Source organism: Pseudomonas sp. QD4 (assembly GCF_049199125.1).
Lineage (GTDB): Bacteria > Pseudomonadota > Gammaproteobacteria > Pseudomonadales > Pseudomonadaceae > Aquipseudomonas.
The window spans coordinates 496,987-723,246 of sequence record NZ_JBLZOM010000001.1; the positions used below are offsets into that span (position 1 = coordinate 496,987).

Sequence of the window (226,260 nt, forward strand, 5' to 3'; positions counted from 1 at the left end):
TGATCAAAAACTAAAGATTTTGCATCATAGAACATCCTGTTCTGCGTCCATAGACTTCTGGTTGAGATAATTTCCAGAGGTGTTTAGTGATGAGTAATGGGGTGTGTGACGTTGTAGCTGATGCGCGCTTTGGCAACGAGGCTGATTTAGAGCCAACGACGCCGGCCTGGATGGCGGTATTTTCGCTGGCGATGGGCGTGTTTGGATTGTTGACGGCGGAGTACCTTCCGGCCAGCTTGCTGACGCCGATGGCCGTTGAACTAGGGGTGTCGGAAGCCCTGGCGGGGCAGGCGGTGACAGTGACGGCGGTAGTGGCGCTGTTCTCCGGGTTACTGGTGCCAGGCTTGACGCGAGGGATCGACAGGCGAGTGGTATTGCTGTGCTTTTCCACGCTGATGATTGCCTCCAACTTGCTGGTGGCTTTCTCTTCCAGCCTGATAGTGCTGCTGATCATGCGGATTTTGCTAGGTATCGCACTGGGCGGCTTCTGGAGCATGGCGGCGGCAGTGGCGATGCGCCTAGTGCCGGCTGCGCTACTGCCACGGGCCCTGTCGATTATTTTCAGCGGTATTGCAGTGGGCACTGTGGTGGCGGTGCCGCTCGGCAGCTATTTGGGCGGGCTGTATGGCTGGCGCAGTGCTTTTGTGGCGGCCGCCGCCGTCGGGGTAGTGACGCTGGTTTTCCAGCTTTTCACGCTGCCGCCGCTGGCGCCGCGCAGGACGGCGCGGTTGAGAACGGTGCTTGAAGTGCTACTGCGTCCGGGCATTGCCGTTGGCATGCTGGGTTGCGTGCTTGTGCACACAGGGCACTTCGCGTTGTTCACCTACATCCGGCCGTTTCTGGAAAGCACAACCGGCGTGGGGGCCGAAGGATTGGCGTTGATGCTTCTGGGGTTCGGCGCGGCTAATTTCGTCGGCACGCTGTTGGCCGGCTGGCTACTTGAACGTAGCCCGCGCGGGACAATGGTGCTGATGCCTGCGCTGGTCGGCGTTGCAGCATTAGCCTTGGTGTTGCTGCCTGCTTCTGTGCCGTGTCAGGCATTGTTGTTGGCGCTCTGGGGCATGGCTTTCGGCGGTGTACCAGTGGCGTGGTCAAACTGGGTAGCCCGGGCGGTGCCAGATCAGGCGGAAAGCGCGGGAGGAATGGTAGTGGCCTCGGTGCAGTCGGCGATCGCTGCAGGTGCCGCTGCCGGGGGCGTTATGTTCAGTTTCAGTGGCATCGCCGGCGTATTTGTCGCTGCCGGCATCCTGATGCTGCTCGCAGCGCTGTTGATCGGGATGCGGGTCAAGGTCGAAGCGCCGGAGCACGGCGCCGGAGGCAATTCGGTTCTGCATCTTTAAGATGACTTGTCAGGTGGTGGATAGCTTCAATATCCGTGTAGATAGCGTAATCTAGAGCCGTCGCGGCCGTCAGCAAGAGAATGCTATCCACCAGTTGGTGTAAATTTATAATTGATTTTCAGAAACACAATTAACAATCGCGTCCATTAAGGCTCGCAAGTTCGCGTCTATCTACGCGTGTGTTAGGCCACAGGAAAGAGTATGTCCGACATCTTCATTATCCAATCGACGGAAGTGTTCTCTCGCCTTAGCGCATCTCATCCCAGTGTCGAAGTTTGGCAGGATAGCGAGTTCTCAGATGATGGTTACGCTTACTACTGGCTGGTGGCGAACAGCGACGGCGAGACCCGTATGCTTGCCTATGTCCGCTGCAAAGATGGAGGCTGCGAGCAGCGCACCTATGATCTTGAGGGCGATGATCTTTGGATCCCCGCGGGCACTGCTGCGGCCTAACCCTTCATTCAAGCCGACGCCGCTTAGTAGCGCGGCCTAATTCAGGTGTTAGTGACTGCTTCTGGCCGATAGATGTCAATCGCGAATGGCCGTTACCTATCTATTGCTGCAGGTGGCGACGTTGAAGGCAGCATAGCGTGAGCAAAGCGTGATTTGCGCCGACGAACTGTAGAGGGGTTTGGGAGTGTGTTCGGTCGGCAGGATGCCGGGAGGGCGTTCCGGTCTTTGCGCGTAAATCACGCATTTGGAACTCTGGTTTTGCAACTCCCGCGGCCTCCCTTGCCATGTCAAATCTCCTGCGCAACATCGCCCTAGTCATCGGTGTGCCATCCTCTGATACGATCAGCCGCGTTGATCGGACCTTGTGCGCCGACTTCCGATTTATGATTCGATCAATCAAAACCTTAAGCTCCCCGATCACCTCGATTCGTCGCTTGGCTTTTTTTTCCTGCAGAACCCAGATTTGGCCTTCCCGAACATCACGCTCTTCCATAAGTCGACTGTCTGTCACTCGCTGGTCGGTCAAATAGGCCGAATCCATGGCGTCACGCAGACCGGCGTCCGCCTTGTCATGCACACGCTTGAATAGTTTGTCCTCGACCTAGGTATCCCGGCCCTTCTCCTTATTGCCCTTGATTCCTTAGCAAGGATTGGCCAGCGATGTGTAGCCCTTATCCTAGGCGTAGTTCCAGATAGCGCTCAACAGAGCTTTTTCCCGATTTGCGCGGAAGGGTGGCCGCTGTAGCGGCTGACTTTGAAGGGAGAGGGCGGTATCGTCCGTCCCGAACACGCAGAAGCTGCGATGTGGTCTTGCGATGTCCGTCACTCAATATTAAGGATTGATCTTGTGCCGAACGCTGTGATTGTTAAGAGGAAGGTATTGTTCGGCGACTGTGATCCGGAGGGGATAGTCTATACACCTAGGTTTTCGTACTTCGTTGTTGAGGCTGTTCATGATGCACTTACAGTGTGGCTTTCCGGTCCCGGATTAAGAACGCTGCTGGGTTTTAATCTACTGCCTCCAGCAAGGGCTTTCTCGCTAGAGTTTCTTCGTCCGGTCACTTGGGATGAAGAACTCTCGATGAAAGTAAGTGTTTCCAGTGTTGGGATTCACTCGTTCACATTTCTAGTCGAGGGTCATGTAGCGCCAGATGTCATGGCATTTACTTCTAATCTTACACACGTTTGCATCTCGCCGGTTACCAGGGAAGTTATTGAAGTTCCCGAGCAACTGAGGGCGCTACTCCTGTCTTGAGTTGTAGTTGCTTGGATAGGGCAAAGCGGATCGAGGTTTGGCACGCCGGTAATGATCAGCTTCGTCACTGTCGAGCGCTCGACCTTCAGCGCTTCAGCGATTTTGCTTTCCATGGGCAATACCTGTCCTTGCCGCTATAGCGGCTGACTTTGAAGGGGGGGCAATTGTTTTTTGACTTAGAGCCAGCTTGCCCCCCGCATCGACGATGCTTGGTAAGCGGGCGACGCGGACAGCTGTATCAATCGGTTGAAAGGGCAGAGCGTTATGGAAAGCAACGTCTTGGAGTTCTTTAGGCGCTATCGGTACTTGTTGCTGTCGTTGATGGTGGCTGCTTCGTTCGTGAACGTTTTTGTGCGTTTTTCTGGGGATTGGCGTAATTTCTTTGGGGCGTTATTCGTGCATGGATGGTTCATCCAGGCAGTATTTGCTTACTTCCGAGGAGGCTGGGTTGGCATTGGACCGGGCGGATTACCCAAGGATGGGAACCCCATGGGCAGGGCAGCGTTAGCCGCAACGGCGTTCGCGTTTTACCTTTTGATGTTCACCTACAGTGGATACAGTTGCGATGAATCGGTCCATGAAAGAAAAGCTTCTGACTGGACGATGCCTACTCGAGAAGAGTTCAGGCGAGCGCCAGAGCAATAGCCAACTCGTGTGAGCAAAGGTTACTCACCTTGAAGTCTCCCTCGTTCTTAAATTTCTCCACACCCAATGCTGCGTCCTTAGCCGCTGCCTTCTCGCGCTTGCGGCGCTGTTTGAGCGCCGCCGCCGTCGGCTCTTGCTGTTCCTCGGCCATGGCCAACCTCTACAATTCCGGTGTGTGCGCCCATTCGTTAGCGCCCTGATTGCCTAGCGTTTGCTCTTGGGTACTGGGGGGGCGGCGTGAAAAAACCTGATGCCTCTGGGCCAGACCGTCTGGTAGTAGTGGTACCGTCTACGCAGCCATCCTGGAGCCCGCTAGATGCCTCGTCAAAGTCCAACTCATCTCATCGCAACGCCTCTAGCCGCGCCAAGTACTGCAAACCCTGGCGCTCACCCACCTATTTGGCATCGAGGCCCGGACTTACCGATCATTAGCAGCACTGGTTGGGCCATTTGGGGTTTCTGCTTTATGTTGCTTTGGTCGTTGCCGGGCTTAGGGCTGACGATATTGCTCCTTCTCGGGTTCGAAGCGATGCAAGGTGAATCGCGCAGCGATGGGTCGAGTTTCACGTTGTCGTTGCTCATCCAACTCCTGCTTGGTTCTGTTGTGCTAATGGGTCTGGTCTTCGCGTGGATGTTCTCTGCGCCTAAAGTGCTGGCCTTCACGTTCGATGAAAACCGGCAACTGCTGACCCTCACTATCACCCGTCGCGGCCGTAAGCCCACCGAAGTGCAGGTGCCATTCAGCGACATTAGTTGCATCACCCCTTATGTGTTCGCCAGTTATGACCGCGATGGCCATTTTAGCGTCGTGTGTCAGGGACCGAAGGACAAGCAGTTCGTCTATCGATTGGCTGAGGGTACTTCTCTGGAAGAAATGGAGTTTCATGCTGCGTGGTTGCGAGGAATAATTGGCTCACGGATGCACGAAGTGGTGAATCAGGACAAATGAACGGCTACATCGCTTGATACAGGCTATGCGGCGCACGAATTGGTGCCCAAGTTGATCTTTGGCTTGCATGATGTCACCACTGAACTCCGCTTTATCCGTATCAAAGTCATAGAGGGGAGAGGTATCGTTGCCACCTCAGATAGGGAGGTGCGCTGTGGTCGTACACGGAGTTGAATACACGTTTTTTACCGCCTCACACGTGACAAAGGGGCATGACGGCTTGGGGCTTGAGTGCTGGCGTGGCAACGATATGGTCTTTGAGATATTCAGGAATGACGAAACGCTGCGTTTTGAGGTAAGCCTGTTCGAGCAGGATGTCCCTCTGGAGTTGCTCGAGTTCGCTATCTCGACTGCTCGCGAAAGCTTGGGTGAGTTTGTGCCGTAGAACCTCTCCTTGCCGATATAGCAACTGACTTTGAAGGGGGAGGGTTACAGCGGGTTGACGTGAGTAATCGAAGTGCGGAGCGCGGTAAGAAAAGCCCCCGTGATTCGTTTCCAGACTGTCCGGTAGTAGTGGTAACGTCTACGCCGCAATCTCTCGAGACAGCCAGATGAATCATCAAAGACCAGCTAACGACTTAGCAACACCACCTGGCGAGCCAAACACTGCCCACCCGTCTATTTGGTATTCCGGCCCTGAAATACCCATTATCGGAAGCAATGGTATGGGCGTTTTTGGTTTCTCTCTTGCGCTGATTCTGCTTTTACCCGCCTACGGGCTGGCGACGCTCCTTTTCACTGGGCCGGACGTCATACAGGGTGTGCAGCCTAAGTATGGTGAGAGCCTCACTGCGTCATCCTTCATCCTGTTAATGCTGGCCATTGTGGTGTTCATTGGTGCGTTCTTTGCGTGGATTGTCTCTGAGCCTCAAGTGCAGGCTTTCACGTTCGACGAAAACCAGCAGTTACTGACCCTCACGATTACTCGTCGTGGCCGAAAAGCCACTGAAGTGCGCGTGCCATTTAGCCAGATCATTTCCATCCGTCCTTACGTACTCGCAACGTTTGATCACGATGGTCATTTTCTCGTCGTTTATCGCGGGGCGAAGGGCAAGCTGTTCGAATATCGATTGGCTGATGGTACTTCTCTGGAACAAATTGAGTTTCATAGTGCGTGGTTGCGAGGAATGATAGGAGAGCGGATGTGCGAGTTGATAAATCTCGACAAATGAAAGTAGCCATTAAATTCAGCTACTAAATGTTGTGATTCAACTCAACTGCGCAGCTAATTATTGGATTTCAGTACGAACTCTAAGTCCCGTCTGACCCACTGGTCGATTGGTCGGCCCAGCATGTATTCAGTCGTCATGCAGAATTTCATTGCCAGCCTTGTCCAGGCGATGGGTGCTACGAGTGCGCTTCACTCAAATGAGCAGGCCCATGACAAAGCACGGTATTTATGATGGGCACGAAGGCTTTCTGCTCTGGAACTACATGGCGTGAGGGCCGGGAGACCTGGCGGATCAACGTCGAAGTGAAGCGGGGCGGCTAAGTGGTGGTGCCGGTTGTCGCGGGTGATCGCCCCTCTCCTGACGGTGGCCTGGCACAGGTTGCCGGGCGAGAGATGGGTGCCAGGCTGGTAGCCGCCGGAGGCTAAAGCTGCTGCAGTATTCGACGTCCGATCCAGCGCACCACCGTGACGGCTTTGGAGTTACCGACCACCTTCAGTGCAGGTGCTTTATCGCCACCGCCGCCGGATGCTCGTAAGCAGTTCTGCACTTCACCACCCAGCTCAGCTGTCCCGATACCGGACTAAGAGCAGTCCTCCGTTACCGGATGCAGCGAGCAGTGTGGATTATGCGGAACTAAAGTCGGCAATACCGTCTACCTTTCAAGGGGGCATTCCCTTTCAGAGAAGACGGTCATGTTTAATTCTCGCTCGCTTGTAGCCGCTGTTACCTGCCTTGCTTTGGCCGTAGGCTCAGTGACGGCCCTGGCCGATCCTGGCAACGGGAAAGGCCAAGGAAATGGGAAAGGCAACTCCCAAGGCGGCCAAGGCCAAGGCCATGGCCACCAGGGCAACAAGGGGAAAGGTTCCAGCGCAGATGATTGGGATCGCGGGCCCAGCATTGACCGGGGCGGTGTACTGGGCGTGATCGGTGGCTACCGTGACTATTGGCGCCCAGGTCCTTCACTGCCGCCTGGAATACAAAAGAACCTAGCTAGAGGAAAATCTCTTCCTCCAGGCATTGCAAAGAAGCTGGATGGTCGCTTGTTGGGCAGGTTGCCCCACTACGACGGCTATGAATGGCAACAAGCGGGCACTGACCTGATACTCGTCGCAATTGCTTCCGGCATCATTTACGAAGTTCTCAACGGAGCCTTTGATTGAGCTGCTTTGGGATCAACGATCTCGTCGCCCGGGCCGCGCCTCAAGTCGCTTAAGCTTTGAGTATGAAATTCCCGCGTCACGTTTTCGCTAATACCTATTTCGTGGTGCGGATAGCTCAAAAACTCGAGCAACTCGTCGTCGCCCATTAAATCCAACTTCATGATGGCGATCTGCACCGCTTGCAGTGAATCGGAGCGCTGGATATCAGCCAGCAGTTGCAGGGCCTTGGCGCGCACGGCGGGGCTCAGGGCCAGGTGCCCCAATGGGGGGCTGGAGTCGCGATCGCTCATTGATGTATCGCCTCTTACGGGCTGTTAAAAAATGGAAATAGGCTTAGTTGCGCAGAGCGTTTTGGCTCCGTACGTGCTGTGCTGTGAAGTAGAGTTAGCGCCTCACTCATTTGGATAGAGACAGATGCGAATGGAAGCGTTAGCTACTTTTTCCACTAAGAATTTCAAGCCGACAGGCCTGAGCCCTGAATCGCCCTGGGTTTCTTAGGGCGTGGGCGACCGCTTTTGGAGCAGTCATTCAGCGTCTACTAAGCCAGAGGGAACTCAGTTCGATTGGCATTGCCGGTCACGCGTAGCCTGGTTAAATCTTGAATTGCCTTAACAGACCTTCAAGGCGATGGCCTATGGCGTATAGCTCATCGACAGTTTTCACGCCGTTTTGGGTCTGGTCCGCGACGCTTTCAATCGCGCGAGCAATTTGATGGACGCTACGGTTGATTTCTTCGGCCACTGACGTCTGCTCCTGAGCGGCACTGGCAATGTGCGCGTTCATCGTATTGATGGTAACGATCAGTTCGACTGCTTTGCCCAACGATTGGCCAGCCTGCTCAGCGTGCAGGCTTGCGCCATTGCCCGCTTCGCCGGAGTGGCTCATCGCGGTGACGACCTTGGTCGTGGCCTGGTTCAGCCGCTCGATCATGGCCTGAATTTCCTGGGTGCTTAGTTGCGTCCGGCTTGCCAATGCGCGTACTTCATCGGCTACCACTGCAAACCCGCGCCCCGCGTCCCCGGCCCGTGCCGCTTCGATAGCAGCATTGAGTGCCAGCAGGTTGGTCTGCTCGGCGATTGAGCGGATGACATCCAGCACCGTGACAATACCTTCTACATCGCCTTGCAGACTTTTTAACGACACTCCGCCCGTGGACAGGTCAGCGGTCAGCGCGTCCAGGCGGGTGATGCTTTCATTGACGACCTGCCTGGCATGCTGGGCCTGCTGGTCGGTTTCGGCTGCTGCATTTGAAGCGCTCTGGGCACTGACGGCCACCTCCTGCGCCGCGGAGGACATCTGATTGATTGCTGCGGCGACCTGATCGGTTTCCTGGCGCTGTTGCTCCATGACGTGATCGATGCACTGGCTCTGTTCCGCTACTTGGGTGACCGACTCATTCAGCTCCCGGGCCATGCTAATGATCTGGCTGACCAGCCCGTGAATCTTGTCGGCAAATGCATTGAACGACACCGCCACCTGTCCGAACTCATCGCGACTGCTGGGTAAGCGTCGCGTCAGGTCGCCTTCGCCCGCTGCGATTTCATCGAGGTGTTCGCGAATTCGCGACAGGGGACGCAGGCTTTTTTTCACCAATAACAACGCGAGCGCGCCGATGATTCCCAGCGCAATCAGGGCTATGACGGTTATCCCATAGACGAGGCTGCGCACACGCTGGTGGATTTCCCCTCGCACCTGGGCCACCTGGTTTTCGATGGTGTCGAGGTTAATGGCCGTCACCACCACCATGTCCCAGGCCGGCAGGTAAAGACTGTAGGCCAGTTTTGGAACGACTTTATCCGTGTTGATCAGGGCTCCGGAATAGTTGACGAAGTGGCTGCCGTTCTTCGCTGCGGCAACCATTTCCCGATTCAGGTAAATCCCGTTTTTGTCTTTGCGGTCACTCATATTGGTGCCGACGCCTTCGCTGCTGTCGCCACGAAACAAGCGCACGACCTGACTGTCGTAACCGATAAAATAGCCATCGTCGCCGAACTTCATTTTGGACAGTCGCGCTATCGCCAGCTCACGTGTTGCCTTGTCCCCTGCCTCAGCCTGCGCATACAGTTCCGCCACAGAAGTTTGCGCAAGCGTGGCGTAGTCTTTCAAGCGTTCCCGGCTTTCATCGAGCAGACGCTCGCGGGTCAACGTGACTTCGTGCTCGGCGCTCGACAGCAGGGTGGCGCTTGTTGTCAGTGCCAGCACCGAGGACAACAGCACCACGGGGGCCAGCACCAGGATCAGTACTTTGTTCTTGAACAGCATGTAGGGGATTCCTCACCTTAACCTGTAGGAAAGCGGCCGCAAGGGCCGCAATCGTCGACTTACCAGAGGGCGATGTCATAGGTGAGGTAGAGGCGATTGCTGTCACGCCCTCGGGAGAACTCAGAGCGGTAGACATAGTTGCGCATGCGCACACCCAGCCCCTTGAGCGTGCCGGTTTGCACAACGTAGGCCAGCTCAGCATCACGCTCCCATTCCTTAACCGTGGTCGTGGACTTGCCGTCATTGCCGCTCAGGTAGCGCGTAGAGAAGGTCAGGCCGGGCACGCCGACGGTGGCGAAGTTGTAGCCGTAACTGAGCATCCAGGTCTTTTCGTCTTCCTCGATGAACTTGCCAATACCGGCGTTGCTGAACGAGTACACGGTTGCGCCACTGATGTAGGGCAAACCGGCGTCGCCACGCAGGCTCTGGTAGCCCCCACCGACGGTGTGGCCAGCGATCGCGTAGGACAATTGGCCGCTGAGCATGTTGTTATCGATTTTACCTGCGTAGGCAGAGCCGCTATCCACGCTGGCGAAGTAGCGCAGGTCACCGGTCAGCACGCCACCGGCCAGTGGCAGGTCGCGCTGGATGCCGGCGAAGTTCTGCCGGTAAAAATTCTCCAGTTCCCCGTAGAAATAACTCAGGCGGGTGTTTTTCCCCCATTTGTACTCGGCCCCAACATAGTTGAAGTCCCCCGATTCCCCCCCGCTGTAGCCGTCAGGCACGATCGGCACGCTGTCTGTGGAGTCGCGTAATTTGAAACGGTCCAGGTGCCCGCCGGTGACGGTCAGGTTTTCAATGTCGTTGCTGCTGATCTGAGTGCCCTGATAGGTCTGGGGCAACAAGCGTGCGTCGTTGTAAATCAGTACCGGCGTTTTGGGCAGCAGGGTGCCGTACTTAATGGTGGTTTTGGCGAACCTCGCTTTTGCGGTGGCGCCAGCGCTGGCAAATTCGCCGGCTGCGCGGCCGTCGTCATGAACCGGCATTAGCCCGGTGCCGCTGCGACCGCGTCCTGAGTCAAGCTTTACGCCATACAGCCCCAGGGCATCGACGCCGAAGCCGAGAGTGCCGGCGGTGAATCCGGACTGATAGTCCAGCAAGAATCCTTGGGCCCATTCAGTGCGCTCGCTTTTCGCCGTTCTGGCCGCTCGTGCACTCAAGCCGTGCTCGTCGCGAAAATTCTCGTTGAAATACACATTGCGCAGTTGCAGTTTGAGTGCGCTGTCATCAATAAAGCCTTCGGCGCTGGCGCTGGCGCCGGCGAATGGCACTAGACCTAACACGCAAAACAGGGCCCGACGGGCATACACAGGGTTCATGGCAAATGTCTCATTGTTGTTATTTGGAGTGCAGGGCAGCACGCGCCCCGAGGGGAGGCGCGTTGAAAGGCAGCAGGGAGGTGAATCAGGTGAACAGGCTGATGGCCCCGGTCAGTAAGGCCAGCGCGGTGACGACCAGGGAGGTCAGCACCGCCCATTTGACGGTGGCTTTCTGGAAGTCGCCGATGTCGCGGTCGACCATACCGACCAACAACAGGGTCGAGGCAACCAACGGGCTCATCAGGTGCACGGGCTGCCCCAGAATCGAGGCCCGCGCGATTTCTACCGGATCGATGCCGTAAGCCGCGGCGGCATTGGCCAGGATCGGCACCACACCAAAGTAGTAGGCGTCATTGGAGAGCACGAAGGTCAGCGGCATGCTGGTGATCGCAACCACCAGTGGAAACAAGTGGCCCCAAGACGGCGGGATCCAGTCGACCAGGGTCTGGGCCAGGGCATCGACCATCTTGGTGCCGGAAAAAATCCCAGCAAAAATCCCAGCGGCAAACACCAGTAGCACGACGGTCATGGCATTGCCTGAGTGCGCCAAGATGCGTTCTTTCTGAATATCCAATTGCGGGTAGTTGATCATCAGCGCGAGCACAAAGCCGATCAGGAACAGGATCGCGGAATGCATCAGCCCCATCACCAGGGCCGCCATCACCGCGATAACCAGAACCAGGTTGACGTAGGCCAGTTTCGGACGCTTGTGGGGGGTGTCCTCAAGAATCGCGTTGATGTAGCAATTGCCGCCACCGCTTTGCAGTTGCACGTTGCCGATACGCTTGCGCTCGGCTCGCCCCAGTATGAAGGCCGTGAAGACCACCCACATGGCGCCGCCGATCATGGTTGGCAGCAACGGCACGAAGTATTCGCCGGCATCCAGGCCCAGCGCGGCGATGGCCCGCGTGGCGGGGCCGCCCCAAGGTGTCATGCCGCTCATGATGCTCAGCGACAGCATGGAAATGGTCGCCAGGATCATCGGATTCATGCCGATACGCTTATACAGCGGCAGCATCGCCGCGCAGGTAATCATGTAGGTTGTGGTGCCGTCGCCGTCGAGTGCGACCAGCAAAGACAGGAGAGCGGTGCCCACCGCGATCTTCATCGGGTCACCATTGACCCGCTTGAGGATCTTGCGGATCAGCGGATCGAACAAGCCTGCGTCGATCATCAGGCCGAAGAACAGGATCGCAAACAGCAGCAATGCGGCAGACGGCGCGACCATCTTCAGGCCGTCGAGCATCATTTTGCCGGTGGTGCCGCCGAAACCGCCGATCACGGCGAATACGATAGGTACAACGGTGAGCGCGACGATTGGCGACAAACGCTTCGTCATGATGAGGACGGTGAATACGACCACCATGGCCAGGCCAAGGAAAGCGAGCATAGGACGATTCTCTTGTTGTTATCGTAAGAATGGCTAACGCCGAGGCGCACGAGTCCTGACCCGCCTGGCTGCACAATGGCGCCTGGCGGGGAGGGGAGCAGTTAAGTGAGGGGAAGCTGTTTGCGGCTTTCGCTAGATGCGTTTGGCGACCTTCAGGTCTTGCCAGGCTTCTCCGGTTGCAGGATCGGGTTTTGCGTCGAGCACCCGGGACAGCGTTTCGCGGTGGCAGGCATTTTCAGACATCGAAATCACCACCGTCGCAACAGCGTTACTGGCCAGGCTGGTCAGGGCGCGCGCTTCAGACATGAAGCGGTCAACGCCGATCAGTAACGCCAGGCCGGCCAACGGGATGTCGTGAATGACCGTCAGTGTCGAGGCCAGTGCCACGAACCCGCTGCCAGTAACGCCGGCGGCGCCTTTGGAGGACAGCAGCATGATCGCCAGCATGGTGATGATTTGCGTCAGGCTCAGGTCAATATTGCAGGCCTGGGCAATGAAGATCGCCGCCAACGACAGGTAGATGGCGGTGCCGTCCAGGTTGAACGAGTAGCCGGTGGGCAGTACCAGGCCCACGACCCCTTTTTTGCAGCCCAGTGCTTCGAGCTTCTCCAGCATTCGCGGCATGACAGGTTCCGTGGACGAGGTCCCGAGCACCACCAGAAACTCTTCGCGAAAGTAACGAAGCAGTTTCCACAGGCTAAAGCCGTTGGCGCGGCAGATGCTGCCCAATACTACGAACACGAAGAAGCCGCAGGCGATGTACAAGGTCATGATCAGCTTCGCCAGCGAGCCGAGCGATGTGATGCCGTACTGGCCGACGGTGAATGCCAAGGCCCCAAAAGCGCCGAACGGTGCAAAACGCATCAGGTAGGCGAAGATCTTGAAGACCATGTGCGAGGCCGATTCAAGTACGTCGAGAACCGGCTTGCCACGCTCGCCCAGTGATGACAAGGCAAAGCCGGACAGCACGGCAATGAACAGCACCGGCAGCACTTCTCCTTTACTGAAGGCACCGATAAAGGTCTCGGGAATGATGTGCATGAAAAACTCCACAAACCCAAGCTTTGCGGCCGACTCCGTGTACTGGGCCAGGCCTTTGGTGCTCAGTTGGCTGGGATCGATGTTCATGCCAGCGCCCGGCTGGAACACATACACCGCCACCAGGCCAATGATCAGGCTGATCACCGTCAGTACGAAGAACAGCAACATGGTTTTGCTGAGCAGTCGGCCGAGTGAGCGTTTGTCACTCATCCCGGCGATGCCGGTGACGATGGTGCAGAACACCACGGGGGCAATCATCATCTTGATGAGCTTGATAAAGGCATCACCCAATGGTTTGAGCGCGATGGCCTGCTGGGCCCAGAAGTGTCCGACCACGATGCCCAGTACCACGGCGCAGAGAATCTGGAAGTAGAGCGATTTAACAACTTTCATGGCATCACCCATTTTTAGAATTGTGCGGATGCAAAAATGCCAACGACCACCGGGGTTATCCGGCGAGGCGCTGAGAGTCCGCGGCGTAGACGAAGCCGGAGAAAAGCCTGCGGGCAGTGCGTACGACAGAAGCCTGGATTGTCTCACCGTTGACGCCGGTGTATGACAATACGACATCAATTGCGCCGCTTGGGTGCTCGATACGCACCGCTTCCAGGCGCGGTGTACTGATCCCGCCGAGCATCTGTGCGACGACGCTGCCTTCTATCACGCACGCGGTCGCCAAACCAATCGAGCCGGTAATGGCAAGGGCGCGGTGGCAGCTATGTGGCATGAAATAGCGAACCTGGATCGTGCCGCCGGCTTTTGGGGGTGAGACCAGCACTGGCTTTGGAATCACTTTGTCGCCGACATCGCCCAGGCCCATGGCCCGGCCCGCCTGAAGCCGCAATGACTCAAGGCGCTGCAGGAAATCTTTATCGGCGTCCAGTTCTGCGGGACTTTCATCGCCACGCTTGCCCAGTTGACTGGCCTCGATCAGCACCATGGGCATTGCCATATCGATGCAAGTCACCGAAATGCCATCGATCACGTCTTGCGTATTGCCGGTAGGGAAGAGCTTGCCGGTCTTGCTGCCGGCCGCATCGAGGAACGTCAGTTGTACGGGCGCTGCGGTACCCGGCACGCCGTCGATGGCGGTGTCGCCCTCGTAACTGACCTTGGCATTCGGTGTGTACACGTCGGAATTGACAAAGGTCCCTGTGTTTACGTTGCGAATGCGGACACGGGTGCGGCCCGGGGTGCCTTTGACCAGGCCCTGCTCGATAGCGAAAGGGCCGACAGCGCACAGCATGTTGCCGCAGTTGGGCGCGCTGTCGACCCTGCGTTGCGAAACCATTACTTGGACGAACAGGTAGTCAACATCCGCGTCCGGGTGCAGCGAAGGGCTGACAATCGCAACCTTGCTGGTTTGCGGACTGCCACCACCGATCCCGTCGATCTCCAGCTCATGGCCGGAGCCCATCAAGTTGAGCAGCAGTTCGTCACGGGCCTCAATGGCTGCCGGCAAATCCCAGTCGAGAAAAACCGGGCCTTTGGAGGTGCCACCGCGCATCAGCACACAGGGAATTCTTTGCATGAGACCGACTCTTGTTAATCAATCGAGGTAATTGATGCTCCGGAGGCAAGAGTCTCAAGCTTTGAAAAATGTTTCCAATGCAAAGATTGACGTGATTATTGCGTTTTACGAATGATAAATTTGCGTTAAATTGCTGCCCGACTTCTTCTGCAGATGAGACAAGACATGGACTATGAGCTCAACGATATTCGATCTTTCGTGAAAATCGCCGAACTAGGCAGCTTCCACGAAGCCGCCGATGCCTTGCACTTGTCTCAGCCTGCGCTCAGCCGCCGCATCAAAAAACTCGAGGAAGGGTTGGGTACTGCGTTGCTCGATCGCACCACGCGCAAGGTTAGCCTGACGAGTGTCGGACGCGACTTTCTGCCTAAGGCGCGTCGATTGCTGGATGACTTCGATGAGTCGATTCTCAATATCCGCGAACTTGCCGAGCGGCAGATTGGCCGAGTGACCCTGGCGTGTATCCCTACGGCCGCGTTCTATTTCTTGCCTTCGGTGATTCGTCTGTACAACGAGCGCTACCCCCAGATTCGCATCCGCTTACTGGATTTGAGTGCCAACGAGGGGCTTGAAGCGGTATTGCGAGGAGAAGCTGATTTCGGGATCAATATGATGAGTGGGCAGCATCCGGACATCGAGTTCGTGCCCTTGGTCATCGAGCCGTTTGTGTTGGCCTGCCGACGTGATCATGAGTTGGCTGGACGCACTTCGGTCACTTGGTCTGAGTTGAGCGACTACCGTCTTATCGGGGTTGGGCGCCTGAGCGGCAACCGCATGCTGCTGGATCACGCCTTGTCCGGCTTGAGCTGGCGCCCGCAGTGGTTCTACGAGGTTCAACACCTCTCGACCTCCCTGGGGTTGGTGGAAGCCGGGTTGGGCGTCTCAGCAATGCCAAGCCTGGCCATGCCGGCACAGGATCATCCCACCTTGGTCAGCGTCCCCTTGATCGAGCCGGTGGTGAACCGTTCTTTGGGCCTCGTCTACCGCCGCGGGGCATCGCTTTCGCCGGCGGCGGAGAAGTTCGTCTCGATCCTGCTTGAGCAATGGCCACAATGAGCCAGGCAGAGCATCTACTTCCATAAACCAGCGACAAGTGACTGAGTGAACATCACATTCGGGAGCTGTTTCCGGCGATTCTTGATCCCGATTTGTCTGATCTGGATCTTAGGCGCTGTACGAAGACGGGCTGATCGACACGCGGCGACTTCACCTACGGGCGCAAATTTACACAACAGCACTTATGTAACCCGACAATACGCCGATACCTTGCAGCGGCACGCAAGTACGCAAGCAGCACTTACTCCATCGAAGGCAGGAAACCGAACAATGTGGGAGCACATCTGGCGCAGTATCAATTCCCCGGGCTACTTTCCCAACGTACTGGACTGGATGATCAATATTCTCCTCAACCCATTCATGGTGATTATGTGCCTGATGGTCGGAGCGCTGGCCGGTAGGTGGTGGAGAGCCGCCCCCTATGGCAGCCTCATTTGTTATGTAGTGTTCCTGAGCCGCTCGCCATTCTATGGGTGGGGGAGCATTTTCCCGGAAGCCGGGCTGCCTGCGCTGTTGATTGATGGCGCACTGCTTGCCCTCCTTGGCTTCTATTTGAAAGGCGTACTCAGAACCCGCTCAGAAGCAAAGCCCGAAGGCCATTGGTTGCGCTGGCTTTATCAAAGCCTGAAGGTCGTCATGCTTATAGTCGTGGTGATGTTCTGGGTTCTCGTCGTGCTGTTTATCGTGATCTTCACCGTCTCGGTCGCTACCCAACCGTCAGTGGCGCACTGACCGCGCTTCACCCCGATCGACATTGCCGTGGCGATCTGAGTGGCGGTGAGCCTATTTTCAGCATGCTTGCAGACCTCACGGGCCAGGCGCATCCGTTCGGCCTGGCGGCTCAATTTTGCGACGATCGCATCGGGCGAGTTGGCCATCGGTATACCGCTTATTGCTGGACACCATAGTGGGCGCGCACTGCACCTGGTCATGGCATTCAGTAAACCAGGCGAGTTACCAGGGTGAGGACGTGCCTAGTGCTCCTGAGATAGAGCCCCATCCAAGTCATTGAATTTAAGCGCTGTGTGCTTTTTGCTTACGCCTGGCGGCGGCAATCTCCTCTTTAGCGGCACGAACAATCCGCCTTGAACACTCATTGAAATGCTCAATACTTCGCAGCGCCATCTGGCACTTTGTACACACCCAACGAGGGATGCGAGTATGACGATCAAGGAAGAACTGAACCAACCCCAAAGTCATTCGATTGAACTTGACGACCTGAACAGCGAGCAAGGAAATGCCCGCGCCATTTTGACATCCAACTTTGCCGGCAGCTTCGATCAGTTCCCGACTAAGCGGGGTGGTTATGCGATCGACAGTTACCTGCTGGATTACAGCGCGCCCAAACAAGGCTGCTGGGTAGATGGCATCACCGTCTACGGCGACATCTTTATCGGCAAGCAGAATTGGGGCACCTACACTCGTCCGGTCTTTGCCTACCTGCAGTACATGGACACCATTTCCATTCCGCAGCAGGTGACACAGACTCGCAGCTACCAGTTGACTAAGGGGCACACCAAAACGTTCACGACCAGTGTCACCGCCAAATACAGCGTTGGAGGTAGCATCGGTATCGTCAACGTCGGTTCGGATATCTCCGTTGGATTTAGCAGCAGTGAGTCCTGGTCTACTACTCAGACGTTCAGCGAAAGCACTCAATTGACGGGGCCTGGCACCTTCATTGTCTATCAGGTTGTTCTTGTTTATGCGCACAACGCCACTTCGGCGGGCAGGCAGAATGGTAATGCCTTTGCCTATAACAAGACCCAGACGGTGGGCTCGCGCCTGGACCTGTACTACCTGTCGGCCATCACTCAGAACAGTACGGTCATTGTCGAGTCCAGCAAGGCCATCGCGCCGCTGGATTGGGATACTGTCCAGCGCAATGTACTGATGGAGAACTACAACCCGAGCAGCAATAGCGGGCACTTCAGTTTCGACTGGAGCGCCTACAACGATCCTCATCGACGTTACTGATCTATTCTGACGCGTTGTTCGATGGCCCCTTGTGATGAGGGGCTATCGTGCGCCAGGCCTTCTAAGAGCTTACTGCCGGTCACTATCCCATCAGCAGATGTTCGGCGTGCGCCTCAAGCTCTTTCGACTCGGCTAGGCCGTCCTTGCTTATCGGTGGAGGCACACAGTTGTCGTGTGCGAACTGTGCACTGCATAGTCTCGAGAGGCTTGTCTCCAGTGCGGCAGATGCTGATCCTTCAAGACTCGGATGCACGCTTACACTCCACTGGATGCCGATTGGCATGGAGCGGAGCGCATGCGGATTCGGTCGGGGAAGAGGGCGCTTCTATTGCCGGGAGTCGTGCTGCAATCTGCTAGGATTCAGACCGCATTGAATGGCTATCTAGGGAAAAATATGTCGGTCTACTCAGTTACCATCCCCTGTTTTGCGCAGATGCTGCGAGCGTTGTCTTCTCTTTTGTCTAAGGGCGAAGCCACTGCTTTAGAGCGTGGTTACGACCCGCACATTCTGCTTGAATCTCGACTCGCACCGGATATGCACAATCTTGCCCAGCAAGTTCAGTACGTCTGTACGCAGGCGCAGGAGGCGGTCCAGCGACTGACGCAGCAGCCAGTAAAATCGCTCACTCCTCCCGAAACCCTGGCAGCAGCGAAGGTGTTGATCGAGCGTACGTTGGCAGTTCTTGATTCGGCGGACCGCACTCAAATAGAGGAAGGGGCTGAGCGCGAAATCGCTATTGAGTAACCCAATGGCATGGCCTTCGATATGACCGGTAATGAATACGCTGTGAACTGGGCTACTCCACAGTTCTACTTTCACTTGATCACGGCATACAACATCTTGCGTCATAACGGCGTACCTCTCGGAAAAGCCGATTATGTACAGCACATGTTCGCCTACCTGCGACCCTAGTGTCTCTGCTTGACGTCCGCTAACGGCGCAGCCTTCAAGCTTGCTGCGCCACGTGCGGTCGTGGGCGGGCAGGTCTTCAGCCGAACGCCGCGACCCCGCTGGTACATCGCCAAGGCTCGCGATGAAAGTGCAAGGGATCGGTTGGCAGTCCCTTGTCGGATTGCGGTTTCGGTCACGCTGGCTGAGCGCGGCGCCGATAAAAAAGCCCGCGATAGAGGCGGGCTTTAGGTACTGATTTTTAGAGGCAGTCGGACTTGTCTATCTGAAAGACCGCTATCGGTGAAATGCCGGTTGCCCCTCTGCCCAGTTCGAGGAATTACAACTGTCCCTACAACTCGCCCCAGCTTGGATATTCCACGAACCCGAAGAGTCTCGCCCATCGGGATTTTGGCGGCCCCTTCATGCGATGGTAGAGTCTCGCCAAATCACGATGAGGGATCAGCATGAGAGTTTTGATTGGAGCACTGGCAGTCGCTTTTTTGGCCGGGTGCGCATCACCGCCACCGTTGAACTTTTCCGTTCAGGGGCTTGAGCCTTCCACCCAGAAAATTGATGCGGACCTTAAGTCTATATCCGTCTCATTTGCCGGACCGTCCGAAACTCGCGGAGAAATACCTTCAAGTGGAGAAGGGGTTCCTGGACTGTGGGAGAGCTCCCTGAGGGAAGGTGTCAACCGAATCGCGGTCTTCGATGATGACTCGGCCCGAAAGGTGAATGTTTTTGTGAAGATCACAGAGCTGGACATTCCGGGCGGTGGTGTTTCTATGACCACCAAAGCGAGGGCCATCTATCAAATCGTAAACAGGAAGACAGGAAAGGTCATTTATGAAAGGGAGGTCTCTAATATCGGCACCGTGTCTGGCACCTATGCATTTTATGGTGTCACGAGACTCAAAGAGTCCATAAATAGGGCGGTCCAGGAAAACATTCGTATTTTTCTTGAGGCAATTAGCACTGTTAAGTTGGACGCTTGATCTCGACAACGATGGGTGACTGTCTGTAAGACTGGCGTCATCCTCTATGTGAAAACTCACGTAGAGCCGCATGGAAGACTGCACTGGATTTGCTTGCGTAAAAAGCCCGCTTCGAGCGGGTTTTTTATTGCCCTAAGAAAAACATCAGCTTGTGAGGCAACCGAAATAAAAGAGAGACGTCAATCATCTCGCCTCCCTGGGCATTGCGGTTGAGTCGAGGCAGGCAGGTTAGGCCGCAGAGGACCTAGGAAGACGAATCGCGCAGCCGATGGGGAAGTGAGAGCTGTCAACGACTAGGGCAAGACCGGCAAGGGCCTGGACAATACAGCTAGGAAGATCAGTCAGTCCTCAATGTCCAAGCAAGTCGAGCCTACGGGACGCACATAGGAGTCCTCGCTAACTGGCATGATTCGAGGAAGTGGGCTATTGCTTGATGGTGTGGCATAGAGCCAGATCGAGGGAGTGGTCATGATTAAAAAGCCAAGTAACAAACTCATCGCAGCGTTTTCGGGCCTGACCGAGGGCGAAGTGGGAACCTACTTATGCGATGTAATTCAGGAGCCGAACGGTGATTGGCTGGCCTACTTCGGAAATGAAATAGAGCGCGCTTCAGTTGCATGCCAGAAGCTAACCACAGCGAAGACCTTAACGATTCCCAAAGAGTTTGCTAATAATTGGTATGACCGAGGTAATGGCTAGACTTTTAATACTCTGGGGGAAAGCGAGTCAGGTGTGCCGGTGTTTGAAGTACCACAGTGCTTTGCGACCTTAGCAGTTGCCTTGCAACTATTTAATTCTTGTATAAAGCTTGGTGGTGGTCGCGACCCAAATCGTCTGCATCCAGTTGCGGAATCACCTTCCACTCCTTGAGCGGCGAAGTCTTCGACATTTCGCCGCATTGCTGGTCTTTGGATTGCTTTCCAGCACCACGCCGATGTATTGGTCGCGCTCGGTCACGAACACTTCAGGCACCCCATATGCAGAGATGGGATGCTCATTTTCACTCCGCGCCTGTAGTACTGCCGAACGTATACAGTCTCCGGTCATACGCCCTGCGCCGTTGCTCACTGCGGCGATTAGAGTGGTTTGCCCGGGGCTAATACCAGTCTTGCGGCGCTCTTCAAACTTTCGCGACTACTTTTCAGATACGACTATTGTTAGTCGCCACGTAGTGGCGAAGCGAATCAACTTTTCCGTATGTGCATCGGCAAAAAGTGCTGACAGTTGAAATGATGGCTAATTGCAACTACGATCGCGCCCCTTTAAAGGGAGTCATTCGATGTTTCCAAGATATTTCCGCTGGATTTCGGTGCTGGGCATCCTTGCCGCAGTTGTAGTCTTCATAATCGCCAGCCTGCAGATAGTTACTGGCTCGGCGCCAGCAACAGACCTGATACGGCCCAGCATTGCCGCTATCGCATTTGGCTGGGCTTTCACTCAGTCAACCAAGGTCTGATCTAAATCACTGACTTCATCGGCGGGGTCACGCTTGAGCTCGTATAGCGTTTATTGTGCAAGTCCTGCGCTAATACCAATTTCGTTTATGAGTAGCTCAAAGTGCTACAGTCCCGCCAAATCAAGATGAGGGAGCGGTATGGAAATTATGAAGCGTGGGCTGATTCAATGGCTGACAGCAGTGGGTGTTGGCGCAGTTCTAACGGTTAGTAATCTCCAGGCTCAGACGACGCCGCAGGCCACGCAGGAAATAAACGGCTTGCTGAGCTTTGTTGAGCGCAGCGATTGTTTGTTCGTACGCAATGGGACCGAGTATCCAGCACCGCAAGCACGGCAGCACCTCGAGAAAAAGCTGAGTTATCTCGAAAACAAAAATATGGTGAGCAGTGCCGAGGACTTCATCAATCTCGCCGCCAGCAAAAGCAGCATCAGTGGAAAAGCTTATGAGGTGCGATGCCCTTCAGGGACGCAACCTGCAAGTACTTGGCTACAGACCGAACTGCAGCGATTACGCCAACCTCGGTAGTTCGTGTCCAAATAGCCCAGCCTCCTTAGCAAGGGCGGCCGTATTTGCTGTCGTTCCATATAGCGAGTTTCAGAATTTTCTGATTTTCGCCGGCGTTACGCCTCGTTATGGTTCCTGCGCTCTCCCGGCCCATAACTTGCCTACTGCCTATGGTTCAACGTTGCAGGGCCGGGCGAGCTTCTCAAATGAGCTGAGCAGGAATACTGACTGCGATGCTTTCCGGTGTTGACGATAAGTGCAGCTGGCGGGTTCAGGTAACCTCTTAGCCTTACTTGTCATCTCGCTCAATTGCTGGTCGTCACCTCCAATTAGCCCCTCTATAAATGTGATCTGCCTCGCGCTTGCCGTCGAGAACGGCAGGGCACAGCCTTTAAATGCCTACGCGAAGTGACGCACAATAATGCCCGTCTCTAAGGCAGACGCTCGATCGCGTCGTCACAACTAAGGATGGTGACCATGAATTACAAACATCTGCTGCCTGTAATCCTGTTGGCCGGTTGTGTTTCGCAACCCAACCACAATGGGGTCAATTGGGGGGAGGGAGCTTGCCCTAAACCGGCGCCGGAAAGCATCTCAGCCACCCATCATTTGGTGATTGAGGACGGTAAAACGCTGAAGTGCCAAATCCGACCTTATGTCTGGAACATGGCTTGCCAAGGGATTGTCGATGGCGAGAGTGATGGCGTTGTTTGCCAGGATGGCGCAGGGAACCAAATGATTTTCCTGTTTGATAACAATGGAATGCTGACTACTCATCGCAGCCTGAAGGCAGGCCGGGGCATTTAGATAGGGAATGCTGGCGTTCGTGCCTCAGCAAGACAAGCCTCTATGTCCAAGCAAACTCAACCCTGTGTGACGGGCATAGAGGATCCTCGCCGGCTGGCGTGAGTTGTTGAGGTGGGTGATATGCTTCGCTGCTTTTCAAACAAGGAGCGTAATGATGGCCAGTGAAAAACCTGAGGTCTTTCAGGAGTGGTTCACCGCCAAGCGTCGGCGTCGAGTTGGCGGCGTTTTACTTGTCGCGTGGATCGTCGGACTGGTTGTGCATCCAAGTACTAACTGGATCTACTTAATGATTCCCGGAATCATATTTTTCTTCAGTGCCTGGCCGGCTGAAGTTCACGATAAGCGTTGAGACGTTCTAGGACCGCGCAGCAAGAGCGATCTGCGGCGGTATTCAGAACCTCGACTGCCATTTTTTGATAGGAGTGTTTTCGCAATGGAACTGAAGTCATCGAACAAAAATATCCGAATCGTAGGCTGTGCCGGGGTCGTCGCAGGCGCGGCCATGGTCGCAACCAGCCAGGAGAGTTTCGTACATACTTTCGGGATGGGCATTCTTGCTGGAGGCTTGGTTTTTCTCGTGCTTCCGTTTTTCAGGACGACTTGGCGAAAGTAATCAAAACGCCAGTCAACCCAAAGCAAATAGCTTAATTACGGACCCTAAACACACAAGTGTCTGCATCTTGCCGCGAGTGTTGGCAGTAACCGCTGCCGGCGCTGGCTCGTCTGTTGATAATCTGACTTAAGGTCGATTCACCCAGCGCTTAGGCATTAACCGTACAAACCGGAAAGAAGGCATGAAAAGGATAGGAATGATCATGTTGGCTGTCGCAGCGCTTGCAGGCTGTGGCTCTCAACCGATCGATTACGCCGCTAAGGCGCAGCCAGGCATGACCCGGGAGCGTGCTGTATCGGTGGTTGAACAGGTGTTCTATGAGGACTTCAGCAAGAAGCGCCCTCAATATGTTGAGGTCACAGACGAATTCATCCTGCTTTCTGATGGGACTATTTCCAAAAGCTCGGGCTTTGCCACGGCCGCTCCTATTGGTAACGGCGCAATTGCCGCGGGCAACAGCACCACGGTCACCAAAGCGATGGGCCAGCGTATCTATTTCCGCTCGCTGGGCACTACCACCATTCACAAAACTCGCGGCCGCGAAGGGCGCTACACCGTAGTGATTCGCAGCGTTGACGGCAGCGGTCTGCGTAATGTGCACATGCGAACCCAGGCGACCGCCGAACAGTTTATTGATGCGGTGCAGTTTTTGAAGACCATCAGCCGGTAGCGAGCAACCATTGGCACCAAGACCCGCTTCGGCGGGTTTTTTTGATCCCGAAGTTCACGAGGCCTGCGCTATGAGGCATGAAAGAAAGGAGAGATAACCCAATGCAGGGAACGCCACAAAAACTAGATACAAAGCGCAAGATCAAAGTGAGCCTCTACAGAGGTTACTGGAGAAAACACAATCTAAGAGCCCGTAGCGAGGACCAACATGAGCTTATCGGCGAGGGTGGAGCGCTCGGCTCTGGGTAATCGCTTTCTGTATTGATGACGATTTGGGTCGATGATGGCAAAATGACGCCTCTTTTTTGGCGAGTCATTTCTCGCCCCAACCACTGACTCATGCGTACAGCGCGCTTCGCGACGGGCGTCAGAAACAGATAGCAAGGACACTATGAATCCCCTGTTCAAACTAGCGGCGGCTGTTGTTGCCGGTTCACTCCTCGCCGGCTGCGGCGGCGATAACTTCACAGGCGCTTACCGATTCAAGGCCCCCAACAGCGAGAGGACGATGGTCCTCAATGTCCACGGCGATGAAGCAGAGATTTTCGGGCAGGACGGGGCAGAGGGCCGTATCAAACCCTTGGTCAAAATGAAGGTCTCGGTCAAAGGTGAGAAGCTTCTTCTCGATGATGTGAACGGTACTGAGCGCCTGGCCCTGAAGCGTAACGTCGACGAGCGAAGCCTCGACTGCCTCAACTGCAAGGTGCTGGGCATCAAGGACGAGACGCTTTGGAAGTTTGATCCCAAAGGGCCTTATGACGTAGAGCAAATGCTCAAGGATCAGGCGCGCAAGGATGAGGAGGCACTGAATGCGAAAATGCAAAAGATGCAGGAGCAAATCCTGGAAGACGCCAAGCGGGGGCAGGCCGCCGCGAAGCTTGGCCCGTATGAAGGCGAGTGGGTCTACCAGCGCGTCAGCAAACAAGACCCGCTCAGCATTATGACCATTTGGCGCAAAAGTCAGATCAAACAGTGGTCGTTCAACTTTGAGAGCATGGATCGTCTGTCGCAGATGAATCCTGGATTTGAGGTCACCGACACTGGGCTGAAGATTGGAACTGAGCCAAAGGCTCATCTTTATACCCTCAGCGCTGACAAGAAATCACTGAGCTGCGTGGACTGCCCGCAACCACAGCGCTGGGCCAAGGCCGATCCCAATAAAGACCTTAGTGATCGACATTACGCTCGCCAGATGGCCGGCAGACGCTAACCAATAAGGACGCGCAGCGAGGCTTGGCGAGGCCGGCGGGCTTTCTGAGTTGCGCTGCGTTGTGGCTATCCCGGTAAGGCCTTTCGCAGGAAAGGCGGGCACCGGCGCCAGAGCACGTTCATTGTCTTTTGGCGGCACTTGGCTGCGGCGAGCACACCTGTTTGGATCGTCAGTCGGTATTCAAAATGGCATACATTTCAAAGTTGCCAGGGCGTCCGCGAACCATGCGAAACGATCTCAGTTTTCCTTCGTATTGGAATCCACACTTCACAAGAACCTTGGCTGAACCACGGTTGGTTTCAAGAACTGTGCCTTGCACCCGTATAAAGCCGTACTCCGTAAATGCCCATTGCGTTACAGACGAACAGACAGCGCTCGCAATACCTTTTCCCCAATACGCAGGCGCTAGATCATAAGCAATTTCCGCACTTCGGTTTGCTTCAGAAATGCTGTGGAAGCCGATGGTCCCGATCAGATTACCACTGGCTTGATTGATGATTGCCAGCCGTCTTATCGAGGAGGGTTGTGTCGAGTCTATCTCGTCAAACATGGGAAAAAGATCTTCCTCGGAACGCAAATTCCAACTGGTGTGTTGGGTAACCTCGCTGTTTGAAAGGTAGGCGTACCAGGCTTTTACATCCGTTCGCTCCAGTTGTCGGAGAGAGATATTCAGGAAGTCCACTGTGGGCGCTGTTGGAATCCTCATGCTGGGTAACTGATCCTTAGTTTGAGTGGAAACGTATTCTACGTGGTTTTTTAGCCACGACCTGAGTTCGGGAGTTGCAACGGGGCTGCATCTGCGTAGCGTTGTGGCGTACTGTGTCTTCCCTCTCCAACGTTGCGGTATTACTTATGTCTGATGAAGTTCGGCTGGTGGTGATCATTAATACCCAGTCAGGTCGAGGTTCCGAGCAACTGGCGGCTTTTGAACTGCTTGCGCCCTTGGTCCGAGCTGAGCCGGGGTGCATTCAATACGACATGCACCCCGTGGCCGGCAACAGCGACAGTTTTGTGTTGATCGAGAAGTGGGCATCAAAAGAAGCGCTGGCGGCTCACAATCTTGCGCCACATATGTTGGAGGCAGCCAAGCGTAACCCAACGTTTCGCGCGGGGCCGGCTACGGTGTTGCTGTTGCAGCCGGCAGTCTCTGTTTCATAAAACCATAGGTTGTCTTGGCCGCTTCTGGCTCATGCGCTGGGTGTTCTGCATGGGGCTGACAGGTATGGGGAATTCCCAGGATCAGCGCTTCGGCGAAAAGATCACCTTGACCGGAGCATCGTGTGTGTAAGTCACGGCAGCCGGCCCATAGCCGGGATTGAAGTCCGGATGCCAGGCTCTGAGTTCGGTATCTGAAACCCATTCGAGTTGCAGCTGGCTCTCAGGCACGCTGGCGTCGAACTGCGCCAGCGCGTTCACCGCTGATTGGCAGTCTGCCGATAGGCCGGATTCAAGAATGGAGACCTGTATCTTCTCGCTCCAGGTGATTGCACCGCTTTGGGGGCATTGGCGGACCTCGACATGGTATTGCCGACTTGGCGAAGGCAGGTCGGAAACGAGTTTGTTGGGGCCGCAGGCCGCCAATAAAACTGATAGGAAAAGCAGGCCTAGGGTATTTTTCTTCATCGCAGCATTCCAATTGCCAAGGGTTTTCTGGGTGGCCTGTCCGTAAGAGCTCCAGCCATCAGCTATTCCTGGCGTTGCTCCTGCTGGCACTGCTCGGAACCAGAGCCTGAAATGGACAGGCCGATGCTGACGGGGTCGACATCGCGCCTACCCACCGTCAGTACGGCCTCAGACGCGCCTTCCAGGCTCGCTCCCCGGGATGCCAGCCACTGGGATACTAAAACCTGCTGGCGCTCGTCATCGACGGTTTGGTCGATGGCGACCGAAGGCGGGCCATATCGCTGGGCGAGTAACCGGCTCAGTTCTTCGAAGCGGGCGCGGATAGCCGAGTCCTGCGTATCTCCCGGGATCTCGACCGCCGTGTAGATTTCGCAGAGGCCGGCCTCTTTACCGAACTTGAGGGACAACTCCTCAAACCCGGCAATGGGCCTTGGTGGGCGTTCGACCAGCAGAACGTTGCGTCGAGTGTCGCTGCCCAAGACCTGGGTGACGGCCCGGGCCTGCTCGATGGTCATTCCCATCTGCAGGCCGAAAGGCCCGGTGTAGATTGCCGCCGCTTCCTGTTTGCAGCCGGTCGTGGCCAGGGTGAGCAGCGACAGCAGAAGCGGGGCCAACGTGTATTTATTCATGGGAATTCCTCTTTCCAATGGCAGGTTAGCCGTTGCTTGACCGGGTCAACCAGGCATTTGCTTTGGACGTTGTACACGGCAATGCCAACCTGTGCTCGACACACTCCTTTGTTCCCTCGCTCAGGCAGGGCTTGAAATGAGGGGCGGGTTGCGAGTATTGCTTGGCGCCAATCAAAGGCAGGGAGCAGGCAGTGATCACAATTCGAGAAGCGACTACCGAAGATATTCAAGCACTGAGTGATATTGGCATAGAGACTTACCGAGAACATTTTTCGGACATCTGGACTGCCACAGGTATGCAAGACTTCCTGAACCAGGACTTCTCAATCGACGCACTTCAGAAGTCACTGCAGTTGCCCGCCGCCCATAGCTGGCTCTTGGCATCCGACGCAGAGGGCCGTGTTGTAGGCTTTGCAAAGATCAACTGGTCTAAACCGATGCCTGTATCAGCAGAGGTGGGCGCGGAATTGCAGAAAATCTACTTCCTGAAATCACAGGCAGGCAATGGCTACGGGAAGCAACTTCTGCAGGTCATTTGCCAGATGGCAAAAGAGCGTGATGAAGGCTTTATAGCGTTGGATGTTCTGAGGACCAATGCCAATGCGCAGCGCTTCTATGAACGCTTCGGGTTCGAGGCAGTGGGCGAAATACCCTTCAGTACCGACAAGGCTGAAATCGGAATGGTGGTGATGCGCCGCGACCTTTCCCGGTAGCGAACTTCACGCTCTAGGGGCGCCGCATTCCGAATAGTCTGTCCGGGTATCCAGCATGGATGAAAGCCCAGTAGCTGAAAAAGTGGGAGCCGTAGTAGCGTTATGCCTCCACTCAAATCGAAGGGATATGCCATGAGAAATCACATCAAGGAACCACTGGACCGCGTCAAAGCTCGATCTACATTTGCCTTGCAGCAGGCCAGCAAGCACAGCGACGAGATGCTCATCATCGTCAAGGCGCTGCATGACGCGATAGCAGGTCTGAGCGAGTCCATCGTGGTGCTCGAAAGCCACCTTGGGGATGTTGAAAAACAGCTTCGCTGATGGAGCGTTTCGCCCTTAGCCTAGACATGTCCTGACTGGGACTGCAGCCATTCCGGTATGAGTTGAAGGCCTGCAAGGTCAACAGGAACGGCGTTCACCGTCGAGCATTTCCTGGCCTTGGTTGGGCAGTCGTCATGAAAGCCGCCACGGGAGTACGCCGCTGGCGGTTTTTTATGGGATTCAAGTCGAGGAATGAACAGAGCAGCAGAATGAAACGCCATTCAAGGGACTACGGGCAGGGCTCAACCATGGGTGATGAGCTGCTGCTGATAGCCACCATTATCGACCGGTGCAGGGTACCGGCTTTCATCGATCAATGAGCGCAACTGCTGTGAGTGACTGGATTGCCTGAAGGCCACCTGACATTCGGCTGCGTCGAAAAAGCGTCGCAGATAAGGCAGGGCCAAATGGAGCACGGCTGGCTCGATTTTCAATGAGGCGCTCACGATGTCCAACTGATCGGTCAGGTCACGATATAGATCAATAACCAGGAAACTTTGCTTATCAGCGCACGGGTAAACATGCACGTCGCCGGCGCCAGCAGGCGTGTCGTCGAAGTAGGTATCGTAAAGTTCGGTAATGTTCAGCGCGATTCCCACGGCATTCAATGCGGCCGACAGATCGGCGTTGGGGATGTGCTTGTCTTCGATCCATGTGACCAGGTCGGGCATTGAGACGCAGATGTCGAACTCATTGGCACAGATGATAGGTGTCATGGAAGGCAGATCCTGGCAGTGAAAGCCGGTAATCGTAACACCTTGAGAGAAGAGCTCTTTTGCCAATCGCGTCGATGCGGTTATTTGCTGGGGGCTTGTGCAGCGTGCTCTGGGTAACGTCAGTCTCAGAAGGCAATAGGCTATTAGCACATCTGCCCTAATTGACCCTTATAGGCGCTCATTACTAAAGTCCTAAATGGCCCGGATATCGCCTCATAAGGTTCGGGCTATATGAGCGTGAAAGCGCCGGATTCGGAAAATCAGTGCGTACAACCATGGAACCGTTGAACTGCCTGCAAGCAACGGTCATCCAGGGTTGTCTGTGCCAGTAATTCTCCCCAGAAAAATAAATAAGCCTTGTTGATAGCAACAAGGCCCAAGGAATGGAACAGCACCATGCCATCGTTCTTCAATTTCAATAAGTACTTTGCCCTGCTGGCAACATTGTTGGCAGTTTCCACTTCGGTCAGAGCCGAAGGAAACCTCGTCGGAGACTGGTGGATTATCTACGGTACCGGCGTGGCCTCTCAAAACGTCATGTATGTGGCCGACCTAACTTCCGTGGTGCCGTCCAACAAGACCAAGGGTGCGAAAGTCGCGGCGGTCACCATTGTTTATGAAGACATGAACAAGCCGGTGATTGATGTGTACAACATGGAAGTCAAATGCGCCGAGCGCAAAATGCGCTTCCTCGATGGTCAATCGGTCAAACGCTTTGACTACAGCCTGCGGCATCTGACGGTGTCCACTCAATGGCAGGATGTAAAGGAACCTTGGGTACAACGCACCTTTGCCTTTGTCTGTGCACCGGGTAATCGCAATAAAAATGACATGCTTGCAATGGGCAAGATGGAATACATGCAAATGATTCAGACCGCCCAAGCAATGTTCGAAAAGATGGGGCCGAGCCAGAAAAGGAATCAGATGATAGATGACCTGGACACCCTGTTGGGCAATGAAAAATAAGTGGGAATTGGCGCATTGATCAGTAGCAGGAATGGCCAGTGTTCTTCCTTACATTCACCGGTCTTGGCGGGTCAAGAACCCGTCTTCAACAATTTTGTCTTGCCTATGATAAAGGAAGTAGTGATGTGCAAATGGATTAAGGCATTCTCACTGATATTCATCTTGCCTAGTGTTTTGCTTATCAACGGGTGCCACTTGATTGCCCAGTCTCGCTGGGAAGGACGAGACGTCCAGGAAGCCCTGGATTTATTTGGCAAACCCGATTCAATGCAGAAACAGAACGGCGCTGGCGGCGAAACGCTGGTTCTTCTGACTTGGTATAAATCTTCCAGCTGGACAACCACTGAAGCGGCCGGAACTTCAATGAATCACACGGGCAATGGGATGGTTTACACCGAGTATTACCAAACCGTTGGGCACAGCTCTGATTGCAAACTTGAGGCGACCGTCAATAAAGCCAAAAAAATCGTACTGTTCAGAATTGAGGACGGACGAATCCTGCATGGCAAATGTATAAATGTTCCTTTTGTACCTGGGTACATTCCGCCTGGGTTATAGACCAGGTATGCAGAACATGCTCGCCTGAATTAGCCGTGGTGGCGGGCCGGCGCAAGCCGGCCAAGCCGTATTGCGTCAGCAGCCCTGCGGAGTTTCTCCACGAGCAAGGCGGGCATTGATGTCATCGATGACTGTCGGCAGTTCGACGATGGTGTCGATCAGGTAGTGCGGGCGGGCGCCTTCGAACATGTGGGCGATACGGCCACGTTCTGTAGCCAGTTGCTCGTGAGGCAGCGCCTTGTACTGGTCGTAGGTCAAGCCCAGCGCGTTGCCGGAACAGGTCAGGGCGACGGTCCACATGCCGGCACTGCGGCCTTCGAGAATGCCGGGCCAGGTGTCGTCGACCTTGACGCAGGCGGCAACGTCACTGACTCCCAAGGCAATCACATTGGCCAAGGCCTGAGCTGGGTGCGGGCGTCCATTGGGCACTTCATCGGTCGCTACTACATGGTCGGCGACATAGCCGTTTTGTCGCGCCAACTCCACCACTTTGGCCATGACGACTGCCGGGTAACCGGAACACGAACCTATTTTCAGGCCCCTTTCGCGCAGCGCGCCGATGGCGTCCAGGGCTCCCGGAATCAGCGCCGAGTGCAAGGCGATCTTTTCGATCTGAAGCGGCATGAAGCGTTCATACAGCGCGGTGACGTCGGCATCGGTCGGCAGGCGACCGAAGACCGCACGATAGCGTTCGGCGATCTGCGGTTGGTTGCACAAGGTGCGGATGTGGTCCCACTTGCCCATGCCCATGGGGCCGCGGGCTTCTTCGAGCGAGACGGCAACGCCGAATTCACCGAAGGCTTCCACGAAGATTTGAGTGGGGGCGAAGGAGCCGAAATCAACGACGGTACCTGCCCAGTCCAGGACCACGGCTTGCAGTTGGGTAGGGTGTTGGTAGTGCATGGTGAGTCTCCATTTTTGCGGTAGGGTCCGGCCGTCCCTCTCATCTGCGAGAAGTAGGCCTTTGAATGGTGCAGCGCGTTAGTGGGTCAGGTTGTCGGCGTTGGACTTGAGTCGAACAGCTCGGCGATCATCGGCCGATTTCGGCGAATACCGAGGCAGCACAGGTGATAGTCGATGGAGAACGGGTGGTTAACAAAGGTGATCGGTTTGGTTCCCGGAGTTTCTGCGTACTCCACGGCGGACACGAAACCGATGCCGATGCCCTTGGCGATGGCGTGGACAATGGCTTCGCGACTGTTGAGCTGCATGACGCAGTTCAGGTCTACGTCCAGCCGCTTGCAGCTTTCCTCGACTAATTGACGGGTGCGTGAGCTTTTTTCGCGGAGTACCCACTTCTCGCCGCTGATTTGCTCGACCCGAACCTCGTCCTGGCTTGCCCAGGGGTGGTCGTCGCGAACCACCGCAATAATCGGATAGCGTCGGTAAAGCTGGGTATCAAAGCGCTGGTCGAATTCGGAGAGTGCAAGAATCGCCACATCGATATCGAAGTTGAACAAGCGGTCCAGTGTCTCTTTTTCAGGAGAAAACGACGTTTCCAGTTCAATGTCCGGGTGTTGCTGCATCAGCTCATACGTCAGGTTCATCGCAATCGGTGGGGAGACCGCACCCAGGCGCAACATGCCGGTTTTGCGTTGCTTGAAGCTTTGCAGAAGTTGCACGGCTTCATCTTCCTGGCCAAACAGGCCCTGGGTGATTCCATAGAGCTTGTGTCCCGCCGAACTCATCTCGATAAAGCGTCCACGACGATGGAAGAGCTCCACCGAGAATGTTTTCTCCAGCGCGTTTACCTGTTCACTGACCGTTGGCTGGCCGACGCTCAGGTATTGGGCGGCGAGTGTGAAGCTGCCGGTCTTCGCCACTGCATGAAAGGAGCGTAACCACTTGTGGTACTGGTACATGAAAAGATCCTGTTCGTGAGTGGTCAGCCGTGAGTCGTGTCTTTATGTTGAATAGTCAGCGTCGGATGAAAAGCGCGACCGCTGCACTGCACACACATGCCGACGTAACCACGATGAAGATCAACGATGTATTGCCGGTACTGTCGAGCATACTGCCGATCAACGGCTCTGCCAGGCCGGCAAACAGATAGGACGAGAAGTTCATGACTCCGGTTGCCGTGCCGGCCCGTTTTGCTCCGACCAGGTCGGGGCACAGGGCCCAGAAACTCGATGCGGGGCCGTAGACAAAGAAGCCGCAGAGAAACAATGCCACAAGCCCTATTGCGCTATGGGGGGGCAGGCTCCACATCCACAGGCTGGTTGCGGCGCCAAGGAACATGTAAAGCATGATTGCCAGGTAGCGCTTGGAGCCAAACAGCTTGTCCGAAACCCAGCCGTTACTGAGGGCACCAATCGCCATGCCCACCGGCAGGGCAACGGTAATCCACTTCGGATCGATCATGCTGTCGCCGCTTTTCCAGTTGGCCCCCAGAAAATGCACCGGCACCCAGACGATCAGGCCGTAGCGCGCAGCGTTCTGAAACCCCAGGGAGATGGCGGCGACGATCAAGCGGAAATTCTTGAGCACGGCTTTATAGCGTTGCGCGGAGGATTCGGCTTCGCCGTCTGCCACCTCGTGGTTTTTATCCTCGGCATTGGCGACGCCGGTATCGGCCAGCGCCTCGAAGCCCAGGTCCTGGGGGCGCTCACGAGCCACCAGGTAGAAAATGATGCCGCCGGCCAACATCAATAAAACCGGCAGCCGAAAGATCCAGCGCCATTCCAGTTGCAGCACCTCAAGCACAATGATTGAAGTCACGTAGGACAGGACTGAGGCGCACCCGGCGGCAAATACATAGAAGCCATACACCTTGCCGCGCTCGCCGGCACTCCACCAATTGGAGATCAACCGACTCCCCGGTGCCCAGCCCAGGGCCTGGAAGTAGCCGTTGATTCCCCAGGGCAAAATAAGGCCGACGAAGCCCGAGGCAAAGCTGGTCACCCAGTTAGCTCCACAGGACAGGACGGCGCCGAGGGTCATGATGCGGCGGCCGCCGAATTTGTCGGCGAGGTTACCGTTAATGGCTTGGCCGATAGCGTAGGCCCAGAGCATGGCCGCAGACGCCCAGCCCAGTGTTTCCTTGCTCAAGCCGAACTCGGCCTGGATCCCCGGAATGGCGAAGCCGAATGTTTGCCGTCCGGTGTAGAAAAACAAATAGCAGAACATGGCCGCCAGCAGCATGCGCCATTGGGCGACTCGGAACGGTGAAGTGCGGACGGCGAGACCAGGCATGGTGTAGGCACGATTCATGATCTTTTCCTTATTATTGTTCGTTCCCGCCGAGTGAGTTCGGAGGGTGCACTCTTTTCAGGGGCTGCAGGAAATCGTCGCGGCTCGTCATGCCGCTGACAGTGCTTGGGGGGGGGGTTGGGCTCTAGGCGGCTTGTGTGCCGATGAAGTTTTTGCCTCTGGCGCCCTGCATGGCGAAATTGACCATGTCTTCGGCCTCCGATGCCGTGACCCCATAGTCGGAAAACTCGGTTTTTACATCCAGGCTGTGCAGGAATTCACGTAACTGACCCTGAGCCTTTTGCAGGTCGTTACCGAATATGCGCTGCAGAGTCCGGTCGCGTGCGGCGTCGTGGCCCCAGGCCAGGCCCAGCACCAGCGGCAGGGTGAAGGAGCAGGCTATTCCGTGTGCCAGGCCGTAGCGCAAAGTCATTTCGTAGGAGATCGAATGGGCCAGGGCGGTTTTAGTATTGGAGAACGCCAATCCGGCCTTTAGCGCGGCCAATGCCATGCGCGAGCGCAGTTCATGGTTGGATAAGTCACGGCGCAGTTGCGGCAGGCATTCCAGAATGTCCTCGATGGCGGAGACGGCCAAGGTGTCCGAAACCGGGTTGGCATTGATGTTCCAGATCGACTCAAGGGCATGGGACAGCGCATCCAGCCCCGTTGAAACCGTGACCCCCGCCGGAACCGTGAGCATCAGTTGCGGGTCGATAATGGCCACTTTGGGCCAGGTGCATTCCAGGTGCAGGGAGTATTTCTTGTGGCTGGCCGAATCCCAGATCGTGGCCCAGGGAGTGACTTCGCTGCCGGTGCCCGCCGTGGTCGGAGCCGCGATCAGTACCTTGCTACGCACCGGGACGAACGTCTTTCCCGTGGACAGCAGCGCGAGCAATTCATCAAAGCGCCCCGACTCGGTGCCCACGATCAACGCTTTGGCCGTATCGATCGCGCTGCCACCCCCGACGGCGATGACCGTCTGGCAGTCGCCGGCCTGTTGCCAGAAACGATCGTAAGTGTCGCGCAGGTGGGCCACGTCCGGGTTGGGTTGGACATCGTCGATGACGTACACCAGGCGCTCGCCCAGCAAGTCATGAATCCGATCAAGCAACCCCAGGCCGCGAGCTTCAGGAAAGGTAACGAGAGCGACTTTCTGGTTTTCGGTGATAGCGACCAGTTCAATAAGGCTGTTCCAGCCAAAACGGGTGTCTACAGGGTTGTGGAATCGGGTGGTCATGGTGGGTCCCTGGTTTTTGTTGTTGGAAGTGGCCCCATACTCGGGGCCCTTCAACAACAGCTCAAATCGATAATTCGCAGGCTTTAATCGGCTGGCCCGATACCTGAGCCAGCAAGGCGCTTGTGTATGCGCTGGCTTCAGCGATGAGCTCCTCGCTGAATCGCATTGCGCAGTCTTCCGGAGACGGCATCGGCCGCGATCACCATCAGGGTGATGACGATGATGCAGGTGGCGGTTTCCTGATACTTGAAGAGCTTGAGACTGCTCACCAGCTCAAACCCGAGTCCGCCGGCACCGACCATGCCGAGCACGGTGGCCGAGCGCAGGTTGACTTCGAAGCGGTACAGGATCACGGCAATCCAGGCGGTGATGACTTGTGGCAACACGCCAAAAACGATGACCTGCAACGGTCGGGCACCGGTCGCCTGCAATGCCTCTATCGGGCCCTGATCAATCTCCTCGATGCTTTCGGCAAAGAACTTGCCCAGCATGCCCAGGCCGTGCAGCGCCAATGCCAGTACGCCAGGGAAGGGGCCCAGGCCAACGGCCGAGACGAATATCAACGCCAGGATCAGTTCGTTGATGCTGCGGGTCACGTTAAGGAACTGCCGGGTCGCAAGGAACACCAGGCGATTTCGGCTCAGGTTGCGTGCGGCGAGAAATGCCAGCGGAATGGCCAGTAACACGCCGAGCAGTGTGCCCCAGATCGCGATTTGCAGCGTTTCAACGGCGGGCGCCAGCAATCTTGGAAGGATGCTCAGGTCTGGTGGAACCGTGCGCGCCAGGAAATCGCCGATTTGCGGCAGACCGGCAGCCAGTTCACCCACGCTCAACTGCGCGCCCGCGGCGCTCCAGTGAAGTGTCAACACCACGGCCAGTACAACCGCGCACGTCGATAGCCAACCGCGGGTTCCGCGAGGCAGGTCCACGGTCCACAGATAGTTTTGCTGTTTCATGTTCAAACCCTCAGCTCTGTGGCTCGGATCAGCGGCTTGGCCGCTGTCGCCTCTGCATCCTCTGCCGACACTGCCTGGCCAGGGTAGATGCGCTGCAGATCAGCTTCGGTCATCTGGGCCGCGTTGCCGTCATACACCAGCTTGCCGTGGGCCAGGCCGACAATCCGATCCCCAAACTCGCGGGCGTAATCAACCTGGTGCAGGTTGCACACCACTGTGATCCCCAATTCATGGGTGGCATCGCGCAGGTATTGCAGCACCAGGCGCGCCGTGTTCGGGTCGAGACTGGCCACCGGCTCGTCCGCCAGGATCACCTTCGGTCGTTGCGCCAGGGCCCGGGCAATGCCTACCCGCTGCATCTGCCCTCCGGACAGTGCATCGGTGCGCTCCCGGGCTTTATGCACCAGCTCCACGCGCTCCAGGCATTGCATGGCCAACGCCACATCTTCGCGACTGAACAGCTGCAAGATCGAGGTCAAGGTAGACACTGCGCCCAGGCGGCCGGTGAGCACATTTTTCAATACGCTGAGGCGTGGCACGACGTTGTGGTGCTGGAAGATCATTGCCGCCTGACGTCGCAGGGCGCTGGTATCGCGACAGGTCAGTGCATCCATGCCCGCCACGGTAAGCGTCCCGGAATCAGCCTGGACCAGTCGATTGATACAGCGCAGCAACGTCGACTTGCCCGCGCCGGATTGGCCCAGCACCACCACAAACTCACCGGCGGCGACGTCCAGGTCGACACCGCGCAAGACCGTGTTGGAGCCGTAATGCTTGGTCAGTTGGCGGATGCTGATCATTTCAGTCTCCGCAAATCGAGGTCGAGGACCTTGGCGGTTTCGCGTACCACGTCGTAAGCCGCATCAGTGGTGGGCTGGAAGCCATCCAGTTGGCCTTGGTCACCCCAAGGCACGTCCTTGATCGAAGCCAGGGCCGCAGCGACTTTCTCTTTAAGCGCCGGGTCGAGATTTTTGCGCCAGACCATTGGCGACTCCGGAATCGGCCGCGAACTCCAAACCACCTGGAGGTCATCGTCTTTGACCAGGCCTCTGGCCACCGCGTTGGCAAGAATGCGGTCCGCCACTGCAGCAGCGTCGACCTTGCGGTTCGCGACCGCGAGGATGCTGGCGTCATGGGAGCCGGAGAAGATTACCCGTGAAAACAGTTTTTCCGGATCGAAGCCGGCCTGCTCCAGCCCGGCCTTGGGGAATAGGTGACCGGATGCAGAGCTTGGGTCGACAAAGGCGAAGGTATGGCCCTTGAGGTCGGACAATTCACCAATCCCACTGTCCTTGTGCGCCAGGATCAGGCTGCGGTAGGCGCTCTGGCCGGTTTTTTTGGTGACCGCCACCGCGAAGGCCTCGACATCGGCCACCGACGTAGCCAGCACATAGGAGAACGGACCGAGATAGGCCACGTCCAGTTTGCCGGCCCGCAATGCTTCGATGATGCCGTTGTAGTCGGTCGCGACAAAGGGCTCGACGGGCATGCCCAGCTTTTTCTCCAGGCTGCTGAGTACCTGCTTGCTGGACTCGATCATTGCCTGGGAGTCCTCTGATGGGATCAGGCCAATTCTCAGCTTGTCGTTCGCCGAGGCTTGGCAGGCAGCGCTTATCGAGAGGCAGGCAATAGCGGCGATACGCAAGAATCTGGAGAAATTGTTCATGGCATTCCAGGAGGTTGGTTGATGTGGCCTCAGGCTAGAAATGTCACGTGACAGTCATACGATCAATTCAATATGGATTTCAGCACTCAACTATTGATGGGATCTATGGATGTCCACCGCAAAGATGCGCGCCTTTCTCGCCGTGGCCCGCCACGCAAGTTTCAGCGCTGGCGCACGGGCGCTGGGGCTCAGCCAGCCGACGTTGACCACCCAGGTGCAGAGCCTGGAGCGCCAGTACAATCTGGAACTGTTCAATCGCCGGGGACGGCGCATCGAGTTGTCGGATGTCGGCCGGCAGTTGCTGCCGATCGCTCAAGCAATGGCGGCGCTGGACCTGGATGCGCACAACCTGCTGCGTGACTCCGGTCAGCTGGACAGTGGCCAGTTGAAGCTTGGCGCGGTCGGCCCCTTTCACGTGATCGAAATGGTGGATAACTACCTTCAGCGCCATCCGCGCATCGACGTGTCGATCCGGGTCGGCAACTCGGCCCAAGTGCTGGCTGATCTTGAAAACTATGTGACGGATATTGCGGTGCTTGCCGGTCGAAACGATGATCCAGGGCTCTGCTCGGTGTATTACGCGCGCCACCCGATCATTCTGTTTGCCCACCATGAGCATCCTTTTGCCGGGCGTGGTTCAGTGCGCCTGGAGGAGCTGGAAGGTCAACGGCTGCTGCAACGCGAGCCTGGGTCGACCACGCGCCTGGTCCTGGAACAGGCGTTGCTCGCGGCAGCAATCGTTCCGCGCATCGCCATGGAAATCGGCAGTCGCGAAGCCTTGCGCGAGGCCGTGGTGCGGGGGCTGGGGCTGGGTGTTGTCTCCGAGGCCGAGTTCATTGCCGATCCTCGTATTCGCACGATCCGCATTGCGGGCGATCCGCTCTACACCGAAACCTATCTCTATTGCCTGGCGGAGCGACGTTCCAGTCGGCTGATCAGCTCGTTTTTCGATGTGGTTCTGGCTTAGCCGGTAACTGCCCGGGACCTGAGGATGTTACTGCCCCACGGCATGAGCTCAGATGCGCTCCAGCATGGAGAATTGACTGCTGAGCCAACTGTAGAGCTGAGTCACCGCTGGCGAAATCTGTTTACGGTGCGGGCACACCAGGCTTAACGGCGAAGCGTCGCCGGGGTACTCAGGCAGTAGCACCACCAGGCGTCCAGCCGCTACATCGCTGCTGACATCAAGCCAGGATTTGTTGGCGATACCTTCTCCGCCCAGGGCCCAGCGTCGGACCACATCGGCGTCGTCACTGAACAGGGGGCCGCTCACCTGGATCGACTGGTTACCCAGGCGCCACTTGTCGTAGACCCGGCCGTTTTGCAGGTAGAGCAAGCACGGATGGCGGCTCAGGTCATCCGGGGTGCTCGGGTATCCATGGCGCTCGACATAGTCTGTGGAAGCGACCAGCACCCTGCGATTCCAGGGCGCCAGGGGCAGGGCAACATAGTTGGCATCTTCATTCGATCCGTACCGTATCGCCACATCGACCGGTTCGCGAAACAGATCCGCCACCTGGTCGGAGAGGACAAAACGCAAGCTGAGTTCCGGATGCTGGCGGCGGAATGCCGAGAGCCATGGCAGCAGAATATTGCGCCCCAGATCGGACGGTGCCGCCACTTGCAGTACTCCACGAAGACGGGCATTTGCTCCGTGCAGGCTTTCCTCTCCTTGCTTCAAGGTCTCAAGCACAGAGAGGGCGGTGGGCAGGTACTGCTCACCCTCGGCAGTCAATCTGAGGCTGCGGGTGGTGCGGGCGAACAAACGCACATCCAGCTCGCGCTCCAGGCGCTTGATCGCCGCTGCAACCTGGCCAGGTAACAGATCTGCTTCCAGTGCTGCGGCGGTGAAGCTGCCCAGTGCGGCGCTGCGCACGAACAGGCCAAGGTCATCAATACGGATCATTTTCACTCCTGCAGTGAAAGTGTTGGCGCATTCTGCAGGTTTTTCTTTGCCCATGGGAAGCCGAAGATGATCGCAATTGAGCGCATCAGCCCTTCATACAGCGAGTGTCCATGAAAGCGATTTCCTTTACCCAACACGCCTTGTCCATCGAAGATCCTCAGGCACTGCAGGATATTGACGTTCCTGTGCCGACTCCTGGTCCCAGAGATCTGCTGGTGGAAGTGCAGGCGGTTTCAGTCAACCCGGTCGACACCAAAGTGCGTGCTGGGACTTTCACCAGAGAACCGAAAATCCTGGGCTGGGATGCCGCAGGTATCGTCCGTGAAGTGGGCGCTGAAGTGACACTGTTTCATCCCGGCGATGAAGTGTTCTACGCGGGCTCCATTGTCCGCGCCGGCAGCTATAGCCAATTGCACCTGGTGGATGAGCGAATTGTCGGGCATAAGCCGCGATCGTTAGGTGCAGCCTCCGCTGCAGCGTTGCCGCTGACGTCGATAACTGCCTGGGAACTGCTGTTTGACCGCCTGGGGGTCGCCGAGGAGTCAGGGCAGGGCGAGTGTCTGCTGATCATCGGTGCGGCCGGTGGCGTTGGTTCGATGCTGGTGCAACTGGCCCGCCAGTTGACCCGGCTGACCGTTATCGGTACCGCTTCGCGGGCGGAGACCGCAGATTGGGTTCGGCACATGGGGGCCCACCATGTGATCGACCACAGCCAGCCACTGCTTCCCCAGTTGGAAGCACTGGGAGTGGCAGAGGTCAGCTATGTGGCCAGCCTGACCCATACCGAGCTGCACCTTTTGCAGTTGATCGAGGTGCTGCGTCCGCAGGGGCGCCTGGCTGTGATCGACGACCCGCAGAGCCTGGATGTAATGCCCCTCAAGCGAAAGTCCCTGTCGTTGCACTGGGAACTCATGTTTACCCGCTCGCTGTTCGAAACCCCGGACATGATCAAGCAGCACCACTTGCTCAATCGCGTTTCCAACCTGATCGATCAGGGCGTTTTACGAACCACCCTGGGGGAGCACTTCGGCCTCATCAATGCCGCCAACATGCGCCGCGCCCATGGGCTGGTCGAGAGCGGCAAAGCCAAAGGCAAGATCGTTCTCGAAGGTTTCTGATCATCGTCCCCACACCTGCAGGTGGGCCGCTGACAGGCCCATCGGGAGCACACCATGCGCATTAAAAACCTACCCGCAGTACTCGCGATAGTCTCGGCAGCGGTGTTCGCCGTGCCGATGACCCATGCAATAACCGCCGTCGGATTGGCTGAAGATGCACCCGCCGACAAAGCCTTCGGCAAGCTTGAGCAGGTCCATGCTTTTTACGATGCCATGCCCACGGGGGTGACCGTCAGTGAGACCGGACGGATTTTCGTCAACTTCCCACGCTGGGGCGACACGGTGCCGTTTACGGTGGGTGAAATTCGCGATGGAAAGGTGGTGGCCTACCCCAATGCGCAGATCAACCAGGAGAACCCTCGGGATCCGGGCGATGGTTTGATCAGCGTGCAAAGTGTCGTGGCCGATGGTCAGGGCCGTGTCTGGTTGCTCGACACCGCGGCTCCCGGGTTCTCGGATCCGAAGCCGCGCGGGGCGAAACTGGTGGCGGTGGATCTTGCCAGCAACCGTATCGTCAAGCGGCTGGTGTTTCCGGATAACGTCATGTTGCCCAGCACCTATGTCAATGACATGCGCTTTGACTTTCGCACGGGAACGCAAGGCACGGTCTATATCACCGACTCCTCCCTGCGTGGCCCCGGCGCGATCATTGTCATGGATATCGCCAGCGGACGTGCCATCCGGCGCTTGAGCGGCGGCCCGGCCACCTCGGTTGCCCCAGGATTTGTGCCGGTCGTCGAAGGCTTGCCAGTCATGGTCGATGGACCGAATGGTGAGCGCAAGCCGCTGGCGGTAGCCTCGGACGGTATCGCCTTGTCAGCAGACGGGAACACCCTCTACTTCACGCCACTGTCCAGTCGGCATCTGTTTGCTGTCTCCACGGCGTTGCTGCGCGATGCCAACGTCAGCGAACAGCAGCTTGCCGCCGCGGTGCAGGACCTGGGGGAAAAAGGCGCCTCCGATGGTTTGGAAGCCGACGCCGACGGCGCCATTTACGCGGGGGACTACGAGCACAACGCCATCCGCAAGCGCCTGCCTGACGGGCGTTGGCAAACACTGGTGCACGATCCCCGGTTGCTCTGGCCCGACACCCTGGCAATTGGTCCGGATGGTTATCTGTACTTCACCGCGAACCAATTGCACCGCCAGGCAGTGTTCCGTTCCGGCCAGGATCAGCGGGAAAAGCCCTACAGCCTGATGCGGCTCAAAATCGACGCCGCGCCAGCGCCAACCCGCTGATCGCACCCCATGCCACCGTTTACATAATGCGAACCCTGGAGAGTTTGATGATGAATGCGTCCCATCAGGCAGTGGTCTCGATTGCAGTGCTCAAGGCCAAGACCGGCCAACGGCAGGCGTTGAAAGAGGCGTTGTTGGCACTGATAGAACCGACCCGGGCGGAACCTGGAAACCTTGATTACGTGCTGTTCGAGCTGCGCGATGAGCACGGAACGTTCTATATGCGCGAAGCCTTCAAGGATCAAGCCGCGCTCGATGCTCATTTCGCCATGCCGTACTTTCAACGCTTTGCCGCCACGGCCGGCGCGCTTTTGGATGAGCCGTTGCAACTGATATTTCTTGAGCAAGTTTCGGCCTAGCCCAGTTGCCAATTTCAGTCGTCCACTCAACCTCTCAGGCACGCTAGCGTGCCGGGTGGTTGCTCCTGTCTGTCGGGGTGCCCTGCAATGAAAGACTTCACGCAACATCCAACCCATGGATCACCTGTCGACGACGATGTGGACGTCAGTGAAACCAACGAGTGGCTTGAAGCCCTGAAGGGCGTCGCCAGGGTAGGGGGCCGGCCGCGCGTCCGGTACTTGCTGCAGCGGTTGGCCGAGCAGGCCAATCGCCTGGGTGTCCCGGGCGCCGCGAATGCGTATTCGCTCTACCAGAACAGCATTGCGCTCGAACAGCAGCCGGTTTACCCCGGCAACCTGGTGATGGAGGAACGAATCACCTCGATCATCCGCTGGAATGCGCTGGCCATGGTCGCCCGGGCGAACAAGGCCTATGGCGAGCTAGGCGGTCACATCGCCAGTTACGCATCGGCCGCCGAGATATTCGAGGTAGGGTTCAATCACTTTTTTCGGGCTGACAGTGAAGAGGGGCGGGGCGATCTGGTTTACTTCCAGGCCCACTCTGCCCCCGGCGTCTATGCGCGGGCCTTTCTCGAAGGGCGCTTGCAGGAAGCGCAACTCGAGCGCTACCGGCAAGAAGTGCAGGGCGCAGGGCTGTGCTCCTATCCGCATCCGTGGCTGATGCCCGATTTCTGGCAATTTCCTACCGGTTCCATGGGGATAGGTCCGATCAATGCCATTTACCAGGCGCGGTTTCTGCGTTACCTGCAGCACCGTGGGTTGGCTTCGACAGCGGGGCGTCATGTCTGGGGAGTCTTTGGTGATGGTGAGATGGATGAGCCGGAGTCCATGGCCGCGTTGTCATTGGCCGCGCGGGAAAACCTGGACAATGTCACGTTTGTGATCAATTGCAATTTGCAACGCCTGGACGGCCCCGTGCGAGGCAATGGGCAGATCGTCCAGGAGCTGGAATCGTTGTTCAGCGGTGCCGGATGGAATGTGATCAAGGTGCTTTGGGGGTCGGATTGGGACCCACTGTTTGCCCGTGACGAGGGGCAGGCGCTGTTACGTCATTTCGCCGGAATGGTGGACGGCCAGTACCAGAATCTGGGGGCCAATGACGGCGCCTATAACCAAAGTCACTTCTTCGATCAGGACCCGCAATTGCAGGCACTGGTGGCCGACATGAGCCCGGATCAGATCGACGCGTTGCGCCGGGGCGGACATGATTTTCGCAAGTTGCATGCTGCATTCGACGCCGCCAGGCGACACCAGGGGCGACCGACGGTGGTGCTGGCCAAAACCAAGAAAGGCTATGGCATGGGTCGGATCGGCGAGTCGCGCAATACTGCCCATCAACAGAAAAAACTGGATGTCGAGGCGCTCAAGGCGTTTCGCGATCGTTTTGCCTTGCCGCTCGATGACCAGGCCGTGGAGGAAATGCGTTTTTACCGGCCAGCCGAAGACAGCCCCGAGTTGCGTTACCTGCATCGGCAGCGCCAAGCCTTGGGCGGTTATCTGCCCAAGCGTAGCAGCCAGGTTGCCTCGGTCGAAGTCCCGCCGCTCGACAGCTATGGGCGCTTTGCCCTGACCGCCGATGAGCGGGAGATATCCACGACAATGGCGGTTGTGCGCCTGTTCACCCAACTGATCAAGGACAAGCAGTTGGGGCCGCGCATCGTGCCCATTGTGGCGGATGAGGCGCGGACTTTTGGCATGGCCAACCTGTTCCGGCAGATCGGCATCTACTCGGCAGTGGGGCAGTTGTATGAGCCGGAAGACGCCGGTGCATTGCTCTACTACAAGGAAGCCGTCGATGGGCAGTTGCTGGAAGAGGGCATCACCGAGGCGGGCGCCATCTCTTCCTGGATCGCCGCTGCTACTTCGTACAGCGTCAATGGTGAGCCGATGCTGCCGTTCTATATCTACTACTCGATGTTCGGTTTTCAGCGCATTGGCGACCTGATATGGGCCGCCGCTGACCAGCGAGCCAGGGGATTCCTGATCGGTGCGACTGCGGGGCGTACCACCCTGGCGGGCGAAGGGTTGCAGCATCAGGATGGCTCCAGCCAACTGATGGCGGCCACGGTCCCCAACTGTCGCGCCTACGATCCGGCATTCGCCAGCGAGGCGGCTGTGATTATCGATCACGGCAGCCGGCGCATGCTGGAACAGCAGCAGGATGAGTTCTATTACCTGACAGTGACCAACGAAAACTACGTCCAGGCTTCACTGCAGCCCAGCGAACATGAAGACGTCATTCGCGGCATGCGCCTCTACGCTCTTTACGGCGACCAGGTGCCTTCGGTACGCCTGCTCGGTTCGGGGGCCATTCTGCGCGAGGTGATCGCTGCGGCACGGATGCTGGACGAAGAGTGGCAGTTCAGTGCGGAAGTCTGGAGCGTGACGAGTTTTTCCGAACTGGCCCGTGAAGCCCGCGAAACGCAGCGTCAACAGATATTCGGTGGTGACGTGCAACAACCCAGTCACTTGCAGCGCTGCCTGCCGGGCAGCACCCCGATCGTGGCGGCCAGCGATTACGTACGGGCCTATGTGCAGTTGCTGGCCCCCTATTTACAGGCGCCCTACATCACCCTCGGGACCGACGGTTTCGGGCGTAGTGACACACGTGCGGCATTGCGCAGTTTTTTTGAAGTGGATCGGTACCACATCGTACTGGCGGCGCTGGCCTTGGTTGATGCCGACGCCCATGCCCGTGCACGTGCGAAATATGGCATCGATGCGAAGGCTCAAGCCCCCTGGAATTGCTGAGGCGCGAGCATCCATCTGCTGCGCAAAGGCCCGGTTGTCGGTCCTAACGGCACCGGAAGTTGCAACGTGGCAGCCGATGAGGTTCAGGCCATAGGTTTGCCCATGGCTCATCTGTTAGTGTGTGCACGCTTTTTTCGATCCGCTCATAACCTGATGTCCGTCGGCTCTCACAAGGAATCTCGCGCATGGCTGCGTCCAATAAATGGCTGATGTCTTCGCTGGCTTATTACCTCGATTTTTTCACCGCGCCGTTGTTTGTCCTGCTGGCGCTGTACCTCGGGCCCTTTCATGTTGGCCAGGCGCTGGCCGGCCTGCTGGCCTGGTCGCTGGTCGAGTATTGGGTGCACCGCTCCCTGTTTCACTCGCTGTACCGCCGTGAACACTGGACGCACCATGTCGACGTCCTGGCTTACATCGGGGTGTCCAGCTGGAAAACCAGTTCGGTGTACGCGCTGCTCTTGCTGCTTGCGTGGTGGACGGACCTGACGTCAGTGTTTGCCGGGGTGGTGGTGGGTTACTTCTGCTACATCTCGTTGCATTACGTGATGCACCGTCCGGAGCATTGGGCCTACCGCTTTATTTCCGGGTTGGTGGCCAACCACGACCTGCATCATCGCAAGGGCATCGAGAAAAACTTCGGCGTGTCCTCGCCGCTCTGGGACCACGTGTTCCGCACCTATATACAGCTCGATGCGCTGCCATCCGACGGGGAGCGCACGCAGCCTTGAACGTCGTCCCCGTTGTGCCGGCCTATCAGGAATGATGGGCCGTCAGCAGTTGAACACTGGCGCGTAGCGTTCTTCGCGCTTCTTGAAGTGGATGGGCGCCATGGGGACTTTCTCGCCGTTGATGAAAAGGTCGGGGAAGGTGAGGGTGAAGTCGTCCATGTCGCCTTTGCCCAGGGGCGTTCCTTTCCACCCGCTGTGAAATTGTTCTCGCGGATCAAAGCCGGTTTTCAGCTGTTCGATACTGACTTGATAGCGCTGCCCGGTCGCCAGCGTCACCGTGACTTGCGGCGATGCAGCGCTGATCCACAGTGCTGGCGGGGTCTGTCTGTAGGCCGCTCTGCGTTGCTCCGGGGTGTTGAGGTTGCGCAGGTAGGGAGGCGTGTACAGGCGACCAAACAGGCGCAGTTCAGTGTCCGTCGAACGTTGGTTGCCTGGCCAGCTTGAGGTTCCTGGCGGCGCCACATAAACCAATAGGTGCACCCAATTGAGCTCTTCCGATAACGGGGCAAAGCTCATCGCTGCCTTGGGTCCGGGGCAGGTGCGTGACAGCAGCGCGTTTTCGCCCAGGGGCGATTCCGGATGTAAATAAGGCCCCGTGCTGCATCCGGCAAGCAGTGCAAGCAGCGGATACAGGATGTACTTCTTCATAAGGGCAACTCCATTTGCTGTAGGGCGACGTTGCTTTGGAACGTGCGGGATTATTGCACGTGTCGGCGACAGCGTTATCTCTATAAGTACGGCTCCAGGTGGGCTGGCCCCAAGCATTTTCGAGGGTTGAGGAACGCCTGCCAGGCCGCAATCAGTGATAGGTTTGAGCACTTTGGTCAGTGGCGCCGGGCTGAAGACCGATGAATCCCATTTCAGGAAAAGGGTGAGGCCGTTGAAATTAAAATTCAGCCACGTGGATGTTCTGGTCAAGGATCTTGAGGAAGCCTGCCGGTATTACGCTCGAGTCTTTAGCGCAAGGATTTCAAAGACGCTCGACTGGCAGCGTGGCGACCTGCACGTGCGTTTTGCGATTGTGATGTTTGGAACGGAGCGCCTTATGCTCGTGCAGCCGTTTACCGGCAATCTCAAGGTGCTGATGGACGCTAACGGCGAAGGCATGATCTACCGCCATTGTTATTCCACGCCGGACATTGAGGCAGCCTACGACGAGTTGGTCGAGGAGGGTGTCCAGCCGGAAGATGAAAACGGTAATCCGCTGTCTCGCGATAATCTGCAATCACCCAGTGGCACACGCATCATCTGGTTGCCGAAACGCTTTGGGCATTTTTCCATTGAGCTGCTTGAAGAAAAGGAACTGGAGGCTTTTATCAAGGACGCGTTTGCCGAGGAGGCATGAGGCCCAACCGCCTCCTCATGCCCGTCCAGGGGGCTCCAGGTGCCGTGTTATGCCATCGTGATCAGCATTATGGTCAGGTTCACCACGATGCCCAGGATCACCCAGCCCGCAGCGATCAGGACCTCGTAGGGCTTGCGTGACGGTGCGACACTGGCGAGCAGTGCTCCAACCAGCAGGCCAGGGAAGCTGAACAGGTAGAACAACCATGCCATGGACTCGGTGGCCCAGCTGTCGAAAAGGTACAAGTACAGCGCCATCGTCAGCGCGACGCCACCGAGCACAGCCCGTGACGCCTTGAACAGCATGGCCATGGCCAGCACTGCCGCCTGCGGTAACCAATAGCCTGCGAAATTGCTCCAGAAGTATGGACCTTGTGCGCTGATCCAGAGTGCAACGGCCAGGCCCAGCGCAACGCCGATGATGGCGATCGAGGGGCGAGAGGGTACTGGATTGGTGTTTTCTGCTGATCTCATTCCTTTGACCCAAGTGGCTATGTAGACCCTTAGCTGTGCAAAACACGGGCGACTGCCTGAGGCTACAGCGTGCTGCCAGCCTCGAGGGTTTATTGCCCGGCCCAGGTGGCTTGCCAGGCCATGTATTCCTCGACGGTGGCGGGCGAGTTCAGGCGGCTGAGAGTGGCCAGTTCGACGGCGGGATCCGGGTCGTCATCCGACACGGCGAACACCAGCAGAAAGTCCTCGCCGAACCCGGAGAAAACCCCTTGGTTGCGCAAGTTCTCCAGGGCCTGGACGCAGGTCTGGTACAGCTGGTCGCGGAAGGCACCAAAGCCGGGGTCGTCCTCGATATCCAGGGCGCGTTCCCGCAGTCGGGTGCAGATCTGGCCGATTTCCTGGTCGGCGCCCTGGCCTTCGAAACGCCACTCTGCCGGTGAGAATTTGTAGTAGGCCTGGTCATCGGGGTTTTCGGCCTGATGACGCTGCTGGTGACTCCGGGTATTGCTGGCTATACAGGCGGTCATGGCCCCGCAATCGCTGTAGAGGGCGAAGCTGCACAGTGTTTCTTCAGGGTGGGCTTTGGCGATCTGGAGCAGCGCCTGCCTCGAGGCGGACTCAAGGTCAGCCTGCAATTGGGCAAAATCAAACTCACTCATGGGCGCGGATCTCCTTATGGGCGGCCAATAAAAACGCCGCCCATGGTAATTCAAAGGTTGGTCAATGCTCGAACGAATGGCGCAATGTTTTGCTCATGGGGACGCAGTCCAAGGAGATACCGAGTGGCGACTCATAGGTCGCGATCTGCTCTCCCGCGTAGCCACAGTGTCGATAAAACGGCGCGGCGTTAAGCGTCGACTCCAGGCTTACCTGGTGCAGGTGCCGCTCCCGGGCAAGTTGCTCCAGGTGCGCGAGCATCTGCCGGCCTACACCCAGGCCCATGAACGTTGGCCTGATAAAAATGGCATCCACTTTGCCGCTCTGCAGATCGATCATCCCGGTGCCGACGATCTGCTGCTCAATGCTTGCCAACTGGTAGTGGCGCTCGACCATGGCGGCATAGGCGGGGGACGGGCTGTCGCTGGTCCAGATCCGGATCTGCTCGGGGCTATACACCCTTGAGCAGCCGGCTCTTATGGCCTCAACCCGGATGTCCCAGCAGGCCTGGGCATCCGCTTCCCTGGCGGGTCTGAATGTGAGCATGGCGTTTCTCCTTGACAGCCAGCAGGACCCGGAAACCAAAAGGCCCCGTCCATCGCTGGCGGGGCCTTTTGGTCATACGTCAACACCGCTGCGTATGCCCTCACGACCCGCCGAAGGCGGTCATGTACGGGCGCATCATGGCGGTGTGGCGAATGTTGTTCATCGGCGGATCCTGGCGATGTGCTGCCGAGAAGTCAATGTCGGCGCGAGGCGGTGCCCCTCATCGCGCTGTGCGTAATCAGCAGACTTGGCCGCCGCTTTCTGCAATATCGGCCTGGGTGTTCCAGGCACTCAACGCGGCGATTCGCAGGCCTTCGACCAGTGTTTCCAGAGCCAGTGAAGGTTGCCCGGGTGCACTGCGCGCAACCTGTTCGGGCAGGTAGGGCACGTGGATAAACCCGCTGCGGACCCCTGAACCGACCAGGGCGTGCTGCAGGCTGTAGAACACCCTGTTGCAGACGAAGGTGCCGGCGGTCTGCGACACCGCCGCAGGAATCCCGGCCTCGCGCAGCGCCTTGACCATGGCCTTGATCGGCAGCGTGCTGAAGTACGCCGCCGGGCCACCAGCCTCTACCGGGGTGTCTATCGGCTGATAGGCCAGGTTATCCGGGATACGCGCATCGTTGAGGTTGATCGCCACGCGCTCGATGGACAGTTCGCTGCGACCCGAGGCCAGCCCGGTGGCGATGACCATCTGCGGGCTGTGCTCGGCGAGCAGTTCATTCAAGCGCGTACCCGAGGTGACAAATGCACAGGGCAACTGGCGGGCGATGATTCGTACGCCATCACACAGGTCGGTGCCGTCCAGGCGGCGCACGGCCTCCCAGGATGGGTTGATGGTGTCTTGGTCGAAGGGTTCGAAACCCGTCAGCAGCACAGTACGCATCATTGCCTCACATCAGCAGGTAAAGAAGAACGATATTGACCAGCAGCATCATCAGCGCGGTCGGCAGTTGGGCCTTGATAACGGCGTTCTTGTCGGGCAGTTCGAGCAGGGCAGCCGGCACGATATTGAAGTTGGCCGCCATCGGCGTCATCAGCGTGCCGCAGTAGCCGGAGAACATGCCGATCGCCGCCATCACTGCGGGGTTGGCGCCGTACACGCCCACCAGTACCGGCACGCCGACACCGCCGGTCATGACCGGAAACGCAGCAAAACCGTTGCCCATGATCACCGTGAACAGCGCCATGCCCAGCACGTAGACCATCACCGCAACCAGGCGGAAGTCCAGGTTGATATAGGTGGTGGCCACGTGAGCCACGGCATTGCCGACACCCGCGTCATTGAACAGCAGCCCGAGCATCGCCAGCATCTGCGGCAGGACCATGGTCCAGCCCAGCGCTTCGGTGAGACGCCGCGATTCGCGCAAGGCTTGCAACGGCGTGTCCCGGGTCAGCCAGCAGGCCAGCGCCAGGGCGATCAGGCAGCCCAGGCCCAGGGAGACAAAGGTGGTGTTTTTCGGGTCAAGCAGCGGTACGCCGCCAATCTCGTAGTGCTTGAGCAGTACCGAGCCGATTACCGTGGTCAGCGGGATCGCCAGCGCGGGAATGAACAGCTTGTGCCCCAGGCGTCCGGCACTGGCTCGCGCCGCCTTGACATGCAACTCGGCGTGAGCGCCGCGGCCCACGCCACCCAGGCCGGCGATCAGCGCCATCAGCACCACGCCGGCGCCTACCACGACCGTGGGCAGGCGCTCGCCAATCAGGAAGACCATGGCGAACAACAGCCAGAACAGGCCGCTGGACCAACGCTTGGGATGGCTGCGGTCAACCAGGATCATGCCCGCGGTAATCAGCAGCAGCACCCCGGCCAACCAGTACAGGTACTCGATGGAGATGATCATGCTGCGGTCTCCACTGGGGAGGCATGGCGGTCGGTGGCCGACAGTTTGCGGCTCAGCATGCGGTCGAATCGGTGCAGGCGTATCGCGTGAATGATGAAGGCGCAAATCGCGGTGGGAATGCCCCAGAAGGCGATATGCAGCGGCTCGACATCAATCCCCGAACCCAGCAGGAAGGTGTGCATCAGTGCGATCGCGCCGAAGGCAACAAAGATGTCCTCGCCAAAAAACAGCCCCACGTTATCGGTGGCAGCGCACATGGCCAGGACCTTGTGACGCAGCACTTGCGGCAGCGGGCCATAGCGTTTTTCCGCGGCGCCTTCCGCCATGGGGGCCAGTAACGGGCGCACCATTTGCGGGTGACCGCCAAGGCTGGTCAGGCCCATGGCGGCCGTGCTTTCACGAACAAACAGGTAAATGATCAGCAGGCGCCCGACGGTGGCCCGTTCGAAGCGTGCAATCCAGTTCTGCGCGTGCAGGCGCAAGCCATGGCGTTCAAGCAGGCCGATGACGGCCAGGGGCAATAACAGGATCAGTTGCAGGGCACGGGTTTCCATGAAGCCGTCGCCCATGGCGGCGAGGATTTTCTCCAGGGAAAAGTCAGCGGCAACGCCCGTGGCAATCGCGGCGGCGGTCACCACCAGCAGCGGATTGAAGCGCAGGACAAAGCCGACCACGATGACGAGCACGCCTATCAGCGGCCATAAGTTCACAACAGTTTGCATGGAGTGGAGGTCCTTAGCAGCGTGCCGCGGCGCCAGAAAAGCCGGAAGTGAAGAAGACCAGCAGTCTGGTTCGCTTCCTGAGTTTGGCGGGCAGCCCGACTCGGTTTTTTATTATTTGACCTGGAAGGTCGAGCGTCAGTGGCCCGCATCATTGCGGCTCGGGGGGGAGGCGTCCAACAAATAAACTTGTTGCTGCACAACAAGAAAGTTTATGAGCGTGTGACGCCCGCAGAGGCGAGCTAAGGCGCGGAGTGGCACGCAAGAAGAGGGCTAAACAAGCGCAGTTTCAGGTTTATTTGAAGCTCAGGGTCAGCGCTGAAACAACGCTAACAGCCTGTTGGCACTGTCAGCGTTGAACGCGCACCGAGTATTCGGCGTCGGAGGCTGTCACTCGACGCGGCATACCCAGCGATGGTTGTGACGATAGGGTGCGCGGATAAAGTTCACATCGCAAACCAACACCAGGCCCTGGTGTTGAAGCGCTTCGGCGAGTTGGACAAGTGTCTCTGCTTCGATGGTCATGGCTATTACCTCGTCAGATTGACTGTGCTTACTCTTCTTGACCTGGCCCCGTCTCACGAAATTCAAATTTTTTGCCCGCAAAGCGCCTGACACGTCTTTTTGCGACACCTCCCCGGGTGGGCATTTTGGACGCAGGAAGGAAAGATTCGGCAAATATCGGGCTGTTGGTGCGCGCACTTTTTTGGGGCGTTTTATACGGAGGGCCCCTGCATTTGCTGCGTTGGACAGAAGGCTGTTATTGCCATTGGTTTTATCGAACTTCAGCCACCGTTTCAGCCCCTTAAAAGTGCGCCAAAACAGGGCGATAATTAATCCCTGTAAACCGTACACCTTTAAAAACATGTGGTTATTTAAGGACTTAGGTGATTTTAATTCCGACGAAAGGCGTCAAATATCTTGTTACATCTGCTGCCGATAAGATAAGATTGCGTCGCGTTCACCTACCACGGTTTATGCATTTTTAATCCCAAGTTTCCATCAGCTACTTGGGATTTTTTTTGCCTGAAATTTAGTCGCAGCCACTGTTTCACCTTCACAATTGCGCACATTATTGGTTGTCTGAGTGAACAGGTTTTATCGGCCCGCACTGCAAACTTCCCCTTCCGGCGCATGCCCTTCGACATGAACTTAACCCTGCCTCGAACGTCCGATAGGGACGATCAATTTTCCAGGGTTCAGCCCATGCTTTCTCAACGTTTCAGGTTCGCTGCTTTGCTGGTGTTTCTGGCCTCGCCATTGTTGAGCCACGCAGCAACGGACGACCTCGATCAGGCCGACGACTCTCAAGAGCAGGGCGCTCAAAGTACGGTTGCTCGCTACCAGTGCGAAGGCGGAATGCGCATCGAGGCGGCTTATCTGAATCTGCCCAATGGCGACTCGTTCGCCACGCTTCAGTACAAAGGGCATCTGATTCCCATGCACATCAGCCAGTCCGGCTCCGGTGCGTTGTATGTGGCCGACGACGAACAGAACAGTTATCGCTGGCACACCAAGGGCGACCGCGGCATGTTGTCGTTTATGGCTGCCGACCACACTGCCGAGGAAGAATCCATCTTGAAGGACTGCAAGGAGCTGCCTGGTCTGGAATGAGGCGGGTCGAGGCTTACGTCAGTCCGGACCTCGGTCTTTTGAACAGGCAAAAAAAAGCCCGCGGGAGAGCGGGCGAACGTAGTTTCTTGAATGAGCAGGCGGACTATAACCAGCGATGGCACCGGGCACAGTGAAAGAAAATTCATCTTTGCCTGATCCACGGCAAGGATGTGAGTCATTTCCTGGTCAAGGTGGCCTGCGGGGCCGGGGTATCCGCCGACAGATGTTCTACCCTGAACAAGGCTGGATCTGACCCTTTGCAGGAGAGCTGGGCATGACTAACGAGCATAAAAACCACCCTCAACAGCCGCAGGACCAGGACCTGGATCGGGACCTTGTCGAGCACGATGAGCCGCCGCCACAGACCTGGAAGCACCCGGACGACGGCAAGAGTCTTTCGGAGCGCGATGAAGAGCGGCCCCTGAAGCCTTGAGACGTGCCCCGCCTAAGAGCGGGGCTTTTTTATTGCCCACTTTGCAGCGATGCCTCCGGGTGTCGATAGCTTTTTACGTGCGCTGCCGTATTCACGCTGGCGCGCAGGTTGGACCAGGGAGAACAGCATGATCTTGACCACCACCCACAGCATTGAAGGCCGGACGATTGCCGCCTACCTGGATATCGTCAGCGCCGAGTCGGTCCAGGGCATCAACGTCGTGCGCGATTTATCTGCCGGCCTGCGCGACTTCTTCGGCGGTCGTTCACAGACCCTGGAGCGTGCCCTGAAAGAGGCACGGGCCCAGGCCACCGAGGAAATCCGCCAGCGCGCCGAGGTGCTTCAGGCGGACGCGGTGGTTGGCCTTGATTACGAAATCAGCATGTCGTCAGGTCGTGGTCGGATGGTGGTGGTGTTTGTCACCGGCACCGCGGTCAAACTCAGATAGACGCCGCAGGTTCAGGGGTGAATCGGGGTACACAATTCCACCAGGGTCCCGTCCGGGCAGCGCAGGTAAGACACCGTCTGCCCCCAGGGCTTGGCGCTGGGAGCCGAGAGTTCGCTGGCGCCCTGGGCCAGGGCCTTGGCATGAGCCGCAGGAACATCGTCGGTGACCAGGCCCAGTTCGATACCCAGGGGCTGCGGCGAGGAGTGTGCGGCGACGTGACCGCTGGTGAAATTCATGGCCGCCAGTTCATGGGCGGCGAAGGCCAGGGTGGTGGCGCCGCTCTCCAGCTCGCCATAGGTGCCGGACTCATGCAGGAACCGGCGGCTGAAGCCGAAAGCCTGTTCAAAGAATGTCAACGAGGCAGCAACGTCGGGGACGTAGACGATGGTGTAACCGAATTTCATGGTTTAACGATCCTTGTTGGTGATGGGCGGCGGAACATTATCATGTGGCCCGCCGTCGCACGGTATTTTGCTGTAAGGCCGTATGACTGAAACCTGGGCTGCAACCTTACGGCCGGGCAACGGATTCATGGCGTGACCTGGGTAAAGACCCAGCCCTGGATGGTCCATTGCAGTTGATGGCTGGGCGCCAGGGCCGCCAGAAAATCCTCATCGTGGGACGCCACCACCATCGCCCCGGGAAAGCCCCGCAGCGCCGCTTCGAAGGCCTGTATCGATTCCAGATCCAGGTGGTTGGTGGGCTCGTCCAGCAGTAGGAGCCTGGCGGGAGTTGCGCTCCACAAGGCGACCGCCAGCGCCGCTTTCAAGCGTTCGCCGCCACTCAATTGGCCGCAAGGCTGGGTCACCCGCCGGGCATCGAGTTGCAGCTGTGCCAGGCGACTGCGCAGTTCGCCTTCGTTCAATGGCGTATCGAGCACACCTAGGTGCTGGATAATCGACCGCTCGGGGTCGAGCAGGGCCAGTTGCTGGTCGAGATAGGCCCCCTGGACCCCGACCCGGCACTCACCACTCAAGGGCTGAAGGTTGCCGGCGAGCATATTCAGCAGGGTCGATTTGCCGCAGCCATTGGGCCCGCGAAGGGCAATCCGCAACGGCCCGCTGGCGCTGCAGGTCACGTAGCTCGAAGGTGCATTGGCGGGCAGCCAGGGCAGTTGTGCGGCAGTCAGGCAGAACAGTTGCTGGCCGCCAGGCACTGCGGTTCCGGGCAGTGTGACTACAGTCGGCGTGTCTGGCAGCACCCGGGCGTAGGCCTGGCTGACCTGCTGGTCGAGCTCGGTTTTTTGCGCCTGATGAGCATGGCGCACATGGCCCATGATGTCCTGCGCCGCACCTTTCATCTTGGCCCGCTCGAAGCGGGAAACATTAGCGGTATCGGCATTTTTGCGGGCGCCGGCGGCGTGGCGCAGGATGGTGTCGTGTTCGCGCTGCAGGCGTTTGCGCTGCCGGCTGCGTTCGGTTCGTGCCTGTTCGAGGGCGGCCTGGGCTGCGTCACTCTCGGCCAGCCGCTGTTGCTGGAACACGGCATAGTTGCCGCCATAGAGCCGGGCACCCTGGGGCGTCAGCTCGACGATGCGCTGCATGTGGGCCAGCAGGTGGCGGTCGTGGCTGATCACGATCAGGCCGCCACGCCACTGTTGCAGTTGTGCCAGCAGCCAGCGCCGGCCCTGGGCATCGAGGTGGTTGGTCGGCTCGTCCAGCACCAGCAGATCGGCCCCGCTCAGCAGGGCGCCGATCATGGCGACGCGGGCCAACTGGCCACCGCTGAGGTGGGCCGCCGCCGTGCCTGGCCCGATATCAACGAGGTCGGCAGCGTCCAGCTGGCGCCGCAGGCGTTCGGCCAGATCCCAGCGTTCATCCAGTTGCTCCAGGTCCTCAAGCGAGGCGTTGCCAGCGCCCAATCGCTCGAGGGCGTCCAGAGCCTCAGCCAGACCTGCGACCTGGGCGACGCTGTGGCAGGGCGCGATGTCCTGTTGCTGGGCGAGGTATTTCACCCGGGCGCTGCGATGGATGCTGCCGCTGGCAGGGGCGAGTTCGCCGGCGATCAAGCGTGCAAGCACGGATTTGCCCACGCCGTTGCGCCCGACCAGGCCGGTAGGCAGGTGGTCGAAACTGAGGTCGAGGGCTTCGAACAGGGTTTGGCCATTGGCCAATTGAAAACTCAGCTGGTGCAAAGAGACCAGCGCAGGCAGCCGTGTGACGTGAGTCATCAGCACCTCCATAAAATGTCGAAAAAAGCCAACAAGCGCCGGAGGGCTTGTTGCGAATACATTTTGGAAGGCTTAGTTGTTCACGTCGGCAATCGTCCTGGAGCGGGGGAAGGCGCACAGCCTAACGCGCAGCCCGGGCCTTTGACAACCCGGGTTTGCTTCAACTGGCGGCGACTTGATCCACCAGGCTTTCCAGAAACATCGCCAGGCCCACCTCTTCTGCCTTGAGCCCCTTGCGAGTCCTGGGCTTTGGCAGCTTGGCCAGTTCGCCGAGCAGGAAGCTGTCGAGCACGGCGGGGTGGATGTAGCACTTGCGGCACACGGCCGGGGTGTTGCCCAGTTGGCGGGAGACGTCCTTGACCATCTCGACGATGTGTTTTTTGGCCTCGGTTTCCGACTCCCATTGCAGTTCGCGCAGTACCGCCAACGCCAGGGTGCTGCCGGCCCAGGTGCGGTAATCCTTGGCGGTGAAATCGGCGCCGGTCAGGGTTTGCAGGTAAGCGTTGACGTCCGAGGAGCTGACACTGTGGCGCTCACCGTTTTCGTCCAGGTACTGGAACAGGTTTTGCCCCGGCAGCTCCAGGCAGCGCTTGATGATGCGGGCCAGGCGCTGATCCTTGATGGTGATCTGATGCTCGATGCCGCTCTTGCCGCGAAACTGGAACAGGATCGCGCTGCCTTTGACTTCAACGTGCCGGCTACGCAGGGTGGTCAGGCCGTAGGAACGGTTGTCGCGGGCATATTGGCTGTTGCCGACACGAATCAGCGTGGCGTCGAGCAAGGTGATGACGGTGGCCATGACCTTGTCCCGGCTGAACCCGGGCGCCGCCAGCAGCGCCTCCAGTTGCCGGCGCAGTTTTGGCAGGGCGCCACCGAACTCCAGCATGCGCGAGTATTTGTCGGCATCGCGCACTTCGCGCCAGCGCGCGTGGTAGCGGTACTGCTTGCGGCCCCGGGCATCACGGCCGGTGGCTTGCAGGTGGCCGCGCGGATCGGCACAGATCCACACATCGCTGTAGGCCGGCGGCACAGCCAGGGCGTTGATGCGCTTGATCTCGTCCGGGTCCTTGATACGTTGGCCATCGGCGTCGAAGTAGCAGAATTTGCTGCGCAGTTTTTTGCGCCGGATACCGGGCTGGCTGTCATCGACGTAATGCAGGTCGGGTGGCAGGTCGACGGGCAGTGTAGTGTCGGGCATGGCAGTAATCCTTGGCAAAACGAGCGGGCCTGTATCGGATTGACCACGGCGCCTGGCAGTCGTGCCAAGGATTTTCGAGTGCCTCAGGCGAGGACCGCGACCGCCTTGATTTGTGCCCACAGCTGCTGGCCGGGGTGCAGTGCCAGGAGGTCGCGAGAGAAGCGGGTGATCCGTGCCAGCAGCGGTGTGCCGGCGGCATCGAGGCGCACCAGTACGTGAGCGCTGTTGTCGGCGGCAGTTTCCTGGCTGACCGTGACCGGCAGGCGATTGAGGATGCTGCTGTGTTCGCCGGCTTGCAGGCTGAGACTGACGTCCCGTGCCTGCACCTTGAAGCGCAGGCTCTTGCCGATGGCCAGGGGCGCATGGGCCACGCGTATCGTCAGTTGGCTGCCGGGCAGTTGCAGGGTCACCAGTTGGTAGTTGGCGTCGTAGTGGCTGACCCGGCCCTCGATCACCACGCCGGCGTCGTCGCCCAGGGCCAGGGGCAAATCGAGCCGGGCCAGGGTGTCGCCGATGGGGCCGCTGGCCATTGCCTTGCCCTCGCTGAGCAGCACGATATGGTCGGCCAGCCGCGCGACTTCATCCTGGGAGTGGCTGACGTATAGCACCGGAATATCCAACTCGTCATGCAGGCGTTCGAGGTAGGGCAGAATCTCGCTTTTGCGCTTGGCATCCAGCGCCGCGAGGGGCTCGTCCATCAATAACAGCCTGGGGCTGGTCAGCAGAGCGCGGGCGATGCCGATGCGCTGGCGTTCGCCGCCCGACAGGTTATGTGGATGGCGTTCGAGCAGGTGGCCGATGCCCAGCAGGTCGGTGGCGTGAGCCATGTCGACTTTGCGTTGGGCGCGGGGGATGCGCCGCAGCCCGAATTCGAGGTTGGCTTGCACCGACAGGTGGGGAAACAGGCTGGCTTCCTGGAACACATAACCCAGGGAGCGCTTATGGGGTGGGACGAAGATCTTCCTGCGGCTGTCCTGCCACACCTCGTCGTTGATCTGTACCAGGCCTTGCCCGGCTTTTTCCAACCCGGCGATGCAGCGCAGGCACGTGGTCTTGCCCGAGCCGGAGTGGCCGTACAGGGCCGTGACACCGCGCCCCGGAAGCTGCAGGTCGAGGTCCAGGGCAAAGTCTTGATAATCCAGGGTGAGGCTGACGCGAATCTCGGAACTCATGGGGTTCAACTCCAGCCGGCTTTGGTCTTGCGGCTGGAGTAGAGCGCCAGCAACACCAGGAACGAGAACACCAGCATGGCCCCTGCCAGCCAATGGGCCTGGGCGTATTCCATGGCTTCGACGTGATCGTAGATCTGCACCGAGACCACCCGGGTCTTGTCCGGGATATTGCCGCCGATCATCAACACCACGCCGAACTCACCGACGGTATGGGCGAAACCCAGGATCGACGCGGTGATGAACCCGGGGCGAGCCAGGGGCAGGACCACGCTGAAGAAGGTGTCCCACGGGTTGGCGCGCAACGTCGCCGCCACTTCCAGTGGGCGGGTGCCGATAGCCGAGAATGCATTTTGCAGCGGCTGGACCACAAACGGCATGGAGTAGATCACCGAACCTATCACCAGGCCGCTGAAACTAAAGGTCAGGGTGCCCAGCCCAAGGGACTGGGTGAGCTGGCCGAGATAGCCGTGGGGGCCAAGGGCCAGGAGCAGGTAAAAGCCGATCACCGTCGGTGGCAGCACCAGGGGCAGGGCCACCACCGCGCCGATCGGCCCGCGCCACCAGGAGCGGGTGCGCGACAGCCAGAGGGCGATCGGAGTGCCGATGACCAGCAGGATCAGGGTCGTCAACGATGCCAGCTTCAGGGTCAGCCAGATCGCGGAAAAGTCGGCACTCGCCAGCGGCATTTAGAGCTGGTAACCGTAGGATTTGATGACGGCGGCGGCTTTCGGGCCTTTGAGGTAGTCAACCAGTGCCTTGGCGGCCGGGTTGTCCTTGCCTTTGTTGAGGATCACCGCGTCCTGTTTGATCGGGTCGTGCATCTCGGCCGGAACGATCCACGCCGAACCGCTGCTGACTTTGCCGTCCTTGTAGATCTGCGACAAGGCGACAAACCCCAGCTCGGCATTGCCGGTGGACACGAACTGATAGGCCTGGGTGATGTTCTGGCCTTCAACGATCTTGCTCTTGATCTGGTCGGTCAGGCCGAGCTTGGCCAGGACCTGCGTCGCAGCCAGGCCATAAGGTGCGGCTTTCGGGTTGGCAATGGACAGGTGCTGATACTGGTTGTCCTTGAGCACTTTGCCTTGGCTGTCGACATAACCTTCCTTGGCCGACCACAGGGCCAGGGTGCCGATGGCGTAGGTGAAGCGCGAGCCTTTGACGGTGTCGCCTTCGGTTTCCAGTTTTTGCGGCGTGGTGTCGTCAGCCGACAGGAACACTTCGAACGGCGCGCCGTTTTTGATTTGGGTATAGAACTGCCCGGTGGCACCGTAGGCCGCGACCAGTTTGTGTCCGGTGTCCTTTTCGAAGTCAGCGGCAATGGCCTGGATCGGCGCGGTGAAGTTGGCGGCAACGGCGACTTGCACTTCATCGGCCTGGGCCGAACCAAAGGCAAACACGGCGAGGAGGGTGGCGAGGCAAGTCGGGGCAAATCCTGAGGCACGAATGGTCATGAAACGGCTCCGTTGAGGGCAAGTGCGCTGGGCAGTTTGTTGTTGGAAGTGGACTGCACCGAAGCAAGGGGGGTAATCGCTGTATAGCGGAATATATAGCGAATCGCCGACGAACGGAACTCTGCTGCTGGATGGGGTGAACGGCGCGCCACCACGGGTGCAATCGTGGTGGCGAACCCTCAGCGCCGGGCCAGCTTGGCCAGGGCTTGCTCAGCCAGGCGCCGGGTCAGTTCATGGGTTGATAACTCGAGCCCCAGGCGCAGTGCCTGGCCTGACCAGAGGTTGGCGAAGTCGGCGTCGTCCTTGGCGCGCAATGGCATCAAGGCGCCACTGGCCAGGGGGAAGGCCGGGGCCAGAGGGTTGATCGGACCGATTTCACGCATGATCCGGTTGACGATGCCCCGTGCCGGGCGGCCGGTGAACAGGTTGGTCAGTGCGGTCTGGCTCTCTTTGGCACTGCGCAAGGCCTGGTGATGGGCCGCGCTGATCTTGGCCTCCGGGGTAAACAGGTAGGCCGTGCCCAATTGCACCGCCGAGGCGCCCAAGGCAAACGCGGCCACAATGCCCCTGGCATCGCCGATGCCACCGGCCGCGATCACCGGCAGCGTCACCGCGTCGACGATCTGCGGCACCAGGGCCATGGTCCCGACCTGGCTGTTGAGATCCTCGCCGAGGAAAATCGCCCGGTGGCCGCCGGCTTCGTAGCCCATGGCGATGATCGCGTCGCAGCCATGCTGTTCGAGCCAGACGGCCTCATCGACAGTACTGGCCGACGACAGGATTTTCGCCCCGGTGGCCTTGACCTTCTCCAGCAGTGAGGGCTCCGGCAAACCGAAGTGGAAGCTGACGATTTCCGGGCGCAGTTCTTCCACCAGTTCGCAACTCACGTGGTCGAAGGGCGCGCGGCTGCTGACCGGGGTTGGCGCGTCGAAGTCGGCACCCAGTTCGCGGTAATAGGGTTGCAGCAGGTTTTTCCACTGGGCATCGCGCTCGGGATCGGGTGCAGGCGTCTGGTGGCAGAAGAAGTTCAGGTTCAGAGGGGCCTGGGTGGCCTGGCGAATGTTTTGCACTTCCTGGCGAATCTGTTCCGGGCTGAGCATGGCGCAGGGCAGGGAGCCCAGCGCGCCGGCCTGGGCCGCCGCGATAACCATGGCGGAGCCGGTGGCTCCGGCCATCGGAGCTTGAATGATCGGCAGTTCGATCCCCAGCAAGTCAATAATTCGGGTGTCAGGCCATTGGCTCATGTGCAACTCCTCTGCGCAGTAAAAGTAATGACGACAGCGCCAGGGTTTGTAGCAGGAGTCACCTGGAAAAGGCCAGCCGACTTTATCGCCTGAGAGGTCAAAAGGCTGCCCGGGTCCCGATAGAGCCCAACTGCAGCGGTTACTCCGGCAGCCAGGGGGCTGCCAGCTTCAACGCGCCATGCCCGCCGCGGCGTACGCAGGCCAGCACCGGCATCCAGTCCAGTTCGGTGGGGCGTACCTGGTTGGTGCTGACCAGCCGCACCTCACCGGACGAGCCGCCCGCCGGCCCGGCGTCCGGGATGTACACCGAGAGCCATGTGCCCTGGGTTTCCAGGACCAGGCAAAACAGCCAGCCCTCGTCTTCGCAGATCAGGCCGACTCGAGCGCCTTCGACGTTTTCCAGGCCGGCCAGGTGCGCCGTGGCGTCTTTGAGCAAGCCGTAGCCGGGGATCTTGCCGAGGACGTTTTCTTCCAGGGCATTGAGCAACTTCGAAGCCGGGCCGGTTTTGGCCAGCAGCCCGGCGATAAAGCAGATCAGCACCAGCATCAGCAGTGCTACCAGGGTGAACAGGGTCACACCGGCGATGCTGTACTGGGCGAACATCGGCAACAGTTGATGGATCGGGCCGCGCAGCAGGTGGACGGCTTTTTCCAGCAGGATCACCACCAGCACCAGCGGCAGGATAAACAGCAGGCCTCCGGCAATTGTGGTCTTGATGAAGTTGAACATTGCTATCCCTCGCAGGTGACTGGGTGGTTGCCGAGGTCAAAGCATAGTCGTGTCGGGTGCCTGGCGAACGGTCTTTGCTGCGGCCGAGCGGGAGGTCGGTGCCTTGTGATTCAAGGTCGAAGTTCATTACCCTGCCACGGGCAATGAGAGCCACGGGGCCATTCGGGAGACAGTCATGTTCAACGGCATTTTGATCGAGAAAGACGAGCAGGGTTATCGCGCCAATCTGCAGCGGATCAGCGACGAGCAGTTGCCGCCGGGAGACGTGACGGTGCGCGTGGCCTACAGCACGCTGAATTTCAAGGATGGCCTGGCCATTACCGGCAGCAGCCCGGTGGTGCGCAGCTTCCCCATGGTTCCGGGGATCGACCTGGCCGGCACGGTCGAAGCCAGCGCTCATCCCGACTACCAGGTGGGTGACGAGGTGCTGCTCAACGGTTGGGGGGTCGGTGAGGGGCATTGGGGCGGCCTGGCTCAGAGGGCCCGGCTTGACGGAAACTGGCTGATTCCGTTGCCCAAGGTCTTCAGCGCGGCCCAGTCCATGGCCATCGGCACCGCAGGTTACACGGCGATGCTCGCGATCCTGGCGCTGGAGCGTCATGGCGTCACGCCGGAGCAGGGCGAAGTGCTGGTCACCGGGGCCAATGGCGGGGTTGGCAGTTTTTCCATCGCACTGCTGGCACGTCTGGGGTATCGGGTGGTGGCCTCAACCGGGCGGACCGCAGAACACGCCTACCTGCAGCAATTGGGGGCCAGTGACATCATCGATCGTGCCAGCCTCTCCCAACCCGGCAAACCCCTGGCCAAGGAGCGTTGGGCCGCGGTTATCGACTCGGTGGGCAGCCACACCCTGGCCAATGCCTGTGCTGCAACTCGGGCCAATGGCACGGTCGCTGCCTGTGGCCTGGCCCAGGGCATGGACTTCCCGGCATCGGTTGCGCCGTTTATCCTGCGCGGCGTGACCCTGGCGGGGATCAACAGCGTGACTCAGCCCAAAGCCTTGCGGATGCTGGCCTGGGACCGTCTGGGTCAGGACCTTGACCCGGCGCTGTTGCCGCTGATCAGCCAGGAAATCGGCTTGAGCGAAGCCATCGAGGCCGCTCCGCGCTTGTTGGCGGGCCAGTTGCGCGGCCGGGTGGTGGTGGACGTCAACCGCTGACCTGCTGGCCAATAATCAATTTCAATCAATACCTGAACAAGGAATAAGGCCCATGGATGTAAAAATGCGCGAGGTGTTGCCGTTCAGTGTTGCCGGTTTGCAGGTGCGAACCCTCAACGCCACTGAACAACAGCCGGAGACGGCGCAGATCGGCCCGATGTGGGCGCGTTTTTTTATCGAAGGGCTGTTCGAAAAGATCGAGCCTCGCGAGCCTGATTCCTTTGTCTATGGCGTGTACTCCGGTTATGAGTCCGATGCCACGGGAGCCTTTGATGTCACCGCCGGGGTTGAAGTGACCGGTGCGGCAGAGGGCTATCAGTCGGTGCAGGTCGAGGGTGGCCAATACCTGGTGTTCAGCGCCAAGGGGCCGCTGCCCGACAGCGTGATCCAGACCTGGGGCCTGATCTGGGCCTACTTCGAAGACCGTCCACAGTTGCGCCGCAAGTTCGCTACGGATTTCGAGGTCTACACCGGCCCGGACTCGGTTGCGGTCTATATCGGCGTTCATTCGACGGATGCAGCTGCCAGTCACTGATAACAGGTCACGCCCCTGGCAATGCGTGAAAGCGCGGTTGCCAGGCGGTTGCGCGGTAGGCTGTCGCAGCTAGCCGATTCTTCAGCCCGCGTGGCGAAACGTCAGGTTGATCCGCTGCTCGCCCAATTGCTCGTGGCTGCCAGCCTTGAGCGGCAGCACACCATGAAAGCGCAGCCGGTCGACGCCACCCCACACCACCACATCACCGTGCAGCAACGGGACCCGCAGTTGTCGGTCGCTACGCTGCTCGCCGCCAAACAGGAACATCGCCGGCAAACCCAGGGAGACCGAGACGATGGGCGCGCTGTAATCGCGCTCGTTCTTGTCCTGGTGCAAAGACATCCTGGCCCCGGCGACATAACGGTTGATCAGGCAGGAATCGGGGCTGAAGCCATCGAAACCCGCCGCCTGGGCCGCGGCCCGGGCCAGTTGCTCGAATACTCCGGGCATTGCCGGCCAGGGTTGGCCGGTCTGCGGGTCGAGGCGGGCGTAGCGATAACCACTGTGGTCGGTGGTCCAGCCCAGATTGCCGCAACTGCTCAAGGCCACCGACATGGTGAAGCCGCCAGGGGTAACCATGCTGCGAAACGGCGCAACGACAAGCACCGACCTGAGGGCCGGCAGCAGGCGCTCGACCCAAGGCAAGGCGAAACCCCTCAGCACCCAGGACTGCTGGCCGATCTGTTCGGTGCGTGCGGGTTGTGCCAGATCAGTCTCGGTAAACAGGCCGAGACTAGGGGAGGGGTCGCTGCTGTGACTACTCAAGGGACACTCCGAGGAGATGCCGTCTCGGCGCCGTTTGAATGGGGCGTCGGACAGGGCGCGGGCGTTACAGGGCTTTACTCACGCTGACATCGCTGATCACGTCTTCGGACTGGCCATGCAACGCCAGCAAGGCCGCCTGTGCCTCTTCCTGGGTGCCAGTCTCGAGTTGGGCGAATTCGAAGCGACGCTCGCCGTTGAGCTTGTATTTGATGACGTACTTGGTCGTTTGAGCCACGGGCGTACCTGTCTTGGGTTGGCGAGGTGAGAGCGGAATCAGCGCAGTTTAGAGCTGGAGCGGCGGACGATCTTGATCGAATGCTTCAGGCTCGGTTTGCGGGTAACGCTGATGGCGCGGGTGGTCACGGTGTCGATGGTGATGTTCCAGAAACCGGTACTCGGCGCGGTGATCTTGGCCGGGAACTTGTCGAAGGCCCCACCGTGGTAGCTGTGGCGACCGCCATTCTTGAAGCTGCGGAAGTTGGCGTCGCTCATCAGGCGAATGTTGCAGGTCTGGGAGCATTCGATGACGACAATATCGTCCTCGTTGAGGTGCTCGCGCTGGTGGATAAATTTCATGGGCGCCTCCAGAAGGGCTTTTTCTACAAAATCAAAACGATAGCTGAAAGATGGCGCAGTTTATCAGGCCGCACGGGGTAGTAGCGGGCCGCTCCCGCCGGGTTTGACAATTTAAAACAGTTATTTACCGATTTATGAGCGATAAAACCTCCCGCGCCGGAGAAAAACACCATTTACACTGTCGGACGGTTTTTATTGGAGGATTTGTATGAAGTGGGGTGTGTTGATTCTGGCTCTGGCGATCAGCGGTTGTGCGACCGTCTCGGATATTAACCAGGCGCCGCCCACCCTGAACGTGATTTCGGGGAAAAAGCCGCCGGAGTACGCCAAGTGCGTCACCGAGAAGTTGGCCGGCAGCCGGGGAGCCTTGCAGGTCGAGCCGCACAAGGACGGCATGCGCATCATTGTTCCGCAGAAAGTGTCTTCAGGCCCGACTGCGGTGTTTGATATTGAGGAGCGCTCGGGAGGCAGCAGCATCAAGCTGCACGAGAGCATGTCCAACGTTCCAATGCGCCCGGGCGATATCCGCAAGGCCGCCGAGGAATGCATTTCCGGCTGACCGCCGCTCGATTTTTTTCAACAGCCTGCCGCGCTTCGGGTCTCGAAGCGCCGCGGGCTTTTTTGTGGATGAATATTCAGGCGTGCGGTGGGTCGACTCCGATTTTGCAGTTGTAGCAGTGATAGCTATTTGCCAACTGTTTTTAGGCTTATATTAAGTAGGCCTAAGCATATAACTAAAATAATGGAGTTCGACATGATCCCACTGGATCGAATACTGCTGAGTAGTCTGATGCTGTTGTCCGTTCAATCTGCCCACGCCGTGGAGGGGCAGAAAGTCTTCACCCAGGGTGGCGCGCAGCCTGCCGCAATGGCCTGTGTCTCGTGCCACGGAGCCGATGGCATGGGCCTGGCGGCAGCCGGCTTTCCCCGTCTGGCAGGGCTACCGGCCGGCTATCTGAGCAAGCAACTGGAAGATTTTCGCAGTGGTTCGCGCACCAGTCCGGTGATGCAGCCACTGGCCAAGGCCCTGGCCGAGGACGAAATTCGCGCGGTCACTCAAACCCTCGCCGCCATGCCTGCCCCGGCGACCCCCGCCATTTCCCGCAGTGCAACGCCCAATGGCCTGGGCGAACGCCTGGCCCTGCGTGGGGCCTGGGATCGACAGGTACCGGAGTGTGTGACGTGCCACGGCCCGGGTGGCGTGGGGGTGGGGCAGACCTTTCCGCCTTTGGCCGGGCAATCCGCAGCCTACCTGACCGCCCAACTGAACGCCTGGCGCGACGGCACACGGCGCAATGACCCGGACGACCTGATGGGGCACATCGCCAAGTCCTTGAGCGCAGAGGAAGTGACGGCAGTGGCTGATTATTTTTCCAAAGTGAACAGCCAGGAGAGCCGGCCATGAATATTCGTTTTTCGTTCCCGTTGGCCTTCGGTTTGCTGGCAACTTCTGTACAGGCGGCATCCATTGCCATGGAGGATCAGAGCCAGTTGCAGACGCCGGTCGCTGCCAGCCACGGGCAGTACTTCCAGCCCCCGGCTGAAAGCGAACTGCCGAACAACGCCTACGGCAAGATGGTCCGTGACGGCTATGCGCTGTTTGTCGACACCAAGCGTATGGCGCCCAATTTTGTCGGCAACGGTCTCAATTGCAGCAACTGTCACCTTGGCCAGGGCCGGGTCGCCAACTCGGCGCCGCTTTGGGGGGCTTACCCGATGTACCCGGCGTATCGGCAAAAGAACGACAAGGTCAACACCTTTGCCGAACGCTTGCAGGGCTGCTTCCAGTTCAGCATGAACGGTGGGACGCCGCCCGCAGCGGACAGCAAGGAAATCACCGCGTTGTCGGTGTACGCCTACTGGCTGGCGAGCAAGGCGCCGCTCGGCGTTGAACTACCGGGGCGTGGCTACCCGGAAGTGCCCAAGTCGGCCCAGGGCTACGACATTGCGCGTGGCGAGCAGGTGTTCAAGGCTCAATGTGCGGTTTGCCACGGCGATAACGGCCAGGGGCAGAAGGTCGGGCAGGATTATGTAATGCCACCGTTGTGGGGCAAGGACTCCTACAACTGGGGCGCGGGGATGCACCGGATCAACACGGCGGCGTCTTTTATCAAGCACAACATGCCTCTGGGCAAGCCCGGAACCCTGAGCGATCAGCAGGCCTGGGATGTGGCGGCGTTCGTCAACAAGCATGAGCGGCCGCAGGATCCGCGGCTGGTGGAAGGCTCGATCGAGAAAACCCGGGTCAAGTTTCACGCCAATGATGGGGTGAATTTGTACGGTCAGACGCTGGATGGCGTTTTGATTGGCCAAGGCATCCGATAAACTGTCGACCATCGTCACTGATGCCGTCAAAGCCTATGCTTTGGCGGCATTGTCTTTTTGGGAGCAGGCATGAAGCGTGAGCAAGTAAGGGAGCGGCATGCAGAGGGTAATATCTCTGCGACCCATGTGATTCAAAATCCGGCGAATTCGGGAGAGTGGATCGTTTTTTTCAAGAAGAGCGCCGGGCGCAGCTATTTCCTGGTGGATGACAACGATGAGGTCGAGTCATTCTCGCGGCTGGACGAGCTGGTCGAGACGATCCGTGGCCTGGGTATCAAGTTCGCCGAGATTCATATGTAGGCCGGCAGGTGCCGGTTATTTGCACACCACCACCACGCTGCGGCTCTTGAAGTTGCCGACATCGACGCCCAGAGTCTTTTCACTCTCTTTCAGAGAGGGCGTGCCTTCAGTGCCGACGATTCGGTAGCCCGTGCCCGCACAAGAGGCGTCAGCCTTCTCGTAGCAGCTGGCCCAGGAGCTGGCTTCGCCGGAGCAATCGATGCTCAGGCCTTGTTCGCCGTTTGCCAGGTAAGTGTTGGAGGCCGTCGCGCATCCACTCAGAGCCAATACAGCGGTCAGTGCCAAAAGTCTGTTCATGTAGGTTGTCGTCATTCAAGAGTAGGGGCGGCGCGGTTGCCGAGGCCAAGGCGCAATGCCATAGCCAACGGCCATTACGGTACAGACAATCAAAAAGCCCTGCTAGTTGCAGGGCTCGATGCGGTTATTGCGGGCTCAGGGCTTGGCGTTGCGCCGCCGGGCCGGGGGCGGAGGCTGATCCTGCAGGACTGAAGCCACTTCAATCGCCAATGCTTCGGAGACGAACGGCCCGGCGATGTTTTCGCCGTTGCTGCTGGTCACCCACCATTGGCCGTCTTGCGCTTTACTGATCAGGTAACCGTTTATGCTTTTTGCTGCCGACATCTAGAGGTCTCGTGAGCGGGATCAAGGGCGTAATCATAGCGGCAAACGCCCCTCAAGGGCGTGGCATTTAACGCTCGGGGCAACAGGGGATTGTTCTGAAACTTCCTCCGGCCAGGGCGGCGGCGATTTACCTGGGGAGCGATCTGCAGGATGCTGTGGAACTATCTGCTTGAATATTTCTCTATGATGGCAGCGGTTAGCCAGCGCGGGGCATTGTAAGGTGCTCGCCGCCTGATTAGACTGCGCCGAACTCGTAAGCACAGCCCTTTTAAGGACTCATATGATCAAGAAATGCTTGTTCCCAGCAGCCGGTTACGGCACTCGCTTCCTGCCAGCGACTAAGGCCATGCCTAAAGAGATGCTGCCAGTGGTGAACAAGCCACTGATCCAGTACGGCGTTGAAGAAGCGCTGGATGCCGGATTGAACCAAATCTCCATCGTGACCGGTCGCGGCAAGCGCGCCCTCGAAGACCACTTCGACATCAGTTACGAGCTGGAAAACCAAATCAAGGGCACCGACAAAGAGAAATACCTGGTCGGTATCCGCAAGTTGCTCGACGAGTGCTCGTTCTCCTACACCCGTCAGACCGAAATGAAAGGCCTGGGCCACGCCATCCTCACCGGCCGGCCACTAATTGGCGACGAACCTTTTGCCGTGGTCCTGGCGGATGACCTGTGTGTGAACCTCGACGGCGACGGCGTGCTGACCCAGATGGTCAAGCTGTACAAGCAGTTCCGCTGCTCGATCGTGGCCATCCAGGAAGTCGACCCGCAGGAAACTCACAAGTACGGCGTAATCGCCGGCGAAATGATCCGCGACGACATCTACCGCGTACACAGCATGGTCGAGAAGCCAAAGCCGGAAGATGCACCGTCGAACCTGGCAATCATCGGTCGTTACATTCTGACCCCGGACATCTTCGACCTGATCGAGCAAACCGAACCAGGCAAGGGCGGCGAAATCCAGATCACCGACGCCCTGATGAAGCAGGCGCAAAACGGCTGCGTGATGGCCTACAAGTTCAAAGGCAAGCGTTTTGACTGCGGTGGCGCCGAAGGCTACATCGACGCAACCAACTTCTGCTTCGAGAACTTCTACAAGACTGGCAAGGCTTACTGATAGCCCTGGCGGGACCCTGTACTGAAAAGCCACCTTCGGGTGGCTTTTTCGTTTTCTGCCCCGATGTTAAATGCACTGCGCTGACCATATCGATAACTGCGGTTATGCTGTCAGCCTGCCTGGGAGAGTGAAATGGCCTACGATTTTGATCTTTATGTAATTGGCGCCGGTTCCGGCGGTGTGCGCTCGGCGCGGTTTGCCGCAGGTTTTGGGGCGAAAGTCGCCGTGGCCGAGAGTCGCTATCTGGGTGGCACCTGCGTCAACGTCGGCTGTGTGCCGAAGAAGCTTCTGGTGTACGGCGCACACTTCGCCGAAGACTTCGAGCAGGCCCAAGGGTTTGGCTGGACCCTGGGTGATGCGAGCTTTGACTGGCCAACCCTGATCGCCAACAAGGACCGGGAAATCCATCGCCTCAACGGGATTTACCGCAATCTGCTGGTCAACAGCGGTGTCACCTTGCACGAGGGCCACGCCAAACTGATCGATCCCCATCAGGTGGAGGTCAATGGCCAGCGCTACACCGCCAAGCACATCCTGATCGCCACGGGCGGCTGGCCGCAGATCCCGGATATTCCGGGGCGCGAACACGCCATCAGTTCCAACGAGGCGTTCTTCCTCAAGGAGCTGCCAAAGCGTGTCCTGGTCGTCGGGGGGGGTTACATCGCCGTCGAGTTTGCCGGGATTTTCCACGGCCTTGGTGCGGACACCACGTTGCTGTATCGCGGCGAGCTGTTCCTGCGGGGCTTCGATGGTGCGGTGCGCAAGCATTTGCAGGAAGAATTGACCAAGCGCGGGATGAACCTGCAGTTCAATTCGGATATCAAGCGGATCGACAAACAGGCCGATGGCAGTCTGAGTGTCACTCTCAAGGATGGTCGAGAGCTGGTGGCCGACTGTGTGTTCTATGCCACGGGGCGGCGGCCGATGCTCGACAACCTGGGCCTGGAAAATACCAGGGTCAAGTTGGATGAGCGTGGCTTTGTCGAGGTTGATGAGCAGTATCAGAGCGCCGAGCCCTCGATCCTGGCCATTGGCGATGTCATCGGCCGCGTGCAACTGACGCCCGTAGCCTTGGCCGAAGGTATGGCTGTGGCGCGACGCCTGTTCAAGCCTGAGCAATATCGTCCGGTGGATTACCGGATGATCCCTACCGCCGTGTTCAGCCTGCCCAATATCGGTACGGTCGGCCTGACCGAAGAGCAGGCGCGGGAGGAGGGGCACGAGGTGCAGATTTTTGAAAGCCGTTTCCGGCCGATGAAACTGACCCTGACCGAATGCCAGGAGCGCACCCTGATGAAGCTGGTGGTGGATGCCAAGACCGATAAGGTCCTGGGCTGCCATATGGTCGGGCCCGACGCGGGTGAGATCGTTCAGGGGCTGGCCATTGCCTTGAAGGCTGGCGCAACCAAACGCGACTTCGACGAAACCATCGGCGTGCACCCGACTGCCGCCGAAGAGTTCGTCACCATGCGTACCCCGGTCGGCGCCTAAGCGTTCGGCGGTGGTTCCTGTGCATCTGGCTGCGCCTTGTGTGGCGTGGCCAGACGCAGGGCTTCAAGGCCGGCCTCGGCCTTGGTCGCGCGCAATTCCAACTCCTTGTTGCTGCGGGCCTGCTCTTCAGCTTGCTGCTTGAGTGCGTGGCTCTCCAGAAGGGCTACGCGCAGGCGTTCCTGAAGCAGCGTCCGGTCGCTGTCCATACGGCCTGATTGCTCCAGCAGTTGCTCAATCCGCGCATCACTCTTCTTCGCCTGCTCCTGAGTCTGCTTCAGCTCTTTTTGAGTGGCGCGGTTCTCACTGAACAGTCGCTCATTGTCTCGATGCAGTTGGGTGATCTCATCCTGGCGAACCAGTGCACTTTGCTGTGCCTGGCGCAGCTCCATCTGGACCTGTTGCAGCTGCCCTTCGTGACGTCGCTGCTCCTGTTCGCGCTGATCCTTCACCGCGCTGCGGTAGTGCTCCAGCGCGTCACGGGCATGCAGGTGCTTGTCTTCCAGGGAGCTGATTTGCTGGTCCTTGTCATTCAGGCGCAGTTCGAAATCACTCAAGGCCTGGTTCAGGCCAGCATTGCGGGTCTGTTCGCTCTGTAGCGTGGAGCGGGTGCTGAGCAGGGTGGCGCTCTCATTCGCCAATGCTACGCCTTGAACGTCCAGTTGCTGCTGCAGTTGAGCCCGTGTGTTTTCAGCTTCTGCGAGACGCTCTTCGAGGGCCAGCCTGTGCGCCGCAAATTGTGCCTGGGCCTGCTCGATGGGCTCCTGAGCTTGCTCTCGCAGACGCTCTGCGAGGCGCGTAACCAGCTGTGCCAGTTCGTCCTCAAGCTCCTGGGGCGGGGTGCCCGTGCGTACAACCCCGTCATCCAGCTCCTTCAAATAACGATGAATAGTGGTTTTTGAGCCGGTATTGCCCATTTCGATGCGTACTGCGTCAATGCTCGGGTGCTCGCCGCGCGCCAGGATCGCCAGGCGTGCCGTTTGCACCACCGCTTTATTTATGCCGCCGCGAGCCATGTGCTCTCCTACGATTTCGTGTTGTGGTACGTACCATGTAATTACATATAATATAGCGCATTATTTTAATAAAATCATTTACGTTTATGACATGGGATATAGTGGTATTACCCCGTGTCAGTAGCGATTTGCGCTTTTTTTCGCGAGTTTCCGTACGTTTAGAGCGAAGCATCCCCATGAGTGAGCTGGATCGTTACCTGCAAGCCGCGACGCGTGACAACACGCGGCGCAGCTATCGAGCCGCCATTGAACATTTTGAGGTGAGTTGGGGTGGTTTCCTGCCCGCCACCAGCGACAGTGTGGCGCGCTATCTGGCGGCCTATGCCGGTGAGTTATCGATCAACACGCTGAAGCTGCGGCTCTCGGCCCTGGCGCAGTGGCATAACAGCCAGGGTTTTGCCGATCCGACCAAGGCGCCTGTGGTGCGGCAGGTGTTCAAGGGGATTCGCGCTTTGCATCCAGTCCAGGAAAAACAGGCCGAGCCTTTGCAGTTGCAGCATCTGGAGCAGGTGGTCAACTGCCTCGCCCTGGAAGCTCGGCAGGCGATTGTCGATGAGGACACGCCGGCTCTGTTGCGTGCCCGACGGGATACGGCGCTGATTCTTCTTGGCTTCTGGCGCGGCTTTCGCAGCGACGAGTTGTGTCGCTTGCACGTCGAGCATGTGCAGGCCATTGCCGGCTCCGGCATCCGTGTGTACGTGCCGCGCAGCAAGAGTGATCGAGAGAGCCTCGGCAGGACCTACCAGACGCCATCGTTGCAGCGGCTATGTCCGGTGCAGGCCTATATCGAGTGGATCGCCAGCGCGGCGTTGGTGCGTGGTCCGGTTTTTCGCAGCATCGATCGCTGGGGCAATCTGAGCGAGCAGGGGCTGCATGCCAACAGCGTGATCCCTTTGTTGCGTCAGGCGCTGGAGCGGGCCGGGATTGCGGCCGAAGGCTACACCAGCCATTCACTGCGCCGCGGGTTTGCAACCTGGGCTCACCGCAGTGGCTGGGATCTGAAGTCCTTGATGAGTTATGTCGGCTGGAAAGACGTGAAGTCAGCCATGCGCTACGTCGAGGCCAGCCCGTTCCTGGGCATGGCCCGTCTCGAAGAAAAACCGGTCGAACAGTAGATTCGGGTTTCTTCTATTAATACAGTCCGCTGATAGTCAAAACCAATCGGTAGCATCAGGTTTGCCAATGAGCGCATCGGCGGCGGGTTGGCTAAGATTCTCCCCATCAAGTTTTCAACCACTGACGGAGAGTCAACGATGCCTATCATCAACAGCCAAGTTAAACCGTTCAAAGCAACCGCATTCAAAAACGGCGCATTCGTCGAAGTGTCGGACGCCGATCTGAAAGGCAAATGGTCTGTCGTATTCTTCTACCCAGCTGACTTCACCTTCGTCTGCCCAACCGAGCTGGAAGACCTGGCCGACAACTACGCCGAATTCCAGAAACTGGGCGTCGAAATCTACAGCGTCTCGACCGACACCCATTTTGCCCACGCTGCCTGGCACAACACTTCGCCAGCCATCGGCAAAATCCAGTACACCATGATCGGTGACCCAACCCTGACCATCTCCCGCAACTTCGACGTACTGATCGAAGAAGCAGGTCTGGCTGACCGTGGCACCTTCGTGATCAACCCTGAAGGCCAGATCAAAATCGTCGAAATCAACGATGGCGGTGTAGGCCGTGACGCATCCGAGCTGCTGCGCAAGATCAAGGCCGCTCAATACGTTGCCGCCCACCCAGGCGAAGTCTGCCCAGCCAAGTGGAAAGAAGGCGAGGCCACCCTCGCTCCATCCCTGGACCTGGTCGGCAAGATCTAAGTCCGTGAAGCACCTCAGGGCGGGTTTTACCGCACCTTAAGTAAGCTGCACCGCCCTCAAAACGCCCGGGCGACCTTCGCTCGGGCGTTTTTTTACCGAATTAAAAGGAAATCGCCCGTATGTTGGACGCCAATCTTAAATCTCAGTTGAAGTCATACCTGGAACGGGTCACCCAGCCGATCGAGATCGTAGCCTCCCTCGACGACGGTGCGAAATCCCAGGAAATGCTTGAACTGCTCAAAGAAGTTGCCAGTCTTTCGAGCCTGATCACCTTGCTCGATAACGGTACCGATGCGCGCAAGCCTTCGTTCTCGTTGAACCGCCCGGGAAGCGATATCAGCCTGCGTTTTGCCGGTATCCCCATGGGCCACGAATTTACTTCGCTGGTGCTGGCCTTGCTGCAAGTCGGCGGTCACCCTTCGAAAGCCAGTGCTGAAGTGCTGGAGCAGATTCGCTCGTTGAAGGGCGAATTCAATTTCGAAACCTACTTTTCGCTGTCCTGCCAGAACTGCCCCGACGTGGTCCAGGCACTGAACCTGATGGCGGTGCTGAACCCGAATATCCGCCACGTGGCCATCGACGGCGCGCTGTTCCAGGACGAGGTCGACGAGCGTCAGATCATGGCCGTCCCCAGCGTGTACCTGAACGGCGTGAACTTCGGCCAGGGCCGCATGGGGCTTGAGGAAATCCTCGGCAAGATCGACACCAGCGCAATCGAGAAACAGGCCGAAAAAATCAACGCCAAAGACGCCTTTGACGTGCTGGTGGTCGGCGGTGGCCCGGCGGGCGCCGCAGCAGCAATCTACGCGGCTCGTAAAGGCATCCGCACGGGTGTCGCCGCCGAACGTTTTGGCGGCCAGGTGCTGGACACCATGGCCATTGAAAACTTCATCTCGGTGCAGGAGACCGAAGGCCCGAAACTGGCTGGAGCCCTGGAAGCCCACGTTCGTCAGTACGATGTCGACATCATGAACCTGCAGCGCGCCAGCGCCCTGATCCCGGCAACCAAAGTGGGCGGGTTGCATGAGGTGCGCTTTGAAAGCGGTGCCAGCCTCAAGGCCAAGTCGCTGATCCTGGCCACCGGTGCCCGCTGGCGTGAAATGGGTGTGCCGGGCGAGCAGGAGTACAAGGCCAAGGGTGTGTGCTTCTGCCCGCACTGCGACGGCCCATTGTTCAAGGGCAAGCGCGTAGCAGTGATCGGCGGTGGCAACTCCGGGGTTGAAGCGGCCATCGACCTGGCGGGTATCGTCAGTCATGTGACCTTGCTGGAATTCGACGGCAAGTTGCGCGCCGATGCGGTGCTGCAGCGCAAGCTGCACAGCCTGCCGAACGTCAAGGTCATCACCAGCGCCCTGACCAGCGAAGTGAAGGGCGACGGCCAGAAAGTCACCGGTCTGGTCTACAAGGACCGTGATTCGGGTGAGTTCAACACCGTCGAGCTGGAAGGGATTTTTGTCCAGATCGGCTTGCTGCCCAACACGGACTGGCTCAAAGGCACTGTCGAGTTGTCGCCACGGGGCGAGATCATCGTCGACGCTCGCGGTGAAACGTCTCTGCCCGGGGTGTTCGCTGCCGGTGACGTCACCACGGTGCCGTACAAACAGATCGTGATTGCGGTAGGCGAGGGGGCCAAGGCATCTCTCAGTGCTTTCGACCACTTGATCCGGACCTCGGCTCCGGCGTAAAGCGGTGACGCAAAAAACAAAACCCCATGAGCCAGGCTCATGGGGTTTTTATTTGCCCGTTAAAACGAGTTGCTACAGCGGGGCCGGCTGGATGATTTCGACCCAGTAGCCGTCCGGGTCCTTGATAAAGGCCAGGCTTTTCATGCGGCCATCGGTCAGGCGTTTCTGGAAGTCGCAGCCCAGTGTTTCGAAACGCTCGCAGGCGGCAACGATGTCCGGTACCGAGATGCAAATGTGGCCAAAGCCGCGAGGGTCAGTGTTGCCATTGTGGTAGGCGAAATCCGGATCGTTTTCGGTGCCGTGGTTATGGGTCAGTTCGAGAATCCCCGGGATCGACTTCATCCATTGGGTACGCGCTGCGGCGTCAGCCGGGATCTGCGCCTTGTCCACCAGGGCCAGGAAGTACAGGCTGAATTCAGCCTCGGGGAAGTCGCGTTTTTCTACCAGCGAGAAGCCCAGGACACGGGTGTAGAAATCCAGGGATTGAGTGATGTCCTTGACCCGCAGCATGGTGTGGTTGAACACAAAGTTGGCGGTGGCGGAGTCAGGCTGGGCGGTAACGCCAGGGAAAGTATCAAGTTCGTGCAGGCTCATGGGCCCTCCGGAAAAAAGTGGGGCAAACGGCGCTCGGGCAAACGAGCGGTGCCTTGGCTTGCGATGATTCAGGCATCCTTGGGATGCGCAATGATACGCAACAGCCGTCCTTGGCGCCAAACCCAAAGCTCCTGATCTATTGCCCAATCCTGGCGTCACCTGCAAACTTTGAGACCCGTTTCTCAGGTATTGCTGACAATGCCCTTTTTCGTAAAAACCGCCGCCCTCACATGCAGCCTGCTGCTCTGCGCCCTGGCCCAGGCTGCGGAGCCGGTGATTGCCTGGCCCAGCGGGTGGCAAGTGGAGGCGTTGCCCGAACAGCCGGCCGAACCGAGTTCAAAAGTCTCTCGTCAGCGCGCAGTGAAAAATGATGCCGGCGGCACCCCGGTACTGGTTATGGAGTTGACGATGACGGAGGTTGAAAGTGGTCATGCAGTGAATCTTCAAGGTGTGCTGCTGGAGATGCGCAAGTCAGTGCAAAAGGACTTTGCACAAGGTGGCTATCAAAGTGTGTGCAATCGGATTCATGAAGCGCAATTGAGTCGCCTCTCTGCTCTTGAAACCACCTGCACCATTACTCAGAACGGTCGGCATGTGTTGTCGCAAACACTGGTGGCGGCGTTGGATGCCGATAAGGCCTATGTACTTTCTTACGCTGGCCAGGCGGCGGCTTATGCAGAGAGTCAGGATGAAATACTCGCTACCCGAAATAGCTTGAAACTTTAACCTTGCTCTTGGCAGGGTATTTCCATTGGCAGAGAATGCTCCGCATCCATGACAACGAATTAAGCACAAAGTTATGGGGTGGCTCTTGCTCAATGTGCGCGATCTGGAACGCAGGTGCCGATTCTCGCCAAACCTTATTGCAGATGCTTGAGGTTGTGAATATTTAGCCGGTTGTAACTAATGCAATTGGCTATAAACGAAACTGCTAAAAAGCAAAGGCCCCGCCAATGCGGGGCCCTGGTGACCGAAGCGTTGTTAACCGCGTAGCCAGGAATCTACAGTGGCAGCGCCATACTCTTCTTTCCAGGCTTTGAGCCCGCGATGATTGCCGCCCTTGGTTTCAATCAGCTCACCGGTGTGTGGATTCTGATAGACCTTGACCACGCGAGCGCGGCGTTGTTTCGGGGCAGAGGCTGCTGGCTGGGACTTGCCCGGGTTCGGATCGAGAATCGCGATGATGTCGCGCAGGCTCTTGCCGTAGGTTTTCATCAGGCCCTGAAGTTTTTCCTCGAACTCGATTTCCTTTTTGAGCCCGGCATCGTTCTTCAGGGATTCCAGCTGCGCGAGCTGTACTTGAAGTGCTTTTTCTGCTGCACGAAATTCAGCGAGTCTGGACAATATCTTTACTCCAATAAGGTATTTGGCTGATACCAAGCACATACAAAACGATGAGGCCAAGAGCCGTGGAACGACTCAATTTAATGACCTATCGGTGAATCTTGTACAGGCCAGAAAAATTGTAGTAGTTAACGGGGCAAGAGTAAATCATGTTGTTCTTGCAAGAATCAATTGCTAATGATGATTCAAATTGGTGCATGACAATGGCAATGCATTGTGTGTTTTTTTGCGCAAATGGCTATTTAGTGGCGCGCCAACTCAGTTAGGAATTCATCCCCCGGCATCGGTCGACCAAACAAGTAACCTTGCAGGAAATCGACGCCTTTTCCCGCCAGATAATCCCGTTGTTCTAGTGTTTCAACACCTTCGGCGACGATGCCCAAGTCCAGCTTCGCCGAGAGCTCGATGACACTGTCGAGTATATGACGCGAAAGGGCGTCAATACCGATCATGGCAACGAAGCTCTGATCAATCTTCAGATAGTCGACATTAAACTGACGCAAGTACGCCAGGCTGGAATGCCCGGTTCCGAAGTCGTCAATGGCGATCATTACCCCCAACTTGTGCAATTCTTCGAACAGTTTGTGGGTCATGGCGGTGGGTTCCACCAACTCGCGTTCGGTCAGTTCCAGCACCAGCACCACCTTGCCGGCGGGGAACTGGGCGAGAAAGTCGCGGCAGTCATCGAGCAGTTGCAGGTCATGGCAGTGGCTGGCGGTGATGTTGATGCCAATGTGAAAGTTATCGCTGAAGCTTGAGGCGTTGGGCGCCAGCAGCTGTGCGGTCTGCTGCATCAGGGAGCGGGTCATGGGTACGATCAGGCCGGAGTGCTCGGCAAACGGAATGAACAAATCCGGGCGCACCAAACCTTCCTTGGGATGCTTCCAGCGCATCAGAACTTCAAGGCCTGCCCACTGCTCGGTATCGCCACGCACCACCGGCTGGAAGTAGGGAATGAACTCCGCGGCGCCCAGGGCCCGCTGCAGCTCGTGACTGGGTGATGACGAGCGCTTTTGCCACCAGTGGCCGGCGAATCCCGAGAGAATTCCAAAGAACAGCAGCAGGCTGAACAGCGGCGGGTACTGGGCCTTCATATAGAGCCAGACATCGCCTTCGGGAAAGCCGGCGCTGACGCGGTAGGGGTAGCGCGCGGAGTCCAACTCCTGGTGGGCCACCGGCGCGGATGGCACAGGTAGCCCATGGACCTTGCCGTCCGCTGACAGCCAACTGTTGCCCACTTGCAGTTTCAGGTCGGCGTAACGGCTGATCAGGCGCAGGGCGTTCGTCAGGTGATACCCGTCGATGGTCGCCAGCGCGGAGCGCTCGCCTTGGCTCAGGCGGTAGATCAGCAGGGCAGTGTCGGGTGTGATCGGGTTGCCATTCATCAACCACAACCGACCGTCGACATAGTCTCGTGGGTCCAGGGCGGCTGAAAAACGCCCGAGCAATGAACTGCAGTAGTTGTCGTTCCGCCAGACCAGGTTTGTCGAGCGCACGAACGGACGGCGTGTGACCTGGTCGCGCAGCGCCAGTTGCCGGGTCTCATCGCAAGGCTCGCCAACCAGAGGCAGCAACACGCGGGCGGCGATATCGCTGTTGTCGAGCATCAGGTCGAACTGGCGGATCGCTTCCTCGGCGGTTTGCTGGCTGCTCTGGAGCAGCGCCCGCTCAGCCTGCAGGTACAGGATGATCATGCCCAGCAGCACCGGCAGCAAGCCGATGAGCAGCGTGCGCAGGGCACGGGTCGAGCGTTTCTGCGGACCTTTTACGGTCAATGGCATAGACCAAACCTATAACGGGACGGCGCCTGGACACTGGCGCCAGAAGAAGGGGGATCGCAGTGGGTACATATCGAACCCGAGTGAGGGGGAGGATAGACGGGATGCCTATTTTGCGCCCTGGGATCTTGGGTACAGGCGCTGGGCCTGCTCGATAAACGCCAGCGTCGCCGGCGATGACTGGCGCCGATCCAGCACAGCCATGCCGATCTGGCGTTTGGCTGGCTGGCTCAGGGGCCTGCGCACATAGCGCGGATCATGCATGGTCGGCAGTGCCAGCTCGGCCACCAGGCTCACGGCCTCGCCACGGGCCACGGTTTCCAGGGTGCTGAGCAACTGTGAGTTGCGATAGCGGATGTTGGGGCTGAGGCCGGCCTGATGAAACAGCCGGGTCACCAGCTCGGCTGACCCGGCCTCGGTGAGCACGAAGGGGTCGACGCACAGCTGGGCCAGGCTGACGGCGCTTTCATTTGCCAGTGGGTGTTGAGCCGGCAACAGGGCCACCCATTGATCCTGCAACAAGGCAAAGGTATCGAAGCGCTCCTGGGGCAGCACCACGAAACCCACGTCGATGCGCCGCTCCTCGAGCCATTGCACGACCTGTCGATCCGGGCCTTCGTCGATGTGCACTTCGATGCCGGGGTATCGGCTGCGGTACTCGGCGAGAATGGCCGGCAGCAGTTTCATCGAAGAGGTTGGCCCAAACGAGCCGATGCGCAGGGTGCCGCGCTTCATGCCTCGGGCATCGGCAGCTTCCTGGTGCATGGTTGCGGCCAGGCCCAGCATGGTCCGGGCACGCAGCAATAGTTGCTGGCCAATATCGCTCAGCTCGACCTGTGCCTGATGGCGGCGAATCAGCTCCACACCCAGCTCTTGCTCCAGCGCCTTGATGGCGTGGGACACCGCTGACTGGGTGATTCCCAGGCGGCTGGCGGCCGTCGTGAAACCACGCAATTCGGCGACCAGGGAAAAAATCTCCAATTGAGTCAGGGTCATGAGTGATTGCTCATTTTACGATGATCTTTGATTAGACAAAGAATAAGCCCATCCCAGGTAAGCCGGTGCTGAAATCTTATGAAAACGTTCGACCAAACACCCTCCGGTCCTTCTGACAGAGCGGTCTATTGCAAACTCATCGCGGTCACCATGATCTGGGGCGGAACCTTTGTCGCCGGACGCCTGCTATCAGGGGCCCTGGAGCCGCTGCTGGCCGCCAGCCTGCGGTTTCTGCTGGCGAGCCTTGCGCTGTTGCTGTTTATCGCTTGCAAGCGGATCCCGCTGTTGCGGCCGAACCTGCGCCAGTGCGTACAACTGCTGATCTTGGGGTTCTTCGGGATTTTCTTTTACAACCTGTGCTTCTTCTACGGCTTGCAGCGGATAAGCGCGTCGCGGGCGTCCTTGATCGTGGCCTTGAACCCGGCGGTGATTGCCTTGGCTTCGTGGCTGCTGTTTCGTGAGCAACTGAGTCGGCGCCAGGTTCTCGGTATCGTTGGCTGCGTACTGGGCGCCGCACTGGTGATCCTCATTCGAGACCCGCAGGCGTTGCAGGGCACGGCCGACGGTGGGCTCGGCGACCTGCTGATCTTTGGTTGCGTGCTGGGGTGGGGCGTCTATTCGCTGTTTTCCCGAGGGCTCAACCAGAGCCTTGGGCCGCTGCACACCGTGACGTATTCGATTGTTCTGGGGACCCTCATGCTGGGTGCCGCCACCGCCCTGCGCGGCGAGCTGAATCCGCAAGCGTTACTGGACTTGAGTGCGGTGCAGGGCCTGAGTCTGCTGTACCTGGGCCTGATGGGGTCGGCGCTGGCCTACATCTGGTACTACGATGGCCTGCGCCAGATCGGCGCCACGCGCTCTGGCGTTTTCATTGCGCTCAACCCGCTGACGGCGGTGATCCTGGGGGCACTGCTGTTGGGCGAGCAGTTGACGCTGAGCATGGGCCTGGGCGCAGCCTTGATCCTGCTGGGGATCTATCAGTGCAACAAACCCCTTGCGACTCTGGGCAAAAAGCGGATTTTATAGAGATTGCGGACAAATCTATTTACGCTGTGTAGAATCTGGTTACGCATACAAGAATAATGTCTTCTGGCAGCAGAAGCCTCGCCCGCAGCCTGTAAGCAAGTCAGGGTCGAAATGAAGATACTCGGGTTCCAACTGATCTACGGTGATTTCCTCGCCCGCAGCGTGCGTGGCATCTCTTGCGCGCCACCTTCAGCCCTCAGCATTGATAGCAACTAGCAGCCCGCGACCGCGGACGTTAATTCTAAAAATAATGATGAGGCGCCAACCATGGCAGATATCTTCGAAAACCCAATGGGCCTGATGGGCTTTGAATTCATCGAATTCGCATCGCCTACGCCAAACACCCTCGAACCGATCTTCGAGATCATGGGTTTCAGCAAAGTCGCGACCCATCGCTCTAAAGACGTGCATTTGTACCGTCAGGGCGCCATTAACCTGATCCTCAACAATGAGCCCCACAGCGTGGCCTCGTACTTCGCCGCCGAACACGGTCCGTCGGTATGCGGCATGGCCTTTCGCGTCAAGAATGCCCAGCAGGCGTACTCCCGTGCCCTGGAGCTGGGGGCTCAGCCGATCCATATCGCCACCGGCCCGATGGAGCTGAACCTGCCGGCGATCAAGGGCATTGGCGGCGCGCCGCTGTACCTGATCGACCGCTACGGCGAAGGCAGCTCGATCTATGACATCGACTTCGTGTACCTGGACGGCGTCGACCGTAACCCGGAAGGGGCGGGCCTGAAGATCATCGATCACCTGACCCACAACGTGTATCGCGGGCGCATGGCCTACTGGGCCGGTTTCTACGAGAAGCTGTTCAACTTCCGCGAGATTCGTTATTTCGACATCAAGGGCGAATACACCGGCCTGACCTCCAAGGCCATGACCGCGCCGGATGGCATGATCCGTATCCCGCTCAACGAAGAGTCGTCCAAGGGCGCGGGGCAGATCGAAGAGTTCCTCATGCAGTTCAACGGTGAGGGGATTCAGCACGTGGCGTTCCTGACCGACGATCTGGTGGATACCTGGGACCGCTTGAAGAAGATCGGCATGCGCTTCATGACCGCGCCACCGCAAACCTACTACGAGATGCTCGAAGGCCGTTTGCCGAATCACGGCGAGCCGGTGGACGAACTGCAATCGCGGGGCATTCTGCTGGATGGCTCGTCGGAAGCCGGTGACCGCCGCCTGCTGTTGCAGATTTTCTCGGAAACCCTGATGGGCCCGGTGTTCTTCGAATTCATCCAGCGTAAAGGCGACGATGGCTTCGGCGAAGGCAACTTCAAGGCGCTGTTCGAATCGATCGAACGTGATCAGGTTCGTCGTGGCGTACTCGCCACCGAGTAAGCCAGTGACCGCTTGAAAACAGGCCCGATCGAAGGTTCTTCGATCGGGCTTTATTTTGCCCGGGAATTGCTGATAGTGAATGTGTTAATGTTTATTTCCGCGACGCCTAGCGTTGATTCCCAGCCTGTTGACCGACCTTTAGATGACGACGCCAAGACCTTCCCTGACCTTAACGCTGCTCCAAGCCCGTGAAGCGGCCATGGCTTTTTTCCGGCCGTCCCTCAACCAGCATGACTTGACCGAACAGCAGTGGCGGGTGATCCGCATCCTGCGCCAGAACGGCGAACTGGAAAGTCATCAACTGGCCAAGATGGCGTGCATCCTGCCTCCAAGCATGACCGGGGTGCTCACGCGCCTGGAGCGTGACGAGTACGTCAGCCGCCGCAAATCACCCGAGGACCAGCGCCGGCTGTTCATCACCCTGACTGAAAAGGGCCAGGCCTGCTTCGAGTCCATGAGTGGCGACATGGAAATCAACTACCAGAAGATCCAGCAGCAATTCGGCGAGGAGAAGATGCAGGCGTTGCTGGCCTTGCTCAACGAGCTGAAACAAATCAAGCCTTGAGTTCGCGCGGTATCTGAGGCGTTGTCTGTAGCCGCTGCCGCAGGCTGCGCCGGCCCTGACACTCGTTTCAGGGCCAAGCGTACCAAGGGCGTCTCAAGCCCGACGCTGACGCACCAGATGTTTGAACCCTTCAAACATCAACACCAGCACCGCCATCCAGATCGGCACATAGGTCAGCCACTCGCCGGCCTTGATGCTTTCCCCCAGCAGCAGTGACACCCCTAGCAGCAATACCGGCTCGACATAGCTCAGCAGGCCGAACAGGCTGAACGCCAACAGCCGGCTGGCGATGATGTAGCACACCAGTGCCGAGGCGCTGATCACCCCCAGCAACGGAATCAATAGATACAGCCAGGGCCACAGGTCGAACACCGCAAAGCCTTGCTCGCCGCTCTGTACAAACCACAGGGCGACAGGCAGCAGCAGCGCCATGTCCAGCCACAGCCCGCCGAGGTTGTCTGCGGCCAGGCGCCTGCGCAGCACGAAGTAGGTTGGATAACCGATGGCCACCAGCAGCGTGGCCCAGGAGAAACTGCCCACCTGATACAGCTCGTTGAGCACCCCCAGGCAGGCGAAAAACGCAGCGATCTTCTGCAGGCGCGACAGGCGTTCGCCATACACCAGGCGCCCGGTCAGGACCATGGTCAATGGCAGCAGGAAATACCCCAGGGACACATCCAGGCTGTGGCCATTGAGCGGCGCCCACATAAACAGCCATAACTGCACGCCCAACAGCCCTGACGACAGCAACAGGCCCAGCAGCAACAGCGGCTTGCCCGCCACTCGCAGCAGCACTTCGCGCACCCGGCGCCACTCCCCGGAAACCACCATGAAGACCGTCATGCACGGCACCGTCAGCAGCATTCGCCAGCCGAAGATTTCCACCCCGGTCAGCGGCTCCAGCAAGGACGTGTAGAAATACATGACGGCAAACAGCACCGACGCCAGGACCGATAAAACAATACCTTTAGACACACTGTCCTCGTACGACCAGAGTCATTGAGCGAATGGAAAAAGCGGTGATGAACCGTGGGGGGAATATAGAGGGTTTGGCCCGAGAGGTTTACTCGGATTAAGCGTGGGTTACGGGAAAATATCTCGTTTGCCCGCTGCCTTCGACCAATGCCTGCGCAGAAAGAGCGAACAAGGTCGAAAAGACGGTGGCCGCTGTCAGGCAGCAGCCACCGTCGAGTATCAACTTGGGAAAGGCGTACGTCCGGAAACGAAGTGGCTGACATCGTTAAAACCAGGAGTGGAAGCGTGGCCCGGGGTCACCAGCGAATCGATAAAGGCTTCGTCTTCAGCGCTGATGCGCACGCTCAGGGCCTTGGTGTAGGCATCCCACTGTTGCTCGGTCCGTGGGCCGACAATCGCCGAACTGACGGCGGTATTGTTCAGCACCCAGGCGATAGCGAACTCGACCATGCCGACCCCGCGTTGCTGGGTGTACTGCTGAATCTGCTGGGCAATACGCAGGATTCGACCCGCCACTCGGTTTCGAGGATGCGCTTGTCCTGGCGCCCGGCGCGGCTGGCGCTGTCTGGCGTGACGTCCGGCGCATACTTGCCGCTGAGCACCCCTCGGGCCAGCGGGCTGTAGGGCACCACACCCAGGCCATAGGCCTGGGCGGCGGTGATCTGTTCGGTCTCGGCCTGGCGATTGACGATGTTGTACAGCGGCTGGCTGATCACCGGCCGCTCGATACCCAGCTCGTCGGCGAGGCGCACCACTTCGGCGATCCGCCAGCCACGGTAGTTGGACAGCCCCCAGTAGCGGATCTTGCCCTGGCGCAGCAGGTCACCGATGGCCGCCACTGTGACCTGCAACGGCGTGTTGTGGTCTTCGCGGTGCAGGTAATAGATGTCCAGGTAGTCGGTGCCGAGGCGGTTCAGGCTGGCTTCGATTCCGTTGAAAATATGCTTGCGGCTCAAGCCGCTGCGGTTAGGCACGCCGTCGGCCGGACCGAAGCCGACCTTGGTCGCCAGGACCCAGTCGTGGCGATGCCGGGCGATGGCTTCGCCGACGATCTCTTCGGAGCGACCCTGGGTGTAGACATCGGCGGTGTCGATGAAGTTGATGCCCTGGTCCCAGGCCTTGTCGATGATGCGCAGTGACTCTTCGGTACTGGTCTGTTCGCCGAACATCATGGTGCCCAGGGTCAGCGTGGAGACCTGTAGACCGGAGTGGCCGAGGAGGCGATAGCTCATGGACGAATTCCTTGTGCACGGGGTTGGAGCCAGGCGAAAGGCGCCTGGCCAGGCCGTCCATCAAATACCAGAACAATCGGCTTGGGCAAACTGAATCGGCGTTGGGAGGCTGCGGCGTGTTGGCGCGCAGAAGGGGCCAGACGGCGTTAGGGGCCGGGTGCGCGGGCATTATCCGGCCCTGGATTCGCTTGCGAGGGGGGGCGCCGGATTTGAAAAAAACCGGCGCCCCGCGTGCGCAATCAGCTGTTGCGCAGATTGCGGGTCATGCGCAGGGCCAGCAGGCTGCCGCCAATGATCACGCCTGCCAGCAGGTACAGCGCCAGGTTGGTAGAGCCGGTGGTGTCTTTGACCCAGCCCACCAGGTACGGGCTGAGGAAACCGGCCATCTGCCCCATGGAGTTGATCAGCGCCAGGCCACCGGCGGCAGCGCCGGCGCTGAGGAGTGCGGTCGGCACCGGCCAGAACATCGGCAGGCCGGTGAGGGCGCCCATGGTGGCGATGGTCAGGCCGAGGATGGCCAGCACCGGGCTGGCGGCAAAGTTGACAGCAATCAGCAGGCCGACGGCGCCCATCAGCATCGGTACCACCAGGTGCCAGCGGCGTTCTTTACGCAAGTCCGCAGAACGCCCCACCAGCAACATGAACACAGCGGCCAGCAGGTAAGGGATTGCGCTAAGCCAGCCGATGACCAGGTTGTCGCTGAACCCCAGGTTCTTGATGATCGACGGCAGCCAGAAGTTGATCGCATACACCCCGCTCTGGATGCAGAAGTAGATCAGGCCGAACGCCCAGATCGCCGGGTTTCTGAACACGGCGGCCAGTGAATCGGTGGCCGTCCTGGGTTTGCTGGCCGCGTCCTGGGCCTGGTCCGCTTCGAGCACCGCGCGCTCTTTAGGCGTCAGCCACTGGGCACTGGCGAAGTTGTCGCTGAGCAGGAAGAACGCCAGCGCGCCGAGGATCACGGTCGGTATGCCTTGCAGCAGGAACATCCACTGCCAGCCGGCAAGGCCGCCCTGACCGGCGGCGAAGTGGTTGAGGATCCACCCGGAAAACGGGCTGCCCAGCAGGCCCGAGACCGGGATCGCGGACATGAACAGGGCCATGATTCGGCCACGGCGAAAGCTTGGGAACCATTGCGAGAGGTACAGCACCACCCCCGGGAAGAAGCCGGCTTCGGCAGCGCCGGTGAACAGGCGCAGGGTGTAGAAGCCGGTCGGCGTGGTGACGAACAGCAGGCAGGTGGAGAGGGTGCCCCAGGTGATCATCATCAGCGCGATCCAGCGCCGGGGGCCAAACTTGTTCAGCGCCAGGTTGCTCGGCACGCCGCACAGCACATAGCCGATAAAGAAAATCCCGGCACCCAGGCCGTACACGGTTTCGCTGAATTTCAGGGCATCGAGCATCTGCAGCTTGGCGAATCCAACGTTGACCCGGTCGAGGTAGTTGAACAGGTAGCAGATGAAGATGAAGGGGATCAGGCGCAGGGTAATGCGCTTGTAGACGGCATTTTTGTCGTCATCGGTGGCCAGGGTAGCGGCGGCGCTCTGTGACATGGCGAGTCTCTCTTTATTATGATTTTTTGCGATGCAAGGGTAACGTTGATCGCCCTGAGAGTCTCGACCACAGCCCCGGCTGCTGTCTTTGTGCCCACGCACAGGGTTTGCAGGCTCACCCTGTGCTGCTGAACAACCCCACGGGCCTGTTGGTGGCCCGCCTTCAAGGAACACGCTGCTATGTTCGAACTGGACCATGACCTGGCACAGGATATTGTCGACCGGACGATGGCGATTCTGCCGTACAACGTCAATGTCATGGACAGCCAGGGCCTGATCCTCGGCAGTGGCGAGCCCGAGCGCATCAATACTCGCCATGAAGGCGCGCAACTGGTGCTGGCCAACGGTCGGGTGGTGGAAATCGACGCACAGACCGCCAAGCACCTCAAGGGCGTGCAGCCGGGCATCAACTTGCCCTTACTGCATGACCAGAGGTTGATCGGCGTGCTGGGCATCACCGGCGAACCGGAACTGCTGCGCACCTACGCCGCCCTGGTGCAGATGACCGCCGAAATGCTGGTAGGCCAGCGCCATCAGCAGGCCGAACAGCAATGGCGACGCCAGCGTTGCGATGATTTGCTGGCGCTGTTGCTCAGCGATGAGGGGGATTCGCCACGGCTGGCAGACGAAGCCCAGCAGATGGGCCTCAAACCCCAGCTGGCGCGCACCCCGTATCTGTTCGAGCTGGGCCTGGAGCACGGTGTCGGGCAAACCGCCGAAGCCTTGAGTGCCTGGCTGATATCACGTTATCCGGACAGCTGGTGCGTCAGCTCGGCCCAAACGTCGCTGCTCTGGTGCCGGCCCGCCACCTTGACGGTGGACAACCAGCGGCTGCTGGAAAAACTCGACGGCCTGGGGTGGAACATTTTGCGGGTTGCCGTGGGTGGCCAGGCGGATGGGTTGGCCGGCTTGCGGCGCTGCTACCGGCGGGTCAGCGATTTGCTGGCTTACGGCCGAGACCTGCTGCCGCATGCCCGGCTGCTGACCCTGAACCGCTTTCGACTGCCGGTCATGCTCTGGCGGCATCGAAACGACGACGCTCTGGATGAGTTGCTCAACCCATTGCGCAAGGTGCTTGCCAAGGACGGTAATGGCCAGTTACTGGCGACCTTGCGCAGTTGGTGCGAACACGACGGCCAGAGCCAGGCCTGCGCCGACGCCCTGGGTATCCACCGCAACAGCCTGCGCTATCGCATGGAGCGCATCGCCGAACTCAGCGGCGTCGACCCCCTGCGCCTGGACGGCATGCTCGCTTTGTACCTGGGCGTGCAATTGCTGCCACACACCGTCGCCCCCCAATCCCCGGAATCCCCGTAGCCGTTGCCGAACCCGCGAGGCTGTGCTGGCCAGCATCGGCGCCGTGGGGTGTGAGGTTTCAGGCCGGTGCTGGCCGCTGTTGTAACAATGAACAATAAAGCCCATGCACTCTTGTGCAGCGGACAGGCGTCAGCACTGTCGCCAAGTGGCAGCATGGGCCGCATAAGAACTGGAGATAGCCTATGAAAATCATCATCGCCCCCGACTCGTTCAAGGACAGCCTGAGTGCCGAAGGGGTCGCCGCGGCCATTGCCGAAGGCCTGACCCGGGTCTGGCCCGAGGCGCAGTTGGTGCTGTGCCCGATGGCCGATGGCGGTGAAGGCACGGTGGAGTCGGTTCTGGCCGCCTGCGAAGGCGAATTGAGGACCACTGCAGTGCAAGGACCGCTGGGTACTTCGGTTGAAGCGCATTGGGGTTGGCTGGCGGCAAGCCACACGGCCATTATCGAAATGGCCGAGGCCAGCGGTTTGCAGTTGGTTCCTGTAAGCCAGCGAGATGCGTGCACCAGCAGCACGTTCGGCACCGGCGAGTTGATCCTGGCCGCGCTGGACGCCGGTGCCCAGCGGATTATCCTGGCGATTGGCGGCAGCGCCACCAATGATGGCGGTGCCGGCGCCTTGCAGGCGCTGGGCTTGAAACTGCTCGACGACCAGGGCCAAACCCTGGCCCGCGGCGGCCTGGCGCTGGACGCATTGGCCCGGATCGATCTTGAAGGCCTGGACCCACGCTTGGCCCAGGTCCGTTTTGAGATAGCCGCAGACGTGAACAATCCTCTGTGTGGCGAGCACGGTGCGTCGGCGATCTTCGGCCCGCAAAAAGGCGCTTCGCCACAACAGGTGCAGCAACTGGACCGGGCCCTGGGGCATTTTGCCGATCACTGCGCGCACGTCTTGCCTCGGGACGTGCGGGACGAACCGGGCAGTGGCGCTGCTGGTGGCCTGGGGTTCGCGGCCAAGGCATTTCTCGGCGCGCAGTTTCGTCCCGGAGTGGAGGTGGTGGCCGAACTGGTAGGCCTGGAGCAGGCGGTGCGTGGCGCCGACCTGGTGATCACCGGCGAAGGCCGGTTCGATGCCCAGACCCTGCGCGGTAAAACGCCTTTCGGCGTAGCTCGGGTGGCCCGGCAGCATGGCGTGCCGGTGATTGTGCTCGCGGGCACTTTGGGCCAAGGGTATGAGCAAATGTACCAGCACGGTGTCGAGGCCGCGTTCGCCCTGGCTTCCGGGCCCATGACCCTGGAGCAGGCCTGCGCCGAGGCGCCACGGCTCTTGAGCGAGCGCGCCGAGGCGATTGCCCGGTTGTGGCGGCTGGCGGCGCAAAAGGTCAACTGAGCTGTCGATTGCGCTGAACCCGAGACAGCTTTCGCGGATTCCGCGTTGTTTGTCGAGTCAGCGCCCATCGCACCTGGCGGGGGGCGCCAGGTGCCTCAGTAAACCCCACCACCACTGGTCGGTGCGACATGGCCCTTGTACTGTCCGGCCAAGCTTTGCAGGCCTTTCATCAGGACAGTGGTGTCCACTCCGACCGCGACAAAGTGTGCCCCCAGCTCGATATAACGTCGCGCCAGTGTCGGGTCGGCACTGAGAATTCCCACCGCCTTGCCGGCCTGGCGAACCCGCCGGATTGCATCTTCTATCGCGGCAGCCACATCGGGATGCCCCGGGTTGCCGCGATGGCCCATGGCGGCCGAGAGGTCCGCCGGACCGATAAACAACCCGTCGACGCCAGCCACGGCGGCAATCGCATCCAGGTTGGCCAGGCCTTCGAGGTTTTCGATCTGCACCAGCAGGCACATCTGTTCATCGGCCTGATCCAGGTAGCCGGGGATGCTGTTCCAGCGCGACGCCCGGGCCAAAGCGCTGCCGACACCGCGCACACCTTGCGGCGGATAGCGCATGGCACGCACCAGTTGCTGCGCCTGGGCGGCAGTCTCGACCATCGGCACCAGCAGGGTCTGGGCCCCGATATCGAGTAACTGCTTGATCAGCGCAGTGTCGCCAATCGGCGGGCGAATGATGGCTTGCGACGGATAGGGCGCAATCGCCTGGAGCTGGGCGAGCAGGCTGCGCAAGTCGTTGGGGGCGTGCTCGGCGTCGAGCAGCAGCCAGTCGAAACCGGCATTGGCCGCCAGTTCGGCACAGTAGGCATTGGCCAGACCAAGCCACAGACCAATCTGTGGCTCGGCCTGGAGCAGGCGTTGTTTGAAGGTGTTGACTGGCAATTGCATGGCAGCGTCCTCAGACAAAACGGCAGGCGATGGAGCCGAGTTGATCGTAGTCGACATGGAAGGTATCGCCGGGGCGCGCTGCCACCGGCCGGGTGAACGAGCCGCCGAGGATGATCTGCCCGGCTTCAAGGCCAACGTCATAGGCCGCCAGTTTGTTGGCCAGCCAGGCCACGCCTTTGGCCGGGTGGTTGAGCACCGCCGCCGAGACCCCGGACTCTTCGATCACCCCGTTGCGGTACAGCACCGCGGGCACCTTGCGCAGGTCAATGTCGCCAGGCCGCACTGCGCGGCCGCCCATCACCACCCCGGCGTTGGCCGCATTGTCGGAAATGGTGTCGAACACCTTGCGCGTGACCTGGGTCTGCGGGTCAAGCTGCTGGATTCGCGCGTCGATGATCTCCAGCGCCGGAATCACCCATTCAGTGGCATCGAGAACATCGAACAGCGTGCAATTCGGGCCCTTGAGGGGTTTGCCGAGGATAAACGCCAGTTCCACTTCGACCCGCGGCACGATAAAGCGCTCGAAGGGGATGTCGCTGCCTTCATCGAACAGCATGTCGTCGAGCAGCGCGCCGAAGTCCGGCTCGGTGATGTTCGACGACACCTGCATGGCGCGCGAGGTCAGGCCGATCTTGTGCCCGACCAGCTTGCGACCGTCGCGGATCTTCTGCTCGACCCAGCAGCGCTGGATGGCGTAAGCGTCTTCGAGGGTGATGCCGGGGAATTGCAGCGACAGTTGGCCGATCTGTTCCCGGCTGCGCTCGGCCGCGTCGAGGCGGGCGGCGGCCTGTTGAATGTCCGAGGTGCTGAGCATGATTATTTCTCTCGTGGATTGACAATAAGGGCGGGCACCCGCAGCACCAGCCAGGCGCCGCAGGCGATCAGCAGGGCCAGGGCATACAGCGCCAGGCTGGCACTTTGGGTGGCGTCGCGGACAACTCCGATCAGGTACGGCGCGAGGAACGAGGCAATGCTGCCAAACGAGCTGATCATCGCGATGCCGGCCGCCTGGGTGCTGCTGGCCAGAAAGGCCGGGGGCAGTTGCCAGAACATCGGCAGGGCAGCGCTGGCGCCCATGCCGGCGATCATCAGGCCGCCCATGACCAGCCAGGCGTTGTCCGGCGCCAGGCCGGTGAGGATCAAGCCCAGGCTCGACATCAGCAGCGGCACGCTGAGGTGCCAGCGGCGTTCGCGCAGGCGATCCGAAGAGCGCCCGATGCCAATCATGAACAGGCAGCCGGCCAGGTAGGGCAGGGCACTGAGCATGCCGACGCTGCTGTCGCGGGCGATGCCGGCGTGGTGGATCAGGGTCGGCATCCAGAAGGCGATGGTATTCACCGCCAGCATCACCGCGAAGTAGATGCACACCAGCAGCCAGATGTATTTGTCCTTGAGGATCCCGCCGAAGCTGGTGATCGACTTGTGCTGTTCTTCCTGCTTGAGCGCAGCGTGCAATTGTTGCTTCTGTTGCGGGCTGAGCCAGCTGACCTGATCGATGCTTTCCGGCAGGGCCTTGAGTACCACCAAGCCGAGAAACACCACGGGCAGGCCTTCGATCAGGAACATCCATTGCCAGCCCCGCAGGCCGCCGAAATCATGGAAGCCTTCGAGAATCCAGCCCGACAACGGTCCGCCGATGACCCCGGCCATGGGCACGGCAATGGCGAACAGGGCCGTGACCTGCCCGCGCTTACCGGCCGGGAACCAGCGGTTGAGCAAGACCAGGATGCCCGGGAAGAAGCCGGCCTCGGCGACCCCCAGCAGAAAGCGCAGGACATAGAAGCCGAGCGCGCTGTCGATCAACAGCATGCCTGCCGACAGCAGGCCCCAGACCACCATCAGGGTGGCGATCCAGCGCCGGGGGCCGACCCGATCCAGGGCCAGGTTGCTCGGCACGCCAAACAACGCGTAGGCAATGAAAAACAGCCCGGCGCCAAAGCCGTAGACGCTGTCGCTGAACCCCAGGTCCTGGGTCATCTGCAGCTTGGCGAAGCCGATATTGATGCGGTCCAGGTGGGCGAAGATGTAACAGGTAAACAGCAGCGGCATCAGGCGCCAGGTGATCTGACGGTAGGTGTCGTTGACTGCTGTTGCGGTGTTCATGGCAAGTGTCGAGCCGGGCATTGGAGTGATCTCCTTATTGTTATTTTGCTTAAAGCCGGGACAAAGGCTCCCCATACCCACGGCGAGAAGGCTGCGGGCGTATACCTATTGCGCGACAGGTTCAGGCCCGCTGGATGAACATCCGGGGCACCGTCTGCGGTTTGGCTAGGGGGCGCTGTCAGGCCTGGTTCTTGAGAAACTCGTGCACGTTGTTGTGCTTGAAGTTGAGCTCGGCATCCAGCTCGGTCATCTCGAATGACAACGCCAGCAGGCGCTGGGCCTGGAGTTGTGCGAAGTGGCCCTTGATGATCTCGAACAGGTCCTCGGCCACCCGGCGTCGGGTGGCCAGGTCACGCCCGGCACCGACCTGTAAGCGCATATGGACAAAGGCGTAATCGTGCTTGCCATCGGCCATGCGCCAGGTGTCCAGGCGCACGCCACGGCTGCGGATACCGCCCAGTGGGAACACGCCACTGGCGCCCAGGTAGTGATGGACCTTCTCGAACAGGGCCGGCAAGTCGGCGGCCTGTTCGATGTTGTCGGTGTATTCAGCAACGAAATGCGGCATGGAACCTCCTTTGGAGGCAGCTGCAAACTTGAAGCTGCAAGCGGCAGGAGTTTTCCTGCGGCTTGCAGCCTGTGGTTTGGCGCTGCTTCAAACCTCGAAAATGGCGTTGATCTGGCCGGTGCCGGAGCTGCCGAATGGCGGGGTGATGATCTGCGCCGGTTTGTTGTATTCGGGCCCGCCCAGCAGGCCAAGCAACATCGCGGTGTCGTGCATCTTGCCTTCGCCATAGCAGTGTTCGGCGTAGTCCGGCAGCATCGCGCAGAACTCGCGAAAGCGCCCTTGCTGCCACAGCTCCACCACCCGCATATCCACCTGTTTGTCGAACTCCCGGGTCCAGCTATGGATATTGGCTTCAGCCACTCGGTCGTCTGAAAAGCGATGGGACAGCGAGCCCGAGGCCAGCACCAGCACCTTGCGATCGGTCTTTTCGATGGCGCGGCGCACAGCGGCGCCGAAGGTGAAGCTGTCCTGGAGGGTGTGCCAGGCGCACCAGGCGGCAATCGACACCACTTTGAAGTGCTGTTCCGGCGGCACGTCCATGTGCATGTAGCGCATCGGGACCAGGGTGCCGTATTCCAGCTCCAGGCTGGGAATGTTGTGGGCCAGGGTGCGTACATCGGCGGCCACGGCTTCGGCCGCGATCAACTCGCCCAGCTCGGTGCAACCCTGGTAGTCATACGTCATGTTCTTGATGAAGTGCGGCAGCTCGTTGCTGGTGTAGGTGCCTTGGAAATGCTCACCGCAATTGACGTGGTAACCGCTGTTGACCAGCCAGTGCACGTCGAACACCACCGCGGTATCGGCCCCCAGCTCCCGCGCGCGGCGGGCGATTTCCTTGTGCCCGGCAATCGCCGCTTCGCGGCAACCGTGGTGCTTGCCCGGCAGTTCGGACAGGTACATCGATGGAACGTGACAGACCTTGGCGGCTAGAACGACTTCGCCCATGGTGCTTCTCCTGAAACATCTTATTGTTCGACCTGTAGCCGGAGCCCCTGGCTGCGCTGGGGCATGCAGCGGCTACAGACTGTGCAAAACCTTACACGCCCCAGCGCGGGATGTGGTGGCTGCCCATGGAAAGGCAGACGTTCTTGATCTCGGCAAAGACTTCGAAGCTGTACTCACCGCCTTCACGGCCGGTGCCTGAGCCCTTGATGCCGCCGAATGGCTGGCGCAGGTCGCGTACGTTCTGGCTGTTGATGAACACCATGCCGGCCTCGATGCCACGGGCCAGGCGGTGGGCCTTGCCGATGTCCTGGGTCCAGATATAAGACGCCAGGCCGTATTCGGTATCGTTGGCCAGTTGCAGCGCCTCGGCTTCGTCCTTGAACGGGATCAGGCACACAACCGGGCCGAAGATTTCCTCCTGGGCGATGCGCATCTTGTTATTGACGTCGGCAAACACCGTCGGCTGGATAAACTGGCCGCGGCTCAGGTGCGCCGGCAGGTTGGCCGGACGTTCCAGGCCGCCGGCGAGGAGGGTGGCGCCTTCTTCGAGACCGATCTTGATGTAGCCGGTGACCTTGTCGTAGTGGGCCTGGGTGATCATCGAGCCGACCTGGGTCTTGGTGTCCTGCGGGTCGCCGACGATCAGGCGCTTGGCACGGGCGGCGAACTCCTTGATGAACTCGGGGTAGACGCTTTCCTGGATGAACACCCGGCTCCCGGCGGTGCAACGCTCGCCGTTGAGGGAAAAAATGGTGAACAGTGCAGCGTCCAGCGCACGCTCAAGATCGGCGTCTTCAAAAATCAGCACCGGCGACTTGCCGCCCAGCTCCATGGAGTACTTTTTCAGCCCGGCGGTCTGCATGATCTTCTTGCCGGTGGCGGTGCCGCCGGTGAAGGAAATGGCCCGCACGTCCGGGTGGCGAACCAGGGCGTCGCCAGCGGTGGCGCCATAGCCCTGGACGATGTTCAGCACCCCGGCCGGGATCCCGGCTTCATGGGCCAGGCGCCCCAGCTCATTGGCCGTCAGTGGCGACAACTCTGACATCTTCAGCACCGCAGTATTGCCCAGTGCCAGGCATGGCGCGGTCTTCCAGGTGGCGGTCATGAACGGTACGTTCCACGGCGACACCAGGGCGCATACGCCCACCGGCTGGTACAGGGTGTAGTTGAGCATCTGGTCATCGACCGGATAACTGTGACCATCCATGCGGGTGCAGACTTCGGCAAAGAAGTCGAAGTTGTGGGAGGCGCGGGGGATCAGCACGTTTTTGGTCTGGTGAATCGGCAAGCCGGTGTCGAGGGTTTCCAGCTCTGCCAGGTGCGGCACGTTTTGTTCGATCAGTTCGCCGAGCTTGCGCATCAGCCGCGCGCGCTCCTTGGCCGGGGTGTTGGCCCATTTCGGAAAGGCTTCCTTGGCGGCCGCGACCGCCTGGGCCACTTCCTCGGCGCCGCCACTGGCGACTTCGCCGATGGCTTCACCGGTAGCCGGGTTGTAGTTGGTGAACACGTCTTGGCTTTCGACCTCACGGCCGTTGATCCAGTGTTTGATCATTTATGCATGCTCCTTGGCCGCGCGAGCCGGGTGATTGAGGGCAAGGCTGGCGAAAAAATCGGTTTCACTGACGATGCGGTTGACCAGGCGCCCAACGCCTTCGACTTCCACCACCACTTCATCGCCGGGTACCACGTCGGACAGGCCTTCGGGGGTGCCGGTGGCGATCATGTCGCCGGGTTGCAGGGTCATGAAGCTGGAGAGGTACTCGATCAGGTAAGGGATGTCGAAAATCATGTCGGCGGTGCTGCCTTCCTGGCGCAGCTCGCCATTGACCCAGGTCCGCAGCTTGAGGTTGGACGGGTCAGGCACGTCGGCCACATCGACGATCCACGGGCCGACCGGGGTGGTAGCGTCGCGGTTTTTTACCCGCAGGTTGGGCCGGTAGTAGTTCTCGAGGTAGTCGCGGATCGCGTAGTCGTTGCACACCGTGTAGCCCGCGAGATAGTCCAGTGCGTCTGCACGCTTGACGTTGCGTGCGGTCTTGCCGATGACCGCCACCAACTCGCACTCGTAGTGCATGTAGGCGACGTTGTCCGGGCGCCAGGTCACCTGGTTGTGACCGGTGTAGGTCCCGGGTGACTTGATGAAGGCCAGGGGTTCGGTCGGCGGCTTGAATGCCAGTTCGGCGGCGTGGTCGGCGTAGTTCAGGCCCAGGGCAAACATGCTGCCGGTGGCCGGTGGCAGCCACTCCACCTGGTCCGCGGCGACCACCCGGCCATCGGCCAGGGTCAGAGAGTCGGTAGCAGTGACCACGGCGTGGTGGACCTGCCCCTGGAAACGGATGCGTGCGTGTTTCATGTCAGTTCCTTATTCGGCAACGATGGTGTTGGACAGCCGGCCCAGGCCGCTGATGTCCACCTCGACCCGGTCACCGGGCCGCACGTCGACGCGGCCTTCGGGGGTGCCGGTGATCAGCACATCGCCCGCATGCAAGGTCATGAACTCGCTGAGTTCGACGATCAACTGCGGGATGCTGCGCACGAAGTTCGCGGTGCTGTTTTCCTGCACCAGTTCGCCGTTGACGAACAGCTTGAGGCTCAAGGCGTGGGGGTCGCTGACCTGATCGGCAGGCACCAGCTCCGGGCCGAGCGGGCAAAAGCCGTCACGGCATTTAGCCTTGACGGCAGGGCGGTAGTAACTGTCTTCCGGCAGGCTGAACTCATTGACGATGGTGTAGCCGGCCACGTGTTGCATGGCGTTTTCCAGGCTGACGCGGCTGGCACTCTTGCCGATCACCACCCCCAGTGCCGGGCCCGGCTGCAGGCGTTCGACCCCCTTGGGGTACACCACGGGCTGGCCGTCGGCGTTGCGGGTATTGGGCGTCTTGATGAACAGCACCGGCTTGACCGGCGGCTTCTGGTAGGGCGGCTGGGTGAAGGATTGCAGGTGGTCTTGCAGCAGGCCCTGGTAGTTCAGCGCAACGCCGAACAGGGTGCCACCGGCGAGGTCGTTCAGTGCACGACTCATTGTTGTTTTCTCCATGAGCGTCGCGGAAAGAGCGTCAGCCGCGAGTCGTTTTCGTTAATGTGTTAACGTTATATTTAATATGTTAACGATCGTCAAGCGTCGGCCATCGTCCGGGTGTCCGGTGCTGGTGAACGGGCCATGAATCACGCAGGATGTGGACGCGTCGAAGGTCAGAAAATAAAAATGAGAAGCCGCTCATGAGCGATCGCCAACCGATTCCCAACATCAATATCGGGCAGGTCTACGACCAGCGTTATGCCGACTCCCAGGTGCACTACGACAAGCTGAGCAACCTCGCCGGTTTTTTCGGACGCAATATGCGGGTGCATCGCCATGACCGGTTTTTCCAGGTGCACTACGTGCAAAGTGGTGCGGTGCGGGTCTACCTCGACGACCAGCAGTACCTGGAGTCGGGGCCGATGTTCTTCATCACGCCGCCGACCGTTCCCCATTCCTTCGTGACCGAAGCCGACAGCGAAGGCCATGTACTGACGGTACGCCAGCAGTTGGTCTGGGAACTGATCGAGGCTGACCGCAGCCTGGCGCCGGCCCCGCAGATACCGCCGGCCTGTGTGGCCCTGGCACGCCTGGGCCCGGAGTTCGGCGCCGAGGCGCGACGCCTGTCCCTGCTGTTCGAGGAACTGCAACGCGAGGCCGCCGAGCAGGCCCCCGGGCGCGAGCAGGCCCTGCTGGCCCTGACCCGGCTGATCCTCATCAGCCTGCTCAGGTTGTCCGCCAATTCCCTCGAGGCGCGTCCGGCGCGCCACGAAGACTTGCAGATCTTCCACCGCTTCAATGAGCTGATCGAGGCGCACTACCTGCAACATTGGCCGTTGTCGCGCTACGCCCGGCAGATCGGGGTCACCGAGGCGCGCCTGAATGATGTGTGCCGGCGCATCGCCGACTTGCCGTCCAAGCGCCTGGTGTACGAGCGGCTGATGCAGGAGGCCAAGCGCCTGTTGCTGTTTACCGCTAGCACGGTGAATGAAATCTGCTACCAGCTGGGGTTCAAGGACCCGGCCTATTTCAGTCGTTTTTTCCAGCGCAATGCCAAGCTCGCCCCGGGCGAATATCGTCTGCGCCAGGACCGTGCCGAGCGTTCGGCCTAGCGCGTGCGGGGCTGTTGGTGCGGCGCCGGGCGTGGGAGAATCCGCGCCTTTTCTCGACAAGGAGCGTCGCCATGCTGCGCCTCACGCTGATGACCCTGATGCTGTTCGGCAGCGTCGCCCAAGCCCGGGCGGCAGCGGAGGAGGTGCCGCTGCTGCGCCAGACCCGCGAGTGGCTCACCGCGTGCGACAACCTGCGCAACTGCCATGCCCTCAGCGCGCCCAGCGGCCAGATGGGCTCGGAGTACAGTTCCCTGACCTTGCACGTCACACGCCGCAGTGGGCCGCAAGAGTCGCTGCGGCTGCGCCTCGATCATCGCGGGCCGGCGCTGGGCAGTTTCGAACTGTTGCTCGACGGCCAGCCCCTGAGCCTGGAGTTGCAGGCCGGGATGACGTTGGAGCTGGACGACCAGGGCACTAATGCCAACCTGCAAAGCTACGCCGTGATCATGGAGGACGATGGGCGCAAATGGTTGCAGCAACTGCGCAACACCCAGCGGTTGCAGATGGTCGGCGACCCGCAGGCCAGCGTGTCCCTGAGCGGCTTGTCGGCCACCTTGCTGCTGATGGACTCGGTGCAGGGCCGGCTGGAGGGCGTGACTGCTCTGATGCGTCCCGGACCGCGCCTGGCCAATGAGCTGCCACCACGCCAGTTGCCGCCAGCGCCGCGTACTTATGCTGCGCCGCCGCCGGCGTTGAGCGACCAGGAACGCACACGCATCACCGCCGCGGTGCTCAAGGACCAGGCCGGCGCCATGGCCGAGGCCGATAAACCTCGGGTCGAGGTCTATCCGCTCACCGCAGAGCGGGCGTTGACGGTGCTTTACAGCGCGTGCGCCGCCTATAACTGCGACTACCAGATCGGCAGTCGTTCCCGCAGCAACCCGGCCAAGGTCCAACCGCTGAAGCGCCAGCCACCACCGTTCGAGGTGGAGGACTCCGGCGCGGTGTCCTACGACCCCAGGACCGGGCTCCTGCGCTCGTTTTACAAGCTGCGCGGCGTCGGTGATTGTGGCGACCAGAGCCAGTGGGCGTTCGACGGCCAGGGTTTCCAACTGACGGATTTTCGCCGCATGCCGCTGTGCAGTGGTCTGCGCAGCGGGGACTGGCCAGCACTGTGGAACAGCCGCGACTAGCCTTCAGCCCGCTATAGATTGGCCTGGTGCTGTTCCCAGCCGGCTGCCTGGCGTTCGACCCACTGCTGCTGAAAGGCCAGGAACGCCGTAGTGGGCTGTTGCATCTGCACGAACTCCAGCATCGGATCGCTGACCACCGTGCGGATGCCCGCCAACTCCTCGATCACCGCCAGCCCACAGAACGGCACGTAGGCCTCGGAGTAGCCGCCCTCGTGGACCAGCACTAGCCGGCCCTGGCACAGACGTTCGGCGGCCTGGCGCAGCAGGCGGGTCATGGTGCGGAACGAATCACTGTGCAACAGCATGCGCGCCAGAGGGTCGACGGCGTTGGCGTCATAACCGCAGGCGACGATGATCAACTCCGGTTCGAAGCGCTCCAGTGCCGGGATGACCAGGCTCTGCATCGCCTGAAGATAGGCCTCATGCCCGCTGCCCGGTGGCAGGGGAATATTGAGGTTGGCGCCGAGCCCGGGCCCGCGGCCGCGATCTTCTTCACCGCTGTAGCCCGGCGGGAAGCACCCGTCCTGGTGCAGCGATATCGTCAGCACGTCGCCGCGCGCTTCGAAAATCGATTGGGTGCCATTGCCGTGGTGCACATCCCAGTCGATCACCGCGACCTTGCCCAACCCGCGCCGAGCCTTGGCGGCTTCGATGGCGATGGCGATATTGGCCAGAAAACAAAAACCCATGGCGCCGTCCGCCAGGCAGTGGTGGCCCGGAGGCCGGGACAGCGAGTAGGCGTTGTCGGACTCGCCCGCCAGCACCCGGTCCACCGCCGCCATGGCCAGCCCGGCGGACAGTTTGGCGATCTCGTAGCTGCCCGGGCCGATGGGCGCCTGGGGCCCGAGTTCGCCGCCCCCGGCGTCACTTAAGGCCTTGAAGCGCTGCAGGTAGCCCGGGGTGTGCACCCGCAGCAAATCTTCCTCGCTGGCGGCGCTGGCGCTCTGGACGTGCAGCTGACGGGTCAGCCCGGACACATCCAGCAGGCTTTTCAGCCGGCGTTTGGTTTCCGGTGATTCGGCGTGGCCGGCGGCGGCCGGTGGTTGCACCCAGCCGCCGACCGGCAAGGTCAAGGCGTGCAGCCCGGCGCTGTGCCAGAGGCTGAGTTCATCGAAGAAAAAAGCAGTTTTACGGGTCATTGACGCGGTGCTCCAGTGGGGTAAGGGAAGCATGGGTTATGCCTGGGGGATTGTTTTCACACGGCAAGCCAGCATCAGCCCCAGGGACAGCAAAGTGATGCAGGCCCCGCCCATCAGCAGGGGGGAGAAACTCGCGCTGTTTTCGATCAGGCGCCCGGCGATGGCCGGGCCTATGGCCAGGCCGCCACCGATCACCAGGTTCGAGGCGTTCATCAGTTTTCCCGAGCGATCCAGGTCAGCCAGGCACGCCAGGATCAGCGGCAGGATGAAGGTCCAGGTGAACTTGAACGCCAGCGCGGCCAGGGCAAAACGTGCCAGGGGCGGCTGGCCCAGAAGTAACAGCACCGAGCCGGCCATCAACCCGTACCCCAGCACCAGCAACAGCTGGCGTGGCAGACGATTGCCGATCAACGAGGCGCAGCCGGCCCCAACGATGCCCATCAGGGTGGCGATGGCGAGGATTTCACCGCTGTGTTCCGCCGTGATCCCGGCCTTGGCGCCGATCGAGCCGATAAAGGTCCAGATCCCGCTGAGGCTGATGTAGAAGCTGAGGATCCCGAGAATGCCCAGGGCGGCCTGCCATTTTGAGCGCTGCGGCCCTTGCTCCACGGCCTGGGCGGCGGCCGGCGCAGCCTGGGGGAAATAGCGCGCCAGGGGCAGGAACAGCGCCATCAGTGCGGCGAGGATCAGGTAGCACGCGGCCAGACCGTAGTGCTCGAACAGCCGGGGCAGGATGCTCAAGCCCAGCGCGCCGACCACCAGTTGCCCCATCACCCACAGGCCATAGACACGGCTGGGGTTGGCGCTGGAGGCCGCACTGGAAAGGCAGATGATCATCAGCGAACCGCCTGCCAGGGCGCTGCAAAAACGCAGGGCCAGCAGCGCGGCGTAATCCGTGACGAGCATCGACAGCAGGTTGGCGGCAATAAACAGTACGCCGGCCAGCAGTGCAGCGCGGCGCCAGTCGAAACGTTTGAGCCACCATAGAGCGGGCAGGGTAGCCAGGCTCATGGCGCCCAGCTCGGTGGAAAACAGGTCACCGATCTGCGTCGGGCTCAGGTGCCACTGGCTGGCCAACTGCGCCGCAATCGCCGGCGCGGTCATGAGGATGGTCGGGACGATGGCGGCGAACAGCACAATCGCCGCCAACCGGGCCAGGGGCGAGACGCTCAAGCCCTGGTCGCTGTTCAAGGTGTGGCTGTGAGTGGTCATGGACAGGCTCCGGAAGGGCGCTTCAGAACACATGAACCAGGCGCAGCAAGGCGTCGGTCCCGTGGTAACCGTTATCGGTGGCAACGTTCTGCGACAGGCTGAGCATCAGCTGGTTTTGCTTATCCAGCCAATGGCCGACCTCGAAGCCAACCTGGGTGTAGCGCTTGTGGGTGTCGTCGATGCGCTGGTCATTGATCCGAAGTTCACCGCCGTCGGCGTGGATCAGGCGCAGGGCGCCATAGGTGCTAGGGGTGAAGTCATAGGACGCGAAGGCTTGCAGCCGATAGAGCGGGTCCTGCTTGAGTGAGCTGCCAAAGTAGTCGTCATTCTTGGCGTACAGCTGGGCTTCGAGGTTGGCTTCCAGCACCCACTTTTCGCCGATGCCCTGGGTGTAGTTGTAAACAAAGGTCGCGCCCCAACGGTTGGCCCCCGGCGACACATCGGGGTCCCGGCTGTGGTACTCGCCTATGGGCAGGGTGATCAGGGTCAGCAGGCCGCTGTAGGTACGCGATGCCGGGTCGTTGATGAAAAACAGGGTGCCGCCGACCTGGGGATCGCCGAAGCCGCTCTCACCGGTGTGCTGGCTGGCACCGGGCAGGCGAGCGTTGATGTCGGCAAAGGGCACGATGAATTGCGGGGTGCACAAGGTGCCGCAGATGTCGCTGAAAAACACCTGGCGGTAGGCCATGGCGTTGACCCGCAGTTCGGCCTTGCCGGTGCTGTCAGCCGGGCCGTGGAAGTCGCCGGCGCGGGTGGCCGGCAAGTACAGCACGCCCAGGGTGGTGCCCGAGGGCGCACCAAAAAAATCCCGCGCGTTAAGGTCGGCGGCACCGGCTTGCAGGCTCAACAGCCCCGTGGTCAAGGCCACGGCGGTGGAGCAGAGGGTGAATCTGTGCATGGCGTTACGTCTCTGTTTTAGGTTGTTGTGCGGCGAGCAGCTCGCCATGACGTGGCAGTGGGGGATAAAAAACTGGCAAAAGGGTGCCCGAGGCCGCCAGGGCGGCAGCAAAAAATCAGTCGGGATCAGCGCTGGAGATCAGCTGGGAGGGGCGTGCAGTAACTGGGCGATGCGGGCCTTGTCCTTGACTCCGAGCTTGCTGTAGATGGCGCGGATATGGTGGCGCACGGTGTTGGGCGACATGCCCAGGTCCCGGGCCACTTCCTTGTAGGTCTTGCCGTCGCCGAAGCATTGCGCGACGTCGTTTTCTCGCGGGCTCAACTGCGGCAGCACGCTGCGGTTGCGCGCAGCCAACAGATACAGGTCGCCCACGGCCGAGGCTTCGACCTGTAAATGCTTGCCTTCGAAGCCGTCACCATTCAGCGCCACCGGTAACTGCGGACCACTCCATTGCGGCCATTCGCTGAGCAGCAGGTCGACAAACCCGCGCTCGGCGCAATGCAGGGTGCCGCGCTGATCGCAGACCGCCAGTGCCAGGTTGCGCGGGCGGGTAAGTTTTTCGCGCATGGCCACCAGGGTGCGGATCTGGTTGGCCGACACCGCGGCCACCAGGTGCAGCATGATGTTGTTCAGCAAGTGGCAGTCGTCCTCGCGAAAGCGCGGCGCACCGGGCTTGCGGTACAGCGCCAGGTGATCGCTGAGGTGGGTGTGGGGATCGATGTAGACCACGCACATCAGCTCGCCGATGTCATAGGTCGCGCCCAGCCAGTTCAGGCCAGGGCCATTGGCCGGATTGCGCATATCGATGATCACTGCCTGCCCGGGGGAGGCGTGCACGCGGCTCACGGTGACGTCGATATGGCGGATCGACTGCCAGTCCGGCAGGTAGCTGGGCGGCAGGTGATACAGGTAGGAACTGTGCTCCTCGGGCAAGCCGTCGATCAGCGCGGCGCGTCCCCACCAGGCGCTGTCAAAGGGCAGCACCTGGCTGATACGGGCCAGGGCATGCGGGTGCAGGGTTTCGATGTCCTGGTGCTGGGCCAGGCGTTGCAGTTCGAGTGTCAGCGCGCTGAAGGCTGCCAGCAGGCCGGCGTGACCATGATCATGACCGCTCATTGGGGTGTACCTCTGTGCGACTTTCTTATTATTTTCGTCACGAAGTAGTGAAGGACCGGAACGTCGCGAAGACGTGGGCAGGGCCTGAAATCGAGTATCGGCGGGTTGCGGCACCCTCGCCATCCTACAGATGCAGGAGGCTGGCCGAGAGCGCCGCGCTGCCCAACCTGCCGGCCAAGGCGCTGTATGCCCCGGGCCAGAGCGCTCCCGTGAAACCTGCGATTATGCTCGGCGCCAACGTAGCAGTCAAGGCCGTTGATTGATTGTGACTACCCGGTCACAACTGGAAATATTTTTTGCCGGGGGACGCATTAAACCTCAAGTCCGGCCGATATCCATTACAGGCTCGCAGACCAACTACAACAGTCGGGCCGACCTGTCACACCTCCAGCACGGCTGGCCGACAGGGCTATTGGCATGGATGCGCGCAACCCCTTATTTCCCGAGAGTCGTCCTATGTCCCTACGTAATATCAATATCGCGCCTCGCGCTTTCCTCGGTTTTGCGTTCATTGCGTTGCTGGTCGTGGTGTTAGGTGTATTTGCGATCAACCGCATGTCAATCATTCGCCAGGCGTCCATCGATATGGACACTATCCAACTGCCGAGTGTGAGGTACCTGGGGAACATGACCGAGAACGTCCTGCGCATGCGCATCCTGTCGTTCCGCATCCTGGTCAACCGCGAGGCGGCCGGCCTGGATGAAGCGCAAACCCGCATCGGCGTGCTGGTGGACAAGCTCAAGCAGGCCCAGGCCAGCTACGCAGCGTTGCCGGCGGGCAACGAGGAAGCGGCGCTGTACAAATCCTTTGCCGCCACCCTGGAAAACTACCTGCAAGCCCAGAACCAGATGCTGGAGCTGTCGCGGCAGAACAAGCTGGAGGAGATGCGCAGCCTGATCAACACCCGGATCAAGGACGGCACCGACCTGATGGGTGAACAACTGAACAAGCTGGTGGCGATCAACACCGCCGATGCCACGGCGGCATCAGCCGATGCCGGCAACCATTACGACAGCGCGATCACCTGGATCATCCTGGTCGCCCTGGCGGCGGCATTGATGACAGTGCTCCTGGCGCTGTTGCTGACCCGCAGCATCGTGCAGCCGCTGAACCGGGCCTTGAGCGCCGCGCAAACCATTGCCGGCGGCGACCTGACCAAAGTCATCGAGGTCGACGGCAAGGACGAGTCGTCGCGGCTGCTCAGCGCCCTGGCCGATATGCAGGGCAATCTGCGCCGTACCATCGAGCAGATCTCGGGCTCTGCCACCCAGCTGGCGTCAGCCTCGGAAGAACTCAGCGCAGTCACCGAGGAGGCCTCCCGTGGCCTGCAACAGCAGAACAACGAAATCGAACAGGCCGCCACTGCGGTGAATGAAATGACCGCCGCCGTGGAAGAGGTCGCGCGCAACGCGGTGTCGACTTCGGAGGCCTCGCACCAGTCAACCCAGGCCGCCCGTGAAGGCCGTGATCGCGTGGTCCAGACCGTCGACGCGATCCAGACCATGACCCACGACGTGCAAAACACCTCGGTGATGATCGAAGGCCTGGCCACCCAGGGTCGAGACATCGGCAAGGTGCTGGATGTGATTCGGGCCATTGCCGAGCAGACCAACCTGCTGGCCCTGAACGCCGCGATCGAAGCAGCCCGGGCCGGTGAGGCCGGACGTGGTTTCGCGGTGGTGGCCGATGAGGTACGGGCCTTGGCCCACCGCACTGCGCAGTCGACCCAGGAAATCGAAAAAATGGTCGCCGGAATCCAGAACGGCACCGGCGAGGCGGTGCAGTCGATGCAGCAAAGCAATCAACGGACCCAGAGCACCCTGGAAATGGCCCGCGCCGCCGGTGTGGCCCTGGAGCAGATCGCCGAGTCGATCAACCTGATCAACGAGCGCAACCTGGTCATTGCCAGCGCCTCGGAAGAGCAGGCTCAAGTGTCGCGGGAGGTCGATCGCAACCTGGTGAACATCCGCGACCTGGCTACCCAGTCGGCGGCAGGAGCCAACCAGACCAGCGCTGCAAGCCATGAGCTGTCGCGCCTGGCGGTGGATTTGAACAGCATGGTGGCGCGCTTCGTCATCTGACAGGGGTGAATCCGGCGCCCGTCACGGCGCCGGAAGCCGGTTTAACCGGCGGCTTGCGGCCACAGCTGTTGATTGACCAGATTGGCCGGGCGTTGTCCGGCCAATGCCGCCAACAGATTGTCGACGGCGCAGCGGGCCATGGCTTCGCGGGTTTCATGGGTGGCCGAACCGATGTGCGGGGTGGCCACCACATTGTCCAGTTGCAACAACGGTGAGTCGTGGTCCAGCGGCTCGCGCTCGAACACATCCAGCCCGGCCGCGCGGATCTTGCGCTGCTGCAACGCCTCGATCATCGCCCCTTCGTCCACCACCTTGCCCCGGGAAATATTGATAAAGATGCTTTCCGGGCGCATCAGCTCGAATTCCTTCGCGCCGATCAAGCCCTGTGTCTGGGCGGTCAGCGGCAGGGTCAGGCAAATGAAATCGGCCTGCTGCAACAGTTGCTCCAGGCTGCAATAGCGGGCGTTGAAGCGCGCCTCCACCGCCGGTTTCGGCGAGTTGCTGTGGTAGATCAGCGGCATGCCGAAGCCAAAGTGCCCGCGCTGGGCCAGGGCCTCGCCAATGCGCCCCATGCCGATGATGCCCAGGGTCTTGCCATGCACGTCGCTGCCAAAGTGCCGCGGGCCGATGTTGCTGTTCCACTGCCCGGCGCGGACCAGGGTGGCCAGTTCCACCACCCGCCGCGCGGTGGCCAGGATCAGCGCAAAACCGGTGTCGGCGGTGGTTTCGGTGAGCACATCCGGGGTGTTGCTGAGCAGGATCCTGCGCTGGCTCAGGTAGTCGATGTCGTAGTTGTCGACGCCCACCGAGACGCTGGCGACCGCCTCCAGCTGCGGTGCCAGGTCCAGCAGTTCGGCGTCCAGGCGCAGGCTTGCGCCGAGCAGGCCCTGGGCCCGGGGCAGGGCTTCGCGCAGACGGTCCATGCCGGCGGGGCTCAAGTCTTCGATCAGCGTGACCTCGGCCTGGGCTTGCAGACGCGCCATCAGCTCCGGGGACAGTTTTTTGTAGACAACAACCTGTTTTTTCATCGGGTTCACCACCGTGTTCGGTTCAGGAATGGGCCAGGCGTCGACGGGCAGGCAAGGCCGGCGCCGTGCGGTCACTGGCACCGGGCTTGAGGAAAATCGTCAGGACCACCGACAGCAGCAACGCGCCGCTCATCAGCAGGTAGGAAGCGCCGGGCGAGCCGGTGGCGCTGTTCAGGTAACCCACCAGGTAAGAGCCGCCGAACGAGCCGAGGGCGCCCATGCTGTTGATCAGCGCCATGGCGCCGCCGGCCACGTTGGCAGGAAGAATCTCCGGCACGATGGCGAAGAACGGCCCATAGGGCGCGTACATGCAGGCCCCGGCGATGACCAGCAAGGTGTAGGACCACCAGAAGTGTTCGGCGCCCAGCAGGTAGGAGCCGTAAAAGGCCACTGAGGCGATCAGCAGCGGCGGCCAGACAAAGCGTTTGCGCTTCTGGATCCGGTCCGAGCCCCAGGACACCCCGAGCATGGCAATCACCGCCGCCAGGTACGGCAGCGCCGACAGCCAGCCGGCCTCGACCATGTCCATCTGCGCGCCGTGCTTGAGAATCGACGGCAGCCACAGCACAAAGCCGTAGACGCCGATGCTCCAGCAGAAAAACTGCAACGCCAGGATGATGACCTTGGGTGAGCGGAAGGCTTCGGCGTAGTTCTTTACCGCTTTCATGCCCACCTGTTCGGCGTCCAGGGTGCTTTGCAGGTCCTGTTTTTCCTGCGAGGTGAGCCATTTGGCTTCGCTTGGGCGGTCATCCGCCAGGCGCCACCAGATAAACGCCCAGAGTACGGCCGGCAGACCTTCGATGATAAACATCCAGCGCCAGCTGAAATGCTCCACCAGGTAGCCCGAGACTACCGACATCCAGAGCATGGTCACCGGGTTGCCGAGAATCAGGAAGGTGTTGGCGCGGGAGCGCTCGGCACGGGTGAACCAATGGCACAGGTAGACCAGCATCGCCGGCATCACGGCGGCCTCGACCACGCCGAGCATGAAGCGGATGACGATCAGCATATAGGCGTTGGAGACGATACCGGTCAGGGTCGCCAGGGCGCCCCAGAGAATCAGGCTGACAAAAATCAGCTTCTTCACGCTGTGCTTTTGCGCGTAGATCGCCCCCGGCACCTGGAAGAAGAAGTAGCCGAGGAAGAACAGGGCGCCCAGCAGCGACGACAGTCCCGGGGTGATCATCAAGTCGGCGGCCATCCCTGAGGCGGCGGCAAACCCGTAGTTGGCGCGGTCCAGATACGCCAGGCTGTAGGTGATAAAGACGATGGGCATGATGTACCACCAGCGGCGGGTGGCGAGTTTTGCGGTGTGCATGATGGAACTCCTGAGCTTGTTGTTTTTGTCGCAGCAGGTAACGCGTCACGGGTCAATCGGGTGCGGCGGTCAGGCGCTGGATCGCAAGCGAACGGCAGCGGGCGGGGGCAGTTCTTCACGGCGCGGCAGGCCTTCCATATCGCCACGGCTCTGCACCGCGCGGCTGCCGATCCAGTTGGCGCGCTGTACGGCCTCGGCCATGCCGAGGTTTTCCAGCAGGCCGCTGATCAGGCCCACGGCAAAGCCGTCGCCGGCGCCCACGGTGTCGACCACCTCGGCCACCGGCACGGCCTCGACAAAGCCTTGATCCAGTTGGGTGCGGTAATAGGCGCCGGCGGCCCCGAGCTTGATCACCACGGCCTCGACCCCCTGGTCCAGGTAAAACGCGGCGATATCGGCCGGGTCTTGCAAGCCGGTCAAAAGGCGACCTTCACTCAGGCCCGGCAGCACCCAATGGGCTTGCACGGCCAGGCGGTTGATCTCGCTGATCATCTGTTTTTCGCTGTCCCACAGGCTGGGGCGCAGGTTGGGGTCGAACGACAGGCTGCGTCCGGCGGCGCGCATCTGGCTCATCAGCACCTGGGACAGCTCCCGGGCCGAGGCCGAGAGAGCCGGCGGGATGCCGGTGGCGTGCAGGTGCCGGGCCTTCAACAAGGCCGGCGCGATGTTGTTGACCGAGAGCCGGCTGGCTGCCGAGCCACGGCGGAAGTACTCGACCCGAGGGTCGGCGCCGTGTTCTTCGAGGGATTTGAGCTGAAACCCGGTGGGGTGCGCGGGGTCGGTCTCGACAAAGCGGCAGTCCAGGCCCTCGGCCTTCAGGGTGTCGACCACAAAACGGCCGAATGAATCGGCGCCGACCCGGCTCAGCCAGGCCACGTTGAACCCCAGGCGCGACAGGCCAATGGCAACATTACTGTCGGCGCCGGCAATGCGTTTATGGAAATGCCCGACCTGGGCCAGGTCGCCGCTGTGCTCGGCGACGAACATGGCCATGGTTTCACCGAACGACAGGATATCGATCTCAGACATGGGCGTTCTCCAGGCGTGACTGGCCCAGGCGGGCGAGGGTGCCGACATGGTCACGGGTCAGTTGCACCAGGTCCTCGCCTTGCAGCGGGTATTCCACCGCGCGGTTAATACCTTGGGTCATGTGCCGCAACAGTTGTTCCCACAGATGCAGGTCGGCTGCGCTCGGCGGGATGGCCACCAGCTTGCCGTCGGCGCGGCGCGCCACGGCTTTGCAATGCACATAGCCGACATGCCGCCCCAGCAGGCGCGCGGCGGTGGCGGCCGACTGGTCCTGCCACTGCCAGTTGCCGATGTCGAACGTCATTTGCACCGGCAGTTGCAGGCGCTCGACCTGATCGAAAAAACGCTGGAACGGTTCGATTCGCCCGCCGTGCAGGGTCTGGTCGTTTTCCACCAGCAGCCGCACCGGGTGCCGTGCCAGCAAGGCGCCGAGGCTCTGCAGGTCGTTGTTGTCGGTGAAGTAGCCCAGGGACACTTTCAAACTCGTGGCGCCAAAGGCATGGGCGCGCAGCAGGGCCTGTTCCAGTTGCGGATTGGCCTGGGACTGGCCGGCGACCCACAGTTCCAGTGGCGAGGAAAACAGGCTTTCGAGTTGCTGCGCCGCAGTGGCCTGGGCCAGTTCGGCCGGGACTTCGTCGGTGAGCAGCTCTTCACGCCATTCGATTCGCGAGGCCCCGGCGGCGGCCAGCACCTCGATGAAATGGCCTTGGCCCTGGGTGCGCACCAGGTCGGCACCATAGCTGGAGAGGCTGATGGAAACGGGTGATTTATGCATTGTTCTGACCTCTGAAACCGGTTTCATTTTTGTTCAAAAATTTTTGCTGAAGCGCATCCAACGTCTGTCGGCAGCGATTACCGCGAAATACTGTGTTTCACCGACCCCGGGTCGATCCCCGCACAATCAACTGCGCCGCAAAATCCAGCACCCGCAGCGGCTGGGTATCACCGCGCAGGCGCTTGAGCAGGCATTCGAAAGCGCTCGCGCCTATGGCCTCGGTGGGTTGGGCGAGGGCGGTGATGCCATTGCCCACCAGGGGATACCAATCCAGGTCATCGAGGGCGATCAGGCCGATCTGGTCGAACAGGGGGCAATCCAGTTCGCGCAGGGCCGTGGTGGCCGCCAGCGCAGCGACGCCGTTGGCGCAGAACAGGGCTTTGGGCCCCGGGCCCGGGGCGGCGAGGAAGTGCTTCAGGTGTTGAGTCAGGGCGCTGCCGGTTTCCAGCACCTGGCCGTGCAGGCCCGGGCGCTGGGCGATTTCGTTGTGGAAGCTGGCGACCCGCTCGATCCGCGAGCTGGTGCCGTCATGGGGTTCGCTGACCAGCACGATGTCGCGGTAACCGCGCTCCTGCAGGTGGCTGAGGGCCGCGTTGACGGCCGCGGGGTTATCCAGGCCCACCAGGTCGCTGTGCAATTGGTCGACCTTGCGGTCCACCAGGACCATGGGCATTTCCTGGTGCAGTTCGCGCAGTTGGTCCAGGTGGTGGCCGAGGGTGTTCACGATCAGGCCTTCGATGTTGTACGAACGCAGGTTGGCCAGATGCTGGCGTTCCTGTTCGTCATCGCGGTCGGTGTTGCACACCACCAGGCTGTAGCCGTGCTGGCGACAGGCGGTTTCCACGCCATGCATCACGGCAATCGAATAGGGGTTGCGGATATCGGCCACCAGCATGCCGATCAGGCGGGTGCGCCCGCGTTTCAGGCCGCGGGCCATCTGGTTCGGGCGGTAGCCCAGTTCCTCGATCGCCTGCTCGATGCGCAGGGCAATGGCATCGGAGAGCAGGGCGCGGTCGTCGCCGATAAAGCGCGAGACACTGGCCTTGGAGACTCCGGCGCGCTCGGCCACATCAAGCATGGTGACGCGGCTGCGCTGGGCGGCGGAAAAACTGTTCACGGGCAACGACCTTATTTTTTTGATTATTGGATTTCGCCAAGCTTGAACTTGCACTGAAACCGGTTTCAGGAAACAGCAAAGCGCAATCGGCGTCAAGTCCGATCCACCGCGGCATCTGACCAACGGCGGGCGCCGTGACTCAAGCCAACAGGCTCAGCCAGGCCGAAGCCAGCAACAGCAGGGCCATGCCCCGGTTGAAACGCTGCATGGCAATAGGCGAGCGCAGCACCTTGCTCGAACCGGCACCGAGCATGGCCCAGGCTCCCAGGCACGGCAGCGAGATCAGGAAAAACGCCAGGGACAGGTACAGCACATGGCTCTGGCGCTCGGCGCCTTCACCGGCGAATACGCTGACCACCGCCAGCGCCATCATCCAGGTCTTGGGGTTGACCAATTGCAGGCTGGCCCCCCCCAGCAGTCCCAGGCGGCGCGGGTTGCCGCTATCAGTTGTGGGGGCGAGGGCTGTGGCCGGTGCGCGGTAGATCTGCCAGGCCAGGTAGCTGAGCCAGAGGATGCCGATCCCTTGCATGGCGTGTTGCACCGCAGGCAGGCGAGTCAGGGACTGGCCGAAGCCGCTGCCCACCAGCAGCACGATAGTGGCCGCCGCGATGCCGGCACCGAGGATGATCGGCAACGCCGCCTTGAAGCCGTAGCGGGCGCTGTTGCTCAGCACCAGGATATTGGTCGGCCCGGGGGTGATGGAGGCGACGAAGGCAAACAGTAAAAACGGCAGCAGGGTGGGGAAAGACGACATGGCAGGCTAGCTCCGGGGAAGATCGAGACGCCATCTTCGCCAAGCAGCGCCTCAGGCGTCTGGAAGCTTTGTGCAGCGCTTGCGGTACAGCGCCGGGGTCAGGCCGTAGGCGCGGACGAACCAGCGCCCCATATGGCTCTGATCGGCAAACCCGAGGGCCATGGCCACCTCGGCGGTGGGTTCGCCACGGGCCAAGAGGCGCCGTGCCCGAGCCAGGCGCAACTGCACCAGGTAGGCGTGGGGCGGCAAGCCAAACGCCGCCTTGAACGCGCGGCTCAGGCGGAAACGGTCGACGCCGCAGGCCTGGCTCAGTTCATTGAGGCTGATGTCCAGCTGGCCGTGGGCATGCAGGTACTCCCGAGCACGGTGGGCCACCAGCGGCAGGCGCGGGTCATCGCGATAACGCTGGCGCCAGTGCAGGTGCCCGGTGAGTTGTTCGAGCAGTTGGTCGAGAGCGCTCTGGCGCACGATCCGCAGTTCCCCGCTGTGCAGACTGTGGAAGGCGTTGCAGGTGGCCTGGGCCAGGCGCGGGTCACTGGCCAGGGTGCTGGCGAAGCTCAGTTGACTGTCGGCCGGCGCCTCTTCGAACACTGCGCCGAGTTCGCGGGTCAGCCATTGCGGGTCGAGGTACAGCATGCGGTAGGTAAAGCCGCCGGCGCTGGGGGCCTCGCCGTCGTGCAACTCGCCGGGTTCAAGCAGGAATACCTTGCCCGGGGTGCTCTGGTGCCGCGCACGGCGGCAGTTGAACTGCTGCACCCCTTGCTCGGTCACGCCCACCAGGTAGCTGTCGTGCCAGTGTGGGTCGTAGGCATGGCCGGTGAAGTGCGCGCGCAGGGTTTCAATGCCGGTCTCGGCGTCCTGGGCCAGATCGATCCAGTTGTGCGCAGTCATGGGCGCTCCGCGAAAGGGTCAAGGTCGTCAGTTAGCGCCCGCCGCCCAGGGCGGGTCTAGAAGATTTGTGCGCGGTCAACTGAACAGCCCGGCGGCGATGTTGATCGAGAAGCCGAGGATCGCAGTGTTGAACAGAAAACCGATCAGCGACTGCGCCAGCACGATCTTGCGCAAGCCACGGGTGGCCACGCCGACGTCGGCGGTCTGCACCGCCACGCCGATGGTGAAAGAGAAGTACAGGAAGTCCCAGTAATTGGGGGTGGTCAGGTTTTCGGCGAAGCGCAGGGCCGGTTCCTTGCCATCCCAGGTGTAGTAGAGCCGCGCGTAGTGCACGCTGAAAATCATCCCGATCAACAGCCACGAGCCGACCACGGTCATGCCAGTAAAACCGTAGTGCAACAGGCGCCGGGTGCTTTCCAGGTCCTTGCTGCCGCTGAGCTCGAAGGTGATTGCCGCCAGGCTGGCCAGGGCGGCGATGCACACCATGAACAGCACCAGGCTGGCGTTTTCATCCTCGACTTCGGCGATGCGCTTCACATCGTCGGCCTTGGCCCGCACGGCGAGCCAGAACATCAGCACCAGGTAGCTCCAGACCCCGGCGTTCCAGCCGATGAGGATCTTGCTGATCACCGAGTCGGCCGGGGCCAGGATCCCGACCGCCAGCCCGATCAGGGCACCGGCGGTCAGGCGGGGGTGGGTGCGGACGATATGCGGCATGGCGACTCGCTGAGGGTGGCTGGGGGCTGGCGAACTCTAGCATGAACACCCCACGGCGCCCTCAAGGGCAAACCACGCTGGCCATCCGTAACACCACGTATCAGCCTGATAATCCTTGGCGTTCTCGAGGGCCAGCGCAGTCTGCGGCAGCGGCTACAGGCCAGATCCGGGGTTTGGATCACTCGGGGAGGCGAATAAGGCCGGGTTGCAGGCCGAACACTTCCACGCCTTCGGCGGTGGATTTGCCGGCGGTGACCGGCAAGCGCTGCACCGGTTGGTCCGGCCCCTGGCGGTATTCCACGCTCATGCCGTCGGGGCCGCGCTGGATCGCCGCGGGCGGCACGATAAACGCCTGGTCATTGCGGTAGGTGACGATCGTCAGGCGCGCACTCATGCCCAGGCGCACCCGTTGCAGCTGTTCGCGGGTCAGCTTGGGGATCGACAGGGTCACCGGAAACTGCGCGCTGCCTCCGGCGCTGTCGCCGGAGGTCGCCAGGCTGCTGACGATATCCACCGTGCCATTGAGGCGCTCACCGTCGAAACCGTCGCCGAGAATCTCCACGCTTTGCCCCGGGTGCAACTGGTTGATGTCCAGCTCCGAAACCTTGCTGACGATCTTCAACTGCTCGATGTTGGCCAGGCCGAACAACACTTGCCCCTGGTTGACCCGCGCACCGGCCTGAACCGGCCCCGAGGCCATGGCACTGGAATTTTGCCCGCCCGTCGAGCCCGGCGCCGGCACCACGATCCCGGCAAAGGGCGCCCGCACATTGCGCCCTTCAAGCAGGGTGCGCAGGGCCTGGTATTTCACGGTGGCGTTGGTCAGTTCCATTTCGGCGATCTGCAGGTACTCGCCTTTGCCCTGGGCCAGGGTCTGCTCCAGCTCGCCCTTGGCCGCCTGCAGGTCGAGGCGCTGGACCTGCAACTGCTGGTTCAGGTCGTCCAGTTCATTGCGCGCGACGATGCCACGACTGAACAGGTTCTGGCTGTCACTGAGCTTGCGTTCCGAGTTGCTCAGGGCCATTTCCGAGGTCCTGACCGCGCGCCGGGCGCGGGTCACTTGCTGGCTGCTGTCCCAGTCCTGCAGTTCCTGCACCGCGCGGCGCGCCTTGAGTTGGGTCGACAAGGCATCGCGCAACTGGATTTCCAGGAGTGCCGGGTCCATCTGCAACAAGGTCTGCCCAGCCTCGACCCGCTGCCCCTGTTCCACCAGGCTGGCCTGGACGTTGCCGTCAAAAGGCGCGGTGAGGGTGATGGTCTGCTGCGGCTCGATCTTGCCCACCAGGCCGATCTGATGGCTCAAGGGTTTTGGTTGCACGGCAATCCACTGCGCGCGGGCCGGCTGTTCGGCGACGGGTGCCTGATAGCGCAGCACGGCAAACCCGGCCACGCCCAGTACCAGCAACAGCGCGCCAACCTGCAACGTGCGCTTGTGACGGCGGATAACACCCGTCTTATCAATAGTCGTTGAGCGCAATGTCCCAGCTCTCCAAAGTCATGCCCAGGGTCAGATCCAGCTGGGTCTGGGCGTTCAGATAGGCAATCAGTGCATTCAGGCGGGCGTTTTCGGCGTTTCGCAGGTCGCCTTCGAAACTCAGCACCTGGAAGTTGCTGGAGCGTCCGGCGCTGAGTTTTTCCCGTTCGATGTCCAGTTTGCGCCGCGACAGATCCACTGCGCGCTGGGCGATCTCGTATTGCCGCCAGCGCGTGCCGAGGTCACGCACCACATCGTTGACGCTGCGCTCCAGGGCCTGGCGGGCATCGGCCAGCACCAGCTCCTGGTTTTCCACGTCGACCCGCGCATGGACCTCGGCCTGCCGGGTACTCAGATCGCCGATAGGAATCTGCACCTGGACCCCGGCATAGCTGTCCCAGCGGCGCCCGGAGCCGTTGCCGTTATCGTTGTCATAACGGTCGCTGATCTGGTTGGCCCCGGCGACCAGCGACACATCCCAGCGGCTCTGGTCCTTGGCGATCACCAGGTTGAGGTCGGCCTGCTGGCTGCCCAGCAGGGTGGACAAGTATTGCGGCTGCTGCACCTGGGCCAGGCGTAGGGCCTGGCCCTTGTCGATGCTGACTTTGCTGGCCTCCAGGGCCTCGCTGGCGCGAATCGGCGTGGACAGGTCCAGGGCCAGCAAGCGCAGCAGCGACAGGCGATTGATGTCCACCTGGTTCTGCGCCTCTTCCACCCCCAGTTCCTGGGTGGCAATGTCGGCCTCGGTTTGCACGATCTCGAATTCCGCCATGCGCCCGGCGCCAATCAACGCCTTGTTCACCTCCAGCAGGGCCGAGGCGCGCTTGAGAGCTTCCCGGGCAATGGCCAGTTGCTCCTGGGACCTGAGCAGTTCGCGGTAGGTGGTGATCACATCGGAAATGGTCTGGGCCACGCTGGACTTGAGGTTGAGGCGATTGGCCTGCTCCGAGATCCGCGCCAGGCGCAGCGGGGCGGTGGTCACGTCCCAGCCGGCACCGCGCAGCAGTGGCTGGATCACGGCCAGGTCCAGGCCATCGCTGCGATAGCGCCCGGCCCGGTCGGCGTTGTTCAGTTGCTGGGTCCAGGCCATGCTCAGGCGCGTGCCGTATTCACCCAGCAGGCTGGTGGTTGGCGCGACCGTGGCGTTGCGGCTGCGGTCGGCGGTGCCTTGGGCAGTGCGGTAGTTGCCATTGAGCAGCAGCTTGGGGTTGAAAGCGTCTTCAGCCACCCGCAGGTCGAACTTCTGTGCCACCCGCTGCAGGTAGGCGCTGCGAATCCCTCGGTTATTGCGCAACCCCAGGTACACCGCATCGCCCAGGGTCAGGTCGGTCATTTGCTGGCTCAGCAGCACACTGCGCGCCTGGGCGTTGCGCAATGAGGGCGCGGCGGCCTGGCTGGCCATGCTGGGCTCGGTGGCCGCGAGCAGGTGGGTGTTGAACAGGTAGAGGACGCAAACCATCCATGGGCGCCAGTCACTCATCGCGCAGGGCCTCCACCGGTTGCAGGCGAGACGCCGAGACGGCCGGATACAGACCGAAAAACAGCCCCACCAGCAAGGTACTGCCGACACCCAGGGGCAGGGCCGCCGCCGCCAGGGTGAATTGCCAGCCGGACAGCACCGCATAAATGGAAGCCGCCGCGACGCCCAGCACCGCCCCGCACAGCGCGCCGACGGCGGTCAGGGTCACGGCTTCCAGCAGGAATAGATTGCGGATATCCCGGCGGCGCGCGCCCAAGGCCATGCGAATGCCGATTTCCCGCCGGCGCTCGGACACGTTCATCAGCATCACATTCATCACGCCAACCCCGCCGCCAATCAGGGAAATTCCGCCCAGGGCCAACAGCAGGTAGCTGAAGGTGCGGCTCTGGCGGGTCATGCCGTCGATGATCTGTTGCGGCAGTTGCACGGCGATATCCCTGCCTCGCAGTTGCTGCTTCAAGGCCTGGGTCAGGTCTTCGGCGGCCTGGTTCATGTCCTGGCCCATGGCCGCCCGGGCGATCACATTGCTGATCTGCGGCGCGGGGTAGATGCGGCGCATGCCTTGCAGGGGGATGAAGATCGAATCATTGGCCTGGACCGGAACCATCAGCGACGCCGGTTGTTCCTGAAGGATGCCGATCACCAGGAACAGGTAGTCGTTGACCCTGAGCCGGTCGCCGAGGCGCAGCGGATCCCCGGGGGTACTCAAGGCCTGGGCGACCTTGTGCCCGACCACGGTGTAGGTCTCGCCCTGATCGAAGTCCGAAAGAAAGCGCCCCTCGCGCACATTGAAACGCATGGCCCCGGCCAGTTCTTCGGTACTGCCGACCAGTCCGGCGCCGGTGGAGCGGCCGTGGAAGATCAGCGGGCCGCTGGCCAGGGTCACGGGGGCGATAAACATCATGTTTGGCGCGTCCCGGTGCAGTTGCTCGACATCCAGCATCGGCGGCAGCGGTACACGGCTATCGGCAGCGCCGGGGAACTGCACAGACAGGGTATCGGTGCCCATGTCCTTGAAAATCGCCGCGGCTTCCTCGGCCGCGTTGTTGCCGATATTGATCAGCGCCACCACCGAGGAACTGCCGATGACGATGCCCAGCAGCGCCAGGATCGAGCGCTTCCCCAGGGTGCGCAGGCTGACAAAAGCCTCATGCAGCAATTGGCTGGCGCTTTGCTCGACCCTCAGGCTCATGCCGGGCACGCCCCCTGCACCACTCCGTTGTGCACGCGGATCTGCCGTTGCAGGCGGCGGGCGATGTGCGGGTCGTGGGTGACGATAATCAGCGTCACGTGACGCTCGCGGTTGAGCGACAACAACAACTCCATGATGTCCTGGGCGGTGTGGCTGTCGAGGTTGCCGGTGGGTTCGTCGGCGAGGATTACCGAGGGCTGGCCGACCAGTGCCCGGGCAATCGCCACCCGCTGCCGCTGGCCGCCGGAGAGGTCGGCGGGACGGTGTTCGGCGCGTTCTGCCAGGCCCACCTGGTCCAGTACGTGCATGGCCCGTTGCAGTGACTCGCGGCGCGCCACGCCGCGATAACTCAAGGGCAGGGCAACGTTGTCCAGGGCACTCAGGCGTGGCAGCAGGTTGAAGCTCTGGAACACAAAACCGATTTGTCGGTTGCGAATGGCCGCCAACTGGTCGGGGCTGGCGCGGAAAATGTCATGGCCGGCGAAGCGGTACTCGCCGCTGTCCGGCAGATCGAGCAGACCGAGGATATTGAGCAGGGTGCTTTTGCCGGAACCGGAGGCGCCGAGGATGGCGCAGCTTTCGCCGACCTCGATGGTCAGCGAGACGTCCTTGAGAATCTGCAGGTGCTGGTCTGCCAGCCGATAGCTCTTGCCGATGCCTTGCAGGGAGATGAAGCCTTCGTGAGCAATTGTGTCTGTCATTGCTTACCGCGCTGGCAGGCTGGGCGTCGCTGGGCGAATTCCCCAGGGCCGAGAAGGGCAGAGAGGGCATTGCACACAGGACCAGCACTGGTTTTATTTATTATTTTTAAAAATTTGTTTGAATAGTAGCTGTGATCCCAAGGCGACGCTAGCCGTCAAGCTCGGGGAATGGGGCAAATTTCTCCCGTGATTGCGTGACAATTTGAAACATTTTTTTCGCCCCGGTCGGTGCCAGACTGGCGAGTCGAAAAAAGCCCGGTTTAATCGGCGGCATCCGTCAAAGGCTTGCTTTAAAAGGGCCGCACGGGTATAAAAAATCAAATTTTTTTTTAAAACGCTGTTCGTACGGTCAGTTTTTTACCCCAGCAAAGGTCTACGCCATGGTCGCAAAGAAACTCAGTGCTCCAAATGTCACCAAGACCCGACTGCTGGAAGCGACGGAAGCATTGTTTATCAAGTTCGGCTATGACGCCGTGCTGCTGCGCCAGATCACCGAGCGGGCCAAGGTCAACCTGGCGGCGGTGAATTACCACTTCGGCGACAAGGACTCACTGATGACCGCGCTGCTGATGCAGCGCCTGGGGCCGCTGAATGACCAGCGCCTGGAACTGCTGGCCAAGTGCGAAGAACAGAGCGACGGTCCGCTGGACTGCGAAACTCTGCTCGGCGTGCTGTTCGCCCCGGCCATGGGCCTGGAGCGCAGTGATGAATCCGGCATTGAAGGGCGCTCGTTCATTCGTTTTCTCGGCCGGGTCTACAGCGACACATCGCCCTTTATCCAGGAATACCTCAAGGAACATTACCAGCCGGTATTCGAGCGCTTCTTCAAGGCGTTCGCCCTGGCATTGCCCGACTTGCCGCGCAATGAACTGGGGGTGCGCTTGCAGTTCGCCCTCAAGGCGATTTCCGGGGTCATGGCCGGTACCGAACTGCGCCTGCTGATGCAGGCCATGAGTCTCGGGCGTCCGGCCACCGATGCCGAGGTCATGGCCAAGCTGATCAGCCTGGTCTCCGCCGCCATCCGCGCGCCGATGCAGGACCCGGAGTCCGAGCAGGCTTTGGAAAAAGTCCTGAATACTCAAAGACTGATCCGTCAGCAAGGCAGCCACAGCGCCAGCTGAGCTGTGCGTTAACGCCAGGGGCCCATCATTCGATCGCCGAATGATGATTCAGAGCCAAGGATGGTTCTGCTAGCGTGCAGAAACCTTACGCCCCATGGACACCCATCGATGATTCCCTATCAAGCGCATCGACTCTCAGTCAACGGCATCGACCTGTGCGTGCAGGTCGCCGGCCCGCAGGACGGGCGCCCGGTCTGGCTGCTGCATGGCTTTCCCGAGTGTTGGTATTCCTGGCGCGAGCAGGTGGGGCCGCTGGTGGCGGCGGGTTACCGGGTATTTGTGCCGCAGATGCGTGGCTACGGTGCCAGCAGCGCACCGCAGGCGGTGGAGGCCTATGACCTGCTGACCCTGTGCGCCGACATTCAGGCGGCCATGGACGCCTTCGGCCATCGCCAGGTGTGCATGGTCGGCCACGATTGGGGCGCGGTGGTGGCCTGGTACCTGGCGCTGCTCGAACCGCAGCGGATACAGGCGCTGGTAACCCTCTCGGTGCCCTTCGCCGGCCGGGCCAAGCGCCCGGCGATCGAGGTCATGCGTGAAGTTTTCGCCGATCGCTTCAATTACATCCTGTATTTCCAGGAGCCTGGCGTAGCCGAGGCCGAACTGGATGCTGACATCGACGCCAGCCTGCGCCTGTTCATGGGCGATGCCGGGGCCTTGCTGCAGCCCCGTCCCGCGGATGCGCGGCTGTTCGATGGGGTGCAGATTCCCGAGGTATTGCCTCCCTGGTGCTCGGAGCAGGACTTCCAGGTCTATCGCCAGACCTTCGCCGAACACGGTTTTCGCGGGGCCTTGAACTGGTACCGCAATTTCGAGCGCAACTGGCAGCGCAGCGAGTTCCTCAGTGGGGCCAAGGTCCAGCAACCGACCCTGTTTCTGATCGGTGACCGCGACCCGGTCGGGGTCCTGGAAGCGCACACCCTCAAGCGTATGCCTGACAGCGTGCCGCACCTGGAGCAGCACCTGTTGGCTGATTGCGGGCACTGGATCCAGAGCGAGCAGGCGCCCGAGGTGAATCGCCTGCTCCTGGGCTTTTTGCAGCGCGCCTACGCCTGAAGCAATGGAGCCCGGCTTGGGCTTTCCTGGGGTGCCTCGTGCAGCTTCAGGGTGCGCTGGAACAGGCCGGCTACGCTGGCCTGGTGGCTGATGGCGATGACCAGGGTCTGGGGCAACGCTCGGCGCAGCAGTTGCAGCAACTGACAGGCGCTGGCGTCGTCCAATTGATTGGTGGCCTCATCCAGGTACAGCGTGTCCGGTGCGTTCAACAACGCCCGAGCCAGACCCAGGCGCTGTTGTTCACCCCCGGACAGCTCACGACTCCACTCGGCTTCCTCGCCCAGGCGCGACTCCAGTTGTGCCAGCCCAACCTGACGCAGCACCTCGACCAGATGCTGATCCTCAGGCCAATGGGTCGCCGGGTAAGCCAGCAACTGACGCAGGGGCAGGGTCGGCAGGTACGGCTGTTGCGGCAGCAGCAGGCTGCTGCCCTCGGGTAATTGCCAGGCACCCGTGTAGTAGGGCCACAGCCCTTGCAAGGTACGCAGCAGGGTGGACTTGCCCAGGCCGCTGCGACCGTGGATGCGTAACCACTCGCCCGGCCCGGCACTGATATTGAGCACCTCAAGCAAGGGCTGGCCATCGGCGCGGCGCACTCGCAGTTGTTGCAGTTGCAGTGTCGCGGCGCGTTCGATCTGCGGCACCTGGCGCCGAGTGGCGTCGATGGCCTGCTGGAACTGCCCGAGGCGCTCCACCGTGGCACTCCAGATGGCCAACCGCACATAGGCGTCGATAAACCAGCTGAGGGACCCCTGCACTGCACTGAAGGCACTGCGGATCTGCATCAGCCCGCCCAGGGTGATGGTCTTGGCCAGGAACGCCGGCAAGGCGGCGAACACAGGAATGATCAGGCTGACGCGGTTGTAGCTGACGGTGAAGAAACCCAGCTTGCGCCCGCGATCCATCAGCTTCCACCAGTTCTGTGCAATGCCTTCGAAGCGCTCGGCCAATTGCCGCTGCTCGGCCGCTTCGCCGTGATACAGGGCGATCTGTTCGGCATGGTCGCGCTTGCGCAGCAGGCTGGCGCGAAAATCCGCTTCGCGCCGCTGGCGCTCGTAGTTCAACGGCTGCAGTGGTCGGCCGATCAGGTGGGTCAGAGCGGTCCCGAGCAGGGTGTAGATCACGGCAATCCATAGCAGGTAGCCGTGCACGGTCATCGGGCAGCCGAGGATCTCGACATTCAGCACACCGGAAAGGTTCCAGAGGATGGTGGCGAACGCCGCGACCTGGGCCATGTTGATGATGAACGACACCAGCAGCTCGACACTGCGCTCCACCAGCATTTCCACGTCTTCCGCGATGCGCTGGTCGGGGTTGTCCGGCTCGCCGTTGAACCCCAGGCGGTAGTAGGCCTGGCCTTCGAACCAGGCGCTGATGGTGCTCTGGGTCATGGCCTGGCGCCAGCGCAGCACCAGGGCTTTGCGCAGCCAGTCCATGTACACCACGATCAGCACATAGGCCGTGATATACATCGCGTACTGCCCCATCAAGGCATACAGCGCCTCGGTCTTGAACTCGCCGAGGGTGTCGTAGAAGGTCTTGCTCCAAGCGTTGATCAAGACGTTGATCTTGACGATCAGCAGGCCCATGCCAATCACGCTGGCCAGCAGCAGCCATGACTGCCATTGCCGGCGGTCGCGCCAGTAGGGACTGGCCAGGGCGTAGAAGGTTCTGAGGGTTTTCATCGTGCGCCGTCCTCGATCGCCGGGGCTGGCAGCAACCGCAGTTGCACCAGGTTCTGCGGGTTGAACAGGCGTTTTGCCAGGGGCTTGAGGGCGGCGCTGTGGATGGCCCGGGGCAAGTCGTGTTGCTGACTCAGGTAGCGCGGGTCGCCCCATTGACGTTCGCTGAGCACCAGCCGATGCAGTTGGGTCTCAGGGTCGGTGCGGCGTAGCGCTTCCTGGGTCTGCAACTGCTTGCGCGCCTTGGCCACGCTGGCGACGTCGATGCTGTCGGGCAGGTTGGCCAGGGTGCGTCGGGCCAGGCCCCAGAGTTCTTCTACTCGGGCCGGGTCACTGCTGAAACTCAGTTGGCTCTCGATCCGCTGGTTCTGCGGGTTGAGTTCACTGTCGAAGTTCAGCCGATAGACCCCGGACGCCTCGCCGCGCAGTTGCTGTTTCAAGGCACTGCGCGCCAGTTCCCTGAGCACCGCGACCCGTGCGGCGTCCTCGGGGGTCCAGGTTTGTTCGCTGTAGCTGGCAGCCTGCAACAGCGCTCGCGGTTCAAGGCCGATATGGAGTTCGCGCTGGCGTTGCCCGGGAGCCTGCCGGACCCGCTGCGTGGACAACGCCGGGCCCCGGGGAATACTTGCCAACTGGTTTTCCACCAGGGGTTGCAGCCGTTGTGCGTCGACATCTGCCATCAGGTAATAGGTCACCGGCGCCCGGCGCAGGCGCTGCCAATCGGCCTCCAGCTGGGTCGTCTGCAATGTACGGAGTTGCTCCGGGGTGGGTGTTTGCCAGTGATCCTCGCCGTATTGCAGTTGGCGCAGGGTCTGGTCCTGCTGCTCTCGCACATTGTCTCGGGCGCGGGCCAGGCGGCCGAGCATGTCGGCCCGGGTCTTGTCGAAGTCCTGGCGGTCGATCTGCAACGGGCCCTGGCTCAGGCGATAAGCCTGCAATAAGCCTTCGAGGTTGGGCGCCGGCTCGGCAGGCGTGGCCGAGGGCAGGGTGCTGAGCTTGAGTTGCAGGCGCTGCGCTTGCTGGTCAAGGGATAGGCTTACCCGTTGCTCCTTGCGCCAGCGCTGCAACTGCGGCTCGCTCCAGCCCGGGGGCGCGCTCTGGCTCGCCAGTTGCGCGGCCATCTGGTTGCGCCAGCCGAGGCTGCCGAGGGCCATGAACCCGGCGCTGGATTCTGCCAGCAGTACCTGTTGCTCCTGCTTGCCGTTGCGTTTGAGCCATACCAGCCGATCGCCATTGCTCAACTGCCAGTGCTCGACCTGTTGCGCGGCGAACCCTTGGCGTTCGAGCACCCGGCCGGGCGCCAGGGCGACGGGCAGCGGTGGAGGCGTGGTGTCGACCAGGGGCGCGGCGCTGGCGGTGGACGGTGCGTCCAGGCTGCTGTTGGCGATTTCCAGGCGCAACGCCTGCACCTGATCCACCGTTGGCAGGGTCAGCGGCGTGAGCCCCGGCGCGCTGAGTTGCAGCACCTGGTCCGGGCTGTCGGACCAACGTTTGAAACGCTGGTTGAGCTCGGCCAGGGTGATGCCGTCGAGCGCGGCCAGGTGCAGGCGGGCGATTTCGGCCTTGGGCAGCAACGGACGGTTTTGCAGGGTCGCATCATTCAAGTCGTTGACCCACTGCTCGAAGGTCCGGGGGCTGGGTTGGTCGAGCATGCGCCGGGCGATGCCACGAATGGCCTGCTGTTCACGGCTCAGGTCCGACGGCTGAAAGCCATGGCGGCGCAAGCGTTCGATCTCGGTGAGCAACTGGCGCAGTGCCTGGGGATGAGCATCCCCTTCAACGCCGGCGGCCAGCCCCAGAACGCTCGAGTACTCGCCGATCTGGCTTTTCTGCACGGTCAGGCTGCGCACGCCGGGCACCTGGGGTTGCTGGCGCAACTGGGTAAGCAGCGCGGACAAGGTCAGGCGGTCGATCAGGCGTTCACGCAGGCCGGCCTGGGTGTTGGCGCGGCTGGTGGCTTCGTGCAGGCGAAACAACAGCGCCACCTGATTGCCGCCGCTCTGGCTGTCTTGCAACTGGACGATTTTCAACCGCGGGTCGAGTGGCAATTCGCGTTGATCACGAGTGGCCAGCGCCTGGCTCGGGGCCTGTCCCAGCCATTGCTGGATAAGCCCGGGCAGAGCCTGCGGGTCGATATCGCCGACAATCGACAGCACCATGTTGCCCGGCACGTACCAGCGTTGTTGATAAGCCTTGAGCTGCTCGACGGTGGCCGCACGAATCGCTGCTTCATTGCCAATGGTGCGATGGGCCGGGTAACGCGAACCGATCCGCTGCGAAGCGGTGCGCTGCTGGTTCATGCGCTGGGCCACGCCGAGGCCACCTCGCCACTCTTCGACCACGATCGGCCGCTCGCGCTCCAGGTCGGCAGCACTGTAGTTGGCGGCGAACATCAGGATCGCCAGCGCCTGCAGGGCCTGTTCGGTCTGTTTCGCGCCGGCCGCCGGGCTCAGCAGGTATTGGGTGCGGTCGTAATTGGTCACTGCGTTGTAATGGAGGCCCTGGACCCAGCCCCATTGCTCCATCTGCTGGCGCACGGTGCGAGACTCAGGCCCCTGGCTGTAGAAATTCAAGTGTTCCACCAGGTGCGCCACGCCCACCTGATCGTCGGTTTCATCCACTGAACCGGCCTTGACCGTTAACCGCACATCGATGCGGCCGACCTGGCTGGCCTCCCGCAGCAACCGGTATTCCAGGCCATTGGCCAGTTGGCCGCGCACCACCTGGGCGTCCCAGGGCAGGGCAGGGCTTGAGCCGGACAGGCTGGCACAGGCACTCAACAGCAACGGGCCCAGCAGGCTCGCAATTATTTTTCTCATCAGGTTTTCTCAAAAAGGCTTTGGCGTGGGCGAATCAGAAGCGGTAGCCGACCTCAAGCCAGTACTGGCGGCCGGTCTCGTAGGTGGTGCGGCCCCGGGAGGAGCTGACAATCGAGTTCACCTGGTCGGCGACGTTGGTCACGTCCACCGCGACGAACAGTGCCTGGTCCTTTGCGGTGGGCAGTTCCCAGTCCAGGCGCATGTCCCAGGTCGGGGCGGCATCGACCCGAGCGGTCTCGTAGACCGGCACCGGCTGATTGTTGACGGTCACTTCCCGGCCGGTGGTGATGATCTGGTTGTAGGCGCCGCGGTAGCGCAGGAAGTTGCTCCAGGTCAGGTGCAACTGCGGGATCTCGGTGATGGTGGTCATGCGTCCGGTCCAGGGGCGGTTGAAGTCGGCGGCCGGCAAGTCGCTGTACTTGATCAGGTTGCCATCGAACATCACGTCGTCATCGGCCAGTTCACTGGCGTTGAAGCCTTCCTCGTAGGTGCTGTAGGAATCCTGGGTACGGGACCAGTCGAAGGCCAGTTGCAGGCTGGTGCTGCTGCCGAGCAGCTTCAGCTCGCGCAGGGGGGTGATGCTCAGGGTGATGTTGTCGCTGACGCTGGACCCGGCGTTGACATAGGTGAAGTACTCAGTGGCGTAGTTGGCATCCGCATCCAGGCCCTGGGCCCGCGCGGTGGCACGGGCGATCTTGTCCTTGCCCATGCGCCGCACGTACTTCAGGCGAAAATCGGTGTCCAGCCAGCGTTGGTCGAGGCCCAAGGTCAGTTCATCGTCGTAGGGGATGTCCAGGCTGCTGAATTTGCTGGTGCTGCGCTGCGGGCGCGCAACCCAGTTGGCAGTCTGCGAGCTGCGGGTGTAGGTGGTGTTGAGCGCACCCCGACCATCGGCCAGGCGATATTTGTAGATGTTGCGCCCGTAGTAGCGGTTGGCACCGAAGATCAGCACCGTGCTGCGGTCGCCGAAGAAGTCGTAATCACCGGAGAAGCGCGGAGCGATGCTCTTTTTCTCCATGTAGTCGTCGCCTTCAAAGCGCAGGCCCGGACGCAGGGTCAGCTTGCCCCAGGTGGCCTTGTCCTGGAGGAACAGGGCGTACTTGTTTTCCGTCAGCTCGATCTTGCCCGCGGCATAGGTCAGACGCGTGATCGCATATTGGCGGGTAAAACCACCTGGCATCGGGCTCACCGAGCACAGCGGGTCGCTGCCGGCACAGCTGGTGCCGGCGTCGCGGCGAAAAGCCGTGGCCGCGGTGGCGTCATCCGGACGTTCCCAGGTTGCGACCTCATGGCTCAGATCAATACCGGCGCTCAGGTTGTGCTCCATTTCCCCGAGTTGCATGGGGAACCAGTCGACCTTCACCGCGTAGTCGAGGCCGCGCTGGCTCTGGTTGATCGAGCCGTAGGTCCCTTCGGCGCTGCGCGGGTTGCTGCCGGTGGGGTTGCCCCAGTTCTTGTCCTGGGAGTAGTACCAGTTGATGTAGTCGTTGGATTCCGCGTCCCGAGAGCTGTTGAGGTTGGTCAGCGCCAGCTTGTGGGTCCAGGTGGCGTCGTCGGCTTGCCAGGTCGCCTTGAATGCGCCCTGGTAGCCACCGCTCTTGTTGAGGAACCCGGCGTCCTGGCGGTTGGCCACGAAGTAGTAGTTTTCCTGCGGCGCATAGGTCAGCGAGCCGTCGAGGCTCAACTGATCGTTGACGTTCCAGTAGGTCTTGACCAGGTAGTTATCGATACGCCGGGTCTGGTCCCTGGTGTTGTCCTGGGTCGAACTGTTGTAGCCACCGTCATACGCGTTGAGCGGAATGGTCGCGCGCTTTTGCGAGAAGTTGAGCATGGCGCCGAAGTTCTCGGTCAGGTGGCCTTCGAGGGTGCCGCGTACCGTGGTCTTCTCGAACTTGGGCTGGTGCTGCTCGTCGGACGCGGTGTCGAAGGCGCTCTCGTCGCTTTCGCTGAGGTGATAGCGGGTCCATTGCGAACGGGTCATGGAGGTCGAGATTTTGCCGTGCAGTTCTTCGGTGGGTTTGCGGGTGATGGCATCGACCACACCGCCGTTGAAGCCGCCGAATTCCGCCGGCACGTTGCTGTCGTAGACCCGCAGTTCCTGCAGCAGGTCGGCGTCCAGGGCAATGCCGTGGGAGCGGCTGGGGGACGAGTCGAACTGGCGGATCGCGTTGTAATCGTGCTCGCCGGGGTCGAGGTCGTTATTGATCGAGACGCCGTCGATCATGAAGTTGTTCTGGTAGTACTTGGCGCCGTTGATGCTGATGTCCGCCGGGTCGATTTCCCCGGCAGTGTTGGAGTTTTGCTGGCTGTTGTTGAACTGCACGCTGGGGTGCATGCGCAACAGGGTGGTGATATCGCCGTTGGCGCCGGGGAAGGCCTGGATCGCCTTGCGATCGATCACCGTCTGCCCCTGGAAACTGTTCTCCGGCGGGTTGCCGAGCACGACCGTGCCTTGCAGTTCCAGCGGCGCATCGAAGGCCTGCTTGTCGCTGCGCTGGAACACCAGGCTGCCGTACTCGTAGCGCCAGCCAATGCCGCTGCCCTGGAGCAGGCGATCGAGGGCTTGTTCGCTGCTCATCTGGCCTTGCACCGGCTGCCCGTAGAGGTTGGTCAGCAGCGCGGGGTCGACGGTGACCTGGAGGCCGCTTTGCTGGCCGAAACTGATCAACGCGGCGGCCAGGCTCTGTACCGAAAGATCGAAGGTGTGACGGGTTTGCAGGATCGGCTCGCGCGCTTGCGTGGCGTCAGTGGCCTGGACAGGCTGGCTGCTGATCACCCAGCACAGACTGAGTGCGCCCAGTTGGCTGGCGTTGGTCAGATGGTTGCGCAGCGCCGTGGCCAAGCGCCGCGACGGCTGAATATTCGGTGTCATCCCGCGTCCCCGTACGGGCCTGAGCCCGCAAATCATTGAATGAGAATTGATCTCAATGTTTGTGCGAAGCAAAGGACGGGACAGCCCGAAGAATTTTCAGAAAAAAACCAAAATAATTTTCAGGTTGTGCAAATCAATGGAAAAAAGCACCGCAAGACCGGCACTGATGACCTCCCTGATTGGTAGCCGCTGCCCAGCCCGCCAGGCTGCGCTTGCCCTAACAGATACCGTGAAAATTCAGGCAGATCTGCGGCGCCCTTCAAGGCCACCGCAGCCTTGTGGGCTCGGCAGCGGCTACGGTTATTGCGCTTTGGATAACAGCAGCAGGTAAGGCGTCCAGCTCTCGAGTCGACCGCCATAGGGTTGGACCATGGCACGCAGCGCGGCCTGCGGGTTGGCGATGTCGTAGACCCCGGTGATGCGCCGATCCGCCAGTTGTGGATCACGCAGCACCACGGTTCCGGGCAAGTAGCGGCGCAACTGATCGACCATATCCCCAAGCCGGGCGTTGTCTGCCACCAACTGGCCGTTGCGCCAGGCCGTCATGCGTTGCGGCGGCAGGTTCTGTATCAGGGCCTGACCGCTCGCGCGGTCGAACTGCAATTGCTGGCCCAGGGTCAGGCTCGGGCTCAACAGCTGTTGCGACGCCCCCCGGCTGACCTTGACCGAGCCATGCAGCACCGCCACCGCGATGCTGCGTGAGGCCAGGTCGACGTTGAATGCGGTGCCGGTGACCGTGACCTCAAGCTCCTGGGCCTGGACATGAAAGGGTTTGCTCGGATCAGGCTTGACCTCGAAGAAGGCCTGCCCCGACAGCAGGCGCACATCGCGGCGCGTCTCGGAAAAGTCCACGGCGATGGCACTGCCGCTGTCGAGCACCACCTGACTGCCGTCGGGTAATTGCAGTTCGCGACGTTCGTTTTGCGCGGTCTGGTAATCCGCTTGCAGCGTCAGGTTCAGGCGCGGGCCCAGGCCCAGCACCAGGCAGGCTGCCAGCGCACTGCCGATGGCCCAACCCAGGACCCGGCGCCGCCGTGGCCGTGATGGCGGGCTGGCCGCAGGTGTCACCGGCGCCGCGACGGACGGGGGCACCACCGGCCATTTGGCTGCGGTGCTTGGGGCCAGTTGCCCGGTCAGGCGCCAGATGCGCTCGGCCTTGCGCAGGGCTTCGGGATTTTCCGGGTCGGCCGCCTGCCACGCGCTGAACGCCGCTTGCAGGCGGGCGTCATCCGGGGCCTGGCGCGTACGCAGCAGCCAATCCAGGGCGACGTCCATGCGGGCTTGGCGAGGATCGGCTTGCGGCATGTCCGGCACGGCTCCAGAGCTGAAAAAGGGCGCAAAGGGTCGCACAGGATATGGACCCTGAGCAAAAGACGTTTGGCCGCCGGTTTTTTTCAGAGGCGGTTGCATGGCGCTGGCGCGGGGCTCAGTCATGATCGCGCTCGAGCCTTGCAGCGCAGTAGCTGAGCGCCTGGTGCACCAACTGATGCGTCAGCCCCAGTGAGATGCCCATGGCCGTGGCCACCTGCTGCAGTGTGTAGCCGCCCAGGCGATGCATCTCAAAGGCGATCCGTGTGCGCTCCGGCAATTGGGCCAGGGCCTCCATCACCTGTTGCAGCTCATCGCAACTGGCGGTTTCCTGCTCGGGGGAGGCCGCACCGGACGGCAGCTCGGCCAGCACCGCATCACTGTCGGGCTGGCGTTTCTCGGTGGCCATGCTGCGGGTCAGGTCCAGTGCCAGGTTGCGCACGATGCGGTAGAGGTAGCCCACCGGGTTGTTGATGGACAGGTTCGGCTGGTCGCGGCCGTTGAAGCGCAGCCAGGCTTCCTGCACCACATCCTCGGCGCGGGAACGACAGCCGACGATAGGGGCGGCGTAGTCCACAAGGGCGGAACGATGGGACAGATACAGGTTGAGTTTGTCAGGTGACGCATCCACGAACGCATGTGCTCAATCGCGCGGGTAGGTGCGACATGTCCTGCCCCAGAGCCGCGAATGCTACCTGTTTTCGATAATCATTATCAATTGTGAGTTGTGCCGTTGCCGTGCCATCGGCTGCAAATCCCGTCGCCCAACCCACATCAACGAATGAAGCGCTTCCGTTGGCCGATTTCCCGCACCGCTTCAACCAGCGTTGCTACCGCAGGCGTGTTCTGCTCGGCGAAGGCATAGAAGCGGGCCTGGCTCATGGCTCCCAGGCCGTGCTCGGAGCCCAATTGCTGGAGCCCGTCCAGCCGTTGGCTGCGGGCAATGGGTGTCACCGCAAAACCCGCCAGGGCGGCGGCGATACAGCCGGCCATGCTGCTGCTTTCAAAGGCCACTCGCCAGGGCCGCAATGGCAGCCTCGCGGTACACGCAAGGTTCGGGAAACACCGCCAGCGGCAGGCTGGCGTCCGGTGGCAGTTTGAGCGTGCTGCTGGAGGCCCAGACCAGCGGCTCCTCTCAAAGTAATTCGCCTTCGTCATCACCCCGCGCGCATTGCTTGCCGAACACCAGGTCCAGTTGACCCAGGCGTTTGTGCTGCAGCAACTCGCTGGTGATGCCCACCTTGAGCTCGGTGCTGGCGCGGGGATGGGCGCGGTTGAACGACTGCAACACGTGTGGCAGCCAGGTGCTGGCGAAGTCCCTAGCGGTCGCTATGAACGCCAGGTACTGCCGGGGGTGGGGCATTTTCCACAGCGCGAAGCCGGGCCGGCCGTGGCCGAGGCGATTCTGCGCTTTATCAGCCACTGAGTCGCCAGGTCCGTGTCACCCCTTCAACCCAACACCTCGCGCAAGCGGTGCCAGAGCATGCCCAATGCCAGCAGCGGCGCGCGCAAGGCCGGGCCACCGGGGAAGGTCATATGCGGCACGGCACTGAAGATATCCACGCCCTGGCTGTGGCCGGCATGGATGGCCTCGGCCAGCAGCCTGGCGGTCCAGTGGGTGACGTTGAGGCCGTGGCCGGAATAGCCCTGGGCATAAAACACGTTCGGGTACTGCGCCAGGCGCCCGACCTGGGGGAAGCGATTGGCGGTGATACCGATCTTGCCGCCCCATTGATAATCGATGCGCACCCTGGCCAGTTGCGGAAACACCTTGAGCATCTTCGGCCGCATGTACGCCGCAATATCGGCCGGATCGCGCCCTGAATAATGACAGGCACCGCCGAACAGCAGGCGGCGGTCGGCGGACAGCCGGTAATAATCGAGGCCGACCTTCTGGTCGCACAGCGCCAGGTTCTGCGGGATCAACTGCTGCGCCAAGGCCTCGTCCAGTGGCTCGGTGGCGATGATGTAGCTGCCGGCCGGCAGCACCTTGCCGCTCAGGCGTGGTTCCAGGTCATCCAGATGGGCATTGCAGGCCAGCACCAGATTGGCGGCGCGCACCGTGCCCTGGGCGCAACGGATTTTCACGGATTCGCCGTGCAGCAGTTGCAGCGCCGGGCTGTTCTCGAAGATCCGCACCCCCAGGGATTCGGCCAGGCGAGCTTCGCCCAGCACCAGGTCGAGCGGGTGCAGATGCCCCGAGCCCATGTCCACCAGGCCACCGGCATACACCGACGAACCCACCACCTGGCCCATGTCCGCGGCACCGACGATGCGTGTCGCGTGGGCATAGCCCATGGCCGCCAGGCTGTCCTGCTCGGCCTGGAAGGCGGCGAACTGCGCCGGGGTGTTGGCCAATTCGCAAAACCCCCAGCGCAGGTCGCAGTCGATGCCGTGTTCGCCGACCCGTTGCCGCACCAGATCCACCGAGTCGATGCCGGCCCGATTCAGGTAGTTGACTCCCTCTTCGCCGACGTAGCGCGCAAAGCCGCTGACGTCATGGCCGATACCGCGAATCAGCTGGCCGCCATTGCGCCCGCTGGCGCCCCAACCGATCCGCTGGCCCTCGAGCAGGATCACCGACAACCCGCGCTGGGCCAGTTCGATGGCGGTGTTGACCCCGGTAAAGCCGCCGCCGATGACGCAGACGTCGGCCTCCAGGTCCTCATTCAGCACCGGGTAGCCGGCCAAGGCCCTGGCCGAGGCCGCGTAATAGGAGCGGGCGTGCTCGGCAGGCGCCGCCCTGGTGTTTGGCTGATTCATTTGTTGGACTTCACTTTGCTCCAGGACCGGGTCATCAGACGCATGATGGCCGGCGGCTGGGTACTGGAGATGTAGAGCTTGTCCAGCACCTCCTGGGGTGGGTAAACCTCGGGGTTATTCACCAGTTCGGGGTCCATGTACTGCTTCGACGCCGGGTTGGGGTTGGCATAACCGACCGAGGCACTGACCTTGGCGATCACCTGCGGGTCCAGCAGGTAGTTGATAAAGGCGTGGGCCTCCTTGACATTGCCGGCATCGGCGGGGATGGCCAGCAGGTCAAACCACAGGTTGCTGCCTTCCTTGGGGATCGAGTAAGCGACATTCACCCCGTTTTTCGCCTCTTTGGCCCGGTTCGCCGCCTGGAACACATCCCCCGAATAACCGAAGGCCAGGCAGATATTGCCGTTGGCCAGGTCGGACACGTACTTGGAGGAGTGGAAGTAGGTGATATACGGGCGGATCGCCAGCAGCTTGGCTTCAGCTTTCTTGTAGTCCTCGGGGTTTTCGCTGCGTGGGTCCAGGCCCAGGTAGTTGAGCACCGCCGGGAACACTTCATCGGGCGAGTCCATCATCGACACGCCGCACTGGCTGAGCTTTTTCAGGTTCTCGGGTTCGAAAAACACCGCCCACGAATCGATATGGTCGATCCCCAGCACCTGCTTGACCTTGTCGACGTTGTAGCCGATGCCGTTGGTGCCCCAGAGGTAGGGCACCGAGTGCTGGTTGCCGGGGTCGTTCTTCTCCAGCAGGGCCAGCAGTTTCGGGTCCAGGTTCGACCAGTTCGGCAGTTGTGCGCGATCCAGCTTGAGGAAAGCCCCGGCCTTGATCTGGCGCGCCAGGAAGTGGTTCGACGGCACCACCACGTCATACCCGGTGCGCCCGGCCAGCAACTTGCCCTCCAGGGTCTCGTTGGAGTCGAAGACGTCGTAGATCACCTTGATTGCGGTTTTTGCCTGGAAGTCGGCGAGGGTGGTCTCGCCGATGTAGTCGGTCCAGTTGTACACGCTGACGCTCGGCTGAGCCTGGGCGCCGGCGCTGCACAGCAACGCCAGGGCCACGGGAACCACGGATTTCAATAGACGCATGTCGACACCTCTTCGAGTTGTTGTTCGATCGTGATGCAAAGCCCGCTATCAGACGCTGAGCAGCAGGAATTCCCGTTCCCAGGAGCTGATCACACGCTTGAAGTTCTCATGTTCGGCGCGCTTGACCGCGACATAGCCCTGGACGAATTTACGCCCCAGGTACTGCTCGATGGTCGGGCAGCTCTCCATGTGCGCCAGGGCATCTTCAATGGTGATCGGCAGGCGCAGGTTACGCCGCTCATAGGCCCGGCCCTGGACCGGAGCGCTGGGCTCGATGCCCTCTACCATGCCCAGGTAGCCGCACAGCAGGCTGGCGGCAATCGCCAGGTAAGGGTTGGCGTCGGCTCCCGGCAAGCGGTTTTCGACACGCATGGCCTCCGGGGTGGACGTCGGTACCCGCAGGCCGACGGTGCGGTTTTCCTCGCCCCACTCGACGTTGACCGGGGCCGAGGTGTCCGGCAGGAAACGACGGAACGAATTGACGTTGGGTGCGAACATCGGCAGCACCTTCGGGATGTACTTCTGCAAGCCGCCGATATGGTGCAGGAACAACGGGCTCATCCGGCCCTGGTCGTCGGCGAAGATCGGCTTGCCGGTGGCGATGTCCACCACACTCTGGTGCAGGTGCATGGCGCTGCCCGGTTCGTCGGCCACCGGCTTGGCCATGAAGGTCGCGGTGACATTGTGCTTGAGCGCCGCCTCGCGCAGGGTGCGCTTGAACACGGTGATCTGGTCGGCCAGGTCCAGGGCATCGCCGTGGCGGAAGTTGATTTCCATCTGCGCCGGGCCATCTTCGTGGATCAACGTATCGAGGTCCAGGCCCTGGGCTTCGCACCAGTCATAGACGTCTTCGAACAGCGGGTCGAATTCGTTGGCAGCGTCGATGGAGAACGACTGCCGCCCGCTTTCGGCACGACCGGAACGGCCCAGGGGGGCCTTGAGCGGCAGGTCCGGGTCTTCGCAGCGCTGGGTCAGGTAAAACTCCATCTCTGGCGCAACGATCGGCTGCCAGCCCTTGTCGGTGTAGAGCTGCAGGACCTTTTTCAGCACATTGCGCGGTGACAGTTCGATCGGGTTGCCGAGCTTGTCGAAGGTATCGTGGATGACGATCGCCGTCGGCTCGATCGCCCACGGCACCACATAGGTCGCCGCGGCGTCGGGGCGGCAGACCATGTCGATGTCGGCCGGGTCGAGGAGGGCGTAGTAGATGTCGTCGTCGACAAAATCCCCGGTTACCGTTTGCAACAGCACACTTTCCGGAAGGCGCATCCCGCGCTCGTTCAGGAACTTGTTGGTCGGTGCGATCTTGCCGCGGGCAATACCGGTCAGGTCGCTGACCACGCACTCTACTTCGGTAATCTTGTGATCTTTCAGCCAAGTGGACAGCTGATCGAAAGGGGCATTCATAAAAACCTCGGGGGTGGGTTGATTCGGCGCCAGGGGCTCCGGCAAGGCTTCCCCTGCAGCGCGTTGACGACTATCTTGGTCGACGCTCAAGGTTCCATCTATCCACTTTAAGCAGAACCAAAACGCACCAAACGAGTGCGTAAGGTCCCCCCGATGACAACGTGCAACGCCTTGCAAGTCCAAGCATTCAACTCCGCCGACGTGGCTGAACAAATCCGTGCCACACCCGGTTGGGTCCAGCATTACCAGCAGATGTCACCCGGGCATTTCGCCGGCCAGGTGCGCTACCTCGACCTGCAGGGGGTGGAGATCTACGAGGAATGCATGAACACCCGGGTCGAGCAGAACTTCTGCGCGCCACCGGGGGCACTGGCGTTCTGTTTCGATCGCAGCGACAACGCGCTGTACGTGCTCAATGGCGAAAGCCGCAACATCTGGATCACCCCGGAGAACTACCAGGAAGTGGCGGTGGTGTTCGGTGCCGAGTTCGTCCAGCGCCATGGCCTGAGTGTCGAGCGCCTGGAAGGGTTGTTCATGGCGCCACTCAACTCGGGGCAGAACGCGCTGTTCAGTCGCTGGCTCAGCGGCACTTTGACCCGCCTGTCCCAGACCTTCGATCCGCCGAGCAGGGAAGCCCTGACCCAGCAACTGCTCGAAGACTGCCTGTACATCCTCGACAACGCCTGCGTGCGTCTGGAGCGCGGCGCCATGCAGCGGCGTGCCGAGGAGCGTTCGATCATGAAACGGGTCGCGGAATGGGCCGCCGATGTGCCCGAAGAGACCCTCAACCTGCTGGAACTGTCCGAGGTTGCCGGGGTTTCCCTGCGTCAGCTGCAACACACCTTCAAGACCTACACCGGCATGGCGCCAAGCCAGTGGCTGCGCTTGCGGCGGCTCAACAGCGCGCACCGCGAACTGCTTGGTCGCAGCGCTGCGGACACCACCGTGGCCGAGGTCGCGATGCACTGGTCGTTCTGGCACCTGGGCCGGTTTTCCAGCAGCTACCGGGCCTTGTTCAAGGAGCTACCGAGCGAGACCTTGAAGCGTCGGCCTGGGGCACGCTGAAAAAATCGCCAGGGCTTATGGATTTTGGCCCATTTAAACTTCGGTTTCGACGAGTTATAGGACTGGTCTGATTTAGATCCTTTGAACTTAGGTTATATGCTCCGGCTCCCCGACTAAGCGGGGCGTTGTATCCCCATCTGGATGCATTAACTGTTCAGTAATAAGGATGTTTTATGAATGCGCTTTTAAAATGTGTAGCCTTGGCAACCGTTATTGCGGGTGCAAGTGGTTGTGTCAGCTACAACATCAGCCAGCCGTCGGCTCCGATCGACAGCGTAGTAAAAACCGACCTCAAGGCGGACGTGACAGTCGGTGAAGCCATCTCCGGTCAATCCTCGGTCAATATCCTGTTTGGTTTCCTCAAGTTCGGTGGCGACAGCGAATTTGCCGACGGCGTGGCCTATGGCGGCGACGGCGGCGGGGCCCTGGGCGGCCTGGGTTTCGACCCTGTCAGCGCAGTCAAATCGGCTGCGGCCTACAAGGCGGTCAAGGCTTCCGGCGCTGACCTGATCGTCGCTCCGCGTTATGAAGTCAGCGAAGAAAACTACTTCGTGTTCAAGAAAGTCGCGGTCACCGTGAAGGGCAATAAAGGCAATATCCGCAGTATCCGCTAAGGGTATTTGCACACCTGCATACGGCTAAAAGTGAATTGATCTGTATACATGGAACGCTCGAGTTAAATCGAGGGTGAAAAGTTCAAGGCAAGCAGTTAAATGGAATTTCCTGCTTGCTCTCGGTATTAATTTTTTGAATGGAATATAAGTTCAGGAAGAATCTTGTCTCTTGAAGCAGTGGTCTGTTTAGTGTGAATTAATGAGATTCAAACAGTTATTCCAGCCCGCCGACGCCTCCTTCTCAACGCCCAAGGCCGCCCGCAAGCTATTGCGCCTTTTCGCCTTGGTGTTGCAGTTCGCTTTATTCAGTGCGCTTTACGCCTACCTCATTTCAAGTTTCGAGGACGAAGTGTCGTTGCGACGGGGTTACCTGAGCGGGTCGATCTCCGTTGCCCAGCGTTTTTTCACCGGCAATGAGGTGCTGCTGCGCAATCTGAGCCTCTCGGCAGTGCGCAATCGAGGAGTGCAAGAACCCATACCTACGGTTTCCGATGAGGAGTTGCATGTACGCCTGGGGCGCGGCGAGGTTTTCTGGAGCCTGTGGCTCACGGAGCGCAAGCTCGATTACCTGCGCCAGAACAAAATCAGCCTGCTATACGTCGAGTCCGGCTCGAAACCGCAGATCCTGCATCTGCCGGGCGCCCGCCAGGAAGAGCGGGTGGTGCCTCAGTCGGTGCTGCAAAAACTCGAACAACTGACATCCCAGGGCCTGCCGCCGGAAGGCGAGCTCTGGCTGCATGACACCTCCAGTCGGGCGCCGGAGTCCGGTTCTTCGCTGTACCTGTTCAGCTTGCTCGATGAGCGTGAACCCAGCTCGGGATGGCTCGGGTTGGAGATTGAAGATGGTGATGTGCTGGCAGCCTTGAGCAGTGATCGGGTGGGTGAGTTTCTGGTGCTCAATGCCCAGGGCAACGAGGTATTCGCCAGCGCCTCGTACCCCAGCCTGAGCCAGGCGGTGTCGCAGCTGCAGGGTGACAAATATTTCGGCTTTGTCGGCCAGGGCTGGTTGCCCGACAGCATGATCATGCGCAAGCACCTGGGTTACACCGATCTACAGGTGATCTATGCCATCGATTTTCGCTCTGTATTCCTGGCATTGCGTGGACCCTTGCTGCTGGTCGTAGTGTTGGGCATCGCCAGCGTGGCGGCCACCTGGCTGCTGGTGACGCGAATAGAAAAGCGCCTGATTGCCCCGGCGATCTATCGCGACAAGTCGCTGGTGGAAAGCGAAGCCTTCAGCCGCGCGGTGATCCAGACTGCTCCGGTGGCGCTCTGCGTGCTGCGCCGCATGGACGGTGCGGTGGTCCTGCAAAATCACCTGTCCGAGCAGTGGCTGGGGGCTGGAGATGTTCGCGAACAACGTCGTCAGGGGTGGATTGGTCAAGCCTTTGACAGCCCGGCGGGAGAGGGCACGGATGAGTTCGAAACCTGTGGCCGACACCTGATCCTGAGTTATTCCGCGACCCGCTACCGTGGCGAGGATGTGCTGTTTTGCGCCTTCAGCGACATCAGCGCCCATAAACAGGTGGAAGCGGCGCTGGAACATGCTCGGCAATTGGCCGACACGGCGAACGAGGCCAAGACCCAGTTCCTGGCCACCATGAGCCATGAAATCCGCACGCCACTGTATGGCGTGCTCGGCACCTTGGAGCTGCTGGCACGGACCACCCTCAATACCCAGCAGACCAACTACCTGCATGCGATCGAAGGCTCGTCATCGACCTTGCTGCAGTTGATCAGTGATGTGCTGGATGTGGCCAAGATCGAGGCCGGGCAACTGTTTCTGGAAGAGAGCGAGGTCTCTACGCTTGATCTGATTCAGGAGGTCATCGAAGGCTTTTCGGCAGCTGCCATCAATAAAGGGCTGCACCTGTATGCCCAGGTCGACCCCCAGCTACCCGAGCGCTTGAAGGGTGACTTGACGCGCATCCGGCAGATTCTGAACAACCTGCTGAGCAATGCCGTGAAGTTCACTGAAAGCGGGCGAATCGTGTTGCGGGTCAAAGTCGAAAGTCGCGATGACGAGCGCGTCTGCGTGCTCTGGCAGGTCTCCGATACCGGCGCGGGTATTTCCGCTGAGCACCAGCAACTGCTGTTCGCGCCGTTTTATCAAGTGGGGCACAACACCGGCATGGTCGCCGGTACAGGCCTGGGCCTGTCCATCTGCCAACGCCTGACCTCGCTGATGAATGGCAGCCTGCGTGTGGTCAGCGAGCCAGGGCTGGGCAGCAGTTTTATCTTGAAGCTGCCGCTGGAGCAGAATTTGAGTGGTGATGCTCCGACCGCCCCACGCCTGCTGCTCGAAACGGTTTACGTGGTTTCCCCGTCACGCGAGCTTGCCGAGAACATCTGCGGCTGGCTGCGTCGCTGGGGTGCCCGTGCGCAAATCGGCATTCATTCGGAGCAAGGGCTGGAAGCCTCCGCAGTCCTGGTGCAGGTGCAGGCTGGCGACCTTGCGCAACCCCGACCAGGCTTGAACATTCCGCTGGTCCAGGTGTGCGACAGAGTGAGTGTGAGCAGCGGTGATCGCAAGACCGCGTCGTGGCAGGTCAACCTCAGCAACCTGCTGGACCTGCGCCGCGCAGTCGGCCAGGCGCAAGGCAGTTACAGCCAGGTGGATGGCGCCCAGACCGGCGCCGTGGTGTTGCCGCAACTGGGGCTGCACCTGCTGGTGGCTGAAGACAATGCAATCAGTCGGCTGATCCTCAAGGACCAGCTGGAGGAACTGGGCTGTACGGCGCAGCTCGCCGCCGACGGCCACGAAGCGCTTGCACTGTGGCACGAAGGCGCATTCGACGCGGTGCTGACCGATATCAACATGCCCAACATGAATGGCTATGAATTGGTCGCCCAACTGCGCCGGCTGGGCTGTGACCTGCCCATTATCGGGGCCACGGCCAATGCACTCAGCGATGAGCGTGAACGCTGCCTGGCGGCCGGCATGGATGAGTGTCTGATCAAGCCGTTTGGCCTGCGTGCGCTGTCCAATAATTTGCAACACAACCGGAGTAAGAGCCGTGCTTTATAACGTCCTGATCGTGGAGGACCACCCTTTCCAGTACGAGTACCTGCTGAACCTGTTCAAGGAATTCGGCGATGTACGAGTTGAAGCCGCTTGCGATGGACAGAGCGCGCTGAAACGCCTGGATGAGGTTGATTTTGACCTGGTCTTGACCGACCTGGTGATGCCCGGCATGGACGGCGTGCAATTCATTCAGCAACTGGCGTCCAGGACGTTGAAGCCGGCATTGGCAATCATGAGTTCGGCTTCCCAACGCATGATTATCAGCGCCAGCCTGGTCGCACAAAGCCTGGGCCTCAAGGTGATAGGCCAGTTATCGAAACCGGTGCTGTCCGGCTCGGTTCATAAATTGATGAAGGAACTCGACACCTGGCTCGGGGCCAGCCGCACCCTGGATATCAGACTGCCGGTCTTCAGCCGGGAGATGCTGCAAGAGGCATTGGCTGCCGAAGTATTGCAGGCCTGGTTTCAACCGAAAAAATCCTTGGCCAATGGCCGCATCATCTCGGCCGAGGCATTGGCCCGCTGGCCTCATCCGCAGCATGGCTTGCTGATGCCGGCAGATTTTCTACCGGCAGTGGTGCGTTTTGGCCTGGAAGAGCCATTGCTGATGCTGTTCGTCAAACAGACGATTCTGGCCCAATCCCGTTGGCGCAAGCAGGGCTATGACATTCCGGTCTCGATCAATCTGCCTACTCATCTGCTAGACAGCGACAACCTGGCTGACCGCCTGTTTGACCTGGTGATCGAGCACGACGGCGTGCCGGGCATGATCGGTTTCGAGCTGATGGAGTGCTCCACCACCGACAACATCAGCAAGTTCTATGCGGGCGCCTGCCGCCTGAGGATGAAGGGCTTCGGCCTGGCCCAGGACGATTTCGGCCAAGGCTACAGCTCCTATTTCAATCTGGTCTCGACCCCCTTTACCGAACTGAAAATCGACCGGGCGCTGGTGCAGGGCTGTGTCGAGAACAAGAGCCTGGCCCTGGCGATTGCCAGCATCGTCGCTCTGGGCCAGCAACTGGGCCTGGAGGTCGTGGCTGAGGGCGTCGAAAGCCAGGATGAGCTGGTGCTGCTGCGCCAGCTCAAATGCGACGCCGTGCAGGGGTTCCTGATTTCCCAGGCCGTGTCATCCGATCAATTCAACACCTTGTTGAGTGAGGACGGACCTCCGGCGAGCCATTGATTACCACCCTGAACGCAGAGCGTGCGCTGCCTTGTTCGCGGGGAGTGCTCCAGATGACCTTTTGTACTGCAAAGGGTTGCCGAACAGGGTGTCAGTCGACCGCTCTTCCTTTCCATTCTGGAACCCACCATGACTTCCGATAACGTCTCACCAGGCACTGTTGCCTCAAACTCCGGAATGCGCCGGGCCTCCTTCACTCTAGGGGTCGTCCTGTCGCTCTCGGGAGTCTGCTACTGGGCAGTGGAGCGCTTGTTGGACGAGCAGGTGCACAGGGCCACCCGCCATTTCGAACTGCTGATGGCGCAAGTGGGTGAGAACCAGGCGTTTTTACAGCGCCTGGCGAGAAAAGTGACCGCCCCTCAGGAGTTGCTGGAGCAGAACCTGACGCCGCTACGCATTACCGAACTGTTTCAAACGCCGCAGCAGGTGATCTACGAAGGCCGGGAGGTTTCGTTCTCACTGCCTTTCAGCGTCATGGTGCCGGCGCACGCTAATCAGGCGATGCCCGATCAGGCGCCGTTCGTATTGGGTATGCACCTGGCCAACGACTACGGCGCGTTCTGGTCCGGCTCGCCTTATTCGCCGCCCCAGGTATTTGTCCTTACCCCGGGAGATGAATTCACCCTGGGCATTCCCGCGCTGGGTGAGAGGCGCGCCGATGGTTCGGTCCTCGACCCTGCCAGTTACCAGAAGGCCAGCGCTGAACTGCGCCTTTTGCTGCAGCAGGCCAGTGCTCCGAAGCTACGCGATGGTGTGCACTGGAGCGGTATGCAAGCGCCGGATAACTCAGCTCGGCAACTACAGGCTTATATCAGTATCGATATGCCGTACAAGCTGCTGCCGTTAGAGGCTCGGGGTCGTGAAGTGCTGGTAGTGGCGCAACCCGCGCTGACTCAAGTCAGTGGTTTTGCCCTTAGCCGGGAGGCGGCCTTTTTCGATGGTCTGAGCTTGACGCGACCCGACGGCAGGGTGCTGCTGGGCCCGCAAACGGATGTCCGACCACTGCCCGAAGGCTTGAGTTTTTCCAGCCGCGGCCTGCACATAAAACTGGCCATGACCCAGGGCGAGCATTGGACCGCGGTGTATGACATCAGCTACCAACGCTTTGTGCATGACGCCCGGTGGCAACTGTTGGGGCTGCTTGGCCTGATCGCTGGCAGCCTGGCCCTGGCCTGGCTGGTCAATCGTTGGTACCAGTTGAAGGTCCGCCGGCCCCTGCAGCGCGCTCATGCCCGAGAGATCGAGAGCACACTGTTCAATCGCGCGGTGATCGACACGGCACCGATCGGACTGAGTGTGATACGCAAGCGTGATAACCGTTTGCTGTTGGAAAACCACCTGGCGCTGGGCACCTCCCAGTGGCTGCTGCAGGTGCTGGATGAGCTTGGAGACGGTGACATTGGCGAGTCCTGCTTCAAGGTCGATGGGCGTTATTTGCACCTGCGCTTCAGTACGGCCCGCTATCAGGATCAGCAGGTACGGATATGTGCCTTCAGCGATATCAGCCATCACGAGCAAAGTGCCGTAGCCCTGACCCTGGCCAAGCGCCTGGCCGAGGAGGCCAGCCGGGCCAGGACGATCTTCCTGGCAACCATGAGCCACGAGATTCGCACCCCGTTGTATGGCGTGCTCGGCACCCTTGAATTGCTGGAGCGGACCGCCCTTGATCCGCGCCAGCAGGATTACCTGAAGACCATCCAGTGCTCGTCTTCAACCTTGCTGCAGTTGATCAGTGACGTCCTCGACGTGTCGAAGATCGAGTCGGCGCAGATGCCGTTGGAGCTGGGCCGGTTTTGCCCGTTGGACATGGTCGAGGAGGTACTGGAAGCCTGCGCGGCGGCGGCGAATGCCAAAGGGCTGCAGATGTACGCCTGCATCGATGTCCAGGTGCCGGAGTACCTGGAGGGCGATCATGCGCGGATTCGGCAGGTGCTTGGCAACCTGGTGACCAATGCCATCAAATTCACCGATTTCGGGCGGGTAGTGCTGCGTCTCAAGGTGCTGGGGCGCGAGGCAGGCAAGGTCAGCCTGCAATGGCAGATCACTGATACCGGGGTGGGCATTTCCCAGGCTCAGCAGGTGCTGCTGTTCGAGCCGTTCTATCAGGTACGCCAGGGCAGTACCGACGGCGGGGCGGGCCTGGGCCTGTCGATCTGCTGGCGTCTGAGTCAATTGATGAACGGGCAGATTCACATGGTCAGCGAGCCAGGGTTGGGCAGCAGTTTCAATTTTTTCGTCGAGTTGGCGGTGTTGCCAGGCAGCGAGATCGACCACGGGGTGCCACTGCTGCGAGCAAGACCGGTGTACGTCCGGGCGCCGATCAAGGAACTGGCGGACAACGTCTGCGAATGGCTGAAACACTGGGGCGCCAACGCGCTGATAGCGCCAAGCCTGGTGGCCGAGCCGTTGCCTGGGGCGGTATTGGTCGACCTGCTGGGCCCACCGGGTAATGACTGTTGTTGGGGTGGCCCCAGGGTGATCGCCAGCAGCCAGGCGCGAGATGCGGTCGAGCCGGAACAGGGGCTCTGGCCGGCCCGGATATATGCGATCAGGGACATCGCTCGGGCAGTGGCCGAGGCGCAAACCGGTGCTGGCGTAGCGCCTGCGACCAGAGGCCCTGTCGAGCGCGGCAAGTTGCCGTTACGGGTGCTGGTGGCCGAAGACAATCCGATCAATCAAGCCATCATCAAGGAGCAGCTCGAGGAGCTCGGCTGTCGCGTGGTGCTGGCTGCGGATGGACAGGAGGCCCTGCATCTCTGGTTGCCGGGTGCATTCGACGCGGTGTTGACCGACGTGAACATGCCGCTCATGAATGGTTATGAGCTGGCCATCGCGTTGCGTCAGTTGGACAAGCAGTTTCCCATCATTGGTGTAACGGCCAATGCCATGCGCGAGGAGGGCGAGCGCTGCCTGCAGGTCGGGATGAATGCCTGGATGGTCAAGCCCCTGACCCTGCAGGGGCTCTGGGACGGTTTGATGAGAGTCTGCAACGTGCAATACAACCTCGTCGCGGCGGCTTCGCTGGCACCTGGCTCAATGGCTGACACCGAACTGGTCGAGGCGCCCGATCAGATCCGGGTCTCAACGAAAATGCGTGCGCTGTTCATCAGCACCATGCGCGAGGACATGGTGCGCGCACGCGACGCCCTGGCCGCACAGGACGCCAGTCAATTACGCAGCAGCCTGCATTGCATTCGTGGCGCCCTGGCAGTGGTGCAGGCCCAGGCCCTGGCTGACGCCTGCGGAGCCGTGGAGCAGGCACTGGAAATCAAGACGCTTGATCAACCGCTGGCACGCAGGAGCGAACTGCTGTTCGCACGCATAGATCGTGCTGTTGCAGCCGTGTGAGAGCGCGGCAGGTGCAGGTCGTGATCTGACGAACTTAATCTTTGGACGAATGACTTCATGAAAAAAATCAAGATAGTTTTAGCTGATGACCATCCGGTGGTGTTGATGGGGGTCAGTGAGTACATCGAACGCGACAATCGCTATGAAGTCGTGGCCCAGGTGCAGAACTCAACGGAGTTGGTGGAAAAACTGCAGCAACTCAAGCCGGATGTGATCATTACCGATTACAACATGCCGGGGGATGAGGCCTATGGCGACGGTATCAAGTTGATTGAGTACCTGATCCGGCACTTTCCGGACATCCAGGTACTGATTCTGACCATGGTTTCCAACAACCTGATTCTGTCGCGGCTCTATGATGTCGGAGTTGCCGGGATCGTACCCAAGAGCAGCGACCTGAAGGAGATTCTGGTAGCGCTCAATACGTTGGCCAGAGGCCAGTCCTACCGCAGACCACTGTTTCATTCCCTACCCAGCGTGGTCGAGTGCACGGAGCCCGTCGAAGACCGGATTTCCAGCCTTTCGGTTCGCGAGTTCGAAGTACTGCGCCAGTTCGCCGCGGGCATGAGTGTCAATGAGATCGCCCATCTGCTCAATCGCAGCAAAAAGACCATCAGTGCCCAGAAGATCTCGGCGATGCGCAAGTTACAGGTCACTACGGATCATGAGTTGTTGAGCTTCTGTATCACGATGCGCTTGATTGTGTGACATGCCTTGCCTGAGTTCGTTTCAGAGCGCCTCCAGTTACGGGGAGGGGACTAAGGCTCTTCGGTCAACGGTTTCGGGCCTTGATCACTTCGGTATAAGACGCCTGTGATCATGCAGCATCGACAGTCAAGCTCATCAGCACGTATCACTTCCTGACGAAAACTCTCGTTCAATCCTGTCGGCTCATCAGGGAAGTTGTAATAGGAAGTTACGGGTCGAACGCTTTAGTACGTGTCCCAAGTCGAATGACGGACCCGTTGAGTATCATCCGCAGACCTATCCAATGCCCATGGCAATCATAAAGAAATGAGGTCCTTCATCTCATGTGGGCCTGTGGCGGGCACTTAAATTTTGCAACTCACCGCTCCTTGGTGTGGCAGGGAGTTACAGAGGGTGCATCTATCCGCCTGGTAGTTTTATACAGCGCTTTGTCAGGCCGCCAAAGAAACAATCAACGGTCTGCAAATTAATTTCGGAATAGGTGCGGCTATCCATGATAGTCGGCGAGTTATCCTTTTTTGATCGTAAAGGAGGTGTCTGTTAGCGCATGACTGTTGGCAAAGTGAAGGGCTGAACTATGCCCCCTCATGATGGCAACTAACGACAAGCGCTAAAGAATAGAAGCTTATGCGTCATGCCCGTATGACGAACCAATAGTGGTGCTCTATGTTGTATAGAGGCCGGATTGCACCTTCGTAATCTACTTGGGGTTTGGCCTTGGGCGGTATGCTTGAAGGGTAATGACGTAATTGGTATGAGAGCCGCTTAGTGCAAATAGGACTGGTCTCATTAATCTTTGTCGGTTTAATTGGTTAAATGACAACTGCTGCATCCATCAACTATTAAAACTCGGTGTCACTATGAAAAGATTTTTTGCTTTAAGCCTTCTGTCTTCGGTTTTGGCTGTGCCTATGACAGCGAATGCTCTTACTGAGGGTGGCGGTGGTAACATTAACTTTACCGGAACTATCAAGCAGGATAGTTGCAGTGTTCAAGGGCAAGGCACCAGTGATATTAACGTCCCGCTGGGCAACGTCCAGGCCTCGACCCTCGGCACTGCAGCTGCACCGGGAGCTATCTCCAGCACTGGCCAAGTCAATATTTCGGTGAAGTGCGATAAAACGCACACTAAAGTTGCACTGAGCTTTGACCCACTGCCTTCTCAGCTTCAGGGCACTAACGTCTTGCACATTGATAACGCAACCGGTGGCGCCAAAGGTGTAGGTATTGTCCTGGTTGACGCCGCAGGTGCCGCAATGGACCTGAAAACCGACAGCTATACGGGCACTAGCGTTAACGGTACGACCAACCTTCAGGTTCGGGCCACTTACGTCATGACGAGTGACGCTGCAGCGGTCAAGCCGGGTACAGCCAACGCCAGCATGCCGTTTGTTCTGAAATACGAATAAGTTGTTTCTCGCTGTGAGAGGCGCTTGCGCCTCTCACACTCTTAGAGTGTTTTTCATGTCGCCTAAGTTTTTCATAAAAGCCATGAGTCTGGCGCTGATTACATTCAGTTTCGGCGCTCATGCTGCAATATCCCTAAGTGGAACTCGGCTGGTTTTTGCTGAAGGAAAAAAAGAGGAAACCCTCGTCGTACGTAATGACGGCAAAGATATCGTTGTTCAATCCTGGATTGAAAGTGAAGGGGAGGCTGATCTGCCATTTGCAATCACTCCACCTCTGGTCCGCGTAGGTGCCAAGCAACAACAACTATTACGCGTACTGTTCTCCGGGTCCAGCTTGCCCAGCGACAGAGAGTCGGTGTTCTGGCTAAGTATTCAGGAAATACCCCAGTCGGCAGGAGAGGAAAACACCCTGCAACTTGCGGTGCGTCAGCGGATCAAGGTGTTTTATCGGCCAAAGGGTTTGTCCGGCACAGCCGGCGCAGCACCCGAACAACTGGAATGGCGACTGCTGAATACGTCTGATGGGCAACAACTGCAAATAAAGAATCCGACACCTTATTACACTACCTTGGTCGATCTGGTGCTTTTCGGCGTGAAGGAAAACAAAGTAACTGAGGCGCGCATGCTCTCCCCAGGTGAAACCGTCACTCTGCCTATGAATAAAGTAATAGGCAGCAAACATCGCTTGGATTTTGGCAGTATCAATGATTACGGCGGGCGTGATCTATTTACTGTCGATGTCACCGAAGGCCAGTCCGCAAAAGCCAAGGGGCTATAGCGGATAATTCATAGCAATACCAAATCATGCGTTGGCCCTTGCTCTCAATTGTAAATGCAGAGGCATGACTTGGCCTATGTAACCCAACTACTAAGTGAATCATGATGTCGAAAGGTTATTTGCTTACAGGTTTTGGTCAATCTAGCCTCGTTATTACTCTGGAGAGTCGGCAGTCGTTCTGCTGGGCGCTTTTACTGGTTGCACTTCCAATAGTCGCACATGCTGATTCAGAGCAACTCAATACTGAGCCTAGGGTAAAAATCCCACTGTTGGCATTTAATACCGGGTTCCTACAGGGTGGTTCGGCTCAACCTGCCGATGTATTGGCCTTGCTTCAAGGTGGTAGCAACGTTCTGCCTGGCAACTATCGGGTAGAAATTTACGTCAACGGCGACCTGAATGGCCGACGTGATATCGAATTCAAGCAAGAAGCAGCAGGGGCGGAGGTACAGCCGTGCCTGACACCGGTCATGTTCAAGGACTTCGGTATCGATCTGCTCAAGTTGCAGAACCCGGAGCTGCTCGCACCCGAGAATGCCAATCGCTGCTACCCGTTGGATACGTTGATCGAGCAGGCCGAAGTCAAGTTCGACTCTGCCCGTTTGCACCTGTTGATTAGCGTGCCCCAGGCGTTTATGCAGGCTGGCGTTCGTGGGTATGTCGACCCGGCGCTCTGGGATGAAGGCGTCACTGCTGCCTTTATCAACTATCAGTTCAACATGCGCCGTAATAGCAGCGGCGGGACCAGAAGCACCTCGAAGTACCTGGGATTGCAAAATGGCTTCAACCTTGGGTCTTGGCGCTTGCGCAACGAGTCCAACCTCACCATGAATGAAGGCCAGCCAACCAAATTCTCCAGTAACCGCAGCTTTGTCCAGCGTGATATCACTGCGCTCAAGGCCCAATTGGCCCTGGGCGAGATCTATACCAACGGCAATATTTTTGACAGCGTGCGTTTTCGCGGCGCCCAGTTGACCTCCGATGATGCAATGCTCGCCGACAGCGAACGAGGCTATGCACCGATTATTCGCGGCGTCGCCGAAACCAACGCCACAGTCGAGGTGCGCCAGAACGGTTATGTCATCTACAGCACCCCGGTATCCGCGGGCGCCTTTGAGTTGACTGATATCTACCCCAGTGGCTCCAACGGTGACCTGGAAGTGACGGTGGTCGAAGCCGATGGTCGTCGCCGGGTTACGCGCCAGGCGTTTTCCAGTCTGCCGGTCATGGTGCGCAAGGGGCGCATGACCTTCAGTGTTGCCGGCGGCCAGTATCAGAGTAATGACGACAGTCAGCAGAGCCCTTCATTCGTCAGCACGGCGCTGGCCTATGGTCTCAGCGACGATATGACGGGGACCTTCGGCCTGCAGGTAGCAGAGAACTTCCAGGCACTGAACTTCGGGATAGGGCGCAATACACCGATCGGCGCTCTATCGGTCGACATCACCCAAAGTGCCAGCAAAATCCCGCAGCAGACTGACAAGGGCCAAAGTATCCGGGTGTTGTATGCCAAGACATTTGCCCAGACCAGCACCGACTTCACCCTGGCGGCCTACCGCTACTCCACTGAGGGCTACCGCAGTTTCAGTGACCATGTGCAGGACCTCAATCGTGACCTCACCTCCACGAGAATGGGGCGCTCTCGAGCGCGCCTGGACCTGACCGTGCAACAGAGCCTGGGAGAAAAGCAGCAGTACGGCAGCATCTACTTGAGCGCCAGCGATCAAAGCTACTGGAATAGCAGCACCCGTTCGCAAAGTATCTCTGCCGGTTACGGCAATTACTGGAAAAGCCTGAACTATTCCGTGAGCCTGACCCATACCCGTAATATCGCCGAACGCGGTTCGGCCAGCAGCAATGACAGTCAGGTGGCGTTGTCCTTCAGCCTTCCGCTGGGAAGCACTGCCCACTCACCGCGGGCCACGCTGCGCATCCTGCGTGATCGCGAGGGCAACCAGAACACCCAGGCAGGCCTGAACGGCTATCTGGGCCCTGCTACCAACTACTCCTTCCAAGGCGGGCGGGACGGTCATGGTGGTAACAGCGGCAACGCGAGTATTTCCACCGACACCGCGGTGGGCCGGATGGACCTCGGTTACGGCCAGGGGCCCGATTACAAGAGCTTGAACGTCGGTGCCAGCGGTTCGGTGGTTGCTCACGCCGGTGGTATCAACCTTGGCCAGCAGGTTGGCGAGAGCTTTGTCCTGGCCGAAGTGCCCGACACCCCCGGTGTGGGCATCATCAGCAATGCGGGAGTGACAACCGGGCGCAATGGTTTCGCCATCGTGCCCAATGCCCAGCCCTATCGCTTGAACTGGGTCAGCCTGGACACAGGGAACCTGGGAGCAGATATCGAACTGGAACAGGCAACCCAACAAGTGGTGCCGCGCCGTGGCGCAGTGGTGCTTGCTCGCTATCAGGCGCAGATTGGGCGTCGAGTGCAATTTATTCTGCGTCAGGCCGATGGAAAAAAGATGGGCTTTGGGGCCACCGTCGAGGATCCGGAAGGGAAACAGAGCGCCATCTCGGACCCTTATGGCATGGCGCTGATGCTGCTCAAGCAGGACAAGGGCTTGATGAACGTCACTTGGGACGGCAGCACCTGCCAGGCGCCGTATGACTTGCCCGAGCGCAACAAGGAGCTGAACTACGAACAGGCCGAGCTGAAGTGCAAGGGTAACTGACAGGAGTCGTTGCCCAGTACCTTCAGGTTCTGTGGTGGAAACTCAGGCCTGCGTTCGATATCACGCTGACAGCAATCCTTGGACTTCGCGAGCTGCCAGGGGCCAGCGGTTTTTCCTGAACTCAGGGTGATACGGGGTAGGTAGGTTATCTCTGAGCGCGTTACCCGGTCCCTGGGACTGAGAATTCACCCTGAACAATTCAGATTTATCCTAAAGAGCTCATAGCGGATACGGCATTAAGCTATCACCTCAGTCATTCATCGAGGTGTTTCCCATGTCCCAAGAGCGAGACAAATTTGTTATCCGGCTTCCCGATGACATGCATCCACGGATCAAGAGCATTGCCCGGCTTAACAACCGCAGCATGAATAATGAAATTGTCGCCCGTATAGAACGCACCTTCACCTTGGACGAAACCATGGAGCTGGAGGCCAAGATCAAAGGACTGATGCTGCAACGTATTGAGTCGCTTGAAAGTGAGCTGGCGCAGATGCGTGAAACCGTTGAAGAAAAAAAGACCGATTGACCTGCCCGCGACCGCCGTTGAGCAGGTCAATTGCTTTGACTCGCAATGTGCGACAGCTCTCCGCAAAACAGACGCGCCCCGAACCCGCCATTACGGAGCGGGCTTGGGGAGATGGCAGACAACTCTCAGGCAGAAGCTCAGGCGCTCTGCAATGCGTTGGCGATGGCCTGGTTGAAAGCCGGCAAGTCGTCGGGAGTACGGGAGGTAATAAGTTTCCAACCATTGGCCGTGCATTCCTTGACTTCACTGTCGACCCAACCCGCGGCTTTGGCATTGAGCAAGTCGGTGCGCACGCTGGTGTAGGAAGTCAGGGTCTTGCCCGGGATGACTCCCGCATCGATCAGTAGCCAAGGGCCATGGCAAATCGCGGCCACCGTCTTCCCCGCGTCGACAAACTCATTGACCAGGCGCTGGGCCTCAGGGTCCTGGCGCAGGGTATCAGCGTTCACCGTCCCCCCTGGGATAACCAGGGCGTCGAAGTCGCGGGCATTCAGGCCTGACAGTTTTCCATCGGACTCCACCTGCCGGTCCTTCTCGGTATCGTGCAGGAAGGTCTGCGTGGAACCGCCTTCGATCGAGCCATGGGTCAACGTTGCCCCCAGGCTGCGCAGCGCTTCAAGTGGCTTGAGCAGTTCGTCGCGTTCGATGCCGGTATTGGCCGTGATGATCAAGATGTTTTTGCCATGCAGTTGCGTGGTCATGTATCCGGTCCTCCAGGGTAAGCAAGCCCCGCGCAGGTATCACGCGGCGTATCCTTATCTGAGGACCGGGGGCCAAACGAAGTTCAGCTTGATTGCGCTGCACCTGGTCTCGGAACCTTGCGCATCACCTTGATTGACCCCGGGAGGAGAGCAGGGCGGGTAGAGGGTTATAGCGCTTCCTCCTCTTCGCTGTCCTTGGCGGTTGCGGGACGCGGGTTTTGCGCAGACAAGTCGCCCGTTGGGTCCATACGCTCCTGCGCACCCATGCTGCTGTATTGCTTACGCAGTGTTCGAAGCTCCTTGCTTTCCAGTTGATCCAGGCACAAGGCGGCGTTTTGCGCGTCTTTGGTGGCACGCAATAATTCGTCGATTTTGATGTGCAGGATGTCGTTGTCGCGGTTCTGGGTGTTCTGGATCAGGAACACCATCAGGAAGGTGATGATGGTGGTCGAGGTGTTGATGATCAGCTGCCACGTGTCGTTGTAGTGGAAAAATGGGCCGGTCAGGGCCCAGACCACTATCAGCACGATGGCCACAAGAAACGTCTTGGAGCTACCGGCCCATTTGGAAAGCGTGTGGCAGAAGGTTACGAATTTCATGGCAGTGGGTCCTGGTTGTTGGTCTAACAATGGACAGCAATCAGGTCGTGAAATTCTTTGTTACATTTACCGGTGCGAGGTTTTTTTATAACGCTCATAACCCGCCAGTAGCGGTTGGGTGCTGAGACCGTGCAGCAGAATGCTCAATGCCACAATCGACAGCGTCAGGTCGGTACACAGCGCAGCCGTTACCGGAGGTACGCCGTGGTTGAGGGCATAGAACAGGTAGTAAAGACTGCCGATACCGCGGATCCCGAACCAACCGATCAGCCAGCGTTGGCGGCCGGAGAGCAAGCCGCCCCAGGGAATCAACAGCACGCTCAGGGGGCGGATCAACACAAATAATGCGGCCCCAATTGGCAGTGCACGCCAATCCCAGTGGGCGATCAGTACCACCCCCAGCAGCGTGACCATAAAGACTTCCATCGCCCGCTCGACCAAACCGCCGAAGGCCAGCATGTCGCCCATCATGATTCCAGCGGCCACTTGGGTGCCTTCCAGACTTTGAGTGTCGCCATGCAGGGCTTTGTGCGGTTCGACATCCTGATGCCCCACCAGGGGTTGCACCAGGTGTTCGGCCGGAACCTGAGGGTTGGCCGCCGAATTGACCTCGGCCTGGCGCAACCCGAGGCCGGCAGCGAATACCGATAAAAAACCATAGCCATGCAGGCTTTCGGCGGCCACATAGGCCAGCGCAATCAGGGCAAGGGTCAGGTAGTCGTTGGGCGAGACGGTGCAGTCATCATTCCGGGTATTCAGCAACAAGGTAATGCGCCCCAGGCCGCGCCCCATCCAGTAGCCGATCAGCAATCCCGCCGGAACCGCCCACAGCACATCCCGCCAAAGCCAGTCGTACAAGGCGCCATTGCCACCATCGGCTTTAACCAGCACCAGCCCGAGGATGACAAATGCAAAGGCCACGCCGTCGTTGAGCCCCGCTTCGCCGGAGAGGCCAAATCGCACCGGATCGTAGTCCTGGGCGTTATTGACCTGCACCATCGACGCCAGCACCGGGTCGGTGGGCGCCAGCACCGCGCCAATCAGTAGCGATGCACCCCACGACATTTGAAGCAGGTAATGCAGGACCAGGGTCACGCCGATAATGCTCAGCAACATCACCGGTCCGGCCAGGCCATAGGCCACGCGCCAGATTTTGTGGCCAAGAGGCAGGCGCAGCTTCAAGCCGCAGACGAACAGGGAAAACAGCACCGCCACTTCACTCAGGTGCTCCATCCATGGCGCTGCGTGTTTCAGGTCGAGTTGCAACAGCCCCAGACCCGCAGGGCCGATGGCAACCCCCAGTACCAGGCACACCGCTGAAGTCGTGACCGGCATCCAACGCAGATAGGAGGAGGTCAGCGCGAGCAACAGCAAGACTGCGCCCAGCACTGCCATCCAGACAATGAAACTCATAGGTATCTCTCGTTCCCGGCACTCGGTCGGTGATCGCGTGCAGACCTGCACAGCTATTCGAGGACGCAAGGCAAGTCAGGTTCAACCGGATTTGCTCTGGCGCCGACTGCACGCCAATTCGGCCCCGCGCTGTGCTCTAGCCGGGGCGTCGCAGAATCGGTTGACCGCACGCCGATGGCTCTGGGGCGCGATAAATTTAATGAACCCTCGCTGGCCACCCCGACCTAAGCCTTTATGAATCGGGAGGTAAATCATGCAAATACAACACTATGTCTGGATCGCCCTGGCAGTAATCCTGTTGCTGGTGGAACTGTGGGCGATCAGGAGTGTGCTGCGCAGTACCAAACCCTGGGACAGCAAGGGCGTGTGGGTGGTGGTCATTGTCTTTGTGCCCTTGCTCGGGCTGCTGGCATGGCTGGTGGCCGGACCAAAGGGCAGTGCTCGGACCCTGTCCGAACCTGAGCATCAACAACGCTGAGGATTGTGCCCAGCGACAGACAAGGTGAATTGCTTTGCCCAGAATACTGACGTCCCACATGGAAGAAACCGAGCTCACCGAGCACAACGCCAAAATGTTCGGTTCGCCCAAGGAACGCCTGGATTTCTATCGTCGGGAGATCCAGTACGAAACCAGCATCCTGGCCAACCGCACCGATGCCTATTTATCGGCGCAGTCATTTCTGGTGATTGCCTTTGCATCCTGCATGGCCAACCTCAATCCGGAATGGGGCAAATTGTTCACCCTGGCGGTGCCACCTTTCCTGGCATTGCTGGGGGTACTCAGCTCCCTCAATGCTTGGCCGGGGATCAAGGCCGCCTACGAGATCATCGACCATTGGCACTTCAAACAAAGCGAACTGCTGCGCAGCGAGCCGTTGATGGGGCTGGCGTATGACGAGTCGCCCTTGTTCTGCGAGAGCGAGTCCAGCCATAAGGGCTATCGCAAGTCCTTGCTGTTCTCGGTTCGCACGCCGTGGATCTTCGCCCCATTCTGGATGATGCTCGGCTCCTGGGCGGTGTACATCCAGCTCACTAACCCGGGTTCTTGAGTCGTTATTGCGCTTGCGCGTTGATTGACCCGTGCCTGGCACGTTCTCGGCGATAGCCCTCACAAGGTGCCGCGAATCCGTTCGTTCCGGCGGCGCAGGGCCTCCATGGCCAGCAGTAGCAGTAACGCGCCGAGTACCATCATGGTGGCTGCGGCGGCGATGGTGGGATTGAGGTTCTCCTTGATCCCCGCAAACATTTGCATCGGCAAAGTGCGTTGCGTAGGGCTGGCGAGAAACAGCGTCACGACGACTTCGTCGAATGAAGTGGCGAAGGCGAACAGCGCGCCGCTCAAGACGCCCGGTGCAATCAGTGGCAGGGTCACGCGCTTGAAGCCATACCAGGGTGTTGCGCCGAGGCTGGCGGCAGCCCGTGTGAAATTGCGGTCGTAACCTTGAAGTGTCGCGTTGACGGTGATCACCACGAAGGGCACGCCCAGCACCGCATGGGCGATGACCAGGCCTGGGTAGGTGTTGAGCAGGGCCGGCATCCAGTCGCTGGAGTTGAAAAACTCGCGATACCAACGCAACGACAGGCCACTCAACGGGTAACTCAGAAAAGAGCCCTCGTTGAATGACAGCGGGACGATGACCAGGATCGGAATGATCAGGAACATCAACAGAGCAAGGCTGTAGAGGCTCAAAAACGGGCGCAGCACACGGATCTCAAGCGGTTCGACATGCTTCATTGCAGCCTCCTTATGCAGCTCGGTTGGCAGGGCGCGAGATCCGCGCGTAAACCCAATACAGCAACAGCACGATGATCAGCAGTTGGCTGCCCAGCGCTGTGGCCATGCCCCAATTGATGGTGGTGTTGGTGTAATACGCCACGAAGTAACTCAGCATCTGGTCCCCCGGGCCACCCAGGAGTGCGGGGGTGATGTAGTAACCGATGGCCATGATGAACACCAGCAACGCTCCGGCCGTTACCCCGGTATAGGTCTGCGGCAGGTAGACCCTTCGAAACGCGGTAAAGGGGTGGGCACCCAGGGAAATCGCTGCGCGCTCATAGCGTGAGTCGATACCTTTCATGACCGCATACAGCGGCAGGATCAGAAACGGCAGCAAAATATGCGTCATGGAAACCAGCACGCCCGCGCGGTTGAATACCAGTTGCAGCGGTTTCTCGAGAATGCCCAGGTCAATCAGCGTGTTGTTGATCAAACCGCCCGATTGCAGCAGGACGATCCAGCTTGCCGTGCGCACGATCAGCGAGGTCCAGAACGGCAGCAGCACCAGTATCAACAGTAGATTGGCCCGTCGCGCGGGTTGTCGCGAGAGCCAGTAGGCCAGCGGATAACCCAGCAGCACACAGAGCACTGTGACCAGTCCGGCGATCGTCAGCGAGCGCTTGAGTACGTCCAGGTACAGTGCTTTGTCGGGGGCCACGGCCTGGATCTGGCCGGCGTCCAGTTTCAGGTCGAAGGCCGCCAACCAGTAGAAGCTGGTGTAGGGTTGGCCGAGCTGCCTGAGGGTTGACCAAGTCTTGATGTCGCCCAGTGCCGGCACGCCTTTTATCAGGCTGTCACGGACATTGGCGCCGTCGACCGGCATACGCCCGAGAACAGCCGTCGACAGGCTGCGCAAGCCGGCGCTTTCGTAACCCAGTCGGCGGTTGAGCGCAAACAGCTGCCCATTGCTGCGCGCACTGCGTAAATCCTCACCCAGGGCGCGGAACACGGATTCACCCGGCAATGCCTTGCCATCCCAACCCTTCAATAAAACCAGGGTCTTTGGCAGGGCGTTGGCGACTTCCGGGTTTTCCACGCTCTTGGTCAGCAGTGACCCTATCGGGGTTAAAAAGCCGACCACCAGCAATGCCAGCAAGGGCAGGATGAGCAGCATCGAGCGGCGTGTGTAAGCACGTTTGGCAGCCTGTAGTTGCCTCTGCAAGCGTTGCGTCTGAACCACTGACGGCGCCGATTGAAGGGCTAGCGCTTCGGACATGGGAGTTCTCCTATCGTCAACATTGCCCGGATGCGCTGGCGACGAGCGCCGGCACCATTCGGGCAGCTGTGGGGCAGTTGATCAGCGAGCGGCCCAGGCATTGAAACGCTGTTCCAGTTCCTCACCGTGATCGATCCAGAAGTTGGTGTTCACGGGCAGGGCGTTTTCCAGGTTGGCTGGCGCCGTCGGCAGTTGCTCGCGGGTCTTGGCGTCGATCAGCGCCAGGGTGTCCTTGTTGGTCGGGCCGTAGGGGATGTTCTGCGCGAACACCTTCTGGTGCTGTGCTTCGTTGGCAAAGGCAATGAACTGCTCCCCCAGCACCTTGTTCGGTGAGCCTTTGACGATGGCCCAGCTGTCGATGTCATACAGGCTGTGGTTCCAGACCATCTTGAAGTCGTGGCCTTCACCCTGGGCGGCGGACACACGGCCGTTGTAGGCAGACGTCATCACCACATCGCCCGAGACCAGCCACTGCAGGGGTTGAGCCCCGGCTTCCCACCATTGGATATCGGACTTGATCAGGTCGAGTTTCTTGAAGGCCCGGTCGACGCCTTCCGGTGTGCCCAGTACCTGATACAACTCGGCAGGTTTTACCCCGTCAGCCAGAAGGGCGATTTCCAGGGTGAATTTGGCGCTTTTTCGCAGGCCGCGCTTGCCGGGGTAGGTCTTGGTGTCCCAGAACGCTTCCCAGCCTTTGGGGGCTGTCTTGAGCTTGGCGCTGTTGTACGTCAGGTTGGTCGACCAGAGGAAAATCCCGGCACCGCATTCGCTGACGGCGCCGCTGACGAATTTACTGGCGTCGCCCAGTTTGCTCCAGTCCAGAGGTTCGAACAGGCCCTCGGCGCAGCCGCGGATCAAGTCCGGGCTTTCGACCTCCACCACATCCCAACTCACTTGTCCGGTTTCCACCATGGCCCGGATCTTGGCCATTTCACCGTTGTATTCCCCGGCTTGGACCGCCCCTTTGCCCGCAGCGCTGAAGGGTTGGTAGAACGCCTTGTCCTGGGCGTCCTTGTTCAGGCCGCCGAAGGACACAACGGTCAATGGTTGAGCATTTACCTGGCAACCGAAAGCAGCCAGAACAGTCAGTGCAGCAAAACGCTTGAGCATGGCAAATATCCTGATGTCATCAACAAAAAGGGAGGAGGGGGTCAAGCAGGCATTGCATCGAGCGCCGAGGCGTCGGCGCTATGCCAACAGACGGGAAGGCTGTGACCTTCACGCCAGTGGGATTGCATCTGGGCGATGGGCACCTTGACGTTGAAGTCGCTATTACCCGCGACGTTCAGGCGGATGCGCACGTGGTCCCCCAGATAGATACATTCCTCGATACACCCGGCGAGGCGGCTGTCATAACGGGCGTCGCCATCCAAGGTCACTCGTTCGGAGCGAATGGACAGCGAAGCACGGCTGCCCGTGGCCAGGCCCGGTGTCGTACGTGCGTAAAGCTGTTCACCCTGTTCAAGTTGCACCTGGCATCGGTCGGCGTTGAACGCAGCCAAAACGCCCGGCAGGACATTGGTATCGCCCATGAAAGTGGCCACGAAGGAGTTGGCCGGACGTTCGTAGAGCGCTTGCGGGGTGTCGACTTGCTGGATGACGCCGTCGTTGAAAATCGCAATGCGGTCGGACAGGGTCAGGGCTTCGGCCTGGTCATGGGTGACGAATACCACCGTCAACCCGAGCTCGCGGTGCAAGCGGCGAATTTCCAGCTGCATCTGTTCACGCAATTGTTTATCCAGCGCGCCCAGTGGCTCGTCCATCAACACCAGCTTGGGTTCGAAGATCAGCGCTCGGGCGAGGGCGATCCGCTGCTGTTGACCGCCTGACAGTTGCGCGGGGTAACGATTGGCGAGTTCTCCCAGGCGTACCATTTCCAGGGCTTTCTTGACCCGGGTCTCTATCTCGTGGCGCTTGATGCCGCGCACCTGCAGGGGAAACGCCATGTTTTCGGCCACGCTCATGTGCGGGAACAAGGCGTAGTTCTGGAACACCATCCCTATGCCGCGCCGATGAGCTGGGACACTTTCAATGGCCTGTCCTTCGAGAAAGATCTGGCCTTGAGTCGGCGTTTCGAAACCGGCCAGCATCATGAGGCTGGTGGTCTTTCCCGAGCCGGAAGGACCGAGGAGGGTGAGGAACTCGCCCTGAGCAACGTCCAGGTCTAATCGCTTAACCACGGTCTTGAGACCGTCGTAACTTTTCTCCACCCCTTTGAAGCGGACGAAGGCGCTTGTACTGTTACCTGTCATCTCAAACCCTCCCATTGTGTTTCATGGTTAAAACATGATGCATCATGTTTTTTAATAAAGCAGATTCTGTGCCACCCGATCCAGCCGGCCTGATTTCAAGGGTTTTATGGGGGACGGGGCCGGTCTGCGCACCATCGGGGTGCCTGAACATTGGAATTGCCGGTTTATTGCCCCGGCCCAGGAGCGCGGGTGCCGGGGCAGGCCAGGTCTGTCTCGGCGGTAGACGGCGTTCAGCGCAGCTCGATCAGGGTTTCATCCAGGCGTTCTAGCAGCAGGTCCGCGTGCTCGCGGGCAAACACCAGGGGCGGGCGAATCTTGAGGGTATTGGCCTTTGCCCCCGTCGAGCTGATCAACACCTGACGGCGGCGCATGCCATTGACCACGGCCGCGGCGGCAGTCGTCGCCGGTGCCTGGGTTGCACGGTCGGTCACCAGTTCGACGCCGATAAACAGCCCCTCGCCGCGGATATCGCCAATGACTTCATGGCGCTCGGCCAGTTGGCGCAGCCCGGCCTTGAGGTAATCGCCAACGTTCCGGGCGTTCGCTTGCAAGTCTTCTTCGCGCAACACCCGCAGGACTGCATGCGCAGCCTTGCAGGACACCGGGTTGCCGCCGTAGGTATTGAAGTAACGCTGCTGGCGGCCGAATTGATCGAAAAGCGCAGAGCGCCCAACCACCGCGGCAACCGGATGGCCGTTGCCCATGGGCTTGCCCAGGGTGACCAGATCCGGAATCACCCCATCGCGGGCAAACCCCCAGCGCTGACCGCCTGTACGACCAAAGCCGGGCTGGACTTCATCGGCGATATACAGCCCGCCGGCGCTACGCACGCATTGGGCCGCAGCCGCCAGTTCGCCGTTGGCCGGGCTGAACACCCCATCACTGGAGAAAATGCTGTCCACCAGCAGCGCTGCAGGCTTGATGCCTTGAGCCTGCATATCCTGCACAGCCGCTTGCACGCTGCCGACGAAATCGGCAGTCCGGCGATAGGAGTCCGGAGCATCAACCAGGCGCACATGGCTGGCGGTTGGCAGGCCGGTGGCCAGCGAGGGCGAGACTTCAGCCAGGGCACTGGTCACCCCATGGTAGGCCCAGCGAGTCACGATGATGCCCGTCCCACCGCTGTGACAACGCGCGATGCGCAGCGCCAGATCGTTAGCCTCGCTGCCGGTACAGGTCAGGGTCATGTTGTCGAGCTGCGGGGGGAACTCGCTGAGCAGGTCTTCGGCGTAATCCACAATCGACGGATGCAAATAGCGGGTGTGGGTATTGAGTTGGGCACTTTGCTCGGCGATCGCCGCGACCACGGCAGGGTGGCAGTGTCCGATAGAGGCCACATTGTTGTAGGCATCGAGGAAGGCGGTGTTGTCCTTGTCGTACAGCCACATACCTTCACCTCGCACCGGGGCAAAAGGTTCCTCGTAGAACAATCGATAACTGGCCCCCAGCGCGCGTTGACGACGGGCAAGCAGCTCAGCAGCGTTGGACGAACTCATGAAGCCTCCGGTGTGCAGGCGTTGATCAGGCTTTGGGTCAGCAGCCCTTCAGGCATTGCGCTCAGGCATTGCAGGTTGCGCCAGGTTGAGCGCAGGTTGCGCAGGACATAGACGCGATTTTCTGGATAAAGGCTGGCGCGCCACTGGGCGATGGTGATGGCCATGGCCATGCGCATGGCGATCAGTGCGCCCAGAACCTCCAGTTCCTCTCGCTGCAATGGGATCCGCGCATGGTAGGCGGCAGCAAAGGCCTTGATCTGCCAAAGCGGATCCGCGGCGTCGGCGTCGAACTGGTAGGACAGTGCTGTTCCCAGCTCGTTGATCAGCGGTGCGTGGAGCGCATCTCCGAAGTCAATGATGGCGGAGACCCGGGTGCCGGTTTCGCAGTCGAGCATGACGTTGTGCGGATTCAGGTCGTTATGGATCACCTGCGCCCGCAGCTTCGCCAGGCACGGCTTTGCATGGGTTTCGTAGCGATTGAGCAAGCGGGAAACCAACGGCAATTGATCGCTGGCCAGGTAGTCCAGATACGGCCTGACGCGTTCGGCGTGCCCGACATCCCAGAGCAGGTCGCGGTGGGCGGCGGGGTGATGGAAGTCCCTGAGGGCCAGGTTGACCTCGGCCAGGGACGTGCCGAGCTCATGCATCAGCGCGGCGCTGGGTTTGCCAAGATTCTGCGAGATCCCGTCCAGGTAACTGACAGTGCGCAGTGTCAGTTGCTGGTCATTGACCCGCACCGTCGGTTCAACCTCACCGTGGCGCGAGGATAGAACGCGTGGGACTGGCAGATGGGCACCGTGCTGCTCGATGTGCAGCAACGCCTGGGTCTGAAAGCTGATGACGTTGGGGTCTTCGGCGGGATTGATGAACTTCAGGACAAAGGCACCGCGCGGGGTATCAATGAGAAAGTTGGTATCGCGCTCACCGTTCAGCAGTTTCAGCCTGCCTTTGAGGCCGTACACCCGATTGGCGATATCCAGCGCCTCGGCAGCCTCTACCGCCGGTGCTTGTGTGGTCATCAGGTCGTTGCACAGGGCCTTGTCCATGACCGCTTCAGACATGCTGGCCACCATTGACGTGAATTTCCGCGCCGTTCACGTAGGAAGCGCCGCTGGTGCAGAGAAAATAAATCAGCGAAGCCACTTCCTCGGGCTTGCCCAAACGATTCATCGGCACCAGCCGCTGGACGATATCCGCGGTGCCCGGAGACAGGATCGCGGTATCGATTTCGCCAGGAGCAATGGCATTGACCCGCACTCCGTGTGGGCCGAAGTCGAAGGCCATTTCGCGGGTCAGCGCCGAGAGGGCGGCCTTGGACGTGGCGTAGGCCACGCCGGCGAACGGGTGCACCTTGGAACCGGCGATGGAGGTGACATTGATAATGCTGCCCTGTGCTGCCTTCAGCTCATCGAACAAACCGCGAGCCAGAAGCGCGGTGGAGAACAGGTTGACGTTGAACACCTTGAGCCATGTGGCGTAATCGGTTTCCAGCACGCCGAGTCGACCGCCTTCCGGGCCTTTTGGCGATACACCGGCGTTATCCACCAAGGCATCCAGGCGTCCGCCCAGCTTGTCCTTGATGATCGCCAAGCTGGCGCTGACGCTATCGATATCCTCCAGATCCAGATGGATATGGTTGAGCAAACCTTCCGCCCACGGGCATTCGGCAACCCAGTCCTGGCGGGAGGCGGTGAACACTTCCCAGCCGGCGGCGTTGAAGTGCTTGACCGTCGCATGGCCAATACCGCGACTGGCACCGGTCAAAAGAAGCTTTTTTTTCTCGCTCATGGACGCACCTGACTCAATTGATGTTTGATGCATCATCTTTTCAGGTGCAGTGGCTGTCAATAGCCGTTCGCGGGAAAACCGCCTCTAGGAGACCGCTTCCTGACTGACCGCTATGAATTCCAACATTTTTTGATTGCCGTCGAGGATGTCGGTCTGGATCGCGTGCTTGGCTGCTGCAGCGTCCTGATTGCGCAGGGCATTGAGTATCTCGACATGGTGCTCGATGGCCATGGTCAGGGAAAAATGCGCGTACGCCTGAGCGATCAATGGGCCGGCCCGCATCCACAGGCTATCCAGGTAACTGCGCAGCAGAGGCATGCGGGCTGCCTCAGCGATCAGGAAGTGAAACTCACTGTTAAGGCGCAGCGCCTCGGGAAGGTCATGGTTATTGATGGCCTCAAGGTTGCGCTGGATGTTGGCGTCGATGCGCGCCAGGTCACTGGAAGTTGCAAGCCGTGCGGCTGTTTCGGCGCCCAAGCCTTCGAGATTCAGCCGCAGCGTGCGGATTTCAAGATAAGCGCCACTGTCGAGCACCGGAACCCGGATGTCCTTGGGGGTTTTGAGTACCAGCGCTTTCTCTTTTGCCAGTTGCAAAATGGCGTCGCGAACGGGCGTGACACTCGTCCCCAGCTGACTGGCCAGCTCCCGTATGCGCAATCGATCGTCCGGTTTCAGCCCGCCCGTAATCAGTGCGTTGCGCAGCTGGGAATAGACGTTGCTGCCCAGGTAGGTGTGAGTGATGGCGTCGAGGGGGTAAGACATGGATCACCGAGTGAGATGGAGCTGTTGGCCAATGACTATACAACATGATGCATTAGGGGCTTGGCGAAAATTGGCGGCAGTAAGCGTTCAGCCGTAGGGTAGGGGGCGTGACCGGCTGGGCAGCGGCTAGCGAAATAAATCAAATGAGTGCATCGAGGATTAATGAGACTCTGGCAACCCCATGACCGATGCAACGGCTGGTATTTCGAAGTACCGAATCCAGACGACCCTGAGAGTATTGAAATTCTCCCCAAAAGCGCAGACGGAGCAGTCCATTGAATCAAGCGTTGTGTGAAGCATGAGTCGCTCGCTGTTTATTTCTCTGGATGGCCCCAAGGGAACCGGCAAAACCACACTGTTGGAGGCCGTTACGAAAGTACTGAGGGCAGACAACAAAAAGGTGATCCGGCTTTGCGAGAAAAAAAGCGACCCTTATAGAGGGGAAACGATGAGCCTCGTTAATAAGCTCGTCAGAAATCCCACCCGGGAATTGGAGCTGGAGGTTTGCGAGCGCCTGGCGGATAGCCGCACCTGGATTTCCCAGCACGTACTGACTAAACAGCCACCCGACAGCATCATCTTGATTGATCGCTGGTATCCGTCTGACGCTGCGTTTCGCCGGCTAGTCCCGTTTGCAGAAATTCTACAGTTGAACATTGATCGAAACGTCCGAGTGCCTGACCTGCATATCGGAGTTGTGACCGCGCCTGATATTTCATGGGCCAGAGCAGCAGCACGTCAGCGCGGGCTGAACAGCACAGTGATCCATAGACTGGAAGAACATGTCGCCTGCACCCAGGCATTCGAGCAAGCGATTGCAGATCACGGCTGGGTCTTATGCCGGAACGAAGGAACGATCGAAACCGCAACGATGCAGGTGATTTCCGAGATTTATAAAGTCCTATGATCCGGGGTGCGTGTTACGTGACCAAACGAATCGAGCGTTGATTGCTGGAGAGTAGGACGGGAGGAAAGTGGATGGGAGGGAAACTGAAAGAACCAATGGACAGTCATCATCCAGAATACATGATTTAACATAATATACATTATGCGAACCATCATGCCCGGAGCTGGAGGCTCTGCGTGGTCAGATTCAAACCTTTGCTTGAGCTGATAGCCTGCCGTTGTGGAGCGGACTTTTGGTTCACCTTCAGCACCTATGACACTCAAGGCAATCTCGCGACCAAGACGGTTCCAATTAGCGCCTGGCTTCAAAGACTCACCATAGGGGTTTAGCGTTGACGCCTATGAGCTGGACAAAATATTTTGGCAGGAAGGCTTTGGAGTAGACATCATTTAACTTCATCAATCTTCTCAAAATTTTAGCCAGCAGATAATACCGACTCTGAGCCGGTGCTTTTCTTCTACAGTGCTTTCTGGCCCGTGGAAAAACCGGCGCTTTGCATCTAACAATAGATCCCGCGACAACAAATCTGGGTTACGCACACTCTACGAAGACGGACTACGACAGGCGCTGACCGATATCACCAACGTTGAGGAAGTCCTACGTGTTACGCGCAGCGAGTGAGTATGCAGTCCTTAAACCGAGCACTCGACGCTACTAGCGGCGCCCTCTTGAGTCCTCTACGAGTATCGCCGTATGAAGCTCTTCGCTCGTGGAAGTGAAATTCCATCTGCCTCTCTATTACGACGTGCAATAACACAGAAACGGTCTACGCTACACCTACGAAACCAACTGGTTTCGCTCGAGGCATTAATATGCTCAGTTAACGGCTAAGCGCTGAGCCAAACAATACTGCTTTGGTTGCGAACTAAAGATGCTTAACTACAAACTGCTGCAGGCTTTATGCTTTACGATTATTTCATTTGGCGCACTAGCTGATGATATTGGTAAAGAGGGTCGAGAGATTCAGATGGCCGACCAGGCAGTTTTCTGGTCAATCGTTGCTGGGGCTAGCAAGCAAGCGCGTGCGGAGTGTTCAAGAAACATATTATCTTGCGGCGATGATCGAGGTGATTTAGGACTGGCCTTATTAGCGGAGAAACGTTCTCTGGTTTCTCGGGAGGCATTAGTATCACTAGTGAGTTATAAGTTAGATGCAGGCCTGTCAGAGGGTTTTAATTGCTATATTCTTGAAAAGGGACAGGCTGCAATCGGAGACTTGAAGAGAGTCGAGTCAAAAAAACTTCGGGAAAGTTGTGAGCGTAAACTTGCAAAGGCGATACTTGCTGCTCCAGGGCTTTTGCATAATGTTCATGGTGATGACGTATGTTCGACTGAGGAAGTGGTGCGTGAAAAAATAGAAACTCTTATACGCAGTTTAAAGTTAAATAAAAAGTGCGCGGGCGAAGACTTTTGAAAAGATTCTATTTTATTTTTTACAATGCATTCCATGACCACCACACCCGCCCTGAGGGTTTTGCATGAAGCCATTCATTGCTGCGCTTTTTAGTTTGGTGCTGCTCAGCGGCTGTGATGTCAGCCTCAACAAACCTACGCCCAAGGTCATTGCATCTGACGCTGGTACTGAGCAACAACAGCGCCAGGTGTATGAAGCTGCGGTGGAGTTTCTGCAGTTGCTCGACAACGGTAAAACTTCCGAGACCTGGTCGACAGTCAGCCCAGCGCTCAAGGCAACAACCCATGAGATGGTATGGACCGGCTCACTCAAGGCGCTGCGTCTGGGGCTTGGATCGTTCAAGGAGCGAACGCCTGCCGGGATAGGCTTTACCGATCAGATGCCTGACGCACCTGCTGGAAATTACGCGGTCATCGAGTTCAATTCGACGTTTGCAGCGAGCACCGTCACAGAGAAAGTGTTGTTCCGTGACGATGACAAGCACTGGTTGGTCGTGGGTTACTTCGTCAACAAGTCGGTGATTTTCGATAAAACTGGCCAACAAGATGGGCAAACAGCCCGCTAGACGCCCTGTTCTTCCGCTCTACAACCATAAAAATTATAACTAAACTAAATAACCATTTAGTTTAGTTATAAAAATACTTAAATATACGAGCCTTTCAATACGGCCCTCCCGCCTGCGAATTGTTCCGCCCTCTTCCTTCTCCCTCAGCTCCCAGCACCGCCGTGGGCCTCTTCGAAGAAGTAGTCCTTCCAGCTTTGCGCCTTGTTTTTCAGCACGCCGAGCTCCTGCAGTTTTTCGGCGTAGATAAAGGTGCGCTGCGGCACCACGGTGAAATCGATTTCCGGGTCGGCGACGATCTTCTCGACCAGCGCCAGGGGCAGCTTGGATTGCTCGACACGGATGTAAGTCTTGGCCGCCGCCGGTTTGTCGGCCTTGATGATCTGCTCGGCTTCGGCCAGGGCGGCATAAAAGGCCTTATAGGTTTTCGGGTTCTGGTCGTGGAATTTTTCCGTGGTGTACAGCACGTTGAATGTCCCTGGGCCCCCTAGTACGTCGTAGGAACTGAGCACTTTGTGCACGCCCGGTTTCTCCAGTTCCTGGTATTGAAACGGCGGACTGGAGAAGTGCGAATTGATTTCCGAACCGCCGGCAATCAAGGCCGCCGTGGCATCGGGATGGGCCAGGCTGACGGAGATGTTGTCGAACTTCTTGAAATTGTCGTTACCGAACTGCTTGGCGGTTTCGATCTGCAGCGTGCGCGACTGGAAGCCCACACCCGCCGCCGGCACCGCGATACGGTCCTTGTCGCTGAAGTCCTTGAGGCTTTTGACCTCGGGATTGTTGGTCAGCAGGTAGTTGGGCATCGAGCCCAACGAGGCGATTGCCTTGACGTTCTGTTTGCCCCGGGTGCGGTCCCAGAGGGTCAGCATCGGCGGTACGCCGGCCGATACCACGTCTAGCGCCCCGGCCAGTAAGGCTTCGTTCATTGCAGTGGCGCCGGAGATGCTGTTCCAGTCGACCTTGATCTCCAGGCCCTGCTCCTTGCCATGTTTCTCGATCAGTTGCTGGTCGCGCACCACATCCAGGATCAGGTAACCGATACCGAACTGCTGGGCGATGCTGATCTTGCCCTCGGCCTGGGCACCGGTGCTGAGCAAGGCCCCCAGGGTGGCGGCCAACAATGTCAGGGTGTTGCGTTTGTACGTGATGGCCATGATTAACCTCGTGGTGATTGAACAATGGGCGGGGTTGGCGCTGTCAGCGCTGCATGCCCCAACGCTTTACAGTCAGGCGCTCGACATTGGCGAACAGCAGGTTCTCCACCAGCAGCCCGATCAGAATCACCGCTGCCAACCCGGCGAACACCTTGTCGGTGTACAGCTCGTTCCGGTTCTGGAAGATGTACCAACCCAGCCCGCCCTTGCCCGACGATGCGCCAAACACCAGCTCGGCGGCGATCAGGGTGCGCCAGGCGAAGGCCCAGCCGATTTTCAGGCCGGAAAGAATCGACGGCAGCGCTGCCGGAATCAGGATGTACCAGACCAGGCGCAGGCCCTTGAGCCCGTAATTGCGCCCGGCCATGCGCTGGGTTTCCGACACCCCGCGAAAGCCGGCATAGGTATTGAGCGCCTGCGGCCACAGCACTGAGTGCACCAGGACAAAAATCAAGCTGTTCTGCCCCAGGCCAAACCACAGCAGTGACAGCGGCAGCAAGGCAATGGCCGGCAGCGGGTTGAACATCGCGGTCAGGGTGTCCAGCAGGTCGCGTCCCAGCTGGGTCGAAACCGCAAGGGTGGTCAGCGCAAACGCGAGCACGATGCCGATCACGTATCCCTGGAGCAGCACGGTCAGGGAGATCCAGACCTTGCCCGGCAACTCGCCGCTGAGCATGCCGTCGTAGAAGGCGGCGGCGGTCTGCAGGAAGCTGGGCAGCAACAGGTCGTTGTCCTGCACTCGAGCAGCCACTTCCCAGAGCACCGCCAGGACAATCAGGATCAGGCTCTTGCGCACCCAGCCCAGTTGCCAGATACGCAGTGGCCAGGGGATATCGCGGGTCAGGTCGTGCTGGGTAAATGGCTCCAGCGCGACTTCGTATTCTTCACGCACAGGACGGGTAAGGCTCATGCTGGGATTCTCTTGAGATCGGTAGCGCGTTACGCCGCGCAGGGCCAGGCTTCAGTACGCAATGCGCAGGTCCTGGAAGTTCAGCTCGGACACAGGTGCACTGCCCTCCTCCTCGTTGAACAACAACCGGTGAATACGCTGCGCGGTGTTCTGGAAACCCACGCCACCCAGGCTCTGCAGGTCATATTCGTGGCTGTTGATCTCGGCCCGTACCCGTCCGGGGTGCGGTGACAGCAGGAGAATCCGGTTCCCCACCACCAGCGCCTCTTCTATCGAGTGAGTGACGAACATCAAAGTGAATTGCACCTCGTCCCACAGTTGCAGCAGTTCCTCCTGCATCTTGCGTCGGGTCAGGGCATCGAGGGCGGCAAAGGGCTCATCCATCAACAGGATCTTGGGCTGCATGGCCAGGGCACGGGCGATGGCGACCCGGGCTTTCATGCCACCGGACAGGGTGTGCGGGTAAGCATCGGCGAATGCGCTGAGGCCGACTTTGGCCAGGTAGTAATGGGCCCGTTCCCTGGCCTCCTTGCGCTTCAGGGTGCGAGACGCCAATAACGGAAACATCACGTTTTGGATCACGGTCTTCCACGGTGGCAGTTGGTCGAACTCCTGGAACACCACAATCCGATCCGGCCCGGGTTGGGTCACTTCGGTGCCGGCCAGGCGAATCTGCCCTTCGCTGGGGGTGATAAACCCGGCCACGGCCTTGAGCAGCGTCGACTTGCCACATCCTGAGGGACCGAGCAGCACGAAACGGTCGCCCGGATCGATTTCAAAACTGACTTGGTGGGTGGCGCGCACCACGCGCTTGGCGGTGCGGTATTCGAGGCTGACATTTTGCACCTGCAGCAGCGGCTCGACTGCCGCTGGATCAAGGTGCCGGGTGACCGGGCTTTTGCTGGCCGTGTGGCCTTGCAGAACAGCGTTCATGGAAAAGCTCCCAGGTCAGAACGGCGCATCACCCTGGATGGTGGTGCGAAACAGTTTGCGGCGTAGATGTGCCGGGCATCCGGCAGCCAGGTGGATCAGCGAGCGGTTGTCCCAGAACACCAGGTCATGGGCCTGCCACTGATGCCGGTAGACATGCTCGGCCCGCACGCTGTGGGCATAGAGTTCGGTCAGCAACTGGCGGCTCTCATCGGCCGGCAACCCGACGATATGGGTGGTAAACCCCTCACTGACAAACAGCGCCTTGCGTCCGGTTTCCGGATGCACGCGCACGATCGGATGGCTGACTTCCACCACCTGGGCCAGTTGCTCGGCGGTCAGCGTGGGACGCCAACTCGCGGCGTTATGCCCCTCGCTGTAGCGCGCGGTGTAACTGTGCACCGCTGAGCGGCCCTCGACCGCCTCGCGCAGGTGTTGCGGCAAGGTGTCCCAGGCCAGGTGCATATCGGCGAACAGCGTATCGCCGCCTTCGCTGGGCAATTCCTGGGCATGCAGCATCGAGCCCAGGCTCGGCAGTTCCTTATAGGAAAGGTCCGAATGCCAGTACTTGCCGGCGTCCCCCAGGCCGATCGGCTGGCCGTCTTCAACGATGTTGGAAACGATCAGGATTTCCGGGTGGTTGTGCAGCAGGAACTGCTTGAGCACATGAATCTGCAACACCCCGAAACGGCGGCTGAAATCGATTTGCTGCTGCGGCGTGATGCGTTGATCGCGAAACACCACCACGTGATGGTCCAGGTGGGCCTGGTGCACGCGGGCAAAGTCGAGCTCGTTGAGCGGCAAGGACAGGTCCAGCCCCAGGATCTCGGCGCCGACTCGTCCGGAGAACGGGCGTACTTCAAACGATTGGGCGGCAATGGCAGAGGTTGAAACGAGGGAGGCTGCTGGCATGAGAACTCCGACTCCGTAAGCGGCGGCTGACTGAATAGGAGAACTTTAGAGGTATAAGAAACTTAATTTAAATACCTTTATTGCATATCAATAGAGCGCGAATGAGTAGTCAGAGGAGCGCTATCGCCAGGTATCGGGCCTCCTGGACCAGGGAGACGGACACTTTCTCTGCTCGAAGTCCGGTGCTAGAGTTCGCGCCATGGAACGAACCCCCACCGACCGCTCGCTGATTGCCTGGATGCTGTATGCCTGCGTCTTGTTCAATCTATTGGCCTGCGGCATTGCTCACGGACAGATGAGCGGTCTCACGCTCAACGGCCTCGGGGGGCAGTTCTGTTCGGTGTCCACCTCCGGTTCCGGCCTCAGCGACCTCGCCGCTGATCCGGCGACACAGGCCCAGAGCGACTGGGCCAGTACCTTCAACTGCCCGATGTGCAGTTCCATTACCCTCGGTATTGTATTTTTTGTCTGCCTGGCCTGGCTGATGCGCTCGCGTAAAGTCCAGCGCCGTCCCGTTGAAACCCGCAGTAAAGCCCCGCCCCGCTATTCCTGGCCCTCGGCCAACCCTCGCGCCTCCCCCTTGCACTGATCGATCAGGGTCATCGCGGCCTGACTTCGCCTGTGTCCGTGCGTCTTGCCGGGCACCCGGTGCCGTCACGCCGATAGCGCCACTTGCCGGCCCTCGGGCCCGCCTCGGTGCGCGCGCTGCTGACCCTTTCCAACCCTGATCACACCCTCGCCTGCGGCGCCGAGTGCGCCGCAGCTGGAAAGTATCAAGCATCAAACCACCGGCCGGTGCGGCTGCATGGGCATCGGCCCGGGTGCATGACAAGGAACGCAAGGCATGACAAACAAGGCAATTTGCTACGGTTTATCCCTGACGCTATGGGGCGCCAGCGTCGCGGCCAAGGCACAAGACCAGAGCCTGGAACTGCCGGCAACGCCGGTCATCGGTTCCTCGGTGATCGACCAGAACAGCGTCGATTCATTTGCCAGCCTGACCACCGTGGTCGGCCAGCAACAGATCCGCGACCTCAACGCCCTGGACCTGGCATCAGCCCTGCGGCGGACGCCCGGGGTCACGGTTTCACGCTTCAACCCGGTGGGTTCGTTTGGCGGTGCCGAAGGCGGCGCGGTGTATATCCGCGGCATGGGAGCGAGCCGGCCGGGCAGCGAGATCAAGACTTACATCGACGGCGTACCTTTCTACATGGGCGTGTGGGGCCACCCGCTGCTGGACCTGCTGCCGATCAATGCGATGCAGAGCATCAACGTCTACAAGGGCCCGCAGCCGCAGAAGTTCGGCAACACCTTTGCCGCCATCGACCTGACCCCACGCACCGCCGACGCTTTGGACAATCAGCACGGCGAACTGCAATTCAGCGGCGGCAGTTCTCGCACCGCCACCGAGCAGGCATCGCTGATCGGCCGCAGTGGCGACTGGGATTATCTGCTGGCCCAGGGCGCGGCCCATTCCGACGGGGATCGGGCGGATGGCGATGGCCGCATGAACAATGGCCTGGCGCGGATCGGCTACCGCTTGAACGACAACTGGAGCGCCGGCCTGTTGCTGCTGCACGCCAACAACCAGGCCTCGGACCCGGGACAGAAAGGCCGGTCCGAAACCAAGACCGGCCACTTCAATACCCGTGGCACCCTGGCGTCGGTGTCCCTCGACCATGGCTACGAGTGGGGCGACGGCAGCGTCAAGCTCTACCACAACCAGGGACGGGGCAGTGCGTTGGAGCAACAAGGCCTCGACGGCGACACCATCAGCGATTTCACCCTGCAAGGGCTGCGCTGGGAGGAAACCCTGCGCCCCTGGCGCAACGGCGAAGTGGCGCTGGGCCTGGACATTGATGAGAGCAAGGGCAGCGTGGCCTACAAGCGTGTTGCCCCCGCGCCCCGCGCCGACTTCGATGCGCCGACCCTGCGCGTGATCTCGCCGCACCTGGCCCTGAGCCAGGCTTTCGAGCTGAGTCATGACTGGACCCTGACGCCCTCGGCCGGGGTGCGCACCTACGACCACAACGTGTTCGAAAGCGCGACTGCGCCCCATGCCGGGTTGCTGCTGTCCAGCAGCCAGCTGGAGTTTCGCCTGAACCGGTCGCGGGGCATCAACTACCCGGGCCTGGGGGCGCCGGTGATGGCGAATCTGATTCCAGCCCTGGGCGACACCTGGCGCGAATTGAAGCCGGAGCAACTGGATCACCGGGAGTTCGGGGTCAAGTTCAACCCCTTCGATCGCACGACCCTGGACCTGGCGCTGTTCAAGGACAAGCTCCAGGACCGCTACCTGTTCGCCTTCCCGCCGGCGGTTTCACGGCCTTCATTCATCAACCTCGGGGACTACCAGATCAAAGGCGCCGAAGCCACCTGGCAACAGCGCTGGACCGACAGCTGGAGCAGCTTTGTCGGCTACACCTGGCTCCAGCCATCGCTGAAGACCCTCCCCTACGCCCCCCGGCAATCGCTGTCGCTGGGGACCACTTACGAAACCGGCCCCTGGCGCTTCAGCACCGATGCCCAGTACCAGCGCGGCATGTATGTACTGGCCGAAGAACGCACGGCCGGGGCGAACAACTTCTCCCAGGTTTCAAGCTTCACCGTGGTCAACCTGCGGGTCGGGCACGCAGTGCCGGCCCTGGGCAAGGTCGGCGAAGTGTTTGTCGCCGTGGAAAACCTGTTCGACCGTGACTACGCCTACCGCACCGGCTACCCGATGCCCGGCACGTCGGCGCAACTGGGACTGAAACTGGGCTTTTGACCTACCGCTATCCCCTTCGCTGCCGGTCTGTCGCCGGTGGCCTCGACTCGAGGAAACACCCCATGAAATTTGCCCCCTTGTTACTGCTGCTGGGCAGCCTCTCCACTGCGGTCCTGGCCGATAGCGCCGCCGACCAGCAAAGCATCGAACACCTGATGCGCCACACCTGGGAACGCCCCGACGCGGCGCTGGATGTCGGGCCGGTGACGGTCGAAGGCGAGCACGCCGTCGCCGGCTGGACCCAGGGCCAGCGCGGCGGCCGGGCACTGCTCAGCAAAAGCGCCAGCGGTTGGCGGGTGGTGCTCTGCGCCGGAGACTCGTTGCTCGACCCTGCCACCCTGCGCAGCGCCGGCTTGACGCCTGAGGCTGCAGGCCACATGAGCCAGGCAGTGATCCAGGCCGAAAGCGCCCTGCCCCCGGCCCGGGTCAAGCAACTGGCGCTGTTCAAAGGCGTGATGCAGGTCGAGCAGGATCCGGCTCATCAAGGCCATTGATTGAGCACCCGGTTCATGAACTGAGCCTGTGCTGATCTGCCGCCTGGCCGCCGGCTGGTCGACGCCGCGTCAGGCCCGCTCCGTTGGGAGGATCCCCCAGATCCTCCTTGCGCCCGCAGCGGGCTGTAAATTAGCATTGGGAATACTTCTCACTCTCAAAAATAGCCGTCCATGAGCGATTCCCTGCCCGCAGGCCTCCAGACCCACAGGCGCACTGTCGAGGCGCTTTACAGTGGTCATCACAACTGGCTGTACACGCGCCTGCACAGGAAGCTGGGCAATGCCATGGATGCGGCCGACCTGATGCACGACACCTTCACCCGGATCCTCGCCTCGCGGGTGGAGATCATCGAGGAACCACGCGCCTACCTGAGCTGTGTCGCGCGCGGGATCCTGGTCAACTGGTATCAACGCAAGGCACTGGAACGAGCCTACCTCAGCGCCCTGGCGCAGTTGCCGGAGCCCGAGGTGCCGTCACCCGAACAGCGTTTGCTGGTACTGGAAACCCTGCATGAAATCGACGCCCTGCTCGACGCCTTGCCGCGCCTGGTCAAGCGTGCGTTTCTGCTGTCGCAGATCGGCGGCTTGAAATACGACGACATCGCCAGTCAGCTCGGGGTGTCGCTGATCACCGTCAAACGCTATATGAAACAGGCCTTCTTGCAGTGCCTGAGCCTGGTGGACTGATGCCCATGGCCAGCAAGGCGTCGATCATCGACCCGCAAGTACTTGAAGAAGCCGCCGAATGGCTGATGCGTCTGCACGAAGGCGAGGTCTCGGCCCAGGACCACGCCGCCTGGGAACGTTGGCGCACCAGCAGCGCCGAATGCCAGCGAGCCTGGGAGCGTGCCGAACAGTTGCTGGGCAAGTTCGGCGGGCTGCCGCCGACGGTGGCGATGTCTTGCCTCGACCGCCCGCAAAACCCGGGCCGCAGGGCGGCGCTGGGCAAACTGGCGGCGCTGCTGGCCCTGGTGCCGGCGGGCTGGAGCGCCTGGCAGCTCGCCGAATGGCAACAATGGACCGCCGATTACCGCTCGCAGGTCGGCCAGCAACGGCACCTGACCCTGGTGGACGGCACCCGGCTGACCCTCAATACAGACTCGGCGGTGGATGTGCGCTTCGACGCCCAGCAACGCCTGGTGCTGTTGCGCCGTGGCGAGATTTTCGTCGACACCGCGGTCGACAACCGCTCCAACCCGCGGCCTTTCCTGGTGGCGACTGCGCAAGGTCGCATGCAGGCCCTGGGCACGCGCTTCAGCGTGCGTGAAGAACCTTCGCGAACCCTGCTGGCGGTGGTCGAAGGTGCAGTCCGCGTGGCCTTGGCCGGCGCCGGAGCAATGCCCCCTCTGATCGTCCAGGCCGGGCAGCGCAGCGCCTTCTCCGCCCTCGCCTTTGAAGGCCTGCAAGCCATCGACAGCGCTGCCCTGGCATGGACCCAGGGCATGCTGCTGGCCGACAAGATGCGCCTGGCGGACTTTCTCAGCGAACTGACGCGTTATCGCCGGGGCCTGGTGCGCTGCGACCCGGCCATTGCCGACCTGCCCATCTCCGGCTCCTACCCGCTGAGCGATACGGGTCGGACTTTGAACATGCTGGTGCAGACCTACCCGGTGGTGGCCAAGACCCATCTCAATGGCTACTGGGTGCTGTTGTCGCCGCGCTGAATCGCCTTCGAAAAAAATAATCGATCCGGGCTGATACTTTTTTCGATCTCGGCTGGCTAGAGGAGAAAGCACTCCTCAACTCGTCAATAAAGGATCCTCCCTCCATGTCCGTTGCCCGTCCTCCCCTGCTGGACCGCAGGTTGCACCTGGCCATTCGTAGCGCCCTGCTGGGCCTGGCCCTGGCATCGGCCAGCCCGAGCCTGTGGGCCGCCGCGCCGGTGCAACTGGACAGCGTCGCCAGCCGCCCCTACGAGATCGCCAGCGGCCCCCTGGGCTCGACCCTGTCGCGGGTTGCCGTCGAAGCCGGCCTGGCACTGTCGTTCGACCCGGCATTGACCGAGGGCCTGAACAGCCCCCGGGTCAGCGGCAATTATTCGGCCCGTGAGGTCCTGCAGCAGCTATTGGCCGGCAGCGGCCTGGACCTGGTGGCCCGCAGCGATGGCAACTACACCCTGGCGCCCCGCCCGCGTGACGGCGCCGACCTGACCCTGGAGCAAACCACCATCAACGCCAGCGCCAACCTGGCCGACGCCTTGCCCGAGGTGTACGCCGGCGGCCAGGTGGCACGCGGCGGACGCCTTGGCCTGCTGGGCAACAAAGACCTGATGGACGTGCCATTCAACGTGGCCAACTACACCTCGACCATGATCAAGGACCAACAGGCGGTGACCGTGGCCGACGTGCTTGAGCGCGACTCTTCGGTGCGGGCCACCGGCCAGACCGGCGGCGTGGTCGACTCGTTCTTCATTCGCGGGTTTCCGATCGGTGAAGGCAACCTCGGCGAACTGGCATTCGACGGGGTGTATGGCGTGGCACCCAATTACCGGGTGTTTACCGAGTACGCCGAACGGGTCGAGGTGATCAAGGGCCCCGGCGCCCTGCTCTACGGCATGTCGCCCAACAGCGGCGTCGGTGGCGTGATCAATATCGTGCCCAAGCGCTCGCTGGACCAGGACCTGACCCGCTTCACCGCCAGCTACGCCACCGACAGCCAGCTTGGCGGGCATATCGACCTCAGCCGGCGTTTCGGCGACGAGCGCCAGTTCGGGGTGCGCATCAACGGCAGCACCCAGCAGGGCGATACTTCGATCGACAAACAATCCCGGGAAGTCGATATCGGCGCGATCTCCCTGGATTACCAGGGCGAGCGCCTGCGCACCAGCCTCGATCTGATCAGCCAGCAGGAAGAATTTGACGCGCCCTCGCGGCCATTCCTGATTGCCCAGGGGGTAGACATCCCGTCCGCGGCCAACGGCAGCACCAATGTCACTCAGGACTGGGGCTGGGCCAAGACCCGGGACAAGGCCGCGCTGCTCAGCGGCGAATATGACTTGAATGACGCCCTGACCCTGTTCGCCCATGCCGGTGGCGGCAAGTCCGATGTGGCGCGGATGTCCGACCAGACGCCAACCATCACTAACGCTGCCGGCGACACCTCGTCGGTGCCGGGCTACTACAAGTTCGAGGTCGAGCGCTACACCGTGGATGCCGGCGCACGCGCACGGTTCGACACCGGGCCGGTGGCCCACAGCACGTCGCTGCAGGTCAGCCGCTACCGCGACGAGCTGTCACGGGGGATTATTTCGGCGCCGGCCGTGTTGTCCAACATCTACCACCCGGTCGATCGTCCGAAACCGGCGATCCCCACCCCGGATGCGCTGAAAGTGTCCGAAACCGAACTCTCGGGCGTGGCCCTGGCCGACACCTTGTCGGTGCTCGATGAGCGCGTGCAGGTGACCCTCGGCCTGCGCAAGCAGAACATCCGCTCCGACAACTACAGCCCAGCCGGCGTCGTAACCTCGGCTTACGATGAAAGCGCCACCACCCCGCTGTTCGGCGTAGTGATCAGGCCCTGGGAACATGTGTCGCTGTACTACAACTACATCGAAGGCCTGAGCAAGGGCGATGTGGCCCCGGCCACGGCGTCCAACTCCGGGGAAATCTTCGCCCCCTATATTTCGCGCCAGCAGGAAGTGGGGCTCAAGGTTGACTACGGCACCTTCACTTCGACCCTGAGCCTGTTCCAGATCAAGAAGCCCAGCGGCGAGCTGGCCGCCGGGGTGTACTCGGTACAAGGCGAACAACGCAACCGTGGAGTCGAGCTCAACATGTTCGGCGAAGTGGCCGAGGGCACGCGCCTGCTCGGTGGCGTGACCCTGCTGGATGCCGAGCTGACCAAGACCGGCACTCCCGCCAACCGTGGCAACAAGCCGGTGGGCGTGCCCGAGGTCCAGGCCAACCTGTGGGCCGAATGGGACCTGCCCTGGGTGGAAGGCCTGACCCTGACCAGTGGCGCGATCTACACCGGCAGCCAGTACGTCAATCAGTCCAACGCCCAGGAGCTCGACCCCTGGACCCGAATCGACGCCGGGGCCCGCTACAGCACCCAGATCGAAGGCCGCCCGACCACCTTGCGCGCCACGGTGCAGAACCTGTTCGACCGTGAATACTGGTCCGGCGTCGCCTCCTATGGCGCCTTCTCCCAGGGCGCGCCACGCACCCTGCTGCTGTCGGCCTCGGTCGATTTCTAAAGCTGCGGCGCTCTGGGACACAACGTGTGTCAGGGGTGTTTGCGCTGTTGGACGGTGCCAGTGCAGCCTATGGCAGCGGCTACAGCTGTAGCCGCTGCGAGCCCGCGAGGCTGCGCTGGTCCTCACAACCACCGTGCTGGCCCAGAACTGTTGCGACTACAGATCGAACCGGTCGATGGCCCGGCGCCGCTCGTTGTCGTCGCGCACATCGTAATTGGCCGTGGTCTGGATATTGGTGTGGTGCGCCAGCTTCTGGGCAATCGACAGGTCATGTTCTTCGATCACCCGGGTGATGAACGAGCGGCGAAAGTCATGGGGCATGATCCGCACCCCGACCTCGGCCCCACGTTGCCGGGCGATGTAGTAGATCGCGTGTTTGGTCAGGCGCTCGCGGCAGATATGGCTGCCCCGGCGGATGCGGTTGAACAGGAACAGATCATCCTCCTGCCCCGGTGGTAACTGCGAACGGCGGTAATCGAGCCAGGCCTGGAGCTTGGCGAACGCCCACTGCGGTGCATATTTGATCAACTGCTTGTTGCCCTTGGCGATCACCTGCAGGCTGCGTTCGTCGAAATCGACCTGGGCCAGATCCAGGTTCACCGACTCCGACTTGCGCATGCCCGAGCCATACAGCACCGCGATGATCGCCGCATCGCGCAGGCCCTGGGGCCGCGGATCCGCCGCGCAGGCCGCCATCAACTCCTGAATCAGCGTGCGCTTGAGGTTGCGCCCCTGGGACAGCCGCGTCCCGGCCATGGGCTTGACCGAGCGCATGCGAAGCAGATGTTCCTGGCTGATCAGGTTCAGGCGCCAGGCCTCGTTCATCACCCCGCGCAACGCATTGACGTACAACGACGAGGTGTTGGGCGCGTAACCGTCGCTGCGCAGCGCCGCCACCAACTCGATCACATCGGCGGGCTGCAACCGGTGCCAGGCAAGGTCTTCGATATTGCTCTGGTCGTGGCCCAGGCGGTCGGCGGCATCCTGCAGCACATAGCGCATGGTCAACTGGCTCGATGGCGCCAGTCGGGCGAGGTACAGGGTCAAGGGGTTGGCAGCGTGCAAGGGGTGCTCTTTTGTCCGGGTCATGGCGGTGGGGCGAACGTGAAGCACGTTCAACTTTCAGGCGGTTCACGTTGAGCGGATTCAATCCGGGTTGCAAGGTTTCAAGCGCGAATCCATCGCCGCAAGGGGGGTTCAGGTATTTGCCAAAAGGGCTTGGCGTGGGCCTTGGCATCCATTTGAAGTCGGCGCGGGGCAAAGTCTGAACACTAGCTGTCTAGGTCAAAGATAAACGCCGCGTTGGCTTTTTTTTCATATTCGTTTCACATTTTTCCGCTTAACCTGAATCCACTCTCAAGCCTGAAGCGTAATGCAAGTCATTCCTCCAATTGAAAAGATAACACCTTGATCTACATTTACTTTTGGCCGCTATGGTCTTTACTGCAACAGAGCATGAATTCCCACGTCGCGCTGACTTATGGATGAGACTGAATGACTGTACATGCCCCTCCTCGCCACACACCGGTTACGGCGCGCACCGCGTCCTCGACTTTGTTTGACTCCTGACACTTTTTCACCCCGAGGTCTGCATGAATCAGGTTTTCCTACCTTTCTCACGCCCGAGTATTGGCGATGAAGAGATCGCCGCTGTAGAGCAGGTTCTGCGCTCTGGCTGGATCACCACCGGCCCGCAAAACCAGGAGCTCGAACACCAATTTGCACAACGGGTCGGCTGCCAGCATGCCGTCGCCCTGTCCTCCGCCACCGGCGCCATGCATATCACCCTGCTGGCCCTGGGCATCGGCCCCGGCGACGAAGTCATCACTCCATCCCAGACCTGGGTCTCGACCGCCAACATGATCTGCTTGCTGGGGGCGACCCCGGTGTTTGTCGACATCGACCCCGACACCCTGATGACCGATGCCCAGCGCATCGAGGCCGCCATCACCCCGCGCACCAAGGCCATCATCCCGGTGCATTACGCCGGTGCCGCCTTTGACCTGGACCCGCTCTACGCCTTGGCGGACAAGCACGGGATCCCGGTGATCGAAGACGCCGCCCACGCCGCGGGCACTCAGTACCGTGGCCGGGCCATCGGCGCCCAGGGCACGGCGATTTTCTCCTTCCACGCGATCAAGAACATGACCTGCGCCGAAGGCGCGATGTTCACCACCGATAACCAGGCATTGGCTGATCGGGTGCGCATGCTCAAGTTCCACGGCCTCGGTGTGGATGCCTATGACCGCCTGACCCACGGTCGCAAGCCCCAGGCCCAGGTAATCGAGCCCGGCTTCAAGTACAACCTGGCCGATATCAATGCCGCGATCGCCCTGGTCCAGCTCAAGCGCCTGGAGCAGATCAACGCCCAGCGCGAGACCCTGGCCCAGGCGTACCTGGAACGCCTGGCCGGCCTCCCGGTGCAACCGCTGCACCTGCCCGCCTACCCGCAGCAGCACGCCTGGCACCTGTTTATCCTGCGCATCGATGCCGAGCGCTGCGGGATCGACCGCGATGCGTTCATGAAAGGCTTGCAGGAACAGAACATCGGCAGCGGCATCCACTTTATTGCCACCCACCTGCACACCTACTACCGCCAGCGCTTCCCCGACGTGCAACTGCCCAATACCGAATGGAACTCGGCACGCCTGTGTTCGATCCCATTGTTCCCCGACATGACCCTCGACGATGTCGATCGGGTCGTCGGTGCCATTGCCACCCTCCTGGACTGAAGCCTTTGAAACCTTATCCGATTCAGTTCGTGTCGATCGTGATCCCGGTCTACAACGAAGAAGAGAGCCTCCCCGAACTGCTGCGGCGCACTGAAGCAGCCTGTCGCCTGCTCAAGCACGACTTCGAAATCGTGCTGGTCGACGACGGCAGCCGCGACGAGTCGGCGAACATCCTGCAAGCCGCCGCCGAGCGCGAAGGCAGCCCGGTGGTAGCGGTGATCCTCAACCGAAACTACGGGCAGCATGCGGCGATCATGGCCGGTTTCGAACAGGCCCGTGGCGATGTGGTGATTACCCTCGACGCCGACCTGCAGAACCCACCGGAAGAAATCCCGCGCCTGGTGGCCCAGGCTGAGCTGGGCTACGACGTGGTCGGCACGGTGCGCAACAATCGCCAGGACTCGGCCTTCCGCCGCTGGCCGTCGAAGCTGATCAACCTCGCGGTGCAGCGCTCCACCGGGGTGGCCATGAGCGACTACGGCTGCATGCTGCGCGCCTACCGCCGCACCATCGTCGACGCCATGCTCGCCTGCCGCGAGCGCAGCACCTTTATTCCGATCCTGGCCAACAGCTTTGCCCGCCATACCACCGAGGTCCTGGTGGAGCATGCCGAGCGCGAGCACGGCGATTCGAAATACAGCCCGATGCGTCTGGTCAACCTGATGTTCGACCTGATCACCTGCATGACCACGACCCCCTTGCGCCTGCTGAGCATCATCGGCTTCAGCATGGCGGCGCTGGGCATGCTGTTCGCCTTTGCCCTGATCCTGTTGCGCCTGGTGTTTGGTGCCGAATGGGCGGGCGACGGCACTTTTGTGCTGTTCGCGGTGCTCTTCGTATTCACCGGTGGCCAGTTCATCGGCATGGGCCTGCTGGGTGAATACCTGGGGCGCATGTACAGCGACGTTCGTGCCCGGCCACGCTTCTTCATCGAAAAAGTCTTGCGCAGTCAACCTGCCGCCCCTGCTCCCGTTGTCACTGTCGACGGTCTTACTTCCACTCTCTCTGATCAGGTTTCGCCATGAGCAATAAAGCTGTCGTCTTCGCCTACCACGATATCGGCTGTGCCGGCATCGAAGCCCTGCTCGCCGCGGGTTACGAGATAGCCGCGGTATTCACCCATGCCGACGATCCGAAAGAAAACACCTTCTACGGCTCCGTGGCCCAGTTGTGCTCCCTCAAGGGCATCCCGGTGCATGCGCCGGAAGACGCCAACCACCCGCTGTGGATCGAGCGCATCGCCAAGCTCAACCCCGACTACCTGTTCTCCTTCTATTACCGCAACCTGCTGAGCGAAGCCCTGCTGGCCACCGCCGGCAAAGGTGCGTTCAACCTGCACGGCTCGCTGCTGCCACGCTATCGCGGCCGTGCTCCGGCGAACTGGGTGCTGGTCAATGGCGAAACCGAAACCGGCGTGACCCTGCACCGCATGGTCAAGCGCGCCGATGCCGGGGCGATCATTGCCCAGGAGCGCGTGGCCATCGACCGCACCGACACCGCCCTGACCCTGCACGCCAAACTGCGTAACGCCGCTTCCAGCCTGCTGCATGACACCCTGCCGCTGCTGGCCCAGGGCAAAATCAGCGAGACCGCCCAGGACGAGTCCAAGGCCACCACCTTCGGCCGCCGTACCCCGGCTGATGGCAAGCTGCTGTGGAAGAACAGCGCCGAGCAGCTGTTCAACCTGGTTCGCGCCGTGACCAAGCCGTACCCGGGCGCGTTCTGCGCCGTGGGCGAGCACAAGCTGATTGTCTGGAGCGCCGACGTGGTCAAGGGCAATGAAGGCCTGGCCCCGGGCCGGGTGATCAGTGTCGACCCGCTGCGCATCGCCTGCGGCCAGGACTCGTTGGTGATCAACGCCGGCCAGCGCAATGAAAACGGCCTGTACCTGAGCGGCCCGCAACTGGCCAACGAGCTGGGGCTGGTGGATGGCTCGGTGCTGCGCGGCGCGGAATCCGGTCGTGCACCACGCCGGACCCGGGTGCTGATCCTGGGGGTCAACGGTTTTATCGGCAACCACCTGTCCGAGCGCCTGCTGCGTGATGACAAGTACGAAGTCTACGGCCTGGACATCGGCTCCGACGCCATCGAGCGCCTGCGCAGCCACCCCAACTTCCACTTCGTCGAAGGCGACATCAGCATCCACTCGGAGTGGATCGAGTACCACATCAAGAAGTGCGACGTGGTCCTGCCCCTGGTGGCCATCGCCACCCCGATCGAATACACCCGCAACCCGCTGCGTGTGTTCGAGCTCGACTTCGAGGAAAACCTCAAGCTGGTGCGCTACTGCGTCAAGTACAACAAGCGCGTGATCTTCCCCTCGACCTCCGAAGTCTATGGCATGTGCCAGGACAAGAACTTCGACGAAGACACCTCGAACCTGATCGTCGGCCCGATCAACAAGCAGCGCTGGATCTACTCGGTGTCCAAGCAACTGCTGGACCGGGTGATCTGGGCCTACGGCGCCAAGGGCCTGAACTTCACCCTGTTCCGTCCGTTCAACTGGATGGGCCCGCGCCTGGACCGCCTGGATTCGGCGCGTATCGGCAGCTCCCGAGCCATTACCCAACTGATCCTGAACCTGGTGGAAGGCACGCCGATCCGCTTGTTCGACGGCGGCGAGCAGAAACGCTGCTTCACCGACATCGCCGACGGCATCGAAGCCCTGGCGCGGATCATCGACAACGACAATGACGCCTGCAACGGTCAGATCATCAACATCGGCAACCCGGACAACGAAGCCAGCATCCGCCAGCTCGGCGAAGAGCTGCTGCGTCAGTTCGAAGCCCACCCGCTGCGGGCCAACTTCCCGCCGTTCGCCGGCTTCCGCGATGTCGAGAGCAAGGCGTTCTACGGTGCCGGTTACCAGGACGTGGAGCACCGCAAGCCAAGCATCGCCAACGCCAAGCGCCTGCTGAACTGGGAGCCGACCGTGGAGATGAGCGAAACCATCGGCAATACGCTGGATTTCTTCCTGCGTGAAGCCATGCTCGAAATTGCGGACAAACGTTGATGCAGGCAGGTCTGCGCATCGATGTCGACACCTATCGTGGCACCCGTGAGGGGGTGCCGCGATTGCTCGAACTGCTGGATGAAGCCGGGGTCAAGGCGACCTTCTTCTTCAGCGTCGGTCCGGACAACATGGGGCGCCATTTATGGCGCCTGATTCGTCCGCAGTTCTTGTGGAAGATGCTCCGTTCCAATGCTGCGGGGCTCTACGGCTGGGACATCCTGCTGGCCGGCACCGCGTGGCCGGGCAAACCCATTGGCCGCGACCTGGGGCATCTGATGCGCCAGGCCCTGGCCGCCGGTCATGAAGTCGGCCTGCACGCCTGGGATCACCATGGCTGGCAGGCCAACGCCGGGCGCTGGAGCCAGGCGCAACTGATCGAGCAGGTCCGCCAGGGTCTCGACACTCTCAATGACATTCTTGGCCAGCGCGTCGACTGTTCGGCAAGCGCCGGCTGGCGTGCCGACGAGCGTGTGATCGAGGCCAAGCAGACCTTCGGCCTGCGCTACAACAGCGATTGCCGTGGCGATTCGATCTTCCAGCCGCGGCTGGCGGACGGCAGCCTTGGTGCGCCGCAGATCCCGGTGGACCTGCCGACCTTCGATGAAGTGGTCGGGCCGGTGGTGGCAGCGCAGGATTTCAACGCGTTTATTCTGGATCGGTTCAGCCCTGACAAGCTCAACGCCTACACCATTCATGCCGAGGTAGAAGGGATTCTGATGGCCAATGATTTCCGTCAGTTGCTGGCCAGTGCCCAGCAACGCGACATCCAGTTCCAACCCCTGGGGCAACTGCTCCCCGCGGATCTGTCCAGCCTGCCCCAGGGGCAGGTGGTGCGCGGCGCCCTCGAAGGCCGTGAAGGCTGGCTGGGAGTACAGGGCGCATGAGTAGACACTGGGCCCTGCCCTTACTGCTGATTGCCTTCGGCCTGTTCTACCTGGCGCCGCTGGCCACCCATGGCCTGTGGATCCCGGACGAGACCCGCTACGCGCAGATCAGCCAGGAAATGCTCCACAGTGGCAACTGGGCCAGCCCGCACTTCATGGGCATCCGTTACTTCGAGAAGCCGGTGGCCGGTTACTGGATGATCGCCATCGGCCAGGCGCTGTTCGGCGACAACCTGTTTGGCGTGCGCGTGGCCTCGGCCCTGAGCACCGGCCTCAGCGTGGTCCTGGCCTATCTGCTGGCCCGGCGCCTGTGGAACGATCCGCGCAAGAGCCTGGCCAGCGCCCTGCTCTACATGAGCTTTACCGTGGTTGCGGCGCAAGCCGGCTACGCCAACCTCGATCCGCAGTTCACCTTCTGGGTCAACCTGAGCCTGGTGGCGCTGTGGTTTACCTTCGATTGCCGCACCCCACGCGGCCAGGTGCTGGCCTGGGTCGTGCTGGGCCTGGCCTGCGGCATGGGCTTAATGACCAAGGGCTTTCTCGCCTGGCTGCTGCCGGTGCTGGTGGCCCTGCCCTACGCGGTCTGGCAGAAGCGCCTGCGCTCGCTGCTGATCTACGGCGGCATCGGCGTATTGGTCGCGATCCTGATCAGCCTGCCCTGGGCCCTGGCGGTGCACGCCCAGGAGCCGGACTACTGGCGCTTCTTCTTCTGGCACGAGCACATCCGGCGCTTTGCCGGGGACGATGCCCAGCACGCCTCGCCCTGGTGGTACTACTTGCCGTTGCTGGTGGGTTTCAGCGTGCCCTGGGTCCTGCTGCTGCCAGCCAGCCTGAAACAGGCCTGGCAACAGCGGCGCCTGAACAGCAGCGGTTTCCTGCTGCTGTGGCTGGTACTGCCCCTGGCCTTCTTCAGCCTGAGCAAAGGCAAGCTGCCGGCCTATATCCTGCCGTGCCTGCTGCCCCTGGCACTGTTGATGGGCAACACCCTGATGGACCGCCTGGCCGCCGGCAAGACCCGACTCCTGGCCTGCAACGGTGTGCTCAACCTGGTGGCCGGCGTCTTGGGACTGCTGGCCCTGGTGTACTTCCAGCTGAAAAAACCGGTGTATGTGGACGAGCCCCAGCACCTGGTATTGGTGTACGTGGTGCTGCTGGGCTGGATCCTCAGCAACCTGCTGCAGGCCATGCGCCCTTTGTCGCTGTGGGCGGCGCCGGCCCTGGGCAGCTTTCTGCTGGTGGCCCTGGCCCCCGCGGCCCTGCCGAACAAGGTGGTCTACAACAAGATTCCCGACCAGTTCATCATCGACCACGTCGCCGAACTGGGTCAGGCCAAGGCCCTGCTGAGCAACGACCTGGGCGCCGCATCGGCCCTGGCCTGGCGTCTGGGCCGCGCCGACGTGACGCTATACAACACCGAAGGCGAAGTGAAATACGGCCTGGGCTATGCAGACACCGCCGCGCGCAAGGTCGACCTGAATCAGGTCCAGCCATGGATCGCCGAAAACCGCCAGCAAGGCACCATCGGCGTGGTGATGCGGGTCAAGAGCAGTGACGAAGCCCATGAAGTCGAATTGCTGCCCAAGGACGCCAAGCGTTACGAGCAAGGCAATATCGTGATCTTCATCATTCCCCAGAGCCAGCCATGAGCCTGGTGCTTCTATTGCTGGCCTGCGGGCTGACCTGCCTGGGCCAGGTGGCGCAGAAGTTTGCCGTTGAAAGCTGGCGTGACCGCCCTTCCAGCGCCCTGCAAAAGCTGCGTTCAGGCTGGCTATGGATGGCCCTGTTCAGCCTCGGCCTGGGCCTGCTGGTGTGGCTGCTGGTACTGCAACGCATGGAAGTGGGCGTGGCCTACCCCATGCTCAGCCTGAACTTTGTATTGATTACCCTGATTGCCCACTTCGTGTTTCGCGAGCACATCGACCGCCGTCACTGGCTGGGCGTGGCGCTGGTGATTGCCGGGGTACTGCTGTTGAGTCGCCACGCATGAGCCGGTCCCGCGGTTTCGCCTTTGCCATGGGCAGTGTGAGCCTGGTCAGCGCCGCCCAGTTGGGCATGCGCTGGAGCATGACCCGCCTGCCCGAGCCGGCCCAATGGCTGGACGCACTGGGCAGCGGCGGCATTGATTATGTGGCCCTGGGCGTGGTGCTGGCAGGCATCTGTGCCTATGCCCTGTCGATGCTGTGCTGGCTGCTGGCCCTGCGCGACCTGCCCCTGGGCCGCGCCTATTCGCTGCTGAGCATCAGCTACGCCCTGGTGTACCTGCTGGCGGCCGGCCTGCCCTGGTTCCATGAACCCTTCACGCTTTCCAAAAGCCTGGGGGTGGCCTTGGTCATCCTCGGCGTGATTACCATCAACTCTCGATCTGCACCCGCGACAAGTCCCAGGAATACCCCATGAAAATCAGCGTATTTGGAAGTGGTTACGTCGGTCTCGTACAGGCCGCCGTGTTGGCTGAAGTCGGCCACGATGTCATCTGCATGGACATCGACGAGAACAAGGTCAAGCTGCTGCAACAGGGGCATGTGAGCATCTTCGAACCTGGCCTCGCCAGCCTTGTGCGCGACAGCCTGGAAGCCAAGCGCCTGCAGTTCACCAGCGATGAAAAACTCGCGGTGCTGCATGGTCAGGTGCTGTTTATCGCGGTGGGCACGCCCTCCAGCGACGACGGTTCGGCGGACCTGCGCTACGTATTGTCGGTCGGCGACGCAGTGGCTCGCCACCGTCAGCAGCCGGTGATCCTGGTGGAGAAATCCACAGTGCCGGTGGGCACCGGTGACACCCTCAAGGCCCACATCGAGCAGGCCCTGGGCGGGCGTGAACTGGAGTTCGATATCGTCTCCAACCCGGAATTCCTCAAGGAAGGCTCGGCCGTGACCGACTGCCGCCGTCCGGACCGGATCGTGGTCGGTTGCGAACGCGAAGAAGTGCGGGAAGTGATGCGTGACCTGTATGCGCCGTTCAACCGCAACCATGACCGCATCATGTTCATGGACCTGCGCAGCGCCGAGCTCACCAAGTACGCCGCCAACTGCATGCTGGCGACCAAGATCAGCTTCATCAACCAGATCGCCGAACTGGCCGAACACCTGGGGGCCGATATCGAATCGGTGCGCCTGGGGATCGGCGCTGACACCCGCATCGGCTACCACTTCATCTACCCGGGCTGCGGCTACGGCGGCTCGTGCTTTCCCAAGGATATGCGTGCGCTGATCCACAGCGCCCAGGCGGCCAATTGCTCCAGCGATCTGTTGCAAGCGGTGGAAGCAATCAACGAGCGGCAGAAACACAAGCTGTTCGAGCGCATCAATGCCTTCTACAAAGGCGACCTGCGCGGCAAGACCTTCGCCCTCTGGGGCCTGGCCTTCAAGCCCAACACCGATGACATGCGCGATGCGCCGAGCCGCGTCCTGCTCGACTCACTGTTTGCCGCCGGTGCCCAGGTCCGCGCCTTCGACCCGGAAGCCATGCAGGAAACCCAAAAGCTGTATCCCGACGAGTCGAAGCTGATGCTGATGGGCACCCCGGAATCGGTACTCAACGGCGCCGACGCCCTGGTGATCTGCACCGAATGGCAGCAGTTCAAGGCGCCGGATTTCGAACTGATCGAACAACGGCTCAAGGCCCCGGTGATTTTCGACGGGCGCAACCTGTACGACGCCGAACGCCTGGCGCGCAATGGCTTCACCTACTTCCCGATCGGTCGGGGCGAGTCGCGCAACCTGCCTATCCCCCATCAACAATGGTCTGCGCACACGGTCGATGCCTGAATGAATCCGCTCCCCAGTCCCCCTTCGAAAACTCTTCTCTGGCAATCGTTGGGGCTGGGGCTGCTGGCATTACTGCTGTTCTGCGCCGGCGTCTATCAGCAGCCGATCATCGGTTTCGACTCGCGCTTCGTGCTGTTCGCCAAGGAGATGCTGCGCCACGGGCCGGGGTTTTTCCCCACCACCTATGGCCAGCCCTACGCTGACTATTCCAGTGCCTCGACCCTGTTGATCTGGCTGTTTTCCCTGCCCTCGGGCCAGGTCAGCAGCCTGAGCGCCTGGTTGCCCACGGCCATCGCTTCGGCACTGATCGTCAGCCTGATCTACCGCCTGCTGGCGCCCTATTCCAGGACCTGGGCCTTGCTCAGCGTCGCCCTGCTGTTGCTCAGCAACACCTTTATCAGTGAAACCCGCGCCGTGTCCCAGGACCAGTTGCTGGCGGCGGTGGCCCTGGCGGTGTTTTACCTGGGGTATGCCCATGACCACTTCGCCGCGCCGCGCCGGCTGTGGCTGATTTTCCTGTTGCTGGGCCTGGGTTTCGCCATTCGCGGGCCGATCGGCCTGGTGATTCCCACCGGTATGCTCTGCAGTTATTACCTGCTCAACGGCCAATGGCGGCGCCTGTTCGGCTTCGGATTCAGCGCCCTGTTGCTGCTGGGCGCCTGCGTTGCCCTGCTGCTGTGGCTGGCCAGGCTCAGCGGAGGGCAAGCCTTTGTCGACGATGTGATCCGCATGCAGTTCATGGGGCGCATGGACGGCAGTGAGGGCGCGAGCGATGCCTTCTACTATTTCACCAGCTCCCTGGGCAACTACGCCCTCGCCTACCCCCTGGCGATCCTGGCGTGGATCGCGGTCCTGCTGGGCCGCTCCAGGGAATCGGGCCCGGCATTGAAGCTGCTGCGCCTGTGCACTGCTGCCGGACTGGTGGTGATGATCGGCCTGTCGATCCCCCAGGCGAAAAAGGCGCGTTACCTGCTGCCGATGCTGCCCATGGCGGCGATGGTTGCGGCCTATCCCTTCCAGGTTCAGCAGGGCCGCTGGTTCGCCTGGCTGCGCGGCCTGATCCAGGGCCTGTGGCTGGTATTGCCCGGGCTGTTGCTGATTGGCCTGCTGCTGTTACGGCGTAAGTTTCCCGAGCAACTGGAGCACCTGGCGCCGATGCTGATCCTGCTTGGGCTGTTGCAGGCCGTCGCCCTGGCCTGGCTGCTCAAGCCGCGCTGGCGAGCCGTCGGCCTGGCCTACACCGCCGTGCTGGCGGTGTGGGCCAGCTATATCGGAGTGTTCGAGCCGGTGCAGCGCCAGTTGTACGACACGCAAGCCTTCACCGAGGCGGCGCTGCAGCTGATCCAGCGCGACCCGGCGCCGCTGGTGCTGTACGGCATGGGCAAGGACGCCAAGGCGATCAAGTTCATGGTGCACCTCGAACAGGATATGCAACCGCTGTTCACCGATCAGCCGCAAGGCCTGGCGCAGGTGCCGGGCCCAGCCTGGGTGGTGATCGACCGTAACCTGCTGCCGAGCCTGCACGACTCGCCCCTGGGCCAACTGAAACCAGCCTTGAGTGGGCGCTTCGACAAAAATGACTACCTGTTGCTGCACGTTCCGGCAGGCTCGACGCCCCAGCCCTGAGGCTATCGGGGCTGGGTGATTGACCCGGGGCACACGAGCATTTGCGTTACGCCATGCACCGGATTCTGTAGGCTGCGCACAGAAGGTGCCTGTGATGGGCGCTCCAGGGCGGCTCAACGGATGCTGCCCGTATCCGGCACAAGGACTCTGCACGGTCGTGGCTACTTATTCCCTGGTTATCCGGCGCCTGATGATCTGTTCGCTGACCATCGTGATCAGCCGCGCCATCACCAGCCCGTTGCTCACGCTGTTTCTCAGCGAAAAGCTGCACCTCGACCAACATGACGTCGGCCTGCTGCTGGGCATCGCGGTGTTTGTCGCCACCCTGCTGGCGCTGTACGGCGGCTACATCATCGACCGCCTGGACAAGCGCCGGCTGCTGATCCTGACCATGCTCTCCAGTGCTGTCGGTTTCGTGCTGCTGACCTTTGCCCACAACCTCTACCTGACCACCGTGATTCTGGTGGTGACCGAGACCGCCTCGGCGCTGTTCCTGATCGGCTCCAAGGCGATCCTCAGCGAGAACCTGCCCATCAGCCAACGGGCCAAGGCCTTCTCCCTGCGCTACACCTTGACCAATATCGGCTACGCCACGGGGCCGATGCTGGGCGTGGTGATCGCCGGCGCCTGGCCCTTGGCACCGTTTCTGATTGCCGGTGGCATCGCCCTGTTCAGCACCCTGCTGATGCGCGGCATTCCTTCGGCGTCGGGCAGCGATACCCTGAGCAAACCGCAAAGTTTTATCCAGACCCTGGTCACCCTGAAAAACGACCGCACGCTGATCATGTTCACTGCCGGTTGCCTGCTCAGCACCATCGTCCATGGCCGCTTCACCCTGTACCTGTCGCAGTACCTGCTGGTCACCTCGGACGCCCAAAGCGCCCTCGACACCATGGCGGCCCTGCTGGCCTGCAACGCCTTGTGCGTGATCCTGTTGCAGTACCAGATCGGCCGCTTCCTCAAGCGTGAGCAACTGCGCTACTGGATTGCGGTCGGCACCGGCCTGTTCATCCTCGGGCTGATCGGCTTCAGCCTGGCCGACAGCCTGCTGGGCTGGTGCCTGGCGATGTTCGTCTTCACCTTGGGCGAAATGATCATTTACCCGGCGGAGTTTCTGTTTATCGACACCCTGGCCCCCGATGCTCTGCGCGGCAGCTACTACGGCGCGCAGAACCTGGCGGCCCTGGGCGGTGCATTGAGCCCGGTGATTTGCGGTTACCTGCTGGTGCACTCACCGGCGCCGACCATGTTTTATGCCTTGAGTGCGCTGACTGCACTGGGTGGGTTGCTGTGTTTCCTCAGTGCCCGGCGCGTGGCCTTGGCTGACCCAGCTTAAATGCAATATTAATGCAGTTAAGCAGCATCATTATGAATTTGTGTGCAGCAGCAAGGCGCGGCACACTGTGCCCGTTCCTCCCCCAAATGTTGGAACGTTAAAGGGCTTTCTGGTTATCCAGACAGCCCTTCTTTTTGCCCGTCGATTGGATTGCTCTGCTTATGTTTGCACGCTGGAAACCTGCCGCCATCAATACCCGTCCTGCGGAATGGAGCCGCGCCGCCATTGGCATGGCCCTGGGGACACTGATCAGCGTCTGGCTGTGCGGACAAGTGTTCGGCATGGAAGTCGCGGTGCACCTGATCGGCCCGCTGGGGGCCTCGGCCGTGTTGCTGTTTGCCGTGTCTTCCGGGGCGCTGGCCCAGCCCTGGTCGATTCTGGGCGGCTATCTGTGTGCCGCGGTGGTCGCGCTGTTGGCGGCCCATGTGCTGGGACGCAGCCTGGGCAGTGCCTGTCTCGCCGCCGGCATGGCGCTGGTGCTGATGTGCTGGCTGCGCTGCCTGCATCCACCCGCCGGCGCACTGGCCTTGACCCTGGTTCTGGCTGACCCGGCGACCATTGCCCTGGACTGGCGCGCCTTGGCGCCGACGATGCTCGGGGCGCTGTGCCTGCTGCTGTGCGCCCTGGTCTATAACAACCTGACGCGTATCCGCTACCCCAAGGCAGCCAGCGAGCCGACGCCGGCGATCCCTGCCCACCCGCCTGTGGTGGACAGCCAGGCAATCACCGCCGCCGACCTGCAACTGGCCATGGCGGAGATGCAGGAGTTTTTCGACGTCACCCCGCAAGACCTCGAACAACTGATTCACGCCAGCGAAGCCCACGCCCGCCGGCGCAGCATCGGCGAAGTGCTGGCCCCCAGACTCTGACCAGACGCCATCGTGGTATGCCGGGCAACCTGTAGCCTCTGCCGCAGGCTGCACTGGCCATCACCACCGCCGCAGCGGCCGTGTCGGTTACGGCCATCGTGTGATTACAAAGGCGACCACCGCTGGGACCAGTCGTTGTCGCCGGCGATGACCTCGCGCAGCACGTCGAAGGCCTGTTGCAACTCGACGGAGTCGCGCTCGCGGGCATACAGCAGGTAGGTCGGAAAGCTGAATTCCGGGGCTTTTTCCACCCGTTCCAGCACGCCGCTGTCGAGGTAGCTCTGCACCACCCGGGTCCGGAAGTAGCCGCTGCCACCGCCCTCAAGGATGAATTGCAACGCCAGCGGCCCGAGGTTGAAGCCCACCGCGGCCTTGGCCTGATCCGGCAGCGCCGCGTCGTGCTGACGCCGGAAATCATCGCCCCAGTCGATATACACATAAGGCTCGGGCTGGCCGGCCAGGCGCACCTGGATCAGTTTTTCCTCCAGCAACTGCTCGACCTGCAAGCCCGGCCAGTACACCGGCTGATACACCAGCGCAGCATCCAGCACGCCCATCTCCAGTTGCCGCTGCAGGCTCGCGCCGTCTCCCACCTGGCTGCGGATCGCGTGGCTGGGAATCGCCAGGCGCAGGCGTCGCACCCAGTTCAGCATCAGCGGGTTGCACAGGCTGATTTCGCCGCCGATGTGCAGCACATTGCGATACCCCTCCAGCAACGGCAGGTCGCGCCGGGCGGCTTCCCAGGTCTGCAGCAACCGGTTGGCGTAGACAATGAAGGCTTCGCCGTCGGGCGTCAGCCGGGCCCCGGCACGATTGCGCACGAACAGCTTGCAGTTGAGCTGGCTTTCGAGGTTCTGCACCCGGGCGCTGATGGCGGTCTGGGTCAGGTGCAGATGCTCGGCGGCGGCCACCAGGCTGCCGCTGCGGACGATTTGCAAAAAGGTGCGGGCCAGCTCGATATCCATGGTGCCTCGGACACAAAAGTCGAGCGCCATTGTAGCGGCGCTCGCCCGCCCGCGCTGCAGCGGTGTTGCTCAGGCTGCCGACAGCTGCTGCTGCGGCACCGCCAGGCTCACCGCGCGTACCGAACTGCCGGCGTTCAAGCCCAGGCTGGCGGCAGTGCTGGCGGCGACAATCAGGGTGCCGGCCGCCACCCGGGCCGGGGCTGCGGTAATCCGGCAGTCGGCGAACTGGCGATTGTGGATCAGGTAAGTTTCGGCCTGCTCGCCCGGCGTACCGATGCTCAGTTGCAGCACCTGGCTGTCACGCACCGCACGAATCTCGCCGGTGGCGCACTCGATCAGCGGCCCACCGTCGAAAATATCGATGTAGTCCTTGAAGCCGAAACCCTCGGACTTGAGCATCCCCAGGGCCGGCTCGGTGTTGGGGTGGACGCGGCCGATCACCGATCGCGCCTCCTGGGGCAACAGGCAGGTGGGCAGCGGGAACTTGGGCATCAACTCGGCAATAAACGTCTTGTTGCCCAGGCCGGTCAGGTAGTCGGCGTCGGCAAAATCCATCTTGAAAAAATGCCGGCCCAGGCCCTCCCAGAACGGTGAGACGCCCTCTTCATCCGAGAACCCGCGCATCTCGGCGATCACCTTGTCGCCGAAATGCTCGCGGAACTCCGCCAGGAACAGAAACCGCGCCTTGGACAACAGGCGCCCATTAAGGCCGCTGCGGTGGTTGGCGTGAAGAAACAGCGAGCACAGCTCCGAATGCCCGGTCATGTCGTTGCCCAGGAACAGGGTCGGCAGTTGCTGGTTGATCCCCAGGTCCTTGGACGCCGCCACAAACAATCCCAGGCGGTAGTTGTACCAGGGCTCGCGCAGGCCCACGGCCCCGGCCAGGGCACAGATCCCCAAGGCCTCGCCGTTTTCACCTTCGAGCACGAACAGGTAGTCGGCATCGGCGCGTTCGGCTTGCCCGGCAAAGGTCTTCTCAGCCCACTCCAGGCGCTGGCGCAAGCGCCCGGCATCTGCCGGCAAGGTGGTCAGGCCGGTTCCGGCGCTGTGGGCCAGGGTCAACAAGGCCGGCAGGTCGGCCAATGTAGCGGGACGCACGATCATCGCGATTGCTCCAGAGGGGTGGCACGTTTGGGTAGATAGACTTCGGCCAACATGCAGCGCGCGCTGCCGCCGCCAATGCGTTCGATGGTGTCGATGTTCACCGGCAGCGGTCGGGCATGGCGCTCTACCAGTCGCCGCTGTTCGCCATCCAGGGACTGCCAGGCGGTGCGCGACATCACCAGCAGCGGCTCGCCGGTGCGGGTGTGCACCTCCAGCATGTTGCCGGCGAAGGACTCCAGCTGATCCCAGCTCAAGGCCATGACCTGTTTCCCGCTGTCTTCGAGACGGCTGTGCAAGGCCCGGCGCTCGCCCAAATCGCGCACTGATTCCAGGCACGCCACGGCCAGGCGGGTGCCGACGCTCATCATCACATTGGTGTGGTAGATCGCCACGCCCTGGCGGTCGACGGCGCTGAAGGCGCACAACTCATAGCCCAGGTGCTGGATCAACTGATCCAGGGCCCGGGCATGGGTACGGGTGGAATAGCCGGCGTAGCAAATCCGCCGTTCGCGGTCCAGGACCATGCTGCCGGTGCCTTCGAGGAAGATTTCCTGCTGCTCCAGGCTCGACAGGTCGAGCAGTTGTTCGACCTGATAGGCATCGCGCAAGCGCTCGAGCACACCTTTATCGCGCTCCAGGCGCCGGTTATGGCCCTGCATCGGGTACAGCACCAAAGTGCCGTCGGGGTGGCTGCTCCAGCAGTTGTTGGGGAAGATCGAGTCCGGCGTGTGCGGCGCCTCGGCGTCGTCATGCACCATGACCTCCACCCCCTCGGCGCGCAACGCCGCGACATAGCCGTCGAACTCTTGCAGGGCCTGGCGCTGCACATCTTCGGCGACTGCCGCGGGGCGCTGGAAGCGGTTGTTGGCGGCGGTGTCCTGATTGAAGGAGAAACGCGTCGGGCGAATCATCAAAACGGTATTGGTGGTTTGCATGGGCACAGCATCAATGAGGGTTGAGAGGCGCTCATTGTCGGGCTCGGAGCCGGAAAAACCCGGCTGATAAGGCCGGGGGCTATGCCGGAAATGGCTGAAAGCGCGCCGGCGTGCAGCCGATTCGGCGGCGCCGAAAAACGCTGCCCGTAGCCGCTGCCGCCAGGCCGCGCTGGCCGTCGCAGGCGCCGTGGAATATCAGGTCAGAGTGCGATGTTGCAGAGGGCCCGCATCCGAATGAGGTCCGGGCCTGGGGGCAGCGACTAATAAGCGGGCGGTGCTGGGATCAGCTGGAGTTGCGGTGTTGTGAAGGGCCATACAGGCGCGACAGGCGCTGGAATGTTGCGTGACTGCGTGGGCGCAGCCGCTGCCTTGCGGCAGCGACCACGGGGTCACTCCATGGTGGTCTTGACCATCGCCAGTTCGGGGTGGCTGACCAGTTTGTCGATGTGCAGATCGGGGTCGTCGAACCAGACTTCAGTGAGCACCCGGTAATGCTCCATGTCGCGGCAGCGCATGCGCAGGCTGTAGTCGAAGGCGCCGCTGATCAACCGGCATTCGAGCACCTGGGGGCAGGCGCGGACTTTGGCTTCGAAGGCCTTCTGCGCGGCGCGCCCGCTCTGGTTGGACAACGCCACCAGTACCAGCAACGACAACCCCGGGGTCAGCTTTTTCTCGTCGAGAATCGCGCCGTAGCCGCGGATCACTCCGAGTTGTTCGAGCTTGCGCACCCGTTCCAGGCATGGCCTGGGAGTCAGGTGCACGCGTTCGGAGAGTTTCTGGTAGGTGATGCGCCCTTCGTGGCGCAGCACCTCGATGATCGCCTGATCGATCCGATCAAGCACGATCGACAGGTCGCGGATGTCCGCCATGGGTGTTTTCCCTCACTTCAAACGGCCGGATAAAAATTGCTGCAAACGTTCACTTTGTGGCTGGTCGAGGATCTGTGCATCGCCCTGTTCCTCGACCCGTCCTTGATGCAAAAACAACACCTGGCTCGACACCTGCCGGGCAAAGCCCATTTCGTGGGTGACCATCAACATGGTACGCCCCTCCTCGGCCAGGGCCTGGATCACCTTGAGCACCTCTCCCACCAGTTCCGGGTCGAGCGCCGAGGTCGGCTCGTCGAACAACAGGATCTCCGGTTCCACCGCCAGCGCCCGGGCAATCGCCACGCGCTGTTGCTGGCCACCGGAGAGAAACGCCGGATACTGCTCGGCGACCCGCTGCGGCAGGCCGACCTTGTCCAGGTAGGCCCGGGCGCTCTGTTCGGCGTCCTTGCGGCTGACGCCCAACACCCGGCACGGCGCGAGGGTGATGTTTTCCAGTACGGTCAGGTGGCTCCACAGGTTGAAGTGCTGGAACACCATGGCCAGCCGCGTGCGCAAGCGCTGCAACTGGGCCGGGCTGGCCACCCGCATGCCGCCGGGGGCCGCGCGGGTGGCGATACGCTCGCCATCCAGCTCGATGCTGCCCTCGTCGGCCCGCTCCAGAAAGTTGATGCAACGCAGCATGGTGCTTTTACCGGAGCCGCTGGCACCGATCATGCTCACCACGTCGCCTGCGCGCGCCTTCAACGAGACGCCCTTGAGCACCTCGTTGTCACCAAATCGCTTGTAGAGATTTTCAACGGTCAGTTTGTACATGGGCTACTCCTGAAGCGCCCGCCCGCCGGCTGGCACTTCACACAAAAATAAGGGCAGGTCGACACGCACCGTACAGGGTCAGTGCGCGGGCCCGAGAAAGTTCAGCCAGCGGCGCTCGGCCAGGCGAAAGGCCCCCACAAGGCCGAATGACAGGGCCAGGTAGAGCAAGCCGGCAATGCCGAATGCCTGGAAGGTCATAAAGGTCGCGGCATTGGCGTCACGGGCGATTTTCAGGATGTCGGGGATGGTCGCGGTGAACGCCACGGAGGTCGCGTGCAGCATCAGGATCACTTCGTTGCTGTAGAACGGCAGGGCCCGGCGCAGCGCCGAAGGCAGGATCAGCCGCAGGTACAGGCGCCAGCCGCTCAGGCCATAGGCATGGGCGGCCTCGATCTCACCGTAGGGAATGCTGCGGATCGCCCCGGCGAAAATCTCCACGGTGTAGGCGCAGGTGTTGAGGGTGAATGCGAGCAGGGTGCAGTTCATCGCATCGCGAAAAAACCCTTCGAGCAGCGGCTGGGCCCGCACGGCGGCGATGCCGTAGATGCCGCTGTAGCAGATCAGCAGCTGGATATACAACGGCGTCCCGCGAAACACATAAGTGAACAGCTGCACCGGCCAGCGCAGCAGCGCCCAGCGCGAAGTACGCATGATCGCCAGCGGCAGCGACAGGACAAAGCCCATGGCGATGCTCGCCACCAGCAGCCACAGGGTCATGGCCAGCCCGGTCAGGCCTTCGCCATCACTGAACAGAAAGGCTTTCCAGTATTCCTGAATCAGTTCGATCATCGCGACATCCCTCGTACACCCTGGTTGTAACGCCGCTCAAGCACCCGCAGCAGGTAGTTGGAAGCACTGGTGATCAGCAAGTACAGGGCGCCGGCCAGCAACAGGAAATCCAGCATATTGAAGGTGCTCTTGCCGGCTTCCTGAGCCACTTTGACCAGGTCCGACAGACCGATGATCGACACCAGGGCGGTGGCCTTGAGCAGCACCAGCCAGTTGTTGCCCAGGCTCGGCAAGGCAAAGCGCATCATTTGCGGGAAGACCACGTGCCGGAAGCGTTGCCAGCGATTGAGACCAAAAGCCGCGGCGGCTTCCTGCTGGCCCCGGGGTACGCTGAGAATCGCCCCGCGAAAGGTCTCGGTGAAGTACGCACCGTAGATAAAGCCCAGGGTGATGATGCCGGCCACGAACGGATCGATCTCCATGAACGGCCAGCCCATGAACTCGGTGAGGCTGCTGAGCCAGCCCTGCAGGCTGTAGAAGATCAGCAGCATCAGCACCAGGTCCGGCACGCCGCGAATCAGCGTGGTGTAGAGGGTCGCCGGCACGTTCAGCAGGCGCAGCGGAGAAAGCTTGGCCGCCGCGCCCAGCAGGCCCAGGAGCATGCTCACCAGCAGCGCCAGTGCCGACAGTTTCAGGGTAACCCAGGTGCCGTGCAGCAACAGCGGGCCATAGCCCTGCAGGGCCCCGAGATCGAGACCGAAAAGATTGAGGAAGGTATTCACGCCAGTCACCTTTGATGCGCCACAGCCCTACGCGGCGCCGCATCGCACGGCGCCGGGCAGGGTTCGCGGATCAGTTGTTGTAGAGGTCCAGATCACCGAAGTGCTTCTGCTGGATCTGGGCGTAGATGCCCTTCTCGTGCAGGGCCTTGATCGCAGCGTTGAGCATGCCCTTGAGTTCGTCCTGGTCCTTGCGCAGGCCAATGGCGATTTCCGACGGCACCAACGGGTCGCTGATGCCCTCGCTGTTCTGGAAGTCAGCGCCCTGGGGCGATGTCAGGAAGCTCATCTGCGCTTGCAGCTTGTCCTGAATCGAGGCGTCCAGACGGCCGTACACCAGATCGGCGTAAACCTGGTCCTGATTCTGATAGGCACGCAACTTGACCCCGGCCGGACCGAGCTTGGCCTTGGCGTAGGTTTCCTGGATGGTGCCCTGCATGTAGCCCAGGGTCTTGCCCTTGAGCGACTCGCCGGTCGGCAGCAGGCCCGAATCCTTGCGGGTGACGATGGCGGTCGGCCCGGCATACAGGCGGTCGGTGAAGTCGATCTGTTTGCGCCGTGCATCGGTGACCGTCATCGACGACTCGATGGCGTCGAATTTGCCAGCCTTGAGGGCCGGGATCAGGCCGTCGAAGTCATTGCTGACCCACACGCACTTGAGCTTGAGCTCGGCGCAGATGGCATTGCCCAGGTCGACGCCGAAGCCCTGCACGCCGCCATCGGCGGTGGTCGATTCAAACGGCGGATAGCTGGGGTTGACGCCGAATCGCAGTTCTTTCCATTCCTTGGCGCTGGCACCGGTCGCGCACAACGCCAACGCCAGTGCAGGCAAAGCCAGCCATTTATTGTTCATCTTCAGAGTCCCGGAGTATTTGGATTTATCGCGGCCGGCGCAGGCACCGAACCACACTTTTCGACAGGGGCAGAGAGTTATTGCGAGGTCCATCGCAGGGGTGTCTTATTGTTGTTTTCGACCGGCAGTCACCGGTCGTCGAACGTGTCGCCCGTCCTCAGTCACCACCTGGGTGCGCTGTAACGGACCGCCAGAATGCCAATAGCCGGGGTCGGCCAGGTGTCGTAAGGCCCCGCCCAGACAGCCGAACCATGCTGAACACAGCCGTCTGACAGCCGATTCTGTCGTCATGGCTTAGGATTGGGCTTGTAAATCAATAATGCGTCGCTTTTTGTACCCTGCGAAGCGCAAGCCCGGTCGCGGGTTGCGGGCTTACCCATAAGGTAAAAATGCACAGGCAACCTGCAGTTATCCCGGTTGTACTTGGCAAATTTGCACTGTTACGATCCGCCATCGCTCGCGCGCGAGCGTCCTATAAAGAACAATAAAAGCAGGGAGTTAGTGATGACTGCTCAGGTTTCATCCCAGGCGACACGGGACATCGACAGCACGTGCAATGAAGTGCTGGTCGAGGTCCGCAACCACATCGGCCACCTGACCCTCAACCGCCCCGCCGGTCTCAACGCCATCACCCTGCAGATGGTGCGCACCTTGCAGCAGCAACTCGATGCCTGGGCCCAGGACCCGCAAGTGCACGCGGTGGTCTTGCGCGGCGCAGGGGAAAAAGCCTTTTGTGCCGGCGGCGATATCCGCTCGCTGTACGACAGCTTCAAGAATGGCCAGACCCTGCACCAGGACTTCTTCGTCGAGGAATACGCCCTGGACCTGACGATCCACCACTACCGCAAGCCAGTGCTGGCGCTGATGGACGGCTTTGTCCTGGGCGGCGGCATGGGCCTGGTGCAAGGCTCCGATCTGCGGGTGGTCACCGAACGCAGCCGTCTGGCGATGCCGGAAGTGGCCATCGGTTACTTCCCCGACGTCGGTGGCAGTTACTTCCTGTCGCGCATTCCCGGGGAACTGGGCCTGTACCTGGGCGTGAGCGGCGTGCAGATTCGCGCCGCCGATGCCCTGTACTGCGGGCTTGCCGACTGGCACCTGGACAGCGACCGGCTGGGCCTGCTTGACCAGCGCCTCGACCACCTGCAATGGAGCGATATGCCGCTCAAGGACCTGCAAGGGGTGCTGGCCAAGCTCGGTGTGCAACAACTGCCGGATGCGCCGCTGGCCGCCCTGCGCCCGGCCATCGACCATTACTTCGCCCTGCCCGACGTGCCGAGCATCGTCGAGCAACTGCGCGAGGTCAGCCTCGGCGACAGCCGCGAATGGGCCCACGCCACCGCCGGCCTGCTGGAGAGCCGCTCGCCCCTGGCCATGGCCGTGACCTTGGAGATGCTGCGCCGCGGACGCCACCTGGGCCTGGAACATTGCTTCGCCCTGGAGCTGCACCTGGACCGTCAGTGGTTCGAGCGCGGCGACCTGATCGAAGGCGTGCGCGCCTTGCTGATCGACAAAGACAAGACGCCGCGCTGGAGCCCACCGACCCTGCAGGCGCTCGACGCCGGGCACGTGGCGAGTTTCTTCAGCGGCTTCGACACCAGCGGGAGCTGAGCCATGCACGACATTGAACTGACCGAAGAACAAGTGATGATCCGCGACATGGCCCGGGATTTTGCCCGCGGTGAAATCGCCCCCCACGCCCAGGCCTGGGAAAAAGCCGGCTGGATCGACGACGCCCTGGTGGCGAAGATGGGCGAACTGGGCCTGTTGGGCATGGTGGTGCCCGAGGAATGGGGTGGCACTTACGTCGACTACGTGGCCTATGCCCTGGCGGTCGAAGAAATCTCCGCTGGCGACGGCGCCACCGGTGCACTGATGAGCATCCACAATTCGGTGGGCTGCGGGCCGATCCTCAATTACGGCAGCGAAGCGCAAAAACAGACCTGGCTCGCGCAACTGGCCAGCGGCCAGAGCATTGGCTGCTTTTGCCTGACCGAACCCCAGGCCGGCTCCGAAGCGCACAACCTGCGCACCCGCGCCGAACTGCGCGACGGCCAGTGGGTGATCAACGGCGCCAAGCAGTTCGTCAGCAATGGCAAGCGCGCCAAGCTGGCCATCGTCTTTGCGGTGACCGACCCCGAACTGGGCAAGAAAGGCCTGTCGGCGTTCCTGGTGCCCACCGAAACTCCAGGGTTTATCGTCGATCGCACCGAACACAAAATGGGCATTCGCGCCTCCGACACCTGCGCGGTAACCCTCAACAACTGCACCATCCCCGAAGCCAACCTGCTGGGCGAACGGGGCAAGGGCCTGGCCATTGCCCTGTCCAACCTTGAAGGCGGCCGCATCGGCATTGCCGCCCAGGCCCTGGGCATCGCCCGCGCCGCCTTTGAAGCCGCCCTGGCCTACTCCCGCGACCGGGTGCAGTTCGACAAGCCGATCATCGAGCATCAGAGCATCGCCAATATGCTGGCCGACATGCAGACCCGCCTCAACGCGGCGCGCCTGCTGATCCTGCACGCCGCGCGTCTGCGCAGCGCCGGCAAACCGTGCCTGTCGGAAGCATCCCAGGCCAAACTGTTCGCCTCGGAAATCGCCGAGAAAGTCTGCTCCTCGGCGATGCAGATCCATGGCGGCTACGGGTACCTGGAGGACTATCCGGTGGAGCGCTACTACCGCGATGCACGGATTACCCAGATCTACGAAGGCTCGAGCGAGATTCAACGCATGCTGATTGCCCGGGAGTTGAAGCACTACCAGTTGTAATCAGTACTCCTTGAAGCAAAAAAATCGCAGCCATGGCTGCGATTTTTCATGGCGACTGGGCCTCCATCCAGCGCTCAAAGCGCCTTCAGTCAAGCGTCCACGGGCCAGGTGCCACGGCCTGACACGGTCAGCGTCACTGGCGCGACGGCGGTTACCTGTCTGCTTGACGGGTCGATATCACGCTGAGGTCTTGCGTGAGCGTGAAGTGGCAATGACAGCCCCCGTGATGATCAACACCGCGGGGATTATCAGGATCGGTTTGGCGTCGCTTTGTCCCACGGCAATCAGCAGCAGCGTGGAGAACAATGGCGCCAGGTAAGACAGGGCCCCCAGCATTGCCAGGTTGCCGTGCTTGGTGGCGTGATCCCAGGCAAAAAAAGCCAGGCCCACCGGGCCCAGCCCCAGGGCGATAATCGCCGCCCATTGGGCCGCTTCAGGCTTGACCGTGATTTCGAAAGCCAGGTGGCAGAGCAACCCGGCCACCGCTACCAAGCCGCAGATACCACCGATGATGTTGCTCGGGACATCGCTGAAACGTCGGTTGACGACCGAATAAATCGACCAGACCCAGGCGCAGGCAAAGGCAGCGGCATAGCCGATGACCGGCACCGCCACGCTTTCACTGTGGGCGCGCTGTTGCATGATGAAGGCTGTTCCCCCAAGACCGAGCAAGGCGCCCAGCAGTTGGCGCTTACTCAGGGACTCGCCACTTGAAAAGCTCGACAGCAGCACGATCAGAAGCGGCCACAGGTAGGCGATAAGGCTCGCTTCTGCAGCGGGCGCGACCTTCAGGGCAAAGAAATACAAGGCGTGATAGACGAAAATCCCGGCGAACCCGGTTGCCCACACATACCAGGGCTGGCGCCAACTGCTGAACCCGCCCGTGCCGCGCAGGCCGAGCGTACACAGGCTGGCCAGGAAGGCGACAGCGAAGCTCGATGCCAGCAACTGAAACGGCGGGATACCTGCGGTCAAGGTGGTCAGCAGCGCCAGGCACGCCCATAGAAACACCGCAATCACCCCAATCAACGTGGCGCCTGCGGCACCCTTGACGATGGTGATGGATGGATTGGAAGTGTTCATGCAAGCCCCGTCTGCGGATGATCCTCATCTGGGGACAATAGAAAGGTTGCAGGGCTTCGTATTGATAGAGGCTGCCGAAAATTTGTTCGGGGCTGCCGTTTTTTAGTGCTCGCGCGGTTGTTTACGCACCGAGGCGGGGGTCAGGTTGCGGGCTTTTTTCAGGGCGTGGGTCAGCGCACTCTGGTCGGCATAACCCGCACGATGGGCAATCTCAATGATCGATAACGAGGTCTGGCGCAGCAGGTCGATGGCCAGGTTCAGGCGCAGCGTCGCGATATGGGCAAACGGGGTTGTTTTCAGGTGCTGGCCGAACAGGACATAGAGGCGCCGTTCGCTGGTGCCTGCATTTCGGGCGATATCACGCACCGTCATGGGGGTGCTCAGATGCCGCTCAATATAGGCCTGCGCCCTGGCGAGGATGAATTGCCCGGGATGGTTCGGAGCAACATCGGGCTGCAACAAGGAGCACAGCAGCAATCGGCTCCATGGCTCGACCATCGCAGGCGAACTGATTAACCCTGCCCCGTTGCTGCTCGCGTAATCCAGCAGATGCCGGATATCGGGCCTGACTGCAAAAAAGCGTTTGTCGCTTAGTGGCTCAAGTAATGGCGCAGCGCTTTTCGGCCCTTGAGCCCCCTGGGTCAGCACGTCCAGTACCAGGAAGCTATTGCAGCGGTTGGCCAGGAAGGTATGGCGGGCGCCCGCGGCGATTACCACCCCCTGGCTCCCATCGACTTTGCCACCTCGTCCATCGACCTCAATGTCCATCGAACCTGACTGGGGCAGGACGATTTGATGAAAGTCGTGTTCGTGAAGCTCCACCTGACCGGAATAGGAGCGCACGGTCAAAGAGAACGATTGGGGGGCGGTAGCGCTCATCAATGACTCTCCTCGTATCGGTACCTGAAGGTCTTCAGCACTGCCCACCGCCTAGCCACAAACGCTCAAGTCCGGGGCTGGCCTGTCCCCGGCTTGAGCGGTGACGCGAGGTTACTGGTCCTTGAACTCAGGCGTGCGCTTGGCAATAAACGCCGCCATGCCTTCCTTCTGGTCCTGGGTGGCGAACGCCGCGTGGAATACCCGGCGCTCGAAGCGTACTCCTTCGGAGAGGCTGACTTCAAAGGCGCGGTTGACGCTTTCCTTGATCATCATGCTGATCGGCACTGACTTGCCGGCGATCAGGGTGGCGACTTTCAGGGCTTCATCCAGCAGTTCATCAGCAGGCACGATGCGCGCGACGATGCCGCAACGTTCGGCTTCCACGGCGTCGATAAAGCGTCCGGTCAGGCACATTTCCATGGCCTTGGCCTTGCCCACGGCGCGGGTCAGGCGCTGGGTGCCGCCCATGCCCGGCAGCACGCCGAGGTTGATTTCCGGCTGGCCGAACTTGGCGTTGTCGCCGGCCAGGATGAAGTCGCACATCAGCGCCAGTTCACAGCCACCGCCCAGGGCGAAACCGTTGACCGCGGCGATGATCGGCTTGCGCCGGTTGGCCACGCGGTCGCTGTCGCTGAACAGGTCGTCGAGGTAGATCTGCGGGTAGCTCAGCTCGGCCATTTCCTTGATGTCGGCGCCGGCGGCAAAGGCTTTTTTCGAGCCGGTGAGCACGATGCAGCCGATTTCCGGGTTGGCCTCCAGGCTGTCCAGGGCCTGGTTCAGTTCGCTGACGATCTGCGCGTTGAGCGCGTTCAGCGCCTGCGGACGGTTGAGAGTGATCAGGCCGACGCGGCCCTGGACGTCCAGCAGAATCGTTTCGTAACTCATGAAGCAGCTCCTTCTCAAAGATTGCGCGAAATGACCATGCGCTGAATATCACTGGTGCCTTCGTAGATCTGGCAAACCCGCACGTCGCGGTAGATGCGCTCCAGCGGAAAGTCGCTCAGGTAACCGTAACCGCCCAGGGTTTGCAATGCCGAGGAGCAGACTTTCTCGGCCATTTCAGACGCGAACAGCTTGGCCATCGAAGCCTCGACCAGGGCCGGCTTGCCGCTGTCGCGCAGGGCGGCGGCGTAATGCACCATCTGCCGCGCGACGGCGATCTGGGTGGCCATGTCCGCCAGGCGGAAAGCCACCGCCTGGTGCTCGATGATCGGGTTGCCGAAGCTGTCCCGTTCCCGGGCGTAATCCCGGGCCGCCTCGAAGGCGGCGCGGGCCATGCCCACCGATTGCGAGGCAATGCCCACGCGCCCGCCTTCGAGGTTGGCCAGGGCGATGCGATAACCCTCGCCCTCCTCGCCCAGGCGGTTGGCCACTGGCACCTGCACGTCTTCAAACAGAATCTGGCAGGTGTCGGAGGCATGCTGGCCGAGTTTGTCCTCGACCCGCGCCACCTTATAGCCCGGCGAGTTGGTGGGCACGATAAAGGCACTGATCCCGCGCTTGCCCGCCGTCGGATCGGTGACCGCGAACACAATCACCACCCCGGCGTTCTGCCCGGACGTGATGAACTGCTTGCAGCCGTTGAGCACGTAGTGATCGCCCTCCAGCCGGGCCCGGGTTTTCAGGCTGCTGGCATCGGAGCCGGCCTGGGGTTCGGTAAGGGCGAAGGCGCCGAGCATGGCCCCGCTGGCCAGGGGCTTGAGAAAACGCTCCTTCTGCTCATCGTTGCCAAACTTGAGGATCGGCACGCAACCCACCGAGTTGTGCACGCTCATGATGGTCGAGCAGGCACCGTCGCCGGCAGCGATTTCTTCCAGGGCCATGGCATAGGCCAGGTAGCCGGTGTCGCAACCGCCCCACTGCTCGGGCACCAGCATGCCGAAAAAGCCCAGCTCGGCCATCTCGCCGATGGCCTCCTTGGGGAAACGGTGTTCGCGATCCCACTCGGCGGCGAACGGTTTCAGCCGTTCCTGGGCAAATTGCCGGGCCGCTTCGCTGATCTGCAGTTGTTCGTCATTGGGCAACATGGCACTTCCTCAATACAGGCATTCAACGGCCATGGCCGTGGCCTCACCGCCGCCGATGCAGATGGCCGCCACCCCGTGCTTCAGGTTTTTCTGGCGCAGGGCCGACAGCAGGGTCACCAGGATCCGCGCACCCGAGGCACCGATCGGGTGGCCCAGGGCGCAGGCGCCGCCGTGCACGTTGACCTTGTCGTGGGGGATTTCCAGCTTGCTCATGGTGACCAGGCTGACCACGGCAAAGGCTTCGTTGATTTCAAACAGGTCGACCTGATCCAGGGACCAGCCGGTTTTCTGCATCAGTTTCTTGATCGCACCCACCGGGGCTACCGGGAACAGCCCCGGGGTGTCGGCAAATGCCGCGTGGCCGTGAATCACCGCCAACGGCTTGAGCCCGAGTTTCTGCGCCTGGGAGCGACGCATCAGCAGCAGGGCCGCCGCGCCGTCGGAGATAGAACTGGAGTTGGCGGCGGTAACCGTGCCCCCGTCGCGGAACGCCGGTTTCAGCGAGGCGATCTTGTCCAGCTTGGCCTTGGGCGGCTGTTCGTCGTTGCTGATCAGCACCTGCTCTTTGCCGACGGTGACGTTCAGCGGCACGATCTCGGCCTTGAAGCTGCCATCCTGGATCGCCTGTTGCGCGCGGGTGGTGGAGGCAATGGCGAAGGCGTCCTGGGCTTCACGGCTGAAGCCGTGCTCCTGGGCACAGTCCTCGGCAAAGGTGCCCATCAGCCGGCCCTTGTCGTAGGCGTCTTCCAGGCCATCGAGGAACATATGGTCGATGACCCGGCCGTGGCCCATGCGGTAGCCGCTGCGGGCGCGGTCCAGCAGGTACGGCGCGTTGGACATACTTTCCATGCCCCCGGCCACCACCACCTCGGCGCTGCCGGCCACGAGCATGTCGTGGGCCAGGATCGCGGCCTCCATGCCCGAACCGCACATTTTGTTCAGGGTGGTGCAGCGCGTGGCTTTATCCAGCCCCGCGCCCAGGGCAGCCTGGCGCGCCGGAGCCTGGCCGAGGCCGGCCGGCAGCACGCAGCCGAACAGCACTTCGTCGACCGCGTCACTGGCCACGCCGGCGCGTTCCACGGCAGCGCGGATGGCCGCGGCGCCCAGTTGCGGCGCTGTCAGGCCCTTGAGTTCACCTTGAAAGCCGCCCATGGGGGTGCGGACGGCGCTGACGATAACAATGGGATCCTGGGAGGTGTTCATGGGGCAATCTCCTGCTTATTTGGCGGCCATGCGCAAGGCACCGTCGAGACGGATCACCTCGCCGTTGAGCATGCTGTTTTCAATGATATGCCGGGCCAGCGCCGCGTATTCCGCGGGTTTGCCCAGGCGTGGCGGGAATGGCACGCCCGCCGCCAGGCCGGCGCGCACTTCATCGCTCATGCCGGCCATCATCGGGGTTTCAAAAATACCCGGGGCGATGGTCATCACCCGGATGCCAAAGCGTGCCAGCTCGCGGGCGGCAGGCAGGGTCAGGCTGGCGATCGCGCCCTTGGACGCCGCGTAGGCCGCCTGGCCGATCTGGCCGTCGAAGGCGGCGGCCGAGGCGGTGTTGATGATCACCCCGCGCTCGCCATCGGCATTGGCTTCGCTTTCTGCGATGGCGGCAGCGGCCAGGCGCAGCAGATTGAAGCTGCCGATCAGGTTGACGTTGATCACTTGGCTGAAGCTGGCCAGGGCGTGGGGCCCGTGTTTGCCGAGGATCTTCTCGCCGCGCACGATGCCGGCGCAGTTGATCAGGCCGTGCAGCGCGCCAAAGGCTTTGACGGTCGCCTGCACCGCCGCTTCGGCAGCAGCTTCCTGGCTGATGTCGGCCACCACGCTGTGGCAGCCAAGCTTCTGCGCCTGGGCCGCCACGGCCTCGGCATTGAGGTCCACCAGCATCACCTTGGCACCCGCGGCCACCAGCATCTCGGCGCTGGCGGCGCCAAGGCCGGAAGCACCGCCACTGACGAGAAAAACCTTGTTTTCGATCTGCATCATTATTTCCTTGGGTTCAAGCTTGAGCGTTGTGCGCCGCGGCCTCTTGAGCCTTGGCGATCTCCTGGTTGCGCAAGATAAAGCGCTGCAATTTGCCGCTTGGGGTTTTCGGCAACTCGCTGACAAATTCGATTTCACGGGGGTACGAGTGCGCGGCGAGGCGCTTGCGCACATGCTGGCGCAGTTCTTCGGCCAGCTCCGGCGCGGCACGGTACTGATTGCTGAGCACGACAAAGGCCTTGACCAGTTCGGTACGCTCCGGGTCCGGCTTGCCCACCACCGCGGCTTCGACCACCGCCGGGTGCTCGATCAGCGCGCTTTCGACGTCGAACGGGCCGACCCGATAACCGGAAGTGGTGATCACGTCATCACTGCGCCCGACAAAGCTGATGCTGCCGTCCGGGTTGAGCTCGACGGTGTCGCCGCTCAAGTAATAATTGCCGACAAAAGCCTTGGTCGGCGCGCCCTGGTAGCCGGCGAACCAGCACATCGGCGACTGCGTGCGGTCGACGGCGAGAATCCCCGGCTGGCCGACGCCCAGCTCCTGGTAATCGTCGTCCAGCACCACGATCCGGTGCCCCGGCGAAGCGAAGCCGGCAGCGCCGATATGCACCGGGTGGTCCAGGCCGTGGTGGTTGCACAACACCATGCCCAGCTCGGTCTGGCCGTAATGGTCGTGGATCACCACCCCCAGGTTGTCCGCAAACCAGCGGATCACTTCCGGGTTCAGCGGCTCGCCGGCGCTGCTGACAATGCGCAGCTGGCCCTTGATCGAACGGGCAAAGTCGTCGCCGCCAGCAATCAGCAGGCGGTAAGCCGTGGGTGAACCGGTGAGGTTGCTGATGCCGTACTTGTTGATCACCCGGCAAGTGCTTTCGAGGGTGAACGGGCCATCGTAGAAGGTGATCGGGTGGCCCAGGCCCAGGGGCCCGGTGACGCCGAAATAGATGCCATAGGCCCAGCCCGGGTCGGCGACGTTCCAAAAAGCGTCCTCGGGGCGCAGGTCCACCGCGTCACGGGTGTAGTTCTGGAACGCGACGATGGCCTTGAGCGGCACTTCCAGGGCTTTCGACGGACCGGTGGTGCCCGAGGTGAACATCAGCAGGAATGGGTCCTCGCCGGTCATCATGACGGGCTCATGCCGGGCCGGGTAATTGGCCAGTTCGGCCCAGAAACTGAAATCGCCGCGCACGATGCCCTGGCCCTTGGCCCCGCCAACGGTGGCGATGGTCGGGCAGCCCGCCACTTCCCCAAGCTTGGGCCGATTGACCGCATCGGTCACCACCAGGGCGGCGCCGGAGCTGCTCAGGCGATGCTCGATGGCCTTGGGGCCAAAGGCGGTAAACAGCGGTTGATAGACCGCGCCGATACGCCAGGTGGCGAGCACGGTAATCAGCAACTCGACGTTGCGTGGCAACAGGCCGGCGACCTTGTCGCCCTTGCCCACCCCCTGGGCCACGAGAAAGTTGGCGAAACGCGCGGCCTTGTCTTGCAGTTCGCTGAAGGTGTAGGTCGCGCTGCTGCCGTCGCGGCCTTCCCAGAACAGGGCGATGCGGCCCGGCAAGGCATGCCGGTCACAACATTCGATACAGGCATTGAGTGCCGACAGGTTGCCCGCCAGGGCAGCGTCGACGGTGTGCTGGTAGTTGAACTGTGTTGTGGCAGACAAGTAATCGCGCATCGCCAGAATCCCTCGCTGTTCTTATTAGGATGGGAACACCATAAAAGCGAGGAAATACTGGCGCTGCAGGCCTGCTGCGGCAATGGTCAAAGCCATCAAGTTGTGTGACTGGTTTGGCCAAGGCGCCGACCCTGGCGGCGCCCGGGGCACGGCTCAGGCCAGAGTCGGCGAATTCTCCAGCAGGGTCTGGGTGTAGGCCGCCTGGGGCCGGTCGAGCACCTCGTCCACCCGCCCCTGCTCCACCACCCGCCCGAGTTTGAGCACCAGCACCCGGTCGGCGATCGCCCGCACCACCCCCAGGTCGTGGGTGACAAACAGCAGGGTCAGGCCCTGGGCCTGCAATTGGCGCAACAGGGCCAGGATCGAGGCCTGCACCGAGACGTCCAGGGCCGAGGTGATTTCATCGCAGATCAGTAATTTCGGCTCGCAGATCAGGGCTCGGGCGATGGCCACCCGTTGCCGCTCGCCACCGGACAGGCTGTGGGGATACAGGTCGGCCACCGAAGCCGGCAACGACACACGCTTGAGCACCGCCTCGACCCGCTCCCGGGCCGCTGCGCCCTTGATGCCGAAGAAGTGCTGCAAGGGCGCGCTCAGGGTCTGGTACACGCTTTGCCGCGGGTTCAGCGCGCGGTATGGGTTCTGGAAGATGTATTGGATCTGGTGCCGCAACCCGGCAGCCCGCTGGCGCGCCGCCAGTTTCAGCGGCTGCCCCGCGTACCGCAGCTCGCCCTCGGCGTTTTCCCCAAGCCCGGCCACCGCCCGCGCCAGGCTGGTCTTGCCCGAACCGGACTCCCCCACCAGCGCCAGGCATTCCCCGGGCAGCAGGCGCAGCGAGACGTCGAACAGCACCTGGCGGTCGTAGGCCAGGTTCAGGCCGTTGATTTCCAGCAGCGCCGGGCGCGGCGCACTGTCTTCAATCGCTAGCAGCGGCAGCTGGGGTGTCAGTTGCAGGCCCTGCACATAGGGTTCGACACAGGCCACCTGCTGCTGCGCCACCAGCTCGCGCAGGGGCGGCTCGGCTTCGCTGCACTCGGCACGCCGCCGCGAGCAGCGGGGAGCGAAGGCGCAACCGGCAGGTCGCTGCCCAGGCGCCGGGGCGTGCCCGGGAATCGCCAGCAGCTCGCGGCGCTGGGCAACATCCGGGATCGCCGCCAGCAACCCCCGGGTGTAAGGGTGCGCGGGCCGGGTAAACAGCGCCTCGCGGCTGGCAATTTCCACCAGGCGGCCGGCGTACATCACCATCACCCGGTCCACCAGGTCCTTGATCACCGCCAGGTCGTGGGACACGTACACCGCCGCCACCCCCAGGCTTTTGCACAGCCGACGCAGGGTGGCGAGGATATGGGCCTGGGTGGTGACGTCCAGGGCCGTGGTCGGTTCGTCCAGCACAATCAGCCGTGGCCGCAGGACAAACGCCAGGGCCAGCATCACCCGCTGCTGCTGGCCGCCGGACAGTTGATGGGGAAAACGCCGCAGAAACTCCGGGTCATCCGGCAAGCCGACATCGCGCAGGGTCTCGACGATCCGCTGTTGCTGGGCCGCGCGGTCCAGGCGCACCTGATGCACGGCCAGGGTTTCGCGCAGCAGGCCGCCGATGCGCAGCGCCGGATTGAGCGCAGTGGCCGGGTCCTGGGCGACGTAGCCGATCAGGCTGCCCCGGGCCTGGCGCAGGGCCTCGCCCTGCAGTTCCAGCAGCGCCTGCCCCGCCACTTCAACCCGCCCGCTGACAATCCGTGCGCCGCGCCGGGCATGGGCCAGCAAGGCGGTCGCCAGGGTGGTCTTGCCCGACCCCGACTCCCCTACCAGCCCGACAATCTCCCCGGCGTCGAGGCTGAAGGACACCCCCGACAGCACATCCACCTGGTCCCGCAGTTCGACCCGTAATTGAGTGACTTGCAACACTCGGGTGCTGACAGGGCTGCGCGGCGTCTCGATCCCGGCGATGGCGTTCATGGTTGTTTGTCTCCGATCCGTGAGCTGCTGCGACCGATGCCTTCGGCGAGGATATTGGTGCCATAGGCGAAGATCCCGATCAGCACCGCCGGGGCCAGCACTGCCCAGGGCTGGACCAGCAGCCCGGCCTGGTTTTCATTGATCATCAAACCCCAGTCGGCGGTGGGCGGAGCCACGCCGTAGCCGAGGAAGCTCAAGCCCGAGAGCATGCCCACGCCCCAGGTCAGCATGTTGCCGAAATGCACCAGCAGCGGCGTGAGGATGTTGGGCAGAATCTCGCGCAGCAGAATCCGCCGCCGCGAATACCCCATCATCTGCGCCGCCTCGACAAACTCCTGGCCGGCCACCGCCACCGCACTGCCCCGGGCCAGGCGGATCACCCCGGGGGTGAAGGCGATGGCCACGGTGAGCACAATCAGCCAGGGCGCGCGGCCCAGCATCGAGACAATCAACAGCACCAGGATCAGGTCCGGAAACGCCAGGGACACATCCGCCAGCCAGGTGATCAACTGGTCCAGGCGTCGCCGTGAAAAGCCGGCCAGCAGGCCCAGGGCGCTGCCCACCAGCAAGGCGATGGCCGCCGCGGCCAGCGACATCCACAACACCGACAGGCCACCGCTGAGCAGCCGCGACAGCACGTCATGCCCCAGAAAGTCATAGCCCAGAGGCGCCGCGACCGACGGCGCGCCGTACACCTGGCCAAGCATGTCAGTCGGCGCATGGGGCGCCAGCCAGGGGCCGAACAAGGCCAGGGCCACCAGCAACAGGGTGATCAGCGCGCCCTTGCGGGTTTGCGGTTCGGCCAGCCAGCGCTGCCAGCGGGCCCTTGATACGTCAGTCATGCGTCACCTCTCAAGGCGCTTTGGAGGGCGAACGCCGCCACCAGGGCTGAATGCCCCGGCGGTTGCGGCGAATCATGGTCACCCGGCGCGCAGTGCGCAGTTTCGGGGTCAGCAATACGGTCAACAGGTCGGCCAGCAGGTTGATCAGCACCACACCGAGGGTGATCAGCAGCACGATGGCCTGGATCATCGGCAGGTCGCGCATCTGGATCGCCGAGTTGAGGGAGGTGCCGATCCCCGGGTAGCTGAAGATCACCTCGGCCAGCAACGCGCCGCCGATCAGCGTGCGCAGGGTCAGGGCCACACCCTGGATGGCCGGGATCAGGGCATTGGGCAAGGTATGGCGCCAGACGATGCGCCGCTCGGGAATGCCCCGCAGCCGTGCGGCAACCACGTAGTCCGACTCCAGGGCTTCGATCATCGAGGCGCGCACCATGCGCGTCAGGTACGGCAGCGCGGACAGGCCGAGGGCCAGCACCGGTAACACCAGGAACTGCAATTGGCGCAGCAGGGATTTGTCCGGGTCGAGGATCGACACCGCCGGCAGCAGGTCCATGTGCGGCATGGAAAACAGCAGCACCAGGCCGATGGCCAGGAGAAAGCCCGGGGTGGCCTTGAGAAAGATCAGCAGCGACAGGCTCCAGCGATCGACCCGGCTGTCCCGGCGCAAGGCCAGGGACACCCCCAACAGCAACGCCAGCGGCACCACCAGGGCGATGACCCCGGCGAGCAGGGCCAGGGTGTAGCCGAAACGCCCGAACAGGATGTCGGCCACCGGCGCATTGGAGTCCAGGGACACCCCCAGCTCGCCACTCAGGGCCGAGCCCAGCCAGCGCAGGTACTGCTCGAGGATGGGCCGGTCCAGGCCCAGTTGGCGTTGCAGGGTAAGGATGCTTTCCAGGGGCGCATCGGGGCCGAGGATCACCCGCGCCGGGTCCGAGGGCAGCGCCTGGGTGGCGATAAACACCACCAGGCTGATGACCCAGGCGGTAAGCAGGCCATAGCCCAGGCGCCCGATAAACCAGGCCAGCCAGGCCGGGGTGCGTGGGGTCTTGCAGGAAGCGTTGGCAACAGTCGGCTCAGGCATGGTTCAACCACAACTCGTCGAAACGCCAGGAGGCGAAGGTGGTCTGTTCCGGCTGCAAGCCGCCGACTCGGGTCGAGGCCGCATCCAGCACATCATTGAAGCCCCAGATCAGCAGGCCGCCGCGCTGGTGCTGGATACCTTGCGCCTCATGCACCAGCTGCTTGCGCAGCGCAAGGTCGGGCTGGGCCAGGGCATGCTGGTAGAGCGCGGTAAAGCGCGGGTCGTGGAAGTTGCTGCGGTTGTAGATAGCCTGGGGGGCATCGTTGTGCAGCGCCGAAGCGAGAAAGCCCCGGGCCGGCGTAGCGCCGGGCGACAACTGCCAGTTTTCCCGCTGCGGGCCGTTGAACACCGAGCCGTCGACCTGGGTCACCTTGATCTCGACCCCGGCCTTTTTCGCCTGCTGGGCGAACACCAGCGCGGCATTGACCCCTGGCCCCGGGGTGGTGGTCAGCTCGACCCGCAACCCGTCCTGCCCGGCCTGGCGCAGCAAGGAGCGCGCCTGGTCCAGGTCATGGGGGCGCTGGGCGATGGCATGGTTGTAGGTCGGGTCGTGGGGCGAATACAGGTCGTTGGCGATCCGCCCGAAGCCGTTGAGGCCGCGGTCCACCAGTTCCTGTCGGTCGGCCAGCAGGCGGAATGCCTGGCGTACCCGCTCATCCTGGAACGGCGCCTTGGCCAGGTTCAGGTTGAAGCCGGTGAATGAAGTACTGGGTGACACGTAGAGCTTGAGCCGGGTATCGGCCTTGAGCAGCGCGCTGTGCTCGGCCTGGACCCCGCTGGCCACGTCGATCTGCCCGGCGCGCAGGGCGGCGGCGCGGGACACCTGGTCCTTGAATTCGATGATCTCCAGTTCATCGGCATAGGGCTGGCCGGGTTTGTAGTAGTTCTCGAAGCGGCTGTAGAGCGAGCGCTGGCCCGGGATAAAACTCTTGAGCTTGTACGGCCCGGCGCCCACAGGGTTGGTCACCGGGTCATAGTCGGTGGGCACGATGCCGCCGAAGCTGATCAGGGTTTCATCCAGGGGGAAGAAGCTCTGGCCCTGCTTGAAGCGGATCTCGATCGTGCGCGCATCCAGCTTGCGCAGGGCCGTGCGGTCGATGGCCCCCACCAGCCCGGCAAAGGGTGAGGCAAGTTTCGGGTCGGTCAGGCGCAGAATCGAAAACAGCATGTCATCGGCGCCAATGCTCTTGCCGTGGTGGAACTCCAGCCCAGGCTTGATGCGAATGGTCCAGGCGCTGGCATCGGCATTGGGTTCGGCGAACTCGGCCAGGGCCAGGCGCGTGCTGACGTCGCGGTTCCATTCCCAGAACTTGCTGTACAGCGCCCAGCCGCGAATGATTCCGCCGCCCACCGGCTTGTGCGCGTCGAGGTTGCCGGACTGGTCGCCATCGATAATGCCGATGCGCAAGCGCCCACCCTGGACCGGCGTGCTGCTGAGCAGCGCCGCGCCATCGGCGGGTGCTGCGCCGCCGTCACAACCGCTGATCAGACTGCTGCCCAGCAACAGTCCGCCACCGACGGCCAGGCTGTTGCCGAGAAAGATCCGCCGCGAAAATGCCTCACTCATGGCCCTCTCCCCTATACCGCTTCGACGGCGCTGGGCTGGGCCTTGGCCACCGGGGTGACGCCCAGTCGCGGCACCTCGAAGCCATGGTCCAGGTCCAGCAGCGGGAACAGCAGGTCCGCCACCCGGTGCGCTTCATCGATCAACGGGAAGCCCGAAAGAATAAAGGCCGACGTGCCCTGGGCCTCGTATTCGCGAATACGTTCAGCCACCTGCTGCGCACTGCCCACCAGGTAAGTGCCGGCGGCCGGGCCGAGGATATTGAAGCCGAACAGGCTCGGGCCGAGCCAGACATTGGGGTAGATCTCCAGGTCCCGGGCCTTGGGCAGGTGCCCGGCGCGGATGGTCTCGACATTGCGCTGGGTCTGCGGGTCATCGCTGTGGAAGCTGTCCAGGGTTGCACCGGGCGGCAGTTGGCGCTCGATGGCGTTGCGCGCGGTTTGCAGCGAGGTGCGTTGCAGCAGTTTCTCGGCGTGGGCCCAGGCTTCTTCCTCGGTCTCGCGGACGATGATTTGCAGGCGGGTGCCGAAGGTCAGCTCACGGCCGATCTTGGCCGCTTCAGCGGCCACTTTGCGGAACTTGTCGCCGAGCTTGGGCGGGGTGTTGGCGAAGCTCAGGTAGACGTCGAGCAACTGCACCGAATGCGCCACCCCGGGGCCGGAGGTGCCGGCACCCCACAGCGGGATGCCCGGTTTCTGCCGCGGCGGATGCCAGCCGCCCAGGGGATGGCTGGCGGCGCCTGGCGAGCGCGCGGCGAGTTTGACGTAACGGCCGTCGTAGCCTGCGGTTTCACCGGCGTAGATGCTCTGGAAAGCGCGCCAGTATTCGAGGCTGAAGTCGTAGCGCTCGTCGTGGGGGTAATGCACGCCCAGGGTCGCCAGGCCCGCGTCATTGCCATTGACCACGTTGAACAGCAGGCGGCCGTTGGAAAACTGGTCAAAGGTCAGGGCCCACTTGGCCAACACCGCCGGCGACAGCTCGCCCGGGTGTTGCGCCACGAGAAAGCGCAGGCGCTGGGTGGCGTCGATCAGGGCCGCCGACACTGCCAGGCTTTCATTGGGGCTGGAGCCTAGCAACGAGCCGTAGTAGCCCAGCCGGTCACTGGCCACCGCCAGTTGTTTGAGGTGTTCGAAGTCGGTCTTCCAGCGGCCTTCGGGCTCCCATGGATAGGGGCCATCGGGGGTGGTGAGGTACCAGAGAATCTTTACCGCCATGGTCATGCTTCCTTGAAAGTGAGTGGACGACCGCGATCAGTTGCGGCGATCGATGGCCGGCACCAGGCCCAGTTCGGTGGCGCGCTCGAACAGGCCGCTCATTTTCCATTGCTGGGTCAGCACCCCGGGACCGTAAGGGCGCGAGCCGCCAAGGGCATCGGCCAGCAGTTGCAGTTGCGCGCCCTCCTCCAGCAACAGGATGAATTCGGCGGTGGCGCGCAGGCCCTGCTTGCCCCACACGGTGGAGCCGCCATTGGCTTCGAGAATCGCCAGGTTGAAGGGGTTCTCGGCGATCTTGTCGAGGATGAAGTCCACCTCCGGCTGACGACGATCGATGTACACCGGCAGTTCCCGGGCCAACTGGTAGCGCTGCACCGGCACGTAGTTGAATGGCAGGGTGCGGTGGGTCTGGGCCCAGGCACCGAGGTACGGCGAGTGCACGTGGGACACGGTGGTCACGTCCGGGTGGGTCTGGAACAGCTTGGTGTAGCGCCCGAGGCCGCCCTTGCCCTTGCCGAAAATCACCTTGCCGGCAAAGTCGGTGACCGTGGCCTGCAGCGGCTTGCGGTAGTTCCACGGCCCGCCGTAGTTGACCGAGACCAGCAACTCCTGGCCCGGCACCCGCTCGATAAAGCCGACGGTGCCGTTGGCGGTGATGGTGTTGGTTTCGCGGAACACGGTGAAGGCTTCTTCGGCGTCGATCAGCACCTGATCGATAAAGCTCTGCAGTTCTTGGCTGATGGGTTGTTCATGGATAAGTACGGTCATGGCAGTTCTCCGACAGGAATTGAGGTAAAGGCTGGGTTCAGGGTCAGGCGCGGCGTTTGGCCAGCAGTTCATGGGCCGCTTGCAGCGGGCGCGGGTCGACCCAGTCGGCGATGGCGAAATCGCGTTCGAGGAAACCGTGCAGGTACAGGAAGTCTTTTTGCACCCCGAGAAACTCCAGGCGCTGGGGCGACAGGTCCGGGGCCAGGGTGGTGTGGAAGGCGCCGCGATAGGCTTCGGCCACTCCGGCACTGCCGGCGCGGGTTTCTTCTTCGAGAATCGCGTTCAGCGCCTCACGGTTGTTGGCGGCCCAGTCGGCGGCATTCAAGGTCTGCGCGAGAAAGCGCACCACCAGCTCGAAATGGTTGTCCAGCAGGCTCTGGTGCACGGTGATCGGCCGTGGCGTGCCGTTGTTGATGCGGTAGCGCGGGTCGGCGATCAGGTCCAGGTCGATGCCCACCACCAGCCCCAGGCGCCGCGCGGCGTCGGCGGCCGACGCACCCTTGACGTACACCGCGTCGACTTCACCGCGCACCAGGTAGTCCAGGCCTGACCACAGGCGCTGCAAACCTTCCTGGGGGTTGGCGGCCTGCTCCTGGTTCTGCAATGCCACTTCCACCAGCTCGACGTCGTCGAAACTCAGGCCGGCCAGGCTCAAGGCACCTTTGTAACCGTGCAGGCTCATGGCCCGGGCGATGCTGCCCGGACGACTGTCGCCCCACGCCGGCAGGGCCAGGCGCTTGCCCTTCAAGTCCTGGGCGCTGCGGATCCCGGAGTCGGGGCGCACGAGGATGGTCTGCCACTCCTCGATCCAGGTCAGGCCGATCAGCCGGCTCGGTGAACCGGCGGCACGCGCGGCCAGGGCCGGGACATTGCCGCCCTCGCGAAACAGCCCGGGCAACTGGTGATCGTAGTGGTGATGGCCCAGCTGGCGGGCCTCCTGCAGGGTCGAGACCGGCAGGCCGTCGGCGGCGAATTCTTCGCTGAGCCAGCCCAGTTTGTAGGCGATCCCGGAGGCGGTCGGCACCGGGCAACGGGTGAACCAGATCTGTTCCAGGGCGGCCTGGGCAACGGGTTCGGCGAGTGTGGCGGCAAGCGTCATGGCGAGCTCCTGTGGCGGGTCAAGGCAGTCGTGGTGACTGCTGGCCAAGGTGGATGGCTTGCCTGGGCTATTGCAGCGCCCGTGCCAAGAGCGCAAAGCCCCGTTTTACAAGGCCTGGCGCCCTCCCCCTGACAATTCCCTGCGGCCGATTGCTGGCCTGCCAGCAGCTTTGCACGCCGACTGCTGCTGCCGGAGCAGCAGCCTGCCGGGCACTGCTGCTCCAGCAGCAATCGAGGCCTGACAGACGCCCTGCACCCAGGGTCAAGGCCCCGCCGGCTGTGGCTTGCAGGGGTTTTTCGGGGTTTGAAAAACGCCCTGGCGCAGAACTTGCTCAAGGCTGTTTCACCCAGCCGCCCTGGGTAGGCGCAGGCATCAAGCGCCTGCAGGGCGGCATCAGATCCCTTAACAGAGGTAATGCAATGAGCACCGTCGAACCCAACCCCGCCACGCAACCGTTGCAAGAACAGGCCCCCGTGCGCCTCCTGCACAGCGAGGCCGAGGCCATTGCCGTAGCCCGGGAGATAGCCAGGGAAATTGCCGAGATTGCCGCCGACAGCCAGGCCAACGGCCAGTTGCCACGGCGCCAGGCACAGTTGTTATCGGAAAGTGGCCTGACCGCCATCGGCGTGCCCAAGGCCTTTGGCGGTCTGGGCGCCTCGGTGCAGACCATTGTTGAAACCGTGCGCCTGATTTCCGTGGCCGACGGCGGTGTCGGCCAGTTGCTGCAGATCCATAACGTGATGCTGCGCGGGATCTTCAATGGCTACCCGGATGAGGTCCGAGACCGCCTGATCAGCGATGTGCTGGCCGGCAAGCGCTTCGGCAACGCCCTCGCGGAAATCGGCGGCAAGAACAAGTTTGCGCTCAAGACCCGGGTCGAGCGCCGGGCGGACGGCAAGCTGATCCTCAATGGCAGCAAGTTCTACTCCACCGGTTCGTACCTGGCCGAGTGGATCTCCCTCACCGCGGCCAGCGAAGACGGCGGCGCCGGGGTGCTGCTCAACCGCAATACGCCGGGCCTGACCCTGGTCGACGACTGGGACGCCTTCGGCCAGAAAAACTCGGTCAGCGGCACCGTGATTTTCGACAACATCGAGCTGGACGAGCGCTTCGTTTCCCAGCGCAAGGGGCCGATGAAACGCACGGGCCTGACCTTCCCGCAGATCCTGCACGCGGCCATCGACACCGGGATCGCCGCCGGCGCCCTGGGTGCAGCGGTGGAGTACCTGAAGCACCACGCCCGGCCCTGGGTCGAGAGCGGTGTGGATTTCGCCAATGAAGAGCCGCACATCATCAAGCAGATCGGTGAATACGCCGTGGCGCTGCGTGGCGCCGAATCCTTGCTGCGCGATGCGGCGCGGGTTTTCGACCAGCATGAGCTGGACCCGGAAAACAAAGAGCTGCAAGACGAACTGATTCTCTCGGTGGCCACCGCCCGCGCCCACTCCGACAGCGCCTCGCTGAAGATCTCCAGCGACATCTTCTCGCTGCTGGGGGCCAGTTCCTCACTGAGCAAATGGAACCTCGACCGCTTCTGGCGCAACGCCCGGGTCCACACCACCCACGACCCGATCCGCTGGCGCCTGCACCACGTGGGCAACTACTACCTCAACGGCGTCGACCCTGGCGAATACACCGCAATCCTCAATGCCAAGGAAAAACAGGGCGCCACCCGCAGCTGACCTGCCGACGCTGTGTGGCGCGGGATCCGGCCCGCGTCACGCCTGGCCACCGATTTAGCCCCTCCTCCTTGCAACGAGCCTTTCATGATCGAAAAACACCCTCTTTTGCGCAGCCTGGCGATCTACCGGGAAATGCCCTGGCGCTTTGCCCTGGTGGCCGCGCTGTACATCGCCGTCAACCTGGGGCTGGTCTGGCAGCAATGGCTGATCGGCCATGCCGTGAATGACGTCAGCGCCGGACGTGCGGTGCTGCGCCAGGCCGATGGCAGCCTGGACGCCAGCCTCGGCTGGTACTGGCTGTGGCTGATGCTGGCGGTGGCCCTGGGCCGCGGCGTGCTGCAATACGCCGCCAGCGTGTTGTCCCTGGTGCTCAGCCAGGAACTGCTGACCCGCCTGCGCGAGCGGATCCTGGCTCAGGTCCAGGGCCTGCACCTGGGTTATCACTGGCAGCACGGCATGGGCGAGATGATCACCCGCACCACCCGCGACGCCGACAAGGTGCGCGATGCCCTGATCAGCTTCTGGCGCCAGGTGGTGGAAACCCCGCTGGTGGTGCTGGCCACGGTAGGCCTGCTGAGTTGGTACAACCCGTTGCTGGGGCTGGTGCCGCTGTTGCTGACGGTGTTCGGCCTGGGCATTTTTGTCTTGCAGACCGAGCGCCTGGTCAGCCTGGACCGAGCGGTGGGCGCCGCTTACGACCGGGTCAACCAGGACCTCAGCGAAGGCATCGGCGGGGTGCGGGTGATCAAGTCGTTCGGCCTCGAGCACAGCCGCGTACAGCGCTTCGCCGGCCAGGTGGCGCTGTTTGCCGGGCATGCGCGCCAGGCCCTGGCCTACTCCAGTTCGCGCATTCCCCTGCCCCAGGCAGTGGTCGCCCTGGGCCATGTCTGGATCCTGGTGTACGGCGCGCACCTGGTGGCCGCCGGGCAACTGGGGATCGGCGAGCTGGTGACCTCGCTGCTGATCGCCACCACCCTGGTGTTTCGCATCGAAGGCATCGGCCGGGTGATGCAGACCTTCGCCGACGCCCGCGCAAGCGCCGAACGCATCTGGCAACTGCTGGACGAGCCACCGGCCATCCGCAGCGGCAGCGCCCGCCTGCCCGACAGCGCCCTGGGCCTGAAGCTGGAACAGGTCAGCGTCAGCGCCCCGGGTGGCGGGCTGAACATCCTCGACCAGTGCAGCCTGACCTTGCAGCCGGGAGAGATCGTGGCCCTGGTCGGCGCCACCGGCACTGGCAAGAGCTTGCTCGCCAGCCTGTTGCCGCGCCTCAGCGACATCAGCGCCGGGCGCCTGCTGCTGGGCTCCGACAGTGCCGGCTGGCACGACATCCGCCAGCTCGACCTGAGTGAGCTGCGCCGGCGGGTGCACGTGGTGCCCCAGGAAAGCTTTCTGTTTTCCGACACCCTGGCTGCCAACCTGCGCCTCTGCGCGCCCCAGGCCAGCGACGAGCAGTTGCGCCATGGCCTGCGCCTGGCTGCGGCCGAAGATGTGCTGGAACGCCTGCCCCAGGGCCTGGCCACGCCCCTGGGCGATCGCGGGGTGACCCTGTCCGGCGGACAGCGTCAGCGCCTGAGCCTGGCCCGGGCCCTGCTCGGCACCCCGGACATTCTCTGCCTTGACGACGCCACCAGTGCCCTGGATGCCATCAGCGAGCGCCAGGTGCTGAACAATATCCGTCAGTTGCGCCGCGACCAGGGGCGCGCCACCACCCTGCTGGTGATCTCCAGCAAGCTGTCGACCATTCTCCTGGCCGACCGGGTGCTGATGCTGCAACACGGAAAAATCGCCGCCAGCGGCACCCACGCCGAACTGCTGCACAGCAATCCGGACTACCGCGACCTGTTGGGGATCGACCATGGCTAATCCAATCGCCGGCAAGGCCCTGAGCGATATCGAAATCGAAGAACTGCTGGCCAGGAAAGCCCTGGACCGCAGCATGTTCAGCCGGCTGCTGCCATTGCTGGGGCCGATCCGGGGGCAGATCTTCAGTGTGATCGGCATCGAAGTGCTGCTGGTGCTCACGGTGTTTCTGCGGCCGTGGTTCGTGCGCGAACTGCTGGACCGTGGGCTGGTGCTGCACGAACAGCACTGGTTGCTGGATGAACGTCTGGTGCTGTGGCTCGGCCTGGGACTGGCGGCCAGTTGGCTCGGGCGCTTCCTGCTGGCCGGGCTGTCGCAGTTTGTGGCCGGCAGCGCGGCGATTCGCGTGCTCAACGACCTGCGGGTCAGGGTGTTTGCCCATGTGCAGTCACTGAGTGTCAGCTACTTCGACCGAACCAAGGCCGGGCGCATCATTTCCCGCGCCGACCGCGATGTCGACAGCCTCGAACCGCTGCTGATCCAGGGCCCGCCGGAGCTGCTGGGGGCCCTGCTGCGCTGCGGCCTGGCCTCGGTCATGCTGTGGCGCATCGAGCCCCGGTTCTTTCTCAGCCTGGCGGCCACCGTGCCCTTGCTGGTGCTGGCAACCTGGAGTTTCAAGCGCATTTCCCAGCGCAACTGGGCCAAGGTCGCGGAAAACCGCAGCCGCTTTACCGCGCACCTGGTGGAAAGCGTCAGCGGCGCGCGCATGTTGCAACAGTGCGCCCAGGAAACACCGAACCTGCGGCGCTACCGCGGTCTGCTGGACGACTTCAACCAGGCGCTGATTCGCGGCAGCCTGCGCTCCAGTTGGTTCGCGCCGTTTACCGCGCTGCTCAGCTCGGCGGGCATGGCTGTGCTGTTGCTGGTGGGCGGCTACGGCCTGGCGCAGGCGGACGTGACTGTGGGTCAGGTGGCGGAAAGCCTGTTCTACGTGTTCCTGTTTCTGGGGCCATTGCAGGAACTGTCGGACCTGTTCGAACGCTACGCCACCGGTTCGGCCTCGGCCCAGCGCATCTTCCTGCTGCTGGACACCAAGCCGCAGATCAACGACATCCCGGAGCCGCGCAGCCTGGGCCGGGCCCGGGGCGCGGTGCGTTTCGAGCGTGTGCGCTTCGCTTATGACCCCGCGGCCAAGACCCCGGTGATCAATGACCTGGACCTGGAGATTGCGGCCGGCGAAGTGCTGGCGATTGTCGGCCCCTCGGGCCATGGCAAGAGCACCCTGGTGCAGTTGCTGACGCGCTTTTACGAGGTCCAGTCGGGGGCGGTGAAGCTCGATGGCATCGACATTCGCGACCTGACCCAGCACGAGCTGCGGCGCAGCGTTGGGGTGGTGTTGCAGGACAACGTGCTGTTCAGCGGCAGCATCCTCGACAACCTGCGCCTGGCCGCGCCCCATGCCGACGATGCCGCGCTGATTGCCGCGGCCCGGGAACTGGGCGCCGACGAGGTGCTGGAGCGCCTGCCCCATCAGTACCAGACCGAAGTCGGGCCGCTGGGCAGCCACCTGAGCCATGGCCAGCGGCAACTAGTGTGCCTGGTGCGCGCCTACCTCGCGGACCCGGCGGTGCTGGTGCTGGACGAGGCCACCTCGGCGGTCGACATCCACACCGAACGCCGCATCCAGCGGGCCTTTCGCCGCCTGTGCCAGGGCCGCACCGCCATCATCATTGCCCATCGCCTGGCGACCATCCGCGACGCCGACCGCATCGCCGTGATCCGCCATGGGCGCCTGGTGGAACAAGGTCCCCACCACCAGTTGATCGACCAGGGCGGCGCCTATGCGGCGCTGTACCAGACCTACCTGCGCAGCGCCGAAACCGGGGCCAGCATCGACGAAATCAGCGCCACCACCGCTTAAAAGCCCTGTAGCCGCTGCCAGAAGCTGCGCTGTTCGGGCCTGTGTCGGGGATTCATCAGCTAGATGCAAGGCGCCTGTCCGGGCCAGCTCAGCCTCGCGGGCTCGGCAGCGGCTACAGCTGTAGTCGCTGCCGCGGGCTGCGCTGTTCGGGCCCGTGTCGGCGATTAATCAGGCTGTTGCACGCCCAGCAGCGATTGCTGACGGGGTGTTGCTACAGACGCACCCCGGCCGGCGAGCGCTGCGAGTACTGCGCTAAAACCTGCGGCCCTGCTGGCCGAAACCGCCAAGGGCAGCCCATGGCATGGCCGTTGCACTCACCCTGGCACGGCGACCTCGCACCCGCGCGGCGCAACGCGTTACTGAATCAGGAGCATCCATGAGCACTGAATTTTTCTGGCGCCTGCCGCTGGGCACCGACGGTCCACAGCTGAGCACCGACAAACACAACCGGGGCAGCGCGCAGCATCGCCCCGGCAACATTGCCCCGGGCCGCTTGCCCAATGGCGAGCCCGACGACTTCACCTACATCGACTACATCGCCCAGGTGGCCAAGGCCGCTGAACTGGCCGGCTTCGAAGGCGCCCTGCTGCCCACTGGCCCCGAGCCCTGGGTGGTGGCCGCAGCCCTGGCCCGTGAGACCCGGCGCATCAAGTTCCTGATCGCGTTCCAGGCCACCTGGACCCTGCCGGCCTACGCCGCGCAGCAAGCGGCGATCCTGCAAAACCTCAGCCGCGGGCGCCTGGAGTGGAACATCATCACCGGCGGCAACCCCGCGAGCCAGCGCGCCAATGGCGACTTCCTCGAACATGACCTGCGCTACAAGCGCACCGGCGAGTTCCTCGACATCATCCAGGGCCTGTGGGAGAACGAACGCTTCTCCTATGACGGCGATATTTTCCAGCTGGAAAACGGCGCCCTGCCTCCGGGCCTGCAACATGAACGCAAACCGGGGGTGTACTTCTCCGGGTTCTCCGACGCTGCGCTGGACGTGGCCGCCAGGCACGCCGATGTGTACCTGAACTGGGCCGAGCCGGTGGACAAGCTCAAGCCGCACATCGAGCGCGTGCGCGAGCTGGCGGACAAGCAGGGACGCAGCGTGCGCTTCGGCCTGCGAGTCGACCTGTTCGCCCGGGAAACCGAAGAACAGGCCTGGGCCGACCTGCGCCGCCAGTTCGACAAGCTCGAAGGCAAGAGCAGCGTGGTGGCCAAGGGGTTCACCAGCGGTTCCGACTCGGTGGGCGCCGCGCGCCAGACCGCCTACCACCAGAACATCGACCGTTTCGACGACCTGATCATCGGCCCCAACCTCTGGGCCGGTTTCGCCAAGGCCAAGCCGGGGCCGACCGTGGGCCTGGTGGGCAGCCACCAGAACATCGCCGAACGCCTGGTGGAGTACCGCGATGCCGGGTTCTCGACCTTTATCCTGGCCGCCAACCCGCACCTGGAAGAAGCCCTGCGCATCGGCCAGGAAGTCCTGCCCCTGGTGCACCAGCGCCCGGTCGCGCAACCCGCGCCCGCCCCCCACCTTAAAGCCAGCGCCTGAGCGCCACCGGAGAGCCCGCAATGACCCAACCCCTCGATACGCTCTGGTACACCCGCTGCCCGGTCCCCACCGGACTGGGCATCGCCGTGCAGAAAGGCTGGCTGCAAGACACCCTCGGCGCCCTCGGGACCCAGGTCCAGTCGCTGCGCGAGTCCAGCGACCAGGCGGTACGTGAATCACATTTCGATCACAGCCTGCGCCATTCGGTGCGCCATGGCGGCAACATCCCGGCGATCTGGGCCCGGGCCCAGGGTCGCGAGACCCGGGTGATCGGCCTGTCCTGGGCCGATGAAGTGCAATTGATCCTGACCCGCCATGACAGCGGCATCAAAACCGTCAAGGACCTCAAGGGGCGGCGTTTCGGCCTGCCGGACTGGGCCGGCGCGCAGATCGACTTCACTCGGGCCCAGGCCCTGCGCGGCCTGGAGAACGCGCTCAAGCTCGAAGGCTTGCAAGTCGGCGACCTGCAGTTGGTGAACTTCCGCTACGGCGGCACCTTCAGCGACGCCCCGGTGCGCACCGTCAGCGGCACCCCGGTCGGTGCCCAGCCGGGCAACGGGCGCAACCTGGAACTGGTGGGGCTGCTGCGCGGCGAGGTTGATGCGATCTTCCTCAAGGGCGCCAGCGCCGCCCAGCACGCCCATGATTTCGGCCTGCACACGGTGATCGATACCGGCTCCCACCCGGACCCGCTGATCCGCAGCAACAACGGCACGCCGCGTACCCTGGCGGTGGACCTGGCCCTGCTCGACGAGCATTTCGAGGTGGCCAGCGGGATTCTCGATTCGGTGCTGCGCGCCGAGCAGTGGGCCCACACCCACGGCGAAGAGACCCGGCGCTACCTGGCCCGGGAAACCAACAGCAGCGAGTACTGGGTCAATGCCGCCTACGGCGAAGACGCCCATTTGCGCCTGCGCACCGCCCTCGATGAACAGGCCATCGACGCGTTGCAGGACTTCACCCAGTTCCTGCATCGCTGGCGCTTTATCCCGCACAGCTTCGATGTTCGCGACTGGATCGACCGTCGGCCGCTGGAAGCGCTGCTGGCCACCCCTACCGCACTGGCGGGCTAACCCGCCGGGTTTCATGGATTCGAACTGAAGACCCTTATGAGCAAACCACTCGATACCCTCTGGTACACCCACAGCCCGGTCCCCACCGGGCTTGGCATCGCGGTGCAGTCCGGCCGCCTGGCGGAAGCGTTCCTGCCGTTCGGCACCAATATTCAGTCGTTGCGCGAATCCAGCGAACGGGAAGTTCGCGAAGCGCACTACGACCACCACTTGCAGAACTCGGTGCGCCACGGCGGCAACATCCCGGCGATCTGGGCCTACGCCAGCGGCGTGCAGACCCGGGTCCTGGGGCTGTCCTGGAGCGACGAGGTGCAGCTGATCCTGACCACCGCCGAAAGCGGGGTCAAAAGCATCCGCGACCTGAAGAACCGCCGCTTCGGCCTGCCGAAATGGGCCAACGTGCAGATCGACTTCACCCGCGCCCAGGCCCTGCGCGGCCTGGAGAACGCGCTCAAGCTCGAAGGCCTGAACGTGTCCGACGTCGAGCTGGTGGATTACCCCTACGGCGGCACCTACAGCGATGAACAGAAGCAGCATGTGTATGGCTCGGAAGTCAGCCTCGGGGTTAGCCGCTTCAGCCGTCGCAACAACGAGCTGATCGGCCTGCTGCGCGGCGATATTGACGCGATCTTCCTCAAGGGCGCCCATGCCGTGCACCTGGCCAACGAGTTCGGCTTGCACGTGGTGGTCGACACCGGCTCCCACCCGGACCCGCTGATCCGCAGCAACAACGGCACGCCACGGACCCTGACCGTGGACATCAACCTGTTGCAGGAACATTTCGACGCCAGCGTGAAAATCGTCGACACCGTGCTGCGCACCGAGCAATGGGCCTGGGCCAACCCCGAGGAAACCCGGCGTTTTCTCGCTCGCGAACTGAACACCAGCGAATACTGGGTGGCCGCAGCCTACGGCGAAGATGCACACCGGCGCCTGCGCACCACCCTGGATGCACGTTCGATCGAAGCGCTGCAAGACTTCACCGACTTCCTCCACCGCTGGGACTTCATCCCGCGCCGCTTCGACGTACGCGACTGGATCGACTTCAGCGTCCTGGAAAAAGTCATAGGCTCCACCTCCCGCGTCGCCGTCTGACCCCCTCCCCTCATGCCGGAGTGCGCGCAAGGCGCTCCGGTTGTTTCCCGGCAACCATTGACCTGTTGCTTATGTAACGCCCCCGCAAAGATGACTGGCCTGCCAGCTGTTCCGCTGCCGACTCGGCTGTTGCTGGAGCAGCATTCTCGACCTTTGTTGCTGCTGCTCCAGCAGCAGCCTCCACGCAACTTCTGCTGAATAATCGGCATGCTGTTTCGGCCTGACTGGATCGCCCTGATCCGGCTATTGAAAAACAACGTTTAAAGCCCCGGATAGAATATTTAAATCCTTAATTATCAATAGCTTATTAAAACTAACCGACCTGAAAAATCTCTTGGCACGATCTCTGCTCTAGCCCCTGTAGCACAACTTTTCCGGGGGAGATTCACATGCATAAACTTCATCCGCTTACCAAGAGCATCGGGCTTGCTTTATGGCTCGCAGGCGGCGCTGTCAGCGAGTTGGCGTTGGCAGCCGAGAGCACCGAGGCCGACGGCAAGAACAGCAGCGAACCTGCGCTGAAGACCGTGACCGTCACCGCCCAGCACCGGGAAGAAACCCTGCAAGAGGTTCCGGTGGCGGTCTCGGCGGTCCAGGGCACCAGCATCACCGCCGACGGCGTGCGCGCCATGGGCGACATCACCACCTTTATTCCCAACGCCTCGGCCAAGAACCCCGACGGTGACGGCCGTCCGCGCTGGTACATCCGTGGCCTGGGTACCGGCGATACCGGCGCCGCCACCGTATTCCCGGTGGGAATCTATGCCGACGACGTGTATTTGAACGCGCCGATTGCCGGTGGCGGCCCGTTGTTCGACCTGGAGCGTATCGAGATCCTGCGCGGGCCCCAGGGCACGCTGTATGGCAAGAACACCACCGCAGGCGCGGTAAACGTGATTTCCAAGAAGCCGACTTTCGACACTGACGGCTTCGGCACCATCGGCTTTGGCAGCAAGAACGAACGCATCCTCAGCGGCGCCCTGGGCGGTGCCCTGGTGGACGAAAAACTGGCGGCGCGGATCTCGCTGTACTCCGAGGAACGTGACGGTTTCCAGAAAAACCTCACCGACGATCACACCTATGGCGACGTCAACAAGAAAGCCGTGCGCCTGCAGTTCCTGGCCCAGCTCAACCCAGACCTCGACGCCTTGCTGAAGATCCACAGCCGTGAGTTCAAGGGCGATGGCAGCAACGGTTCGCTGCCGGTCGGGCGTTACTACAACGTCGGCTATCAGCGGCCGAACGGGCGCAATATCGCGCTCAACACCAACGAAGATGCCAAGCTCGATCATGACGGCACGTCCCTGACCCTGAACTGGCACCTGGGCGACTACACCCTGACCTCGATCAGCGCCTATGACTACATTCGCGGGCGCTCCACCAGCGACGCCGACTACACGCCCTACGAGGTCAACGGCGCGGCGATTTCCGACAACAAGTACACCCAGTACTCCCAGGAACTGCGCCTGGCCTCGCCCCAGCAGGAAACCCTGCGCTGGTTGCTCGGTGCGCATTACTTCCACGAAGACCTCGACAGCTCGGCCCAGCGCATCATCACCCCGGGCCCGACGCCCAATGGCACCGGCTCGAACCAGATTGGTGGCGTCACCGATTTGCGTGACCTCAACTACGACCACAAGACCGACAGCTACGCGCTGTTCGGCAACCTGACCTACGACTTCACCGACAACTTCAC

At 61.1% G+C, this 226,260-nt stretch carries 212 protein-coding genes and 7 pseudogenes (1 of these 219 only partly in view); 98 read left to right on the forward strand and 121 right to left on the reverse strand.

Translation table 11 applies throughout. The features are described 5' to 3' along the window. Positions 1–89: 89 nt before the first annotated feature. Positions 90–1,340, forward strand: a complete 1,251-nt coding sequence (locus ACOZJV_RS02165) for an MFS transporter (protein WP_421546701.1) — start codon at positions 90–92, stop codon at positions 1,338–1,340. Between the two features lie 201 nt (positions 1,341–1,541). Beyond that, positions 1,542–1,793: a hypothetical protein gene (locus ACOZJV_RS02170; RefSeq protein ID WP_421546702.1), complete on the forward strand. Its 252-nt coding sequence runs from the start codon at positions 1,542–1,544 to the stop codon at positions 1,791–1,793. Between the two features lie 214 nt (positions 1,794–2,007). On the opposite strand, the pseudogene ACOZJV_RS02175 reads toward ACOZJV_RS02170, so the two are convergent. After that, a pseudogene (locus tag ACOZJV_RS02175) lies at positions 2,008–2,526 on the reverse strand (tyrosine-type recombinase/integrase); the annotation flags it as partial. A 69-nt stretch (positions 2,527–2,595) separates the two neighbouring features. Between ACOZJV_RS02175 and ACOZJV_RS02180 the strand changes: the two are divergent. After that, the gene (locus tag ACOZJV_RS02180) at positions 2,596–3,048 is read left to right on the forward strand and encodes an acyl-CoA thioesterase (RefSeq protein WP_421546703.1); all 453 of its coding nucleotides are present in this window, start codon (positions 2,596–2,598) and stop codon (positions 3,046–3,048) included. A gap of 622 nt (positions 3,049–3,670) precedes the next feature. Here ACOZJV_RS02180 and ACOZJV_RS02185 read toward each other — a convergent pair. Beyond that, on the reverse strand, positions 3,671–3,844 hold the full coding sequence (locus tag ACOZJV_RS02185; RefSeq protein ID WP_421547609.1) for a hypothetical protein: 174 nt from the start codon (positions 3,842–3,844) through the stop codon (positions 3,671–3,673). Between the two features lie 315 nt (positions 3,845–4,159). On the opposite strand from ACOZJV_RS02185, the gene ACOZJV_RS02190 reads away from it, so the two are divergent. The 4 genes from ACOZJV_RS02190 to ACOZJV_RS02205 all read left to right on the forward strand — a co-directional run bounded on the left by ACOZJV_RS02190 (position 4,160) and on the right by ACOZJV_RS02205 (position 6,974). Then, a complete protein-coding gene (locus ACOZJV_RS02190; RefSeq protein ID WP_421546704.1) occupies positions 4,160–4,642 on the forward strand; it encodes a hypothetical protein in 483 nt (160 codons plus the stop codon). Positions 4,643–4,796: 154 nt separating this feature from the next. After that, positions 4,797–5,027: a hypothetical protein gene (locus tag ACOZJV_RS02195; protein ID WP_421546705.1), complete on the forward strand. Its 231-nt coding sequence runs from the start codon at positions 4,797–4,799 to the stop codon at positions 5,025–5,027. 166 nt (positions 5,028–5,193) lie between these two features. After that, positions 5,194–5,814 carry a hypothetical protein gene (locus ACOZJV_RS02200; protein WP_421546706.1) on the forward strand — a complete coding sequence of 207 codons (621 nt, stop codon included), beginning with the start codon at positions 5,194–5,196 and terminating at the stop codon, positions 5,812–5,814. A 692-nt stretch (positions 5,815–6,506) separates the two neighbouring features. Then, the gene (locus ACOZJV_RS02205; RefSeq protein ID WP_421546707.1) at positions 6,507–6,974 is read left to right on the forward strand and encodes an anti-virulence regulator CigR family protein; all 468 of its coding nucleotides are present in this window, start codon (positions 6,507–6,509) and stop codon (positions 6,972–6,974) included. Here the strand turns inward: ACOZJV_RS02205 and ACOZJV_RS02210 are convergent. The 7 genes and pseudogenes from ACOZJV_RS02210 to ACOZJV_RS02240 all read right to left on the reverse strand — a co-directional run bounded on the left by ACOZJV_RS02210 (position 6,944) and on the right by ACOZJV_RS02240 (position 14,517). Then, positions 6,944–7,264 (reverse strand): hypothetical protein, encoded by a 321-nt coding sequence (locus ACOZJV_RS02210; RefSeq protein WP_421546708.1) that lies wholly within the window; start codon positions 7,262–7,264, stop codon positions 6,944–6,946. The genes ACOZJV_RS02205 and ACOZJV_RS02210 overlap by 31 nt on opposite strands. A gap of 301 nt (positions 7,265–7,565) precedes the next feature. Continuing rightward, complete coding sequence (locus ACOZJV_RS02215; protein WP_421547569.1) at positions 7,566–8,387, reverse strand: methyl-accepting chemotaxis protein; 822 nt, start codon at positions 8,385–8,387, stop codon at positions 7,566–7,568. Positions 8,388–8,423: 36 nt separating this feature from the next. Further along, positions 8,424–9,236 (reverse strand): annotated as a pseudogene (locus ACOZJV_RS02220) (cache domain-containing protein); the annotation flags it as partial. A 59-nt stretch (positions 9,237–9,295) separates the two neighbouring features. After that, positions 9,296–10,555: an OprD family porin gene (locus tag ACOZJV_RS02225; RefSeq protein ID WP_421546709.1), complete on the reverse strand. Its 1,260-nt coding sequence runs from the start codon at positions 10,553–10,555 to the stop codon at positions 9,296–9,298. Between the two features lie 85 nt (positions 10,556–10,640). Beyond that, positions 10,641–11,945 carry a CitMHS family transporter gene (locus tag ACOZJV_RS02230; protein WP_020294700.1) on the reverse strand — a complete coding sequence of 435 codons (1,305 nt, stop codon included), beginning with the start codon at positions 11,943–11,945 and terminating at the stop codon, positions 10,641–10,643. A 132-nt stretch (positions 11,946–12,077) separates the two neighbouring features. Continuing rightward, positions 12,078–13,391: a dicarboxylate/amino acid:cation symporter gene (locus ACOZJV_RS02235; RefSeq protein WP_078473060.1), complete on the reverse strand. Its 1,314-nt coding sequence runs from the start codon at positions 13,389–13,391 to the stop codon at positions 12,078–12,080. 43 nt (positions 13,392–13,434) lie between these two features. Continuing rightward, positions 13,435–14,517, reverse strand: coding sequence for a 4-oxalomesaconate tautomerase (locus ACOZJV_RS02240; RefSeq protein WP_078473059.1), 1,083 nt, complete (start codon positions 14,515–14,517; stop codon positions 13,435–13,437). A 165-nt stretch (positions 14,518–14,682) separates the two neighbouring features. Here ACOZJV_RS02240 and ACOZJV_RS02245 point away from each other — a divergent pair, with 165 nt between their 5' ends. The 11 genes and pseudogenes from ACOZJV_RS02245 to ACOZJV_RS02295 all read left to right on the forward strand — a co-directional run bounded on the left by ACOZJV_RS02245 (position 14,683) and on the right by ACOZJV_RS02295 (position 24,696). Next, on the forward strand, positions 14,683–15,573 hold the full coding sequence (locus ACOZJV_RS02245; protein WP_078473058.1) for a LysR family transcriptional regulator: 891 nt from the start codon (positions 14,683–14,685) through the stop codon (positions 15,571–15,573). 270 nt (positions 15,574–15,843) lie between these two features. Then, a complete protein-coding gene (locus ACOZJV_RS02250; RefSeq protein ID WP_421546710.1) occupies positions 15,844–16,305 on the forward strand; it encodes a hypothetical protein in 462 nt (153 codons plus the stop codon). Between the two features lie 429 nt (positions 16,306–16,734). Next, complete coding sequence (locus tag ACOZJV_RS02255; RefSeq protein WP_421546711.1) at positions 16,735–17,550, forward strand: monalysin family beta-barrel pore-forming toxin; 816 nt, start codon at positions 16,735–16,737, stop codon at positions 17,548–17,550. Positions 17,551–17,944: 394 nt separating this feature from the next. Continuing rightward, positions 17,945–18,463 (forward strand): annotated as a pseudogene (locus tag ACOZJV_RS02260) (DUF1993 domain-containing protein). 443 nt (positions 18,464–18,906) lie between these two features. Further along, positions 18,907–19,437, forward strand: a complete 531-nt coding sequence (locus tag ACOZJV_RS02265; RefSeq protein ID WP_207202230.1) for a UDP-N-acetylglucosamine acyltransferase — start codon at positions 18,907–18,909, stop codon at positions 19,435–19,437. A 468-nt stretch (positions 19,438–19,905) separates the two neighbouring features. Beyond that, a complete protein-coding gene (locus tag ACOZJV_RS02270) occupies positions 19,906–20,136 on the forward strand; it encodes a hypothetical protein (RefSeq protein ID WP_421546712.1) in 231 nt (76 codons plus the stop codon). An 895-nt stretch (positions 20,137–21,031) separates the two neighbouring features. Continuing rightward, entirely contained in the window at positions 21,032–21,418 is a 387-nt protein-coding gene (locus tag ACOZJV_RS02275) for a DUF5329 domain-containing protein (RefSeq protein WP_201131056.1), read from the forward strand. Positions 21,419–21,874: 456 nt separating this feature from the next. Next, positions 21,875–22,204, forward strand: coding sequence for a hypothetical protein (locus ACOZJV_RS02280; RefSeq protein WP_201131055.1), 330 nt, complete (start codon positions 21,875–21,877; stop codon positions 22,202–22,204). A gap of 154 nt (positions 22,205–22,358) precedes the next feature. Next, positions 22,359–22,553 carry a hypothetical protein gene (locus ACOZJV_RS02285; RefSeq protein WP_078473052.1) on the forward strand — a complete coding sequence of 65 codons (195 nt, stop codon included), beginning with the start codon at positions 22,359–22,361 and terminating at the stop codon, positions 22,551–22,553. Between the two features lie 466 nt (positions 22,554–23,019). After that, a complete protein-coding gene (locus ACOZJV_RS02290; RefSeq protein ID WP_201131054.1) occupies positions 23,020–23,487 on the forward strand; it encodes a hypothetical protein in 468 nt (155 codons plus the stop codon). 390 nt (positions 23,488–23,877) lie between these two features. Then, the gene (locus tag ACOZJV_RS02295) at positions 23,878–24,696 is read left to right on the forward strand and encodes a hypothetical protein (RefSeq protein WP_421546713.1); all 819 of its coding nucleotides are present in this window, start codon (positions 23,878–23,880) and stop codon (positions 24,694–24,696) included. 169 nt (positions 24,697–24,865) lie between these two features. Here ACOZJV_RS02295 and ACOZJV_RS02300 read toward each other — a convergent pair whose 3' ends face one another. Then, complete coding sequence (locus tag ACOZJV_RS02300) at positions 24,866–25,402, reverse strand: GNAT family N-acetyltransferase (RefSeq protein WP_421546714.1); 537 nt, start codon at positions 25,400–25,402, stop codon at positions 24,866–24,868. Between the two features lie 146 nt (positions 25,403–25,548). On the opposite strand from ACOZJV_RS02300, the gene ACOZJV_RS02305 reads away from it, so the two are divergent. Beyond that, a complete protein-coding gene (locus ACOZJV_RS02305; RefSeq protein WP_078473048.1) occupies positions 25,549–25,854 on the forward strand; it encodes a putative quinol monooxygenase in 306 nt (101 codons plus the stop codon). 81 nt (positions 25,855–25,935) lie between these two features. On the opposite strand, the gene ACOZJV_RS02310 is transcribed toward ACOZJV_RS02305, so the two are convergent. Both ACOZJV_RS02310 and ACOZJV_RS02315 read right to left on the reverse strand, forming a co-directional pair. Next, positions 25,936–26,319, reverse strand: coding sequence for a hypothetical protein (locus ACOZJV_RS02310; protein ID WP_421546715.1), 384 nt, complete (start codon positions 26,317–26,319; stop codon positions 25,936–25,938). A gap of 62 nt (positions 26,320–26,381) precedes the next feature. Then, positions 26,382–26,948 carry a hypothetical protein gene (locus ACOZJV_RS02315; RefSeq protein ID WP_421546716.1) on the reverse strand — a complete coding sequence of 189 codons (567 nt, stop codon included), beginning with the start codon at positions 26,946–26,948 and terminating at the stop codon, positions 26,382–26,384. Positions 26,949–27,139: 191 nt separating this feature from the next. Here ACOZJV_RS02315 and ACOZJV_RS02320 point away from each other — a divergent pair, with 191 nt between their 5' ends. Continuing rightward, on the forward strand, positions 27,140–27,661 hold the full coding sequence (locus ACOZJV_RS02320) for a GNAT family N-acetyltransferase (RefSeq protein WP_078473108.1): 522 nt from the start codon (positions 27,140–27,142) through the stop codon (positions 27,659–27,661). Between the two features lie 132 nt (positions 27,662–27,793). Continuing rightward, complete coding sequence (locus tag ACOZJV_RS02325) at positions 27,794–27,985, forward strand: hypothetical protein (protein ID WP_421546717.1); 192 nt, start codon at positions 27,794–27,796, stop codon at positions 27,983–27,985. A 242-nt stretch (positions 27,986–28,227) separates the two neighbouring features. On the opposite strand, the gene ACOZJV_RS02330 is transcribed toward ACOZJV_RS02325, so the two are convergent. Then, positions 28,228–28,701: a hypothetical protein gene (locus tag ACOZJV_RS02330; protein WP_421546718.1), complete on the reverse strand. Its 474-nt coding sequence runs from the start codon at positions 28,699–28,701 to the stop codon at positions 28,228–28,230. A 396-nt stretch (positions 28,702–29,097) separates the two neighbouring features. Between ACOZJV_RS02330 and ACOZJV_RS02335 the strand changes: the two genes are divergently transcribed. After that, the gene (locus ACOZJV_RS02335) at positions 29,098–29,667 is read left to right on the forward strand and encodes a hypothetical protein (protein WP_421546719.1); all 570 of its coding nucleotides are present in this window, start codon (positions 29,098–29,100) and stop codon (positions 29,665–29,667) included. Between the two features lie 123 nt (positions 29,668–29,790). After that, complete coding sequence (locus ACOZJV_RS02340) at positions 29,791–30,225, forward strand: hypothetical protein (protein ID WP_201131047.1); 435 nt, start codon at positions 29,791–29,793, stop codon at positions 30,223–30,225. A 75-nt stretch (positions 30,226–30,300) separates the two neighbouring features. Here the strand turns inward: ACOZJV_RS02340 and phnX are convergent, their stop codons facing one another. The 7 genes from phnX to phnD all read right to left on the reverse strand — a co-directional run bounded on the left by phnX (position 30,301) and on the right by phnD (position 37,276). Continuing rightward, a complete protein-coding gene (gene phnX / locus ACOZJV_RS02345) occupies positions 30,301–31,128 on the reverse strand; it encodes a phosphonoacetaldehyde hydrolase (protein WP_421546720.1) in 828 nt (275 codons plus the stop codon). Positions 31,129–31,214: 86 nt separating this feature from the next. Next, positions 31,215–32,087, reverse strand: a complete 873-nt coding sequence (locus ACOZJV_RS02350) for a LysR substrate-binding domain-containing protein (RefSeq protein ID WP_078473042.1) — start codon at positions 32,085–32,087, stop codon at positions 31,215–31,217. A gap of 55 nt (positions 32,088–32,142) precedes the next feature. Further along, positions 32,143–33,438 carry an MFS transporter gene (locus ACOZJV_RS02355; protein WP_201131044.1) on the reverse strand — a complete coding sequence of 432 codons (1,296 nt, stop codon included), beginning with the start codon at positions 33,436–33,438 and terminating at the stop codon, positions 32,143–32,145. A 124-nt stretch (positions 33,439–33,562) separates the two neighbouring features. Next, complete coding sequence (psrA, locus tag ACOZJV_RS02360) at positions 33,563–34,654, reverse strand: iron-containing alcohol dehydrogenase PsrA (protein WP_078473107.1); 1,092 nt, start codon at positions 34,652–34,654, stop codon at positions 33,563–33,565. A 137-nt stretch (positions 34,655–34,791) separates the two neighbouring features. Continuing rightward, the gene (gene phnE / locus ACOZJV_RS02365; protein ID WP_078473040.1) at positions 34,792–35,610 is read right to left on the reverse strand and encodes a phosphonate ABC transporter, permease protein PhnE; all 819 of its coding nucleotides are present in this window, start codon (positions 35,608–35,610) and stop codon (positions 34,792–34,794) included. A 2-nt stretch (positions 35,611–35,612) separates the two neighbouring features. After that, the gene (gene phnC, locus ACOZJV_RS02370) at positions 35,613–36,410 is read right to left on the reverse strand and encodes a phosphonate ABC transporter ATP-binding protein (protein ID WP_421546721.1); all 798 of its coding nucleotides are present in this window, start codon (positions 36,408–36,410) and stop codon (positions 35,613–35,615) included. Beyond that, positions 36,407–37,276: a phosphonate ABC transporter substrate-binding protein gene (gene phnD, locus ACOZJV_RS02375; protein ID WP_421546722.1), complete on the reverse strand. Its 870-nt coding sequence runs from the start codon at positions 37,274–37,276 to the stop codon at positions 36,407–36,409. The genes phnC and phnD overlap by 4 nt, the downstream gene beginning before the upstream one ends. A 109-nt stretch (positions 37,277–37,385) precedes the next feature. Here phnD and ACOZJV_RS02380 point away from each other — a divergent pair, with 109 nt between their 5' ends. Beyond that, entirely contained in the window at positions 37,386–38,243 is an 858-nt protein-coding gene (locus tag ACOZJV_RS02380) for a LysR substrate-binding domain-containing protein (RefSeq protein WP_421546723.1), read from the forward strand. Between the two features lie 48 nt (positions 38,244–38,291). Here ACOZJV_RS02380 and ACOZJV_RS02385 read toward each other — a convergent pair whose 3' ends face one another. Continuing rightward, complete coding sequence (locus tag ACOZJV_RS02385; RefSeq protein ID WP_078473036.1) at positions 38,292–39,182, reverse strand: LysR family transcriptional regulator; 891 nt, start codon at positions 39,180–39,182, stop codon at positions 38,292–38,294. 110 nt (positions 39,183–39,292) lie between these two features. Between ACOZJV_RS02385 and ACOZJV_RS02390 the strand changes: the two genes are divergently transcribed. From ACOZJV_RS02390 to ACOZJV_RS02410, 5 genes are all read left to right on the forward strand, one after another. Then, the gene (locus tag ACOZJV_RS02390) at positions 39,293–40,300 is read left to right on the forward strand and encodes a zinc-binding alcohol dehydrogenase family protein (RefSeq protein ID WP_421546724.1); all 1,008 of its coding nucleotides are present in this window, start codon (positions 39,293–39,295) and stop codon (positions 40,298–40,300) included. Positions 40,301–40,354: 54 nt separating this feature from the next. Further along, positions 40,355–41,539: an L-dopachrome tautomerase-related protein gene (locus tag ACOZJV_RS02395; RefSeq protein ID WP_421546725.1), complete on the forward strand. Its 1,185-nt coding sequence runs from the start codon at positions 40,355–40,357 to the stop codon at positions 41,537–41,539. A 50-nt stretch (positions 41,540–41,589) separates the two neighbouring features. Next, positions 41,590–41,898, forward strand: coding sequence for a putative quinol monooxygenase (locus ACOZJV_RS02400; RefSeq protein WP_421547570.1), 309 nt, complete (start codon positions 41,590–41,592; stop codon positions 41,896–41,898). Positions 41,899–41,985: 87 nt separating this feature from the next. Further along, positions 41,986–44,649, forward strand: a complete 2,664-nt coding sequence (gene mdeB, locus ACOZJV_RS02405) for an alpha-ketoglutarate dehydrogenase (RefSeq protein WP_421546726.1) — start codon at positions 41,986–41,988, stop codon at positions 44,647–44,649. Between the two features lie 185 nt (positions 44,650–44,834). Continuing rightward, positions 44,835–45,377 carry a sterol desaturase family protein gene (locus tag ACOZJV_RS02410; protein ID WP_421546727.1) on the forward strand — a complete coding sequence of 181 codons (543 nt, stop codon included), beginning with the start codon at positions 44,835–44,837 and terminating at the stop codon, positions 45,375–45,377. A 42-nt stretch (positions 45,378–45,419) separates the two neighbouring features. On the opposite strand, the gene ACOZJV_RS02415 is transcribed toward ACOZJV_RS02410, so the two are convergent. Next, positions 45,420–46,025, reverse strand: a complete 606-nt coding sequence (locus ACOZJV_RS02415; protein WP_078473031.1) for a hypothetical protein — start codon at positions 46,023–46,025, stop codon at positions 45,420–45,422. Positions 46,026–46,257: 232 nt separating this feature from the next. Here ACOZJV_RS02415 and ACOZJV_RS02420 point away from each other — a divergent pair, with 232 nt between their 5' ends. Then, positions 46,258–46,722: a VOC family protein gene (locus tag ACOZJV_RS02420; protein WP_078473105.1), complete on the forward strand. Its 465-nt coding sequence runs from the start codon at positions 46,258–46,260 to the stop codon at positions 46,720–46,722. Positions 46,723–46,769: 47 nt separating this feature from the next. Here ACOZJV_RS02420 and ACOZJV_RS02425 read toward each other — a convergent pair whose 3' ends face one another. The 7 genes from ACOZJV_RS02425 to ACOZJV_RS02455 all read right to left on the reverse strand — a co-directional run bounded on the left by ACOZJV_RS02425 (position 46,770) and on the right by ACOZJV_RS02455 (position 51,807). Continuing rightward, the gene (locus ACOZJV_RS02425; RefSeq protein ID WP_421546728.1) at positions 46,770–47,195 is read right to left on the reverse strand and encodes a hypothetical protein; all 426 of its coding nucleotides are present in this window, start codon (positions 47,193–47,195) and stop codon (positions 46,770–46,772) included. 89 nt (positions 47,196–47,284) lie between these two features. Further along, positions 47,285–47,833 carry a DUF4303 domain-containing protein gene (locus ACOZJV_RS02430; RefSeq protein ID WP_421546729.1) on the reverse strand — a complete coding sequence of 183 codons (549 nt, stop codon included), beginning with the start codon at positions 47,831–47,833 and terminating at the stop codon, positions 47,285–47,287. Positions 47,834–47,894: 61 nt separating this feature from the next. Continuing rightward, entirely contained in the window at positions 47,895–48,377 is a 483-nt protein-coding gene (locus tag ACOZJV_RS02435; RefSeq protein WP_078473028.1) for a GNAT family N-acetyltransferase, read from the reverse strand. Between the two features lie 238 nt (positions 48,378–48,615). Then, on the reverse strand, positions 48,616–49,263 hold the full coding sequence (pcp, locus tag ACOZJV_RS02440; RefSeq protein ID WP_201131033.1) for a pyroglutamyl-peptidase I: 648 nt from the start codon (positions 49,261–49,263) through the stop codon (positions 48,616–48,618). A 7-nt stretch (positions 49,264–49,270) separates the two neighbouring features. Then, positions 49,271–50,221: a DUF979 domain-containing protein gene (locus ACOZJV_RS02445; RefSeq protein WP_078473027.1), complete on the reverse strand. Its 951-nt coding sequence runs from the start codon at positions 50,219–50,221 to the stop codon at positions 49,271–49,273. After that, positions 50,218–50,943 carry a DUF969 domain-containing protein gene (locus tag ACOZJV_RS02450; RefSeq protein WP_201131032.1) on the reverse strand — a complete coding sequence of 242 codons (726 nt, stop codon included), beginning with the start codon at positions 50,941–50,943 and terminating at the stop codon, positions 50,218–50,220. The genes ACOZJV_RS02445 and ACOZJV_RS02450 overlap by 4 nt, the downstream gene beginning before the upstream one ends. Positions 50,944–51,330: 387 nt before the next feature. Beyond that, positions 51,331–51,807 (reverse strand): hypothetical protein, encoded by a 477-nt coding sequence (locus ACOZJV_RS02455; protein ID WP_421546730.1) that lies wholly within the window; start codon positions 51,805–51,807, stop codon positions 51,331–51,333. Between the two features lie 339 nt (positions 51,808–52,146). Here ACOZJV_RS02455 and ACOZJV_RS02460 point away from each other — a divergent pair, with 339 nt between their 5' ends. The 3 genes from ACOZJV_RS02460 to ACOZJV_RS02470 all read left to right on the forward strand — a co-directional run bounded on the left by ACOZJV_RS02460 (position 52,147) and on the right by ACOZJV_RS02470 (position 53,435). Next, positions 52,147–52,554 carry an MliC family protein gene (locus tag ACOZJV_RS02460; RefSeq protein WP_242487524.1) on the forward strand — a complete coding sequence of 136 codons (408 nt, stop codon included), beginning with the start codon at positions 52,147–52,149 and terminating at the stop codon, positions 52,552–52,554. A gap of 274 nt (positions 52,555–52,828) precedes the next feature. Further along, the gene (locus ACOZJV_RS02465) at positions 52,829–52,987 is read left to right on the forward strand and encodes a hypothetical protein (RefSeq protein ID WP_178102991.1); all 159 of its coding nucleotides are present in this window, start codon (positions 52,829–52,831) and stop codon (positions 52,985–52,987) included. Between the two features lie 127 nt (positions 52,988–53,114). After that, on the forward strand, positions 53,115–53,435 hold the full coding sequence (locus tag ACOZJV_RS02470) for a YbjQ family protein (RefSeq protein WP_078473024.1): 321 nt from the start codon (positions 53,115–53,117) through the stop codon (positions 53,433–53,435). A gap of 11 nt (positions 53,436–53,446) precedes the next feature. Here ACOZJV_RS02470 and ACOZJV_RS02475 read toward each other — a convergent pair whose 3' ends face one another. From ACOZJV_RS02475 to ACOZJV_RS02510, 8 genes are all read right to left on the reverse strand, one after another. Continuing rightward, a complete protein-coding gene (locus tag ACOZJV_RS02475; RefSeq protein ID WP_421546731.1) occupies positions 53,447–53,839 on the reverse strand; it encodes a VOC family protein in 393 nt (130 codons plus the stop codon). Positions 53,840–53,964: 125 nt separating this feature from the next. Beyond that, positions 53,965–55,605, reverse strand: a complete 1,641-nt coding sequence (locus ACOZJV_RS02480) for an ABC-F family ATP-binding cassette domain-containing protein (RefSeq protein ID WP_421546732.1) — start codon at positions 55,603–55,605, stop codon at positions 53,965–53,967. 160 nt (positions 55,606–55,765) lie between these two features. Continuing rightward, positions 55,766–56,803, reverse strand: coding sequence for a DNA topoisomerase IB (locus ACOZJV_RS02485; protein ID WP_421546733.1), 1,038 nt, complete (start codon positions 56,801–56,803; stop codon positions 55,766–55,768). Positions 56,804–56,886: 83 nt separating this feature from the next. Beyond that, a complete protein-coding gene (gene modC, locus ACOZJV_RS02490) occupies positions 56,887–57,975 on the reverse strand; it encodes a molybdenum ABC transporter ATP-binding protein (RefSeq protein ID WP_078473021.1) in 1,089 nt (362 codons plus the stop codon). 5 nt (positions 57,976–57,980) lie between these two features. Further along, entirely contained in the window at positions 57,981–58,661 is a 681-nt protein-coding gene (modB, locus tag ACOZJV_RS02495) for a molybdate ABC transporter permease subunit (RefSeq protein WP_201131029.1), read from the reverse strand. Further along, entirely contained in the window at positions 58,662–59,429 is a 768-nt protein-coding gene (gene modA, locus ACOZJV_RS02500; RefSeq protein ID WP_421546734.1) for a molybdate ABC transporter substrate-binding protein, read from the reverse strand. 179 nt (positions 59,430–59,608) lie between these two features. Continuing rightward, entirely contained in the window at positions 59,609–60,673 is a 1,065-nt protein-coding gene (locus ACOZJV_RS02505; RefSeq protein ID WP_421546735.1) for an NAD(P)H-dependent flavin oxidoreductase, read from the reverse strand. A 139-nt stretch (positions 60,674–60,812) separates the two neighbouring features. After that, entirely contained in the window at positions 60,813–61,403 is a 591-nt protein-coding gene (locus tag ACOZJV_RS02510; RefSeq protein WP_078473017.1) for a hypothetical protein, read from the reverse strand. Between the two features lie 175 nt (positions 61,404–61,578). On the opposite strand from ACOZJV_RS02510, the gene ACOZJV_RS02515 reads away from it, so the two are divergent. Then, complete coding sequence (locus tag ACOZJV_RS02515; RefSeq protein WP_421546736.1) at positions 61,579–62,562, forward strand: MDR family oxidoreductase; 984 nt, start codon at positions 61,579–61,581, stop codon at positions 62,560–62,562. A 52-nt stretch (positions 62,563–62,614) separates the two neighbouring features. Then, positions 62,615–63,097: a GyrI-like domain-containing protein gene (locus ACOZJV_RS02520; RefSeq protein WP_421546737.1), complete on the forward strand. Its 483-nt coding sequence runs from the start codon at positions 62,615–62,617 to the stop codon at positions 63,095–63,097. An 81-nt stretch (positions 63,098–63,178) separates the two neighbouring features. Here ACOZJV_RS02520 and alkB read toward each other — a convergent pair whose 3' ends face one another. The 3 genes from alkB to ACOZJV_RS02535 all read right to left on the reverse strand — a co-directional run bounded on the left by alkB (position 63,179) and on the right by ACOZJV_RS02535 (position 64,438). Next, entirely contained in the window at positions 63,179–63,823 is a 645-nt protein-coding gene (gene alkB, locus ACOZJV_RS02525) for a DNA oxidative demethylase AlkB (RefSeq protein ID WP_421547571.1), read from the reverse strand. Between the two features lie 103 nt (positions 63,824–63,926). Beyond that, positions 63,927–64,097, reverse strand: coding sequence for a hypothetical protein (locus tag ACOZJV_RS02530; RefSeq protein WP_178102990.1), 171 nt, complete (start codon positions 64,095–64,097; stop codon positions 63,927–63,929). Between the two features lie 38 nt (positions 64,098–64,135). Next, positions 64,136–64,438, reverse strand: a complete 303-nt coding sequence (locus ACOZJV_RS02535; RefSeq protein WP_020294662.1) for a DUF1883 domain-containing protein — start codon at positions 64,436–64,438, stop codon at positions 64,136–64,138. Between the two features lie 208 nt (positions 64,439–64,646). Here ACOZJV_RS02535 and ACOZJV_RS02540 point away from each other — a divergent pair, with 208 nt between their 5' ends. The 4 genes from ACOZJV_RS02540 (at position 64,647) to ACOZJV_RS02555 (ending at position 67,063) form a co-directional block, all read left to right on the forward strand. Next, complete coding sequence (locus ACOZJV_RS02540) at positions 64,647–64,997, forward strand: hypothetical protein (RefSeq protein WP_078473013.1); 351 nt, start codon at positions 64,647–64,649, stop codon at positions 64,995–64,997. Positions 64,998–65,192: 195 nt separating this feature from the next. Next, positions 65,193–65,843 (forward strand): c-type cytochrome, encoded by a 651-nt coding sequence (locus tag ACOZJV_RS02545; protein ID WP_421546738.1) that lies wholly within the window; start codon positions 65,193–65,195, stop codon positions 65,841–65,843. Then, on the forward strand, positions 65,840–66,763 hold the full coding sequence (locus tag ACOZJV_RS02550; RefSeq protein WP_421546739.1) for a c-type cytochrome: 924 nt from the start codon (positions 65,840–65,842) through the stop codon (positions 66,761–66,763). The genes ACOZJV_RS02545 and ACOZJV_RS02550 overlap by 4 nt, the downstream gene beginning before the upstream one ends. Positions 66,764–66,832: 69 nt before the next feature. After that, a complete protein-coding gene (locus ACOZJV_RS02555) occupies positions 66,833–67,063 on the forward strand; it encodes a hypothetical protein (RefSeq protein WP_020294658.1) in 231 nt (76 codons plus the stop codon). 15 nt (positions 67,064–67,078) lie between these two features. On the opposite strand, the gene ACOZJV_RS02560 is transcribed toward ACOZJV_RS02555, so the two are convergent. Continuing rightward, positions 67,079–67,360 (reverse strand): hypothetical protein, encoded by a 282-nt coding sequence (locus ACOZJV_RS02560; RefSeq protein WP_043228295.1) that lies wholly within the window; start codon positions 67,358–67,360, stop codon positions 67,079–67,081. Positions 67,361–67,495: 135 nt separating this feature from the next. Further along, positions 67,496–67,684, reverse strand: a complete 189-nt coding sequence (locus ACOZJV_RS02565; protein ID WP_421546740.1) for a hypothetical protein — start codon at positions 67,682–67,684, stop codon at positions 67,496–67,498. 280 nt (positions 67,685–67,964) lie between these two features. On the opposite strand from ACOZJV_RS02565, the gene galU reads away from it, so the two are divergent. Together galU and gorA are read left to right on the forward strand one after the other, a co-directional pair. Then, positions 67,965–68,804: a UTP--glucose-1-phosphate uridylyltransferase GalU gene (gene galU, locus ACOZJV_RS02570; protein ID WP_078473009.1), complete on the forward strand. Its 840-nt coding sequence runs from the start codon at positions 67,965–67,967 to the stop codon at positions 68,802–68,804. 132 nt (positions 68,805–68,936) lie between these two features. Continuing rightward, positions 68,937–70,295 (forward strand): glutathione-disulfide reductase, encoded by a 1,359-nt coding sequence (gene gorA, locus ACOZJV_RS02575; protein ID WP_421546741.1) that lies wholly within the window; start codon positions 68,937–68,939, stop codon positions 70,293–70,295. Here the strand turns inward: gorA and ACOZJV_RS02580 are convergent. Continuing rightward, positions 70,292–71,308 (reverse strand): DNA-binding protein, encoded by a 1,017-nt coding sequence (locus ACOZJV_RS02580; RefSeq protein ID WP_421546742.1) that lies wholly within the window; start codon positions 71,306–71,308, stop codon positions 70,292–70,294. The two genes, gorA and ACOZJV_RS02580, sit on opposite strands and share 4 nt — an antisense overlap. Before the next feature lie 176 nt (positions 71,309–71,484). On the opposite strand from ACOZJV_RS02580, the gene ACOZJV_RS02585 reads away from it, so the two are divergent. From ACOZJV_RS02585 to ahpF, 3 genes are all read left to right on the forward strand, one after another. Beyond that, positions 71,485–72,423: a site-specific integrase gene (locus ACOZJV_RS02585; protein WP_421546743.1), complete on the forward strand. Its 939-nt coding sequence runs from the start codon at positions 71,485–71,487 to the stop codon at positions 72,421–72,423. Positions 72,424–72,561: 138 nt separating this feature from the next. Further along, positions 72,562–73,125 (forward strand): alkyl hydroperoxide reductase subunit C, encoded by a 564-nt coding sequence (ahpC, locus tag ACOZJV_RS02590; protein WP_020294651.1) that lies wholly within the window; start codon positions 72,562–72,564, stop codon positions 73,123–73,125. A 119-nt stretch (positions 73,126–73,244) separates the two neighbouring features. Next, on the forward strand, positions 73,245–74,810 hold the full coding sequence (ahpF, locus tag ACOZJV_RS02595) for an alkyl hydroperoxide reductase subunit F (protein ID WP_421546744.1): 1,566 nt from the start codon (positions 73,245–73,247) through the stop codon (positions 74,808–74,810). A gap of 72 nt (positions 74,811–74,882) precedes the next feature. On the opposite strand, the gene gloA is transcribed toward ahpF, so the two are convergent. Continuing rightward, complete coding sequence (gloA, locus tag ACOZJV_RS02600) at positions 74,883–75,404, reverse strand: lactoylglutathione lyase (RefSeq protein WP_078473004.1); 522 nt, start codon at positions 75,402–75,404, stop codon at positions 74,883–74,885. A gap of 198 nt (positions 75,405–75,602) precedes the next feature. On the opposite strand from gloA, the gene ACOZJV_RS02605 reads away from it, so the two are divergent. Continuing rightward, a complete protein-coding gene (locus tag ACOZJV_RS02605) occupies positions 75,603–76,130 on the forward strand; it encodes a DUF4946 domain-containing protein (protein ID WP_201131019.1) in 528 nt (175 codons plus the stop codon). 255 nt (positions 76,131–76,385) lie between these two features. Here ACOZJV_RS02605 and ACOZJV_RS02610 read toward each other — a convergent pair whose 3' ends face one another. The 3 genes from ACOZJV_RS02610 to ACOZJV_RS02620 form a co-directional block, all read right to left on the reverse strand. After that, a complete protein-coding gene (locus ACOZJV_RS02610) occupies positions 76,386–76,748 on the reverse strand; it encodes a histone-like nucleoid-structuring protein, MvaT/MvaU family (RefSeq protein WP_421546745.1) in 363 nt (120 codons plus the stop codon). A gap of 242 nt (positions 76,749–76,990) precedes the next feature. Then, positions 76,991–78,529 carry an EAL domain-containing protein gene (locus ACOZJV_RS02615; RefSeq protein ID WP_201131018.1) on the reverse strand — a complete coding sequence of 513 codons (1,539 nt, stop codon included), beginning with the start codon at positions 78,527–78,529 and terminating at the stop codon, positions 76,991–76,993. A gap of 105 nt (positions 78,530–78,634) precedes the next feature. Beyond that, positions 78,635–79,522, reverse strand: a complete 888-nt coding sequence (locus ACOZJV_RS02620; protein ID WP_421546746.1) for a LysR family transcriptional regulator — start codon at positions 79,520–79,522, stop codon at positions 78,635–78,637. Positions 79,523–79,600: 78 nt separating this feature from the next. On the opposite strand from ACOZJV_RS02620, the gene ACOZJV_RS02625 reads away from it, so the two are divergent. From ACOZJV_RS02625 to hpaR, 3 genes are all read left to right on the forward strand, one after another. After that, the gene (locus ACOZJV_RS02625; protein WP_421546747.1) at positions 79,601–80,548 is read left to right on the forward strand and encodes a DMT family transporter; all 948 of its coding nucleotides are present in this window, start codon (positions 79,601–79,603) and stop codon (positions 80,546–80,548) included. Positions 80,549–80,815: 267 nt separating this feature from the next. Continuing rightward, positions 80,816–81,892, forward strand: a complete 1,077-nt coding sequence (gene hppD, locus ACOZJV_RS02630) for a 4-hydroxyphenylpyruvate dioxygenase (RefSeq protein ID WP_078472999.1) — start codon at positions 80,816–80,818, stop codon at positions 81,890–81,892. Between the two features lie 142 nt (positions 81,893–82,034). Then, a complete protein-coding gene (gene hpaR / locus ACOZJV_RS02635; RefSeq protein ID WP_020294642.1) occupies positions 82,035–82,457 on the forward strand; it encodes a homoprotocatechuate degradation operon regulator HpaR in 423 nt (140 codons plus the stop codon). A gap of 93 nt (positions 82,458–82,550) precedes the next feature. Here hpaR and rarD read toward each other — a convergent pair whose 3' ends face one another. The 3 genes and pseudogenes from rarD to ACOZJV_RS02650 all read right to left on the reverse strand — a co-directional run bounded on the left by rarD (position 82,551) and on the right by ACOZJV_RS02650 (position 86,217). Next, the gene (gene rarD, locus ACOZJV_RS02640) at positions 82,551–83,432 is read right to left on the reverse strand and encodes an EamA family transporter RarD (protein WP_421546748.1); all 882 of its coding nucleotides are present in this window, start codon (positions 83,430–83,432) and stop codon (positions 82,551–82,553) included. A 219-nt stretch (positions 83,433–83,651) separates the two neighbouring features. Continuing rightward, positions 83,652–84,664: pseudogene (locus tag ACOZJV_RS02645) on the reverse strand (aldo/keto reductase). Between the two features lie 239 nt (positions 84,665–84,903). Then, positions 84,904–86,217 carry an MFS transporter gene (locus tag ACOZJV_RS02650; protein WP_078472996.1) on the reverse strand — a complete coding sequence of 438 codons (1,314 nt, stop codon included), beginning with the start codon at positions 86,215–86,217 and terminating at the stop codon, positions 84,904–84,906. A 180-nt stretch (positions 86,218–86,397) separates the two neighbouring features. Here ACOZJV_RS02650 and ACOZJV_RS02655 point away from each other — a divergent pair, with 180 nt between their 5' ends. Together ACOZJV_RS02655 and ACOZJV_RS02660 are read left to right on the forward strand one after the other, a co-directional pair. Next, positions 86,398–87,534, forward strand: coding sequence for a sugar diacid recognition domain-containing protein (locus ACOZJV_RS02655; RefSeq protein WP_421546749.1), 1,137 nt, complete (start codon positions 86,398–86,400; stop codon positions 87,532–87,534). Between the two features lie 182 nt (positions 87,535–87,716). Further along, on the forward strand, positions 87,717–88,862 hold the full coding sequence (locus tag ACOZJV_RS02660) for a glycerate kinase (protein ID WP_421546750.1): 1,146 nt from the start codon (positions 87,717–87,719) through the stop codon (positions 88,860–88,862). A 95-nt stretch (positions 88,863–88,957) separates the two neighbouring features. Here ACOZJV_RS02660 and hpaI read toward each other — a convergent pair whose 3' ends face one another. The 8 genes from hpaI to ACOZJV_RS02700 form a co-directional block, all read right to left on the reverse strand. Further along, positions 88,958–89,758 (reverse strand): 4-hydroxy-2-oxoheptanedioate aldolase, encoded by an 801-nt coding sequence (gene hpaI / locus ACOZJV_RS02665; RefSeq protein ID WP_078472993.1) that lies wholly within the window; start codon positions 89,756–89,758, stop codon positions 88,958–88,960. 10 nt (positions 89,759–89,768) lie between these two features. Then, complete coding sequence (gene hpaH, locus ACOZJV_RS02670) at positions 89,769–90,572, reverse strand: 2-oxo-hept-4-ene-1,7-dioate hydratase (RefSeq protein ID WP_078472992.1); 804 nt, start codon at positions 90,570–90,572, stop codon at positions 89,769–89,771. A gap of 2 nt (positions 90,573–90,574) precedes the next feature. Then, positions 90,575–91,882, reverse strand: a complete 1,308-nt coding sequence (locus ACOZJV_RS02675) for an MFS transporter (protein ID WP_201131010.1) — start codon at positions 91,880–91,882, stop codon at positions 90,575–90,577. A gap of 157 nt (positions 91,883–92,039) precedes the next feature. Continuing rightward, positions 92,040–92,429 (reverse strand): 5-carboxymethyl-2-hydroxymuconate Delta-isomerase, encoded by a 390-nt coding sequence (locus ACOZJV_RS02680; RefSeq protein ID WP_421546751.1) that lies wholly within the window; start codon positions 92,427–92,429, stop codon positions 92,040–92,042. Between the two features lie 87 nt (positions 92,430–92,516). Then, a complete protein-coding gene (gene hpaD / locus ACOZJV_RS02685; RefSeq protein ID WP_421546752.1) occupies positions 92,517–93,374 on the reverse strand; it encodes a 3,4-dihydroxyphenylacetate 2,3-dioxygenase in 858 nt (285 codons plus the stop codon). A 91-nt stretch (positions 93,375–93,465) separates the two neighbouring features. Beyond that, a complete protein-coding gene (gene hpaE / locus ACOZJV_RS02690; RefSeq protein WP_421546753.1) occupies positions 93,466–94,926 on the reverse strand; it encodes a 5-carboxymethyl-2-hydroxymuconate semialdehyde dehydrogenase in 1,461 nt (486 codons plus the stop codon). After that, positions 94,927–95,727 carry a fumarylacetoacetate hydrolase family protein gene (locus ACOZJV_RS02695; protein ID WP_078472989.1) on the reverse strand — a complete coding sequence of 267 codons (801 nt, stop codon included), beginning with the start codon at positions 95,725–95,727 and terminating at the stop codon, positions 94,927–94,929. Between the two features lie 9 nt (positions 95,728–95,736). Beyond that, positions 95,737–96,396 (reverse strand): fumarylacetoacetate hydrolase family protein, encoded by a 660-nt coding sequence (locus tag ACOZJV_RS02700; RefSeq protein ID WP_078472988.1) that lies wholly within the window; start codon positions 96,394–96,396, stop codon positions 95,737–95,739. 197 nt (positions 96,397–96,593) lie between these two features. Between ACOZJV_RS02700 and hpaA the strand changes: the two genes are divergently transcribed. Beyond that, complete coding sequence (hpaA, locus tag ACOZJV_RS02705; RefSeq protein ID WP_020294628.1) at positions 96,594–97,505, forward strand: 4-hydroxyphenylacetate catabolism regulatory protein HpaA; 912 nt, start codon at positions 96,594–96,596, stop codon at positions 97,503–97,505. 71 nt (positions 97,506–97,576) lie between these two features. After that, complete coding sequence (locus tag ACOZJV_RS02710) at positions 97,577–98,638, forward strand: DUF1176 domain-containing protein (RefSeq protein ID WP_421546754.1); 1,062 nt, start codon at positions 97,577–97,579, stop codon at positions 98,636–98,638. An 11-nt stretch (positions 98,639–98,649) separates the two neighbouring features. Here the strand turns inward: ACOZJV_RS02710 and ACOZJV_RS02715 are convergent, their stop codons facing one another. The 4 genes from ACOZJV_RS02715 to ACOZJV_RS02730 form a co-directional block, all read right to left on the reverse strand. Next, a complete protein-coding gene (locus tag ACOZJV_RS02715; RefSeq protein ID WP_421546755.1) occupies positions 98,650–99,777 on the reverse strand; it encodes a class II histone deacetylase in 1,128 nt (375 codons plus the stop codon). A 36-nt stretch (positions 99,778–99,813) separates the two neighbouring features. Next, positions 99,814–100,989: an MFS transporter gene (locus ACOZJV_RS02720; RefSeq protein ID WP_421546756.1), complete on the reverse strand. Its 1,176-nt coding sequence runs from the start codon at positions 100,987–100,989 to the stop codon at positions 99,814–99,816. A gap of 22 nt (positions 100,990–101,011) precedes the next feature. After that, on the reverse strand, positions 101,012–101,887 hold the full coding sequence (locus ACOZJV_RS02725) for a transporter (RefSeq protein ID WP_421546757.1): 876 nt from the start codon (positions 101,885–101,887) through the stop codon (positions 101,012–101,014). Between the two features lie 138 nt (positions 101,888–102,025). Continuing rightward, complete coding sequence (locus tag ACOZJV_RS02730) at positions 102,026–103,003, reverse strand: helix-turn-helix transcriptional regulator (protein WP_201131003.1); 978 nt, start codon at positions 103,001–103,003, stop codon at positions 102,026–102,028. Between the two features lie 456 nt (positions 103,004–103,459). Here ACOZJV_RS02730 and ACOZJV_RS02735 point away from each other — a divergent pair. Both ACOZJV_RS02735 and ACOZJV_RS02740 read left to right on the forward strand, forming a co-directional pair. Beyond that, a pseudogene (locus tag ACOZJV_RS02735) lies at positions 103,460–104,227 on the forward strand (MCP four helix bundle domain-containing protein); the annotation flags it as partial. Next, positions 104,222–105,085: a methyl-accepting chemotaxis protein gene (locus ACOZJV_RS02740; protein ID WP_371106491.1), complete on the forward strand. Its 864-nt coding sequence runs from the start codon at positions 104,222–104,224 to the stop codon at positions 105,083–105,085. The pseudogene ACOZJV_RS02735 and the gene ACOZJV_RS02740, both read left to right, overlap by 6 nt. 41 nt (positions 105,086–105,126) lie before the next feature. On the opposite strand, the gene ACOZJV_RS02745 is transcribed toward ACOZJV_RS02740, so the two are convergent. The 12 genes from ACOZJV_RS02745 to ACOZJV_RS02800 form a co-directional block, all read right to left on the reverse strand. Then, entirely contained in the window at positions 105,127–106,113 is a 987-nt protein-coding gene (locus tag ACOZJV_RS02745; protein WP_078472981.1) for a 2-hydroxyacid dehydrogenase, read from the reverse strand. A 22-nt stretch (positions 106,114–106,135) separates the two neighbouring features. Then, positions 106,136–107,431, reverse strand: a complete 1,296-nt coding sequence (locus tag ACOZJV_RS02750) for an MFS transporter (RefSeq protein WP_078472980.1) — start codon at positions 107,429–107,431, stop codon at positions 106,136–106,138. A 69-nt stretch (positions 107,432–107,500) separates the two neighbouring features. Next, positions 107,501–108,460 (reverse strand): sugar kinase, encoded by a 960-nt coding sequence (locus tag ACOZJV_RS02755; RefSeq protein WP_078472973.1) that lies wholly within the window; start codon positions 108,458–108,460, stop codon positions 107,501–107,503. Further along, positions 108,453–109,235: a sugar phosphate isomerase/epimerase family protein gene (locus tag ACOZJV_RS02760; RefSeq protein WP_078472972.1), complete on the reverse strand. Its 783-nt coding sequence runs from the start codon at positions 109,233–109,235 to the stop codon at positions 108,453–108,455. Before ACOZJV_RS02760 ends, ACOZJV_RS02755 begins: the two co-directional genes overlap by 8 nt. 97 nt (positions 109,236–109,332) lie before the next feature. Then, on the reverse strand, positions 109,333–110,352 hold the full coding sequence (locus ACOZJV_RS02765; RefSeq protein ID WP_421546758.1) for a LacI family DNA-binding transcriptional regulator: 1,020 nt from the start codon (positions 110,350–110,352) through the stop codon (positions 109,333–109,335). Between the two features lie 139 nt (positions 110,353–110,491). After that, a complete protein-coding gene (locus ACOZJV_RS02770) occupies positions 110,492–111,106 on the reverse strand; it encodes a LysE family translocator (protein WP_421546759.1) in 615 nt (204 codons plus the stop codon). A 51-nt stretch (positions 111,107–111,157) separates the two neighbouring features. After that, positions 111,158–111,997: an AraC family transcriptional regulator gene (locus ACOZJV_RS02775; RefSeq protein WP_421546760.1), complete on the reverse strand. Its 840-nt coding sequence runs from the start codon at positions 111,995–111,997 to the stop codon at positions 111,158–111,160. Positions 111,998–112,072: 75 nt separating this feature from the next. After that, positions 112,073–112,714, reverse strand: a complete 642-nt coding sequence (locus tag ACOZJV_RS02780; RefSeq protein ID WP_421546761.1) for a DUF1345 domain-containing protein — start codon at positions 112,712–112,714, stop codon at positions 112,073–112,075. 178 nt (positions 112,715–112,892) lie between these two features. Beyond that, positions 112,893–114,158 (reverse strand): efflux RND transporter periplasmic adaptor subunit, encoded by a 1,266-nt coding sequence (locus tag ACOZJV_RS02785; RefSeq protein WP_421547572.1) that lies wholly within the window; start codon positions 114,156–114,158, stop codon positions 112,893–112,895. A gap of 13 nt (positions 114,159–114,171) precedes the next feature. After that, positions 114,172–115,590 (reverse strand): TolC family protein, encoded by a 1,419-nt coding sequence (locus tag ACOZJV_RS02790; RefSeq protein ID WP_242487515.1) that lies wholly within the window; start codon positions 115,588–115,590, stop codon positions 114,172–114,174. A gap of 70 nt (positions 115,591–115,660) precedes the next feature. Further along, positions 115,661–116,860 carry an ABC transporter permease gene (locus tag ACOZJV_RS02795; protein WP_078472963.1) on the reverse strand — a complete coding sequence of 400 codons (1,200 nt, stop codon included), beginning with the start codon at positions 116,858–116,860 and terminating at the stop codon, positions 115,661–115,663. Further along, entirely contained in the window at positions 116,857–117,561 is a 705-nt protein-coding gene (locus ACOZJV_RS02800) for an ABC transporter ATP-binding protein (protein ID WP_421546762.1), read from the reverse strand. Before ACOZJV_RS02800 ends, ACOZJV_RS02795 begins: the two co-directional genes overlap by 4 nt. Before the next feature lie 380 nt (positions 117,562–117,941). On the opposite strand from ACOZJV_RS02800, the gene ACOZJV_RS02805 reads away from it, so the two are divergent. Together ACOZJV_RS02805 and ACOZJV_RS02810 are read left to right on the forward strand one after the other, a co-directional pair. Continuing rightward, positions 117,942–118,682 carry a TetR/AcrR family transcriptional regulator gene (locus ACOZJV_RS02805; protein ID WP_020294609.1) on the forward strand — a complete coding sequence of 247 codons (741 nt, stop codon included), beginning with the start codon at positions 117,942–117,944 and terminating at the stop codon, positions 118,680–118,682. Between the two features lie 108 nt (positions 118,683–118,790). Continuing rightward, positions 118,791–119,738, forward strand: a complete 948-nt coding sequence (locus tag ACOZJV_RS02810; protein ID WP_421546763.1) for an alpha/beta fold hydrolase — start codon at positions 118,791–118,793, stop codon at positions 119,736–119,738. On the opposite strand, the gene ACOZJV_RS02815 is transcribed toward ACOZJV_RS02810, so the two are convergent. From ACOZJV_RS02815 to ACOZJV_RS02840, 6 genes and pseudogenes are all read right to left on the reverse strand, one after another. Next, entirely contained in the window at positions 119,729–121,423 is a 1,695-nt protein-coding gene (locus tag ACOZJV_RS02815) for an ABC transporter ATP-binding protein/permease (protein WP_421546764.1), read from the reverse strand. The genes ACOZJV_RS02810 and ACOZJV_RS02815 overlap by 10 nt on opposite strands. Next, entirely contained in the window at positions 121,420–124,239 is a 2,820-nt protein-coding gene (locus tag ACOZJV_RS02820; RefSeq protein WP_421546765.1) for a M16 family metallopeptidase, read from the reverse strand. Before ACOZJV_RS02820 ends, ACOZJV_RS02815 begins: the two co-directional genes overlap by 4 nt. A 34-nt stretch (positions 124,240–124,273) precedes the next feature. Beyond that, positions 124,274–127,111: a TonB-dependent receptor plug domain-containing protein gene (locus ACOZJV_RS02825; protein WP_421546766.1), complete on the reverse strand. Its 2,838-nt coding sequence runs from the start codon at positions 127,109–127,111 to the stop codon at positions 124,274–124,276. Positions 127,112–127,411: 300 nt separating this feature from the next. Next, the gene (locus ACOZJV_RS02830; RefSeq protein ID WP_421546767.1) at positions 127,412–128,416 is read right to left on the reverse strand and encodes a FecR family protein; all 1,005 of its coding nucleotides are present in this window, start codon (positions 128,414–128,416) and stop codon (positions 127,412–127,414) included. Between the two features lie 121 nt (positions 128,417–128,537). Next, positions 128,538–129,050 carry a sigma-70 family RNA polymerase sigma factor gene (locus ACOZJV_RS02835; protein WP_421546768.1) on the reverse strand — a complete coding sequence of 171 codons (513 nt, stop codon included), beginning with the start codon at positions 129,048–129,050 and terminating at the stop codon, positions 128,538–128,540. A 143-nt stretch (positions 129,051–129,193) separates the two neighbouring features. Beyond that, a pseudogene (locus ACOZJV_RS02840) lies at positions 129,194–129,752 on the reverse strand (LysR substrate-binding domain-containing protein); the annotation flags it as partial. On the opposite strand from ACOZJV_RS02840, the pseudogene ACOZJV_RS02845 reads away from it, so the two are divergent. Then, positions 129,741–129,845 (forward strand): annotated as a pseudogene (locus ACOZJV_RS02845) (alpha/beta hydrolase); the annotation flags it as partial. The pseudogenes ACOZJV_RS02840 and ACOZJV_RS02845 overlap by 12 nt on opposite strands. Positions 129,846–129,868: 23 nt before the next feature. Here the strand turns inward: ACOZJV_RS02845 and ACOZJV_RS02850 are convergent. The 3 genes from ACOZJV_RS02850 to ACOZJV_RS02860 are packed head-to-tail and all read right to left on the reverse strand — an operon-like array spanning position 129,869 to position 133,674. Then, positions 129,869–131,182 carry an NAD(P)/FAD-dependent oxidoreductase gene (locus ACOZJV_RS02850; RefSeq protein WP_421546769.1) on the reverse strand — a complete coding sequence of 438 codons (1,314 nt, stop codon included), beginning with the start codon at positions 131,180–131,182 and terminating at the stop codon, positions 129,869–129,871. After that, positions 131,179–132,267 (reverse strand): polyamine ABC transporter substrate-binding protein, encoded by a 1,089-nt coding sequence (locus ACOZJV_RS02855; protein WP_078472944.1) that lies wholly within the window; start codon positions 132,265–132,267, stop codon positions 131,179–131,181. Before ACOZJV_RS02855 ends, ACOZJV_RS02850 begins: the two co-directional genes overlap by 4 nt. Positions 132,268–132,315: 48 nt before the next feature. Further along, positions 132,316–133,674 (reverse strand): glutamine synthetase family protein, encoded by a 1,359-nt coding sequence (locus ACOZJV_RS02860; protein ID WP_020294605.1) that lies wholly within the window; start codon positions 133,672–133,674, stop codon positions 132,316–132,318. A 153-nt stretch (positions 133,675–133,827) separates the two neighbouring features. On the opposite strand from ACOZJV_RS02860, the gene ACOZJV_RS02865 reads away from it, so the two are divergent. From ACOZJV_RS02865 to ACOZJV_RS02910, 10 genes are all read left to right on the forward strand, one after another. Beyond that, entirely contained in the window at positions 133,828–134,739 is a 912-nt protein-coding gene (locus tag ACOZJV_RS02865) for a helix-turn-helix domain-containing protein (RefSeq protein ID WP_201130991.1), read from the forward strand. Positions 134,740–134,912: 173 nt separating this feature from the next. After that, positions 134,913–135,353, forward strand: a complete 441-nt coding sequence (locus tag ACOZJV_RS02870; RefSeq protein ID WP_078472941.1) for a hypothetical protein — start codon at positions 134,913–134,915, stop codon at positions 135,351–135,353. A gap of 199 nt (positions 135,354–135,552) precedes the next feature. Then, positions 135,553–138,381 (forward strand): ATP-binding protein, encoded by a 2,829-nt coding sequence (locus ACOZJV_RS02875; RefSeq protein ID WP_421546770.1) that lies wholly within the window; start codon positions 135,553–135,555, stop codon positions 138,379–138,381. Continuing rightward, positions 138,371–139,561 (forward strand): EAL domain-containing response regulator, encoded by a 1,191-nt coding sequence (locus ACOZJV_RS02880; protein WP_421546771.1) that lies wholly within the window; start codon positions 138,371–138,373, stop codon positions 139,559–139,561. Before ACOZJV_RS02875 ends, ACOZJV_RS02880 begins: the two co-directional genes overlap by 11 nt. A gap of 129 nt (positions 139,562–139,690) precedes the next feature. Then, entirely contained in the window at positions 139,691–142,909 is a 3,219-nt protein-coding gene (locus ACOZJV_RS02885) for a response regulator (RefSeq protein ID WP_421546772.1), read from the forward strand. A gap of 57 nt (positions 142,910–142,966) precedes the next feature. Continuing rightward, positions 142,967–143,617: a response regulator transcription factor gene (locus tag ACOZJV_RS02890; protein ID WP_078472937.1), complete on the forward strand. Its 651-nt coding sequence runs from the start codon at positions 142,967–142,969 to the stop codon at positions 143,615–143,617. An 860-nt stretch (positions 143,618–144,477) separates the two neighbouring features. After that, positions 144,478–145,026 (forward strand): fimbrial protein, encoded by a 549-nt coding sequence (locus ACOZJV_RS02895; RefSeq protein ID WP_421546773.1) that lies wholly within the window; start codon positions 144,478–144,480, stop codon positions 145,024–145,026. Between the two features lie 55 nt (positions 145,027–145,081). Beyond that, entirely contained in the window at positions 145,082–145,804 is a 723-nt protein-coding gene (locus ACOZJV_RS02900) for a molecular chaperone (RefSeq protein WP_421546774.1), read from the forward strand. A gap of 104 nt (positions 145,805–145,908) precedes the next feature. Continuing rightward, positions 145,909–148,488 carry a fimbria/pilus outer membrane usher protein gene (locus ACOZJV_RS02905; RefSeq protein WP_421546775.1) on the forward strand — a complete coding sequence of 860 codons (2,580 nt, stop codon included), beginning with the start codon at positions 145,909–145,911 and terminating at the stop codon, positions 148,486–148,488. A gap of 274 nt (positions 148,489–148,762) precedes the next feature. After that, on the forward strand, positions 148,763–149,014 hold the full coding sequence (locus ACOZJV_RS02910; RefSeq protein ID WP_020294595.1) for an Arc family DNA-binding protein: 252 nt from the start codon (positions 148,763–148,765) through the stop codon (positions 149,012–149,014). A 137-nt stretch (positions 149,015–149,151) separates the two neighbouring features. On the opposite strand, the gene ACOZJV_RS02915 is transcribed toward ACOZJV_RS02910, so the two are convergent. The 3 genes from ACOZJV_RS02915 to ACOZJV_RS02925 all read right to left on the reverse strand — a co-directional run bounded on the left by ACOZJV_RS02915 (position 149,152) and on the right by ACOZJV_RS02925 (position 151,727). Next, entirely contained in the window at positions 149,152–149,715 is a 564-nt protein-coding gene (locus tag ACOZJV_RS02915) for a type 1 glutamine amidotransferase domain-containing protein (protein WP_421546776.1), read from the reverse strand. A gap of 167 nt (positions 149,716–149,882) precedes the next feature. Beyond that, positions 149,883–150,314 (reverse strand): low affinity iron permease family protein, encoded by a 432-nt coding sequence (locus ACOZJV_RS02920; protein ID WP_078472934.1) that lies wholly within the window; start codon positions 150,312–150,314, stop codon positions 149,883–149,885. A gap of 66 nt (positions 150,315–150,380) precedes the next feature. Next, positions 150,381–151,727, reverse strand: a complete 1,347-nt coding sequence (locus ACOZJV_RS02925; RefSeq protein WP_078472933.1) for a cation:proton antiporter — start codon at positions 151,725–151,727, stop codon at positions 150,381–150,383. A 253-nt stretch (positions 151,728–151,980) separates the two neighbouring features. On the opposite strand from ACOZJV_RS02925, the gene ACOZJV_RS02930 reads away from it, so the two are divergent. Then, a complete protein-coding gene (locus ACOZJV_RS02930; RefSeq protein ID WP_020294591.1) occupies positions 151,981–152,205 on the forward strand; it encodes a PLDc N-terminal domain-containing protein in 225 nt (74 codons plus the stop codon). A gap of 34 nt (positions 152,206–152,239) precedes the next feature. Continuing rightward, positions 152,240–152,776 (forward strand): hypothetical protein, encoded by a 537-nt coding sequence (locus ACOZJV_RS02935; RefSeq protein WP_043228280.1) that lies wholly within the window; start codon positions 152,240–152,242, stop codon positions 152,774–152,776. Positions 152,777–152,835: 59 nt separating this feature from the next. Here the strand turns inward: ACOZJV_RS02935 and ACOZJV_RS02940 are convergent, their stop codons facing one another. The 8 genes from ACOZJV_RS02940 to ACOZJV_RS02975 form a co-directional block, all read right to left on the reverse strand. Beyond that, on the reverse strand, positions 152,836–153,462 hold the full coding sequence (locus tag ACOZJV_RS02940) for an ABC transporter permease (RefSeq protein WP_421546777.1): 627 nt from the start codon (positions 153,460–153,462) through the stop codon (positions 152,836–152,838). Between the two features lie 10 nt (positions 153,463–153,472). Next, positions 153,473–154,720: an ABC transporter permease gene (locus tag ACOZJV_RS02945; RefSeq protein ID WP_421546778.1), complete on the reverse strand. Its 1,248-nt coding sequence runs from the start codon at positions 154,718–154,720 to the stop codon at positions 153,473–153,475. Positions 154,721–154,801: 81 nt separating this feature from the next. After that, entirely contained in the window at positions 154,802–155,830 is a 1,029-nt protein-coding gene (locus ACOZJV_RS02950; RefSeq protein WP_421546779.1) for an ABC transporter substrate-binding protein, read from the reverse strand. Between the two features lie 41 nt (positions 155,831–155,871). After that, complete coding sequence (locus ACOZJV_RS02955; RefSeq protein WP_421546780.1) at positions 155,872–156,987, reverse strand: ABC transporter ATP-binding protein; 1,116 nt, start codon at positions 156,985–156,987, stop codon at positions 155,872–155,874. 215 nt (positions 156,988–157,202) lie between these two features. Then, positions 157,203–158,468: an aspartate aminotransferase family protein gene (locus ACOZJV_RS02960; RefSeq protein WP_421546781.1), complete on the reverse strand. Its 1,266-nt coding sequence runs from the start codon at positions 158,466–158,468 to the stop codon at positions 157,203–157,205. Further along, positions 158,465–159,529 (reverse strand): phosphotransferase, encoded by a 1,065-nt coding sequence (locus ACOZJV_RS02965; protein ID WP_421546782.1) that lies wholly within the window; start codon positions 159,527–159,529, stop codon positions 158,465–158,467. The genes ACOZJV_RS02960 and ACOZJV_RS02965 overlap by 4 nt, the downstream gene beginning before the upstream one ends. Continuing rightward, a complete protein-coding gene (locus ACOZJV_RS02970; protein ID WP_078472927.1) occupies positions 159,522–160,256 on the reverse strand; it encodes an SDR family NAD(P)-dependent oxidoreductase in 735 nt (244 codons plus the stop codon). Before ACOZJV_RS02970 ends, ACOZJV_RS02965 begins: the two co-directional genes overlap by 8 nt. Positions 160,257–160,340: 84 nt before the next feature. Further along, positions 160,341–161,018 carry a GntR family transcriptional regulator gene (locus tag ACOZJV_RS02975; protein WP_020294582.1) on the reverse strand — a complete coding sequence of 226 codons (678 nt, stop codon included), beginning with the start codon at positions 161,016–161,018 and terminating at the stop codon, positions 160,341–160,343. Positions 161,019–161,316: 298 nt separating this feature from the next. Here ACOZJV_RS02975 and ACOZJV_RS02980 point away from each other — a divergent pair, with 298 nt between their 5' ends. The 3 genes from ACOZJV_RS02980 to ACOZJV_RS02990 all read left to right on the forward strand — a co-directional run bounded on the left by ACOZJV_RS02980 (position 161,317) and on the right by ACOZJV_RS02990 (position 163,904). Further along, complete coding sequence (locus ACOZJV_RS02980) at positions 161,317–161,925, forward strand: dTMP kinase (protein WP_421546783.1); 609 nt, start codon at positions 161,317–161,319, stop codon at positions 161,923–161,925. 871 nt (positions 161,926–162,796) lie between these two features. Continuing rightward, positions 162,797–163,339 (forward strand): Imm57 family immunity protein, encoded by a 543-nt coding sequence (locus ACOZJV_RS02985; RefSeq protein ID WP_421546784.1) that lies wholly within the window; start codon positions 162,797–162,799, stop codon positions 163,337–163,339. A gap of 64 nt (positions 163,340–163,403) precedes the next feature. Next, positions 163,404–163,904 (forward strand): DUF4019 domain-containing protein, encoded by a 501-nt coding sequence (locus tag ACOZJV_RS02990; RefSeq protein ID WP_421546785.1) that lies wholly within the window; start codon positions 163,404–163,406, stop codon positions 163,902–163,904. A 143-nt stretch (positions 163,905–164,047) separates the two neighbouring features. On the opposite strand, the gene ACOZJV_RS02995 is transcribed toward ACOZJV_RS02990, so the two are convergent. From ACOZJV_RS02995 to ACOZJV_RS03010, 4 genes are read right to left on the reverse strand one after another with little or no spacing between them, the layout of a single operon-like run. Then, on the reverse strand, positions 164,048–165,058 hold the full coding sequence (locus ACOZJV_RS02995) for an ABC transporter substrate-binding protein (protein WP_421546786.1): 1,011 nt from the start codon (positions 165,056–165,058) through the stop codon (positions 164,048–164,050). A gap of 43 nt (positions 165,059–165,101) precedes the next feature. Further along, complete coding sequence (locus ACOZJV_RS03000; RefSeq protein ID WP_078472923.1) at positions 165,102–165,968, reverse strand: ABC transporter permease; 867 nt, start codon at positions 165,966–165,968, stop codon at positions 165,102–165,104. Positions 165,969–166,019: 51 nt separating this feature from the next. Continuing rightward, a complete protein-coding gene (locus tag ACOZJV_RS03005) occupies positions 166,020–166,901 on the reverse strand; it encodes an ABC transporter ATP-binding protein (protein WP_421546787.1) in 882 nt (293 codons plus the stop codon). 15 nt (positions 166,902–166,916) lie between these two features. Further along, complete coding sequence (locus tag ACOZJV_RS03010; protein WP_421546788.1) at positions 166,917–167,810, reverse strand: TauD/TfdA dioxygenase family protein; 894 nt, start codon at positions 167,808–167,810, stop codon at positions 166,917–166,919. Positions 167,811–168,009: 199 nt separating this feature from the next. On the opposite strand from ACOZJV_RS03010, the gene ACOZJV_RS03015 reads away from it, so the two are divergent. The 6 genes from ACOZJV_RS03015 (at position 168,010) to ACOZJV_RS03040 (ending at position 175,266) form a co-directional block, all read left to right on the forward strand. Next, positions 168,010–168,399 (forward strand): DUF2946 domain-containing protein, encoded by a 390-nt coding sequence (locus ACOZJV_RS03015; protein WP_078472920.1) that lies wholly within the window; start codon positions 168,010–168,012, stop codon positions 168,397–168,399. A 255-nt stretch (positions 168,400–168,654) separates the two neighbouring features. Continuing rightward, positions 168,655–170,577: a TonB-dependent receptor gene (locus ACOZJV_RS03020; protein ID WP_421546789.1), complete on the forward strand. Its 1,923-nt coding sequence runs from the start codon at positions 168,655–168,657 to the stop codon at positions 170,575–170,577. 62 nt (positions 170,578–170,639) lie between these two features. Next, positions 170,640–171,071 (forward strand): copper uptake system-associated protein, encoded by a 432-nt coding sequence (locus ACOZJV_RS03025; RefSeq protein WP_421546790.1) that lies wholly within the window; start codon positions 170,640–170,642, stop codon positions 171,069–171,071. Between the two features lie 171 nt (positions 171,072–171,242). Beyond that, positions 171,243–171,758: a sigma-70 family RNA polymerase sigma factor gene (locus tag ACOZJV_RS03030; RefSeq protein ID WP_421546791.1), complete on the forward strand. Its 516-nt coding sequence runs from the start codon at positions 171,243–171,245 to the stop codon at positions 171,756–171,758. A 5-nt stretch (positions 171,759–171,763) separates the two neighbouring features. Next, a complete protein-coding gene (locus ACOZJV_RS03035; RefSeq protein ID WP_421546792.1) occupies positions 171,764–172,735 on the forward strand; it encodes a FecR domain-containing protein in 972 nt (323 codons plus the stop codon). A gap of 104 nt (positions 172,736–172,839) precedes the next feature. Then, complete coding sequence (locus ACOZJV_RS03040; protein ID WP_421546793.1) at positions 172,840–175,266, forward strand: TonB-dependent siderophore receptor; 2,427 nt, start codon at positions 172,840–172,842, stop codon at positions 175,264–175,266. 156 nt (positions 175,267–175,422) lie between these two features. Here the strand turns inward: ACOZJV_RS03040 and ACOZJV_RS03045 are convergent, their stop codons facing one another. Continuing rightward, the gene (locus ACOZJV_RS03045) at positions 175,423–176,355 is read right to left on the reverse strand and encodes a site-specific integrase (protein ID WP_421546794.1); all 933 of its coding nucleotides are present in this window, start codon (positions 176,353–176,355) and stop codon (positions 175,423–175,425) included. 503 nt (positions 176,356–176,858) lie between these two features. On the opposite strand from ACOZJV_RS03045, the gene arnB reads away from it, so the two are divergent. The 11 genes from arnB (at position 176,859) to ACOZJV_RS03100 (ending at position 189,493) form a co-directional block, all read left to right on the forward strand. Then, positions 176,859–177,998, forward strand: a complete 1,140-nt coding sequence (gene arnB / locus ACOZJV_RS03050) for a UDP-4-amino-4-deoxy-L-arabinose aminotransferase (protein WP_421546795.1) — start codon at positions 176,859–176,861, stop codon at positions 177,996–177,998. 5 nt (positions 177,999–178,003) lie between these two features. Next, a complete protein-coding gene (gene arnC, locus ACOZJV_RS03055; protein WP_078472912.1) occupies positions 178,004–179,023 on the forward strand; it encodes an undecaprenyl-phosphate 4-deoxy-4-formamido-L-arabinose transferase in 1,020 nt (339 codons plus the stop codon). Continuing rightward, positions 179,020–181,011 carry a bifunctional UDP-4-amino-4-deoxy-L-arabinose formyltransferase/UDP-glucuronic acid oxidase ArnA gene (gene arnA / locus ACOZJV_RS03060; protein WP_078472911.1) on the forward strand — a complete coding sequence of 664 codons (1,992 nt, stop codon included), beginning with the start codon at positions 179,020–179,022 and terminating at the stop codon, positions 181,009–181,011. The genes arnC and arnA overlap by 4 nt, the downstream gene beginning before the upstream one ends. Beyond that, positions 181,011–181,895, forward strand: coding sequence for a 4-deoxy-4-formamido-L-arabinose-phosphoundecaprenol deformylase (gene arnD, locus ACOZJV_RS03065; RefSeq protein WP_421546796.1), 885 nt, complete (start codon positions 181,011–181,013; stop codon positions 181,893–181,895). The genes arnA and arnD overlap by 1 nt, the downstream gene beginning before the upstream one ends. Then, positions 181,892–183,541, forward strand: coding sequence for a lipid IV(A) 4-amino-4-deoxy-L-arabinosyltransferase (gene arnT / locus ACOZJV_RS03070; RefSeq protein ID WP_421546797.1), 1,650 nt, complete (start codon positions 181,892–181,894; stop codon positions 183,539–183,541). Before arnD ends, arnT begins: the two co-directional genes overlap by 4 nt. Further along, the gene (arnE, locus tag ACOZJV_RS03075) at positions 183,538–183,882 is read left to right on the forward strand and encodes a 4-amino-4-deoxy-L-arabinose-phosphoundecaprenol flippase subunit ArnE (protein ID WP_421546798.1); all 345 of its coding nucleotides are present in this window, start codon (positions 183,538–183,540) and stop codon (positions 183,880–183,882) included. The genes arnT and arnE overlap by 4 nt, the downstream gene beginning before the upstream one ends. Further along, positions 183,879–184,292 (forward strand): 4-amino-4-deoxy-L-arabinose-phosphoundecaprenol flippase subunit ArnF, encoded by a 414-nt coding sequence (arnF, locus tag ACOZJV_RS03080; protein WP_078472907.1) that lies wholly within the window; start codon positions 183,879–183,881, stop codon positions 184,290–184,292. Before arnE ends, arnF begins: the two co-directional genes overlap by 4 nt. Next, positions 184,289–185,662, forward strand: a complete 1,374-nt coding sequence (locus tag ACOZJV_RS03085) for a UDP-glucose dehydrogenase family protein (RefSeq protein ID WP_078472906.1) — start codon at positions 184,289–184,291, stop codon at positions 185,660–185,662. Before arnF ends, ACOZJV_RS03085 begins: the two co-directional genes overlap by 4 nt. Continuing rightward, positions 185,663–187,288, forward strand: coding sequence for an ArnT family glycosyltransferase (locus tag ACOZJV_RS03090; protein WP_421546799.1), 1,626 nt, complete (start codon positions 185,663–185,665; stop codon positions 187,286–187,288). It begins immediately after the preceding gene. A gap of 157 nt (positions 187,289–187,445) precedes the next feature. Next, positions 187,446–188,624, forward strand: a complete 1,179-nt coding sequence (locus tag ACOZJV_RS03095; RefSeq protein WP_421546800.1) for an MFS transporter — start codon at positions 187,446–187,448, stop codon at positions 188,622–188,624. Positions 188,625–188,785: 161 nt separating this feature from the next. Then, positions 188,786–189,493, forward strand: coding sequence for an HPP family protein (locus tag ACOZJV_RS03100; RefSeq protein WP_421546801.1), 708 nt, complete (start codon positions 188,786–188,788; stop codon positions 189,491–189,493). Positions 189,494–189,597: 104 nt separating this feature from the next. Here the strand turns inward: ACOZJV_RS03100 and ACOZJV_RS03105 are convergent, their stop codons facing one another. The 8 genes from ACOZJV_RS03105 to ACOZJV_RS03140 form a co-directional block, all read right to left on the reverse strand. Next, positions 189,598–190,458 (reverse strand): LysR family transcriptional regulator, encoded by an 861-nt coding sequence (locus tag ACOZJV_RS03105; RefSeq protein ID WP_421546802.1) that lies wholly within the window; start codon positions 190,456–190,458, stop codon positions 189,598–189,600. A 69-nt stretch (positions 190,459–190,527) separates the two neighbouring features. Then, a complete protein-coding gene (astA, locus tag ACOZJV_RS03110) occupies positions 190,528–191,562 on the reverse strand; it encodes an arginine N-succinyltransferase (RefSeq protein WP_421546803.1) in 1,035 nt (344 codons plus the stop codon). Further along, a complete protein-coding gene (gene ctlX, locus ACOZJV_RS03115) occupies positions 191,559–192,497 on the reverse strand; it encodes a citrulline utilization hydrolase CtlX (RefSeq protein WP_078473377.1) in 939 nt (312 codons plus the stop codon). Before ctlX ends, astA begins: the two co-directional genes overlap by 4 nt. A gap of 389 nt (positions 192,498–192,886) precedes the next feature. Further along, positions 192,887–193,366 carry an Lrp/AsnC family transcriptional regulator gene (locus ACOZJV_RS03120; protein ID WP_007974731.1) on the reverse strand — a complete coding sequence of 160 codons (480 nt, stop codon included), beginning with the start codon at positions 193,364–193,366 and terminating at the stop codon, positions 192,887–192,889. A gap of 12 nt (positions 193,367–193,378) precedes the next feature. Beyond that, a complete protein-coding gene (locus ACOZJV_RS03125; protein ID WP_078473378.1) occupies positions 193,379–194,140 on the reverse strand; it encodes an ABC transporter ATP-binding protein in 762 nt (253 codons plus the stop codon). Between the two features lie 78 nt (positions 194,141–194,218). Next, positions 194,219–194,929, reverse strand: a complete 711-nt coding sequence (locus tag ACOZJV_RS03130) for an ABC transporter permease (protein WP_078473379.1) — start codon at positions 194,927–194,929, stop codon at positions 194,219–194,221. Next, entirely contained in the window at positions 194,926–195,651 is a 726-nt protein-coding gene (locus ACOZJV_RS03135; protein ID WP_078473380.1) for an ABC transporter permease, read from the reverse strand. Before ACOZJV_RS03135 ends, ACOZJV_RS03130 begins: the two co-directional genes overlap by 4 nt. A gap of 70 nt (positions 195,652–195,721) precedes the next feature. Further along, entirely contained in the window at positions 195,722–196,501 is a 780-nt protein-coding gene (locus tag ACOZJV_RS03140; protein ID WP_078473381.1) for a transporter substrate-binding domain-containing protein, read from the reverse strand. 504 nt (positions 196,502–197,005) lie between these two features. Here ACOZJV_RS03140 and ACOZJV_RS03145 point away from each other — a divergent pair. Beyond that, positions 197,006–198,112, forward strand: coding sequence for an enoyl-CoA hydratase/isomerase family protein (locus ACOZJV_RS03145; RefSeq protein ID WP_421546804.1), 1,107 nt, complete (start codon positions 197,006–197,008; stop codon positions 198,110–198,112). A gap of 3 nt (positions 198,113–198,115) precedes the next feature. Then, positions 198,116–199,267, forward strand: a complete 1,152-nt coding sequence (locus tag ACOZJV_RS03150) for an acyl-CoA dehydrogenase family protein (RefSeq protein ID WP_421546805.1) — start codon at positions 198,116–198,118, stop codon at positions 199,265–199,267. Between the two features lie 177 nt (positions 199,268–199,444). Here the strand turns inward: ACOZJV_RS03150 and ACOZJV_RS03155 are convergent, their stop codons facing one another. The 14 genes from ACOZJV_RS03155 to ACOZJV_RS03220 all read right to left on the reverse strand — a co-directional run bounded on the left by ACOZJV_RS03155 (position 199,445) and on the right by ACOZJV_RS03220 (position 215,447). Further along, on the reverse strand, positions 199,445–200,350 hold the full coding sequence (locus ACOZJV_RS03155) for a DMT family transporter (protein ID WP_421546806.1): 906 nt from the start codon (positions 200,348–200,350) through the stop codon (positions 199,445–199,447). Positions 200,351–200,452: 102 nt separating this feature from the next. Next, positions 200,453–201,229 carry a helix-turn-helix domain-containing protein gene (locus ACOZJV_RS03160; protein ID WP_421546807.1) on the reverse strand — a complete coding sequence of 259 codons (777 nt, stop codon included), beginning with the start codon at positions 201,227–201,229 and terminating at the stop codon, positions 200,453–200,455. 111 nt (positions 201,230–201,340) lie between these two features. After that, positions 201,341–202,114, reverse strand: coding sequence for an enoyl-CoA hydratase (locus ACOZJV_RS03165; RefSeq protein WP_078473384.1), 774 nt, complete (start codon positions 202,112–202,114; stop codon positions 201,341–201,343). Positions 202,115–202,128: 14 nt separating this feature from the next. After that, on the reverse strand, positions 202,129–203,256 hold the full coding sequence (locus ACOZJV_RS03170; protein WP_078473385.1) for an acyl-CoA dehydrogenase: 1,128 nt from the start codon (positions 203,254–203,256) through the stop codon (positions 202,129–202,131). Between the two features lie 9 nt (positions 203,257–203,265). Next, positions 203,266–204,459 (reverse strand): acetyl-CoA C-acyltransferase, encoded by a 1,194-nt coding sequence (locus ACOZJV_RS03175; protein WP_201130959.1) that lies wholly within the window; start codon positions 204,457–204,459, stop codon positions 203,266–203,268. A 15-nt stretch (positions 204,460–204,474) separates the two neighbouring features. Then, entirely contained in the window at positions 204,475–205,236 is a 762-nt protein-coding gene (locus ACOZJV_RS03180) for an SDR family NAD(P)-dependent oxidoreductase (RefSeq protein ID WP_201130958.1), read from the reverse strand. Between the two features lie 16 nt (positions 205,237–205,252). Continuing rightward, positions 205,253–206,917, reverse strand: coding sequence for an AMP-binding protein (locus tag ACOZJV_RS03185; protein ID WP_421546808.1), 1,665 nt, complete (start codon positions 206,915–206,917; stop codon positions 205,253–205,255). A gap of 153 nt (positions 206,918–207,070) precedes the next feature. After that, positions 207,071–208,873, reverse strand: a complete 1,803-nt coding sequence (locus ACOZJV_RS03190) for a dipeptide ABC transporter ATP-binding protein (protein WP_201208191.1) — start codon at positions 208,871–208,873, stop codon at positions 207,071–207,073. Next, positions 208,870–209,715 carry an ABC transporter permease gene (locus ACOZJV_RS03195; protein ID WP_201130957.1) on the reverse strand — a complete coding sequence of 282 codons (846 nt, stop codon included), beginning with the start codon at positions 209,713–209,715 and terminating at the stop codon, positions 208,870–208,872. The genes ACOZJV_RS03190 and ACOZJV_RS03195 overlap by 4 nt, the downstream gene beginning before the upstream one ends. A gap of 10 nt (positions 209,716–209,725) precedes the next feature. Then, positions 209,726–210,802, reverse strand: a complete 1,077-nt coding sequence (locus tag ACOZJV_RS03200; RefSeq protein WP_421546809.1) for an ABC transporter permease — start codon at positions 210,800–210,802, stop codon at positions 209,726–209,728. After that, positions 210,795–212,369 (reverse strand): ABC transporter substrate-binding protein, encoded by a 1,575-nt coding sequence (locus ACOZJV_RS03205; protein WP_421546810.1) that lies wholly within the window; start codon positions 212,367–212,369, stop codon positions 210,795–210,797. Before ACOZJV_RS03205 ends, ACOZJV_RS03200 begins: the two co-directional genes overlap by 8 nt. Positions 212,370–212,380: 11 nt before the next feature. Then, positions 212,381–213,580 carry an LLM class flavin-dependent oxidoreductase gene (locus ACOZJV_RS03210; RefSeq protein WP_421546811.1) on the reverse strand — a complete coding sequence of 400 codons (1,200 nt, stop codon included), beginning with the start codon at positions 213,578–213,580 and terminating at the stop codon, positions 212,381–212,383. Between the two features lie 36 nt (positions 213,581–213,616). Further along, complete coding sequence (locus ACOZJV_RS03215; RefSeq protein ID WP_078473394.1) at positions 213,617–214,348, reverse strand: class II aldolase/adducin family protein; 732 nt, start codon at positions 214,346–214,348, stop codon at positions 213,617–213,619. 43 nt (positions 214,349–214,391) lie between these two features. Continuing rightward, a complete protein-coding gene (locus ACOZJV_RS03220; protein ID WP_421546812.1) occupies positions 214,392–215,447 on the reverse strand; it encodes an ABC transporter substrate-binding protein in 1,056 nt (351 codons plus the stop codon). A gap of 419 nt (positions 215,448–215,866) precedes the next feature. On the opposite strand from ACOZJV_RS03220, the gene ACOZJV_RS03225 reads away from it, so the two are divergent. The 7 genes from ACOZJV_RS03225 to ACOZJV_RS03255 all read left to right on the forward strand — a co-directional run. Next, complete coding sequence (locus ACOZJV_RS03225; RefSeq protein WP_421546813.1) at positions 215,867–217,129, forward strand: acyl-CoA dehydrogenase family protein; 1,263 nt, start codon at positions 215,867–215,869, stop codon at positions 217,127–217,129. A gap of 84 nt (positions 217,130–217,213) precedes the next feature. After that, entirely contained in the window at positions 217,214–218,995 is a 1,782-nt protein-coding gene (locus ACOZJV_RS03230; protein WP_201130953.1) for an ABC transporter ATP-binding protein, read from the forward strand. Then, positions 218,988–220,853: an ABC transporter ATP-binding protein gene (locus ACOZJV_RS03235; protein ID WP_421546814.1), complete on the forward strand. Its 1,866-nt coding sequence runs from the start codon at positions 218,988–218,990 to the stop codon at positions 220,851–220,853. Before ACOZJV_RS03230 ends, ACOZJV_RS03235 begins: the two co-directional genes overlap by 8 nt. 376 nt (positions 220,854–221,229) lie before the next feature. Then, on the forward strand, positions 221,230–222,396 hold the full coding sequence (locus tag ACOZJV_RS03240) for an LLM class flavin-dependent oxidoreductase (protein ID WP_421546815.1): 1,167 nt from the start codon (positions 221,230–221,232) through the stop codon (positions 222,394–222,396). Positions 222,397–222,416: 20 nt separating this feature from the next. Next, the gene (locus ACOZJV_RS03245) at positions 222,417–223,469 is read left to right on the forward strand and encodes an ABC transporter substrate-binding protein (protein WP_421546816.1); all 1,053 of its coding nucleotides are present in this window, start codon (positions 222,417–222,419) and stop codon (positions 223,467–223,469) included. 36 nt (positions 223,470–223,505) lie between these two features. Continuing rightward, positions 223,506–224,564, forward strand: a complete 1,059-nt coding sequence (locus ACOZJV_RS03250) for an ABC transporter substrate-binding protein (RefSeq protein WP_078473400.1) — start codon at positions 223,506–223,508, stop codon at positions 224,562–224,564. Between the two features lie 389 nt (positions 224,565–224,953). Then, positions 224,954–226,260, forward strand: the 5' portion of a protein-coding gene (locus ACOZJV_RS03255) for a TonB-dependent receptor (RefSeq protein ID WP_421546817.1). The gene runs 961 nt beyond the window's last position; only the first 1,307 of its 2,268 coding nucleotides appear in the window; the start codon lies at positions 224,954–224,956; the stop codon falls past the right edge of the window.

Coding starts and splice junctions, on each gene's coding strand:
- ACOZJV_RS02165 (WP_421546701.1), top strand. CDS start 90: ATGAGTAATGGGGTGTGTGACGTTGTAGCTGATGCGCGCTTTGGCAAC.
- ACOZJV_RS02170 (WP_421546702.1), top strand. CDS start 1,542: ATGTCCGACATCTTCATTATCCAATCGACGGAAGTGTTCTCTCGCCTT.
- ACOZJV_RS02180 (WP_421546703.1), top strand. CDS start 2,596: ATGTGGTCTTGCGATGTCCGTCACTCAATATTAAGGATTGATCTTGTG.
- ACOZJV_RS02185 (WP_421547609.1), bottom strand. CDS start 3,844: ATGGCCGAGGAACAGCAAGAGCCGACGGCGGCGGCGCTCAAACAGCGC.
- ACOZJV_RS02190 (WP_421546704.1), top strand. CDS start 4,160: ATGTTGCTTTGGTCGTTGCCGGGCTTAGGGCTGACGATATTGCTCCTT.
- ACOZJV_RS02200 (WP_421546706.1), top strand. CDS start 5,194: ATGAATCATCAAAGACCAGCTAACGACTTAGCAACACCACCTGGCGAG.
- ACOZJV_RS02205 (WP_421546707.1), top strand. CDS start 6,507: ATGTTTAATTCTCGCTCGCTTGTAGCCGCTGTTACCTGCCTTGCTTTG.
- ACOZJV_RS02210 (WP_421546708.1), bottom strand. CDS start 7,264: ATGAGCGATCGCGACTCCAGCCCCCCATTGGGGCACCTGGCCCTGAGC.
- ACOZJV_RS02215 (WP_421547569.1), bottom strand. CDS start 8,387: ATGGCCCGGGAGCTGAATGAGTCGGTCACCCAAGTAGCGGAACAGAGC.
- ACOZJV_RS02225 (WP_421546709.1), bottom strand. CDS start 10,555: ATGAACCCTGTGTATGCCCGTCGGGCCCTGTTTTGCGTGTTAGGTCTA.
- ACOZJV_RS02230 (WP_020294700.1), bottom strand. CDS start 11,945: ATGCTCGCTTTCCTTGGCCTGGCCATGGTGGTCGTATTCACCGTCCTC.
- ACOZJV_RS02235 (WP_078473060.1), bottom strand. CDS start 13,391: ATGGGTGATGCCATGAAAGTTGTTAAATCGCTCTACTTCCAGATTCTC.
- ACOZJV_RS02240 (WP_078473059.1), bottom strand. CDS start 14,517: ATGCAAAGAATTCCCTGTGTGCTGATGCGCGGTGGCACCTCCAAAGGC.
- ACOZJV_RS02245 (WP_078473058.1), top strand. CDS start 14,683: ATGGACTATGAGCTCAACGATATTCGATCTTTCGTGAAAATCGCCGAA.
- ACOZJV_RS02250 (WP_421546710.1), top strand. CDS start 15,844: ATGTGGGAGCACATCTGGCGCAGTATCAATTCCCCGGGCTACTTTCCC.
- ACOZJV_RS02255 (WP_421546711.1), top strand. CDS start 16,735: ATGACGATCAAGGAAGAACTGAACCAACCCCAAAGTCATTCGATTGAA.
- ACOZJV_RS02265 (WP_207202230.1), top strand. CDS start 18,907: ATGAGAGTTTTGATTGGAGCACTGGCAGTCGCTTTTTTGGCCGGGTGC.
- ACOZJV_RS02270 (WP_421546712.1), top strand. CDS start 19,906: ATGATTAAAAAGCCAAGTAACAAACTCATCGCAGCGTTTTCGGGCCTG.
- ACOZJV_RS02275 (WP_201131056.1), top strand. CDS start 21,032: ATGGAAATTATGAAGCGTGGGCTGATTCAATGGCTGACAGCAGTGGGT.
- ACOZJV_RS02280 (WP_201131055.1), top strand. CDS start 21,875: ATGAATTACAAACATCTGCTGCCTGTAATCCTGTTGGCCGGTTGTGTT.
- ACOZJV_RS02285 (WP_078473052.1), top strand. CDS start 22,359: ATGGCCAGTGAAAAACCTGAGGTCTTTCAGGAGTGGTTCACCGCCAAG.
- ACOZJV_RS02290 (WP_201131054.1), top strand. CDS start 23,020: ATGTTGGCTGTCGCAGCGCTTGCAGGCTGTGGCTCTCAACCGATCGAT.
- ACOZJV_RS02295 (WP_421546713.1), top strand. CDS start 23,878: ATGAATCCCCTGTTCAAACTAGCGGCGGCTGTTGTTGCCGGTTCACTC.
- ACOZJV_RS02300 (WP_421546714.1), bottom strand. CDS start 25,402: ATGAGGATTCCAACAGCGCCCACAGTGGACTTCCTGAATATCTCTCTC.
- ACOZJV_RS02305 (WP_078473048.1), top strand. CDS start 25,549: ATGTCTGATGAAGTTCGGCTGGTGGTGATCATTAATACCCAGTCAGGT.
- ACOZJV_RS02310 (WP_421546715.1), bottom strand. CDS start 26,319: ATGAAGAAAAATACCCTAGGCCTGCTTTTCCTATCAGTTTTATTGGCG.
- ACOZJV_RS02315 (WP_421546716.1), bottom strand. CDS start 26,948: ATGAATAAATACACGTTGGCCCCGCTTCTGCTGTCGCTGCTCACCCTG.
- ACOZJV_RS02325 (WP_421546717.1), top strand. CDS start 27,794: ATGAGAAATCACATCAAGGAACCACTGGACCGCGTCAAAGCTCGATCT.
- ACOZJV_RS02330 (WP_421546718.1), bottom strand. CDS start 28,701: ATGACACCTATCATCTGTGCCAATGAGTTCGACATCTGCGTCTCAATG.
- ACOZJV_RS02335 (WP_421546719.1), top strand. CDS start 29,098: ATGCCATCGTTCTTCAATTTCAATAAGTACTTTGCCCTGCTGGCAACA.
- ACOZJV_RS02340 (WP_201131047.1), top strand. CDS start 29,791: ATGTGCAAATGGATTAAGGCATTCTCACTGATATTCATCTTGCCTAGT.
- phnX (WP_421546720.1), bottom strand. CDS start 31,128: ATGCACTACCAACACCCTACCCAACTGCAAGCCGTGGTCCTGGACTGG.
- ACOZJV_RS02350 (WP_078473042.1), bottom strand. CDS start 32,087: ATGTACCAGTACCACAAGTGGTTACGCTCCTTTCATGCAGTGGCGAAG.
- ACOZJV_RS02355 (WP_201131044.1), bottom strand. CDS start 33,438: ATGAATCGTGCCTACACCATGCCTGGTCTCGCCGTCCGCACTTCACCG.
- psrA (WP_078473107.1), bottom strand. CDS start 34,654: ATGACCACCCGATTCCACAACCCTGTAGACACCCGTTTTGGCTGGAAC.
- phnE (WP_078473040.1), bottom strand. CDS start 35,610: ATGAAACAGCAAAACTATCTGTGGACCGTGGACCTGCCTCGCGGAACC.
- phnC (WP_421546721.1), bottom strand. CDS start 36,410: ATGATCAGCATCCGCCAACTGACCAAGCATTACGGCTCCAACACGGTC.
- phnD (WP_421546722.1), bottom strand. CDS start 37,276: ATGAACAATTTCTCCAGATTCTTGCGTATCGCCGCTATTGCCTGCCTC.
- ACOZJV_RS02380 (WP_421546723.1), top strand. CDS start 37,386: ATGTCCACCGCAAAGATGCGCGCCTTTCTCGCCGTGGCCCGCCACGCA.
- ACOZJV_RS02385 (WP_078473036.1), bottom strand. CDS start 39,182: ATGATCCGTATTGATGACCTTGGCCTGTTCGTGCGCAGCGCCGCACTG.
- ACOZJV_RS02390 (WP_421546724.1), top strand. CDS start 39,293: ATGAAAGCGATTTCCTTTACCCAACACGCCTTGTCCATCGAAGATCCT.
- ACOZJV_RS02395 (WP_421546725.1), top strand. CDS start 40,355: ATGCGCATTAAAAACCTACCCGCAGTACTCGCGATAGTCTCGGCAGCG.
- ACOZJV_RS02400 (WP_421547570.1), top strand. CDS start 41,590: ATGAATGCGTCCCATCAGGCAGTGGTCTCGATTGCAGTGCTCAAGGCC.
- mdeB (WP_421546726.1), top strand. CDS start 41,986: ATGAAAGACTTCACGCAACATCCAACCCATGGATCACCTGTCGACGAC.
- ACOZJV_RS02410 (WP_421546727.1), top strand. CDS start 44,835: ATGGCTGCGTCCAATAAATGGCTGATGTCTTCGCTGGCTTATTACCTC.
- ACOZJV_RS02415 (WP_078473031.1), bottom strand. CDS start 46,025: ATGAAGAAGTACATCCTGTATCCGCTGCTTGCACTGCTTGCCGGATGC.
- ACOZJV_RS02425 (WP_421546728.1), bottom strand. CDS start 47,195: ATGAGATCAGCAGAAAACACCAATCCAGTACCCTCTCGCCCCTCGATC.
- ACOZJV_RS02430 (WP_421546729.1), bottom strand. CDS start 47,833: ATGAGTGAGTTTGATTTTGCCCAATTGCAGGCTGACCTTGAGTCCGCC.
- ACOZJV_RS02435 (WP_078473028.1), bottom strand. CDS start 48,377: ATGCTCACATTCAGACCCGCCAGGGAAGCGGATGCCCAGGCCTGCTGG.
- pcp (WP_201131033.1), bottom strand. CDS start 49,263: ATGCGTACTGTGCTGCTGACGGGTTTCGAACCCTTCGACCAAGACACC.
- ACOZJV_RS02445 (WP_078473027.1), bottom strand. CDS start 50,221: ATGATCATCTCCATCGAGTACCTGTACTGGTTGGCCGGGGTGCTGCTG.
- ACOZJV_RS02450 (WP_201131032.1), bottom strand. CDS start 50,943: ATGCAAACTGTTGTGAACTTATGGCCGCTGATAGGCGTGCTCGTCATC.
- ACOZJV_RS02455 (WP_421546730.1), bottom strand. CDS start 51,807: ATGTTTTTAAAGGTGTACGGTTTACAGGGATTAATTATCGCCCTGTTT.
- ACOZJV_RS02460 (WP_242487524.1), top strand. CDS start 52,147: ATGCTTTCTCAACGTTTCAGGTTCGCTGCTTTGCTGGTGTTTCTGGCC.
- ACOZJV_RS02465 (WP_178102991.1), top strand. CDS start 52,829: ATGACTAACGAGCATAAAAACCACCCTCAACAGCCGCAGGACCAGGAC.
- ACOZJV_RS02470 (WP_078473024.1), top strand. CDS start 53,115: ATGATCTTGACCACCACCCACAGCATTGAAGGCCGGACGATTGCCGCC.
- ACOZJV_RS02475 (WP_421546731.1), bottom strand. CDS start 53,839: ATGAAATTCGGTTACACCATCGTCTACGTCCCCGACGTTGCTGCCTCG.
- ACOZJV_RS02480 (WP_421546732.1), bottom strand. CDS start 55,605: ATGACTCACGTCACACGGCTGCCTGCGCTGGTCTCTTTGCACCAGCTG.
- ACOZJV_RS02485 (WP_421546733.1), bottom strand. CDS start 56,803: ATGCCCGACACTACACTGCCCGTCGACCTGCCACCCGACCTGCATTAC.
- modC (WP_078473021.1), bottom strand. CDS start 57,975: ATGAGTTCCGAGATTCGCGTCAGCCTCACCCTGGATTATCAAGACTTT.
- modB (WP_201131029.1), bottom strand. CDS start 58,661: ATGCCGCTGGCGAGTGCCGACTTTTCCGCGATCTGGCTGACCCTGAAG.
- modA (WP_421546734.1), bottom strand. CDS start 59,429: ATGACCATTCGTGCCTCAGGATTTGCCCCGACTTGCCTCGCCACCCTC.
- ACOZJV_RS02505 (WP_421546735.1), bottom strand. CDS start 60,673: ATGAGCCAATGGCCTGACACCCGAATTATTGACTTGCTGGGGATCGAA.
- ACOZJV_RS02510 (WP_078473017.1), bottom strand. CDS start 61,403: ATGTTCAACTTCATCAAGACCACAATTGCCGGAGGCCTGCTGTTTATC.
- ACOZJV_RS02515 (WP_421546736.1), top strand. CDS start 61,579: ATGTTCAACGGCATTTTGATCGAGAAAGACGAGCAGGGTTATCGCGCC.
- ACOZJV_RS02520 (WP_421546737.1), top strand. CDS start 62,615: ATGGATGTAAAAATGCGCGAGGTGTTGCCGTTCAGTGTTGCCGGTTTG.
- ACOZJV_RS02535 (WP_020294662.1), bottom strand. CDS start 64,438: ATGAAATTTATCCACCAGCGCGAGCACCTCAACGAGGACGATATTGTC.
- ACOZJV_RS02540 (WP_078473013.1), top strand. CDS start 64,647: ATGAAGTGGGGTGTGTTGATTCTGGCTCTGGCGATCAGCGGTTGTGCG.
- ACOZJV_RS02545 (WP_421546738.1), top strand. CDS start 65,193: ATGATCCCACTGGATCGAATACTGCTGAGTAGTCTGATGCTGTTGTCC.
- ACOZJV_RS02550 (WP_421546739.1), top strand. CDS start 65,840: ATGAATATTCGTTTTTCGTTCCCGTTGGCCTTCGGTTTGCTGGCAACT.
- ACOZJV_RS02555 (WP_020294658.1), top strand. CDS start 66,833: ATGAAGCGTGAGCAAGTAAGGGAGCGGCATGCAGAGGGTAATATCTCT.
- ACOZJV_RS02560 (WP_043228295.1), bottom strand. CDS start 67,360: ATGAACAGACTTTTGGCACTGACCGCTGTATTGGCTCTGAGTGGATGC.
- ACOZJV_RS02565 (WP_421546740.1), bottom strand. CDS start 67,684: ATGTCGGCAGCAAAAAGCATAAACGGTTACCTGATCAGTAAAGCGCAA.
- galU (WP_078473009.1), top strand. CDS start 67,965: ATGATCAAGAAATGCTTGTTCCCAGCAGCCGGTTACGGCACTCGCTTC.
- gorA (WP_421546741.1), top strand. CDS start 68,937: ATGGCCTACGATTTTGATCTTTATGTAATTGGCGCCGGTTCCGGCGGT.
- ACOZJV_RS02580 (WP_421546742.1), bottom strand. CDS start 71,308: ATGGCTCGCGGCGGCATAAATAAAGCGGTGGTGCAAACGGCACGCCTG.
- ACOZJV_RS02585 (WP_421546743.1), top strand. CDS start 71,485: ATGAGTGAGCTGGATCGTTACCTGCAAGCCGCGACGCGTGACAACACG.
- ahpC (WP_020294651.1), top strand. CDS start 72,562: ATGCCTATCATCAACAGCCAAGTTAAACCGTTCAAAGCAACCGCATTC.
- ahpF (WP_421546744.1), top strand. CDS start 73,245: ATGTTGGACGCCAATCTTAAATCTCAGTTGAAGTCATACCTGGAACGG.
- gloA (WP_078473004.1), bottom strand. CDS start 75,404: ATGAGCCTGCACGAACTTGATACTTTCCCTGGCGTTACCGCCCAGCCT.
- ACOZJV_RS02605 (WP_201131019.1), top strand. CDS start 75,603: ATGCCCTTTTTCGTAAAAACCGCCGCCCTCACATGCAGCCTGCTGCTC.
- ACOZJV_RS02615 (WP_201131018.1), bottom strand. CDS start 78,529: ATGCCATTGACCGTAAAAGGTCCGCAGAAACGCTCGACCCGTGCCCTG.
- ACOZJV_RS02620 (WP_421546746.1), bottom strand. CDS start 79,522: ATGACCCTGACTCAATTGGAGATTTTTTCCCTGGTCGCCGAATTGCGT.
- ACOZJV_RS02625 (WP_421546747.1), top strand. CDS start 79,601: ATGAAAACGTTCGACCAAACACCCTCCGGTCCTTCTGACAGAGCGGTC.
- hppD (WP_078472999.1), top strand. CDS start 80,816: ATGGCAGATATCTTCGAAAACCCAATGGGCCTGATGGGCTTTGAATTC.
- hpaR (WP_020294642.1), top strand. CDS start 82,035: ATGACGACGCCAAGACCTTCCCTGACCTTAACGCTGCTCCAAGCCCGT.
- ACOZJV_RS02650 (WP_078472996.1), bottom strand. CDS start 86,217: ATGTCACAGAGCGCCGCCGCTACCCTGGCCACCGATGACGACAAAAAT.
- ACOZJV_RS02655 (WP_421546749.1), top strand. CDS start 86,398: ATGTTCGAACTGGACCATGACCTGGCACAGGATATTGTCGACCGGACG.
- ACOZJV_RS02660 (WP_421546750.1), top strand. CDS start 87,717: ATGAAAATCATCATCGCCCCCGACTCGTTCAAGGACAGCCTGAGTGCC.
- hpaI (WP_078472993.1), bottom strand. CDS start 89,758: ATGCAATTGCCAGTCAACACCTTCAAACAACGCCTGCTCCAGGCCGAG.
- hpaH (WP_078472992.1), bottom strand. CDS start 90,572: ATGCTCAGCACCTCGGACATTCAACAGGCCGCCGCCCGCCTCGACGCG.
- ACOZJV_RS02675 (WP_201131010.1), bottom strand. CDS start 91,882: ATGCCCGGCTCGACACTTGCCATGAACACCGCAACAGCAGTCAACGAC.
- ACOZJV_RS02680 (WP_421546751.1), bottom strand. CDS start 92,429: ATGCCGCATTTCGTTGCTGAATACACCGACAACATCGAACAGGCCGCC.
- hpaD (WP_421546752.1), bottom strand. CDS start 93,374: ATGGGCGAAGTCGTTCTAGCCGCCAAGGTCTGTCACGTTCCATCGATG.
- hpaE (WP_421546753.1), bottom strand. CDS start 94,926: ATGATCAAACACTGGATCAACGGCCGTGAGGTCGAAAGCCAAGACGTG.
- ACOZJV_RS02695 (WP_078472989.1), bottom strand. CDS start 95,727: ATGAAACACGCACGCATCCGTTTCCAGGGGCAGGTCCACCACGCCGTG.
- ACOZJV_RS02700 (WP_078472988.1), bottom strand. CDS start 96,396: ATGAGTCGTGCACTGAACGACCTCGCCGGTGGCACCCTGTTCGGCGTT.
- hpaA (WP_020294628.1), top strand. CDS start 96,594: ATGAGCGATCGCCAACCGATTCCCAACATCAATATCGGGCAGGTCTAC.
- ACOZJV_RS02710 (WP_421546754.1), top strand. CDS start 97,577: ATGCTGCGCCTCACGCTGATGACCCTGATGCTGTTCGGCAGCGTCGCC.
- ACOZJV_RS02715 (WP_421546755.1), bottom strand. CDS start 99,777: ATGACCCGTAAAACTGCTTTTTTCTTCGATGAACTCAGCCTCTGGCAC.
- ACOZJV_RS02720 (WP_421546756.1), bottom strand. CDS start 100,989: ATGACCACTCACAGCCACACCTTGAACAGCGACCAGGGCTTGAGCGTC.
- ACOZJV_RS02725 (WP_421546757.1), bottom strand. CDS start 101,887: ATGCACAGATTCACCCTCTGCTCCACCGCCGTGGCCTTGACCACGGGG.
- ACOZJV_RS02730 (WP_201131003.1), bottom strand. CDS start 103,003: ATGAGCGGTCATGATCATGGTCACGCCGGCCTGCTGGCAGCCTTCAGC.
- ACOZJV_RS02740 (WP_371106491.1), top strand. CDS start 104,222: ATGCAGGGCAATCTGCGCCGTACCATCGAGCAGATCTCGGGCTCTGCC.
- ACOZJV_RS02745 (WP_078472981.1), bottom strand. CDS start 106,113: ATGAAAAAACAGGTTGTTGTCTACAAAAAACTGTCCCCGGAGCTGATG.
- ACOZJV_RS02750 (WP_078472980.1), bottom strand. CDS start 107,431: ATGCACACCGCAAAACTCGCCACCCGCCGCTGGTGGTACATCATGCCC.
- ACOZJV_RS02755 (WP_078472973.1), bottom strand. CDS start 108,460: ATGTCTGAGATCGATATCCTGTCGTTCGGTGAAACCATGGCCATGTTC.
- ACOZJV_RS02760 (WP_078472972.1), bottom strand. CDS start 109,235: ATGCATAAATCACCCGTTTCCATCAGCCTCTCCAGCTATGGTGCCGAC.
- ACOZJV_RS02770 (WP_421546759.1), bottom strand. CDS start 111,106: ATGTCGTCTTTCCCCACCCTGCTGCCGTTTTTACTGTTTGCCTTCGTC.
- ACOZJV_RS02775 (WP_421546760.1), bottom strand. CDS start 111,997: ATGACTGCGCACAACTGGATCGATCTGGCCCAGGACGCCGAGACCGGC.
- ACOZJV_RS02780 (WP_421546761.1), bottom strand. CDS start 112,714: ATGCCGCATATCGTCCGCACCCACCCCCGCCTGACCGCCGGTGCCCTG.
- ACOZJV_RS02790 (WP_242487515.1), bottom strand. CDS start 115,590: ATGGCCAGCCAGGCCGCCGCGCCCTCATTGCGCAACGCCCAGGCGCGC.
- ACOZJV_RS02795 (WP_078472963.1), bottom strand. CDS start 116,860: ATGAGCCTGAGGGTCGAGCAAAGCGCCAGCCAATTGCTGCATGAGGCT.
- ACOZJV_RS02800 (WP_421546762.1), bottom strand. CDS start 117,561: ATGACAGACACAATTGCTCACGAAGGCTTCATCTCCCTGCAAGGCATC.
- ACOZJV_RS02805 (WP_020294609.1), top strand. CDS start 117,942: ATGGTCGCAAAGAAACTCAGTGCTCCAAATGTCACCAAGACCCGACTG.
- ACOZJV_RS02810 (WP_421546763.1), top strand. CDS start 118,791: ATGATTCCCTATCAAGCGCATCGACTCTCAGTCAACGGCATCGACCTG.
- ACOZJV_RS02815 (WP_421546764.1), bottom strand. CDS start 121,423: ATGAAAACCCTCAGAACCTTCTACGCCCTGGCCAGTCCCTACTGGCGC.
- ACOZJV_RS02820 (WP_421546765.1), bottom strand. CDS start 124,239: ATGAGAAAAATAATTGCGAGCCTGCTGGGCCCGTTGCTGTTGAGTGCC.
- ACOZJV_RS02825 (WP_421546766.1), bottom strand. CDS start 127,111: ATGACACCGAATATTCAGCCGTCGCGGCGCTTGGCCACGGCGCTGCGC.
- ACOZJV_RS02830 (WP_421546767.1), bottom strand. CDS start 128,416: ATGCCGCAAGCCGATCCTCGCCAAGCCCGCATGGACGTCGCCCTGGAT.
- ACOZJV_RS02850 (WP_421546769.1), bottom strand. CDS start 131,182: ATGAATCAGCCAAACACCAGGGCGGCGCCTGCCGAGCACGCCCGCTCC.
- ACOZJV_RS02855 (WP_078472944.1), bottom strand. CDS start 132,267: ATGCGTCTATTGAAATCCGTGGTTCCCGTGGCCCTGGCGTTGCTGTGC.
- ACOZJV_RS02860 (WP_020294605.1), bottom strand. CDS start 133,674: ATGAATGCCCCTTTCGATCAGCTGTCCACTTGGCTGAAAGATCACAAG.
- ACOZJV_RS02865 (WP_201130991.1), top strand. CDS start 133,828: ATGACAACGTGCAACGCCTTGCAAGTCCAAGCATTCAACTCCGCCGAC.
- ACOZJV_RS02870 (WP_078472941.1), top strand. CDS start 134,913: ATGAATGCGCTTTTAAAATGTGTAGCCTTGGCAACCGTTATTGCGGGT.
- ACOZJV_RS02875 (WP_421546770.1), top strand. CDS start 135,553: ATGAGATTCAAACAGTTATTCCAGCCCGCCGACGCCTCCTTCTCAACG.
- ACOZJV_RS02885 (WP_421546772.1), top strand. CDS start 139,691: ATGACTTCCGATAACGTCTCACCAGGCACTGTTGCCTCAAACTCCGGA.
- ACOZJV_RS02890 (WP_078472937.1), top strand. CDS start 142,967: ATGAAAAAAATCAAGATAGTTTTAGCTGATGACCATCCGGTGGTGTTG.
- ACOZJV_RS02895 (WP_421546773.1), top strand. CDS start 144,478: ATGAAAAGATTTTTTGCTTTAAGCCTTCTGTCTTCGGTTTTGGCTGTG.
- ACOZJV_RS02900 (WP_421546774.1), top strand. CDS start 145,082: ATGTCGCCTAAGTTTTTCATAAAAGCCATGAGTCTGGCGCTGATTACA.
- ACOZJV_RS02905 (WP_421546775.1), top strand. CDS start 145,909: ATGTCGAAAGGTTATTTGCTTACAGGTTTTGGTCAATCTAGCCTCGTT.
- ACOZJV_RS02910 (WP_020294595.1), top strand. CDS start 148,763: ATGTCCCAAGAGCGAGACAAATTTGTTATCCGGCTTCCCGATGACATG.
- ACOZJV_RS02915 (WP_421546776.1), bottom strand. CDS start 149,715: ATGACCACGCAACTGCATGGCAAAAACATCTTGATCATCACGGCCAAT.
- ACOZJV_RS02920 (WP_078472934.1), bottom strand. CDS start 150,314: ATGAAATTCGTAACCTTCTGCCACACGCTTTCCAAATGGGCCGGTAGC.
- ACOZJV_RS02925 (WP_078472933.1), bottom strand. CDS start 151,727: ATGAGTTTCATTGTCTGGATGGCAGTGCTGGGCGCAGTCTTGCTGTTG.
- ACOZJV_RS02930 (WP_020294591.1), top strand. CDS start 151,981: ATGCAAATACAACACTATGTCTGGATCGCCCTGGCAGTAATCCTGTTG.
- ACOZJV_RS02940 (WP_421546777.1), bottom strand. CDS start 153,462: ATGAAGCATGTCGAACCGCTTGAGATCCGTGTGCTGCGCCCGTTTTTG.
- ACOZJV_RS02945 (WP_421546778.1), bottom strand. CDS start 154,720: ATGTCCGAAGCGCTAGCCCTTCAATCGGCGCCGTCAGTGGTTCAGACG.
- ACOZJV_RS02950 (WP_421546779.1), bottom strand. CDS start 155,830: ATGCTCAAGCGTTTTGCTGCACTGACTGTTCTGGCTGCTTTCGGTTGC.
- ACOZJV_RS02955 (WP_421546780.1), bottom strand. CDS start 156,987: ATGGGAGGGTTTGAGATGACAGGTAACAGTACAAGCGCCTTCGTCCGC.
- ACOZJV_RS02960 (WP_421546781.1), bottom strand. CDS start 158,468: ATGAGTTCGTCCAACGCTGCTGAGCTGCTTGCCCGTCGTCAACGCGCG.
- ACOZJV_RS02965 (WP_421546782.1), bottom strand. CDS start 159,529: ATGTCTGAAGCGGTCATGGACAAGGCCCTGTGCAACGACCTGATGACC.
- ACOZJV_RS02970 (WP_078472927.1), bottom strand. CDS start 160,256: ATGAGCGAGAAAAAAAAGCTTCTTTTGACCGGTGCCAGTCGCGGTATT.
- ACOZJV_RS02975 (WP_020294582.1), bottom strand. CDS start 161,018: ATGTCTTACCCCCTCGACGCCATCACTCACACCTACCTGGGCAGCAAC.
- ACOZJV_RS02980 (WP_421546783.1), top strand. CDS start 161,317: ATGAGTCGCTCGCTGTTTATTTCTCTGGATGGCCCCAAGGGAACCGGC.
- ACOZJV_RS02985 (WP_421546784.1), top strand. CDS start 162,797: ATGCTTAACTACAAACTGCTGCAGGCTTTATGCTTTACGATTATTTCA.
- ACOZJV_RS02990 (WP_421546785.1), top strand. CDS start 163,404: ATGAAGCCATTCATTGCTGCGCTTTTTAGTTTGGTGCTGCTCAGCGGC.
- ACOZJV_RS02995 (WP_421546786.1), bottom strand. CDS start 165,058: ATGGCCATCACGTACAAACGCAACACCCTGACATTGTTGGCCGCCACC.
- ACOZJV_RS03000 (WP_078472923.1), bottom strand. CDS start 165,968: ATGAGCCTTACCCGTCCTGTGCGTGAAGAATACGAAGTCGCGCTGGAG.
- ACOZJV_RS03005 (WP_421546787.1), bottom strand. CDS start 166,901: ATGAACGCTGTTCTGCAAGGCCACACGGCCAGCAAAAGCCCGGTCACC.
- ACOZJV_RS03010 (WP_421546788.1), bottom strand. CDS start 167,810: ATGCCAGCAGCCTCCCTCGTTTCAACCTCTGCCATTGCCGCCCAATCG.
- ACOZJV_RS03015 (WP_078472920.1), top strand. CDS start 168,010: ATGGAACGAACCCCCACCGACCGCTCGCTGATTGCCTGGATGCTGTAT.
- ACOZJV_RS03020 (WP_421546789.1), top strand. CDS start 168,655: ATGACAAACAAGGCAATTTGCTACGGTTTATCCCTGACGCTATGGGGC.
- ACOZJV_RS03025 (WP_421546790.1), top strand. CDS start 170,640: ATGAAATTTGCCCCCTTGTTACTGCTGCTGGGCAGCCTCTCCACTGCG.
- ACOZJV_RS03030 (WP_421546791.1), top strand. CDS start 171,243: ATGAGCGATTCCCTGCCCGCAGGCCTCCAGACCCACAGGCGCACTGTC.
- ACOZJV_RS03035 (WP_421546792.1), top strand. CDS start 171,764: ATGGCCAGCAAGGCGTCGATCATCGACCCGCAAGTACTTGAAGAAGCC.
- ACOZJV_RS03040 (WP_421546793.1), top strand. CDS start 172,840: ATGTCCGTTGCCCGTCCTCCCCTGCTGGACCGCAGGTTGCACCTGGCC.
- ACOZJV_RS03045 (WP_421546794.1), bottom strand. CDS start 176,355: ATGACCCGGACAAAAGAGCACCCCTTGCACGCTGCCAACCCCTTGACC.
- arnB (WP_421546795.1), top strand. CDS start 176,859: ATGAATCAGGTTTTCCTACCTTTCTCACGCCCGAGTATTGGCGATGAA.
- arnA (WP_078472911.1), top strand. CDS start 179,020: ATGAGCAATAAAGCTGTCGTCTTCGCCTACCACGATATCGGCTGTGCC.
- arnD (WP_421546796.1), top strand. CDS start 181,011: ATGCAGGCAGGTCTGCGCATCGATGTCGACACCTATCGTGGCACCCGT.
- arnT (WP_421546797.1), top strand. CDS start 181,892: ATGAGTAGACACTGGGCCCTGCCCTTACTGCTGATTGCCTTCGGCCTG.
- arnE (WP_421546798.1), top strand. CDS start 183,538: ATGAGCCTGGTGCTTCTATTGCTGGCCTGCGGGCTGACCTGCCTGGGC.
- arnF (WP_078472907.1), top strand. CDS start 183,879: ATGAGCCGGTCCCGCGGTTTCGCCTTTGCCATGGGCAGTGTGAGCCTG.
- ACOZJV_RS03085 (WP_078472906.1), top strand. CDS start 184,289: ATGAAAATCAGCGTATTTGGAAGTGGTTACGTCGGTCTCGTACAGGCC.
- ACOZJV_RS03090 (WP_421546799.1), top strand. CDS start 185,663: ATGAATCCGCTCCCCAGTCCCCCTTCGAAAACTCTTCTCTGGCAATCG.
- ACOZJV_RS03100 (WP_421546801.1), top strand. CDS start 188,786: ATGTTTGCACGCTGGAAACCTGCCGCCATCAATACCCGTCCTGCGGAA.
- ACOZJV_RS03105 (WP_421546802.1), bottom strand. CDS start 190,458: ATGGATATCGAGCTGGCCCGCACCTTTTTGCAAATCGTCCGCAGCGGC.
- astA (WP_421546803.1), bottom strand. CDS start 191,562: ATGATCGTGCGTCCCGCTACATTGGCCGACCTGCCGGCCTTGTTGACC.
- ctlX (WP_078473377.1), bottom strand. CDS start 192,497: ATGCAAACCACCAATACCGTTTTGATGATTCGCCCGACGCGTTTCTCC.
- ACOZJV_RS03120 (WP_007974731.1), bottom strand. CDS start 193,366: ATGGCGGACATCCGCGACCTGTCGATCGTGCTTGATCGGATCGATCAG.
- ACOZJV_RS03125 (WP_078473378.1), bottom strand. CDS start 194,140: ATGTACAAACTGACCGTTGAAAATCTCTACAAGCGATTTGGTGACAAC.
- ACOZJV_RS03130 (WP_078473379.1), bottom strand. CDS start 194,929: ATGATCGAACTGATTCAGGAATACTGGAAAGCCTTTCTGTTCAGTGAT.
- ACOZJV_RS03140 (WP_078473381.1), bottom strand. CDS start 196,501: ATGAACAATAAATGGCTGGCTTTGCCTGCACTGGCGTTGGCGTTGTGC.
- ACOZJV_RS03145 (WP_421546804.1), top strand. CDS start 197,006: ATGACTGCTCAGGTTTCATCCCAGGCGACACGGGACATCGACAGCACG.
- ACOZJV_RS03150 (WP_421546805.1), top strand. CDS start 198,116: ATGCACGACATTGAACTGACCGAAGAACAAGTGATGATCCGCGACATG.
- ACOZJV_RS03155 (WP_421546806.1), bottom strand. CDS start 200,350: ATGAACACTTCCAATCCATCCATCACCATCGTCAAGGGTGCCGCAGGC.
- ACOZJV_RS03160 (WP_421546807.1), bottom strand. CDS start 201,229: ATGAGCGCTACCGCCCCCCAATCGTTCTCTTTGACCGTGCGCTCCTAT.
- ACOZJV_RS03165 (WP_078473384.1), bottom strand. CDS start 202,114: ATGAGTTACGAAACGATTCTGCTGGACGTCCAGGGCCGCGTCGGCCTG.
- ACOZJV_RS03170 (WP_078473385.1), bottom strand. CDS start 203,256: ATGTTGCCCAATGACGAACAACTGCAGATCAGCGAAGCGGCCCGGCAA.
- ACOZJV_RS03175 (WP_201130959.1), bottom strand. CDS start 204,459: ATGAACACCTCCCAGGATCCCATTGTTATCGTCAGCGCCGTCCGCACC.
- ACOZJV_RS03180 (WP_201130958.1), bottom strand. CDS start 205,236: ATGCAGATCGAAAACAAGGTTTTTCTCGTCAGTGGCGGTGCTTCCGGC.
- ACOZJV_RS03185 (WP_421546808.1), bottom strand. CDS start 206,917: ATGCGCGATTACTTGTCTGCCACAACACAGTTCAACTACCAGCACACC.
- ACOZJV_RS03190 (WP_201208191.1), bottom strand. CDS start 208,873: ATGAACGCCATCGCCGGGATCGAGACGCCGCGCAGCCCTGTCAGCACC.
- ACOZJV_RS03195 (WP_201130957.1), bottom strand. CDS start 209,715: ATGACTGACGTATCAAGGGCCCGCTGGCAGCGCTGGCTGGCCGAACCG.
- ACOZJV_RS03200 (WP_421546809.1), bottom strand. CDS start 210,802: ATGCCTGAGCCGACTGTTGCCAACGCTTCCTGCAAGACCCCACGCACC.
- ACOZJV_RS03205 (WP_421546810.1), bottom strand. CDS start 212,369: ATGAGTGAGGCATTTTCGCGGCGGATCTTTCTCGGCAACAGCCTGGCC.
- ACOZJV_RS03210 (WP_421546811.1), bottom strand. CDS start 213,580: ATGGCGGTAAAGATTCTCTGGTACCTCACCACCCCCGATGGCCCCTAT.
- ACOZJV_RS03215 (WP_078473394.1), bottom strand. CDS start 214,348: ATGACCGTACTTATCCATGAACAACCCATCAGCCAAGAACTGCAGAGC.
- ACOZJV_RS03220 (WP_421546812.1), bottom strand. CDS start 215,447: ATGACGCTTGCCGCCACACTCGCCGAACCCGTTGCCCAGGCCGCCCTG.
- ACOZJV_RS03225 (WP_421546813.1), top strand. CDS start 215,867: ATGAGCACCGTCGAACCCAACCCCGCCACGCAACCGTTGCAAGAACAG.
- ACOZJV_RS03230 (WP_201130953.1), top strand. CDS start 217,214: ATGATCGAAAAACACCCTCTTTTGCGCAGCCTGGCGATCTACCGGGAA.
- ACOZJV_RS03235 (WP_421546814.1), top strand. CDS start 218,988: ATGGCTAATCCAATCGCCGGCAAGGCCCTGAGCGATATCGAAATCGAA.
- ACOZJV_RS03240 (WP_421546815.1), top strand. CDS start 221,230: ATGAGCACTGAATTTTTCTGGCGCCTGCCGCTGGGCACCGACGGTCCA.
- ACOZJV_RS03245 (WP_421546816.1), top strand. CDS start 222,417: ATGACCCAACCCCTCGATACGCTCTGGTACACCCGCTGCCCGGTCCCC.
- ACOZJV_RS03250 (WP_078473400.1), top strand. CDS start 223,506: ATGAGCAAACCACTCGATACCCTCTGGTACACCCACAGCCCGGTCCCC.